This is a genomic window from Vibrio sp. nBUS_14, from assembly GCF_051201655.1.
GTDB lineage: Bacteria > Pseudomonadota > Gammaproteobacteria > Enterobacterales > Vibrionaceae > Vibrio.
Genome location: NZ_CP179206.1, coordinates 2420728 through 2650672 on the forward strand (window position 1 = coordinate 2420728; position 229945 = coordinate 2650672).

The 229945-nt window shown below is 43.4% G+C and carries 222 protein-coding genes, 1 tRNA gene, 5 pseudogenes and 2 riboswitches (1 of these 230 cut by a window edge); of the genes and pseudogenes, 85 read left to right on the forward strand and 143 right to left on the reverse strand.

The features are described 5' to 3' along the window. From purR to ACMAZD_RS11340, 4 genes are all read left to right on the forward strand, one after another. Nucleotides 1-121: the 3' portion of an HTH-type transcriptional repressor PurR gene (gene purR, locus ACMAZD_RS11325; RefSeq protein ID WP_435247298.1), read on the forward strand. The gene continues 884 nt to the left of window position 1, outside the view; the window shows 121 of its 1005 coding nt (coding positions 885-1005); its start codon lies beyond the left edge, outside the window; the stop codon is at nucleotides 119-121. A gap of 174 nt (nucleotides 122-295) precedes the next feature. Beyond that, nucleotides 296-381: riboswitch (cyclic di-GMP riboswitch) on the forward strand. Between the two features lie 127 nt (nucleotides 382-508). Beyond that, entirely contained in the window at nucleotides 509-1099 is a 591-nt protein-coding gene (locus ACMAZD_RS11330) for a TfoX/Sxy family DNA transformation protein (protein WP_435247299.1), read from the forward strand. A gap of 132 nt (nucleotides 1100-1231) precedes the next feature. Then, nucleotides 1232-1912: a TVP38/TMEM64 family protein gene (locus tag ACMAZD_RS11335; protein ID WP_435247300.1), complete on the forward strand. Its 681-nt coding sequence runs from the start codon at nucleotides 1232-1234 to the stop codon at nucleotides 1910-1912. Between the two features lie 63 nt (nucleotides 1913-1975). After that, nucleotides 1976-2293: a DUF2007 domain-containing protein gene (locus ACMAZD_RS11340; RefSeq protein ID WP_435247301.1), complete on the forward strand. Its 318-nt coding sequence runs from the start codon at nucleotides 1976-1978 to the stop codon at nucleotides 2291-2293. A 104-nt stretch (nucleotides 2294-2397) separates the two neighbouring features. On the opposite strand, the gene ACMAZD_RS11345 is transcribed toward ACMAZD_RS11340, so the two are convergent. The 4 genes from ACMAZD_RS11345 to topA form a co-directional block, all read right to left on the reverse strand. Continuing rightward, nucleotides 2398-3195, reverse strand: coding sequence for an alpha/beta fold hydrolase (locus ACMAZD_RS11345; protein WP_435247302.1), 798 nt, complete (start codon nucleotides 3193-3195; stop codon nucleotides 2398-2400). 286 nt (nucleotides 3196-3481) lie between these two features. After that, complete coding sequence (glgA, locus tag ACMAZD_RS11350) at nucleotides 3482-4936, reverse strand: glycogen synthase GlgA (protein ID WP_435247303.1); 1455 nt, start codon at nucleotides 4934-4936, stop codon at nucleotides 3482-3484. Then, entirely contained in the window at nucleotides 4926-6143 is a 1218-nt protein-coding gene (gene glgC, locus ACMAZD_RS11355) for a glucose-1-phosphate adenylyltransferase (protein ID WP_435247304.1), read from the reverse strand. The genes glgA and glgC overlap by 11 nt, the downstream gene beginning before the upstream one ends. Before the next feature lie 522 nt (nucleotides 6144-6665). Beyond that, entirely contained in the window at nucleotides 6666-9296 is a 2631-nt protein-coding gene (gene topA / locus ACMAZD_RS11360; protein ID WP_435247305.1) for a type I DNA topoisomerase, read from the reverse strand. 480 nt (nucleotides 9297-9776) lie between these two features. Here topA and ACMAZD_RS11365 point away from each other — a divergent pair, with 480 nt between their 5' ends. Together ACMAZD_RS11365 and ACMAZD_RS11370 are read left to right on the forward strand one after the other, a co-directional pair. Then, the gene (locus ACMAZD_RS11365) at nucleotides 9777-10538 is read left to right on the forward strand and encodes an IS5 family transposase (RefSeq protein ID WP_102276546.1); all 762 of its coding nucleotides are present in this window, start codon (nucleotides 9777-9779) and stop codon (nucleotides 10536-10538) included. A gap of 83 nt (nucleotides 10539-10621) precedes the next feature. Further along, nucleotides 10622-10867: a YciN family protein gene (locus tag ACMAZD_RS11370; protein WP_017105775.1), complete on the forward strand. Its 246-nt coding sequence runs from the start codon at nucleotides 10622-10624 to the stop codon at nucleotides 10865-10867. Between the two features lie 61 nt (nucleotides 10868-10928). Here the strand turns inward: ACMAZD_RS11370 and aroA are convergent, their stop codons facing one another. After that, nucleotides 10929-12209, reverse strand: a complete 1281-nt coding sequence (aroA, locus tag ACMAZD_RS11375) for a 3-phosphoshikimate 1-carboxyvinyltransferase (RefSeq protein WP_435247306.1) — start codon at nucleotides 12207-12209, stop codon at nucleotides 10929-10931. 162 nt (nucleotides 12210-12371) lie between these two features. Then, nucleotides 12372-12827, reverse strand: coding sequence for a glycine zipper 2TM domain-containing protein (locus ACMAZD_RS11380; RefSeq protein WP_435247307.1), 456 nt, complete (start codon nucleotides 12825-12827; stop codon nucleotides 12372-12374). A 53-nt stretch (nucleotides 12828-12880) separates the two neighbouring features. On the opposite strand from ACMAZD_RS11380, the gene aat reads away from it, so the two are divergent. The 3 genes from aat (at nucleotide 12881) to infA (ending at nucleotide 14589) form a co-directional block, all read left to right on the forward strand. After that, on the forward strand, nucleotides 12881-13594 hold the full coding sequence (gene aat / locus ACMAZD_RS11385; RefSeq protein ID WP_435247308.1) for a leucyl/phenylalanyl-tRNA--protein transferase: 714 nt from the start codon (nucleotides 12881-12883) through the stop codon (nucleotides 13592-13594). Further along, complete coding sequence (locus ACMAZD_RS11390; RefSeq protein WP_435247309.1) at nucleotides 13591-14289, forward strand: arginyltransferase; 699 nt, start codon at nucleotides 13591-13593, stop codon at nucleotides 14287-14289. Before aat ends, ACMAZD_RS11390 begins: the two co-directional genes overlap by 4 nt. Nucleotides 14290-14370: 81 nt before the next feature. Next, entirely contained in the window at nucleotides 14371-14589 is a 219-nt protein-coding gene (gene infA, locus ACMAZD_RS11395) for a translation initiation factor IF-1 (RefSeq protein WP_001040192.1), read from the forward strand. 327 nt (nucleotides 14590-14916) lie between these two features. Here infA and clpA read toward each other — a convergent pair whose 3' ends face one another. After that, complete coding sequence (gene clpA, locus ACMAZD_RS11400) at nucleotides 14917-17190, reverse strand: ATP-dependent Clp protease ATP-binding subunit ClpA (protein WP_372263356.1); 2274 nt, start codon at nucleotides 17188-17190, stop codon at nucleotides 14917-14919. A 39-nt stretch (nucleotides 17191-17229) separates the two neighbouring features. Beyond that, nucleotides 17230-17550 carry an ATP-dependent Clp protease adapter ClpS gene (gene clpS, locus ACMAZD_RS11405; RefSeq protein WP_435247310.1) on the reverse strand — a complete coding sequence of 107 codons (321 nt, stop codon included), beginning with the start codon at nucleotides 17548-17550 and terminating at the stop codon, nucleotides 17230-17232. Between the two features lie 565 nt (nucleotides 17551-18115). Between clpS and cspD the strand changes: the two genes are divergently transcribed. Continuing rightward, on the forward strand, nucleotides 18116-18337 hold the full coding sequence (gene cspD, locus ACMAZD_RS11410) for a cold shock domain-containing protein CspD (RefSeq protein ID WP_017105782.1): 222 nt from the start codon (nucleotides 18116-18118) through the stop codon (nucleotides 18335-18337). A gap of 318 nt (nucleotides 18338-18655) precedes the next feature. Here cspD and ACMAZD_RS11415 read toward each other — a convergent pair whose 3' ends face one another. Further along, nucleotides 18656-20881 (reverse strand): NADP-dependent isocitrate dehydrogenase, encoded by a 2226-nt coding sequence (locus tag ACMAZD_RS11415; protein WP_435247311.1) that lies wholly within the window; start codon nucleotides 20879-20881, stop codon nucleotides 18656-18658. 345 nt (nucleotides 20882-21226) lie between these two features. On the opposite strand from ACMAZD_RS11415, the gene ACMAZD_RS11420 reads away from it, so the two are divergent. Next, nucleotides 21227-21955: a pseudouridine synthase gene (locus ACMAZD_RS11420; RefSeq protein WP_435247312.1), complete on the forward strand. Its 729-nt coding sequence runs from the start codon at nucleotides 21227-21229 to the stop codon at nucleotides 21953-21955. Between the two features lie 62 nt (nucleotides 21956-22017). Here ACMAZD_RS11420 and ACMAZD_RS11425 read toward each other — a convergent pair whose 3' ends face one another. Together ACMAZD_RS11425 and ACMAZD_RS11430 are read right to left on the reverse strand one after the other, a co-directional pair. Beyond that, on the reverse strand, nucleotides 22018-22650 hold the full coding sequence (locus ACMAZD_RS11425) for a DUF2057 family protein (RefSeq protein WP_435247313.1): 633 nt from the start codon (nucleotides 22648-22650) through the stop codon (nucleotides 22018-22020). 70 nt (nucleotides 22651-22720) lie between these two features. Then, a complete protein-coding gene (locus ACMAZD_RS11430; RefSeq protein WP_435247314.1) occupies nucleotides 22721-23686 on the reverse strand; it encodes a porin in 966 nt (321 codons plus the stop codon). A gap of 513 nt (nucleotides 23687-24199) precedes the next feature. On the opposite strand from ACMAZD_RS11430, the gene dinG reads away from it, so the two are divergent. The 5 genes from dinG to ACMAZD_RS11455 all read left to right on the forward strand — a co-directional run bounded on the left by dinG (nucleotide 24200) and on the right by ACMAZD_RS11455 (nucleotide 29106). Beyond that, nucleotides 24200-26290 carry an ATP-dependent DNA helicase DinG gene (gene dinG / locus ACMAZD_RS11435; RefSeq protein ID WP_435247315.1) on the forward strand — a complete coding sequence of 697 codons (2091 nt, stop codon included), beginning with the start codon at nucleotides 24200-24202 and terminating at the stop codon, nucleotides 26288-26290. A gap of 128 nt (nucleotides 26291-26418) precedes the next feature. Continuing rightward, entirely contained in the window at nucleotides 26419-27198 is a 780-nt protein-coding gene (locus ACMAZD_RS11440) for a sulfite exporter TauE/SafE family protein (protein ID WP_435247316.1), read from the forward strand. A gap of 22 nt (nucleotides 27199-27220) precedes the next feature. Continuing rightward, nucleotides 27221-27769: a primosomal replication protein gene (locus tag ACMAZD_RS11445; RefSeq protein WP_435247317.1), complete on the forward strand. Its 549-nt coding sequence runs from the start codon at nucleotides 27221-27223 to the stop codon at nucleotides 27767-27769. After that, entirely contained in the window at nucleotides 27759-27929 is a 171-nt protein-coding gene (rsmS, locus tag ACMAZD_RS11450) for a pleiotropic regulatory protein RsmS (protein ID WP_435247318.1), read from the forward strand. The genes ACMAZD_RS11445 and rsmS overlap by 11 nt, the downstream gene beginning before the upstream one ends. 43 nt (nucleotides 27930-27972) lie before the next feature. Continuing rightward, nucleotides 27973-29106, forward strand: a complete 1134-nt coding sequence (locus ACMAZD_RS11455) for a JmjC domain-containing protein (protein ID WP_435247319.1) — start codon at nucleotides 27973-27975, stop codon at nucleotides 29104-29106. Nucleotides 29107-29246: 140 nt separating this feature from the next. On the opposite strand, the gene ACMAZD_RS11460 is transcribed toward ACMAZD_RS11455, so the two are convergent. Continuing rightward, nucleotides 29247-31364 (reverse strand): methyl-accepting chemotaxis protein, encoded by a 2118-nt coding sequence (locus ACMAZD_RS11460; RefSeq protein WP_435247320.1) that lies wholly within the window; start codon nucleotides 31362-31364, stop codon nucleotides 29247-29249. Nucleotides 31365-31759: 395 nt separating this feature from the next. On the opposite strand from ACMAZD_RS11460, the gene ACMAZD_RS11465 reads away from it, so the two are divergent. The 3 genes from ACMAZD_RS11465 to ACMAZD_RS11475 all read left to right on the forward strand — a co-directional run bounded on the left by ACMAZD_RS11465 (nucleotide 31760) and on the right by ACMAZD_RS11475 (nucleotide 35981). After that, nucleotides 31760-32008 (forward strand): hypothetical protein, encoded by a 249-nt coding sequence (locus ACMAZD_RS11465; RefSeq protein ID WP_435249365.1) that lies wholly within the window; start codon nucleotides 31760-31762, stop codon nucleotides 32006-32008. A gap of 345 nt (nucleotides 32009-32353) precedes the next feature. Next, nucleotides 32354-33559 (forward strand): multidrug efflux MFS transporter EmrD, encoded by a 1206-nt coding sequence (gene emrD, locus ACMAZD_RS11470; protein WP_435247321.1) that lies wholly within the window; start codon nucleotides 32354-32356, stop codon nucleotides 33557-33559. A gap of 331 nt (nucleotides 33560-33890) precedes the next feature. Beyond that, nucleotides 33891-35981, forward strand: a complete 2091-nt coding sequence (locus ACMAZD_RS11475; RefSeq protein ID WP_435249366.1) for a S9 family peptidase — start codon at nucleotides 33891-33893, stop codon at nucleotides 35979-35981. Nucleotides 35982-36916: 935 nt separating this feature from the next. Here ACMAZD_RS11475 and ACMAZD_RS11480 read toward each other — a convergent pair. The 25 genes from ACMAZD_RS11480 to ACMAZD_RS11600 form a co-directional block, all read right to left on the reverse strand. Then, a complete protein-coding gene (locus tag ACMAZD_RS11480; RefSeq protein WP_435247322.1) occupies nucleotides 36917-37114 on the reverse strand; it encodes a hypothetical protein in 198 nt (65 codons plus the stop codon). Between the two features lie 2 nt (nucleotides 37115-37116). After that, nucleotides 37117-37812 (reverse strand): hypothetical protein, encoded by a 696-nt coding sequence (locus tag ACMAZD_RS11485; RefSeq protein ID WP_435247323.1) that lies wholly within the window; start codon nucleotides 37810-37812, stop codon nucleotides 37117-37119. After that, nucleotides 37803-38492, reverse strand: coding sequence for a hypothetical protein (locus ACMAZD_RS11490; RefSeq protein WP_435247324.1), 690 nt, complete (start codon nucleotides 38490-38492; stop codon nucleotides 37803-37805). The genes ACMAZD_RS11485 and ACMAZD_RS11490 overlap by 10 nt, the downstream gene beginning before the upstream one ends. A gap of 13 nt (nucleotides 38493-38505) precedes the next feature. Beyond that, nucleotides 38506-39042 carry an adenine glycosylase gene (locus ACMAZD_RS11495; RefSeq protein WP_435247325.1) on the reverse strand — a complete coding sequence of 179 codons (537 nt, stop codon included), beginning with the start codon at nucleotides 39040-39042 and terminating at the stop codon, nucleotides 38506-38508. Further along, on the reverse strand, nucleotides 39043-39273 hold the full coding sequence (locus tag ACMAZD_RS11500) for a hypothetical protein (RefSeq protein ID WP_435247326.1): 231 nt from the start codon (nucleotides 39271-39273) through the stop codon (nucleotides 39043-39045). A gap of 4 nt (nucleotides 39274-39277) precedes the next feature. After that, complete coding sequence (locus tag ACMAZD_RS11505) at nucleotides 39278-40048, reverse strand: hypothetical protein (RefSeq protein WP_435247327.1); 771 nt, start codon at nucleotides 40046-40048, stop codon at nucleotides 39278-39280. Then, on the reverse strand, nucleotides 40041-40832 hold the full coding sequence (locus ACMAZD_RS11510) for a phage tail-collar fiber domain-containing protein (RefSeq protein ID WP_435247328.1): 792 nt from the start codon (nucleotides 40830-40832) through the stop codon (nucleotides 40041-40043). Before ACMAZD_RS11510 ends, ACMAZD_RS11505 begins: the two co-directional genes overlap by 8 nt. 3 nt (nucleotides 40833-40835) lie before the next feature. After that, nucleotides 40836-41336, reverse strand: coding sequence for a hypothetical protein (locus tag ACMAZD_RS11515; protein ID WP_435249367.1), 501 nt, complete (start codon nucleotides 41334-41336; stop codon nucleotides 40836-40838). Nucleotides 41337-41355: 19 nt separating this feature from the next. Continuing rightward, nucleotides 41356-42543 carry a baseplate J/gp47 family protein gene (locus tag ACMAZD_RS11520; RefSeq protein ID WP_435247329.1) on the reverse strand — a complete coding sequence of 396 codons (1188 nt, stop codon included), beginning with the start codon at nucleotides 42541-42543 and terminating at the stop codon, nucleotides 41356-41358. Continuing rightward, entirely contained in the window at nucleotides 42536-42868 is a 333-nt protein-coding gene (locus ACMAZD_RS11525; protein WP_435247330.1) for a DUF2590 family protein, read from the reverse strand. The genes ACMAZD_RS11520 and ACMAZD_RS11525 overlap by 8 nt, the downstream gene beginning before the upstream one ends. Further along, a complete protein-coding gene (locus ACMAZD_RS11530) occupies nucleotides 42868-45210 on the reverse strand; it encodes a phage tail tape measure protein (RefSeq protein WP_435247331.1) in 2343 nt (780 codons plus the stop codon). The genes ACMAZD_RS11525 and ACMAZD_RS11530 overlap by 1 nt, the downstream gene beginning before the upstream one ends. Nucleotides 45211-45236: 26 nt before the next feature. Then, nucleotides 45237-45380: a DUF6890 family protein gene (locus ACMAZD_RS11535; RefSeq protein WP_435247332.1), complete on the reverse strand. Its 144-nt coding sequence runs from the start codon at nucleotides 45378-45380 to the stop codon at nucleotides 45237-45239. Between the two features lie 41 nt (nucleotides 45381-45421). Further along, nucleotides 45422-45685 carry a putative phage tail assembly chaperone gene (locus ACMAZD_RS11540; protein ID WP_102459309.1) on the reverse strand — a complete coding sequence of 88 codons (264 nt, stop codon included), beginning with the start codon at nucleotides 45683-45685 and terminating at the stop codon, nucleotides 45422-45424. Beyond that, nucleotides 45682-45918 (reverse strand): hypothetical protein, encoded by a 237-nt coding sequence (locus ACMAZD_RS11545; protein WP_102459308.1) that lies wholly within the window; start codon nucleotides 45916-45918, stop codon nucleotides 45682-45684. Before ACMAZD_RS11545 ends, ACMAZD_RS11540 begins: the two co-directional genes overlap by 4 nt. A gap of 2 nt (nucleotides 45919-45920) precedes the next feature. Beyond that, nucleotides 45921-46151: a hypothetical protein gene (locus ACMAZD_RS11550; RefSeq protein WP_435247333.1), complete on the reverse strand. Its 231-nt coding sequence runs from the start codon at nucleotides 46149-46151 to the stop codon at nucleotides 45921-45923. Next, nucleotides 46151-46708 carry a hypothetical protein gene (locus ACMAZD_RS11555; RefSeq protein WP_435247334.1) on the reverse strand — a complete coding sequence of 186 codons (558 nt, stop codon included), beginning with the start codon at nucleotides 46706-46708 and terminating at the stop codon, nucleotides 46151-46153. The genes ACMAZD_RS11550 and ACMAZD_RS11555 overlap by 1 nt, the downstream gene beginning before the upstream one ends. Next, a complete protein-coding gene (locus tag ACMAZD_RS11560) occupies nucleotides 46657-46875 on the reverse strand; it encodes a TraR/DksA C4-type zinc finger protein (protein WP_435247335.1) in 219 nt (72 codons plus the stop codon). Before ACMAZD_RS11560 ends, ACMAZD_RS11555 begins: the two co-directional genes overlap by 52 nt. 27 nt (nucleotides 46876-46902) lie before the next feature. Continuing rightward, nucleotides 46903-47358, reverse strand: a complete 456-nt coding sequence (locus tag ACMAZD_RS11565; RefSeq protein WP_435247336.1) for a phage protein — start codon at nucleotides 47356-47358, stop codon at nucleotides 46903-46905. A gap of 3 nt (nucleotides 47359-47361) precedes the next feature. Continuing rightward, nucleotides 47362-48483 (reverse strand): DUF2586 domain-containing protein, encoded by a 1122-nt coding sequence (locus tag ACMAZD_RS11570; protein ID WP_435247337.1) that lies wholly within the window; start codon nucleotides 48481-48483, stop codon nucleotides 47362-47364. A gap of 22 nt (nucleotides 48484-48505) precedes the next feature. After that, complete coding sequence (locus ACMAZD_RS11575) at nucleotides 48506-49174, reverse strand: hypothetical protein (RefSeq protein ID WP_435247338.1); 669 nt, start codon at nucleotides 49172-49174, stop codon at nucleotides 48506-48508. Next, complete coding sequence (locus tag ACMAZD_RS11580; RefSeq protein WP_102413711.1) at nucleotides 49164-49649, reverse strand: phage tail protein; 486 nt, start codon at nucleotides 49647-49649, stop codon at nucleotides 49164-49166. Before ACMAZD_RS11580 ends, ACMAZD_RS11575 begins: the two co-directional genes overlap by 11 nt. Continuing rightward, nucleotides 49646-50065 (reverse strand): head completion/stabilization protein, encoded by a 420-nt coding sequence (locus ACMAZD_RS11585; protein WP_102271091.1) that lies wholly within the window; start codon nucleotides 50063-50065, stop codon nucleotides 49646-49648. Before ACMAZD_RS11585 ends, ACMAZD_RS11580 begins: the two co-directional genes overlap by 4 nt. 131 nt (nucleotides 50066-50196) lie before the next feature. Beyond that, nucleotides 50197-50913, reverse strand: a complete 717-nt coding sequence (gene gpM / locus ACMAZD_RS11590; protein WP_102286598.1) for a phage terminase small subunit — start codon at nucleotides 50911-50913, stop codon at nucleotides 50197-50199. 9 nt (nucleotides 50914-50922) lie between these two features. Further along, nucleotides 50923-51933, reverse strand: a complete 1011-nt coding sequence (locus tag ACMAZD_RS11595; protein WP_372198680.1) for a phage major capsid protein, P2 family — start codon at nucleotides 51931-51933, stop codon at nucleotides 50923-50925. Further along, nucleotides 51934-52809 carry a GPO family capsid scaffolding protein gene (locus ACMAZD_RS11600; RefSeq protein ID WP_435247339.1) on the reverse strand — a complete coding sequence of 292 codons (876 nt, stop codon included), beginning with the start codon at nucleotides 52807-52809 and terminating at the stop codon, nucleotides 51934-51936. A 174-nt stretch (nucleotides 52810-52983) separates the two neighbouring features. On the opposite strand from ACMAZD_RS11600, the gene ACMAZD_RS11605 reads away from it, so the two are divergent. Then, nucleotides 52984-54765: a terminase large subunit domain-containing protein gene (locus ACMAZD_RS11605; protein ID WP_435247340.1), complete on the forward strand. Its 1782-nt coding sequence runs from the start codon at nucleotides 52984-52986 to the stop codon at nucleotides 54763-54765. A 4-nt stretch (nucleotides 54766-54769) separates the two neighbouring features. Beyond that, on the forward strand, nucleotides 54770-55789 hold the full coding sequence (locus ACMAZD_RS11610) for a phage portal protein (RefSeq protein ID WP_372141935.1): 1020 nt from the start codon (nucleotides 54770-54772) through the stop codon (nucleotides 55787-55789). Nucleotides 55790-56703: 914 nt separating this feature from the next. Here the strand turns inward: ACMAZD_RS11610 and ACMAZD_RS11615 are convergent. From ACMAZD_RS11615 to ACMAZD_RS11640, 6 genes are all read right to left on the reverse strand, one after another. Then, a complete protein-coding gene (locus tag ACMAZD_RS11615) occupies nucleotides 56704-57099 on the reverse strand; it encodes a hypothetical protein (protein ID WP_435247341.1) in 396 nt (131 codons plus the stop codon). Between the two features lie 168 nt (nucleotides 57100-57267). Continuing rightward, nucleotides 57268-57918, reverse strand: coding sequence for a hypothetical protein (locus tag ACMAZD_RS11620; protein ID WP_435247342.1), 651 nt, complete (start codon nucleotides 57916-57918; stop codon nucleotides 57268-57270). Between the two features lie 143 nt (nucleotides 57919-58061). Beyond that, entirely contained in the window at nucleotides 58062-58472 is a 411-nt protein-coding gene (locus tag ACMAZD_RS11625; RefSeq protein ID WP_102267048.1) for a cytidine deaminase, read from the reverse strand. 135 nt (nucleotides 58473-58607) lie between these two features. Next, on the reverse strand, nucleotides 58608-58973 hold the full coding sequence (locus ACMAZD_RS11630) for a VOC family protein (protein WP_102267046.1): 366 nt from the start codon (nucleotides 58971-58973) through the stop codon (nucleotides 58608-58610). A 95-nt stretch (nucleotides 58974-59068) separates the two neighbouring features. Then, nucleotides 59069-59419, reverse strand: coding sequence for a hypothetical protein (locus ACMAZD_RS11635; RefSeq protein ID WP_102270871.1), 351 nt, complete (start codon nucleotides 59417-59419; stop codon nucleotides 59069-59071). 139 nt (nucleotides 59420-59558) lie between these two features. Beyond that, nucleotides 59559-59990, reverse strand: coding sequence for a hypothetical protein (locus ACMAZD_RS11640; RefSeq protein WP_435247343.1), 432 nt, complete (start codon nucleotides 59988-59990; stop codon nucleotides 59559-59561). Between the two features lie 326 nt (nucleotides 59991-60316). On the opposite strand from ACMAZD_RS11640, the gene ACMAZD_RS11645 reads away from it, so the two are divergent. Next, a complete protein-coding gene (locus tag ACMAZD_RS11645; RefSeq protein ID WP_017633068.1) occupies nucleotides 60317-60568 on the forward strand; it encodes an ogr/Delta-like zinc finger family protein in 252 nt (83 codons plus the stop codon). Here ACMAZD_RS11645 and ACMAZD_RS11650 read toward each other — a convergent pair. From ACMAZD_RS11650 to ACMAZD_RS11700, 11 genes are all read right to left on the reverse strand, one after another. Then, nucleotides 60563-60781 (reverse strand): hypothetical protein, encoded by a 219-nt coding sequence (locus ACMAZD_RS11650; RefSeq protein ID WP_063523336.1) that lies wholly within the window; start codon nucleotides 60779-60781, stop codon nucleotides 60563-60565. The genes ACMAZD_RS11645 and ACMAZD_RS11650 overlap by 6 nt on opposite strands. Nucleotides 60782-60964: 183 nt before the next feature. Next, a complete protein-coding gene (locus tag ACMAZD_RS11655; RefSeq protein WP_435247344.1) occupies nucleotides 60965-63667 on the reverse strand; it encodes a replication endonuclease in 2703 nt (900 codons plus the stop codon). A 40-nt stretch (nucleotides 63668-63707) separates the two neighbouring features. Continuing rightward, nucleotides 63708-63929: a hypothetical protein gene (locus ACMAZD_RS11660; RefSeq protein ID WP_102268063.1), complete on the reverse strand. Its 222-nt coding sequence runs from the start codon at nucleotides 63927-63929 to the stop codon at nucleotides 63708-63710. Beyond that, complete coding sequence (locus tag ACMAZD_RS11665) at nucleotides 63926-64156, reverse strand: hypothetical protein (protein ID WP_054542022.1); 231 nt, start codon at nucleotides 64154-64156, stop codon at nucleotides 63926-63928. The genes ACMAZD_RS11660 and ACMAZD_RS11665 overlap by 4 nt, the downstream gene beginning before the upstream one ends. Next, nucleotides 64156-64557 (reverse strand): hypothetical protein, encoded by a 402-nt coding sequence (locus tag ACMAZD_RS11670; protein WP_102413700.1) that lies wholly within the window; start codon nucleotides 64555-64557, stop codon nucleotides 64156-64158. The genes ACMAZD_RS11665 and ACMAZD_RS11670 overlap by 1 nt, the downstream gene beginning before the upstream one ends. Beyond that, a complete protein-coding gene (locus ACMAZD_RS11675) occupies nucleotides 64554-64997 on the reverse strand; it encodes a DUF3850 domain-containing protein (protein WP_372018794.1) in 444 nt (147 codons plus the stop codon). Before ACMAZD_RS11675 ends, ACMAZD_RS11670 begins: the two co-directional genes overlap by 4 nt. 2 nt (nucleotides 64998-64999) lie before the next feature. Then, the gene (locus ACMAZD_RS11680) at nucleotides 65000-65410 is read right to left on the reverse strand and encodes a hypothetical protein (protein ID WP_435247345.1); all 411 of its coding nucleotides are present in this window, start codon (nucleotides 65408-65410) and stop codon (nucleotides 65000-65002) included. After that, entirely contained in the window at nucleotides 65407-66012 is a 606-nt protein-coding gene (locus tag ACMAZD_RS11685) for a 3'-5' exonuclease (protein ID WP_435247346.1), read from the reverse strand. Before ACMAZD_RS11685 ends, ACMAZD_RS11680 begins: the two co-directional genes overlap by 4 nt. A gap of 110 nt (nucleotides 66013-66122) precedes the next feature. Then, on the reverse strand, nucleotides 66123-66416 hold the full coding sequence (locus tag ACMAZD_RS11690) for a hypothetical protein (RefSeq protein ID WP_435247347.1): 294 nt from the start codon (nucleotides 66414-66416) through the stop codon (nucleotides 66123-66125). Between the two features lie 11 nt (nucleotides 66417-66427). Next, nucleotides 66428-66967: a phage regulatory CII family protein gene (locus tag ACMAZD_RS11695; RefSeq protein ID WP_435247348.1), complete on the reverse strand. Its 540-nt coding sequence runs from the start codon at nucleotides 66965-66967 to the stop codon at nucleotides 66428-66430. 110 nt (nucleotides 66968-67077) lie between these two features. Beyond that, nucleotides 67078-67290 carry a hypothetical protein gene (locus ACMAZD_RS11700; protein WP_017083989.1) on the reverse strand — a complete coding sequence of 71 codons (213 nt, stop codon included), beginning with the start codon at nucleotides 67288-67290 and terminating at the stop codon, nucleotides 67078-67080. A 148-nt stretch (nucleotides 67291-67438) separates the two neighbouring features. Between ACMAZD_RS11700 and ACMAZD_RS11705 the strand changes: the two genes are divergently transcribed. The 4 genes from ACMAZD_RS11705 (at nucleotide 67439) to ACMAZD_RS11720 (ending at nucleotide 70500) form a co-directional block, all read left to right on the forward strand. Then, nucleotides 67439-68095, forward strand: a complete 657-nt coding sequence (locus tag ACMAZD_RS11705) for a phage repressor protein CI (protein WP_435247349.1) — start codon at nucleotides 67439-67441, stop codon at nucleotides 68093-68095. 2 nt (nucleotides 68096-68097) lie between these two features. Further along, entirely contained in the window at nucleotides 68098-68271 is a 174-nt protein-coding gene (locus tag ACMAZD_RS11710; protein WP_435247350.1) for a hypothetical protein, read from the forward strand. 389 nt (nucleotides 68272-68660) lie between these two features. Then, complete coding sequence (locus tag ACMAZD_RS11715) at nucleotides 68661-69218, forward strand: hypothetical protein (RefSeq protein WP_435247351.1); 558 nt, start codon at nucleotides 68661-68663, stop codon at nucleotides 69216-69218. 319 nt (nucleotides 69219-69537) lie between these two features. Continuing rightward, entirely contained in the window at nucleotides 69538-70500 is a 963-nt protein-coding gene (locus ACMAZD_RS11720; protein ID WP_435247352.1) for a hypothetical protein, read from the forward strand. A gap of 1084 nt (nucleotides 70501-71584) precedes the next feature. On the opposite strand, the gene ACMAZD_RS11725 is transcribed toward ACMAZD_RS11720, so the two are convergent. From ACMAZD_RS11725 to ACMAZD_RS11750, 6 genes are read right to left on the reverse strand one after another with little or no spacing between them, the layout of a single operon-like run. Beyond that, the gene (locus ACMAZD_RS11725) at nucleotides 71585-72424 is read right to left on the reverse strand and encodes a hypothetical protein (protein ID WP_435247353.1); all 840 of its coding nucleotides are present in this window, start codon (nucleotides 72422-72424) and stop codon (nucleotides 71585-71587) included. Continuing rightward, nucleotides 72414-73619 carry an MFS transporter gene (locus ACMAZD_RS11730; protein WP_435247354.1) on the reverse strand — a complete coding sequence of 402 codons (1206 nt, stop codon included), beginning with the start codon at nucleotides 73617-73619 and terminating at the stop codon, nucleotides 72414-72416. The genes ACMAZD_RS11725 and ACMAZD_RS11730 overlap by 11 nt, the downstream gene beginning before the upstream one ends. Further along, nucleotides 73609-74883, reverse strand: a complete 1275-nt coding sequence (locus ACMAZD_RS11735) for an ATP-grasp domain-containing protein (protein ID WP_435247355.1) — start codon at nucleotides 74881-74883, stop codon at nucleotides 73609-73611. Before ACMAZD_RS11735 ends, ACMAZD_RS11730 begins: the two co-directional genes overlap by 11 nt. Beyond that, entirely contained in the window at nucleotides 74880-75575 is a 696-nt protein-coding gene (locus ACMAZD_RS11740) for an SDR family NAD(P)-dependent oxidoreductase (protein ID WP_435247356.1), read from the reverse strand. The genes ACMAZD_RS11735 and ACMAZD_RS11740 overlap by 4 nt, the downstream gene beginning before the upstream one ends. Further along, nucleotides 75572-76714, reverse strand: a complete 1143-nt coding sequence (locus ACMAZD_RS11745) for an ATP-grasp domain-containing protein (RefSeq protein WP_435247357.1) — start codon at nucleotides 76712-76714, stop codon at nucleotides 75572-75574. The genes ACMAZD_RS11740 and ACMAZD_RS11745 overlap by 4 nt, the downstream gene beginning before the upstream one ends. Next, a complete protein-coding gene (locus ACMAZD_RS11750; protein ID WP_435247358.1) occupies nucleotides 76704-77849 on the reverse strand; it encodes an NAD/NADP octopine/nopaline dehydrogenase family protein in 1146 nt (381 codons plus the stop codon). The genes ACMAZD_RS11745 and ACMAZD_RS11750 overlap by 11 nt, the downstream gene beginning before the upstream one ends. A 932-nt stretch (nucleotides 77850-78781) precedes the next feature. Here ACMAZD_RS11750 and ACMAZD_RS11755 point away from each other — a divergent pair. The 3 genes from ACMAZD_RS11755 (at nucleotide 78782) to ACMAZD_RS11765 (ending at nucleotide 79934) form a co-directional block, all read left to right on the forward strand. Then, the gene (locus tag ACMAZD_RS11755) at nucleotides 78782-79048 is read left to right on the forward strand and encodes a hypothetical protein (protein WP_435247359.1); all 267 of its coding nucleotides are present in this window, start codon (nucleotides 78782-78784) and stop codon (nucleotides 79046-79048) included. A gap of 90 nt (nucleotides 79049-79138) precedes the next feature. Continuing rightward, nucleotides 79139-79510, forward strand: coding sequence for a hypothetical protein (locus tag ACMAZD_RS11760; protein ID WP_435247360.1), 372 nt, complete (start codon nucleotides 79139-79141; stop codon nucleotides 79508-79510). A 106-nt stretch (nucleotides 79511-79616) separates the two neighbouring features. Continuing rightward, the gene (locus ACMAZD_RS11765) at nucleotides 79617-79934 is read left to right on the forward strand and encodes a hypothetical protein (RefSeq protein ID WP_435247361.1); all 318 of its coding nucleotides are present in this window, start codon (nucleotides 79617-79619) and stop codon (nucleotides 79932-79934) included. 384 nt (nucleotides 79935-80318) lie between these two features. Here ACMAZD_RS11765 and ACMAZD_RS11770 read toward each other — a convergent pair whose 3' ends face one another. After that, nucleotides 80319-81818, reverse strand: a complete 1500-nt coding sequence (locus ACMAZD_RS11770) for a hypothetical protein (protein WP_435249368.1) — start codon at nucleotides 81816-81818, stop codon at nucleotides 80319-80321. A 16-nt stretch (nucleotides 81819-81834) separates the two neighbouring features. After that, nucleotides 81835-82434 carry a chromosome partitioning protein ParA gene (locus tag ACMAZD_RS11775; RefSeq protein WP_435247362.1) on the reverse strand — a complete coding sequence of 200 codons (600 nt, stop codon included), beginning with the start codon at nucleotides 82432-82434 and terminating at the stop codon, nucleotides 81835-81837. 647 nt (nucleotides 82435-83081) lie between these two features. On the opposite strand from ACMAZD_RS11775, the gene ACMAZD_RS11780 reads away from it, so the two are divergent. The 4 genes from ACMAZD_RS11780 (at nucleotide 83082) to xthA (ending at nucleotide 85988) form a co-directional block, all read left to right on the forward strand. Continuing rightward, the gene (locus tag ACMAZD_RS11780; protein ID WP_435247363.1) at nucleotides 83082-83402 is read left to right on the forward strand and encodes an SMI1/KNR4 family protein; all 321 of its coding nucleotides are present in this window, start codon (nucleotides 83082-83084) and stop codon (nucleotides 83400-83402) included. Between the two features lie 129 nt (nucleotides 83403-83531). After that, a complete protein-coding gene (locus ACMAZD_RS11785) occupies nucleotides 83532-83789 on the forward strand; it encodes a hypothetical protein (RefSeq protein WP_435247364.1) in 258 nt (85 codons plus the stop codon). A 235-nt stretch (nucleotides 83790-84024) separates the two neighbouring features. Next, entirely contained in the window at nucleotides 84025-85044 is a 1020-nt protein-coding gene (locus ACMAZD_RS11790; protein ID WP_435247365.1) for a phage integrase, read from the forward strand. Nucleotides 85045-85181: 137 nt separating this feature from the next. After that, nucleotides 85182-85988, forward strand: coding sequence for an exodeoxyribonuclease III (gene xthA, locus ACMAZD_RS11795; protein ID WP_435247366.1), 807 nt, complete (start codon nucleotides 85182-85184; stop codon nucleotides 85986-85988). Nucleotides 85989-86280: 292 nt separating this feature from the next. Here the strand turns inward: xthA and tnpC (ACMAZD_RS11800) are convergent, their stop codons facing one another. The 11 genes from tnpC (ACMAZD_RS11800) to ACMAZD_RS11850 all read right to left on the reverse strand — a co-directional run bounded on the left by tnpC (ACMAZD_RS11800) (nucleotide 86281) and on the right by ACMAZD_RS11850 (nucleotide 97430). Beyond that, entirely contained in the window at nucleotides 86281-87807 is a 1527-nt protein-coding gene (gene tnpC / locus ACMAZD_RS11800) for an IS66 family transposase (RefSeq protein WP_435247367.1), read from the reverse strand. 59 nt (nucleotides 87808-87866) lie between these two features. Next, nucleotides 87867-88220 carry an IS66 family insertion sequence element accessory protein TnpB gene (gene tnpB / locus ACMAZD_RS11805; RefSeq protein WP_435247368.1) on the reverse strand — a complete coding sequence of 118 codons (354 nt, stop codon included), beginning with the start codon at nucleotides 88218-88220 and terminating at the stop codon, nucleotides 87867-87869. Further along, complete coding sequence (tnpA, locus tag ACMAZD_RS11810) at nucleotides 88217-88528, reverse strand: IS66 family insertion sequence element accessory protein TnpA (RefSeq protein ID WP_016787131.1); 312 nt, start codon at nucleotides 88526-88528, stop codon at nucleotides 88217-88219. The genes tnpB (ACMAZD_RS11805) and tnpA (ACMAZD_RS11810) overlap by 4 nt, the downstream gene beginning before the upstream one ends. A 51-nt stretch (nucleotides 88529-88579) precedes the next feature. Further along, entirely contained in the window at nucleotides 88580-91342 is a 2763-nt protein-coding gene (locus ACMAZD_RS11815; RefSeq protein WP_435247369.1) for an ImpA family metalloprotease, read from the reverse strand. Between the two features lie 231 nt (nucleotides 91343-91573). Further along, nucleotides 91574-92251 carry an ABC transporter permease gene (locus ACMAZD_RS11820; protein WP_435247370.1) on the reverse strand — a complete coding sequence of 226 codons (678 nt, stop codon included), beginning with the start codon at nucleotides 92249-92251 and terminating at the stop codon, nucleotides 91574-91576. 2 nt (nucleotides 92252-92253) lie between these two features. After that, nucleotides 92254-92994, reverse strand: a complete 741-nt coding sequence (locus ACMAZD_RS11825; RefSeq protein ID WP_435247371.1) for an ABC transporter permease — start codon at nucleotides 92992-92994, stop codon at nucleotides 92254-92256. 79 nt (nucleotides 92995-93073) lie between these two features. Continuing rightward, nucleotides 93074-93844 carry an ABC transporter substrate-binding protein gene (locus tag ACMAZD_RS11830; RefSeq protein ID WP_048659693.1) on the reverse strand — a complete coding sequence of 257 codons (771 nt, stop codon included), beginning with the start codon at nucleotides 93842-93844 and terminating at the stop codon, nucleotides 93074-93076. Nucleotides 93845-93980: 136 nt separating this feature from the next. Beyond that, on the reverse strand, nucleotides 93981-94751 hold the full coding sequence (locus ACMAZD_RS11835) for an ABC transporter ATP-binding protein (RefSeq protein ID WP_004736532.1): 771 nt from the start codon (nucleotides 94749-94751) through the stop codon (nucleotides 93981-93983). 246 nt (nucleotides 94752-94997) lie between these two features. Next, nucleotides 94998-95726: a hypothetical protein gene (locus ACMAZD_RS11840; protein WP_435247372.1), complete on the reverse strand. Its 729-nt coding sequence runs from the start codon at nucleotides 95724-95726 to the stop codon at nucleotides 94998-95000. Between the two features lie 120 nt (nucleotides 95727-95846). Next, on the reverse strand, nucleotides 95847-96608 hold the full coding sequence (locus ACMAZD_RS11845) for an IS5 family transposase (RefSeq protein ID WP_102276546.1): 762 nt from the start codon (nucleotides 96606-96608) through the stop codon (nucleotides 95847-95849). Nucleotides 96609-96686: 78 nt separating this feature from the next. After that, nucleotides 96687-97430, reverse strand: coding sequence for a hypothetical protein (locus tag ACMAZD_RS11850; protein WP_435247373.1), 744 nt, complete (start codon nucleotides 97428-97430; stop codon nucleotides 96687-96689). A gap of 434 nt (nucleotides 97431-97864) precedes the next feature. Between ACMAZD_RS11850 and ACMAZD_RS11855 the strand changes: the two genes are divergently transcribed. The 3 genes from ACMAZD_RS11855 (at nucleotide 97865) to ACMAZD_RS11865 (ending at nucleotide 103193) form a co-directional block, all read left to right on the forward strand. Beyond that, nucleotides 97865-99406, forward strand: coding sequence for a DUF3360 family protein (locus ACMAZD_RS11855; protein ID WP_435247374.1), 1542 nt, complete (start codon nucleotides 97865-97867; stop codon nucleotides 99404-99406). 307 nt (nucleotides 99407-99713) lie between these two features. Continuing rightward, nucleotides 99714-101990, forward strand: a complete 2277-nt coding sequence (pflB, locus tag ACMAZD_RS11860; protein WP_086713721.1) for a formate C-acetyltransferase — start codon at nucleotides 99714-99716, stop codon at nucleotides 101988-101990. A gap of 201 nt (nucleotides 101991-102191) precedes the next feature. Further along, on the forward strand, nucleotides 102192-103193 hold the full coding sequence (locus ACMAZD_RS11865) for a lipid A deacylase LpxR family protein (RefSeq protein WP_435247375.1): 1002 nt from the start codon (nucleotides 102192-102194) through the stop codon (nucleotides 103191-103193). Nucleotides 103194-103229: 36 nt separating this feature from the next. Here ACMAZD_RS11865 and ACMAZD_RS11870 read toward each other — a convergent pair. Further along, nucleotides 103230-105109, reverse strand: a pseudogene (locus ACMAZD_RS11870) (methyl-accepting chemotaxis protein). Between the two features lie 278 nt (nucleotides 105110-105387). Between ACMAZD_RS11870 and pflA the strand changes: the two are divergent. Together pflA and ACMAZD_RS11880 are read left to right on the forward strand one after the other, a co-directional pair. Continuing rightward, the gene (pflA, locus tag ACMAZD_RS11875; protein ID WP_435247376.1) at nucleotides 105388-106128 is read left to right on the forward strand and encodes a pyruvate formate lyase 1-activating protein; all 741 of its coding nucleotides are present in this window, start codon (nucleotides 105388-105390) and stop codon (nucleotides 106126-106128) included. Between the two features lie 237 nt (nucleotides 106129-106365). Next, nucleotides 106366-106866: a YfbU family protein gene (locus ACMAZD_RS11880; RefSeq protein ID WP_435247377.1), complete on the forward strand. Its 501-nt coding sequence runs from the start codon at nucleotides 106366-106368 to the stop codon at nucleotides 106864-106866. Nucleotides 106867-106985: 119 nt separating this feature from the next. Here the strand turns inward: ACMAZD_RS11880 and ACMAZD_RS11885 are convergent, their stop codons facing one another. Then, nucleotides 106986-107741, reverse strand: a complete 756-nt coding sequence (locus ACMAZD_RS11885; RefSeq protein WP_017107262.1) for a MipA/OmpV family protein — start codon at nucleotides 107739-107741, stop codon at nucleotides 106986-106988. 347 nt (nucleotides 107742-108088) lie between these two features. Here ACMAZD_RS11885 and ACMAZD_RS11890 point away from each other — a divergent pair, with 347 nt between their 5' ends. The 3 genes from ACMAZD_RS11890 (at nucleotide 108089) to ACMAZD_RS11900 (ending at nucleotide 112950) form a co-directional block, all read left to right on the forward strand. Then, complete coding sequence (locus ACMAZD_RS11890; protein WP_029223565.1) at nucleotides 108089-110023, forward strand: PrkA family serine protein kinase; 1935 nt, start codon at nucleotides 108089-108091, stop codon at nucleotides 110021-110023. A gap of 82 nt (nucleotides 110024-110105) precedes the next feature. Further along, the gene (locus ACMAZD_RS11895; protein ID WP_102350301.1) at nucleotides 110106-111377 is read left to right on the forward strand and encodes a YeaH/YhbH family protein; all 1272 of its coding nucleotides are present in this window, start codon (nucleotides 110106-110108) and stop codon (nucleotides 111375-111377) included. Between the two features lie 10 nt (nucleotides 111378-111387). Next, nucleotides 111388-112950, forward strand: a complete 1563-nt coding sequence (locus ACMAZD_RS11900; RefSeq protein WP_435247378.1) for a SpoVR family protein — start codon at nucleotides 111388-111390, stop codon at nucleotides 112948-112950. Nucleotides 112951-113131: 181 nt separating this feature from the next. Here the strand turns inward: ACMAZD_RS11900 and sohB are convergent, their stop codons facing one another. Further along, the gene (gene sohB / locus ACMAZD_RS11905) at nucleotides 113132-114199 is read right to left on the reverse strand and encodes a protease SohB (protein ID WP_435247379.1); all 1068 of its coding nucleotides are present in this window, start codon (nucleotides 114197-114199) and stop codon (nucleotides 113132-113134) included. Nucleotides 114200-114336: 137 nt separating this feature from the next. Here sohB and ACMAZD_RS11910 point away from each other — a divergent pair, with 137 nt between their 5' ends. Continuing rightward, complete coding sequence (locus ACMAZD_RS11910) at nucleotides 114337-115077, forward strand: YciK family oxidoreductase (protein ID WP_435247380.1); 741 nt, start codon at nucleotides 114337-114339, stop codon at nucleotides 115075-115077. A gap of 124 nt (nucleotides 115078-115201) precedes the next feature. Here ACMAZD_RS11910 and ACMAZD_RS11915 read toward each other — a convergent pair whose 3' ends face one another. Further along, complete coding sequence (locus tag ACMAZD_RS11915) at nucleotides 115202-116143, reverse strand: chemotaxis protein CheV (RefSeq protein WP_435247381.1); 942 nt, start codon at nucleotides 116141-116143, stop codon at nucleotides 115202-115204. A 168-nt stretch (nucleotides 116144-116311) separates the two neighbouring features. Next, nucleotides 116312-117529, reverse strand: coding sequence for a sugar metabolism global transcriptional regulator Mlc (gene mlc, locus ACMAZD_RS11920; protein WP_435247382.1), 1218 nt, complete (start codon nucleotides 117527-117529; stop codon nucleotides 116312-116314). Nucleotides 117530-117849: 320 nt separating this feature from the next. On the opposite strand from mlc, the gene pyk reads away from it, so the two are divergent. Next, nucleotides 117850-119298, forward strand: coding sequence for a pyruvate kinase (gene pyk / locus ACMAZD_RS11925; protein WP_435247383.1), 1449 nt, complete (start codon nucleotides 117850-117852; stop codon nucleotides 119296-119298). Between the two features lie 142 nt (nucleotides 119299-119440). Here the strand turns inward: pyk and ACMAZD_RS11930 are convergent, their stop codons facing one another. Further along, nucleotides 119441-120655, reverse strand: coding sequence for a patatin-like phospholipase family protein (locus ACMAZD_RS11930; protein WP_435247384.1), 1215 nt, complete (start codon nucleotides 120653-120655; stop codon nucleotides 119441-119443). Between the two features lie 41 nt (nucleotides 120656-120696). Then, nucleotides 120697-120786 carry a YnhF family membrane protein gene (locus ACMAZD_RS11935; protein WP_114633799.1) on the reverse strand — a complete coding sequence of 30 codons (90 nt, stop codon included), beginning with the start codon at nucleotides 120784-120786 and terminating at the stop codon, nucleotides 120697-120699. A gap of 145 nt (nucleotides 120787-120931) precedes the next feature. On the opposite strand from ACMAZD_RS11935, the gene ACMAZD_RS11940 reads away from it, so the two are divergent. From ACMAZD_RS11940 to ACMAZD_RS11950, 3 genes are all read left to right on the forward strand, one after another. Further along, complete coding sequence (locus ACMAZD_RS11940) at nucleotides 120932-121525, forward strand: porin family protein (RefSeq protein WP_435247385.1); 594 nt, start codon at nucleotides 120932-120934, stop codon at nucleotides 121523-121525. A 498-nt stretch (nucleotides 121526-122023) separates the two neighbouring features. Then, nucleotides 122024-123484, forward strand: coding sequence for a sodium-dependent transporter (locus ACMAZD_RS11945; protein WP_435247386.1), 1461 nt, complete (start codon nucleotides 122024-122026; stop codon nucleotides 123482-123484). Between the two features lie 2 nt (nucleotides 123485-123486). Beyond that, the gene (locus ACMAZD_RS11950; protein ID WP_435247387.1) at nucleotides 123487-123585 is read left to right on the forward strand and encodes a methionine/alanine import family NSS transporter small subunit; all 99 of its coding nucleotides are present in this window, start codon (nucleotides 123487-123489) and stop codon (nucleotides 123583-123585) included. Nucleotides 123586-123643: 58 nt separating this feature from the next. Here ACMAZD_RS11950 and ACMAZD_RS11955 read toward each other — a convergent pair whose 3' ends face one another. The 15 genes from ACMAZD_RS11955 to yceD all read right to left on the reverse strand — a co-directional run bounded on the left by ACMAZD_RS11955 (nucleotide 123644) and on the right by yceD (nucleotide 136756). Beyond that, nucleotides 123644-124048 carry a hypothetical protein gene (locus ACMAZD_RS11955; protein WP_435247388.1) on the reverse strand — a complete coding sequence of 135 codons (405 nt, stop codon included), beginning with the start codon at nucleotides 124046-124048 and terminating at the stop codon, nucleotides 123644-123646. 224 nt (nucleotides 124049-124272) lie between these two features. Continuing rightward, nucleotides 124273-125703: a PTS glucose transporter subunit IIBC gene (ptsG, locus tag ACMAZD_RS11960; RefSeq protein WP_435247389.1), complete on the reverse strand. Its 1431-nt coding sequence runs from the start codon at nucleotides 125701-125703 to the stop codon at nucleotides 124273-124275. A gap of 444 nt (nucleotides 125704-126147) precedes the next feature. Further along, nucleotides 126148-126915, reverse strand: a complete 768-nt coding sequence (locus ACMAZD_RS11965; RefSeq protein ID WP_435247390.1) for a TatD family hydrolase — start codon at nucleotides 126913-126915, stop codon at nucleotides 126148-126150. After that, the gene (locus ACMAZD_RS11970) at nucleotides 126906-127871 is read right to left on the reverse strand and encodes a DNA polymerase III subunit delta' (protein WP_435247391.1); all 966 of its coding nucleotides are present in this window, start codon (nucleotides 127869-127871) and stop codon (nucleotides 126906-126908) included. The genes ACMAZD_RS11965 and ACMAZD_RS11970 overlap by 10 nt, the downstream gene beginning before the upstream one ends. Nucleotides 127872-127877: 6 nt before the next feature. Continuing rightward, nucleotides 127878-128510: a dTMP kinase gene (gene tmk, locus ACMAZD_RS11975; protein ID WP_435247392.1), complete on the reverse strand. Its 633-nt coding sequence runs from the start codon at nucleotides 128508-128510 to the stop codon at nucleotides 127878-127880. A gap of 10 nt (nucleotides 128511-128520) precedes the next feature. Further along, nucleotides 128521-129537, reverse strand: coding sequence for an endolytic transglycosylase MltG (mltG, locus tag ACMAZD_RS11980; RefSeq protein WP_435247393.1), 1017 nt, complete (start codon nucleotides 129535-129537; stop codon nucleotides 128521-128523). Further along, nucleotides 129534-130412: an aminodeoxychorismate lyase gene (pabC, locus tag ACMAZD_RS11985; RefSeq protein WP_435247394.1), complete on the reverse strand. Its 879-nt coding sequence runs from the start codon at nucleotides 130410-130412 to the stop codon at nucleotides 129534-129536. Before pabC ends, mltG begins: the two co-directional genes overlap by 4 nt. A 104-nt stretch (nucleotides 130413-130516) precedes the next feature. Continuing rightward, entirely contained in the window at nucleotides 130517-131761 is a 1245-nt protein-coding gene (fabF, locus tag ACMAZD_RS11990) for a beta-ketoacyl-ACP synthase II (RefSeq protein ID WP_017107282.1), read from the reverse strand. A gap of 93 nt (nucleotides 131762-131854) precedes the next feature. Next, a complete protein-coding gene (acpP, locus tag ACMAZD_RS11995) occupies nucleotides 131855-132088 on the reverse strand; it encodes an acyl carrier protein (RefSeq protein ID WP_012603569.1) in 234 nt (77 codons plus the stop codon). 166 nt (nucleotides 132089-132254) lie between these two features. Further along, nucleotides 132255-132989, reverse strand: coding sequence for a 3-oxoacyl-ACP reductase FabG (gene fabG / locus ACMAZD_RS12000; RefSeq protein ID WP_029223568.1), 735 nt, complete (start codon nucleotides 132987-132989; stop codon nucleotides 132255-132257). Nucleotides 132990-133014: 25 nt separating this feature from the next. After that, complete coding sequence (fabD, locus tag ACMAZD_RS12005) at nucleotides 133015-133938, reverse strand: ACP S-malonyltransferase (protein WP_435247395.1); 924 nt, start codon at nucleotides 133936-133938, stop codon at nucleotides 133015-133017. Between the two features lie 80 nt (nucleotides 133939-134018). Continuing rightward, nucleotides 134019-134969 (reverse strand): beta-ketoacyl-ACP synthase III, encoded by a 951-nt coding sequence (locus ACMAZD_RS12010; protein ID WP_372336116.1) that lies wholly within the window; start codon nucleotides 134967-134969, stop codon nucleotides 134019-134021. Nucleotides 134970-134974: 5 nt separating this feature from the next. After that, on the reverse strand, nucleotides 134975-136000 hold the full coding sequence (plsX, locus tag ACMAZD_RS12015; protein WP_435247396.1) for a phosphate acyltransferase PlsX: 1026 nt from the start codon (nucleotides 135998-136000) through the stop codon (nucleotides 134975-134977). A 9-nt stretch (nucleotides 136001-136009) separates the two neighbouring features. After that, complete coding sequence (rpmF, locus tag ACMAZD_RS12020) at nucleotides 136010-136180, reverse strand: 50S ribosomal protein L32 (RefSeq protein ID WP_004737376.1); 171 nt, start codon at nucleotides 136178-136180, stop codon at nucleotides 136010-136012. A 48-nt stretch (nucleotides 136181-136228) separates the two neighbouring features. Continuing rightward, complete coding sequence (yceD, locus tag ACMAZD_RS12025; RefSeq protein ID WP_435247397.1) at nucleotides 136229-136756, reverse strand: 23S rRNA accumulation protein YceD; 528 nt, start codon at nucleotides 136754-136756, stop codon at nucleotides 136229-136231. Between the two features lie 149 nt (nucleotides 136757-136905). Between yceD and ACMAZD_RS12030 the strand changes: the two genes are divergently transcribed. Then, on the forward strand, nucleotides 136906-137487 hold the full coding sequence (locus ACMAZD_RS12030) for a Maf family protein (RefSeq protein ID WP_435247398.1): 582 nt from the start codon (nucleotides 136906-136908) through the stop codon (nucleotides 137485-137487). A 406-nt stretch (nucleotides 137488-137893) separates the two neighbouring features. Here ACMAZD_RS12030 and rluC read toward each other — a convergent pair whose 3' ends face one another. Then, nucleotides 137894-138838 (reverse strand): 23S rRNA pseudouridine(955/2504/2580) synthase RluC, encoded by a 945-nt coding sequence (rluC, locus tag ACMAZD_RS12035; RefSeq protein ID WP_435247399.1) that lies wholly within the window; start codon nucleotides 138836-138838, stop codon nucleotides 137894-137896. Nucleotides 138839-139456: 618 nt separating this feature from the next. Here rluC and rne point away from each other — a divergent pair. Both rne and ACMAZD_RS12045 read left to right on the forward strand, forming a co-directional pair. Beyond that, entirely contained in the window at nucleotides 139457-142633 is a 3177-nt protein-coding gene (gene rne, locus ACMAZD_RS12040) for a ribonuclease E (protein ID WP_435247400.1), read from the forward strand. 261 nt (nucleotides 142634-142894) lie between these two features. After that, on the forward strand, nucleotides 142895-144442 hold the full coding sequence (locus ACMAZD_RS12045) for a SulP family inorganic anion transporter (RefSeq protein WP_435247401.1): 1548 nt from the start codon (nucleotides 142895-142897) through the stop codon (nucleotides 144440-144442). Nucleotides 144443-144551: 109 nt separating this feature from the next. Here the strand turns inward: ACMAZD_RS12045 and ACMAZD_RS12050 are convergent, their stop codons facing one another. Continuing rightward, on the reverse strand, nucleotides 144552-145001 hold the full coding sequence (locus ACMAZD_RS12050) for a low molecular weight protein-tyrosine-phosphatase (RefSeq protein ID WP_435247402.1): 450 nt from the start codon (nucleotides 144999-145001) through the stop codon (nucleotides 144552-144554). 84 nt (nucleotides 145002-145085) lie between these two features. On the opposite strand from ACMAZD_RS12050, the gene cobO reads away from it, so the two are divergent. Then, nucleotides 145086-145691 (forward strand): cob(I)yrinic acid a,c-diamide adenosyltransferase, encoded by a 606-nt coding sequence (gene cobO / locus ACMAZD_RS12055; RefSeq protein WP_435247403.1) that lies wholly within the window; start codon nucleotides 145086-145088, stop codon nucleotides 145689-145691. A gap of 223 nt (nucleotides 145692-145914) precedes the next feature. Here the strand turns inward: cobO and ACMAZD_RS12060 are convergent, their stop codons facing one another. The 3 genes from ACMAZD_RS12060 to apbC all read right to left on the reverse strand — a co-directional run bounded on the left by ACMAZD_RS12060 (nucleotide 145915) and on the right by apbC (nucleotide 150124). After that, nucleotides 145915-148041: an AsmA family protein gene (locus ACMAZD_RS12060; protein ID WP_435247404.1), complete on the reverse strand. Its 2127-nt coding sequence runs from the start codon at nucleotides 148039-148041 to the stop codon at nucleotides 145915-145917. Between the two features lie 107 nt (nucleotides 148042-148148). After that, entirely contained in the window at nucleotides 148149-148790 is a 642-nt protein-coding gene (udk, locus tag ACMAZD_RS12065) for a uridine kinase (RefSeq protein ID WP_102437004.1), read from the reverse strand. Nucleotides 148791-149047: 257 nt separating this feature from the next. After that, nucleotides 149048-150124 (reverse strand): iron-sulfur cluster carrier protein ApbC, encoded by a 1077-nt coding sequence (gene apbC / locus ACMAZD_RS12070; RefSeq protein WP_435247405.1) that lies wholly within the window; start codon nucleotides 150122-150124, stop codon nucleotides 149048-149050. Nucleotides 150125-150281: 157 nt separating this feature from the next. Here apbC and metG point away from each other — a divergent pair, with 157 nt between their 5' ends. Beyond that, nucleotides 150282-152354, forward strand: a complete 2073-nt coding sequence (metG, locus tag ACMAZD_RS12075; RefSeq protein ID WP_435247406.1) for a methionine--tRNA ligase — start codon at nucleotides 150282-150284, stop codon at nucleotides 152352-152354. Nucleotides 152355-152542: 188 nt separating this feature from the next. Beyond that, nucleotides 152543-153022, forward strand: coding sequence for a DUF1456 family protein (locus tag ACMAZD_RS12080; protein ID WP_435247407.1), 480 nt, complete (start codon nucleotides 152543-152545; stop codon nucleotides 153020-153022). 139 nt (nucleotides 153023-153161) lie between these two features. Here the strand turns inward: ACMAZD_RS12080 and fadR are convergent, their stop codons facing one another. After that, on the reverse strand, nucleotides 153162-154001 hold the full coding sequence (gene fadR / locus ACMAZD_RS12085; RefSeq protein WP_435247408.1) for a fatty acid metabolism transcriptional regulator FadR: 840 nt from the start codon (nucleotides 153999-154001) through the stop codon (nucleotides 153162-153164). Nucleotides 154002-154641: 640 nt separating this feature from the next. Here fadR and nhaB point away from each other — a divergent pair. Together nhaB and dsbB are read left to right on the forward strand one after the other, a co-directional pair. Then, nucleotides 154642-156234 (forward strand): Na(+)/H(+) antiporter NhaB, encoded by a 1593-nt coding sequence (nhaB, locus tag ACMAZD_RS12090; protein ID WP_435247409.1) that lies wholly within the window; start codon nucleotides 154642-154644, stop codon nucleotides 156232-156234. 131 nt (nucleotides 156235-156365) lie between these two features. Then, the gene (gene dsbB / locus ACMAZD_RS12095; RefSeq protein ID WP_435247410.1) at nucleotides 156366-156890 is read left to right on the forward strand and encodes a disulfide bond formation protein DsbB; all 525 of its coding nucleotides are present in this window, start codon (nucleotides 156366-156368) and stop codon (nucleotides 156888-156890) included. A 126-nt stretch (nucleotides 156891-157016) separates the two neighbouring features. On the opposite strand, the gene ACMAZD_RS12100 is transcribed toward dsbB, so the two are convergent. Continuing rightward, nucleotides 157017-157637 carry an SEC-C metal-binding domain-containing protein gene (locus tag ACMAZD_RS12100; protein ID WP_435247411.1) on the reverse strand — a complete coding sequence of 207 codons (621 nt, stop codon included), beginning with the start codon at nucleotides 157635-157637 and terminating at the stop codon, nucleotides 157017-157019. A gap of 181 nt (nucleotides 157638-157818) precedes the next feature. On the opposite strand from ACMAZD_RS12100, the gene dusC reads away from it, so the two are divergent. Further along, nucleotides 157819-158775, forward strand: coding sequence for a tRNA dihydrouridine(16) synthase DusC (dusC, locus tag ACMAZD_RS12105; RefSeq protein ID WP_435247412.1), 957 nt, complete (start codon nucleotides 157819-157821; stop codon nucleotides 158773-158775). A gap of 118 nt (nucleotides 158776-158893) precedes the next feature. On the opposite strand, the gene ACMAZD_RS12110 is transcribed toward dusC, so the two are convergent. After that, nucleotides 158894-159862, reverse strand: a complete 969-nt coding sequence (locus tag ACMAZD_RS12110) for an ABC transporter substrate binding protein (protein ID WP_435247413.1) — start codon at nucleotides 159860-159862, stop codon at nucleotides 158894-158896. 297 nt (nucleotides 159863-160159) lie between these two features. Next, entirely contained in the window at nucleotides 160160-160612 is a 453-nt protein-coding gene (gene yfbV / locus ACMAZD_RS12115; protein ID WP_435247414.1) for a terminus macrodomain insulation protein YfbV, read from the reverse strand. Between the two features lie 342 nt (nucleotides 160613-160954). Between yfbV and ACMAZD_RS12120 the strand changes: the two genes are divergently transcribed. Both ACMAZD_RS12120 and pta read left to right on the forward strand, forming a co-directional pair. Beyond that, entirely contained in the window at nucleotides 160955-162151 is a 1197-nt protein-coding gene (locus ACMAZD_RS12120) for an acetate kinase (RefSeq protein WP_017088570.1), read from the forward strand. Nucleotides 162152-162297: 146 nt separating this feature from the next. Continuing rightward, nucleotides 162298-164463 carry a phosphate acetyltransferase gene (gene pta / locus ACMAZD_RS12125; protein ID WP_102266328.1) on the forward strand — a complete coding sequence of 722 codons (2166 nt, stop codon included), beginning with the start codon at nucleotides 162298-162300 and terminating at the stop codon, nucleotides 164461-164463. A 91-nt stretch (nucleotides 164464-164554) separates the two neighbouring features. On the opposite strand, the gene ACMAZD_RS12130 is transcribed toward pta, so the two are convergent. From ACMAZD_RS12130 to moaA, 11 genes are all read right to left on the reverse strand, one after another. Continuing rightward, entirely contained in the window at nucleotides 164555-165493 is a 939-nt protein-coding gene (locus tag ACMAZD_RS12130; protein WP_435247415.1) for a glutathione S-transferase family protein, read from the reverse strand. A 354-nt stretch (nucleotides 165494-165847) separates the two neighbouring features. After that, the gene (gene oppF / locus ACMAZD_RS12135; protein ID WP_435247416.1) at nucleotides 165848-166834 is read right to left on the reverse strand and encodes a murein tripeptide/oligopeptide ABC transporter ATP binding protein OppF; all 987 of its coding nucleotides are present in this window, start codon (nucleotides 166832-166834) and stop codon (nucleotides 165848-165850) included. After that, complete coding sequence (locus tag ACMAZD_RS12140) at nucleotides 166831-167802, reverse strand: ABC transporter ATP-binding protein (protein WP_017078105.1); 972 nt, start codon at nucleotides 167800-167802, stop codon at nucleotides 166831-166833. The genes oppF and ACMAZD_RS12140 overlap by 4 nt, the downstream gene beginning before the upstream one ends. A 51-nt stretch (nucleotides 167803-167853) precedes the next feature. Next, complete coding sequence (oppC, locus tag ACMAZD_RS12145; protein ID WP_435247417.1) at nucleotides 167854-168756, reverse strand: oligopeptide ABC transporter permease OppC; 903 nt, start codon at nucleotides 168754-168756, stop codon at nucleotides 167854-167856. A gap of 13 nt (nucleotides 168757-168769) precedes the next feature. Then, nucleotides 168770-169690 (reverse strand): oligopeptide ABC transporter permease OppB, encoded by a 921-nt coding sequence (gene oppB / locus ACMAZD_RS12150; protein ID WP_108020640.1) that lies wholly within the window; start codon nucleotides 169688-169690, stop codon nucleotides 168770-168772. Nucleotides 169691-169806: 116 nt separating this feature from the next. Next, nucleotides 169807-171438: an ABC transporter substrate-binding protein gene (locus ACMAZD_RS12155; RefSeq protein ID WP_435247418.1), complete on the reverse strand. Its 1632-nt coding sequence runs from the start codon at nucleotides 171436-171438 to the stop codon at nucleotides 169807-169809. A gap of 630 nt (nucleotides 171439-172068) precedes the next feature. Further along, nucleotides 172069-172542 carry a molybdopterin synthase catalytic subunit MoaE gene (gene moaE / locus ACMAZD_RS12160; protein ID WP_435247419.1) on the reverse strand — a complete coding sequence of 158 codons (474 nt, stop codon included), beginning with the start codon at nucleotides 172540-172542 and terminating at the stop codon, nucleotides 172069-172071. Between the two features lie 2 nt (nucleotides 172543-172544). Continuing rightward, nucleotides 172545-172790 carry a molybdopterin synthase sulfur carrier subunit gene (gene moaD / locus ACMAZD_RS12165; protein WP_435247420.1) on the reverse strand — a complete coding sequence of 82 codons (246 nt, stop codon included), beginning with the start codon at nucleotides 172788-172790 and terminating at the stop codon, nucleotides 172545-172547. Beyond that, the gene (gene moaC / locus ACMAZD_RS12170) at nucleotides 172787-173266 is read right to left on the reverse strand and encodes a cyclic pyranopterin monophosphate synthase MoaC (protein ID WP_435247421.1); all 480 of its coding nucleotides are present in this window, start codon (nucleotides 173264-173266) and stop codon (nucleotides 172787-172789) included. The genes moaD and moaC overlap by 4 nt, the downstream gene beginning before the upstream one ends. 12 nt (nucleotides 173267-173278) lie before the next feature. Then, entirely contained in the window at nucleotides 173279-173791 is a 513-nt protein-coding gene (gene moaB / locus ACMAZD_RS12175) for a molybdenum cofactor biosynthesis protein B (protein WP_435247422.1), read from the reverse strand. Nucleotides 173792-173883: 92 nt separating this feature from the next. Continuing rightward, nucleotides 173884-174873 (reverse strand): GTP 3',8-cyclase MoaA, encoded by a 990-nt coding sequence (gene moaA / locus ACMAZD_RS12180; protein WP_435247423.1) that lies wholly within the window; start codon nucleotides 174871-174873, stop codon nucleotides 173884-173886. After that, a riboswitch (molybdenum cofactor riboswitch) is annotated at nucleotides 174862-175014 on the reverse strand. It overlaps the preceding gene by 12 nt. 194 nt (nucleotides 175015-175208) lie before the next feature. Here moaA and ACMAZD_RS12185 point away from each other — a divergent pair. Beyond that, a complete protein-coding gene (locus tag ACMAZD_RS12185; RefSeq protein WP_435247424.1) occupies nucleotides 175209-176096 on the forward strand; it encodes a YvcK family protein in 888 nt (295 codons plus the stop codon). 96 nt (nucleotides 176097-176192) lie between these two features. Here ACMAZD_RS12185 and luxU read toward each other — a convergent pair whose 3' ends face one another. The 3 genes from luxU to uvrB all read right to left on the reverse strand — a co-directional run bounded on the left by luxU (nucleotide 176193) and on the right by uvrB (nucleotide 180295). Then, nucleotides 176193-176537 carry a quorum-sensing phosphorelay protein LuxU gene (gene luxU, locus ACMAZD_RS12190; protein WP_435247425.1) on the reverse strand — a complete coding sequence of 115 codons (345 nt, stop codon included), beginning with the start codon at nucleotides 176535-176537 and terminating at the stop codon, nucleotides 176193-176195. A 23-nt stretch (nucleotides 176538-176560) separates the two neighbouring features. Beyond that, nucleotides 176561-177949: a quorum-sensing sigma-54 dependent transcriptional regulator LuxO gene (gene luxO / locus ACMAZD_RS12195; RefSeq protein WP_435247426.1), complete on the reverse strand. Its 1389-nt coding sequence runs from the start codon at nucleotides 177947-177949 to the stop codon at nucleotides 176561-176563. Nucleotides 177950-178264: 315 nt separating this feature from the next. Then, nucleotides 178265-180295: an excinuclease ABC subunit UvrB gene (uvrB, locus tag ACMAZD_RS12200; RefSeq protein ID WP_435247427.1), complete on the reverse strand. Its 2031-nt coding sequence runs from the start codon at nucleotides 180293-180295 to the stop codon at nucleotides 178265-178267. A 509-nt stretch (nucleotides 180296-180804) separates the two neighbouring features. Here uvrB and ACMAZD_RS12205 point away from each other — a divergent pair. After that, a tRNA-Asn gene (locus ACMAZD_RS12205) sits at nucleotides 180805-180880 on the forward strand. A gap of 213 nt (nucleotides 180881-181093) precedes the next feature. On the opposite strand, the gene ACMAZD_RS12210 is transcribed toward ACMAZD_RS12205, so the two are convergent. The 3 genes from ACMAZD_RS12210 to ACMAZD_RS12220 all read right to left on the reverse strand — a co-directional run bounded on the left by ACMAZD_RS12210 (nucleotide 181094) and on the right by ACMAZD_RS12220 (nucleotide 183783). Further along, nucleotides 181094-181534, reverse strand: a complete 441-nt coding sequence (locus tag ACMAZD_RS12210) for a hypothetical protein (RefSeq protein ID WP_435247428.1) — start codon at nucleotides 181532-181534, stop codon at nucleotides 181094-181096. 19 nt (nucleotides 181535-181553) lie between these two features. Continuing rightward, a complete protein-coding gene (locus ACMAZD_RS12215; protein ID WP_435247429.1) occupies nucleotides 181554-182885 on the reverse strand; it encodes an excinuclease ABC subunit B in 1332 nt (443 codons plus the stop codon). A gap of 667 nt (nucleotides 182886-183552) precedes the next feature. Beyond that, nucleotides 183553-183783 carry a hypothetical protein gene (locus ACMAZD_RS12220; RefSeq protein WP_435247430.1) on the reverse strand — a complete coding sequence of 77 codons (231 nt, stop codon included), beginning with the start codon at nucleotides 183781-183783 and terminating at the stop codon, nucleotides 183553-183555. A 295-nt stretch (nucleotides 183784-184078) separates the two neighbouring features. Here ACMAZD_RS12220 and ACMAZD_RS12225 point away from each other — a divergent pair, with 295 nt between their 5' ends. Further along, nucleotides 184079-185182, forward strand: a complete 1104-nt coding sequence (locus ACMAZD_RS12225) for an ISAs1 family transposase (RefSeq protein WP_435247431.1) — start codon at nucleotides 184079-184081, stop codon at nucleotides 185180-185182. Here the strand turns inward: ACMAZD_RS12225 and ACMAZD_RS12230 are convergent. The 4 genes from ACMAZD_RS12230 to ACMAZD_RS12245 all read right to left on the reverse strand — a co-directional run bounded on the left by ACMAZD_RS12230 (nucleotide 185174) and on the right by ACMAZD_RS12245 (nucleotide 187708). Beyond that, nucleotides 185174-185740, reverse strand: coding sequence for a hypothetical protein (locus tag ACMAZD_RS12230; RefSeq protein WP_435247432.1), 567 nt, complete (start codon nucleotides 185738-185740; stop codon nucleotides 185174-185176). The two genes, ACMAZD_RS12225 and ACMAZD_RS12230, sit on opposite strands and share 9 nt — an antisense overlap. Further along, the gene (locus ACMAZD_RS12235; RefSeq protein ID WP_435247433.1) at nucleotides 185710-186282 is read right to left on the reverse strand and encodes an endonuclease/exonuclease/phosphatase family protein; all 573 of its coding nucleotides are present in this window, start codon (nucleotides 186280-186282) and stop codon (nucleotides 185710-185712) included. Before ACMAZD_RS12235 ends, ACMAZD_RS12230 begins: the two co-directional genes overlap by 31 nt. Nucleotides 186283-186384: 102 nt before the next feature. Further along, nucleotides 186385-186765, reverse strand: a complete 381-nt coding sequence (locus ACMAZD_RS12240; protein WP_435247434.1) for a hypothetical protein — start codon at nucleotides 186763-186765, stop codon at nucleotides 186385-186387. 130 nt (nucleotides 186766-186895) lie between these two features. Further along, a complete protein-coding gene (locus tag ACMAZD_RS12245; protein WP_435247435.1) occupies nucleotides 186896-187708 on the reverse strand; it encodes a winged helix-turn-helix domain-containing protein in 813 nt (270 codons plus the stop codon). Between the two features lie 831 nt (nucleotides 187709-188539). On the opposite strand from ACMAZD_RS12245, the gene rsxA reads away from it, so the two are divergent. The 14 genes from rsxA (at nucleotide 188540) to ACMAZD_RS12315 (ending at nucleotide 204209) form a co-directional block, all read left to right on the forward strand. After that, nucleotides 188540-189118, forward strand: coding sequence for an electron transport complex subunit RsxA (gene rsxA / locus ACMAZD_RS12250; protein ID WP_102266305.1), 579 nt, complete (start codon nucleotides 188540-188542; stop codon nucleotides 189116-189118). A 2-nt stretch (nucleotides 189119-189120) separates the two neighbouring features. After that, nucleotides 189121-189714 (forward strand): electron transport complex subunit RsxB, encoded by a 594-nt coding sequence (rsxB, locus tag ACMAZD_RS12255; protein ID WP_435247436.1) that lies wholly within the window; start codon nucleotides 189121-189123, stop codon nucleotides 189712-189714. 7 nt (nucleotides 189715-189721) lie between these two features. Next, nucleotides 189722-192514, forward strand: a complete 2793-nt coding sequence (gene rsxC / locus ACMAZD_RS12260; RefSeq protein ID WP_435247437.1) for an electron transport complex subunit RsxC — start codon at nucleotides 189722-189724, stop codon at nucleotides 192512-192514. Continuing rightward, entirely contained in the window at nucleotides 192514-193560 is a 1047-nt protein-coding gene (gene rsxD / locus ACMAZD_RS12265) for an electron transport complex subunit RsxD (RefSeq protein WP_435247438.1), read from the forward strand. Before rsxC ends, rsxD begins: the two co-directional genes overlap by 1 nt. A 12-nt stretch (nucleotides 193561-193572) precedes the next feature. Then, entirely contained in the window at nucleotides 193573-194202 is a 630-nt protein-coding gene (rsxG, locus tag ACMAZD_RS12270) for an electron transport complex subunit RsxG (RefSeq protein WP_435247439.1), read from the forward strand. Beyond that, complete coding sequence (locus ACMAZD_RS12275; RefSeq protein WP_435247440.1) at nucleotides 194202-194894, forward strand: electron transport complex subunit E; 693 nt, start codon at nucleotides 194202-194204, stop codon at nucleotides 194892-194894. Before rsxG ends, ACMAZD_RS12275 begins: the two co-directional genes overlap by 1 nt. A 206-nt stretch (nucleotides 194895-195100) precedes the next feature. Continuing rightward, entirely contained in the window at nucleotides 195101-195736 is a 636-nt protein-coding gene (nth, locus tag ACMAZD_RS12280) for an endonuclease III (protein WP_061038813.1), read from the forward strand. Nucleotides 195737-195848: 112 nt separating this feature from the next. Further along, nucleotides 195849-197177: a tyrosine-type recombinase/integrase gene (locus tag ACMAZD_RS12285; RefSeq protein WP_061040161.1), complete on the forward strand. Its 1329-nt coding sequence runs from the start codon at nucleotides 195849-195851 to the stop codon at nucleotides 197175-197177. Beyond that, complete coding sequence (locus ACMAZD_RS12290; protein ID WP_435247441.1) at nucleotides 197174-198820, forward strand: hypothetical protein; 1647 nt, start codon at nucleotides 197174-197176, stop codon at nucleotides 198818-198820. The genes ACMAZD_RS12285 and ACMAZD_RS12290 overlap by 4 nt, the downstream gene beginning before the upstream one ends. Further along, entirely contained in the window at nucleotides 198817-199701 is an 885-nt protein-coding gene (locus ACMAZD_RS12295; RefSeq protein ID WP_435247442.1) for a hypothetical protein, read from the forward strand. Before ACMAZD_RS12290 ends, ACMAZD_RS12295 begins: the two co-directional genes overlap by 4 nt. After that, nucleotides 199620-201134: a hypothetical protein gene (locus ACMAZD_RS12300; protein WP_435247443.1), complete on the forward strand. Its 1515-nt coding sequence runs from the start codon at nucleotides 199620-199622 to the stop codon at nucleotides 201132-201134. Before ACMAZD_RS12295 ends, ACMAZD_RS12300 begins: the two co-directional genes overlap by 82 nt. A gap of 10 nt (nucleotides 201135-201144) precedes the next feature. Beyond that, complete coding sequence (locus ACMAZD_RS12305; protein WP_226980810.1) at nucleotides 201145-201567, forward strand: hypothetical protein; 423 nt, start codon at nucleotides 201145-201147, stop codon at nucleotides 201565-201567. A gap of 42 nt (nucleotides 201568-201609) precedes the next feature. Then, nucleotides 201610-202047: a VPA1267 family protein gene (locus ACMAZD_RS12310; protein WP_435247444.1), complete on the forward strand. Its 438-nt coding sequence runs from the start codon at nucleotides 201610-201612 to the stop codon at nucleotides 202045-202047. Continuing rightward, nucleotides 202044-204209: an AAA family ATPase gene (locus ACMAZD_RS12315; RefSeq protein WP_435247445.1), complete on the forward strand. Its 2166-nt coding sequence runs from the start codon at nucleotides 202044-202046 to the stop codon at nucleotides 204207-204209. The genes ACMAZD_RS12310 and ACMAZD_RS12315 overlap by 4 nt, the downstream gene beginning before the upstream one ends. 459 nt (nucleotides 204210-204668) lie before the next feature. On the opposite strand, the gene ACMAZD_RS12320 is transcribed toward ACMAZD_RS12315, so the two are convergent. Both ACMAZD_RS12320 and ACMAZD_RS12325 read right to left on the reverse strand, forming a co-directional pair. Then, entirely contained in the window at nucleotides 204669-205238 is a 570-nt protein-coding gene (locus tag ACMAZD_RS12320; protein WP_435247446.1) for a PIN domain-containing protein, read from the reverse strand. Continuing rightward, nucleotides 205238-205690, reverse strand: a complete 453-nt coding sequence (locus tag ACMAZD_RS12325) for a helix-turn-helix domain-containing protein (RefSeq protein ID WP_435247447.1) — start codon at nucleotides 205688-205690, stop codon at nucleotides 205238-205240. Before ACMAZD_RS12325 ends, ACMAZD_RS12320 begins: the two co-directional genes overlap by 1 nt. A 569-nt stretch (nucleotides 205691-206259) precedes the next feature. Between ACMAZD_RS12325 and ACMAZD_RS12330 the strand changes: the two genes are divergently transcribed. After that, nucleotides 206260-206745, forward strand: a complete 486-nt coding sequence (locus tag ACMAZD_RS12330; protein WP_435247448.1) for a type II secretion system protein — start codon at nucleotides 206260-206262, stop codon at nucleotides 206743-206745. A gap of 113 nt (nucleotides 206746-206858) precedes the next feature. Here the strand turns inward: ACMAZD_RS12330 and ACMAZD_RS12335 are convergent, their stop codons facing one another. The 4 genes from ACMAZD_RS12335 to tnpA (ACMAZD_RS12350) form a co-directional block, all read right to left on the reverse strand. Continuing rightward, nucleotides 206859-207131: a helix-turn-helix domain-containing protein gene (locus tag ACMAZD_RS12335; RefSeq protein WP_435247449.1), complete on the reverse strand. Its 273-nt coding sequence runs from the start codon at nucleotides 207129-207131 to the stop codon at nucleotides 206859-206861. Nucleotides 207132-207599: 468 nt separating this feature from the next. After that, nucleotides 207600-209126: an IS66 family transposase gene (gene tnpC / locus ACMAZD_RS12340; RefSeq protein ID WP_435247450.1), complete on the reverse strand. Its 1527-nt coding sequence runs from the start codon at nucleotides 209124-209126 to the stop codon at nucleotides 207600-207602. Nucleotides 209127-209185: 59 nt separating this feature from the next. Continuing rightward, a complete protein-coding gene (gene tnpB / locus ACMAZD_RS12345) occupies nucleotides 209186-209539 on the reverse strand; it encodes an IS66 family insertion sequence element accessory protein TnpB (protein ID WP_016785808.1) in 354 nt (117 codons plus the stop codon). Then, nucleotides 209536-209847, reverse strand: a complete 312-nt coding sequence (gene tnpA / locus ACMAZD_RS12350) for an IS66 family insertion sequence element accessory protein TnpA (protein WP_016767112.1) — start codon at nucleotides 209845-209847, stop codon at nucleotides 209536-209538. Before tnpA (ACMAZD_RS12350) ends, tnpB (ACMAZD_RS12345) begins: the two co-directional genes overlap by 4 nt. 179 nt (nucleotides 209848-210026) lie before the next feature. Between tnpA (ACMAZD_RS12350) and ACMAZD_RS12355 the strand changes: the two genes are divergently transcribed. After that, the gene (locus tag ACMAZD_RS12355; RefSeq protein ID WP_435247451.1) at nucleotides 210027-210887 is read left to right on the forward strand and encodes an RNA-directed DNA polymerase; all 861 of its coding nucleotides are present in this window, start codon (nucleotides 210027-210029) and stop codon (nucleotides 210885-210887) included. Between the two features lie 97 nt (nucleotides 210888-210984). On the opposite strand, the gene ACMAZD_RS12360 is transcribed toward ACMAZD_RS12355, so the two are convergent. Together ACMAZD_RS12360 and ACMAZD_RS12365 are read right to left on the reverse strand one after the other, a co-directional pair. Next, nucleotides 210985-212013: an IS630 family transposase gene (locus ACMAZD_RS12360; RefSeq protein ID WP_435247117.1), complete on the reverse strand. Its 1029-nt coding sequence runs from the start codon at nucleotides 212011-212013 to the stop codon at nucleotides 210985-210987. A 58-nt stretch (nucleotides 212014-212071) separates the two neighbouring features. Beyond that, nucleotides 212072-212362 (reverse strand): annotated as a pseudogene (locus ACMAZD_RS12365) (DUF4277 domain-containing protein); the annotation flags it as partial. Nucleotides 212363-212641: 279 nt separating this feature from the next. Between ACMAZD_RS12365 and ACMAZD_RS12370 the strand changes: the two are divergent. Next, a complete protein-coding gene (locus ACMAZD_RS12370; protein WP_435247452.1) occupies nucleotides 212642-214855 on the forward strand; it encodes a hypothetical protein in 2214 nt (737 codons plus the stop codon). Nucleotides 214856-214927: 72 nt separating this feature from the next. Here the strand turns inward: ACMAZD_RS12370 and ACMAZD_RS12375 are convergent. From ACMAZD_RS12375 to ACMAZD_RS12405, 7 genes and pseudogenes are all read right to left on the reverse strand, one after another. Next, nucleotides 214928-215353: pseudogene (locus ACMAZD_RS12375) on the reverse strand (IS1 family transposase); the annotation flags it as partial. A 252-nt stretch (nucleotides 215354-215605) separates the two neighbouring features. Next, nucleotides 215606-215875, reverse strand: coding sequence for a hypothetical protein (locus ACMAZD_RS12380; protein WP_435249369.1), 270 nt, complete (start codon nucleotides 215873-215875; stop codon nucleotides 215606-215608). Nucleotides 215876-215938: 63 nt separating this feature from the next. Further along, on the reverse strand, nucleotides 215939-216676 hold the full coding sequence (locus tag ACMAZD_RS12385; RefSeq protein ID WP_435247453.1) for an IS6 family transposase: 738 nt from the start codon (nucleotides 216674-216676) through the stop codon (nucleotides 215939-215941). Nucleotides 216677-216833: 157 nt separating this feature from the next. Continuing rightward, nucleotides 216834-217049 (reverse strand): hypothetical protein, encoded by a 216-nt coding sequence (locus ACMAZD_RS12390; RefSeq protein ID WP_435247454.1) that lies wholly within the window; start codon nucleotides 217047-217049, stop codon nucleotides 216834-216836. A gap of 34 nt (nucleotides 217050-217083) precedes the next feature. After that, nucleotides 217084-218220, reverse strand: a pseudogene (locus ACMAZD_RS12395) (ISAs1 family transposase). 67 nt (nucleotides 218221-218287) lie between these two features. Beyond that, nucleotides 218288-218968, reverse strand: a pseudogene (locus ACMAZD_RS12400) (Rpn family recombination-promoting nuclease/putative transposase); the annotation flags it as partial. Between the two features lie 275 nt (nucleotides 218969-219243). Beyond that, nucleotides 219244-220227 (reverse strand): integron integrase, encoded by a 984-nt coding sequence (locus ACMAZD_RS12405; RefSeq protein WP_435247455.1) that lies wholly within the window; start codon nucleotides 220225-220227, stop codon nucleotides 219244-219246. A 550-nt stretch (nucleotides 220228-220777) separates the two neighbouring features. Between ACMAZD_RS12405 and ACMAZD_RS12410 the strand changes: the two genes are divergently transcribed. The 4 genes from ACMAZD_RS12410 to ACMAZD_RS12425 all read left to right on the forward strand — a co-directional run bounded on the left by ACMAZD_RS12410 (nucleotide 220778) and on the right by ACMAZD_RS12425 (nucleotide 223603). Next, entirely contained in the window at nucleotides 220778-221065 is a 288-nt protein-coding gene (locus tag ACMAZD_RS12410; protein WP_435247456.1) for a hypothetical protein, read from the forward strand. A 109-nt stretch (nucleotides 221066-221174) separates the two neighbouring features. Beyond that, entirely contained in the window at nucleotides 221175-221843 is a 669-nt protein-coding gene (locus ACMAZD_RS12415; RefSeq protein WP_435247457.1) for a hypothetical protein, read from the forward strand. 701 nt (nucleotides 221844-222544) lie between these two features. Beyond that, complete coding sequence (gene gloA / locus ACMAZD_RS12420; protein WP_004734046.1) at nucleotides 222545-222961, forward strand: lactoylglutathione lyase; 417 nt, start codon at nucleotides 222545-222547, stop codon at nucleotides 222959-222961. Nucleotides 222962-223168: 207 nt separating this feature from the next. Continuing rightward, nucleotides 223169-223603, forward strand: a complete 435-nt coding sequence (locus ACMAZD_RS12425; protein WP_435247458.1) for a DUF2753 domain-containing protein — start codon at nucleotides 223169-223171, stop codon at nucleotides 223601-223603. A gap of 94 nt (nucleotides 223604-223697) precedes the next feature. Here ACMAZD_RS12425 and motY read toward each other — a convergent pair whose 3' ends face one another. Next, complete coding sequence (gene motY / locus ACMAZD_RS12430; RefSeq protein WP_435247459.1) at nucleotides 223698-224579, reverse strand: flagellar protein MotY; 882 nt, start codon at nucleotides 224577-224579, stop codon at nucleotides 223698-223700. Between the two features lie 188 nt (nucleotides 224580-224767). Here motY and rnt point away from each other — a divergent pair, with 188 nt between their 5' ends. Next, entirely contained in the window at nucleotides 224768-225412 is a 645-nt protein-coding gene (gene rnt / locus ACMAZD_RS12435; RefSeq protein WP_435249370.1) for a ribonuclease T, read from the forward strand. 65 nt (nucleotides 225413-225477) lie between these two features. After that, the gene (locus ACMAZD_RS12440; protein ID WP_435247460.1) at nucleotides 225478-226803 is read left to right on the forward strand and encodes a Na+/H+ antiporter family protein; all 1326 of its coding nucleotides are present in this window, start codon (nucleotides 225478-225480) and stop codon (nucleotides 226801-226803) included. 220 nt (nucleotides 226804-227023) lie between these two features. Here the strand turns inward: ACMAZD_RS12440 and ACMAZD_RS12445 are convergent, their stop codons facing one another. Both ACMAZD_RS12445 and ACMAZD_RS12450 read right to left on the reverse strand, forming a co-directional pair. After that, nucleotides 227024-227653, reverse strand: coding sequence for a DsbA family protein (locus ACMAZD_RS12445; protein ID WP_435247461.1), 630 nt, complete (start codon nucleotides 227651-227653; stop codon nucleotides 227024-227026). A gap of 96 nt (nucleotides 227654-227749) precedes the next feature. Continuing rightward, nucleotides 227750-228088: a Grx4 family monothiol glutaredoxin gene (locus ACMAZD_RS12450; protein WP_017076187.1), complete on the reverse strand. Its 339-nt coding sequence runs from the start codon at nucleotides 228086-228088 to the stop codon at nucleotides 227750-227752. Between the two features lie 269 nt (nucleotides 228089-228357). Here ACMAZD_RS12450 and sodB point away from each other — a divergent pair, with 269 nt between their 5' ends. Together sodB and ACMAZD_RS12460 are read left to right on the forward strand one after the other, a co-directional pair. Beyond that, nucleotides 228358-228942 carry a superoxide dismutase [Fe] gene (gene sodB / locus ACMAZD_RS12455; protein ID WP_004734050.1) on the forward strand — a complete coding sequence of 195 codons (585 nt, stop codon included), beginning with the start codon at nucleotides 228358-228360 and terminating at the stop codon, nucleotides 228940-228942. A 235-nt stretch (nucleotides 228943-229177) separates the two neighbouring features. Next, complete coding sequence (locus ACMAZD_RS12460; protein ID WP_435247462.1) at nucleotides 229178-229681, forward strand: VC2046/SO_2500 family protein; 504 nt, start codon at nucleotides 229178-229180, stop codon at nucleotides 229679-229681. The last annotated feature ends 264 nt before the right edge of the window (nucleotides 229682-229945 follow it).

Below are 229945 nucleotides of genomic sequence, written 5' to 3' on the forward strand. Positions count from 1 at the left end.
TGTTGGTAAAAATGCATTCGAAATTTTGTTGGAACGCATTAAAGATAAAGATCATGAAAAACGTGTCTTTGAAATGCACCCTGAAATTGTTGAGCGAAGCACAGTTAAAACGTTAAATTAATTGATAAATCGAGTTTAATTTCATTAAGCGCACCTTTGGGTGCGCTTTTTTTATAAGCAGACAAAATAAACCTAGTTGCACATCATCAAGATCATTAATTGGAGCAACATCACATTTTTAAATATCAGGTGTGAGCCTAATTCAACAAAAACTTTATTCTATTCAATCAGTCAGTCACGCACAGGGCAAACCACTTGAAAGAGTGAGACGCAAAGCTTCCGGCCTAAACCACTCGTTGGTATGGTAGCGGGGTTACCGATGGCAAAATGCAGTAGTTACTAACAATCTGGTAATTTACGGCTTATTGACAATTTAATTGCAACATTTTGCTAATCTTTCGGACCTGCTTATTTGGTGGCGTAGTTCAAATACACCGAGATAAATAACATGGATAAACCGATACTAAAGGACTCAATGAAATTATTTGAGCCCCTAGGAAAAATAAAATCACGCTCAATGTTTGGTGGATTCGGGCTTTTTGCTGATGACACTATGTTTGCTCTGGTTGTAAATGACCAGCTGCACATAAGAGCGGACAAAGACACAACAAGGCAATTCGAGCAACAAGGGTTTCAACCATACGTCTACAAAAAACGTGGTTTCCCTGTCGTCACTAAGTATTTCGCATTACCGGAAGGTTTATGGCAAGACCAAGAGAAAATCTTGCAGCTTGCTACGACGTCTCTGGGTTTTGCTAAAGAAGAGAAAGCTGAGCAGTCTTCTGCTAAGCCAACTCGACTAAAGGACCTCCCTAACCTTCGATTGGCTACCGAGCGTATGTTGAAAAAGGCGGGAATCGATTCCGTAGAATGCTTATATGAATCTGGCTCTGTAAACGCATTTAACGCCATCAAGGAATCGCATGCATCCTCTGTCAACATTGAGCTGCTTTGGGCGCTAGAAGGTGCGATCAATGGTACTCATTGGTCTGTTATACCGCAGCAACGTCGTGAAGAGCTTATCAGTCGCATCAATTAATATTGTCAGTTCAAACTATCTACATAACTAAGCCGCATTCTTGCGGCTTTTTTATATCTGTTGAAAGTTAATCTATGCTTTGCCTGTCTATCTATACTAATGGTATGCATTAAAAAATTAGAGGAAGTATCAATGAGTAAGAAAATGATATTGGGTATCGTGTTGGTCGTAATCATCGTCCTATTAGGCGTCAATTTCGGCCAATACCTAACACTTGAAAATGCGAAGACTCAACAAGCAGTTTTGAACGACTACATCGCGAGCAACTTTATTGTTGCTACTGCGATTTATTTTGCCGCCTATGTCATGATCACGGCTTTCTCAATCCCTGGCGCTGCAGTTGTTACTCTCTTAGGCGCTGCGCTGTTTGGTTTCTGGAACAGTTTACTGCTGGTGTCTTTCGCGAGTGCTATTGGTGCAACCCTCGCCTTCTTGAGTAGCCGTTACCTTTTACGTGACTGGATTCAAACCAAGTTTGGCGACAAGTTAGCAACGATTAACAAGGGTGTTGAAAAAGACGGGGCATTTTACTTATTCTCTCTACGTCTGATTCCTGTTTTCCCGTTTTTTCTTATCAACCTGTTAATGGGGTTAACCCCAATGTCGATGACTCGTTACTACATCACGAGTCAAATAGGCATGTTGCCAGGAACTGCGGTTTTCTTGAATGCTGGTACTCAACTCGCAGAAATTGATTCACTTTCGGGTATCGTATCTCCTTCAGTATTGTTGTCATTTTCCTTATTGGGTGTATTCCCAATTATTGCTAAATGGTTGATGAGTAAGTTTCGCTCAGCACCTGTCGCTGACTAACGTGTATAGCGGAATAACGTATATAACTGACTAAAACCCAAAACCGAATAAGGTTCTATTTCAATGAAAATCTTCAGTGCATCGAATCCTACAGAAGCCCATATCATCTGTGGATTGTTAGAAAGTGAGAATATTGCTTGTGAAGTCCGTGGTGAGGGTTTGTTCAGTTTGAAAGGGGAAATTCCATTCACTGAGGAAACTGACCCTTACGTATGGTTATATGAGCCAGAATTGGCCAATAAAGCCCGCACGATCGTTAATGACTACCAAAAACAGCAAGATTCGATCATCTATGAAGAGTGGCGTTGTGGAGAGTGCCATGAGATCAACGAAGCGCAATTTGGTTCTTGTTGGCAATGCGGCGCTGTATCACCAGAGTAAGAACATAACGAACGATACTCCTTCACAATAAAAACGGGAAGCTAATATTAGCTTCCCGTTTTTATTTAATTCGATTTATTTGTTCTGATAACGAACCCAGAAAGTCACTGGATTTGTTTTTGAATAAACGCGATTGAACGTTGGTTGAACTCTTCAGGGTTTTCAACATTACACACATGTCCGCAATTTGCTATTTCCACTAACTCACTCGACTCATGTGCTTCAACCATCTCTTTTACGGGCTTGATGAACATGTAGTCATGTTCTCCCATCAAGTAAAGAGTCGGGATTGGTAGCTCTCTATCTTTGAAATATTTCATCAGAGGGTTTACGTCAGCAGTCAGGATAAACCAGCGTTTAAATTCTTTTTGACACAGTTTTTTAGCTTCACGGATAAATAGATGGCGAGATTCTTTTTGGCTCTTTTGTGGCATGACAACATAAGCAAAAAGACTGTATAGCCACATGTATGGAATAATGTGCTTGCTTAAGTTGCCCAGTTTTATTAGTACTTGAGAGCGGGTATTGAGCTTAGTCACCGCTCCACCAAGTACCATTGAACGCACGCGACCTGCGGCTAATTCCGCTACATTGCGAACAATAATCGTCCCGAGAGACATACCAACGAAATGCGCGGAGCGGATTTTAAGATGATCCAGTACTTTGAGGATATCGAGTGTGACCGATTTGAATGTATAGCGGTTCGCTATCAGCTCTTTTAAAATATTGTCTGACTTACCATGCCCTCTCAGATCAATGAGAAGCAGGTTGAAATATTGTTTATACGCTTTGATCTGCTTGAACCAGATTGAGGAGCTGCCTCCCGCGCCATGCACAAACACAACCCATTCATCGCTCGTAGGGTGAGTAAATGTTTTATGAAATAATAAACTCTCAGACATACCTATCGCTTTAATTATAATAATGGAGCTATGCCTCATGACGAGGCAATGGCTAAGGATATCACGTTATTAAGAACTTTAAGTGATAATAGTGTCAAACCTAACATTAGTCATGTGAATACCTAGCCCGCCTTTTTTACCTGACTAAAATGCGTTTGCAAGTTTTGTCTTCGTAAACGTGATTTGCTCTGAACAGAAAACAAAAAGGCACTCTAATCTCAGAGCGCCTTCTTTCATTACAAACTATTACTAGCCGCCAGCTTAATTTTATAACTATTTCAGCGAGTTAAAGTGAAGAATGATACATTGCAAGATACTCTTTTGCCGCATCTTCCCAACTAAAATCTTGCTGCATAGCATAAAGCTGAACACGCTTAATTTCAGATGGGTTTTGTGCGTAGAGCAATAATGAACGATGTAACACAGCCAGTAACGCTTGTGGTGTCGGTTGATCAAAAGCAAACCCAGTCGCGACCTCAGGATCCTGATCGTAATCATTCACGCTATCTTTTAAACCACCTACAGAACGAACAATCGGTAACGTACCGTAAGCCATGCTATAGATTTGGTTTAAGCCACAAGGCTCAAACTCAGAAGGCATCAAGAAGAAATCTGAACCGGCCTCGACCAAATGCGCTAATTCGTTGTTATAAGCTTCAACAAACGTGAACTTGTCTGAGTGAAGTGCCGACAACTCTTTTAGCTGACTCGCCAATACAGGATCGCCTGTACCCACAATCACAATTTGCAAGTCGTTCTTCAAGAATTGCTCGATGATTGGCAATAAGTAATGAACGCCTTTTTGATTGGTCAGTCGGCAAACCATGCCGTATACAGCACAATCGATAACGGGTAGACCGACATCTTGTTGCAGTTTTTGCTTACAAGCCGATTTTCCGCGAACCATGCTGTGCTTGGTCGCTTTGTATTTGCGAGGCAAGAAAGCATCTGTTTCCGGGTTCCAGGCACCGTAATCACAGCCATTCAAAATACCGAACAGGTCGTCAGATCTGTGTTGGAATTCAGCCGCCATACCATGGCTGCCTAATTCCGTCTTCAGCTCTTGTGCATAAGTTGGACTGACCGCGTTCACTTTATCTGCATATAGCACACCCGCTTTTAGCATGGTCACGTGAGTATCACTTACCGCAGCTTCTGGGACATTATGACTGTGCATTTCAGGCAGAGATTGCAACTCTTTGTAAGAAAATACGCCTTTAAAAACAGCATTGTGAATCGAGATTACGCTGCGTGTATTTTTAAAAAAGTCGTGATGTTGATAACGAGACTTAAGCAAGAAAGGGACAAAGCCCGTATGCCAATCATTGGCATGGACGATATCCGGCTGAAAGCCAAGTTTAGGAAGCATATCCAGGCACGCAGCACTAAAGAACGAGAAACGCTCTCCATTATCGGCATAAGCATGATTATTTTCAGCGTACATTTCAGAGCGATCGAAATACTTAGCACATTCAATACCAAAAACTTGAACACCTTCGACGCTCAATTTCTTAACTTGATAAGCTGTGTGAGGCCAATGATCCAGCTCGGTAGCCAAGATGACTTCTGCTGAATCAATGTTTGGGATGTTTCGATAAGCGGGAATGGTCACTCGAACGTCTTGTTCGAGTGTTTGTAGGGCTTTAGGCAGTGCCTTGGCTACATCAGCCAAGCCACCACTTTTAATTAAGCCTTCAACTTCAGACGCTACAAAAAGTACCGAGAGAGTCTTAGTAACCAACTCGTGCTCCTTTAGAAATCACGACTATACCATCGTCAGATACATGGTAATGCTTTTTATCTTCTGTCAGGTTTACACCAATCTGGGTGCCTGGTGCAATATCTGCATCTTTATCAATGATAACTCGACGTAGTATACAGCCTTCGCCAACCTTCACATCACCAAGTAAGATACTCTCGCTGATATCACACGCTGATGCGATATTACTGCGGAAACCCAATACACTCTTTTCAATGCGCGAACCACGAACATAACTACCGCTGCACACAAGGCTATCAATGATCTGAATTCGACCATTTGCCGAGTCAGTAAAAGTAGCTGGTGGTAGTGGCGGGTAATAAGTGTGTAGAGGCCATTTTCGGTTGTATAACGAGAATGGCGCATCTTTCTTAAGAAGGTCCATATGAGCTTGCCAGTACGCGTCAATCGTACCTACATCGCGCCAGTAAACTTCTTCTTTTTCACCGGTAATGCGGTTAGTGCTGAAGTCATAAACAAACACGTCACCACGTGGGAACATGTTTGGAATAATATCTTTACCGAAATCGTGAGTAGAATCCGGCTTATCTGCATCTTCTGTTAGTTCGGCAAAAAGCTCTTTTGCTTCGAACACGTAGTTGCCCATTGAAACGAGCGCAGATTCAGGATCGCCTGGAATCGGCTTCGGATTTGCGGGTTTTTCTTCAAAGCCAATCATACGGCCTTCAGCATCGACCTCGATAACACCGAATTCTGATGCTTCCGCAAGCGGCATGCGCAATGCAGAAACGGTTAGCGCTGCTTGCTTCTCTTTATGGAAATCAAGCATCTGTTTGATATCCATTTTATAGATATGGTCAGAACCAAAAATACAGACTTGATCAGGTTCTTCTAACTCCATAAAGCCCATGTTTTGGTAGATAGCATCTGCTGTGCCTTCGTACCAGCGCTTCCCTTTACGCATTTGCGCAGGAATAGGGTCAATGAAGCGATCTGTTATCCCGCTGATATTCCAACCTTTTTTCATATGATGGAACAGTGATTGTGACTTGAATTGTGTTAATACATAGATCTTCATCAGATCAGCATTAACGAAGTTGTTCAAAGCGAAATCAATTAAGCGGTAGCTACCACCGAAAGGAACCGAGGGTTTGCTGCGAGATTCAGTTAAAGGTCTTAAGCGAGAGCCTTCACCACCAGCAAGAATCATTCCCAATACACCAGCCATTTTATTCTCCATATATTTATAGCTTGTCGATGTCAGCACTCGTAGAGGTCTCTTCCTCTGAGGGATGAGCACTAACACTTTTTCGGTACTTAACGAATATCTATTCACATACAGTGACAGTATCCTAAGCCAAACGTTGTTACATGTGCACTATTCCTTGCACTTGGTTTTATATACGTTATCGACTTTCCTGCCGATTTCAATTATTAATACGCCATTCTGTGTTACATAAGTTGATTGCTTTCCTAAGACTTAAAGCAGCTCACATTACAACGCCTGAGCGAAACATTACATTAACACCCGACACACATCAGGTATACAAATAAACACTGATCTGTGACTTACAATATTTTAATTAAGTTACACTCTCGTTACAGTTGAATAAGAAGGTGTCATTAATTTATTTTACGGTGTGAATTTAATTACCACAAATGAGATAGAAACTCAATAATTTGCATAATTAGTCATATTTAGATCAAAAAAAGCAGCCTCGTGGCTGCTTTTTTAGTCAATAACGTTCAATTACTTTTCTTTAGGCTTTTTACGTTTATCCGTTACTTCCCATTTGCCATCGATATATAACGCCGTCCAACCAGAAGGTTTTCCGTCCACTTCAGTTCGAACATAGTTTTCTTTTGTCTTACGACTAAAGCGAACTACTGCAGGCTTACCATCTGGATCAGCAGCAGGCGCTGATGCTAGGTATTGGAACTTAGGTGAAATACGATCTTTAAAACGAACAAGCTCTTCAACTAATGGTGCACGTGTTTCACGTGATTTAGGGAAATTACTCGCCGCCATAAACAAGCCAGAAGCACCATCACGAAGAACAAAGTACGCATCTGAGTTTTCACATGGAAGCTCAGGGAAGTGCACAGGATCTTCTTTAGGCGGCGCAACTTCGCCGTTTTTCAGTATCTTACGAGTATTTTTACAATCTTCACTCGTACAATCCATGTATTTACCAAAACGGCCGTTCTTAAGAACCATGTCAGAACCACATTTGTCACACTCGACAAGTGGACCATCATAGCCCTTCACTTTGAATTCGCCGTGTTCAACCACATAACCTTCACAGTTAGGGTTGTTACCACAAACATGCATCTTACGCTTATCATCAATCAGATAAGCATCCATTGCCGTTTCACAGATAGGGCAACGCTTTTTAGCTCGAAGTGCTGCGGTTTCAACATCTTCTTCGAGAACGTTGATAATACCTTCTTCATCACCAAGGTTGATCGTTGTCTTACAACGTTCTTTTGGTGGAAGTGCATAACCAGAGCAGCCTAGGAATACGCCTGTTGAAGCAGTACGAATACCCATTTTACGGCTACAAGTTGGACACTCAATATCGGTTTCAACGATATGGTTTGGCTTCATACCACCCGCATCTTCATCGAGATCCGCTTGCTCTAGGTCGCCAGTAAAGTCTGTGAAGAAGTTATCTAAAACGCCTTTCCAGCTCGCTTCACCTTCTGCGATTTGGTCTAACTTTTGCTCCATACGAGCTGTAAAGTCATAGTTCATTAGGTCATTGAAACTGCCGTCTAGACGGTCAGTAACAATTTCACCCATCTTTTCAGCATAGAAACGACGCTGTTCAACTTTCACATAGCCACGATCTTGGATTGTCGAGATGATTGATGCGTACGTTGAAGGACGACCAATACCACGCTTCTCAAGCTCTTTTACTAGCGCCGCTTCAGTGAAACGTGCTGGTGGCTTAGTGAAGTGCTGTTTAGGGTCTAGAGTAATCAGGTCAAGCTTATCGCCAATTTGAACAGCTGGAAGAATAGTATCTTCATTCTTGCCCATTGGACGTTGAACGCGAGTCCAACCATCAAATTTAAGGATACGGCCTTTCGCTTTCAGCGTGTACTCATCCGCTTTAACGCTTACTGTTGTTGAATCGTATTGCGCTGGCTTCATTTGACACGCGACGAATTGATTCCAAATCAGCGAGTAAAGTTTGTGAGCATCAGCATCAACACCATTTAAGTCTTCAGACTTCACATCAACACTTGAAGGACGAATCGCTTCGTGGGCTTCTTGTGCGCCCTCTTTGCTACCGTAAACAAGTGCTTTAGCTGGCAAATATTGCGCACCAAACTCAGAACCAATGTATTCACGTGCGGCCTCTACAGCCTCTGAACTCAAGTTAGTCGAGTCAGTACGCATATAAGTGATGTAGCCCGCTTCATAGAGACGCTGAGCCAGCATCATGGTTTTCTTTACGCCGTAGCCAAGACGCGTACTCGCAGCTTGTTGCAACGTTGACGTAATGTAAGGGGCAGACGGCTTACTCTTCGTTGGGCGGTCTTCACGTTTACATACTTCGTATTGAGCTTTATCTAAAACACTAACGGCAGCCAGAGTTTGCGCTTCGTTTACCGGTCTGAAAGCAACACCATCTTTTTGTGCTACTTGCAGTCTGAAATCTGTTTTATCCGTTGTTTTAGTATCAGCGTGCACATCCCAGAACTCTTCCGGGATAAAAGCGTTGATCTCGCGCTCACGCTCAACCAGTAGTTTTACAGCTACAGATTGAACACGGCCAGCGGATAGGCCTCGTGCTACTTTTTTCCAAAGCAGAGGTGACACCATAAAGCCCACAACACGGTCCATGAAACGTCGTGCTTGCTGTGCATTTACGCCATCGATGTTTAGCTCACCTGGAGTTTCGAAAGCTTGCTGAATAGCATTCTTAGTAATTTCGTTAAAAACCACTCGTTTGTATCGCGTTTCATCGCCACCGATGATCTCACGAAGGTGCCATGCGATAGCTTCTCCTTCGCGATCCAAATCGGTTGCGAGATAAACATGGTCTGCGTTCTCAGCCAGTTTTTGCAATTCAGCAACGACTTTTTCTTTACCAGGTAGAATTTGGTAGTTCGCTTCCCACTCATTGTATGGGTTGATACCCATCTTTTTAATTAGCGCTTTGCGATCTTTTTCTTTCTTGATACGAGCTTTATCTTCTGGGCTCATACCCTTGGTTGAAACTGCAGTAGCCTTTTTACCGGTGCTTTGACCTGCCGTTGGTAAATCACGTACGTGACCTACACTCGACTTAACGACAAAGTCTTTGCCAAGATATTTATTGATGGTTTTAGCCTTGGCCGGCGACTCCACTATAACTAGCGATTTACCCATATTGACTCTAACGTCCTTAATCACGATGCTTCAGCACCAACAATTTAACTTGTGGGCTTTTACGCATGATAGTCTAAATTCATTGCTTCTTTTTTTACTATTGTGCGAGATTACTAGAAGATCAACCGCTTTTTTCAAAATTGGATCTGATCGGTCGACAAATCGACGACTCAGCGGATAAAAGGGTCACAATGTAAAAAAGCGATCGAGTACTCACAAAGAATACTTGCAAGAGCCTATTCATCAGGCATTACATATAAGCGCGGCCATACTAAGCTTGTACGCGAAACTAACGCGAGCCCCATTCAATTATTTTTGTCATAAATCACAAAATAAATGATGAAGATTCAAAAAGACTCTCTTATTCGGTTGTGAAATCATTGAATTTCTAGGGCGTGTTGATCTTTCGTGAGTGTTTTTTGAACAGCATGGTAAAGAGTTATAATTTGCTTCGCCAAAAGTAAAACCATAACCAATACCATGCCAAGAACAATGCTAACTGATATTCGCTGGGAACTGCTACTCCAAGTTATGAAAAGTACAGGTCGTATTTACGATAAAACTGAACATCGAATGACATTTGAAGGAATACTTTATCGAATGAGAACAGGTATTCCTTGGCGAGATCTACCCTCTGAGTTCGGAGAGTGGAGTACCGTTTACAGACGATTTAATCTTTGGTCAAAGAAAGGGATTTTAGATAATCTTTTCAAAAGCTTATCTAGCATGGCTGACTTTGAATGGGTATTTCTTGATGGCTCTATAGTTAGAGCGCATCAGCATAGTACAGGTGCAGCTACTGAAAGTTCAGAGCAAATAGGAAAAAGTCGCGGGGGCAACTCAACCAAAATTCACTTAGCTGTAGATAGTGGTGGCCTGCCGATTTGCTTTGATTTATCAGAGGGACAACGCCACGATATAGTGCATGCCGAAAGCTTAGTTGAGCAACTCGATGAAGTTAATACCATCGTTTGTGATAAAGGATATGACAGCGAACCTTTCCGTACTTTTGTTAAGGAACGTGGCGGAGAAACAGTAATTGCTAAACGCAATTACGGACAAGATATAGACAAAGACAGTATGGATTGGTGTCTATACAAGTATCGTCACTTGGTCGAAAATGCCTTTGGGAGAATTAAGCATTATCGAGCTATTTCAAGTAGATATGACAAGCTAGAAAGGAATTATGCCAGCATGTTATCACTGGCATTCATGTTAATGTGGCTACCGATGTATTGTTGAACACGGAATGTACAGCAAAGATCAACACGCCCTAGTGCTACACAATAAACTCAACGATATATTCAGTTATCAGAGATAAACTCATGACAAAGAAAGTAATAGCAGAATTTGATTTACTGCTTATCGCAAACCAAATTATCCAATCACATGATGACTACATTGAAGGCATGCGCACAAACAGCGTAGTAGAAAAAGACGACGTACTCGTCTTTAAGGGTGAATACTTCTTAGACAGCAACGGATTGCCAACAGAGAATACAACCGCAGTATTTAACATGTTTAAATACTTAGCGCACCATCTTTCAAAAGAATTTACGCTTCAGCAATAATGAAAAAGCTTGCCATTTAGGCAAGCTTTTTGCTTCCTGAATCTTTATACACTCATTATTTTTATTGGCTAAGCATTTTCAGTTTGTCGAAATAGTCAGGGAAAGTTTTTGAAGTACACCCCGGATCATTAATGGTCACAGGTGTATCACTCAACGCCACTAACGAGAAACACATCGCCATACGGTGGTCATCATAGGTATCGATCGCTGCATGTGTAAGTTCAGCAATAGGGTTAACGATGATGTAATCTTCACCCTCTTCGACCTCCGCGCCAACTTTACGAAGCTCTGTCGCCATCGCAGCTAAGCGATCAGTCTCTTTCACACGCCAATTGTAGACGTTACGAATAGCCGTTGTGCCTTTCGCAAACAGTGCTGTTGTCGCGATAGTCATCGCAGCATCAGGGATATGGTTATAGTCCATATCAATGCCTTTCAGCTTGCCACAACGAGAGATTACGTAGTCATCACCCCATTCAATTTCAGCACCCATTTTTTCAAGCGCATCAGCGAATTGAATATCACCTTGAATACTGTTTTTACCAATACCCGTCACTTTAATCTCACCACCTTTAATCGCCGCAGCGGCAAGGAAGTAAGATGCCGATGATGCATCACCTTCAACTAAGAAATCACCCGGCGCAGAGTACGATTGACCCGTAGGAATCACGAACTCTTGGTAATCGTTATTGATCACATCCAGACCAAATTGTTTCATAATGTGTAGCGTGATATCGATATAAGGCTTCGACACTAGTTCGCCATCAATTTTAATGGTCACTTCGCCTTCAGCTAAAGGTGCAGCCATCAAAAATGCAGTCAAAAATTGACTAGAAATAGAGCCATCAATAGAAACAGTGCCACTCTTAAGGCCAGTGCCCTTAATTTTTAACGGTGGGAAGTTTTCGTTTTCTAGATACTCGACATCTGCACCTGCTGCTCGCAATGCAGTGACTAAATGACCGATTGGACGCTCTTTCATTCGAGGTTCGCCAGTCAGTACATATTCACCATGGCCTAAGCATAATGCAGCGGCTAATGGACGCATCGCTGTACCAGCGTTACCTAAGAAAAGTTCTAGAGCTTGGTCGCTTGAGAATGCACCACCAACGCCCGTTACTTCGCAGACAGTTTTATCTGCAGACAATTGATAGTCAACGCCCAACAGAGTCAAAGCATTCAGCATATGCCGGATATCATCACTGTCTAACAAATTGGTTAGGCGTGTTTTTCCAGTCGAAAGAGCCGCTAAAAGAAGTGCACGATTAGAGACACTTTTTGAGCCAGGTAAGTTAACTTCCCCGCTCACTTTTTGAATTGGTTGTAACGTAAGGCTTTCCATTGAATCTTTTAGTCCTTGTACCACCCGAAGCCACTGGCGCGTATTTATTTTCGGGTGATGAATAATTCTTCGTACTTGCAGACTAACGAACTTTTCCGATGAACTCCAGAGCTAATCCCTTCGTTAAAGGCTATTAATTCGCCAACTAAACGTATTTACATACTAGTATGCTAGATCCACTCGCACGCCATCAGAAAAATAAAGGATTCGCACGTCATCGCCACGGCTAAACAACATAGAGTTGTCGACATCTTGAATGATATTGACCAGCTTATTGTCTTTGGTTTTGACCAATAACTCGACCAACTGGTATTCAATCCTATATTGGGTGTTGCCTCGATTACGCACAATGCCAGCCCCAGCAACAGCACCAACGGCCGTAGCCACCTCTTTACCCGTGCCGCCACCAAATTGATTACCGATCAGGCCACCAATCGCTGCGCCTAACAAGGTTTCCCAACCATTTGCTTTCGATTCAAGGATTTCCTGCTGTGTGATATATCTAACCGTATCAATTTCACCATAAACGACCTCGTTAACAGGACGAGCTTCGTTCCGGTTGTAAGCTGCATTTGCCAACATCGGCAAAACAAGTAAAATCCAAAGCAACTTTTTCATGGTAAAACTCCTGAAGACCTCTTGGCCATTGATTAATCTGTGACGCGGTACTTATGACTATATACCTAACCGAGCTTGATACTACTAGTATAGAGTTTCCTTCGCCCTTTGAAGCCCTTGACGAACCGAATGGCTTACTCGCCTTTGGTGGTGATTTATCACCGATGCGAATTTTAAACGCTTATAGCCAAGGTATATTTCCATGGTATGGGCCTGGGGAGCCTATACTTTGGTGGAGCCCTGCACCGCGAGCAGTATTTAATCCTAAGACATTCGAACCGTCAAAAAGTCTTAAAAAATTTCAAAGAAAGCACAATTATCGAATCAGCATCAACCAAGCGACCGATAAAGTGATTGGTTACTGTTCATCGCTCAGGCCTCAAGAAGAAACGTGGCTAAACGAAGACATGCAAACCGCCTACCGCGAATTGTCAGCATTAGGTTTTTGCCACTCGGTAGAGGTTTGGCAAGATAATGAGCTAATTGGCGGCCTATACGGTTTGCATAGAGGTCAGGTATTTTGTGGTGAATCAATGTTTAGTTTGAAGACCAATGCCTCCAAAATTGCGCTATGGTATTTCTGCAGACACTTTAATCAATTTGGAGGAAAGCTCATCGATTGCCAAGTAATGAATCCTCACTTGGACTCTATAGGCGCTATCGAAATAGAAAGAGATGAGTTTCTTAGTACTCTGAAAGTACTCAAAGAAAATCAGCTTGACGATGGATGTTTTAAAGCACAATGGCTAGAGGAAATGCCTACATGAGTTCAGATTTACAACAAATCAGAATTGGATTGACCGATAACCATGCTTGCAGCTATCTGCCACACCTCCAAGAACGTGTAGCAGTGACGCTCGATGAATTTATGCACACGGCAGATAACTACGAAGTACTGCTTGCGAATGGGTTTCGTCGCAGTGGCAGCACGATCTACAAACCGCATTGTGACAATTGCTCAGCTTGTCAGGCTATTCGCCTTTCCATCCCAGAAATAAAGTTTTCAAAAAGCCAGCGACGAATCCTGAACAAAGCCAAGTCATTCCACTGGGAATTCAAAGACACGATGGATGACAACTGGTTTGATTTATACAGCCGATACATTACAGCTCGTCATCAATCTGGAACCATGTACCCTCCAAAAAAGGAAGAGTTCCTACAGTTCTCCAAAAACGAGTGGCTTACTACGCAATACATGCACATCTACAATGAGAACCAGTTGGTCGGCATCGCTGTTACCGATGTTATGTGTCGCTGTACCAGTGCGTTTTATACCTTCTTCGACCCTGACATCGATATCTCTATGGGAACCTTAGGCGTTTTGTTCCAGATTCAACACGCCCAAAAAGAACAAAAACAATGGCTATATTTGGGTTATCAAATCGATGAATGTCCTGCTATGAACTATAAAGTACGATTTCAACGTCATCAAAGGCTAGTAAATCAACGGTGGCAAGGGTAGAATACGCGACAACTTTACATATTTTGATTTTAACGGCACAATCAAGCCGTTGAAAACCGCCAAGTTTCGAAAGAGGATTAGATGGCTAAAGAAGACGTAATCGAGATGCAAGGCACTGTCCTTGATACTCTACCAAACACGATGTTCCGTGTTGAGCTTGAAAATGGTCACGTAGTGACAGCACACATCTCTGGTAAAATGCGTAAGAACTACATCCGTATTCTTACTGGTGATAAAGTAACTGTTGAGATGACTCCATACGACCTTTCTAAAGGCCGCATCGTCTTCCGTGCTCGTTAATTTTTAATTATCGAATACGATAAAAAACGGAGCTATATGCTCCGTTTTTTATCGCCTATACAAAAGCAAACAGATTCGCTAATCGGTTTATAAATCATTCTCTTTCCTAAAGTAGCGCTCTTAACCCGCGTCGCCTCATCCTTCAATGTTTAGCTCTCAACTCTATATAACGCTCTAGTGCATCTACACGCATTCCTAGCGGTCTTTTCAGGCACGCAGATACAAAAAAACGCACAACCGAAGTCATGCGTTTTTATCAAAGTATTGCGTTAAGTGCGTCTACTCTTCGTTATTGACTAATAGTAGTTAGCTACTAGTCTCTAGCTCTTAGTGCATCACTTCTTCTTTGGCACCTACGTAAACAAAGTCCAGTTCATCTTTCTTCAGAGACACTTTCACAGTACCGCCGTCGACCAAACTACCGAACAACAATTCATTCGCAAGCGGCTTCTTAAGCTTCTCTTGAATAACTCGGCCCATAGGACGTGCGCCCATAGTCTTGTCATAGCCTAGATGTGCCAACCAGTGACGAGCATCTTCAGACACTTCTAAAGAGACACCACGTGCGTCCAGTTGAACCTGAAGCTCTACAATAAACTTATCGACAACTTGGCTGATTACACTTGGGTCTAAACTGTTGAACCAAATGATATTATCAAGACGGTTACGAAACTCCGGAGTGAAGACTTTCTTAATCTCACCCATTGCGTCTGGCGCATGATCTTGTTGGATCAGACCGATCGATTTCTTCTCGGTTTCCGCAACACCTGCGTTGGTTGTCATTACTAAGATCACATTACGGAAATCTGCTTTGCGACCATTGTTGTCCGTCAAAGTACCGTTATCCATGACTTGTAATAACAAGTTAAAGATATCTGGGTGAGCCTTCTCAATCTCATCAAGTAACACCACAGAGTGCGGATTCTTGATGACTGCATCAGTAAGTAGACCACCTTGATCGTACCCTACATAACCAGGAGGAGCACCGATCAAACGGCTCACTGAGTGACGCTCACCGTATTCAGACATATCAAAACGCAGCAGCTCAATACCCATTAGTTTAGAAAGCTGAACCGTCACCTCAGTTTTACCCACACCAGTAGGACCAGCGAATAGGAATGAACCGACAGGTTTATTGTCTGCTCCTAATCCTGCACGAGTTAGCTTTATCGCTTCGCTCAATACATCGATAGCTGGGTCTTGTCCGAATACCAACATCTTCATGCGGTCATCCAGCTTCTGCAGCGTATCTTTGTCTGAAGATGATACTGACTTTTCAGGAATACGAGCCATTTTCGCAACCATCGACTCGATATCAGCCACGCTCACTGTCTTCTTACGACGACTTGCTGGAGCCAAACGACTACGGGCACCCGCTTCATCAATAACGTCAATCGCCTTATCTGGAAGGTGACGTTCATTAATATACTTAGCAGACAGCTCCACAGCGGCACGTAATGCTTTATTTGTATAACGTACTTCGTGGTGAGCTTCGTATTTTGGTTTCAAGCCAATCAGAATCTTGGTCGTGTCATCAAGTGATGGTTCAACAATATCGATTTTCTGGAAGCGACGAGATAACGCACGTTCCTTCTCAAAAATACTGCTGTACTCTTGATAAGTGGTTGAACCGATACAACGTAATTTACCACTGCTTAGTAGCGGTTTGATTAAGTTTGCAGCATCAACTTGTCCACCCGATGCGGCACCCGCACCAATGATGGTGTGAATTTCATCGATGAACAAGATAGCATCTTCTTCTTTTTCCAGTTGCTTAAGAATAGCTTTAAAGCGCTTCTCAAAGTCACCACGATATTTGGTACCTGCAAGCAGTGAACCAATATCTAAAGAGTAAATCACGCTGCTCTGAATGATTTCAGGCACTTGACCTTCAACGATACGCCATGCAAGACCTTCTGCAATGGCCGTTTTACCTACACCCGCTTCACCGACTAACAGAGGATTATTTTTACGACGACGACACAATACTTGAACTGTTCGCTCAAGCTCTTTGTCACGGCCGATCAGTGGGTCGATATTACCTTGCTTAGCCACTTCATTAAGATTGGTTGCAAAATTTTCTAGACGGTCTTCAGAATTTGCTTCTTCAGCATTTTCTGCACCACCAAATGAGTCAGAAGATGAAGCGCTGTCGCCTTCATTACTTGCTTTAGTAATACCGTGTGAGATGAAGTTAACGATGTCTAAGCGACTGATGTCGTTTTTCTTAAGTAGGTATGCCGCGTGAGATTCTTGCTCACTAAAAATAGCCACAAGCACGTTTGCACCTGTTACTTCACTGCGACCTGAAGATTGGACATGAAAAACCGCGCGCTGAAGTACTCGTTGGAAGCTCAGTGTTGGCTGGGTTTCTCGAGTTTCATCGCTTTCTGGAATAAGCGGGGTTGTTTGGTCAATAAAAATATCGAGCTCATTACGAAGAGCATCGAGATCAGCCTGACAAGCTTGGAGCGCTTCCTTGGCCGCATCATTTTCTAATAATGCTAGTAGGAGGTGCTCGACAGTCATAAATTCATGTCGCTTGTCTCGCGCACGAGCAAATGCGCCATTTAAACTCGACTCTAATTCTTTATTTAGCATAAGTACCTCCTAAGGGAACAACAGTGTTGTTCGAGCAATTTATACTTGCTCCATTGTACATAGTAGCGGATGCTCATTTTCCTTTGAGTACATCCTTACCTGCGCTACCTTTGTTTCCGCTATTTCAGCACTGTATGTGCCGCAAATAGCTTTACCTTCATAATGAACCTTGAGCATCACTTCCGTTGCTTGTTCGATATCTAGTAAGAAAAACCGCTCGAGGATCTCAATTACAAAATCCATTGGCGTGTAATCATCGTTGTTCAACACAACGTTATACATGGCCGGTGGCTTTACTTTTGTTGCTTCTTTCTCCAGTAAATCTGAGCCTGGAGCTGCCCATTCGAAGTTTCTGCTCATATCAGCTTTGCTAGGGTTATTTTTCGGAATTCGTGAGTGCTTGCTTAACTCAAATCTACCACATTCACGCTTTACGGTGTACTAAGAAACTGCACCAAGAAACAGTACCAAAAAATATTCCTCTATACTGAGCCTAATCCACCATTTCCATCGCTGCAAATAAAAGATGTCTATTAACAGGATTAACATATGTGATTGATTAAAAAGACACCATTACTATGGACGTCGACTATAAGATCACCACTAAGTTACTATTTAGTTAATAGTTTGTAGTTAATCTCGAGTGTGGTTTGTTATTAAAATTGATCACTTTTATACCAATTTACTATTGACTGCGCTCAATCATTAGCTACATTGGTGCTATAGGTTTTTCTTAAGCAACCTTAACAAAAACAAAAAATGCAATAACAAGGAATTATTACGCAAGGTAGCGTTAATTTCCGTAAGCAATGTACGAGATTCAAGTTATCAGCTGAAATCCGTTAGCTGGTAAGAATGATATCAATCGCACTTACGACAATTGATATAACAACGTTAGTAACAAAATGCATGAGGGATGTATAGCATGGCTACAGGTACAGTAAAATGGTTTAACAACGCCAAAGGGTTTGGCTTTATTTGTCCAGAAGGTGAAGACGGCGATATTTTTGCGCACTATTCCACAATACAGATGGATGGTTATCGAACCTTAAAAGCGGGTCAGCAAGTCGACTATGAAGTAGAAAGTGGACCTAAAGGATCCCATGCTAGTTCCGTTGTTCCTGTCGAAGGCAGCGCCGCTAAATAGGCGATTGCCACATCATGTTGAACTCTATCAGCGTTAATGAACGACTGACAGGTAAGCAGAATATTGAAACCGCTCATTTGATACAGGATTAAATGAGCGGTTTTTCGATCTGGGAGCTATAAAGTTGATCACAGTACAATTCGTCCGTGGATGTTCGACCTCAAGCTAGGTCTAGACCTAGGAAAGCATTATAAAAAAAGACGCTTTAACGTTATCGTTAAAGCGTCTTTCGTTTTGACTTAATCTATGACTTAACTGTCAGATCAAGCGACTCGTCAGCAACCCATATCCATGACTTGCTAACGGTGAGTCTAATCACTATGCGTCAATAAATGCGTTCAATGTATCACTCGGGCGCATTAGCTTTGAAACTAGTGCGTCATCTAGTAAATAGTAACCGCCTAAATCGCCAACAACACCTTGAGCGTTGTTCAGCTCAGCAACAATCGCTTCTTCGCTTTCAGCCAGTTGACTTGCAACACCTGCAAACTCAGCAGCTAGGTCAGCATCAACTGTTTGCTCAGCAAGCGCTTTAGCCCAGTATGCTGCTAGGTAGTAGTGGCTACCACGGTTATCAAGCTCACGTACTCGACGTGAAGGAGATTTGTTTTTGTCTAGGAATTCACCTGTCGCTTTATCAAGTGCATCAGCGAGAACTTGTGCCTTAGCATTACCAGTTACTACGCTTAGGTGTTCTAGAGATGCCGCTAATGCCAAGAATTCACCTAAAGAATCCCAACGCAGATGGTTTTCTTTTTCTACTTGTTGTACGTGCTTAGGCGCAGAACCGCCTGCGCCTGTTTCAAACAGACCGCCGCCATTCATTAGTGGAACAATCGACAGCATTTTAGCTGACGTACCAAGCTCTAGAATTGGGAACAAATCTGTTAGGTAATCACGTAATACGTTACCTGTAACAGAAATGGTATCTAGACCTTCTTTAATACGAACTAGCGAGTACTGAGTTGCTTCTAATGGCGCCAGAATCTTCATTTCAAGGCCATCTGTATCGTACTCAGGAAGATAAGCTTCTACTTTCTTAATCAATTGAGCGTCATGTGCACGAGCCGCATCTAACCAGAATACCGCAGGAACACCCGCAGCACGTGCGCGAGTTACAGCAAGCTTAACCCAGTCTTGAATTGGTGCATCTTTAACCTGACACATACGGAAGATATCGCCTTCCTCTACGTCTTGCTCGAGAAGAACAGAACCAAAAGCGTCAACCACTTGAACCTGACCAGCAGCTTCTAGGATGAAAGTCTTATCGTGAGAACCGTATTCTTCCGCTTTTTGAGCCATCAGGCCAACGTTTGGTACGCTACCCATAGTTGTAGGGTCGAAAGCACCATTCTCTTTACAAAAATCAATAACAGCTTGGTAGATGCTTGCGTAGCTGCGATCTGGGATCATAGCTTTGGTATCTTTTTGCTTACCTTCTGGATCCCACATTTGACCTGAAGAACGCAGCATTGCAGGCATAGATGCATCAACAATGATATCGCTTGGTACGTGTAGGTTAGTAATACCGCGGTCTGAATCTACCATCGCTAGTGGTGGTTGAGTTTCGTATACCGCTTGTAGGTCAGCTTCAATCGCTTGCTTCTGCTCTTGAGGAAGCGCAGCAATTTTTGCGTATACATCGCCGATGCCGTTATTCACATCAACACCTAACTCGTCGAACAGTTGACCGTGCTTAGCAAATACGTCTTTGTAATAAACCTTAACCGCGTGACCAAAAATCACAGGATCAGATACTTTCATCATCGTTGCTTTCATGTGAAGTGAAAGCAGAACGCCTTGCTCTTTAGCTGATACGATCTCTTTTTCAAAGAATGCAACCAGAGCAGCTTTGTTCATTACTGACGCATCGATGATCTCTTTATCTTGTAGAGCAAAAGCTGTCTTCAGTGTTTTCTTCGCGCCATCTTTGCCTACGAATTCGATGCTCACTTCTGTAGCACCTTCAATCGTTACTGACTTTTCGCTACCGAAGAAGTCTTTGTCTTCCATGCTTGAAACGTGCGACTTAGAGTCTGCAGACCAAGCACCCATTGAGTGTGGGTTTTTCTTCGCGTAGTTCTTCACTGAAAGTGGTGCACGACGATCTGAGTTACCCTCACGTAGTACAGGGTTTACTGCACTACCTTTAATCTTATCGTAAGTCGTTTTAACGGCTTTCTCTTCGTCAGTGTTTGCTTCTTCAGGGTAGTTAGGAAGTGCGTAACCTTTTGACTGAAGTTCTTTGATCGTTGCTTGAAGTTGAGGTATCGATGCCGAGATGTTTGGAAGCTTGATAATGTTTGCTTCTGGTGTCTTAGCCAATTCACCTAGTTCTGCTAATGCATCACCAATACGTTGCTCTTCGTTCAAATAGTCAGGGAAGTTGGCAATAATGCGCCCTGCAAGTGAAATGTCGCGAGTATCAACGTCAATACCAGAAGAAGCTGTAAAAGATTGAATGATTGGCAGCAGAGAATAGGTTGCTAATGCCGGAGCTTCGTCTGTAATTGTGTAGATGATAGTTGGTTTTTCAGTAGGCATGAAATTTCCCTATAGTTCTGACAACCTCACTTTAATAGTGAGAATGTTATAAATTGACCAGTAAGCCACTCAGAGAGTGAAAACTGCTTACTCGTTAGTCGTTAGTCGTACTCTATCTTATTTTTCATGCCATCTTGATGACAGCATGAACCAAATCCGTGAGTGCTTTGTTTTAATAAAAGAGCCAGTTATAATAAAACACGTTGGTATAATTAAACAAATCAGGCTTAAGAGTCCATCAACTTGTTCTATTTTGTGTCTTTTAGGCGCGCAAATGATAGCTCAATTCCGTTTCAGTGAAAACTTTTCGGCACACTTCGTTTACATTTTTGCAAGGTAGTTAACATGTCTACTCGCTCTCGAGGCGCATCTAGCTCAGACAAACCAGCTCGTTCTGGTACAACATTAAAACAAAACGGTAATAGACCAAGCCGCGGCAGTGATAAAAATAACACTGGCAATTCGCACAAGAAACCGCACTCAAGTAAACACCGATACAAGGCCAAACTTACTAGCGCAAAACCCAAAGTATCAGTTGAAGATCGCAAAGTAATTTTATTCAACAAGCCTTTCGATACTCTCAGCCAATTCACTGATGGCGAAGGCAGGAAAACGCTCGCTGACTTTATTCCGGTTAAAGATGTTTATGCAGCCGGACGACTAGACCGTGACAGCGAAGGTTTAATGGTATTGACCAACGATGGCATCTTTCAAGCAAAGTTGATTCAACCAAATTCAAAATCACCAAAGACTTACTGGGTGCAGGTTGAAGGCGCACCTTCTGAGGAAGATTTAGATAAATTGAGAAAAGGCGTCGAACTAAAAGACGGCATGACGCTGCCTGCAAAGGTGGAGGTCATGGCTGAGCCGAAGGTGTGGGACAGAAACCCACCGGTAAGATTCAGAGCTGCAATACCAACGACCTGGTTAGCGATTACTATCATCGAAGGACGAAACCGTCAGGTCAGACGAATGACAGCCAATATCGGCTTCCCTACCCTACGTCTTATTCGCTATTCAATGGGTAATATGAGTGTGGGGCAGCTGCAGCCTGGAGAATGGAAAGAGATTTAACTCATTGCAATACAAAAAAGCGAGACACTCATTAGTCTCGCTTTTTTGTAAATGAAGATTGATTACTCTTGGTCAATCATCCATTTACGGAATTCTTTGCGTTCTTGCTTAGATGCTTTAGCGTACCATAACTTAAGTTGAGAGACGAAGTCTCCCGTAATTTGTGCTTTACCACTTCCATCGACAGTGATGACAGCTTCAGAAAAGTTTGTAGAACCAGGCTTAGAAAAAACAATTCCATGCTCGCTGTTGTAAGTTGCAACTGCTTTTTCAATATCTGCATAAGGTAAAAAGCCTCCGTTCCCTGGAAGCACCGTAGAGTCCACAGGTATTGATGAAACTCCAGAACTAATTATCCATTGGACCTCATTTTTCCTAAAAGCACTCTGCGCCACCTTATATGATATGAATCGTGGGTGTTTTAAGTCCAACACTTCAGCTTTATCTCTTATACTCACATTAAATAGCAGAGGTTTTGACTCTAAAAGCTCTTTCTTGGATCCATTTTTTAGTACCTGCTTATATTGGATAACAACTTGATTCAAACCAACAGGTAAGTTTTTAATTGGACTTTCGTCAGATTGAACCCCATTAACTGTAAGTACACTCACCGACTTAGGTAAGGCTAAAGATGCAGAATACGCTGAAGAAGCTGATAACAAAAGTGCCACCGCTGTGATATTTATTAATTTCATTTATACCTCCTAAACTAAAAAAGTCACCCGAAGGTGACTTTTATCTTACAAGTAACTAGAGCAAATTCTATTAGAATTTAACGCCCATACCTACTACGTAAGCTGTATCTTTATTGTCTTCGTCAGTGAAACCAACTTCAGCGTAAGACCATACTTGACTTGTGAAATTGTAAGTAGTGTTCACGTAACCTTGACCAACTTCTTTGGAACCAGCAGTGTCATTATCCATAATGCTGTAACCTGCAGCGAATGATACTTGCTCACTTAAAGTATAAGTAGCTGCAACACCAATAACGTCAGTATCAACATCAGCAGTGCCAGCAACGCCATTATCAGTTGTAGATGCAGCGTATGTAGCGGCTAGCTCAAGAGCATCAAGAGTATAGCGACCTTCAAGAATGTAATGGTCTTCATCTACCTGACTTTTTTTAGTTTTACCTAGATAAACAGTGAAGTCGAAATCAGCAACACGAGCGCCTAAACGAATATCTGTTTCGCTGTCACCATCTACACGACCTTTAGCACCGTTTTCGTAAGCAGAGAAAGATGCAGCACCATAGAACATTTCGCCAGCATCGTATACATATTTAACAACCTGTGGTCCGTAAAAGTCGGAGTTATCAACTGCACCAGCAAGACCGAACTCGTAATCGCCGCCAATACCGGAGTCATCACGGACTGTGTATTGCTCACCGAATGTTAGAGTGTTTGGACCGTACATTAGACCAACATACACCTCGTTAACTTCGATACCTTGGTTTTCATCCTGACCATCTTCATCAATAGAAGCATCACCATCGATGTTTAGGGCACCGCCAACTGCTAATTCATCTGTTACATTGTACTTAAGGCCGAAACCAAAATCAGCATCATCTACAGCAATTTGAGCATCTTGATTTTTGTCAGAGGTCTTAATGTAATGTACGTCAATGTCACCTTTAATAGTAACTGTAACATCGTTATCATCATACATAACTGCTGCGTTTGCTGTACCTGCTGCTGTCATAACTGCTAGCGCTAATAGAGTCTTTTTCATAATAAATCCACTGCCTTTTCTAAGAATGGGAGATCCTTGCCCGGTTCCCTGTTATTTATTGTGACTGGTCATTACCACTCTTTGGTAGTTAATCACCGCCACTAAATTTCGTGGTCTAGATTGCAAAAGATTATCCTGCGTGTCAAATAAACTAAAAACAGACCTAAAAAAACAAAAACATATAAAAATCATTTACTTACATTTATTCTCATTATTTTACGAGTAACTTATCCTTGAGTTTACTAGGAAATATAGTAACCCTAAAAAAGAAATATACAGAGCTTAACACCAAAATAGTCCTAAATATTAACCAAATTTCAGAATTTAACACCTAATGGTGGGTCTTTTTTAATATTTATATTTCGCAAGATAAATAAAATCGTTAAGTTCCTGATGGTTCAGTTTTTTTTTGTGAACAAGATCTACCTTTGATTCAAAAGCAAGCTATTTCGCCGCAAATGTACCGACTAGTGATATGTGCTACTATCCTCGCTCCGTTACGTAGGTCACAGTATGCTAACTACTAAAATTCAAAATTCTATACGCACCAGTTATCAAAACCTCCAAGATCAGTTGGATAACTTTGTACCTCGACGTGCTCAAAATTACCTTGTTGCAGAAATAGCGAAGACACTTTGCTGTCAATATCACAAAAGTAATCGCATGATTGTGGCTGAAGCAGGAACCGGGATCGGGAAGTCACTGGCTTATTTAATGGCAACAATTCCTGTCGCCGTGCTCAACAATCGAAAAATCGTCATTTCTACAGCGACGGTTGCCCTTCAAGAACAGCTCGTCAATAAAGATCTCCCTCTATATAGAAGGCTTACTGATAGAGAGTTCTCTTTTATACTCGCCAAAGGTAGACAGCGTTATTGTTGTGCCGAGAAGTTAGCCGTCGCTTGTGGGCTTGATGGTGGACTAGTTGATGGTGGGCAAATGGTGATGTTCGAGTCGAAGCCAAAGAAGAGAGACATCGAACAGCTTCAAACCATGCATCGTAGCTTGGCTCAAGGTCAATGGGACGGTGATCGCGACTCCTGGCCAAAACCTATCGACAACATGATTTGGCAGATGATCGTCAGTGATAAGCACAGCTGTAACAACAGTATCCCTACGCACAGAGACTGCCCTTTCCAAAAAGCTCGCTCAGAGCTAGATAAAGCCGACGTGATTATCGCCAATCACAGTTTGGTTATGGCTGATGCTGACCTCGGCGGCGGTGTGATACTTCCAGAACCAGAAAATAGCATCTATATATTTGACGAGGCTCACCACTTACCACACGTCGCAAGAGACCATTCCTCTGCAGCAGCGAGCTTAAAAGGTGCCGCTTCATGGTTAGAGCGTTTGAATCAATCAATCACCAAACTTTCGGGCTTAGCGGATGAAAAGCGAGTGGGACGATTCAGAAATGAATTACAGGATTCTGTACAACAGTTGATTCCTACTCTAACTCAAATGAGCAAACAATTTGACGCTAGCCACTTTGAAGACGGTCTGTATCGTTTCGAACACGGCGACTTACCGGAATGGCTGGAAAGCGAATCGAAAGATCTGAAACAGTTGACTCAAAAGACAAGCCAAGCCGTAGCGAAAATCGCCGACCTCATAGCAGAGCGTGTAAAAGATGGAGAGCTTTCGGCAAAGTTAGCAGAGCCAGCTCTGGCTGAAATCGGCTTCTATATACAAAGAACAGAAAATCTTGCTCAAGTTTGGCGTTTAATGGCTGAACCTAAACGAGAAAAAGGTGCGCCTTTGGCGCGTTGGCTTGAATTGAGCAAAGAAAGCGAAGGTGACTTTGTTGTTAATGTCTCTCCGTTAGAAGTTGGTTGGCAGCTAGACCAACAGATTTGGAGCCGCTGTGTCGGTGCGGTGTTAGTTTCAGCGACAATGAGAGCACTTAACTCCTTCAGCTTTTTCTGCCATCAAGCAGGTATCAGCCAGAAAGAAGAGGATGGAGTACAGTTTTTAGCATTGGCATCACCATTCGATTACCAAAACCAAGCAGAGCTGATCGTTCCAACGATGAAGTACGAGCCACAGGCGCCTCAGTTTACTGAATATCTTATTGACATTTTGCCTAAGGTAATAGAAGACAACAAAGCCAATCTCGTTCTATTCTCTTCTTACTGGCAAATGAACAAAGTTGCCGAAGCTTTGGCAACAGATTTCGTTAAAAAGTCATGGGCTTTACAGGTTCAAGGTGATACTTCACGCACTGAAATCCTAAAAAAACATAAAAAGCTAATAGACCAAGGTAAAACAAGCGTTCTATTTGGAACCGGAAGCTTTTCTGAAGGTCTTGATTTACCAGGAGAGCTTCTTGAAAATCTGGTCATCACCAAGATTCCATTTGGCGTACCAACCTCACCGGTTGAACAAGCACACTCTGAATATATCGAATCAAGAGGCGGTAACCCCTTCATGCAGATTACCGTTCCAGAAGCGAGTAAAAAGCTTATTCAATCTGTCGGACGGTTACTGCGTAAAGAAAGAGATTCTGGTAAAATCACGATCCTTGATCGGCGCATAGTGACAAAGCGTTACGGGAAATCCTTAATCGACTCGTTACCGCCTTTTAAAAGAACAATAAAACACTAATTTAGCCATCTTATCGGTGGCTTCGGGTATACCATCGCTTGACCTTTGCATTCACAATTGTGCATGACTAACCCAAAGGTTACTCATGCTACTGCTCTAACAGCACATAACGAGAATAATAGCTATTTATGGAAATGATTGAACCAACCATGTTGGTTGTACTTGCTTTGGTTGCATTTGCAGCCGGCTTTATTGATGCTGTGGCTGGCGGAGGCGGAATGCTGACCGTCCCTGCTTTGTTATCATTGGGTCTACCGCCACACATTGCACTTGGTACAAATAAACTTGCTGCGACCTTTGCTTCATCAACGGCCGCTGTCGCTTATTATCGTAAAAAGCTATTTAAACCTGAATGTTGGATAAACGCGTTCATTGCGACATTAATTGGTGCAACCATAGGTACTTTAGCGGTCGATGCTATTAGCACGGAGTGGTTAGAGAAAGTGCTGCCATTGGTCATTCTTGCTGCTGCGGTCTATACCATTTTCCACAAGACTCCGGATGTCAGACACAATGTGTCTCCTAAGCCTTGTCCCGTTCTTAAGAAAAAACAAAAGTACCAAGGGTTCATACTAGGGTTTTATGATGGTGTTGCAGGCCCAGGTACTGGCGCTTTTTGGACAGTTAGCTCTATGGCTCTCTATCGTTTAAATATCTTGCTTGCTTCTGGCCTATCAAAAGCAATGAACTTCACCAGTAACTTCACCTCTCTAGTTACTTTTGCAATTCTAGGACATATCGATTGGGTACTTGGTTTAACCATGGGTGTATGCTTAATGGCAGGTGCATTCGTAGGGGCACACTCAGCCATTCGTTTTGGCGCTACTTTTATAAGACCGGTGTTTGTTACGGTCGTTAGCGTTCTTGCGATTAAACTGGCTTACGAAGCGTGGTTTGTAAGCTTATAACCACCAGCGTTCGGGAAGAGACATGAATCATTTTTCAAAGCTTAAAAGTGTCCTTGATACCTTGATCGGCCATTGCTCTCAAGTTGATAAGTCGAGGGGCGCTTATCATCAAGCGTTATTCGACAGAACCTTATTTAAATGTAGTGCGTCTATTTTACTTCCCTACGCAATGGAAGCGCAGGCCACCTACCGCACCATATTACGAGAGCAGGCTAATAATCAGCTCACAGCATCTCGCGCGACTTACCTAACCGAAAAGCTGACCAATCAGATAGCAGCTGTCCAAAGAGAGTTAGCCAACCATGATTTAAGGTTAGATCGAAAAAGTAAGTCGGGGAAAAGTCTCAATGACTTGTATAACGAACTCGCTCAGCACCAAGATTGGCAAAAGCGATTGGTCGATTTAGTACGAGTACGAAAGTTAGCGTTTGATTCAGCGCCTCGCCACAGTAAGAAAAAAGCGGAAGAGGCTTGGCAGTTAGCAAAAGAGCGATTAGCACGCTGCGAAGACTCCATGCAAAACATTGAAAGATTGATCAACTTAGAGAACCCTAAGCGAAATGAGCACTGATAACACATCATCACCACTGGATAATGCCCCAGAAGACGTCAAGTTAGCTGTCGACCTGATCTTCCTGCTCGAAAGCAACGAAATCGACCCAAAAGTAGCGTTAGAGGCAATTAAAATTGTCCAACAAGATTTACAAGCCAAACTAGCATCTAACATCTAGCATCTAGCATCTAGCATCTAGCATAAATATAGACAGGATTCGCATGTACCAACTTAGCTTTTCTATGCCCGAGTTTCTTGAAAACTACTGGCATAAAAAACCAACCATCTTAAAAGGTGGATTCCAAAACTTCATCGACCCTATTTCGCCTGAAGAACTTGCTGGTTTATCGATGGAAGAAGAAGTGGATTCTCGCTTTATATCTAACCTTGATAATAAATGGGAAGCAGAACACGGCCCCTTTTCTGAAGATAAGTTCGGTGAACTCACCGAAACTCATTGGCAATTAGTTGTACAAGCAGCAAACCATTGGCACCAAGGCGCTAACCAGTTGACTGAAGCTTTTCAACAATTGCCAAACTGGTTATTCGACGATCTGATGATATGCTACTCAGCACCTGAAGGTGGTGTAGGTCCGCATATCGATCAATACGATGTGTTCATCATCCAAGGTCAAGGTAAGCGACAATGGAAGGTTGGAGCAAAAGATGTAGGTCAGTACCAAGAAACCATTCAAGCTTCTGCTCTTCGTCAGATTGAAGGCTTTGAGCCAATCATTGATGAAACCTTAGAGCCAGGCGATATCCTCTATATCCCACCGGGTTTCCCGCATGAAGGGAACACGTTAGAGCCGTCAATGAGCTACTCTATTGGTTACCGTTCACCAAAAGAACAAGAGCTAATCAGTAACTTTGCGGATTTTGTACTGGCGCATGATATGGGTGATGCTCACCTGCATGACCCTGAATTCAAATCTCAAGATAACTACGGCAAGATTCGTACATCTGATATGAATAACCTAACGGAAATGTTGATGTCAGCGCTTGAAGAGCCTGAAACCATCAAAGACTTCATGGGCTGCCTGCTAAGCCAATCACGCCACCAGCTAGATATCGTTGCGCCTGAGCCTCTATGGACAGCAGAAGAGATCGCTCAACACCTAGAGTCAGAAGGCGAGATCTGTCGAGTATCGGGCTTAAAAGCACTCTACCACGAGAATGAAAGCAACACGGCTTACATCAATGGTGAAGTGGTCAAGGTTGAAGAAGCGGATTCATCACTACTAAACGTACTTTGTGACGACGAGGTGATTAATTCAGCAACCATATTGTCTCTTTCCGATGTAACTGTCGTGACTGAATTAGTGAACAAAGGCTACTGGTTTATCGAAGACTAACTTCGTTAGCCAGTTTCGGTGGATATTATCGAGATCTAAAGCCTTAGAACCTAAGAAAAACAAAAGGGACAAATGAAATCTTCATTTGTCCCTTTATCTATTCAACAGTCAACTAAGCTTAAAAGCGATACCGTGAACAACTAAACCTTAAACTGATTCACCAGCTTTCTCTGCTGCTGAGACAATTGGTCAATTTCACTTCCCACTTGCTCAGACGCCGCCGCTTGCTCCAGAATCTTCGCGCTTAAATCACGTATGTTAACCACACTTTGATTCACTTCACCGGAAACGGATTGCTGCTCTTCAGCGGCTCGAACGATCTGACTATTCATATCACTGATCGCCTCAATAGAAGTAAAGATCGAACCTAGATCTTCAACCGCTTTCTGAACGTGCAATGCTGTATCGTTCGCCAGTATGTTGCCTTCTTGTATCGCTTCAACAACATCTTGTGTTCCAGCATGAACCTTATCGATCACAGCTCTAATCTCACCAACCGAGGACTGCGTACGACTTGCTAAGTTTCTCACCTCGTCTGCAACAACCGCAAAACCACGACCTTGCTCACCAGCACGAGCTGCCTCAATCGCGGCATTCAGTGCTAGTAGGTTGGTTTGTTCTGAGATCCCTTCAATGACGCTTAAGATCTCAGTGATATTGCCGTTGTTCTTCGCTAGCTCTTCTACAATAGGTACGGCACTCGACATGCGTTCCACCAGCTTTCTCATTTCACCAGCGGAAAGTTCGATAACTTGTTGCCCTTGCTGGGCTGAACGATTTGCCTCACAAGCTGCGTCTACCGCAACTTCTGCGTTTTGTACCACTAAGCCCGCAGTTTGAGTCATCTCTTCAGCCGCTGTTGCTACCAGATCCACTTCTTTAAATTGAGACTCGCTGCTTTCACGAGTACTTGATGCAGATGCCTTCGCTTGGCTGGTCGTGTTTGCCACTTGTTCTGTGGTTTGAATGACCTCTTTGATCGTATGTTGCAGCTTATCTAGGAACAGATTAAAGCCTTTCGACAACTGACCGATTTCATCTTGAGACTTCACTTCTAAGCGCTGGGTCAAATCACCTTCACCAGAAGCGATGTCATTCAACCTTTCCACTACCTGACGAATCGGCTTCACAATAGACAACGAAGCAAATGCGATAATAGCTAAACCGAAGATAATAAATACCGTACCGGCAATCACTTCTGTTTTGATACCCTCACTTAGCTTAGTGCTAATGATCGAATCCAATTTATTTGCATCAGCGACGACACTGTCTCTAGGAATCTCAAACAATACGCCCCAAGTTTGGTTAGCAGCAACAACAGGTGCAAACGCAAGTAACCACTCACCGTTCTCACTCCACTGCGTTGTTACCTCACCGCCGAAGATAAAGTCGGTCATTAGGTCACTATTGGTGTTATCACTTTGGAAGTTCGAACCGACTGCAATGCTGGAGTCGTCAGAAGCGATAACGGAACCATCAAGGCTAACCACATATGCTTTACCTGCACCGTTAAACAAACTCTGATCAGATTGAGTAATCACACTGGTTAAGCCATCAAGTCTTAAATCGATACCAAGAAAACCAATCGCAACATCGTCGACTAAAATTGGAACTGAAATAGAGGACGTCAATAATGCTGTACCGCCGCTATTCACCACTCGTGGGGTGCTGATACAGGTTTGCCCTGAAGATAGCGGACAGTAAAAACGTTCGCTATTGCTGTTGTCATTCAATGTTGATTCCGAAAGCACGTTCGAGAGAACATTCTCACCATTATCTGCTACCTTCCAGTAAGGAGCGAAACGCCCTTTCTCGTTAGAACCTACATAATCGGCATCGACATAGTTCGCATCTTCACTATCAAGTAAGTCCGGCTTGAATACTAGGTAAGCACCTTGAATTGAATCGAAGTTTAAAACTGAGCGACGTACCATTTCATCTAATGCAGTACGAAGTTCTTCACTTGGCGTAAAGTTCTCATCCGCATTGTTCTTCAAAAACAGAGCACTGGCTGCAAGCATTTCCGCTCGGTAGATGGCTTCATCTACATAACGTTGAGTTTCTTGAGCATTGAGCTGAGAAACAGATGCAAGCAACTGCTGAGTTTTATTGATTACTGATTCTGAACTGTGAGTTTTGATAGCTTGTTGCTTACTCGTCGCGTTGTAGACCGAGAAACCAATAAGAGACAGTGACGTAATGATTAAACAACAACCCGCTAATAGAGTTATTTTCCACTGTACCGATAGAGAACGCATTTAATATCCTTATTTAAGCCAAAAGACTTCCATAACCATAACTATCACATCGACAACGAATGGCTGTACACAATGTAGATAAGTTAGACGAATAGCTTAGCGGATGATTACATCACAAATTGCTAACATATAAAACGAAAGTTCACACAAATGTTAACAGGTCATACTTTTTGTCTATCACTTCTGTGACTGAGAGTGCTATTAACTTCTGATACTTAGCTTCATCGATGTCGTTTTAAAAAGATGACGTATGACTTGTGTCCTTTCTCAAGGCGATAAGAACACTTTGCCGCTCCCCTACCGTAATTGAAAAATGCCTTTTCATCTCGCTGCGCTACAAAAGCAAGCTTGTTATGATGCTATTGAATCTTTTTTGATCACGACGGAGATAGATGATGAACGCGAGCTGGGCTAATTTCTTTCCATATTTTGCAGGAGCTTTTAAACTGATTGTGTTAGCTATCGGTGGCTACTTAGCAATCAAGTGGCACTTTGATGAAGACAAAAGATTAAAAGAAGAAGGGGGCGAAGTGTTTAACACACCAAGTGTGTTGAAAAAGTTAATGACCGTTCTTCTCATAACAATTCTTGTGACCAGTTCAGTGACTCTTATCGTGTACGCTACAAACTGGCTACTCTATTGATATTGGGTATTGATACAAAGATATCTGTCGTTTCATAAACCTGCTATACAATTTAGATTATTGAGCGCACCACCACCTCAGGTAATCAAAACCTTGTTTAATCACTCATAATATTTCAATAGCTTCCTCCTGCAACACTTACTCGTTTCACATAGAGTTAAGGATTAGTTTTTCTAATCCAAACCATAGATTTTTATCTTGATCAACTTCACACTTTTTGATTGCTAATTCGGCAATCAAACTCTAATATCTCGCGCCTAGATTCCCTAACCGCTTTATTCAGTTGGATCCCCCTAATGGAGCGCTAATGCTTTTTACGTTTTTAATTTTTGGAGAGATACGCAAATGTCCGCCTCGTTTCCATTAGCGAAACTTACCTTTTTAATCGCTATTCTGACAGCCGTAGGTCAAATGACTCAAACGATGTACGTGCCTTCTATCGGTCATATGGCAGGTGAGTTCTTGGTTTCTGCGTCTTCACTTCAAGCAGTGATGGCGTGTTACCTGATCCCTTATGGTTTGTCGCAATTTGTTTACGGTCCGCTTTCAGATCGCCTCGGTCGTAAACCAATCATCGTCGCAGGCTTAGTTATCTATATCCTAGGTACCTTGTTAGCCTTATTTGCTCATGAATACGAATGGTTCTTGGTGGGTAGCTTTATTCAAGGACTGGGAATTGGTTGTGGCGGCGCGATGTCTCGCACATTGACCCGTGACTGTTTTGAGGGCGCTGAGTTACACCGTGCGAACAGCTTAATCAGCATGTGTGTGATTTTCTCCCCATTAATGGCACCTGTATTGGGTGGTTACCTAACAGAAGCTTTCGGCTGGCGTTCTAGCTACTTGTTTCTCGCGCTGTTTGGTATCGCTGTTGTGATCACCATGATGACCAGCATGATGGAAACATTGCCAAGAGAGCGACGCAAAAATGAATCAGTAGTCAACAGCTACAAATTCGTTCTGTCTGACAAACGCTTCCAAGGTTTCTTATTGGTACTGGTGGCAACATTTGCGGGCGTAGCAGTGTTCGAGGCAGCCGCTGGCGTATTGCTTGGTGGTGTACTTGGCTTACCAGCAACCACAGTAAGTTTACTGTTTGTATTGCCGATTCCTGGTTACCTTGTGGGTGCTGGCCTATCGAGTTACATCGCGCAACGCCGTTCTGAACGCCGTGCACTGAATGTTGGTTTGGTTTCGATCTTAGTTGGCTCAGCTGTCGTGCTTATTCCGGGTCTGTTTGGTCAAACAACCGCATTAACTTTGATTGGCGGTGCAACCATTTACTTCTTGGGCGCTGGTATCTTATTCCCAGCAGCAACAACGGGAGCACTTTCGCCATTACCATATCACGCAGGTACGGGAGGCGCGATCTTAGGTGGTATGCAGAACCTAGGTGCCGGTATTGCAACACTGTTGGCATCGTTCTTCCCAGCTCAAGACCAGCTGCCACTGGGTTGCTTGATGATTACCATGTCACTTATCGCTATGCTTGGTTTACGTTGGGTTAATCGTAAGCCTGACCACTCAAACGAAATGCCATTAGCTATCTAAAGTAAAACGCAACTCTTGCCTAATAAATAGAGGGACATGCTGAAAAGCCTGTCCCTTTTTTATTACCCGTTTACCCTCACCTCATGTCTACCACTAATTTCATCAAACATTACTTTGATTTTTTGAAAACAATAACAGACACTTACGATGAAAGTGCACATCCAGAATCCAATTATAAATAATATCACTGGAAGGAAACTAACCACTAAAGGATGCTGGCAATAAAACGAGTAAGGTGCACACTAAGGATATAAAGATGCGTTTCGCTTTAACCACATTAGCCGTATCGGTGGCGCTTGCCGCCGGATGCAGCAATCAAGGAATAACAACCATGAACCACTACTCTCCATCGCAACTCGTCGCTCAACAAACCCAAGCTCCCGTTGCTAAGAAAGTTCCTCATTCAATGACGAATCATGGTGACACACGAATTGATGATTACTATTGGATGCGTGATGATGAACGCCAAGATCCAGAGATCTTGCAGCACCTCGAGCAAGAGAACCAGTATGCCGAGACTGTGCTGAAACACACAGAAGCATCTCAAGAACAGTTATTTGAAGAGATCAAAGGCCGAATCGCGAAAGACGACAATTCGGTACCGGTTCTCAAAGGCAGCTACTACTACTCAAATAAAGTCACAGGTGACAACGAATACCCTGTCCACTTACGCGAAAAACACTTTTTAGGAATAGACAAACAAGTCATCTTAGACGTTAACGAACTCGCCAAAGAACATGAATTCTTCAGCATTGGTAGCCTATCAGTCAGCCCGAACGAAAATATGTTGGCCTATGGCGAAGATACACTGAGCCGCCGTATTTACACCATTAAGATTAAAGACCTCACGACAGGTGAATACCTAAACGATGAAATTGAAGGTGCTTCGAGCGCTATCGCGTGGCAAAACGACAACCAAGCCTTCTACTACATAAAGAAAGATCCACAAACTCTACTTGGCTATCAAGTTTACCGCCATGTATTGGGCACACCTCAAACAAGCGATGATCTGATCTACGAAGAAGACGACAGCGCTTACTACACCAGCATCAGTAAAAGTAAAGATGGCGAGCAGGTATACATTTGGCACTCGAGCACAGAAACCAGTGGTGTTTCAATTATTGATGCCAACAACCCAAATGCAAAAGCAGAAGCCTTCTACCCAAGAGAAACGGGGATTGAGTACAGCATCGCCAAGCTAGAGGATTGGTATTACATTTACACCAACTACCAAGCGGTCAACTTCCGTTTGATGAAAGCCGCGGCCGAAGACATGCATGACCGTTCAAAGTGGGTCGATGTCATTCCAGCTGACGATAACACTCAGCTTGTCGATTTCGAGTTATTTAATGATCATCTGGTTTACGAACAGCGCTCAAATGGCTTGTCTACAGTGAAGGTTCGTCAACTCTCTACAGGCAAAGAGTTTCCACTTGAGTTCAACGACACCGCTTTTGCTGCCTACCTAACAAGTAACTATGAGCTAGATAACTCAAAAGTTCGAGTCTATTACAGCAGCTTAACCACTCCAGGCACTTATTATGATTTCGACCTAAGTACAGGCGAATCCGAAATCATGAAGCAAACGCCCGTATTAGGTGACTTCGACGCGGATAATTACCAATCTGAGCGAATCATGATTACGGCTCGCGATGGCAAGCAAGTACCTGTCTCTTTGGTTTATCGTAAAGATCTATTCAAGAAAGACGGCACTAACCCTATCTACCAATATGCCTACGGATCATACGGGCACACTATCGAACCAACTTTTAGCTCAGCTCGTCTTAGCCTACTTGATCGAGGCTTCGTTTATGCTATCGCACATATTCGTGGTTCAGAGATGTTGGGACGCCCTTGGTATGAAGATGGCAAAAAGCTAACCAAACAAAACACGTTCAATGATTTCATCGATGTAACCAAAAGCCTAGTTGAAGAAGGTTATGGCGCTAAAGATAAAGTGTTTGCGGTAGGCGGTTCAGCCGGCGGTCTATTAATGGGAGCGATCATCAACCAAGCGCCTGAGTTGTATCGAGGTATTGGAGCTCATGTTCCCTTTGTTGACGTAGTAACAACCATGCTTGATGAGTCGACTCCTCTTACAACCAACGAGTACGACGAATGGGGTAACCCTAACAATAAAACCTACTATGACTACATGCTGAGTTATTCACCATACGACAACATTAAGGTACAAAACTACCCGAACATGTTAGTGACAACAGGCCTACATGATTCACAAGTGCAATACTTTGAACCAATGAAGTGGGTGGCGAAATTGCGTGAAATGAAAACAGACAACAATGTACTGGTGTTCAAAACCGATATGGAAGCCGGCCACGGTGGCGCTTCTGGTCGATTTAAGCGATTAAAAGAAGATGCTCTTGAATACGCCTTCTTTTTAGACTTATTAAAAACTCAGTAGACTCAGCGTAACTGTAGGTATTCACATAATTTAACGTCGCCATTTAGTCTCGACAAAATGGCGACAGAAATTATTAAGCATGGTTAAATACGGTTAACCATGACATTCACTAAATCAATAAACCCTTTATAAACAAGCAATCACAAGGGTTTACGAGAGGTATAAAAATAAATGAAAGTAATTAGCTTTTATATCTCCGACCAACAAAAATACATATAAAACAACAAGTTAAAAACAAACCTCGATTAAAATGGCGATGAAGTGGCGATGATTTCATTGCCCATCTAACCACTCTATATCTGATATTTGATGTGCTCTAACACCAATTGGGATAGTTAAGATGAAGCCTGATAAAAGGATTTGTTATTAGCTGTGACACTCAGTACATTCGCCGCCACCGCTACTACCACTATTTCCTCCACCACCACCTCCACCGGAAGTCGTAAAAGGTCTTGGTATAAAGTTTGAATTAGTATTAGGAGCAGAAGTGGTACTCTGATTCTAAACAATACTCAACACCACCTACTAACTTATAAATTGTATCTTTGGTTAACGGGAAACAATTCTGAGCATTAGAAGAAAATGAAAAAATAGCAATAAAAACAATAACCTTGACATTCCATACACCTTTAATTGAGAATGCAAATAAGAATCGATACCGCATAGGCTTATAAAACAATGTCAATCTATAAAATATGCAAATGCATCCTTATTGCTCTAATCGTCTTCATCTTAAGCTTTTTGATAACTCTATTACTAAAAAGCCATGCGTATTTTGGTTTTATTGAATACAGTGCGGGAATTAATGCGGGTTTCGTAAGCTTTTTTTCTATAAGTTCAGTGCTTCTTGTAAACTACGTTGAAAAAAGAAAGGTTGGGGTTAACTAAAAAGCCGAGTAACAATTACTCGGCTTTTGATTTCTCATGACATTCAATCATTTAACTTTATAGGAACCTGCTGAACTGCCCTTACTTACAGTAACAATAGAATTTTGACTAATCTCATCCACAACTGCATTTGCGATAGCTTCAGCCATCATGCCAGCCATAGCAAATTCGCCATCAAGTACAAAGCCTTTGGCTTTCAGTTCCGTTTCTATCTTTTGCTTTAATGATGCTTTGCTTATTGCCATTATTACTTACCTGCGTAAACGGTTTTGGATACATCAACATGCGGTTTTCCCATGAAGGGACAAATGCTCGCGCCGGTGCACACCCCTTTGCCGCCATTGAACTTGATGGTGTCTGCGTCTTCGATGATGTTCTTAGCTTTGATGGTTCTATTGCCTTTGACGGTTTCGGTGTGGTTGCCATCAATTTCAGCGATTCGATTTTCTAGCACTTTGATTTGTTGAGTAAGGCATTCAAGCTTGTCGGCTTGGTCGGTCTTACGTTCAAAGTTGCCTTCCTGGTCGACCAATTGATACACGCCTTTGCGCTGTTGATAGCGGCTTTCACCTTCTTTGATGCCAGGCAGTTTAAAACCCAGTGGCAGTACGCAACGAATAAAGGGCTTGTCGGGTTGGCCAAACATAAACCCGAGTTCAACAATACTGCCGATAGCCGGTGGCTCTAAACGACCAGCATGGTCGCCTAGACCAGGAACGGGAAGCGGTACCGCCTGCAGTGGAGGTTTATCTTCGTACTCCATGCCCTTTTCATCGAGTAGCTGCACATCTACCGCGTAATGTGGGTAAAAGCGATCGGATAAATCGCCCTCTTCAGGCAGCTCTGGTAGTGCTACGACCTTTCCCCAACGGGGTAAGTGCCATCGCCCTGTGAATTCAGGAAACAACCTAAAGATGATGCGCTTGATGGTATTCACATCCATGTTAGCTTTGCCTCCGTCCCTTCAAACTCGACACCCACTAATCGTAGCCCATTAACCAAAACACCTGGCTTGAGCTTTGGGATAGCCGGTATCTTTACCGATTTATTGGCGGTGTGGTTAGTCATGAGTGCATTGGGCAATGTAATGGGCTTGTCGGCCCAGAATGAATCGGGCCAACTGCCTACGTAAATCTGCCCGTTGCCTTGCTGCTGCCAGAACAAATCATCAATGCTAAATGCCTGAGCGAGCTCATCGATGACTCGATAGCCATTACCATCGCTATAGAAACAAGGAATGGCCGTTTTGCTGTACGCCTTCTCGGGTACCACAAATTGAAGTCCCGTTTTATTGGTGACCTCGCTCAGCAGCTGCATCAGTGTGGGATGGCGCAATATGACATTGAGCGGCTTATAAAGAATGGCCGAAAGCTCACGACAAAACACTTTCGTCCACCCTTTTTCTGTCGGTTGTACGCGCTCGATGTAACCCAAGAAGACTCGCGTGATGTTGTCACCCCACCCCAAATCGATAGCGATGAGTGTATTGGTCTCTGGATCACCTTCAATCAAAAGATCTGCGCGACCAGGTGTGTTTTCACTGAAGACGATACGATGGCTTTTTACTTTGGTTTTCTCTTTGCCCAGGTAGGCGCGGCAAAGAAACTTGTTGTTGATGGCCATGATTAACCCTCGTTTAAGCCAGTGCGTTATCTACGCTTTTTAGCACTTTCATCACGCCTGTCAGTTCCACTTGTGTATCGGGTGGCACATCTTCGGTTTGTCCAGTTTCAACCGGCGTCTTTACCCCCTGCACTTTTTGCTGCGCTGCAGGTTTATCCGGTTGACGCTGCTCTACCCGCTCTGGCACAGACAGATGTTCGACCAGCTCGAACGACACGCTCCACTGGCGGTGAGATTCTTGTTCATCGGCACGCACGACGCCTTGAAATTTCACTTGGCGAATTTTCAACGCCTCAGCTGTTTTGTTGCTGATACGGTAGATTTGGCGCGCGTCGCTTTCTTGCGCTTCGGCCATACTGAACAAATTAGTCAGCAACTGATTTTTGGTAAAAGGGATCACCCCTTTCACCGTCAGTATTTTACCCTTGCTGCCCGTTTCCGCTTGGTCGGTCGCTGAGGTTTGGCCGGACATATCTTGTCCGGCCAATTGCTGGCGAACGCTAATTCGTAGGTTCTTTAGTGGGAGCTGAGCGCCGTTGAGAATGAGCATTTAGCTCTCACCATTAGTATTCAACTCAACAGACAGAACGAATGATGATTGAACCTTCGAGCGAGCGAGCTCCCTATTACTCACGACGTTTTCAGGTATCGCTTTCCCTGTTTCCTGTAAACGCAGCACGTACCAATCCGTCTCTTGAAGATATTTTCGGTAGTCATTATCAATATCAAACGGAGAGCGTTCACCACCTAACTGATCGGTTTCTTGTATAAATCCTGTCACTTCATTACCTCTTATTCTCAAATATTGGTTTGTTGATAAAGCCCCATTTCCCTTTAGGCAGCTTACCTACGACAACAGCGGGAAGCGCGACAAGGCAACTCCCTCCGGGCTCAATGTAGATATGTGGTCCATGCGCATAAGTTGCTCCCCCGTGACTCATATCATAGCTTCGAGTTATCTCATGCCACTTTCCGTCATTAGGTACTTGATCTGAATCTTTGGAATACATAAATCTGACATCCCCATGCTCAACTTTAATCCAAGCTCCGTAGGTAACAGGTGTACCTCTCGGGATAGGGCCTTGATAGATTGAATAAAATTTATTGATGCTATTTGGCTCGGCATCTGGAGATGTCGATAATCTGATCACACCGAAATTTGGGGAATTATACTTTGGGATATGCCCTTTGATATCTCGCCACATAGCTTGGATTATGGGATTTTTCTCTTCTGGCTCAACGCCCGATTCTGTATTAGCCACCATTCGACATTTATGAATGGAACTGGCTCTATTTATCCAACCATCAGGGGTTCCCTCTGAGCCTTCAACTAAGCTGTCGCCAATCTTCAATTCTTGGTTTTTAGTCAGACGATAGAATGGAAAGTCGGAATAAATATCCGCTATCAATTGCTCATATTCTTTCTCTGCTTTATCCACTCGTTTGTCGATACTAGGCTTGATTTGAGCAACATCATCAGCCAACTTTTTACTGGCTTGTGTTTGTTCAATGGAAGCATCAATCACTTTTTTTAATTGCTGCGTATATTCAGACATCTCGTTCCTCCAAACTTCTTACTTTATCAATGAGTTCCAAATTACTTCGCATCTGCGATATTCGTTCACCACTTCCTGACAAACTCGCAGAAACCAGCAACGCAATCAGTGGGTCATTTTGCTCCAAACCTCCAACCCTACGTACCAAATCCACACAGTCAGTCATCAAGTGTTTGTTCCCTTGTTCGTTCACTGCAACTCTCTCGCTCAACAAGGATAGTTGCTGAGAAGACACCATTTCTTTATGAGCCATTTCAACAATGTGAACCTGGCTCGAGACCATCCCTGAAACTAAAGCAAGCTCTAACTCTTCCATCTCATCAAGTTTGGCTTCGTAGTTAAATTGCCACGTCTCTGGGGTCACCGTAATTTGGGTGATGGCTTGCGCGCCCGAGAATTTCAGTAAGAAATTGCGGGTTAAGTTGTTGCCTTCTTCACTGATGCGTTCGTTGCTCTTGCGCTTAGATTGCACCACCATGTGATTGGCCGACACCAATACGCCTTCTTCGCTGACTAGGCCTAGCCAGTTGAATTCAAAATTGCCGACCGTGTTATCTAAAATCAGCGAATACACCACTTCATTGCCATTGACGCAGGCACTGCGCGTTGGTGCGCGCCGATAAACAATCTGCCGACTTGACGGCAGGGATTGATCTCTTCGTGGCAGCGTCTGCGGATCAAGATTGGGCACATTGGCCAAGACAAACTCGCGGATCACCAAAGGTTGTTGTGCTTGTTGTTTTTGAGCAATCAACTGCTCGCCCGCTAGGGTAATGACGGCCATAACTTATCCTATTGATGCACAGTACGTTTCATGGGTATGACTGAACTCAGTGACGCTGATGTGAGGATGAGCGCTGGTCGTCACATCAAAGCTGTATCGACGGCAGGTTCTGCCATACTGTCGAACCAAGGCGTCCATCAAACCCGGCACTTCATTTAAGTCGCTGTCTCGCACTTTCACGCTGACCACGTCCCAAGGGTAATAGCTCAGTCGCTCATCGATGTTGATGTGGGGATACCCCAGCTGTTCAAACATGGTTTCCCAGCCCACCTCAGAGCCACCTCCGGTCGCAAAGGCGTAAGCAAAATTCACTCGAATGCGGTAGATATGCTCGGGCTCTTTGGGCAAGCGCTCGATGTCACGCTGCCAAGCCATCAAGTCGACAAACTCAATCGGCGCCACCATCGGATCTAACTGCCTCAGCGGCCACTCCAATACCGCTTGCACGCGATCCCAATAACCCAGCAGCGCTTGCCCTAGCTTGTATATCTCACCCTTACCCATCCAGTGTTTCAGTGTGAAGTTAGGCCGTTTCAATGCGCATCTCCAAATCGCCCATTCTTGGCACTTCCATGCCATTAGTGAGGTCTGAGTTATCAAATTCAATCGATTCCAATACCGGAAACTCACCGTGCAGCTCTTGTGCTAACTTCGAAAAGCTAAAGCGTAAAGAAGGCTTGGTTTTGGTGACCTGATAATCGGTGTTTTGCCTAAAGGCTGAACCAATAAACAGCGTCATGTTCGTTTCAAGTTGCGCACTTTCTTCAGCAGACAACACGCGCGCCACCCACACTCGACACCTCACCGTGATGGTATTACCTGGCATGGCATACACCTTGAGATCATCCCCATGGCCATGATTACCTTCGTGGTTAATGTGCGTATTTAAATCGGCCAACATTTGTGGCGATGGCTCGCCAGAATCCAACAAAATATAAGCGTTCGCAGAGCCTGGGCCTCGCGGCGCGTTATGTTCGAAGTAAATGTTTTCACTGTTGATGCCAGCGCGTAACATCAGCAATGACCGATACGCCGCATCAATGTGCCATTTCGCCACGCCACTGAACTGATTGCGAATGCGCACCCTCAGCTGGTCGTCGGTTTCTTCATCAGCCCCTGCCGCGACCAACCAATCCGCAGAGTTCACCGCGCGACTAATCCCCGGAATGGCCGTGGTTAACACATGAAAATACCCTTCCCCTAAGTTAAAGGCCGCGCCTTCGTGCTCAGCTTGAACCTGACCGATGATTGAGGCGTCATTGTCTGGTAACGTCGTGTCCTGACTCAGTAGCACTCGATAAACCGCGCCATTAATCGGGTCGGTTTGTATAACGGTACCCTTAGGGATCACAATCGCGGGGCCTTGCTGCGCCGCTCGGTAGATCACCACTTGCCCCACCGCTTTCGTGGCGGGCTTGCGCTTAACATTGAATTGCCACGCCCACAAGTCGAGCCACTTGTCTTTCGCCGTGGCCACAAACATATTAGGCAGTACATACCCCACCAAAAAGCGGTTCACCAACCATACCGTTGGGCCAATCACCATGGTTTCAATTAAGCGCCAAAATGGCGAGTACTGAGAGTCATTAGCTATGGTACTGCCTTGCTTCACGGCTTCTTCTTTGAGCGTTGTTTTCCACTGTGAGGCCTCAAGGGGTAGCCCTGCCTTTTCCGCCAATTCCGTGAAGTTCGGTTTAGGAATATCAGTCAACGTGTACCTGTGTCCTTACGCTGCCAAATCGCACCGTCTCTGCAAAAATATAAAGTTGCCCATCACTGACTTCTTCGATGCGCACCGTCCCTGGTACCAAGCGAACGTCTTCTTCCACTAACAATTCCAGTTGTGTGCGCGCGTCGGCTTTTTTCGCGGGGCTGCGTTCAGCAATTAAGTGGATTGCAACGTTGCTTTCAATGATGGCGTGTTTAATGTCCTGGGCTATCACAGCTCGGTCTTGGATCAATACAGGGTTACGACCGGCATCAAGCACCACATCGCCGTTTTCAATGAGCATATCTTGATAGAGGTACTCCGCCATTAGCCTGCCGCCATTTCTAATTCACTGGCCATGTCCTGTGGACTGCTCATGTAGGTTGGATAAATCGCCACGCCACCGTAATTGGTTGAACTGGTTTGGTAGCTGGCAATGTTCTTGGCCGCGCCACCTGGTTGAACTTGTGCGTAAGGTGTTGCGCTTTTCACAGCCTTAGAACTCACAGGCGCGGTGTCATCATCACTTCCGAAACCTGGTAGCCAATCGACGAGCCCTTTTAGGCTTTCCCAAATGCTCGCTAATTTATCGGTGAACCAATTAAACACACTGCCAAAGATATTTCTCATCGAGTCGGCCATTTGGCCAATGAAGGCAAAGCCACTGGTATCGCTAAAGCCGCTCATTACCCATTGCCAACCTGCAGACAGGAATTGAAACAGCGTTTGAAATGGCAGAGTGATTAGGGTGATGGCACCTTCTAATACTTGGAACCAGGTTGTGTCATTCAATGAAGCAATCAATGTTTGCCAGCCCAACATTAAATCAGCAAAGCCTTGTTTTAAGCGCCCTACCATTTGCTCAATGAAGGCAAAACCGCTGATATCGCTAAAGCCGCTCATCACCCATTGCCAACCGGCGGCAATGGCTTTAAACACAAAGGTAAAACCATTAATGAGTAAACCCATCGAGCCAACCACACCCGCCATCACCCAGCCCACGCCTTTTGCAACGACGCTGACCACATCAAGTACCCCAGACAATACTCCGCCAATCACTGAAAAGACCCCTTTCACGGTTTCCCATAACACCTGAAACCCTGTCAGTAGCGCAGAGCCCACCATCTTGCCGAGCCAAATAACGACATTCAGCAAAGGCTTAAACGCATCAAACAAGGTCGATACCGCCTGCATGATGGCACTCGCGGTATACTCTATGGCCTGAAACACAGCGTTATCCCCCAACGAGGCTTTCAGATCATCCCAGTAATAAATCAGAGCCCCCACGGCCGCGACGGCCGCTATCACCGCGCCCACAATCAAGATGATAGGGTTGGCAGCAATGGCAATATTCGCGGCCAGCATGGCGACGCGCAAAGCGCCCATGCCTTGGGTGAGCAAGGCGTTCACCCCTGCAAACATCTTCATGGTGAGCATATAGGTCGCCATGACCTGTTTGCTGATACCCATCATGAGCGTAAACGCGCCGCCTACCGCCACTGCGCCTAAAATGGCGACAGCCGCAAAGCCAATGTATTTAGAGAGGTTGGGGAACATCTGCGTCCATTGAATAATTTCAGTGGCACCGTCTGCCATGCTACCCACGACAGGTAAGATGGCTGGCAGAAGCACCGAGCCAAAAGCCGCACTGATAGCAAATACGCCTTGCTCTAACCGCTCCCATTGGTCGGTCATGGCGCCCGCCATTTGCTCAGCAACATCGAGCCCTTTGACTTGACCGAGCTCGTTTATTGACGTGGCGAGCCCATCGGTGTTTTGCATCAGCAACTGGATCATAGCCGACGCTTCTTGCGTGCCAAACGCCTTACTCAACTCTGCCGATTCGGCCACGGAAATGGTGTCACCGTAACGCCCTTTAATTTGGTTCAAGATATCGACCATCGGCAACATCTGACCTTGCGCATTAGTGAACTGCATATTCAAAGCGGCTTGGGCTTTGGCGGCTCCCGCTAAGAACGCGCGATATTTGGTTCCCGCTTCGCTACCACTCATGGTCGACTGCAAGGTACCTAAAACCGCCATTTGTTCAGTCATACCGACACCCACAGCGGTTGCCGCCGCACCGACCGAGGTGAACGCCGACGACATGCCATCCCCCGTGGTTTTGAACATCTGCACCGCTTTGGCCGTTTGACCACCCAACATATTGACCCAATCCGCCTTCCCCATCTGGTTGGCTGAATTCTGGAAAATGCCGTACATGGTGCCGACATAGTTGGTAATGGTTGACGTATCGGCTTTGGTTGCAGCGGCCAGCACCCCTGACGCGCGAGTAAACTCAGAAAGCTCATTGCCACCTAAACCCGAAATAGCCGATTGGATATCATAAGAAGCGGCCACAAAATCCGAGGCCGACTTGCCATAATCCACCGCAAATGAAAGCGCGGTATCACTGAGCTGCTGCAATTGTTCATCCGCCACACCCAGTGATTTTACTTCGCCTAATGCTCTGTCCATTTCAATGGCGGGCATCAAAGCCTTTTGCAAAGCAAAACCAGCCCCGACCATGCCAGCGGCACCAGACACCATAGTTTGAGTACCTTGCTTATAGGTATTGGTGACATCCGACATTTGTCGTTGAATATTGCCCAGAGGTTTTGAGATCTGGTCAATCAATCCAACTTGAAATTTAAGGGCTTCCGGTAACATCGATTTTTCCTGTTAACAAAGAGGCTTTACCCACCAAAGGCTTTAGCTACACCGCTCGTGGTGACGGCTTGCATGTTGTCCCAATGGTTCTTCTCTAACCAAATCGCATAAGCTAGGTTCTGATCAGTATCTGGCTCATTGGGGAGCCACTTTCGCCGCCATGCGTACATTTTTTGCCTGTCGCTGTTGTCTACTGCCGCGACAAGCGCATCTATTTTTTTACGGAAATAGACAGCTTCGGTGCGTACTCTTTCAGAACGGCGCCATAAATCTGTGTTGCTGCACCAGGGTTCTGCTGAGTAATTTCACGCAGTGCGTCCTTTGAACCTTCACTAACGCTACTCATCAAAAAATTATGTGCTGCACTGCTCGCATCACCTTGTAAGATGGTATTTTGCGCTTCGTCGTATTCTGCCGGTGTTGGGTTGAATTCAAGGTCGGTTGTGCCAACGGTTAAAACAATGGATTTTGTCATGCTGCTTCTCGCTTTAGTGATTCATAAATTCGGGTAAGTCCAGTTTCAAGTTGACGCTCAAGTCGCTCAAAACCATCCTTCACTTCTTCTTTGGTGGCGTAACTTTCTGCTACATGGGTTTTATAATCAGCAAGCTCTTTCGAAAGAGAAAACAGCTTGCCAATCAATGCTCCGGTTAACAGCACCAACAAGGTAGCCAAGGCAACCAGAGCCGATAGCCAAGTTGGATCCATCGCTATTCCTTTTGTGGGATTTCCTTCAAGCGTTTGCCCTGAAGAGAGGCAATCACATCGTCCACGGTCTCTTGAATCACGTCGTTGGTACTCAAGTCACGAAGCGCTTCAAGCCCCCACACCACAAGACGACTCGCAAAGCGTTCAAGAATGATTTTCCAACCGATTTGAAAGAGCAGGCCTTTCAAAACTTCGAGTAAGGTTTTGCCGATAATTCCAGTTAAAAAGCTCATTAATCTTCTCCAACCATGGATTTGTATGCGTTGAGGTAATCCGCTTCAGTAGCCTTACCTGCGTGAGTGTTCCAATACTTTTTGGCGTATCGCGCAAGCCCTTCCAGATCATCGGCCTCTGGCAGTGCTTCTGGGAAGCGGATCAGATTAAGCCGCGCGGTCGCGACCGCAAACTGAGGCGAAATCACCATATAATCGGCATCACTTTTATCGAGAGAACCCGCAGTGATTGGCGCAAACATCGATAATGCATCCAATAGGTGCGGCCGCGTTTTACCAAGCCATTCGATCAACCAAGCAAAGGTGGCAGGCTCCATCTGAGTAAACCCAAGTGCTGGGCCTCGCACCTGCTTGGCGTAGGTCAACGCACCGGATTCATGGGCCACAATCATCAAAATCAGATTGATGGCGGCTTGCGTATTCAGCTTGCCGTGCCCGCCAGTGACCATGTCTAAATGGTCGAGCACCGGCTTAATCACATGCTCTAAGAAGAGCGCTCCTAGTTTCATCGTTTCATTGTCTCCAATTCGCTTTGGCATTGAGTGCAATATTGGCACCCTGATATGTGTTGGCGGCGAGCTTCTGGAATGGGGTCGCCACACTCGCCGCATTTCTGTGCGCTCTCCCGTGGGTTAACTTGCTTAGCCCTTGCCAGTTGGTTGGCAAGCGCCACTTCCGTGAATTGGCTTTCATAGCCACTGGCTTGGTCGATAACATCCGTCATTTCAATCCCTACTGATTTAAGTAGCCGTTACTGAACCAAATCTTCGGTTTCATCAGGGCGCAGGTATGGCACGCCGTTGATTTTCACAAAGTCTGGGCTCGTCACTTCAAACGGCAGCTTATGTACGAGTGCACTGCCCCCGTTGGTGTCGGCGTCGATTAAATCCGAGATTTTGATGCGACAACCAAAGGCTTCAATTTTGAGCTCATCTTTATCAATCTTGCCGTAGAACAGAGCGTCAAAATCTGGCATACCACGCCAAGAGCCGGCTTGTTTTGCAGCTTTGCTGACCTGGTTAAACTGTTGCGTAGTGAGCTCCATTTCCCCACTGGCTTCGACGTCACCATCGACATAACCATCCGGCACCCCTGAGGTTTTATTGACCGCAGAATTGTCCGTAATAGACAGGCTGACCTTTTGCGCTTTAAGCTTGTAGTCACCCATCGAAAAGTGCATGTTCTTACCCGAAATACGCATGCTCATGGATTAGGCCTCCGTGTCGGCTGGGTTAGAGAGATCGAGACCAATATTGACCACGATGTGTTTTGGGCAGTTGTGAGGACGAACCATTAAGCCAATGTTGACTTTGGTTTTGCTCATCCACTGAATTGACACGTCTTCATCGCGTGGTGACATGATTTCACCAGGGAACGGAATGCCGCCAATCTCCGTGGTCTTCGACATATCGCGCATGTCTTTGCTGAAGTAAGTACGGTTAAGTTCGATACTCGGTGGCGTAGAATTGAGAATTCGGTCTGCAATGCGACGAATGGCTTTAATACGCACGCGGCGGTTCAACTTGTGAACGGGGCGAACGTATTCAAGGTATTGATAATCGCCACCTTTGGCTTCAAGCGTCGTGGCGTCGGTCCAGAACACGCCTTCCATATCGGCGTACCACTGCGGTAAGGAAAAACGCGCATTGGCTAACGCTGAAATGGTGCTCATTTCCAATGGTTTGCCCGCACTGTCGATTGGCATCTCACCAAGGCCCAAAACACTGCCCGTGGCCACTCGCATCGGGCTATCAGCCACGGTCACCGCGCGATCACATAAACGACCACCCAACACTCCGATATTATTGCCATTGAGCATAGGAACGGGCGTGACCATATTGGCCGATACGCCATTGATCAACGTCAATAGACTGGTTTCGTATTTAGCCCAGGTTTGTTTGCTCTTATCGATGCCAGGGCACGCCGCTAAGAAGAACACCCAACGACCAAGCTTGCTGGTAAGCTCAGTCGCTTTACTTTGCATCGCTTGAAAATCGGCTTTGCTGCTTACCACATCGACAATGCACACGCCTTCGAACGAATCGCTACGGTTCGCAATATCGACCGCATCTTGCCAAGTCGCACCTGCTGCCAAACCAAAGATGGCGCCCGTCCAGTTTTGTTTGCCATTGAGCTGCGCCGCTTTAACGTTTACGCCTAGCGCATCATCGGCCACGACATCATCAAGATTGGTCATGTTGTTAATGCGGGTGACCTTACCTTGCAGTTCGGTTTTATCGGTGCGACCGATATACAGCAGGTGGCGTTCAATTTCTGGGATCCCGCCTTGCCCTAAATTGAGGTTGTTGACCTCGACCTTTCCGGTTGCCATTGGCTGTTCCTTACTCAAAGAGTTATTTTTTCTTGCGAGCTTTCTCGATATTTTTAACGAAGCGCTCTTTTACTTTTTGGGGTTTCGTCCCCAGCATTTGTCGCTGTGGCGTGTGTACCTTCCATGATTGTTTGCCTTTGGGTTTGCCCGTTCTCATCATTCGAATGATCAGACCCGCTTGCCCTAAAGTAAGCCGCTTCTCTAAATTTCGAACGCTCGGTTTATTCCAACCCTTACCGTCTTTACGGCGTACTCGATAACCCAATCGACGTAATGCTATGGCCTGCTCTTTCGTACAAGGCCCATCATAATCAGGCTCACCACGTCGTCGTTTTTGCTCTTTGATGTATTCACGAGCCGACACAGTTTGAGTTAATCCCGCTTGGTGCACCGTTGCTTTTTTCGCCTTTTTTTGACGACGCCATGTCAAATCAAGCATGGTGGCATCATGAAGAACGTAAGGCTCCATACCATTTTCAAAGGAAGTAAGCACCGCGCCTTCGCCTCTTTTCCGCTTTTCAAACTTTTGGTTGTCGACGTCTTTTTGCCTGCGAATGCGGCTGCGCGTCATCCTTTTTTCCCAACGCCCCAAATCTTTGAGCAACCAAAATCTTTTGCGCTTGGTGAGGACTAATGCTTCCAGTGCTTGCTTGGCATTGATGGCATCTTTGCCCACTAACTCAATTTTCATGGGTTAACTCGTATTCTTCGGCGGTATCAATTGGAACTGCCTGTACTCGGTACTTCGTCCCACGCCACGTAATCAAACCTTGCTCATCGGGGATCATTTCGATGGGCTCCATCATTTCAATTTCGATGAGCACATCAGCCGCTTCATGGCTAATCACATCGACACTAATTTCTGGATCAGCCAACTCATTGATATCGCGCTCGGTATCACAATCCGAGAGCCAACAAGCCACTAAAGCAAACAAGTTACGAGGGTCAAGCTTGCGATGTGGAAACTCTTCGATGGAAATAACCGCTTCATAGCGCCAATACGCGGCAATGTGTCCACCGTTACCACGGTCTTCACCATCAACCACGATGGCGGCTCTTTCTTGCCAAGCTTCGATTTTGTTATCGAGCACATTGCTGTTTAAGTGACTAACGATGTAATCCGTTAAGTGCTCAAGCTTAGTTTTTTTGTAAGCTGTGTCGCTCATATCACACCAATCCCATTGGCACTGCGGCCTAATAACTGCGACACATCTTTATTGCTCTGCGCGAGGAAACGTGCCGACTGTTGTGGTTCATCAATGGCTGCGTTATCCCCTTCTTTACGTCGGTCTTGGGTCGCGAATTCTGGCAACAGCTCTGAGTGCGCTCGGCTATACACCGCTCGTTTGTAGAGTGTGGTTTTGGCATGGTTCAGAGTTGGCGTACTGCCATCCACTAACAAGTCCGTCAGTTTTTCTTGAATGTTGAGTGCCGCTATCGTGATGGCTGCTGCAATAGACTCATTATCAAACGTATGCGGAATGCGGCGCAGTTGACGAAACTCATCGTTCGATAAATCGGGCCAGCCTTCACCGTGTATCGTGGTGTTTGCTGCACTGTTTACTTTCCCGCCAAAGCTCATCACGTCCCCTCGTTTTTCAACGTAAATAATGAAGTGCGCCTCTGGCCACTGAGTCGACGGAATAAGCAGGGTGATGAATCACTTGCTCTTCCTCGTCAGTCGAGGCGCGGTGGCATAGTAGTCTTTGTCCGTTAGAGGTTGTCGCCACTCTCTAACGCTCGGATGCGTTGGTCGATGTTATCGATCATCGTCCCCACACCAATCGCACTGTATTGCTCGTGCGCCTCTTCAAGCCGTGCGCGCGCTTTCTGGAGTGTGTCGATATCCCCCACCGAGGCCGCGTGAGGCTTGCCTTGCTCATTACGAAGTAAATATAAGCCCGCGAACTTCAACCATTTGGCCGTCGGTTTTTCATTGATGCGCCAAACCTGGGTCACTTTCTCTAATACCTGAGAGAAGTACGGCTCAATGGATTGACCTTTATCGGCCATTCGCTCGGACCAGGCCAACACTTCATCAGCGCAGAAAGTGGCGAAATCTCGCTTGAAGCGCTCCGGCGTATCGAGTCCACGCTCGATAGCGATGTCACACCACTCAATGGCCGTGTCTAAGTCTTCAATATCGAAGAGCCAAATCACCATCTGAGTAAACAGCGGGTTATCGAATTGCTCACCTTCCGCCAAATAGGTTTCAATCGCACTGCGGTATTTAGGCACCAACACATCGCGCTTATGATTGGCTTTTTCATCTTTGCGATTGAAGGTTTTTAATACCTTCAAATCGCTGTCGAGTTCGGCCAGCAGCAGGTGCAAACTGTTTGGAGTCGTCACACACAACTTGTCAGGCGTTGATGGCTTGTTCTGTTTCGCCAAGGCTTCTTGGCGTAGCTTCGCTAATGGACTGGCCATGTCTTCCCCTTAACCTGCAGCAGACTCAACAACCGTGACTTCTTCAATCGCGGCAAACTTGTGATAGTTGCCCACCGCATAACCTTCCATGCGTAGGTATGAGGTTTCGAAGCGCTTACGGTCTTCTTCATTACGAGACTTACGCCACTGCGTCCCTTTTTGAGTCAGGATTTGCAGGTTGGTTAAGTTCGTTACCCAAATCATGTCCGGCGGGAAAAATGGCGGGGTATAGACCGTTTTGCCTGCCACCGTCTTCGCCAAACTTTGCGCCGCTTTATGCTCCGTCGGTACTTCCGCCGATTCCAACAAGCGATGCTGCTCTGCAGCGACTAAGTTGCGACCAATCAGCACAACCAAATCCGGATCGTCTTGATGCACTTCGTGAATCGTGGTGTTGATTAAATCGTTCACGAGCGAGTCGAGGTTTTTATACGCGCCCGCTGTTTTACCTGTGGAGTCGAGCTTGGCATCAGGAAGGACTTGAGCCGGCGCCTTTTCTTTGGCAAGTTGCAGCCAACCTTTATTGACGTCTTCGCCCATTGGGTTCACTTTAGGATCGGTGCTTTCACTCGCAATCGACGTCCCGTGGAAACCAATACGCAATTTATCTAGAGCAAAATTACGTGTAATGGCGTTATTCATCAGCTTCATCCACTGACCTTTACCGCCCGAATTCGCCCAGATGGTCATGGTGATCCAGTTAATATGTGCGCCTGAATCGGTTTCGGTTAGCTCATAGGTGTTGCCGCTTTGGTCAAGAGCGCCCATGAAACGCCCATCTTTGACACGACCGGTCAGTAGACCGGCGTCACCGACATCAATCACTTGGCCTTTAATTTGGTCAACCGAGATATTGGAGATACGGTTTAAGAACGCGTCCGATTCAACAATGGCTTGGCGAAGCTTGGTTTCCATCACCGGCGTGATATTGAATTGCTTTGACGCATCCGCCACGCCGCCCGCTACTGCAACAGCTTGGCAATATTCATTTAAAAATTGAGTCGATACGGCATTAAGCATTTACACGACCTCCACAGTTGATTCGCCGCCATTGCCTTCTTCACCTGGCTTTTGACCTGGGACTTCTTGCTTAAGCTCTGCGAACTGGGTTTCAAGTTTTTGGACTTGCTCAGTCATTGGGGCAAGCTGCTTCTCCAATTCACTAGAGAATTGCTCTAAAGAGAACGTTTTTGCTTCACCTTCAGGTTTCGCTTGCGGATCGTTCGGTGTTTGCGCTTGCTGATTGAACTCTTGTTTGAGTTCATCTTTTAGCTCACCTTTCATGATGCCGAACTGCTCTTTCAGGGCAGCTTTGAGTTGTTCTTCGGTCACTTCTTCTTCCTCTGGTTCAGGATCCGGTTGTGGCTCTGGCTGTTCATCACCAGAATTGAAAAAGGCATTACACAGGGCAAAGAAACGTTCGGTTTTGGAATAACATTCATCAAGATTAATGACTTCCAATTGGCTGCAACTGAGCTCTGTGGTGTGGCCTTCTTGTCGTGAAAACTGAAGTAAGGAAACACCAGATGACGCCGGGGAATCGGTCACGGCTAATCCCATGAGGTAGCACTTTCCTTGCCCTTTATAATCTGGATTGGGTTCGATGGAGGTAAACAGCTTCTGCCCAAGCTTATTGGCTTCAAGTAAGTATTGGTTAGGTTCAAGCTTGGCAAACAAGCGCATTTTGCCGTCCACTTCTTCGGCTTTGACTTCAAGTACTTTGCCCCAGTTACTGCCGTAACCTGCAAAGCGTTTATGCTCTGGCCAAATCAATGCGGTGTATTCACTCGGGGCATAATTGTCGGCAATCTGCGTGAGCCATTCTCGGGTGATCTTACGACCATCAACCGTTGGCCCTTCTGTTGCTACAATTTTCCAATCACTGATTTTTGCCATTTGAGTGTTTACCTAATTTTCATTGGTCAGTTCGTGTTTTGAGGTTTCACAATACGCCTTTGAATCGACCCTTTCAGCCACTTCAATTCCGACCAATTCGGATAGGAGCGATATCGGAATCCATCCGAACTTTGCTATGCAATTTAGGAGGTTAACAGAGCTTATGATGGGCTCATGGCATATACTTCCGAAACACGACATGCAGCCCGAGCCCTGTATTTAAAGGCTTGGACACCCAAAGAAATCGCTTCCGAATTAGGTTTGAACAGCACCCGAATTCTTTATCACTGGGCTGACAAATACGGATGGCGTGACATGCTGCGCGAGCAAACGATAGATGAATCGATAGCGCGCAGAATTGAAACCCTGCTTGAGTTGGAAAACCCCACCAAAGGCCAGCTCGATATGCTTGATAGGCTCATCAAGCACCACGTTCAACTCAAAAAACACCACGCTCAAACTCAGCCAGTGGCTGAGAAACACGCCACGAATGAAACACAACCTGCACCGAATACTCACAGTAAAAAGGCGCGTTCAACTAAGAGCGACGACAAGCAGAAAAAGAAGAAGAGCAAAAAGAAGAACAATATTGCTGAACTCACCAAAGAGAACTTCGCGACCTGGCATGAATCACTCTTTGAATATCAGCACACGATGCGTAACAACCTGCACCAACGCACGCGTAATATTCTTAAATCTCGACAGATTGGTGCGACCTACTATTTCAGTGGTGAAGCGTTAGAAGATGCGATTTTGACCGGCGACAACCAAATATTCTTGTCTGCGTCTCGCGCCCAGGCGGAAGTGTTCAGAAGCTACATCATTGCGATTGGTGAAGAATTCTTAGGCGTTGAGTTAACCGGTAACCCAATCATTCTCTCTAACGGCGCTGAGCTGCGCTTTCTCTCGACCAACTCCAAAACCGCACAAAGTTATCATGGCCATGTTTATGTGGATGAGTATTTCTGGATCCCGAAATTCGATGAGCTGAACAAACTCGCGTCAGCCATGGCGACGCATAAGAACTGGCGCAAAACCTACTTCTCCACCCCTTCAGCAAAAACGCACCAGGCTTACACCTTTTGGACCGGTGACCAATGGCGTAGAGGCCGTGATAGTCGCACCAACATCGAATTCCCTACCTTTGACGACTATCGAGACGGTGGGCGACTCTGCCCGGATAAGCAATGGCGTTATGTTGTCACCATAGAAGATGCCGCTGCAGGAGGCTGTGAGCTTTTTGATATTGATGAGCTACGCGACGAATACAGCAAAGACGATTTCGATAACCTGTTTATGTGTATTTTCGTTGATGGCGCCAGCTCCGTCTTCAAGTTCTCAGCCCTCGAAAAAGCCATGGTGGACATTAGCCAGTGGCAAGACTTCAAGCCCAATGACAAAGACCCCTTCGATCGCCGTGAAGTTTGGTTAGGTTACGACCCAAGCCGAACCCGAGACAACGCCTGTTTAGTCGTCGTCGCCCCGCCTATTGTCGCCATTGAAAAATTCAGAGTTCTTGAAAAGCACTATTGGCGAGGGCTGAACTTTCAGTACCAGGCACAGCAAGTATCTAAAGTGTTTGACCGTTATAACGTGAGCTATTTGGGCATCGATACCACAGGCATTGGCGCGGGCGTGTATGACTTGCTCAGTAAAAAACACCCACGAGAAACCGTGGCCATTCAATACAGCAACGAAAGTAAGAACCGATTGGTGATGAAGATGATAGATGTGGTCGAAGCCAACCGCATTCAGTTTGATGCTGAACACAAAGACATTGCCATGGCATTCATGGCCATCAAGCGAGCAACCACCAACAGCGGCAACAGCATGACTTTCAAAGCCGAACGCAGCGAATTAACTGGCCACGCCGATGCATTTTGGGCTATTTCACACGCTTGCATTAATGAGCCGCTCGATCACTCAGAAAAACGTAAATCAACTTGGCAGATGTAACTCTATGACTGAACAGAAAACAGAAACGATCACGAAAGAAAGCACCAATGATGAAAGCTTGATGTTTAGCTTTGGTGAGCCTGAGATCATGAATCGTGATTTTACCAACTACGATTACAGCGAGCTGTATTACAACGACGATGGCGACTATTGGGAGCCGCCACTCGATAGAGCGGGTTTAAACAAACTGACCCGAGCCAACGCCTATCATGGTTCTATCTTAATGGCTCGCCGTAATATGATCGCGGGCCGTTACACCCAAGGCGGTATGCAGAAACAACAAATGCAATCAGCGGTGCATGATTTCTTAGAGTTCGGTGATACCGCGCTGCTTAAGCTTCGTAACTATTTGGGGAAAGTCATAGGCCTTTGGCCAATTCCCACCATGTATTTACGAAAGCGCAAAAATGGGGACTTTGCTTTTCTAGAGCGTGATAACAAACAAAAGCGCTACAAGAAAGAAGACATCATTTTCATCAAGCAATATGATCCCGTCCAGCAAGTCTATGGTGGGCCCGATTACTTGGGGTGTGTTCAATCCGCACTACTTAGCCAGGACTCCACCACCTTTCGCCGTCGTTATTATAAGAACGGTTTGCACATGGGCTTTATCTTCTACGCCACCGACCCAAACCTGAGCAAAGAAGATGAAGACGACCTAAAAGAAAAGATGGCTTCTAGCCGTGGCGTGGGCAACTTCCGTTCGATGTTCATCAATATTCCGAATGGCAATGAGAAAGGAATTCAACTTATCCCCGTCGGTGATATTGCGACAAAAGATGAATATGAAAAGATTAAGAACGTGACTGCGCAAGAGGTGATCACTGGCCACCGCTTCCCCGTTGAGCTCGCGGCCATTATTCCTAATGGTGGTACACGTGGCGACCCAATCAAATTTGATTATGTTTACTGTAAGAATGAGGTGATTCCGGCTTGCGAGATGTTCATGGATGCCGTGAATGGGGATCCCGAAGTGCCGAAAAACCTACATTTAACCTTTAACCTCGACAATGCCGCCGCTTAATGGCCGTGACATTTTTTGCAATTTTGTTTTTCACTGCCATTTACGCTCAGCCCTTTACCCATAAGGGCTGAGGCACTACCAAAATGATCGTCAGAAAAACACAAACGATCATTAAAAAACTGACCTAAAATACAGAAACACAAACATTTCAATCACTTAACAAACACCAACAGATCAATACTGATCGTCAGAATTTCAATTTATTGCAATTTTTTGCACTCTTCGCAATTTTATTAGGCACCCTGTAAGCCATTCTCAGCCCTTCAACTATCCCCTATCCCCCGTTATTCCTAAAGGGCTCGCGGCTTATTAGTTTTCTATTACGGTAGCAAAATTTCACTGAAATAGAATTGCGAAAAAATGGGTTCAAAAACGTCGCAGGTGGGAAAGAGTAGTGCGTTTTCCGTGGGTTGGGCGTGCTTTCGGTGGGCTATGAGACAAGCATAAGAAAGCCACCGGATGCGGTGGCTATGGGAAGTGCTGCAGTTCAAGCTTGATGCTAAGTGCAATTTACTTAAAGTGAACACCACAACTTTGGCACTTTTTAATAGATGAATGACCATTTTCTCTGATACTGGCTTTTCCACACGATGAACAAAATTTCACAGAGCCATTACTGTAAATAGTTGCTAGCACTACAAGCGGCAGCCAAACCAACAAATACATCCTATCTTCAACAAACGCGTAAAAGAAAGTGAACATTAGAAATGCAGTCACAACATTAAATGACTTCCAGAGGTGATTTTTCTTTTTGCTTTTTTTAGTAAAAAGAAAAAGGAATAAAAATAATATACTTACTAACAATGTTAGTACATATAACTTAAAGAACATTTCTTCCTGATTCATATTTCTTCCTTACACATTGCACAGTAAAATGCCACGTGTTTCGAATCGCTATTAAACAGTTTGTATGGCTATTGACTCTCTGAGGTTCTCACGTACGTCCCATTGAAGGTGACATTTAGCCCGCCACAACCGTTGTCTTTGCTAACTACGAGAGTATCTTGATCTAATAAAATTTGGAGAGTACAGCCGTTAACGTCATAGTCTATTTGATTACCTTTTAACGTTACAACTCCGTCGATTTCTCCAAAATTTACAAGACCAGAAGAAGAGTCACCTACCCAAACTGATGTCCCTGATAGTTCGTATGTGTTCGAACCCACCTTAGTTAAATCAATAAAGGCAGTGTCAGTATCCAATTGATCATTGTTATACCGCTCATAATGCCCCTGAAAACCAGGAACGACTGCTGCATATGCAAGCGATGAAATAAGCAACATACTTAGAGCTACGTAAACTGTTTTCAAGCTCAAATTCTCCTCAATAGACTAACGCGTTAAGTAGTGAGCAACGCTATCCCCTACTTAAACCATTGTGCCGTAAATACTAAAGCTGGCATAATCACCTCCACTTACAATTGAAGGTGTCCATTAGATCGGGTCAACTACAGAATCCGTCTTAAATGCTTTGTTAGTTTAATAGTTGTGCTCCTGTGTGCGGTGATAAAAGTCGGGAGCTAAGTTTACAAGTTTAAAAAGATCGCTAGACATAATCAGCTTGAGCAGAGCTTGCATTGCGACTCCATATTCACTCACCTTTTGATCATCATCCCCCAATTCATAATGCTCACAATATGCTGCTTCGTCGTACCCAGGCATACCATAAAGTGCTATTGAATATTTGTTGCTCCAATCTCCTATGTTCATCCTTACTCGTTCACGGGTTTCTTCTGACCTGTAAGTGTCCTCTAGCCTATTTCTCTGGCGATCAGCATTAATTAACTTCAACAATTCAACTTTATGTGCGTCGGTTAACTCAGATTCATTATCCTTAACTTTTTTTTGAATACGCCTACCAACAATTCCATCCAAATCAGGCCAAGTATCTAACTTACCCTCTTCGTATGCTTCAAGCTCTTCCCAACTGTTTAGGTGTTTATTCTCTACATCCCACCACTCAATGTATTCATTTAGAGTTTTGTTAAGACCAACTTCTGTATGGATGTAAACAACGCCCTCAGAAATAACTAATGCGTAAATTCTTTCACTTTCATACTTATCAATTAATACTTTTAGCTTGGGTTCAAGTTCCTGAAAAACTAAATCTGCATTTAAACGATTTCTCATAAAGTTATCCTATTAAACTAAACGCCGCGTTAAGTAGTGAGCAACGCCAGCCAGCCACCCAACCTAAACCATTGCACCTTAAACACTTAACCCAACTTTGAATGCAAAATGCCAAGTGTTGGGAATCAGTCTTAAATGCCTTGTTATAGCGCTTTGCCGTTTACAAGTGACCAATGATGAGGCATTAATTCTCGTATAGTCTTGAAAACCAATGCATTATCTGAAGTCGTAATTGCTGCTTTAACATCCCCACCCCAGTGGACAAGGCGCTCTTGGCAAACCCCGCATGGTGACAAGATTAGAAACTCATCGTTCTCATTTTCACGACACAGACATAATGAGTGAGTCACTCGCTCATTGAGTTTGTGAGCCTCTAAATACGCTCCCACTTCCATGCATAGGGAAAGAGCATCGTTTTGGGTATCAGGAGCAACGCTTGTTAATATTTTTCCTGACTCTGTTCTAATAGCTGCGGCACCACCCCAACCCGAAGGATATCGCATATTTACTAGTTCTACTGCCGCTTGATAAAGCTCTTTTTCGATACTTTCCATCACCATCCATCTTCAATTTTATCGGGCGCTATAACGCCGCATTAATCGGACTAAATTTGTGGGTTATACTGTGGAGCGAAGCGGAACCTAACCCACTGTTTTAGTTCCATTTAAATGCCTTGTTAGGTAAATACACTATAGCTTACGAAAAGCTCGACTGGAAATACTTACCGAGTTCCCATCAGGATCTTTAGTGTTTGAAAACTGGTAACCATTAGCTTCATGGACTGCACCAAATTTAACACCTGAGACTGATGCATTTGCAATGAATTCAGTAATATTTTCAACATTGAAAGTCAGTTTTACGGCAGCCTGCCCAAGTTTAATGCTCTTTGCTGCTTGATGAATCAAGATGGAAGACCCACCATTCTTAGGAAATAGTTCAATCAAACCTTCGACAACCTCACCCGTTGTTTCAAAATTAAAGTGTGTACTATAAAACTCCGCAGTTTTTTTCATATTGCGAGCATAAATCATAATAGTACTAAGTGTTACATCCATGTGTATCTCCGATATATGAATATTAATTGCGTATCAAAAGTTGCCTAACGCATGGTAAAAATGCCACGCGTGCCGAATCAATCTTGAACAATTTGTTAGTTTTCCGCTTCCACGAAGTTCAAGAGATCTTTGTAATTATTTACAACAATATCGACGGAATTATCGTCGTGATAAACTCGATAGAGCTTTCCGTTTTCGCCATCATTAACATTGATAAAGTATGGATCTCCAGACCCACATAAGCAGCTACCAACGGCTATATATCCAGACTTAACAACGTTGATACCCGGATAACAATGACTAGTTTCATCTTCAATTTCAGAGCGTGTAAATATCTTAAAGTCTGCCCCTAACTCTGACAAATCAAAGTCATCTGGGATCTCAAATGTTTTATTACCCAAATCGTTCTTGGATACAAAATCCAACCAATAATCAGGAATATTCATCACTGTAAACTCCAAAAGAAAACTAACGCCCAATTAAGTAGCTGACAACGCTACCAATACACTTAAACCTACCACCTTAATCACTGAAGCTAAACCAAGTTGAAAATGCCAAGTGTTGACAGTCTGCTTGAATTGCTTGTTATGTTTCTGTTTGCGTACTCCACTGGTCTTTAATTTTGTGCAGTTTCCACAAATAAATAACTTGGATTATTGGTTCCAATCTCAGGTTTATGTATTCAGAGGAAAAGCTGGATATAGTAACAAAAAGGCAAACCACTATTCCTATATAACCATTAACAATACATGCAGATAACCCCCAATTCTTCCCTCGAACCAGTCCATAAGCACTTATAGAGAAAAACAAGTAAAGACCAGTTACCAAAGAAAAGAGAGCATTTGATTGGGAGCCATCATAGATTAAGCCAAAGATCTCCAATGAAAATTCAGCTTCAATTCCAATTACTTTAGTTATTATCGCTAGAGAGGACACAACCCCAAGTACGATGAATATCCAACCAATGACTTTTATCCACATAGGTAATAACTTTAAGCGACTTTCTACTACATTCATGTATACCTCTAAATTTTCCTTGCAAACATAACAGCTTTATTAGACAGAAAAATTCGGCATTTAAATACAGAATTTATCTATCTAGTAATCTTATGTAAGACAGGGTATACATTTAACCTTTGTATGTTCAACAAGTTATCTTCAGATGATGATTCATCACTTCACAAAATACAGAATTTTTCTGCATAGTCCGACAGTTGTGGCTCATCTAGGTAAGCACGCCCTCGAGAAAAACAAAAAGACATCCTCAAACCCTGAGAACTGTATAAATCCTCACCATAATTTAGTAACATGGGCTTATCATTTCGATAGGTTCATGGTGTCATATGAGAGTAATTTGCCAGGAGTGTGGCGAGAAAGCCCGCATACAAAAATCCAACCGAATTTCAGCGAGTTATAGTGATTTGTACTGCAGTTGTAGTGACCCCGAATGCGGCCACACCTTTGTAATGAATCTAAGCTTTAGCCGCACTCTTAGTCCGTCTGCTAAGACGACTTCTCAGATAGCTTTTAACCTAGTCAAAGCCCTACCGCCCGAGCAGCGGCAAGAGCTTCAAAATCAGCTTTCAATGCTATAGCGAAAACTTCGGTGTCTCTGCCTCTGCGGCCATCCTAATTATCGATTGGATGGCCTTTATTTTATCTGCGTCTAACTCGCCTTTATTGTCGGCGATCAAAAGCCCCATTAAGTACACACCAACTTGCGCACTATCAGCACGGGCTTCACTCATGGAAATACCGTCAATAATGACGTCAAGCGAGCGCTGAAACAGCATTTTCTTATAAGGCATATCTACTCTCCTAGCAATGACACTCAGAATATTACTGTATATGCATACAGTGGTAAACAGGTGTTTTTAGTGATTGATTCACGTATTTGATAATTTTGTTTGGTTAGAGCCTTCATAAAGCCACCTTTTTAGTGGCTTCCTCATCAATTTTCCTGTCCCAATACAACATGACGAATCTAGCGTTCACACTAAAGGCCAGTCATCAGACTCAATGATTTCTAGGTACTCACTCCACGATTTATTTGGACGTTTACTTACAGTGATGTCAGATAGATTTGGCTGTTGGTATTCGTGGTCTTCATCTTCACCGGTTAGAAGTTCAGGCTGTTTAGCCTCGAAATCATCTAACCAGCTTAAATCTGGCTTGGGTTGGTACTCTTCAACGAGCTGGGCAGGGCGAACCGTGCCGCATGGTAGGTGCTCCGCAGGGCGGATTCTTATACTCGTTTCATCATCTATTCGAATTGAACTGCCTTCTTGCAGCGCGATTAATGCTGAATCATCAATATTTGGCGGTAAACCACCACCTACTGAGTAAGGTTCTAATAATCGCTTAAGCTGATCGCTGACCTGTACTTTCTGCGGTTGCGTACAGTTATTGACAGAACTCCGAGAGGAATCAGAGATTCCAGAAAGAGCAAGATCAAGAGCCCCCGCTTCAGATTCATCACTCATTTCAGTCTTCGTTACTATCTGCCAAGTCTTAAGACGAGTCTTAACCAACTCACCTGCAGCAATAAAACCTTCTATTTTTCGAACGTCTTCACCATGCGGAGAGGCAAACGGCAGCACCTCATAAGAGTTCGTGATCAGCAAATCCTCACGCTTAACGAACGGGCCACCCTGCCCCATGATGTAGCCTTGCCAGTTGCCATGGTCGGCCGCTTTCATTGTTCCTGCGACATTCACTTGGTCTGTATTAGCTCTCGCCTCGTAGTTCTCAGCAATCACAGCTACTAACTCTGCATTCGTCATGACATGAACTGGTTTAAACGGACCAACTAAACGGTACATAGACATAAGGTAAATAGAAGCCAGTTCTTCACGTTCTTGCTTGAAAACGTATTCCATAAAGGCCTTCTTGTTTTGGCTAGCTAGGCGGCGCAGTTCTCGGTAAGTGGTAACCGGTGCGCCACCAAAGAATTGAAATTGACGAATACCCCAGCGGCTCTTCCAAGCATTGACGTTTTTGGCCATCGCTTGCACAGATTGCCCGGTCTCTTTCGAAACCTCTTCACCCATGGCATAGCCGTCAATATTTTTAGAAATGTACTTAGCGATGTAGCCCGTTGCTGTGCCTTTTTCTGGGTCGATATACCCAAAGTCACAACGAGGCTGATAATTGAATGGGCCTTGAATAGACTGCTTCTTGGCTGCACGTTTTTCGTTGCGATCGAAGAACGGGTAAAGCTCTTCTTTGTCTTCATCAACCGCATAGCGAATAAACACTTCACGCACCTTGGCCACATGCTCTGGCTTAACCCAAATCAGCAAATGCCAGTGCGGAGTACCATCATGATGTGGCTCAGCAACGCGAATACCAAACCAACGAATCTCATCACGGCCTAATTTGGCACGAATGCGCTGCCAAACCTTATTCAAATAGGTTTGTGCTTCACGTGGGCTCGCCCCGTTCCAATGTGGAATGAAGCCGCCTTTCTTATAGCTATTATGATATTTCGATGGTGCTGTCAGCGTTAAGAACAAACCTTGTAGGCCAAGTTCATTGCCGATATCTTCACAACCACGACAACGAACCATTAATTCATGACGACGAATGGCAGGGTTCGACATGCTTTTCAATACCATGTCTTCCATTTCAACTTCTTCGCCAGTGGTCTCTTCTCTAAGTAGCTGACCCTGAATGAAATCCCAGTTCTTCTTTTGCTGAACTTTATGTTCTTGAATGCAATCCCATGAAGCATAAGGTGATGCTTTCGCCGACACTTGACCCATCGCGATAGCTAAGTGCTCGCGCATAATTTTACGAATGCGCTTTAAACGTCTAAACCACCACTTTTCACAACTCAACTTAGAGATAAACGACATGATGTTTTCAGGCGTAATCTTCTTGTCTTCGCTTGGCGTTTTTATCCCAAAGCTACGCACCAAAGAAACGCACTGCTTATAAACCATTAATGCAGCGATGTTCTCACCGTTCTCGGTTTCACATTCAATTGATTGAGTTATTATCGTTTGGTATCGAATCAAGATAGACACAATTCTAAATGCCATCTCTCGAAGTTCATCTTCAACTAGCTCGGCAATGATTTTGGAGCGAACCGGCTTGCGGTTTTTCTCGGATTGTTCGAAGTCGAAACAGGCTTGCTGATTCGCTTGCTTAAAGTTGTTTTGCTGAGGACTGCTTTCGACATCGACAGCATCACTCAGCAAAGCAACCTTAGAAGTAGTAGGAAGTTGTTTGTATTGCTCTAGCACCAACAGAACACGCCTGTGCGCGGGTACCATTTTTTCACGAATGAAAGTGTTTGCGGCAAAACGGCCTTGCTTCTTAAAAATCGAAACATAGCGATTGGCGAAATACTTAGTCAGGTAATGAGGGAGGTCAGAAAAATGCTCAGAAAGCCAGTCTTTGTCTGCAGGGTTTACTTCATATAATTTACGCTCAACAACGGAAAGATTTTCAGGCTCACGCTCGATCATGGAGCGTGAAGACAAAACGATGTCATTAGGGATTGGAGTAACGGTCTGATCACCGCCAACCCATTCAAGAAAGGCTTCATGTGATCGCTCTTGTTGCTGTTCATTAAATTCAATGCTGCTGATATCAACATCTTGATACCACGAAATAAGGCGCTCACCAGAAGTTTGAACCTTCTGAAGTGAGCGCCTGCTTTTCTTGGATGCGTAAGTTGATAAACTCATGCTGGGCGTAGGCCAGCTTCTTTTAATACGGCCTGTATTTTCATGCAGCCACCTCGACAAAAATCACTTCTGGTTTCTTCTTCTTTTCTTCTAACGTAGCCAGAATCTCTTTTACTTTGTCGTCATAAACACTCAAATACAGGTTTGCCCCAGCAAGGCTCCAAGCCGTTTGAACTCGCTGTTTCTTCCCAAAACCACAAAAGAAGCGATCACCAATTTTTATCGCTACTGCTTGTTTTTGCGCTTGCTTGTAAAAACTCATAACGCTGCAAGCTCCTGTGTATCCATGATCATGTGGCCGCCAGTGTGGTTACCTTTGATAATCACCCCGTTCAAAACGTGCTGGCAGTTGAACAGCTCGCAAGCCGTATGAATCGCGGGATCAGCCGATTCAAACTCACCTAGCAACACGTTCTTCACTTCATTGGTTTCATCATGGCGAACAACACCGCCACCGCTATTTAGGGCAACTGCTACATAACTCAGCATCAGCAAGCCTCCACAGTTGAGTAGCCGTGAATAGGCTCACATTCACGCCACCACATTTGCATAGTTGCGTTTTGGCTAGTGCTTTTGGTACAGGCAGAAACGAAGAAGAGTGCACGGATTGCGCCTAAAGCTTGAAGCTCGGCAGATAAGTCATTGGCTGTGTTGTAAACCACAACCCAGAAAACCCACCATGCCGTGATGAAGTCTTCAAGGCATAGCCCTTGTTCAGTGCCGTTCACGTTCACCAACATGGCACGAGTAGAATCCAGTTGAAGCATTTCGCCTTGGCTTGAATCAACGCTATTAAATACACGAACGAACTGCTCAATTTTGCGAGAGGTAAAGCCTTCACCACGAAGGCCGTGCTCTAAGTCTTTGCGGAAGACGGTAATGATGCTCATGCTGCCTCCTCCCCTAACTTTTTAAGTAGAGTCGATGCCTCTGTAGCAAAATAACGCGAATCTTGAATCTGTCTTTCTAGATCAGCGGTTGTGAGTCCAGCCTCTCGAACCACATCAATGCCCGCTTCCATGCAGTCGGCAGCTTCAATCAAACGGTCTCGTAAGTGGCCCATCAAAATCACACTGTTTAAGTGAGATGAATTTGAAAGAGAAAGAACGCATACCTCTTTACTTAAACCAAACTTACCGCCCTGTAGTACGTGCGTAATTTCATGAACCAGGGACGCCCCCGTTTTATGACCTTCACTGTCTACTTCATGCTGTATCAACACATCGTTGGCTTGATAGTTACGATCATTGACTCGAATTTCAGCCGTTTTACGACCTAAACGAACTTCGTTAAAAAACTCTGATTGGGTTTTTACTTCATGTAATTTCATGCTCACGCCCCCACTGCGGATAAACAAAACTGCTCAAATTGATATAACGCTTCATCATCAAAGTGGCCTAAATCGCGGAGGCCTAACATTTCAAGGAACAGGTGGCGGTTACTCATATCTAGGTTCGCCCAATGGTGAAGTTGCGAAACTTGTTCAATTGAACCGTTGCGGTACCAGCTTGGGAATGAATGGCCAAAGAACACACGAGCGCGATCGCTTTCCATTGCTTCTTTGATATCGGCCAACACTTCTTCTTGTCGGCGGTGCGTTGCTATCGGATCTTGCTTCTTTGCGATAGCATCGAGCTGAATCAGAATTTCTTGTTGCTGCTCTTGGTTAGCACTTTCAAAGCGCTCAACAATTTGTTCAAACGATAGGTTGAACATATGGTTGTGGGCATTTTGGTAACTCATGATCTCACCTCTTCAACTAAGCCAGCTTGAGCACAAGACTGTTGAACCTGAGTAAAACGCTCCCAAATCACCGAGACGTATTGAGCCTGGAACTTCGCATCATCTAAGGCTGAATGATGAACACCTTCACGAACTAACGTTTCTTTAGGATTGATACCTAAAATGTCACGGCCCATTCTCACAATGGTTCGCACATCAAGGTCATTCCAATGAATGAAATTAGGACGAATGCGAGTCGCTTTGAAAGAGTTCATTAGGATCACATTGTCAAAGCCTGCGCCGTTACCCCATAAACAGATGTCTTTGGATTCACCTAAATCAGCTAACCATTGGTTAAACTCAAGCAAGGCATCTTTAAGTGAAGACTTTGGCGTTTCTTTTAGGAAAATTGCACGAGCTTCATCACCTTGTGATAACCACCAAGTTACAGTCGGTGCATCAATATCACTGTAATAGGCAGCGCTATTAAGGTTAATCACCTCTTCAAACTCAGCACCTAACTGACCATTGCTAGGGTTAAAAACGACGGCACCAATAGAAACAATCGCAGCATTGCTACCATTCCCCATTGTTTCAAGATCGAGCATTACGTGTATTTTCATCTTCATTTCCTCAAATTTTGGATATAAAAAACCCTCCCTCTTTAAATCAAAGAGGGATAAAGGGTGTAGGCAAAATGCCTAGTGGCTAGGTTGGCTTGGATGTAACTGGATTATGACCAGCGCGAAAGAACATCCTTTGCGTTGGCATCAATGCGGTTAATTTCACGTGAAAGGCGCATTTGTTCAGCGCGGCAATCACTCTTGGAATACTGAGCTTGTAACTCTTCACGCTTTGAGCGAAGCGGCTTTAACTGGCGTTCGCCAAGTTCTTGTCTGGTACGCTGTAAGAAAGTTAGGCCACGTTGTTTTTGCTCGCGATTTAAAGACCAGCAAGGCAAATCAGGGCATGGGTTTTCTAGTGGTGGTACATCTACGATTGAAGGTTCTACTGTTGCAACTGACATACAAAATTCCTCTAACTTAAGCCGGGGATTGGTGCACCGTTAGCGATAAAGTCGACACCCATACTTAAAAATGGGGTTACGCCCGTAGTGCGGTTTTCTAACTGAGACATAAGCAAAACCAAATTACCGATAGCGGCTTGAGCTTTTGCAATGGCCTTACGTCTATCGCTTCTGTATAAGCGGTCTGCATTGCACATCTTCAATGCATCGCTAGACAGCTCACCAGACAGGACCGAATTTTCGAGAATGCGTTCAACGAACGTTTTTGATTCTTCTTCACTGGGCACTTTTGCCACGACGACACCTAAATCGGCCAGTACGGTGTTAATGATGGTGTAGTCGCCCGTTTCCTTGCTGATGATTGCCAAATCGACAGGCGTTAACTTGTATTGTTGCTCTGGGTTTAGCTTGCTGCGTAACACCGTTGCATTCAAACCGATGCGGTTAGCAAGCTTTTCAATGTTGTGATTGAGTACAAAGTCACGACACGCAGCGTCAAAAGCATTCTGTTTACACTCACGTAATTCGCACATAGCTACTTTATTATTCATATACGACACTCTCTATAGGAAAGGCGGAACGAGAATGACGACCCAAGCGAACAAATGAAGCCAACTTGGGCAGAAATTCTTAGTCGGAATAAGGGCAGAAAAAGCCATGGTTAGCCCAACTTTTCTAAGGCTTCACGAGATGCTATTTCCATCATGGCAATAACGTTAACCATAGGGATTTCATTTTTTGCCGCTTTAGGGCGAATGATTAGCTTGTTGTTTTCCATGTCTTTACGGAGTGTCGAAAGGGATACGCCTGAATAGCGAGAATACTCTTCAATACGCATATATGGGACAGGGGGCGATAGTGCAAATGACAACATGATGATATCCTTACAAGTTAATTTATTGAGAATCAGGCTTACTTGGTTAGCTGCCGTGGTTAAGCTTGAGTACAAGAAGATAATAGATCGCCAAACAGATTCTTGCAATAACTTTTAGCGCTCTATGTTGACTTATAGCAGGTTAAAAATGCCAAAACGAAAAATAACTGCCTTCAACTACCTTAGTGGCATTGAGTTTACTGAGAATTTAAAACATTTGACAAAGTGCAGAACTTTCTTGGAGCTAGCTGACGTTCTTGAAGTGCCAAAAGCAACATTTAGCACTTGGAATACACACAACCGAACTTCACATGAATTGATGGTTCGCTTGCATTTAGCTTTAGGCATTCCAATCGAAGAGCTTGCGCTCCCTGAAGAAGAACGAGCAAAGCTACCAAGCCACCAACCAAGAACAATTCCAGAGCAGCCTTCAGTTCAAATAACGGCAGCAAACACAGACCCGCAACACCAAACCGTGATTGTGAAAAGTTTTTGCTTAAGCGGCGGCAAGTTATTAGATACAGGCGAAATCCCATACCCATTAAGAAGAATGAATAGTTTTGGTCTACAGAGCGCAGATCTCATCGAACTAGAAACGAATGAAGCAATTATGCTGGTTGATAAGAACGATAACGATGCCGTAAGCGGTAGTTACCTAATAAGCATCGATGGCCGTCATTCAATAAACGAAGTTCAGAGACTGCCAGGCAAGCTATTGGTCGAGTTCAACGGAACAACCATCGAAACACAAGACGGTGATATTGAAGTGGTTGGAAAAGTAGTCACAGAGACAAGGAAGAGATAATTGTGAATCAGTTTACGGAATTAGTTGGTATGAAGTCTTACTTTCAAAAACACCTTAACGACCCCGTAAACTGGGTCGCGTTCATCAAAGAACATAACATGAGTGTAGAAGAACAAAAGTATTGGCGAGTTCACTTCAATTTAGATCACTCTTTCGAAGGGGAACTTGAAGCGTAGAGGGAATGTAATCACAAATGGTGAACGACGAATTGTGAACACGTTTTCCCCCAATATCGTTTAGACCTAATAATCATTCATACCTTGTTAACGTGATTTACTTGATTCAACGTGGCTCTTCTAATCGCAGCTCCGTTTTTTGGCGAAAGCTAACGTCATCATTTTCACAGCAGAGCTCTTGATATATTCGCTAATCCGTTCGTGAGATGTAGATAAAACAACCTATCTTGTCGTGATTTCGTGACGAATGATTATACTCTGTTCAAAACATTTTCTTATGCTAAGCCCAAGTCATAGGCGGGTGCGCTTCCCCAAACTCGGGGATAAAATTCCTCCATGTTGGCATTTAATAAATTATTAGTTAGGCCTTAAAAGGAAAAATTTGAAGTATGGCATTAGTCGATGATATCCAGTCAGCGAAAGATTTATGGAAAAATGGAACGCTTTTAACAAGAGCATGCATAGTCATTTCTACTTTTCTTGCAACAGGAGCGATTGCTTCGTTATCTGATGTGGTTTTTGCATGGAAAGGCTTTATCCTTGATGGGATAAATTTCTATCGTAGTATTATCGCTCAACCTTTAATACAAATTGCTGAAATATTCAGTCTTGATATTAGCTCGACTGAAGTTAACTTTCTTATCCTGACTGGTATATTTATGGCTGCCATTTATCGAAAGGTCTGGGTTACATCCAAAATAGGAATGAGAGTTACTTCTGGCACAGTTATGCTAACTGGTTTGTGTATCTTGGTGTATTTAGTGGGTCGAAGTGACGGTCTTCAAGTAAACATATCTGTGTTGTATATTTACTTGGGTGTTTGTTTGGTTTATCCAGTACTTAGAGGCTTTTCACAGCAAGAGAAAACCGCCTACTACCTCCCAATTGCTACAGCCATTATGTTAAATTTATTCGCTGCTGCGATAAACTCAGGGCTTACTCGATAGTAAAGGCCTAACACATATGAACTATTTCCTGGACAAGAGATTTAATTTGGCTGCGTTAGCAGCCATGTGCTCTAGTACTGCGCAAGCTTTTCTGACTTAACTGAAAAGCGTCCAAGAATGGTTTAGCATATTGCTCAATATCGCTGGAATCAATTGAGAACTTACGGCAAGTTCTGAAGTTCACATCCTAGGCGCTAGGCAATACGGGCATTAGATTGAGCGTGAGTATGATTAATAAAGTAAAATCACAGAATAAAACCGTCTAATTAGCGTTAGATTTTCATTTAAATCCGAGTATTTTTTCATATTTGAAGTAGTTATGAATATAATAAATTTTTTAGTTTTATGCTTTTTGTTTTTTGGCCTTGCTGGGTTCGCTACTAAGTCAACTCGCTGGAGCTGGGTTGATGCTGTTTACTACCCACTGGGTGCTATTGGTGTTTGTTTAGTCTTTATTCAAAGTGCTAATTATCGTGAAATTATAGAGCTCTATGATCTAGAGGTAAAACAGAGATCAGAGCTTGCTAAATTAGAAAGGCAGAGACCTGAATTTAGTGAGTTTGACAATGAAGATACGTTGATTGAAACACAAGGCAATCATCTTGCACATATTTCTAAATATGCGGATGCTTGTGGCGATGTTATCAAAAGTACCGAGTGTGAATCAGCTAAAAAAATCTCGAGTATAACTAAGGATTATGAAACTAAGTTTGTTCAGCTTTCTGGCACTGAACGTGTTCAAGCTGTATGTTCTGCGGCTATTCCGATGATCGAAAAATTAGGGGAAGCAGACGTACTTGGTGTTACGCTACATGAGTCATTACTAAATTACTTTTCAGCTGGTGTAGAAAAAGGGTTTTATCAGTATGACTACAAAGGAAGTACCGATTACATAGACGGCTTTTCCAACTTTGCTAGAAATAATTTTAGTAGTCTTGTGAACCATAAAGTTTTCTCGGGAGAGGAAGTTGCACTTTTATCAAGTGAGTTCGAAGAAACTCTATATTTTACTAAATCATTACTTAGCTCTCTAAATGTTTGCCTAAGAGCCCCAGAAACGATTCGAAATGGTGAGTACTCTGATTGGTCTACTAAGAAACATAAAAATGTTTTGGAGTTAACAGGGTTGCAGGAAAGAGCAGAAAGCTTGTCTAAAGATAAAGAAGTGAAGAATAACAATGTAACCAAGTTTCAGTTCCTATACTGGCCTTTTATCATAGTGTTTGCTTTGAGTATAAAGTTTGGCAAAGCTGTTAATAGCCTCGTGCCTAAGAAAATCTAACGAATAAGAGTTAAGATTTGCGTAGCCAACGTTTAATCCCAAAGTGTTAAACAAGCCTGAGCTTCTATATATGTAAATTGTACGATGTCCTCTAGAAGGATGGCGGCCTTGATGCTTTTATAAGGCGAGTTCGGTCTGCGTAAGGCAGAGGGGCGACATCATTCGGTTCGTCCTGTATGTCAGCTTTGCTATTTGCCATACCTGTAGTTATTCAACACTTGCTAATATAAGGTTTCGCGAAACTCATTCTGTCCAAAAACCACTCAGGTTGAATTTTTACCCATGGCATTTTCTAGCTCGAAAATGCCCCAAAGTGTGCCAGCGTCAGTTGAACCAGTTCTCTGACGCTTTGCCACATGATTTAGTTTTGCTAATACCTTAACAGACCAAAAAATGGACGGCACCCAAATTAGCCACAAATGGCTAAATTCAGAAAATTAGCCGTATATGGCTAAATGCGGTTGCTAGCTCAGATTTGCCCATTTTCTTGCTAGCGAGATTCTCAGCTGGGTAAATTCTGTCAGAGTTTGCCCAACTTTTCCTAATATCTGGTCAGAACCAGAGTATGTACGGATCAGGTCCTGAGGCATCAGTTAAGTTTTTATCAATGAATTACAAAGGGTGAGCTACGTTCTTTTAAAGCATTAAGATACTTAATTTCACTATAGGGGCGGTTGTCTTTCCAGCAACGATGAGCTATGCCGTATCCACCTGAAGACAAGCTTCCTAGTAGAGACTTGGTGAGCTTTCCCTGCATCTCTTTGTTTTTGATCATACTGATTGCCCAGATAAGATTCCTTTATTGAATACTTTGCCTATTCAATAAAGGAGCGGCGCAGGAACGTAGAACTGTGCCAGTGTCAATGTACCCATATTTCTTGACCGCAGTGTTGTGTTACTGGGACAATTCCTGCGTACTGCTGAACTTATTTTGCTGAGTTAAACCGGCTCCGTTTCTCTCTAAAAGCTACAAGCAAGCGAGGATCTGAACATTCACTCGCCCTTGTAGGCTTCTAGACTGCCAAATTACGATAGAGAAAGACCAGGATAGCCCAGACTTGACGGATTATAAAACTTCCTCGATCTATTTATAGACCTCGCAGAGTCGATAGTGTGGCTTAGCCACGTCTGCGCTAATGAACGCAATGCTGCGGATGTGGTTCGATCGCTCTCTTTCCAATACCCCATGTAACGCGTAAGCATTTTGGGGATAGAAGATGAAAGTGTTGGTCTCGTACTCCAGCCTGTCCACTTCAATCATTTCATTCATCTCAAAGTCGTACAAATCACCAAAGGTTTCATGTCTTTTCGTATCTTCTTCCGAGATTTTGATCGACGCATCCTTGAACTTGTAGATTCCCAATCCTCCCCCTTTGGCGGTATCCCCCTCTTCCTTGATATACAGCAGCCCAGCGTAAAGCTTGAAGGGCCGGTCAAGGTGTGGCCCTCGGTAAAAGCGCACATTATTGCTCGGGTTACACGGGTAACAAATGAAGCCGCCGTCCAAGACCACCTTCTTCTCCGCCGTCGTGTCATACCCATCAAGGCCGAAATCGCTGTCGAGGTGCACGTCGACATAATCACGGTAGTTGGGGGAGAACTCAACCGCGAGTGACCCAAACAGTTGAATGTAGCGTCGGTAGAACTCGGGCGACGAGTTGGTTGCGAGAAAATCTAACCAGATCTGACTGGTCTCGGGATCGTCGTTGAAATGCTTCGGCGTGTGCCCATAGCGCCACCGCCCATTCAGCGGACCATGGATTTTCTCGAGATGCGCCCAGCTCGGCTTCGTCGCCACAAGCTCCGAGATAATAGGCTCGGGAAATAGATTTTTCTTTATTACATGCGGAAAGGGATCGGTTTTAATGTCGTCCTTCGATATGTAGTTGAGAACGCACAACTCTTCTCTAAAATTACCTTTCAAAATTGACTTTCCTTGTGTTAGGTGAAATGGATTTTTGGATGAAATACAGGGATAAACCAACGGAGATGACCGTGAGGGCTGTCCACCAGGTGACATAGTCAAACTTAGTCACCACAAATGAGCCAACCAAATTGGCGATCAAAGCCGGCAGAAACATGATGCAGTTCGCCGTGCCGAAGGCTAAGGCAGAGCCGCCACTGAGTTTGGTTAGCATGTATTCAAATCTAAAGCTATACAGGATTTCTGACAGAGAGACCGAGATCGTTGACATCAACACTAAGCCATAAATCAACACCATGTTAGTGCTGATGCTCGACAGCGACAAAAGGACAAAGTAGCCACTGAAAAAGAGGTAGATCAGAGGAAGAATACGATGTTCAGGGATCTTGCTCGCCGCCCCTTGCAATACAATCACAACGATGGCATTGACCGAAAAACAAAGGGCAAGAAATTGCGAGTTGATCGCCCCTTCCACATAGTCTGTGAACGTAAATAGTAACGTTGAATATAAGACCATAAACAGAAAAGCGAATGGAAATATCGACTTAATTGAACGATATGTGCCGATCAGACGCTCCATCGAGGGGACGCTATTGGCCGTGTTCACGGACTCGAACTGGCGCCTGATCGCGATCATCATGAGCACTAACGCAATCAAGATCGCCGCCAGAATCGACGCGCCCACTGCAGAGAAATCCAACAAGAAGTACACACCCAGCACCGGTGCAATCGCGACCGCCGCGTTAAAGCCAATTAACCGCAGCGTGATCAGTGTTTCTAGCCCAATGCGCTCGTTAACACTGGCGTACAGCGCTTTCCTTGCCACCGGGTGAAACATGCCACTTGTGATACCAATGATCTGCGAGCAAAGCACTACCGTGTAGAGATTGATGTCGTAGAACAGCACAAACAGCGCAACGGCTCTCATTAACAGTGCGATCAAGATTAGGTGGAACGCGCTGATCCTATCTCCTAGCCAACCACCATAGAGCGAAAAGACGCGATTGGACACTTCCTTTAACGAGACAACCAAGCCAGCCACATACAGTGACTGGTCAAGGGTGTTCGTTAAAATGATGACCCAAAAAGGGGTCAACATATGCGTGACGATGGTGAACAGGAAGACAGATAATAGTACAGATTTCTGCAACCGATTGGTCTGGAAGAAAAAGGCCTTCGCATTATCAAATAACATAGTCTTTATGGAAATCCTTCAGTGGAACACGCACGCTATCGATCTCGATGTCGCAATGGTGGTAGAAGACTCTTAGGTCATGGTTGAGCGCATCTGCGCTGCTTGAGAACATCGTGATGGCCCCCCAAGTTTCCACCATCAAAGCCGGGTTGGTTTTCAGATGACGGCCAAACGGTCGCGGAGACTCCTTGATGACATTGACATCCGCACCAGAATAGTCAATCGCGGTGCCGATCCCAGATTGAGAAGGCACTAAGTTCATCCAAATCCCACACCCCACGAGAGATGGGATCTGAAACCGGCCTCCGAGTATCGCAGCCACCCCATTGTCATACAGCTTTGAGTCGTAACATTGGTTCATGATCAGAGAGATGTCCGATCCCGCAATGCGTGGGTTGATCTCGACCAGATACACGTCCTCGCCATTGACGATAACCTCGGTGTGACCAAATCCAATGTTGAACCCAATCGCGGAAAGCAGTTCTTTCACCTTATCGACGGCTTTCTGTGTGCCTGCATTGTCGACCGGGAAACACGCACTGATTTCTGGGAAGTTCGGCAACTCTCCCATCACTCGGTCGGACACCCCTAATACATGGTGGTGACCATCTTGCGTAAAGGTTTCAATGCTGTAGAGATCACCCGTGATGTACTGCTCAAGCAATATACTTTGGCTCTTGTTCACCCCACGGAAATAGGTGGAGTTGGCTTGATATTGACGAATGTAGTCCGTCAGCTCTTGCGCGTCCTGTAACAATTTGACTGAATTGCTGCCGGCACAATTGATGGGCTTCGCCACGACCGGATACTCAAGGTTGTCCGGGTAACGATCGCTCTCGAGATTGTATAACCAGTATTTTGGCTTGGTAAAGCCGACGGCATCCGACGCTTTTCGCGCGAGATACTTGTTGCGACACGTAATGGCGGCTCTGCTGGCAAGCCCCGGTAAGCCAAGTGCATCGTTGATCAGCGCGGCGGTAACAATTTCGAGATCCATTAAGGCAATCACTTGAGAGATAGGCTGGTTGGCATCGATGTCTAAGAAGGTGGTTAAGATTTCTTCGAATGGCTTGTCATGGACATCGTACTCCACAATGTGGTCAACCAGGCTCAGCGCTGAGGTTTGGCCGTCCGCTAAGCCTTCATAGTAGGAAACATTAAACGTGACCAAGGTGATGTCACAGCCGAGGCTTTTCGTCGACCGTAAAAATTCTAAGCCAGCTTTGTTGTTCGTGAGCTCTAAAAAAACGACGTGTTTGTTCACCAGTTCATCCTTCTTGGTGTGTGATCTTGCAGTGAAAAGTAGTCGCCTTCAGCCGGCAATTGCTCAAACATCTGGAGCAATCGCTCGGCCGAAAGCCGTGGGTCTAGGGAAGCGTCACTGACCCCTAACCCCGTGGTGAGTTTCCCTGGATGTATGCTAAGTACCCGGACGCCCGCCAATAAAGGATCCGTGGCCATGCAGGCGGTCAGCATGTTTTGTGCCCCTTTGGTAATGCGGTAAGTGTAAGAACACTTGACGGCCGTCTCATCCCGCGCGTTGTCGTAAAAAGACCCGCGTCGTGAACTGATATTGACAACCAAACGTAAGTCTTGCCCGCTAGGCTCAGACGCGATTTGAACCAGCTCAAACGGCGCCAGTACGTTGACATGAAAGGCCGTGGTCAGTGCCGCGGGACGCTCCTTGGCAATGGTGTTGCCTTTGGAGCCCACGCCGGCGTTGTTGATAATGACCTGAGGGTTAAAGTCGTGGATCGCCGCGATCAAGGCCGGGTTGTCTCGATTGGACACCGACAGATCGCAGCTTAACTGTCTCTCCAGAAGACCGGACGCCTGCATCGCTGAGAGTTTGTCGTGATCGCGGGCGAGGCCGAGGATGGAATGGCCCCGTTGCGTCGCGACGTCTGCGATGGCTTGGCCGTAGCCGCCCGTGCACCCAGTTAATAAGATCCTCATGCCAAGATCTCTTGTTCTAGGATGGATGAGTTGGCTGTGAATTGAGCGGCGTCCGCATTGGCCAGCAAGACCGAGACTTGCATGTCTACCGAAGACGTCGATTTGGTCTGATCCTGGTCGGAAATATTGTAGTCAACCACACCGTCAATCGCCTGAAGTCGCGACTCATCGACGGTGTAGCCATAAGGGATGAGATAAAAGCGCGTGTGCTTGGTTTTCTTCGGCTGCGCGGTAAGCGTGCACGCCCCAGCTTGGGCCAACATCCCTTCTTTACTGATGTCAACGCCGTACGCTTCTTGGTTTGCTCGCACAATATACCCGCCTCCCGCACGACTCGCGATTTCGCAAAACACCAGCGTCTCATCGGAATAGAACATTTCTAAATGAAAAGCGGAGTTGTAGGGCGTGGGTAACAACGAAAAAATTTCCAATAACGCTGCATCAATTCGACGGTCGAGTACCGCATCCTCCACGGTGTCGCTGCTGAGTATCTCTTTGTTCTCGAAACACAGACAGTTACTTGAATATGTTGAGACAGAGCGAAACACAACCTGGCCATCTTTGATGACCCCATCAACATGCAGCATGGGCAGATCGATGTATTCCTCGACAATGTAGTTGTCTGGGATTTTCCCTGCTTCAACAATGGAATCGTACTTGGTCACCCCAATGGAAGAAGATCCATCGACCGGTTTGACAATTACCGGCTGGTTGGCTGAAAAATAATCGGTAACCTTGACCCCAGACCCCGGCTGCCAATAGGCCAGTACCCGGAACGTCTTCGCCGTTTTTAGATAGTCTTTCATGATGTCTTTTTGGCGAAAGGCGATCGCACTGGCCTCTGACTGCCCCTGTATGTGCAGCACCTTTCGAATTTTTGCACACACTTCCACCAGCGGCTCACTCGAGCTGATCAGGCTATGGATTTGAGCGTCTTGTTGTAACCCGCGCACGGCATCCAGCAAATGATGAAGCTCAAACGATTCGACCGCGACGACCTTTGCATCGGCAGCGTAACTCTTTGCCACGTCTGTCGTCGTAATTAAAACAAGATTGTCGATTGCGGAGAGCTTATTAAATATATTTCGCTCTTTTCCATCGGCTTTACTGATAACAATATTGATAATTCTATCGCTCATTTAATATTCCCATAATGTCAAACTTGGTATATTTCATATCATACAAACCATTTTTGTACCTCTTGAGAGGTAATAAATCAATGCCAATACGTTGGCATTTCTCTTCAATGCTAGAAATGTATGAATCTAATTCATCGGACGTGATGCCTTCACGATCCATGAGGTATTTAAAGACATAGAGAGCGGGAATATCTTCGTGGATATACCGAGAAGACTTGAGCGCTTCTATATTTTTTGGCGACATTGATTTGTATACCCCAGTACAGTTTTGAAGCGTTAAATATAAGCTTTCTTCGACATCGATATTGTACTGCCTATTTAGTATGTCTTTAAAACTGGTGGTTTTTGCTCCATACGAACTGGCCAGAGAGACGCGCAAATTGTCGAGATTTTCAAGCTTGTCTCCCAACGCCCGATCCACCCCCTCAATATAGTGATTGTAAGACTGGCCAGACAGCGTTTTGTCTAAGTTATCCCCATCCAAACACACCCCAGAATGGATAATGAATCCCAATGGATCGAACAGCAGGTTTTTCGTCTCCGTCCTGTTTAAACAAGGGAACCAGGGCAGGTCAGGGACCGCAAAGTAACCGCCTAACGCTTCCAAGGTCCGCGCATCGCCATTCACCACAGAGACATTGACCTCTTTTTTCCGCTTGGTGGTGATCCGCCGCGCTTGAAAGTCCACTCGGGTGCCGTACAATGAATCTTCCACCAGAATATGTGCGACCTCCCGACTGCCTGCATAAATGCATTGCAGCGTATTGATTAATCCTGCCTGGCCTGCGCGAATATGCACGACGAGACACTGCGCTTTACATTCTTTGTTCACTCTTAATAAAATAGCATTCCGCAGTTCATATATATCAGGAACACAAATAAATACCGCATCATACTGGGTGAGTGAGTCTAATGTATTGAATTCGGTTGTCTTGATATTTTTACAGCAGAGACTATTAGAAAGTGCATTAAGATTATCGATGACGTCAATTTTAGAATGAAAGAATTCAATCAAAGACGAGGTTTTATAATCCGATAATGTTGCGACTGTGACGTCATTTCTACTTATATCAAGATCAACGGCGAGAGACACCCCGACGTGACCGCCTCCGATTATGAGAACGTTTTTTTTCATATTTAATTACCTGCCAACTCATTATTATATTTCTCTTTTTTCTAGATACATCGAATACAACCAAATAAAAAAATGTGTGTCAACGAGGTATGTTTTATTATTACATTTATTAGTAGCCCTAATTGTTCTGAATGTTTTTTATTATGTAATTATATATATCAATTTTAGAATCGTAGCCAGACAAATATGTCTTAATTTGCATGAAGTTCGGCGTAATCCCCTAATAAAAAAGATCACATTTATTGTTGTATGCAATGCAAATGATTGGTTATAAATGCTAAATCACCGCTACTGGCTCGTTGTGCTGTATGTGTATAAGTTAGCATCTATTATTGCGATTAATGAATGGTCGAGTTTTTGTTCTTTTATGAGTCGATGAAACTATCGAGAGTAGCCAAATTACGACATGCACTACGGACATACAGAAGGTGTTAATGGCATCGCAACTAGAATAAATAATTACGTAGAGTCGCTTGTGGTTGTGCTATTTGCGAAATGAAGAGCAGTATTAAAGTAAGGAGTTGGCTCCCTCTTCAAGACCTTTCCATGAATGTCGCACTTATTATCTGAAATCGGGAAGTAACAGAGTGAGTATGGAGTACAAAGAAAGATTTACCATACTTGTGGTTATCTATGGTTTACTAATTTAGCAAGACCCATAACACGTTTATGTCCAAAAGCTTCTCGGGCTGATTTTTACCCGTGTGTAGCCAGCTCACTTTTAATGTTTCACATCTTACTTGCTGGTATTTTAAAAAATCTTACCCATCTAGAGGGTATAAAATCCAGTCTTTAACCGTCTAAATTACTTTTTTTATAGTGATTCCGTAGCTTTTCTTTATGCAACATTGTTTACATTATTGCTGCAATGTACAGTAGTAATGAAAGTGAAAATTTTGATTAATCTAAACAATAGGAAAGGCTTTAAACTTATGTCGTGTAGTGACCTTAGTAGTGTTCGTTTTGGTTCCGACAGCAGAAATGCGATTGAAGAAATAAGAGAATTGCAAGATATGGCCAAAGCACTTTCTGTTTTTCTTGGTGCCTCAGCAATGCTTGATATCTTCGGCGGTAACGGTGTAATTGGAGCGTCATACAAAATATACACAACTGATTTTCAATTACTAGACCAAGCTATGAATCATCTAATCCACTGCTGGTACGTAGGGTGGAAGACATTTCAGCAAGAATGTATATGAAACCATCGTTAACATATCAAGAAAAAATGTTTTGGAGGTGTATGTACAATGCGATGCGCTAAGCTAACAGCTTGTTTAATGTTGATTACTATGTCTTCTGGTACGTTTGCTAACGAACGACTAGATAGATACTACGCGGAAGTCGAAGAATGCATAGGTTTTGAAAAAGCCAAGCCTGATTTAACCACAAAGTTGGTATCTCTCAAAGATATGGAATATCTTCCTTTAATTCGTAGCTTGAGAATAGAATCTTGTTCAAAGTTAGAAGAGCTGAACTACATTGGAAACATAAATGAATCTGACTTAAAAACAACGCTCTCTGTTCATAACGAAATGGATTCGGCGAAGCTCACAGAGGAAGAATTGATTTATATAAAAGAACTCGATAAACGCCTTCAAAACTACAATCTCGAGACTGATTTATTGCTCATATACGAAAAGTTGAAAGTAGATCAAAAGTAGTGAAGTAACTAGAAGCATAATACAAGAGGTGGTTTTAACCACCTTTTCTTCGTATGGTATTAGAGAAGGAAATATAAACGCTAGATAAGAGGTAGATGGTAGACCTATGAACAAGCTACCAATTCTGGCATTTGTCGGAAGATCCACAAAAAGAAATAAGCCTATTGCGTACAAAAAGAATATTACGCTAACCAATATATTATCTATTTCCATTTCTATTTGTTCCCAGAAAAAGAAAACTATTAAAAATGGTACAAAAATGAGTTCCATTTATATCTCCCCTTCATATAAAAAATTATTGTATCACTATTTAATTACTAATTTAGCAAAATCGCTGGCAAGTTTTTGTCCAAAATCTTCACAGTCTGAATTTTTACCCGTGGCACTTTCTAACTCAAAAGTGCCCCATTATCAGTCAGAGTAAATACTCATTCACATACTGTTAATGTATGTTTACCCTATCAAAAGTAATGTGTGGCAAAACGCAAGATGTGACCCTATTGCCTTCCTTTTACTTTAATAACCTTAAAAAATAGTTATCTGAATCATGACTACATACTATTAGGGCGTGTTGATCTTTCGAGCTGATTCTTGCAGCAAACACAGCCCGTAGGGTTCGGCTAAAAGCGTTTTATTCTTTGTTGAGGAAGATTTGCTTATAATGACTAGGCTACTTACCCCTCGCCGCGATTAAAACGCTTTTATCTCGAAAAAAATTAACCGCAAAAGGTCAACATGCCCTAGTCATTTAGCGATTAGTTGATGAGATTTTTCAATAATGCATTGATTATATTGACAAAGCTAGCAATCAATGACCTTGGCAGAGATTATTGGGATGAAAACTTTGAAAACGTACTGCATAACGTGCCGACACATCATAACGTCCTGATAAATGCTGAGTGGCTAAATATTGACGTTGTTCTTCACTATAAAAGTGCTGTGTTGCCTCTAGTTCAATGGCATCTCCATCCCCAGCACAAATGAAATAGTCGTCGTCCATATCTTGAAACGCTATTGGGTTTTCATCTACCAATCCATATCTATCAGTCATCTTTCTCGACCTCCAAATATCCTTAAATGTACCTCGCTCAAAGCTTTTTAAATTTCGCCATTGTACGAACATATAAGTGTCTTGCGAGGGAATCGATGGTATGTCATTCATTGCCTCGTTCGGGCTTTTACAAGTATCAAAAAAAACCACATCATTGCCCGCAACTCTAAATGGCAATCTATCTTCATCTTGTATATAAGAATCCACATTCCTCTTGAACCAAGAATCATTCTCTGGGCTGAGATAAAAAGCAGGACGATTTAGGTAAGAACCCAAATCGTCAGTTTTACTTGCGTCAACAATTTCATAAACAGGATTATCATGAAGTGCGTCATAGCTAACACTATAATCGAACTCAATTTTAAACAAAAAATCTTCCATCTCAGGTTTAGTAAGAGAGGTGAAAGCTGTATTGACCGACGCTTTGATTTTCTCAATGGATTTGGGGTGAGTGAGGTAAATAGGAATGAGTCCGTGTCCTGAAAAGTCTAATTTACTCGGTGCTATCATGGTGTTGGGAGGCGGAACGCTGCCTATCCCTGTAAAGTTAAGTCCATTAATCACAAGGTCTGAGGCCGATAAAATATAATCACTGTCCGCGCTAAGGGTTGGGGAAGCGGGAGCGATGTGAACGACGCGAATGTTATCGGCACTGTAACCGTATTGAGATGTCACATGCTTGTATGATTCGTTTACCCATAAGTTCCCTTGTGAATGCGCGATGTAAATGAGCTTTTTTCCTTTCCACGTAAGAGAGTCATTTAAAAGATGATGCTGCATTCTAGTTTGGCTGGTTTCGGGGGCATCAATAAGTGAGGCTAGTTCTTTTAAATATGTCGTGATGGTTGCATTGATGGTTTGGTTTGTGAAGTCGAGAACAAACCCAGCAAACCAAGCAAAAGTGGCGCTGAATTTTTGGATGATAGAGCTGTTTTGCCGACCGCTCACAATGTCCCAAAAGGCCTCCCACCGGTCGAATTGTTTCTGCTCTAACTCGTAAGTTCTTTGGTCAAAGGTTTCAGCAAAATCAGCCAGTACGTTAAGCCCACTTCCTTCAATATAAGAATCGTTGTAGAAAAGCTGGTATTCGACAGACTCACCGTTGTATTGGTTGATATCTATAGTGGATTCTAATTCATCTCGACCGTCGTTGGCTTCGTCTATCGTTGTTGCGACCCCGTTAAAGAAACCTATGGTATAGCCTTCGATTTTACAGGAATTTGCATTGGCGTTAACGGAAAGTAAGGCACTAGCCATAAGTATTATTGCTTGTTTATTCACAATATTTGGCCTCTGCATTCAGGGATGCACTTATCGCGCCGTCTTGTAAATGGCTATAAGCAAGGTAGGCCATGGTGCGTGCTTTGGTGTTGTAGGTGAGAGCTCTAATGGTTTTTCCTGTATTTGTTCTATCTCTGACTGGAATGCCAACAAACTTCTTACAGGCGATAACTTTGTTATATCTATTACCCATCGCCATTGCCTTGTCGATATTGGCTTTAGTCTTTTTCGAGAAGTCGTGGTACAGGTTTTCTTGTGAGTAGCGAGCGTTTTGTTTTAAGGCTTTTCGGACTGGCTCGGTCACTTCTAACGCATCGATAAACGCCTCAATGTCATCGCGGATACCATCATTGTTTGCATCAGTACCAGTGAGAGAGTCGCTGCGGTCAAGCATGGATTCAAAACGCTCATATAGAAGCCTAAGTTGATCATCAATGGTCGGCTGTGCCTTTAATTCTGCACTTAGTTCCGGTGTTTTCTCTATGTGAGAGATGACACTCGGTTGTTCCACTACAGCAGCGTTTGGCTCATTCGATTCTTTACATCCTACAATTAACATCACCGATAAAGTGCAAACTAACCCATTTTTCATTTTTGTTTCCCTCAGTATTTCAAATAGATACCAAAGAATACGGATAAATTAACTCACTGAATAATAAAGAATTTTAATGACAGCATAAGGAGTGGTGATAGGCAGAATGAATCGTAAGCGAGCATGAACCAAGAACAAGAATTGCAAGTACTTATCGAGCAGTTTTAATCAGGTTTATTGCCATAATGGCCTGTTCCATCAACAGTGGATACAAAGTTAAATGACTTTCCATACTTTTAGTTATTCATGTTTCGCTAATGTTCTATTTTCTTAAACGCATTTTTGTCCAAAACCTTCACAGGTTGAATTTTTACCTGTGGCACTTTCTAGCTCGAAAATGCCCCAATAAGTGTGTTTAGAACGTATGAATTTAGCATGAGAACTATTGTGGCAATAGCTTGCTGGCAAATTGTCTAACACTTATTTGTGCATCAGGCTGGAACATATTTTGCTGACCAATTTATGCTATACAGAAAAAATCTGTATTTAGTGATGTAGGTACAGAACTGTAGAACTTAAACTATTGTTATTCATAGCAAAACAGATGTATGGTTTACGTCATTAAGATACTAGACAGAATAATTCTATATTTAAGTACAGAATTATTCTGTCTAATATAGCTTTTAGGGCTCTAAGGAGTAATGTCTATGTTTGGAAAGATTTTCATCGACTCTTCAGATCGTGAGTATGGAGTGATTCGTAAAGCGACAGTGACTGCACCCAAAGAGTTATCTGATGTAAGTGTAATTGCAGAAGATGAATGCGGTAATTACTTCATTCAAAATGCCCAAGGGGTCTTTTTCTGGGATCATGAGACATCGGATAGAACTTTTCTTAGTGCCTCACTACAAGAGTTTGAGGAGAGTTGTATTGAACCTAGATGTATTGAGCTATCCGAAGGTCAGGTAGTTTCTAGCTGGATTGATCCAAATTTTGCAAAACTACATGGTGTAAAAACTAAGCCCTAACAAACGCTTCAAGACGGATTCGCAACGCGTGGCATTTTTATCATGCGTTGACTTTAGTGATTTAGGTGGTGTGCGGAAACATCGCATTGCGTTGCTCACCACTTAAGCGGGCGTTGGTGAGTATAGAATATGAACGAGTCGGTAGTAAAAGAAGCGTTATTAAAAGCACTCAGGGAACTAGAAAATTCTGGTGAGATAGTCGTGGTGCATCCTAGTGTAAATGCTGTTGCTGGCAAATTGAACCTAGCAGTACAAGAAGTATCGCCAAATATACTAACAGCGCAGGAGCTAGGGGGTATCATTAATGCACTAAATGCGAATAATCTTGGGTTTGGCTCACATAACAAGCATTTAAGGTTTCAAGATACTTTTTCTTATCTCAACTGATGGCATTAGGTAAGACGAGCTAAGAAGGTTTTGTCCAAAAACTTGCTAGAGAACGATCATAGTTGGTTTACCTACTGACAAGAGCACTGTCAGTATGGCCCGCGCAAAACAGCTGTCGTGTAGAGTTCACCAGAGCCCTTCAATCAACCTTATTTGCATATACGTATTTAAAACATTGCCTACAAAAACCACCCGATTTAGACTGTATTTATAACCAGTACTTTTGGGCTTTTTTATGTCTATCAGAAACCTTAAAGACGGCAGCAAGAAACCTTGGCTTTGTGAGTGCTACCCGCAAGGCCATAAGGGTAAACGTGTTCGTAAACGCTTCACCACCAAAGGCGAAGCGAACAACTATGAATTCTACTTAATGAAAGAGATTGTCGACAAACCGTGGTTAGGTGAAAAAACCGATCACCGCCGCCTGTCTGACTTAGTAGAATTATGGTTTAAGCTTCATGGCCAAAACCTAAAGTCTGGCGAACACGCAAAAAACCGCATGCTGCACATTTGCAATGAATTGAACAACCCTATCGCTTCACATTTATCTTCGCGAGATTTCGCCCACTACCGATCAACCCGAACCAATAAAGGTCGGGGCCGTAAAGGCAGCCTTTCCATCAGCTCAAACAATGGTGATATTGCCTGGTTAAAATCCATATTCAATAAGTTAATCAAGCTCAAGGAGTGGAAATTACCTAACCCTGTTGATGGTGTAGAGCCCATAAAAAAGGCAGAATCTGAAGTTACTTTTTTAAGTGAAGAACAAATCATGCACTTGTTTGAGGTTATTAAAGAAAGCAAAGTCAGTGAAGAGCTCACCGCCATTTTCAAGACTTGTTTAGCGACTGGGGCACGTATCAATGAGGTAGTCGAAATGAGAGGCAGCCAGTTGCTTAAGCACAAGCTGACTTTCACTAATACTAAAGGTAAAAGAAACCGAACCGTTCCAATATCGAATAAGCTTTACAAAGAGCTTCACAAGCCAACAAATGATAAGCTTTTTGATTGCGGTTATGGTGTGGCGCATAAGTGGTTAACAAAAGCCCTACCCGATTTACCAAAGGGTCAAGCAACTCACGTTTTGCGCCATACTTTCGCCAGCCATTTTATGATGAACGGTGGTAATATTTTAGTATTGCAGAACATTCTAGGGCATCAAAAAATTGAGCAAACGATGATTTATGCTCACTTTTCCCCGAACCATTTAAGTGATGCAATCACCTTTAACCCCGTCACTCAATACAGCCTATAACACCCTCAAAAAGTGGCGATGAAATGGCGATGGAATTTATTAAGCATGGTTAAATACGGTTAACCATGACATTCACTAAATCAATAAACCCTTGATAAACAAGCAATCATAAGGGTTTGCAAGAGGTATAAAAATCAATGAAAGTAATTAGCTTCAACATCAATGGCCTTAGAGCCCGCCTTCACCAGCTACAAGCGATTATCGATAAACACCAACCTGACGTGATTGGTCTTCAAGAGATAAAAGTACACGATGAAGCCTTCCCACTCGCTGATGTTGAAGCGATGGGTTACAAGGTTTACTTCCATGGCCAAAAAGCGCACTACGGTGTGGCTATGTTGTGCAAGCAGGAGCCTATCTCTGTGCAGAAGGGTTTTCCTACTGACAATGAAGACCATCAAAAGCGTATGATCATGGCTACGTTTGAAGATGAAAACGGTGAAAAGGTAACGGTACTAAACGGTTACTTCCCTCAAGGGGATAACATCAAGCACGAGACTAAATACCCATACAAGCGTCAGTTCTACAAAGACTTGATGACTTACCTAAATGACTACCACAACAAACATGAACAAGTCATTGTTATGGGCGACATTAACATCAGCCCTATCGACGCAGACATTGGCATCGGTGAACCTAATGCGAAACGTTGGTTGAAAACAGGCAAGTGTTCTTTCCAACCAGAAGAGCGCGAATGGTTGAAAACATTGATGGACTGGGGTTTTGTTGACAGCTTCCGCTTACTACATCCAGAAGTAAACGACCAATACTCGTGGTTTGATTACCGCTCAAAAGGTTTCGTGGACAACCGCGGCCTACGCATTGACGTGGTACTGGCGTCTCAGAAGCTTGCTGATAAATGTACTGAAGCAGGCATCGACTACGAACTGCGTGGCATCGAAAAGCCATCTGATCACGCGCCAATTTGGTCGACGTTTAAATAATATTGCTTGTTTAACTCGTTTTTCTTGTTTAATTAATAAAAAATAAAGGAGAGTTGGGATTGCCCACCTCTCCTTTTTTATATCCATCTCTATCGCTTAATCAAATTTGTTGCGACTAATTAATCAAAGTGGCCAAACAGCACTTACATCAACATCCAACGGATACTTCGCAAAATCATCCAGACAGTAACCCGTGTTCTCAGACGCAAAGTACTTAAGAGGCATAGCAGTTAAGCTCAAGCTTCCGACTTGCTGTTTTGTAAACGCCCCATGAACCCACGGGGCGATGTTGTTAATGTTTGAAGTTCCAAGGTAGGAGCGCATCGATATCAGGCTCAACTTTCGCTAGCTCTTTCATGCACTTGACCATGTAGCCGTAGAGGATAAGGCCGTTGGCTTTCGCCGTCTCGACGATGCTGTAAAGCATCGCGCTCGCATCAGCACCATTTGGTGTGTTCGAGAAGAGCCAATTTTTTCTGCCAATGACCAGCGGTTTAATGGCGCGTTCAGCACGATTATTATCGATAGATAAATGACCGTCATCGATATAGCGGATAAGTTTCGGCCATTGGCCGAGCGTGTATTTTATCGCCTTACCCAGCGAGCTAGACGCTAGCACTTGTTGAGTCGTCATCCACTCGTACAGCTCATCCAGTATCGGCTTGGCATGCAGTTGACGTTCTGCTTTTCGTGTTTCGACAGTCGCACCTCTTAAGCGCGATTCTATCCCATAGAGCTTCTGGATTTTGGCTAGCGCTTTATCTGCTTTGCCTGACTTACCTTTACCTTGAAGCTTCTTAGCATCCATGAACTTACGCCGTGCATGTGCCAAGCAACCAACATTGGTTACGTGATGAAGACCATCATAGGCACCATAGCCATCGGTTTGCAGATAACCACTGTAATCCCCCAAGAAGGCAACAGGGCATGCCCTCGCGCGACTGTTTTGATAGTCGTACAAGGCGATATTCTTTACATTCGGCAGTGCAGCGTCGGGCGAGTCTGCGCCCGAGCAGTAGAGCCACATATAACACTGTTTATCTTCTTTGAGGACATTGAGCGGCGTTTCATCTGCCTGAACCACCACTTGTTGGAGTAGATGCTCTTTCAAGGCCGCATACAGCGGTGTGAACTTCTCACTGACTTGGATAACCCACCTTGCCATCGTGGTTCGTGATAGCTCGATACCCGACTGGGTAAACAGCGACTCTTGGCGGTACAGTGGCATTGCGTATTGATATTTGCCAAGGATGATGTTGGCTAGCAAGCTTTCTGTCGCGAAGCTTTTAGGGATGATGCTCTGGGGCGCTGGCTTTTGAACGATGTGGCTTTTGTCTTCAGTTTGCTCGCACTGACGACAAGCATACTTAGGACGAACATATTCCAGCACTTTGAGCACGGCTGGTGAGAACTCAAGTTTCTCACTGCGGTCTTCACCGATTTTATGCAGACTATGTTGGCAGCATGCACACTGTTTTTCATGGTCGTCTAAATCGAGTTCGATAACCTCACGAGGCAAAGTCTTTGGAAGTGGCTTGCGTTTACCACGCTTCTTCGTTGTGGTCGTTGTTACCTCAACCACCTCTCCCTTAGCGGCTTCACATTCCACTTCGTTGAAGAGGTCACCTTGAGATTCATCGTAAGGCTTTAACGCCTCCGAGCGTTTTGCGAACTGGCGGTCGAAAGCAAGTTTGAGTTGCTCAAGCAGAGATTGACGCTCTTGTTTCCATTGGTTTTCTGACGCCATCAGCGCTTTCACCATCGCTTGTAGCTTGGCAACATCTTGGCTTTCTGGGTTGATATCTGGCGTCTTTTTCATGGCATTGATTATACTAAAACCATACCATTTACGCTTGGTAGATAAGGCTTTATTATCGATTAAGTCATTGTAAAATCGTCTATTTGAACGGGTTTATGGCCGATAATCGTGAAGCCAGAAAGCAGTCTATCAAGCTCGAATTGAGTCAGGGTAAACACTTCATTTTTCTCTTTTGTAGGCCATTTATACTTGGCTTTTTCAAGACGTTTATACCAAAGCGCAAAGCCAGTTTTATCCCAGTACAGCACTTTGATTTTGTCGCGCTGTTTATTGGTGAACAGGAACAGTGCGCCGCTTCCCAAGGGTAAATCGGTGTCACTTTCGATAATCGCCGCGAGGCCATTGATGGACTTTCTAAAATCGACACTCTCACGATACAGATCAATCTCTGGTGCGCTGAGCATATGTTTCATGACAAGGCTCCAATGAGTTCTGCCAGGTAGGCAGCGGGCGTGCCTTGAGGAATGCTCAACTCCACATCATTGATGAGAAGTGTCATGTTAGCGGTGGCTATTTGAGCTTGATATTTCGTTGTCTTTTCGACGATCTCTGCCCGTACAAAGCCTTGAGAGACATCTGCTTTTTTGAGTTGCTGGCGCTTAGCGTAAAACGTCGAGGGGTTGAGTTCATTAAGCTTACAAAATGCAAGCGTTGACAATGAACTCGATTCAGACTGCTCGATGAGCGTTTGCCATTCTTGATTAGTGTGTCGTTTTCCCATTTCAAATCTCCTCATGGTTGGAGACTTGATCTTATTCTTCGCGCTAGGCGATTAGAATGCGGGTTTTATGGAGCGCTTACGCTGTTTTGCCTTATTCTCAAAGCTAAAGCCCCACATATCCAAGTACGCTCGCATATCTCGCTGAGTAACATAACTAATCGCGATCAATTGCCAATCATCACTAGAGATAGCTTTTGCTTCTTCAAGTGTGTAATCAGAGAAACCTATCGAGCCTTTACCCGCATTCCATAGTTCTTCAGATTTTGCCGATCGATTAAACTCTCGCTCTATCGTGTGCAAACGCCCCAGTAAGTGCCAACCCGTTGTCAAAATCCCCTGCTCTTGCGCCAACATCATCATCTGGATATAGATTCTTGCACCCCAACTCCAATTCGCTTGGTTCTGAGCTGCCATGTAGGCATTCGGATCGGCTTCTAAACGACTCTGTTTAAGCACTTCGAATTGACCTTTGAAGTCTAAGCCTTGGCAAGCGGATATTTTCCCTGTCTCTTGGTAATAGCGTGACTTACTGTAATAAGAGTAATAGTTCGTCGTTGAATGGCCTTCCCAACCAGAAAAACGGAAGCGGCTTTTCTCAAGCCCATGCCCTAATTCATGCAAATCACCATGCCCTAGAGGATCAAAAGACCAATAAGCATCGTAAGGGTTTCCTGAGCAACCGTAGCCACAGTTCGCTTGGTCGGCGTTCATATGCTTCACAATATCAATGGTTTCAACCTGCCAACCCTGATTTTTTGCATATTGCTGAACTTCATCAATCACATCGATTCCTGGACCTTCAAAACCAGCAAGTGCATGAGGTAAGTTATGAACGTAACGCTCTGTCGCTAACGCCATGTCTTGTGGCTTATCCCAACGAGCTGGACTCACCGACTCCTGCATCTTTTCTAGCTTTGAATGAACCTCAAACCCCGGAGTAATGAGTTCAGCCCAATCAAAGTTTCCTTCTTCAAGCTGTGCAACAAAACTGTCGTTGTCTTCTTCACTGCGCAAAATAGGATGCTGCGCTATATTTTCAAAACGCAATTCAACATCAATATCATTGGTATCAAAATGAACCTGCAGCGTTCCACCGTAAGCTGACGTGAGATAAATCGTCTCTCCCGGTTTCACGGGGTAAGTGACCGAGGTTAAAAACTTCGGCCTCGCGTAGCCATCATTACCCGAAAACTCATGTGTCGCACCGTTACGCAATGTATTGAAAGCAATAGACGTAGCCACTTCGTTACTGTCTAAGCGAGTAACATTAATCGTCTTACCCGGTAAGGCATACACTCCAGCAGATCGGAAGTGCCTCTTAGACTCCAAGGTGATTGTTTTGGTTACGAGAGGAACGTTATCAAAACTCTTAGTGCTAAAATTACCTAGACTTGGTTGTGCGGCATTATGTAGACGTCTGTTGTATACAGCGTAGTCACTATAATAAGAACGAAGAAAATCAATTCTCTCAGTTACACCTTTACCCATTGGGTACTGAACATCTTGACGGTAATGATCAGCGAGTAGTAATAACAGCTTTTCATATTCGTATTCATCCGATGCAAACAGGTCAACCTTCTTACTATCAAGCTCTGTTAGGTATGAACGAATACTATTCGCCGCAATATAGAATTCTTCATCCATATTGGAATCATCAGGGCAAGATTTGTCATCACACGTATTCAGGTCAACGGTAAAACTGTCATCTTTCAATCGTTGTAAAAGCGCTTGTTGTTGAACAATATTATCCGGAATCTGATTAATAAGCTGTGTAGAGTCCCAATTAGATAGGCCGAGCTTACGCCAATAGTTATCACCAACATAGATCATGTGCATTTCAGAAAACAAGGCATTACCTAAGTCCGTCATGCCACCATCAAGATGCAGGTACAAAACAGGAATGTTCTTGCTGAACGCGAGGCGTACACCCTTAAGAACATCGTCTATGCTATCGCCAGCATTAAGCTTTTGAGACAAGATCAACAAGTCAGGGGGATTAGTTTCAAGACATTGGCTTAACTGACTGCCATCACAAGCATTGTCAGCGTTGATAACCATAGAAGCGTTAACATTGTCGATTAACCAGTTTCGTGTCGCTTGGTCATCAGGAAAATAATGAGATTGATCTAGCTGAGCTAAGACAACATTTTTAGGTGATTGTGTACCGGAAGCCCACTCAACTAAATTATTCAGCCAAGTGTCCATCTCTTCATTGACCGAGTCAGGAAAACGCTGCTTAGTTCGAAACGGGTTACTTGCTAATGCGGCATAGCGACTATTATCAGATGTATAGCCAGCAATACCTATTACTAATTCTTGATCATCATACCCATCTATCATCGCTTTATTGGTCTTTAAGATGACATCGTTAAAGCCATAGGTTGGTAAGATAATCGCAGCATCATGTGTCGGATCCCAGTGAAGGTTACTTAGAGGCTCACCTTCCGAGTTTTGAGATAAAGATTGCTTGATATGATTGTAATCTGAGTTGTATTGAGCCACTAACACTTGGCTAGCATCAATAAACTCATGAGAGTCCGTTACATAAGAAGCGTCACCTGTGGACAATGCCTTTTGCACCGCAGTTTGTGGTGTTTGAGTAATGCCAGGATCACCGCTTTCGTTACCTTCTCCACCAGAACCACCAGAACCACCAGAACCACCAGAACCACCAGAACCACCAGAACCACCAGAACCACCAGAACCACCAGAACCAGTTTGGGCAGTTTCACCTCCGCTACCACCTCCGCATCCTAAAAGTGATAAGGCAATCGCACAAAGAACCAAATTGGATAGTAAGTTACTCTTTTTCATCATCATTCCATACAACAACAAAATTTCGCTGAGTCTATCTATCGCTAAATCTAAAGCAATTAATCTCATGAATATGTGAATGCAATTTGAAGCAAGTTAACTATTTTTAAAAATCCTCAGTTAGTGCGCTCTTTCTTCCGCCGAAAAATTAAAGAAGAGCAGTTTTGACGATATAAAAAACAGCGCTATGAAAGCGCCGTTTGTTTAACTGAAATGATTGCTGTGTGTTTATTAACTAAGCGGTCTTAGGTAAGCTAGGAAACGTTTCTCTGCGAACTTAAAAATCGCGATGATGATGAACGTTAGCGCCATGTAAAACAGACCAGCGGTTAGGAAAGACTCGAATGGAGCGTAGTAACGTGAGTTAACCAAACGTGCTGCACCCGTCAGATCCATAATCGTTACGATGCCCGCTACAGCAGAACCGTGAAGCATGAAGATAACTTCATTACTGTAAGCCGGTAGTGCTCGACGTAAAGCACTTGGCAGAATGATTCGACGGTAAGTCTTCGGTGTGCTCATACCGTAAGCTTTTGCTGCTTCAACTTCACCTTTCGGTAAACCGTTAATTGCACCACGGATGATTTCAGCGGTATAAGCCGAAGTGTTCAGAATAAACGCGACTAATGCACAGAACCATGCGTTTTCCCATAGGGTATCTTTTACAGGGAAGAACTGATCCATTCCGTAGTAAATCAGGTACAACTGCACCAATAATGGCGTACCACGGAAGAAATAGATAAATGACCACGCTGGTGCGTTAATCAACATATTAGGGCTATTGCGAGAGATAGCTAATGGTATGGCTACACATAAGCCAATGACCAAAGCTACGCAAACCATCCAAGCCGTTGTCCATAAACCACTAAGGTAAATAGGCAGGCTTTCAATAATCAATGAAAAGTCCATAACTACCTCGCGTGGATGCTGAATTTACGTTCAACCAACTTAAGCAAGCCCGTCGAAACACTGGTGAAGAATAGGAAGATAAGTGCCACTGTCATATAGAAGGTAAATGGCATTTTAGTTGAACCCGCCGCCAATGCGCTGACGCGTACCATATCTTCTAAACCGATAATGGATACCAGAGCGGTCGTTTTAAGCAATACCAACCAGTTGTTGCCGAAACCCGGTAAAGCATGACGGATCATTTGCGGAAGCAGGATACGACGGAACGCTAATACAGGGCCCATACCATAGGCCTTTGCCGCTTCCATTTCACCGCTATCAACGGCCATAATGGCACCGCGGAATGTTTCAGCCATATAAGCACCGAAGATAAAGCCAATCGTTAATACACCGGCAATAAATGGACTAACATCAATATAATCAGGTAAGTAAGCGGTCCATTCATGGTTAGGATCACTCGATGTGAACCATTCATTGAGCCACTCATTGATGGAATACAAACTGTTGTTTAAAAGGATTTGTCCACCAAAGAAAATCAGCATCATCAATACGAGATCTGGAATGCCTCGAATGATTGTTGTGTAAAGGGTTGCAATAGCACGAGCCCAGCGATATGGCGCTAGTTTTGCTAAGGCACCTAGCATACCAAGAACCATAGCTAAAATTAGCGACAGCAAGGCAACTTCAATTGTAAGCACCGCCCCTTTCAGGATCGACGCTTCATATCCTTGTAAATCAAACATAATGAATTCCAACAGAACTGCGAAAAAGTTGGTAAGACAGGGAGAGGAGAGCCTCTCCCTTAAGAAGTGACGCTAGAGATTACTGGCCGTATACGTCGTAATTGAAGTATTTAGCAGCGATGTCTTGATAGATGCCTTTTTCACGAAGCGAAAGGATTGCAGCATCTAGTTGCTTGGTCAGATCTTTGTCTTGCTTACGTAGAGCAATACCAAAACCTTCACCGAACCACTTAGGATCTGTTAGTGATGGGCCAACAAACTCGTAAGCTTCACCACCAGCTTTGTTTAGTACGCCTTCTTCTAGAGCAGATGCATCGCCCAGTACAGCAGCAACACGACCGTTAGCTAGGTCAAGGTAAGCTTCATCGAATGAACCGTAACGAACGATCTCTACTGTGTCGCCATAGTTATCTGTTAGGTACTTGTCGTGAGTTGTTGCACGTTGAACGGCAATTTTTTGACCACTTAGATCATCAAAGTTAAGGCCTGCACCTTTTTTGGCGATGAACTTGTTCGGGATAAGTGCGTATTTACCAGTGAAATCGATCTTTTTCTTACGCTCTTCCGTGATAGACATTGCCGCGATGATCGCATCATATTTACGAGCAAGTAGAGAAGGAATAATGCCATCCCAGTCTTGTGCAACAATCTTACACTTCACCTGCATTTCAGTACAAAGTGCGTTCGCCATATCGACATCGAAGCCTTTCAGTGAACCGTCAGCTTCTGTCCAGCTAAATGGAGGATAAGCACCTTCAATACCGAAACGTACTGTTTTCCATTCTTTTGCTTGAGCTACGCCCGTTGCAGCAGTTGCAGCAAGTGCCGCGACTAATAACCACTTTTTCATATCCCTACTCCTGTGATTTAGGTTTTTATGTTTTGCTAGTTTTAATATTGTGTTTGTTGTTACTTATTAACTTACTTGTTGTGTTTTATTGTTCACACCGTCGCTATTTACCTAGGCAACGGTATTTCAATTCTGATTAGTAAATCGATGAGATAAATTGTTGTAATCGCTCAGATTCAGGTTCCGTAAACAGTTTAGCTGGATCGCCCTGCTCTTCCACTAGACCTTGGTGTAGGAACATCACGTGGTTTGATACGTCACGAGCAAAAGCCATTTCATGAGTCACCACGAGCATGGTTCTTCCCTCTTCGGCTAGATCACGCATTACGCCAAGTACTTCGCCTACTAGCTCTGGGTCTAATGCCGATGTTGGTTCATCAAACAGCATAACTTCAGGATCAACCGCTAGCGCTCGCGCAATAGCAGCACGCTGTTGTTGTCCACCTGATAAATGACCTGGGTAGTAATCTTTACGCTCATACAGGCCTACTTTTTTAAGTAGTAGCTCTGCATTTTCAATCGCTTGTGCTTTAGGTACACCTAAGACGTGAACAGGCGCTTCGATAACGTTTTCGAGAACGGTCAGGTGAGACCACAGATTGAAACCCTGAAAAACCATCGCCAAACGAGAACGGATTCGCTGTACTTGTTTTTCATTGGCAGGAACAGAAACACCTTGGCGGTTGTTTTTCATTTGAATCAATTCGCCATTAACCCAAATTTCGCCTGCAGTAGGTGTCTCTAATAGATTGATACATCTAAGAAAAGTACTTTTACCCGACCCTGAAGAGCCGATAATCGATACTACATCGCCTTTATGCGCAGAAAGTGAAATTCCCTTTAAAACTTCATTTTGACCAAACGTTTTGTGTAGATCCTTTATGTCCAGCGCTGGTACATCTTTCATGCGCTTTCTCTCCCAAGTTTGTGAAAATGCAAGGTACTCCGACCTTTTCATGCGAACCAAACTAGCACCCCACGGAGCAACATGCAACAAATCATTAACCTGTCAATTAGGAATAAATAGCGATTCACTCTGACTTATTATGCACTAGGTAGCGTTTTCCTCTCAATGATATGAATATCGCTTATAAAAAAGCCCCAATAAAGGGGCGTTTTATGTTTTATTTTTGTTAACTGAAGCAAACTAACGTTACCAGCCTAGTTTATTTGAAACCACTTTTGCTTCATTACCCGATAATGCAACTTGTTGTTCTACAATTTCGTCTTGCCAATATATCGCCCCATTCAAATCATATTGATGAGAATCTACATCATGGTTTTTATCCGACATTACTTCGTAATCGATCGAGTTTGAAAGCAGTTCCTCAAATACATTGTCCAAATAGCTATCTTCTACTTTAACTAAACTCACGTTTATCTTCGCTGTAGATATGTCACCAAGCGATTCAGTCGGACTTCCCATCATAGGTTGAGAACTATTAGGCAATGCGTAGATAGATTGGAATATGGGTCTAGCATTAGAATCCGATACTGTTCTTATATGGGTTCTTTGAAGTTGCCAATCACTATCTGTGTAAGAAGATGTCGTCAGTACGCCACTAGATGTAATACTCGTTGCGCTAAAGTCAGATATGTTTGACGGTTGAGATATAGACACTGTATTCCCATCTATAATCGCTCTCTCTTTGTATTCCCAAGCTCCACTTGAAGCATCGGTATTAGCGAAAAAGTTTACATTCCACCCAGACAACTGACTGTCGTCTGGAGCGTAACCAGAAGATGTTAAATTGTCAGTTTGATCATAAATTGGCTGCCAAGAGTATACTGCCTTATCTAAGACTGTAGTGACATTACCATCGCTCGAATGTATGAGCCTGCTATCTACACTTATATCAAATGAATCCACATTAGTAGACATAATTGAAACGTCTGGATCTGAGCTTCCAGACTCATAGACACTATTAGAATCAATAACTACATAGCTATTTAGGGTATCAAAGTTGCTAGGGCGTGTTGATCTTTGCTGTACATTCCGTGTTCAACAATACATCGGTAGCCACATTAACATGAATGCCAGTGATAACATGCTGGCATAATTCCTTTCTAGCTTGTCATATCTACTTGAAATAGCTCGATAATGCTTAATTCTCCCAAAGGCATTTTCGACCAAGTGACGATACTTGTATAGACACCAATCCATACTGTCTTTGTCTATATCTTGTCCGTAATTGCGTTTAGCAATTACTGTTTCTCCGCCACGTTCCTTAACAAAAGTACGGAAAGGTTCGCTGTCATATCCTTTATCACAAACGATGGTATTAACTTCATCGAGTTGCTCAACTAAGCTTTCGGCATGCACTATATCGTGGCGTTGTCCCTCTGATAAATCAAAGCAAATCGGCAGGCCACCACTATCTACAGCTAAGTGAATTTTGGTTGAGTTGCCCCCGCGACTTTTTCCTATTTGCTCTGAACTTTCAGTAGCTGCACCTGTACTATGCTGATGCGCTCTAACTATAGAGCCATCAAGAAATACCCATTCAAAGTCAGCCATGCTAGATAAGCTTTTGAAAAGATTATCTAAAATCCCTTTCTTTGACCAAAGATTAAATCGTCTGTAAACGGTACTCCACTCTCCGAACTCAGAGGGTAGATCTCGCCAAGGAATACCTGTTCTCATTCGATAAAGTATTCCTTCAAATGTCATTCGATGTTCAGTTTTATCGTAAATACGACCTGTACTTTTCATAACTTGGAGTAGCAGTTCCCAGCGAATATCAGTTAGCATTGTTCTTGGCATGGTATTGGTTATGGTTTTACTTTTGGCGAAGCAAATTATAACTCTTTACCATGCTGTTCAAAAAACACTCACGAAAGATCAACACGCCCTAGTAGATCTTTCTCTGCTGTACGACGTGACTATTTTTCTTTCTACAGCAGGGTTGTGAGCTGCTATCGGTATATCTAGAGGCGATGTACCATCAGCTCCAGTGATCAACTGAGATGAAGCACTTGCGTGGAAATATTCCACAGAGCCTGAAGAAACAACAGAAATGCGGGCTGTATCAGAGTTTGGTTCTATGTTGTACCTAGACCCAGTCATACAAGAGTTTCCGTCTTGACTTTGACGAACACTAAGAGTCATATCTTGTAAAAACGGCTTCTGGAAAGCTATCTGATACGATTCTCTATCTCCAGAGTTTGCTCCAACAGTTTCTTCAAGTGACACATAACCATTTTCTGGTACGTTGCCGGAATCAATTGTGACCCTCCCCGATGCGGGAATATCACTACCTTGTATAGTATGCTCACTAATTACTGAACCATCGTCCTCATGGAACAAAACCTTGTATCCTCGAGTTGCTATTCTCGCGATCACCGAGTAATTATTTGCACTGTTGTTTACATCTGTGTATTCATAAAACGTTACGCAACTAGATTTTGGTGATGACTCTCTAACCAATTCGACAATTTGCCAAGTATACTTAGGTGTAGAAGGTGTACTACCACCTCCGCCACCTCCGCCACCTCCGCCACCTCCGCCACCTCCGCCACCTCCGCCACAACCAACAAGTAACCCTGAAACCATTGCCGCTAGTGGCAATATTAATGTCTTTGTCATCTATTTTCGTCCTGTTTGTGGCAACAGCTCGCCAAAATTAAATATCTATCAATGATTAAGCAAAAAGTAAGCCAATCATTAAAAATGGAATACACAAAGGATAAGAACTGTAACAGGACGATGAAAACGTCAGTTTGTGAAAATAAATTACACGATTCATCAATGGGAAGTTAATGAATCGCTGCGTTTTGTAGCTTTCTTTCACATACACTCATAAAGTGATCAAGATCAATCACCCTAAAGTGTAAGCTTGTTAGACTCCTCAGCAAAGAATAAGGCATTAAAAATGCCAAACATTTCTTTTAACTTAGCTGCATAAAGCACATCAAGACCGTGCAACATAATGTTAATAAGTTATAACTAAGAAATTACGCAATTACGCGAACTTATAGAATTCAATTTTAGAATGACTAACATAAAAATATGAGGAATCTATGTCAGACGTTGTGAATAATGCGAACTCTGAAGTAGAAGAGAAAAGCTATAGAGAACTACACCGCCCAGCTTCTGAATTTGAGAGCCGCTCAGATTATCTAGATCATGAGCTTCAAATCATGAAGCCTCGCCGCTTCGGTTTAAACCTTCCTGGTCGTGATTTCCGCTTCGAACTTGAAGACCTTGTTCCTGCAATTGCTGGTACCATTGGTATTATCGCGATGTACTCAGCAGTAATGATGTCTTGGGCTGATGGCCTTACTCAAGCTTGGGATCACGTAAACCTTGGCAAAGAGTTTGCGATTGAAGTCGCTCGTGTAGAAATGCTTATCCCTGCACTGCTGTTCTGTATCCTTGCTTCTGGTTTCTTTAACCCTAAAGCAAACCTTGCCGGTAACCACGGCCCAATGATTCCTCTTATTGGTACCATCGCTTTAGCTGGTGCTCACCCTCTTGCATTGGCAATTCTTATTGGTGTCTTCGGTCTAATCCTAAGTTTCCTAAAAGGCGGTTCCAAGCTGGTTAACCTTACTTCGGAAGGTACCGCTGGTGGCTTGCTCATTTTCTTAGGCCTAACGGGCACCATGAGCCAAATTAACTCGATTCAAGCATGGGCGGTTGGTCTTCAATCTTCTACTGTAGAAGCGGGCAGCATGGGCTACGTTGGTTTAATCGTTCTTGCTATTACTATTGCTATCTACGCTTTCTTAGCAAAAGTGAACAAGCGTTGGTTAGCTATTCCAGTTTGTGCATTCACTGGCCTTGCTATTGCTTTATCGCTAGGTGCTGGTTTCGATATCGTATTCGAAACTGAAATGGGTATTCCAAACCTAAATCCAGTTTACTGGTGGGGTTCTACTTCTGAAGGTTGGATGCTTGGCTTGCCAAACGTTGAACACTTCATTGCATCTCTACCATTTGCAATTCTTGCAGTAGCTATGTGGTCTCCTGACTTCCTAGGTCACCGTATCTTCCAAGAACTTAACTACCCTAAGAAATCTGAAAAAGTATTGATGGACGTAGATGACACAATGACTATGTGTTCAGTTCGCCAAATGGTGGGTACTGCTGTTGGTGGTGGTAACATCACATCTTCTTGGGGTACTTACATGATCCCAGCTGCAATCGCGAAACGTCCAATTCCTGGCGGCGCAATCTTGCTTGGTTCTCTATGTATTATTGTTGCGATTCTTGGTTTCCCAATGGACGTTGCAGTATGGCCACCAGTGATGCGTGTAGCGCTACTTGTAGGTGTATCTCTGCCTCTGCTGGAAGCGGGTATGCAAATGGTTAAGGATTCAAAAGATTCTCAAGCAGCTGGTATCTGTATCTTCGGCTCAGCGGTTGTTAACCCAGTACTAGCATGGGCACTGACAATGCTTCTTGATAACAACGGTCTAATTGGTGATAAAGAACGTGCGAAACGTCTATCATTTGTAGACAAGATTGTTATCCCAGTTGGCGTTTTAGTTATCTGTCTAATAGCAATGCTTGCCGTTGGTATGCTAGAAAGTCAATATGGCCTAAAAGCTTGGCTATAGTGGTTCTTACTACACAAAAGTAGTATTGGGATTAAAAAAAAGTTTGGGTGGCAACCCCTGTCACTCAAATTTTTTCAACTTTTTTTGGCATTTATTGATTTAGTTTAAGGTTTGCAGGAATTTTTTAGCGTAGTCTTGAATACATAGAGTAAAGACAACATATAAAATGTAGTGACAATATATATAACCATATGAATCTAATATGCTCATATATATTGTTATTAATAAGAGTGTACTACCCTTTCGAGGGGCGCTGGCTCAACAGTGTTAATGTACGTATTTTTTCTACTAAAAAGGTAGGTATGTCATGGCAGAGCAATTTGCTAAAGCTTGGGAAGATTTTGCTGCAGGTGAGTGGCAAAGCGAAGTAAACGTTCGTGATTTCATTCAAAAGAACTACACGCCGTATGAAGGCGACGAGTCTTTCCTAGTTTCTGAGGGTACTGAAGCAACTAACAAGCTTTGGTCTTCGGTAATGGAAGGTATCAAACAGGAAAACGCAACTAAAGCACCTGTAGATTTCGATACTTCTGTTATCTCTACCATTACTGCTCACGATGCAGGTTACATTGAGAAAGATCTTGAGACTATCGTTGGTCTACAAACTGAGAAGCCACTAAAACGTGCAATCATCCCTAACGGTGGTGTACGTATGGTTGAAGGTTCTTGTAAAGCATACGGTGAAACTCTTGACCCAATGGTTTCAAAAATCTACTCAGAATACCGTAAAACACACAATGCTGGTGTTTTCGATATCTACACTCCTGATATCTTAAAATGTCGTAAATCTGGTGTTCTGACTGGTCTTCCTGATGCTTACGGCCGTGGTCGTATCATTGGTGACTACCGTCGTGTTGCACTTTACGGTATTGATTTCCTCATGAAGGATAAAGCTGCTCAATTCGCTTCTCTACAAGAGCGTTTCGAGAATGGCGAAGATCTTGCTGCAACAATGCAATTGCGTGAAGAGATCTCTGAGCAACATCGTGCTCTAGGTCAAATCAAGCAAATGGCAGAGAAATACGGTTTCGATATCTCTGAGCCAGCTCAAACTGCTCAAGAAGCTATCCAGTGGACTTACTTCGGCTACCTAGCTGCTGTTAAATCTCAAAACGGTGCTGCTATGTCTCTAGGTCGTACTTCGACTTTCCTAGACATCTACATCGAACGTGATATCGCTGCTGGCAAAATCACAGAAGACCAAGCACAAGAAATGATCGACCACTTCGTAATGAAGCTGCGTATGGTTCGTTTCCTACGTACTCCTGAGTACGATGAGCTATTCTCTGGCGACCCAATCTGGGCAACAGAGTCTATGGGTGGTATGGGTATCGACGGTCGTACGCTAGTAACGCGTTCAAACTTCCGTTTCCTAAACTCTCTATACACTATGGGTCCTTCTCCAGAGCCAAACATCACTGTTCTTTGGTCTGAGCAACTACCTGACGGCTTCAAACGTTTCTGTGCGAAGGTATCTATCGATACTTCTTCTATCCAGTACGAAAATGATGACCTAATGCGTCCTGACCTTGGTTCTGATGATTACGCTATCGCTTGTTGTGTATCTCCAATGATCGTTGGTAAGCAAATGCAGTTCTTCGGAGCTCGTGCTAACCTTGCGAAAACAATGCTTTACGCAATCAACGGCGGTGTGGACGAAAAACTTAAGATGCAAGTTGGTCCTAAAGAAGCGCCAATGACTGACGCAGTTCTTGATTACGATAAAGTAATGGATCGTCTAGATCACTTCATGGACTGGTTAGCTAAGCAATACGTGACTGCACTAAACAGCATTCACTACATGCACGACAAGTACAGCTACGAAGCGTCTCTAATGGCTCTTCATGACCGTGACGTTCGTCGTACTATGGCTTGTGGTATTGCTGGTCTATCTGTTGCAGCTGACTCACTGTCTGCAATCAAATTCGCGACTGTTAAACCAATCCGCGACGAAGATGGCATCGCAACTGACTTCGAAATCGAAGGCGATTACCCTAAATACGGTAACAACGACTCTCGTGTAGATGACATTGCTTGTGAACTAGTTTCTACGTTCATGAACAAGATCCGTAAGCTTAAGACTTACCGTGATTCAATCCCTACACAGTCAGTTCTTACTATTACGTCTAACGTGGTTTACGGTAAGAAAACAGGTAACACTCCAGACGGTCGTCGTGCTGGCGCTCCTTTCGCTCCTGGTGCTAACCCAATGCACGGTCGTGATGAGAAAGGCGCTGTAGCTTCACTAACGTCTGTAGGTAAACTACCGTTTGCTGACGCACAAGATGGTATCTCTTACACGTTCTCTATCGTGCCAAACGCACTAGGTAAAGAACAAGACAGCCAACGTGCTAACCTTGCAGGTCTAATGGATGGTTACTTCCACCACGAAGCTGGCATTGAAGGTGGTCAACACCTTAATGTTAACGTTCTTAACCGCGAAACTCTTGAAGACGCAGTTAAGCACCCTGAGAAATACCCTCAGCTGACAATCCGTGTATCTGGTTACGCTGTTCGCTTTAACTCTCTAACTGCAGAGCAACAAGCTGACGTAATCGCACGTACATTTACTGAATCTCTATAAGCTCACGCTAAATAGGCAAGTGAAATGATATCAGCCCCGCCAATGTGCGGGGCTTTTTATATCACCTATAAATTTATTATTTCGTCTTCACTATACTAAATGTCAGATTGAGCAAAAAAACCGTCATCTATTCACTTTTTTTTCACACCTAAACTCTAATTGCGGTACTATCTTGGCTCATAATTTAAGAGTAACTGCTCCATGAAATACCTCCGTTGTTTACCCCTAATCCTTCTCTCTTTTTCATCTTTGGCGTCCGAGCGTTCTACGGTCACATTCGCACTAGAAAACGATGGAATTTTTGGTGTCGACCAAGACTATACTAATGGGTTATTTCTGGGTTACACATCGTCAAGCATTACCCCATACGATTGGGTAAAACCATTAAGTCTTTCTTACTGGGGCCCAAGCTCTTTAGATAAATGGGAAATCACCCTTGGCCACAAAATGTATACCCCTTCTGACATTGAAGTGGAAAAACCGCTTGCGAATGACCGACCATACGCAGGCTACTTACATACAGAATTCAATTACATCAGCTTGAACCCGCAACAAGCGCAGCGTTTTAACATCACGTTTGGTACGACGGGTGAACGTGCGCTTTCCGAAGATGCTCAAAAACTGGTTCACTCGATTACTAAATCAGATGAGCCTCTGGGTTGGGAATATCAAGTTGATGATGAGTGGGCAGGCAGCGTTGGTTACCTTAGTCATTTAAACCTAATGCGTAATCAGGCATTGGCGAATACCGACTTCGAGATATCTAACGTTTCAGAAATTAACGTGGGTAACTTTAGAAGTGATATTTCAACGGGCTTTATGTTCCGTTGGGGTACTGACCTAGGTGGTAACTTTGGTGCAGCTAACATCACGAGCGAGAATCCATTTAAGTCAGGTATGATAGGTGCATCGAACAGCGGTTGGTTTACTTATGCAGGCCTCGAAGGTCGTTACCGTTTCAACGACTTGACTATTGAAGGTGATCGCTCTGGTATTGATGAATACGCGAATAAAAACAATGAAGATCCAGCTATCTATGACGTGACTCTAGAGAATCTTCAGGCGACAGCTGTAATAGGTTTGGCTTGGTACAACCAATACGTTGGTGCATCCTTCGCGCTAACCGCAAAAACTCCGGATTACAAAGAGGCGACCAGCGACATTTATAGTACAGGAGGCATATCCCTGTTTGCTTTTTTCTAAATAGAAAGCTCAAACGAATTCCTACTGTTTTTATCACTACACATCAAAAAGCTGACAGTCACTATTTAACTTTGTCGAACTCTGGTCAACTGCTTGACTCGTATCTCTAATAATGCTGGTGCTCTCTTCTAATTCTTTCATTGAGGTAGAAATTTGCACCATACTGTCTGCCATTGATTGACTGGTTGTTGCCAATTCCTTTATCGATGCGAATATTATCTCTGTTTGATGGCTTACTTCATCCGATTTCTCAGTAATACGCTCCAAAGCGTGCATCGCTTCCATACCTTTTTTCTGCCCAGCTTGTATGGAATCACTTGAATGAACAATGTACTGTATTACTTTCGAACTCTCTTTCTTCATGGTTTCAATAGTACCTGAGATTTCACCAACCGCATTTACTGTCCTTACAGCTAGACTCCTTACTTCATCGGCCACGACCGCAAAACCTCTCCCTTGATCTCCTGCACGGGCTGCTTCAATCGCTGCATTCAACGCTAATAAATTTGTTTGTTCTGCTATACCGTTAATTATATCCATGACTGAATCAACCTTGGTTGAAGCCTGTTCCAACTGTTGAATATGACCGGCTGCAGAATTTAGAATAGTCGAAACCTCTTCAAGCGTTCCTATTGCTTGTGTAATAATAGCTCCTCCCTCTTCAGCAGCTTGGTTTGATGATCGGCTAATATCGGCGACAAACTCTAGTGAATTTGAAACTTCTTTCGTTGTAACACTTACTTCTTCTGTAGCTGATGCGAGTAACTGTGTTTGTTCTAATACTTCAGACTGGTTGACAATGAGTGAATCTAAATTCGTATCAAGTTTGCCTGCATCATCCGATAAAGCTTCACTGCTTACTTGCACACCTTCCACCAAATGGCCTAAATTGATACAGCTTTGATTGATTAAAGTCGCCAGTTGATTAAATTCATCATTTGGGTTGCTAGTAATTTCCATACGTTTAGATAAATCACCATCAGCGATACTATTTAAAATATTTGTAATAGCGGCTATCGCTTTAGAGGCTGACGCGCTCAAAATAACAAAACTAGCAATAGTGATAAGCGCAAGTACACCACATGCAGTAAGTACTGACCACTTAGTTTTATCGGCAGCTACTTGCGCCGTCAAATAATATTGCTTGCTAATAGCTTTTAAGCGACTATCAATGTCTTTCACAACCATAATCGCTGAGGCTTCACTTTGCGCTAGTTTTTGCTCAAGTCTACCTAGCTCTTGAGAAAGTTCGCTTACTCGTTTAAAGGTTTTTTTAAACTGTCCGACTTCTGTCTGATACAAATCAAGCATTGCGTACGAGTTAGACATATTCTCGAACCCAGTCATTGCATAATTAAACGACTTAAGGCTTTTCTCTGAGGGTGAGAGTAGATAATTTTGCTGAGCTTTTATCATGGCTTGAAAGTCAGAATTTAAAGTTACCATTCCGGTATCTAAAATCTTGGATTCGATAGTTGCTGCTAGCACTTTCAACCTGCCAAGAATGCCATCATCGGCATTGAAACCAAGCTCAGACCTCGCTACCAACCAAGGCTGAACCGACAGCTCAAATCCCTTAACTACAGCTGAGAGATGATCTGCCTGACTCTTCAAGCCAACTTCAGCTAGAAGAGCATTATTTTCCTCGACATTATTCGAAATAATTGAGATATCATAGTTCACCTGATTGATTTGACTGCGTTCTAAATCATCCAACATCCCAGCAAGAGTAATAGTCTAACTTCAGTTCCAACAACTTTAGACGCCCCTGCAGCAACATTATTACTTAAGTCATATTGTTGCGTTAGTGAAGAAAGTTGATTGCCTGTATAAGCACCAAGTAAGGCAAAACCTAAAGTGAATATCACTAATAGCAAAGTTATCTTATTTTTTTGAGAGGTGGCAGGTAGAATCATGATGACGTCCTCGATATTTATCACAACACCCATATTAATGATATTAGTGTCAATTAATGCATCGCTCTTCACAATTGCTAATTATGGCATTTCGTCACAGTGTCTCCATTTCACACAATAGATCATTCGTATAGAAAAATAAGCCACAAAATGAAATGGGAGTGCAACATAAACCTTACATCTCCTCCTCCGATAAGAACTTATCTTGTACCTCCTCTATTTTACCCCTACTTTTTATAATAAAATAACAGCACCTCCACACAATACGAGAATTCCTCATGCCTACAACTGGTCGCATTCATTCATACGAATCTTGTGGTACTGTCGATGGACCTGGTATCCGCTTCATCGTGTTTCTTCAAGGCTGCTTAATGCGTTGTATGTACTGCCATAATCGCGATACATGGGATCTTCATGACGGAAAGGAAGTCACGGTCGAAGAAATCATCAACGAAGCTAAATCATACCGTCATTTCATGAAAGCCTCTGGTGGTGGTATCACCTGTTCTGGTGGCGAAGCGATGCTACAACCTGAGTTTGTTCGTGACTTTTTCCGCGCTGCTCAAGCTGAAGGCATTCACACTTGTCTTGATACTAATGGCTACATTCGTAAGCACACAGAAGTGATTGATGAAGTACTAGAAGCCTCTGATCTCGTGATGCTTGATCTAAAGCACATGCGAGATGAGATTCACCACGATTTCATTGGTGTATCGAACCGACGTACCCTAGATTTTGCACGCTACCTACACAAAATAGGTAAGAAGACTTGGATTCGTTATGTGGTTGTTCCTGGCTACACGGATACGCCTGAAGATGCTCATCTTCTTGGTGAATTCATCAAAGACATGGATAACATCGAGAAAGTAGAACTGCTTCCATACCACAAGCTTGGTGCTCATAAATGGGAAGCTCTGGGTTACGACTACCCTCTTGAAGGTACAAACCCGCCAAGCAAAGAGAAAATGGACGAGATTGTTGCTGTTCTAAACCAGTACCATTCAAACGTAAAGTACTAGTACTGGCTAAAGTACCAATACTGACGACGTTAACCCCCCTTTTCAAACGCCTCAATTTCTATGGGGCGTTTTCTTTTATGACCCAAATATCCTTTCACTTTTCTTTACAACTTTTGTTTATCCATTCAAAAAATCATATTAAACCCGTGTTGAGATCATGTTTCCACTCGTAAGAATGCTGTTACTCTTACTGCAACAAAAGAATATAACATTTAGTTTTTTAGTGAGGCTCCTCCCATGAAAATGACCAGTGCTCAGCGTCTAATTCTATCAAATCAATACTACCTAATGTCTCAAATGGATCCTGAGAACTCCGCTAAATACCAACGTCTACAAACGGTTGTAGAACGTGGTTACGAACTTCAAACTCGTGAACTTAACAAAGAATTTGGCTGTTTGACTGAAGCCGAATGTCGCGAAGTTATCGACATCATGGAGATGTACCATGCCATGCAAGAGTCGAACAAAATGCTTGCAGAACAAGAACGTGTTGAAGTAGACCAACGTCGCCTACAGTTCCTAGGTTTTGATATCGCTTCTGAAGCTCAGAGCGTACATTACGTGCGTTTCCTTGTTGATTCTGAAGGTCTTTACCCTCAATTCGACAAAGCAGATCACCACTTCAATAGCCAAATGCCAATGCTAGAGAAGTACCGTCGCATGCTAACAACATGGCGTAACTGCCCTCGTCAGTATCACCTATGTGCGACAGAGCTATCTCAAATCTTTAATGCTTAATGCTTAATGCTTAATACATTTATTGATCAGCTCTAACTTTTAAAAAGTTTCAAAAAAGGGTTACTCATCATGAGTAACCCTTTTTTAATGTCCGCATTTAGAGAGAGAAACCAAAGTAACTAGAAAACGTAAGCCACACCAACGTTCGCGGCCATGTTGATGCCACTTTCAAGTATTGGACTGTTCTCGATATCGCCCTCTAGGTTAGTGTAACGAACGCCCCCCGTAAGTCGAATACTCGGCGTTACATGTAGATAACCACCTAGACTAATAAAGTACTGGCCATCCCAACCAGCCTCAAATTCGTTTAGATTCGTTCTTGCAGCTTCTGCTGAACTCACGCCGTATAAGTGATTATTTAAACGTTCACCATTATAAGCGTAACCAATTGAAGGCGTAATCGCCCAACCATTACGGCGAATAGGTAGACGCCATGCTGCCTCAGCATAAAGCCCATTGTGTTGAAAGCCAATGTCTGAACCAGCTGTCGCTTCAAACATTCCAACGAGAGTAATCAACTGATAGCTTATTCCACCTAAAACTGAAGCTTTGCGCTCATCTAAGTTCTGGATATCAACGTTGCCAGAATCACTGGGCTTCAAGGTTCTCGGATCATAAACAGCTCGTAAGACAACATTTTGTGGTGAGCCTGCTGGTAATAAACGATAACCAGCACTAAACCCACGCATAAAAAAGTACTCACCTTCATAACCTATCATTGGAATAACCGCACGATTTGACGGCGTATCTTTATAGACGGCAGGAGAGTAAGAGGCTGCAACCCCTAAGGACCACTGTGATATTTGCGCATGAGCAGCTGTCGTCCCCAATGTTGTAGTAACGATAGTGAGGACTTTTAGCCAATGACTTTTCACATTTTTTCCTAATAATGAGCAAGATTAACAAGATGGTACATTGTACAACACTGCTATTAACAAAAATAATAACAATGACCGATCGGTTTAACGAGTAATAATTCACCACAAGAATCTAAATTCCCCCCAAATCACCAAAAATAACTAGCAAACCTCTAATACAAGAAATATCAATCCGATTTATCTCCAGTTATTCATTGCTATCTCAAAATTTTTTTCATGAAAAATTGTAAATAAATACATAATTGTTAAGCAAAATTGTGGAAGCGGGTCTAACCTTAAAATGTAGGGAGAGCCTATTTTCAATCGCTCGTCAGTTTTGACTGGTTAACAAGGGGAATGTGACTATGAGTATTTTTGACCACTATCAATCACGTTATGAAGCAGCCAAGGAAGAAGAGCTCACATTGCAAGAGTTCTTAGGGCTGTGTAAAGACGATAAAAGTGCTTACGCTAACGCTGCTGAGCGCTTATTACTGGCCATCGGCGAACCGGAGGTTATAGACACCGCTCAAGACCCCCATCTAAGTCGTATTTTCTCGAACCGTGTCATATCGCGCTACAGCGAATTTAAAGATTTCTATGGCATGGAAGATGCGATTGAACAGATTGTTTCTTACCTAAAACACGCAGCACAAGGCTTAGAAGAACGTAAGCAGATCCTTTACCTACTTGGCCCTGTGGGCGGTGGTAAATCTTCTCTTGCAGAAAAGCTAAAAGCACTGATGCAAAAGCTACCAATCTATGTGTTGTCTGCTGATGGTGAGCGAAGCCCTGTGAATGATCACCCCTTCTGTCTATTCGACGTAAACGAAGATGGCGATCTTTTGAAACAAGAGTATGGCATAGAGAAGCGTTACATACGCTCTATCATGTCACCTTGGGCTGCTAAACGTCTCCATGATTTCGGTGGTGACATTTCTAAATTCAAAGTCATCAAGCTGCGTCCTTCGATTCTCGACCAAGTTGCGATCGCGAAGACAGAGCCGGGTGATGAAAACAACCAAGATATCTCTTCACTTGTAGGTAAAGTCGATATTCGTAAACTTGAGCACTTCTCTCAAGATGATCCGGATGCCTACAGCTACTCAGGTGCGCTATGTAAAGCCAACCAAGGTGTGATGGAGTTTGTGGAAATGTTCAAGGCGCCAATCAAAGTCTTGCACCCACTACTCACCGCCACGCAAGAAGGTAACTTCAACGGTACCGAAGGGCTTTCCGCGTTGCCGTTTGACGGCATGATTTTGGCTCACTCAAATGAGTCAGAGTGGCAAACTTTCCGTAACAACAAGAACAACGAAGCCTTCCTTGACCGTGTCTACATAGTAAAAGTCCCTTACTGTCTACGCGTCTCTGAAGAAGTGAAGATATACCAGAAATTGCTTGAGCACAGTGAACTCTCCAATGCACCATGTTCACCAAGTACGCTCGCTCTGCTATCGCAATTCAGCATTCTTTCGAGACTGAAAGAACCTGAAAACTCTTCTCTGTTCTCAAAAATGCGTGTTTACGATGGTGAAACCCTTAAAGACACCGATCCAAAAGCGAAAAGTTATCAAGAATACCGAGATTATGCTGGCGTTGACGAAGGCATGTCTGGGCTATCAACACGTTTCGCCTTTAAGATTCTGTCTCGCGTGTTCAACTTCGACCAAGCCGAAGTGGCGGCAAACCCGGTTCACTTGTTCTACGTTATTGAACAACAAATCGAACGTGAACAGTTCCCTCAAGAAACCGCTGAAAAGTACCTTGAGTTCTTGAAAGGATACTTAGTACCACGTTACGTAGAATTCATTGGTAAAGAAATTCAGACCGCTTACCTAGAGTCTTACTCTGAATACGGACAGAATATCTTCGACCGTTACGTCACCTACGCTGACTTCTGGATTCAAGACCAAGAGTACCGCGATCCAGAAACAGGACAGCTATTTGACCGTGCTTCTCTGAATGGTGAACTAGAGAAAATCGAGAAAACAGCTGGGATCAGTAACCCTAAAGACTTCCGAAATGAGATTGTGAACTTTGTGCTTCGTGCCAAGGCGAACAATAACGGTCAAAACCCAGTTTGGACGAGCTACGAGAAACTGCGCACTGTGATTGAGAAGAAAATGTTCTCCAACACAGAAGAGCTACTTCCTGTTATTTCTTTCAATGCTAAGACCTCAACGGATGATCAGAAAAAACATGACGACTTCGTTGCTCGTATGATGGAAAAAGGCTATACCGAGAAACAAGTTAGATTGCTATCCGAGTGGTACCTAAGAGTTCGTAAATCCTCATAACCAAACTGTATTGAGCTGTTCAAGTGAGCAGCTCGTACATAATAAAATGTAGGATCGTGACATCAGCTGAGAGGGAGTTCTTATGGCACAATTTATCGATCGGAGGCTCAATGGCAAGAATAAGAGTGCTGTAAATAGACAGCGCTTCTTAAGACGCCATAAAGAGCAAATCAAAGAATCTGTGGCCGATGCAGTTAACCGACGCTCAATCACCAATACTGAAACAGGTGAAGACGTTACTATTCCTCATAAAGACATCAAAGAGCCTAGCTTTCACCAAGGCCAAGGCGGCATAAGAGAACGCGTTCATCCAGGTAATGACCAGTTCATCACAGGCGACAAAATCGAACGCCCTAAAGGTGGTGCTCAAGGTGGCGGTTCAGGTCAAGGTGATGCAAGCCCTGATGGTGAAGGCCAAGACGAATTTACCTTCCAAATATCAAAGGATGAGTACCTAGACATTCTCTTTGAGGATCTGGCACTCCCAAACCTAGAAAAAAATCAGGTCAATAAAATCACCGAATGGAAGATACACCGCTCTGGTTATCAAAGTGCCGGGATTCCATCCAACATCGCCATTGTCCGCTCTCTACAACAATCCCTCGCTCGCAGAACGGCGATGACGGCGGGTAGAAAGCGTGAATTGAATGTACTGATGGAGCAGCTCGACCAAGTTAAAATGACTGAGCCTGCACAACCTTTTGAAGAAACACGTCTAAAAGAAGAGATCACCGAACTGCGTAAACGTATTGAGAGCGTGCCATTCATTGATACCTTCGATTTACGCTACAAAAACTATGAGAAGCGCCCTATCCCATCTAGCCAAGCAGTAATGTTCTGCTTAATGGATGTGTCGGGTTCAATGGACCAAGCAACCAAAGACATCGCTAAGCGCTTTTATGTGTTGCTCTACCTGTTCTTGAATCGCACTTATGAAAACGTCGATGTGGTGTTTATTCGTCACCATACTCAGGCTAAAGAAGTCGATGAACATGAGTTCTTCTATTCGCAAGAGACTGGTGGCACCATCGTTTCTAGCGCCCTGAAATTAATGAAAGAGATTGTCGCAGACCGTTATCCTGCTAATGAGTGGAATATCTACGCTGCACAAGCTTCTGATGGAGATAACTGGGCTGATGACTCCCCTCGCTGTAAAGAACTGCTGGTCAATACGCTATTACCGACTTGCCAATATTATTCTTACATCGAAATCACGCGCCGTTCACACCAAACGCTTTGGCACGAGTACGAGAAGCTAGAAGCGAGCTTCGATAACTTCGCCATGAAGAACATTAAAACGGTGGATGATATTTTTCCTGTGTTTAGAGAACTGTTCCAGAAAGAGACAGCGTAAGGGGCTTGCCATGACAGCGAAATCAAACGTTGCAGAAAAAGACAAAGCGACACAAAAGAGAAACGACAAGATGCTACCTGATGGCCCAGATTGGACGTTCAACCTCTTAGAACAATATCACGTAGAAATTAAGCGTGTGGCGCAGCATTACCGTTTAGACACTTACCCGAACCAGATTGAAGTGATTACCTCTGAACAGATGATGGATGCTTACTCCAGTATTGGTATGCCCATCAATTACAGCCACTGGTCTTTTGGTAAGAAATTTATCCAGACAGAACAAAACTACAAACACGGCCAAATGGGCTTAGCGTACGAAATCGTGATCAACTCAGATCCGTGTATTGCTTACTTAATGGAAGAGAACACGGTTACCATGCAAGCGTTAGTAATGGCACACGCCTGTTACGGCCATAACTCGTTCTTTAAGGGTAATTACCTGTTCCAAACTTGGACTGATGCAAGCTCGATTATTGACTACCTATTGTTCGCGAAAAAATACATTACCGATTGCGAAGAAAAATACGGTGTAGCTGAAGTCGAGAAACTTCTCGATTCTTGTCATGCTCTCATGAACTACGGCGTAGACAGATACAAACGTCCAGAGAAGATTTCCATTGCGGAAGAAACCGCAAGACAAGAAGAACGTGAAGCGTATCTGCAATCTCAAGTGAATGAGCTTTGGAGAACCGTTCCTCAAAACAAAAGCAAGGAAGAAGAGACTAAGATACGTTTCCCTAGTGAGCCTCAAGAGAACATTTTGTACTTTATTGAGAAGAACGCCCCACTGCTTGAACCTTGGCAGCGTGAGTGTGTTCGTATTGTTCGCAAGGTAAGCCAATACTTCTATCCTCAGAAACAAACTCAAGTAATGAATGAGGGTTGGGCAACCTTCTGGCATTACACCATTCTTAACCACCTTTACGACGAAGGCTTGGTGAGTGATAAGTTCATCTTAGAGTTCCTACACAGTCACACCAGTGTGGTTGCTCAACCCGCCTACAACAGCCCTTATTTCAGTGGGATAAATCCTTATGCACTTGGTTTTGCGATGTTTAGAGACATCCGACGCATCTGTGAAGAGCCCACCGATGAAGATAAAGAGTGGTTCCCTGAGTTAGCCGGAAGTGATTGGTTAGAGGCGGTGCACTTTGCGATGCACAACTTCAAAGATGAAAGCTTCATCAGTCAATACCTTTCTCCAAAGATCATTCGTGACTTTAAGCTGTTCTCAGTGCTCGACGACGACCGTAAAAATACCATTGAAGTCAGTGCGATTCACGATGACCCAGGTTATCACCTGATTAGAGAAAAGCTCGCAGCGCAGTACAACCTAAGCAATCTTGAGCCGAATATTCAGGTGTTTAACGTCGATGTTCGTGGTGATCGTTCAATGACACTGCAATATGTGCCTCATGACCGTATCCCGCTAGATAAAGGCTACGATGAAGTATTAAAACACCTTTATCGTTTATGGGGCTTTGATGTGATTTTAGAAGAGCTAAAAGACACAGGTCATAGAGAGATATTGTCCACCTGTCCGAAACGAAATGATTATGGAGCCAAGATTTAGTGCTAATCACAGTAAGTGATTGGTATAAGACTCCGCTCCCCCTACAACATAGTGGTTAAACCCGCTCGGAAGTGGAGCAATAAAAAGCGCATAAGTCATCAGACTTATGCGCTTTCTTTTTATGGCTCAAACACCTTCAATAGGCACTAGAACTAGATACTAGAGATAAAACTAAATAAGCTTAAGCAATCGGCTTTTGGCCGCGTTCAACCAGTTTCATCAGCACGCTGTCCGCAGATTTACCTGCCACGCCAGCTAGCTTGTCTGACAGCTTTTTCTTCTGTACGTAGTGAATCGCTAGAACCGTCTTATCCTTGCATGCCGCTACGACTAAATCATCAGAAGTGCTAATCTCATCCACCAACCCAAGTTCATGCGCTTGTGTACCAAACCAGTGCTCACCTGTTGCTACTTTTTCAAGATCTAGCACTGGTCGATGGTCACGAATGAAGTCTTTAAACAAACCATGAGTTTCCTCTAGCTCTTCTTTAAACTTCTCGCGTGCTTTATCACTGTTCTCACCAAACATAGTAAGCGTGCGTTTGTACTCACCTGCCGTTAGCTGTTCGAATTCAATATCGTACTTTTTAAGCAGTTTGTTGAAGTTTGGCAGTTGAGCGATAACACCAATAGAACCAACAATAGCAAAAGGTGCAGATACGATTTTGTCTGCGATACATGCCATCATGTAACCGCCACTTGCTGCGACTTTGTCTACCGAGATAGTCAGAGGCAGACCAGCTACTTTGATACGATCAAGTTGAGAAGACGCCAAACCATAGCCGTGAACCATGCCACCGCCAGATTCCAGTTTAAGCAAGACTTCGTCACCTTCGCGAGCAACAGCCAGAACCGCCGTTACCTCTTCACGTAAAGAAGCCACTTCTTTAGCATCAATGCTGCCATTAAAATCGAGAACGAATAAGTGTGGTTCACGCTTGCTATCAAGCTCACCCTCTTTCGCTGCTTTCTTCACTTCTTTGCCACGTGATTTTACTTTTTCTTTTTCCGCTTTCTTTTCTGCTTTATCACGTGCTTTGATGAAAGCATCATCATGCAAATGGTGCTCTAGCTGTTCAATCGTTTGTTTGTGGTGCTCAGATAGGTTCGTGATTTCCAGCTCACCTTTAATTGCGCTTGATTTTCCACCCACAGATTTAGCTATCACTAAAATTGCAATGATGGCGATTACAACGGTCGCAATCTTGGCTAAAAACAGGCCGTAGTCCAACAAAAATTCCAATGTCATATCCCCTATTGTATGAATTAGTGTATTGTAACCATCTTGTCACGATTACCAAGAATTTCTCATCATTCCTGCGGTTATCTGTGTGATTAAACATCAATGGAATGACGAACATAATAAAAGAAAGAAGGATAAGCACAGTGGATTACCCAATCTCTACAGATGCCCTCAAAGATAAAGTAATTTTGGTTACAGGTGCCGGTGCTGGCATTGGTCGCCAAGCCGCACTAAGCTTCGCTCAACATGGTGCAACTGTCATTCTGTTAGGCCGCAATGTCAAAAACCTTGAATTGATTTACGACGAAATCGAAAGTGCTGGTTACCCGCAGCCTGCGATTATCCCACTGGATTTAAAAGGCGCGAAAAAACAGAACTACATCGACATGGCTGAAACCATCGAATCACAGTTCGGTCGTTTAGATGGTCTACTGCATAACGCAGGTGTGCTTGGCACGTTAAGTCCATTCGATCAAATCGATGAAGAAACGTTTGATAGCGTCATGCAAATCAACGTTAAAGCTGAATTTCTAATGACTCAAGCGTTACTGCCCGTCATTAAGAAAGCGGAAGCGGGTCGTATTGTCTTTACCTCTTCAACGGTTGGTCACTCTGGCCGCGCGTTCTGGGGTACTTACGCGATTTCAAAGTTTGCTACAGAAGGCATGATGCAAATCTTAGCCGATGAGCTTGAAGGTACCGATATCCGTGTTAATGCGATTAACCCAGGCGGTACTCAAACACGCATGCGTGCAAAAGCGTACCCAGGTGAAGATGCGAACAAACTAAAAACGCCACTCGACATCATCCCGCTGTATCTACACTTAATGAACCCAAGTGTGACAGATATTAATGGCCAATGTATCGACGCTCAACCTAAGTAGTTGATATTATAAACAATAAAAAGAAGTCGCTTTAATAGCGGCTTTTTTTAAGAAAAATTGCGCCTTCAATATTAGCTAACGTTTTCTATAAGGTCACTCAAAACAAACCGTACAGCTGAATTAATTATAAAATCTGGCGCATTCGCTCTTGAGTGACTTCAACCAAGAGATCCGGTTGGAATTTAGAAATAAAGCGGTTGCACCCTACTTTCTCAACCATGGCTTCATTGAAACTTCCGCTTAATGAAGTATTTAGCGTGATAAACAAGTCATGCATTCGTGGGTCAGTACGTACTTCATGGGTCAGTTTATAGCCGTCCATTTCAGGCATTTCGGCATCGGTGATCATCAGTAGTATTTCTTGATTAATGTCTTTGCCTTCGTCACACCAACCCTTCAGTAGGTTAAGCGCTTGTAGGCCATCGCAGCATTCAATAATGTTCAAACCCAATTGCGATAAGGTACCTTTGATCTGATTACGTGCGGTTGAAGAGTCATCAACGATAAGTACGTTACGTCCAACCATTTCATTGGCAAGCTGCTCATCTAAGACACCGTCAGAAATCGAAACATCATAATCGATGATTTCAGCGAGTACCTTTTCAACATCAATGATCTCAACGATCTTGTGTTGCTCTTCTTCTTGAATGTGCGTGATAGCCGTAAGGTAGTTAGCACGCCCAGTCGTCTTTGGCGGCGGCTGAATTTCAGTCCACGTCGTATTCACGATGTTACGAACTTGTCCAACCAAGAAGCCTTGTACGGTTCGATTGTATTCTGTGATGATCAAATTATTTTCTTGAGTCTCATCACGAGACGGCGGGAAGCCAATCGCGCTACGTAAATCGATAACAGGCACTGATTCACCACGTAAAGAAGCCACACCCGTAATGTGATGGTGGGAGCCCGGTAAGCGAGTTAACAATGGCACTTTTAGGACTTCTTTCACTTTAAATACGTTAATCGCAAATAGTTGACGACTATTTAAGCTGAATAACAAGAGTTCCAGACGGTTCTCACCGACTAGTTTGGTTCTCTGATCAACCGAATTTAAAACGCCAGACATACAACACCTTAGTGACAAATAATAACTGAGGCTACAATAGCCTACTTCAATAGGTTAAAGCAAAGCGCCATTGCACAGAATGCTTAAACTAAGTACAACAAATGACGTTATACATAGTTTAAGGAGATAATAAGAGTTCGGCAAGGCTATAAGAAGAGTAAAAGAGGCTTAACCTTCAATGACTTTCATCAATAATTGACCATCGTACAAGGCTTGTTTAACAAGCGCAGCACCTGGCATGGTTGCTTGCTTATAGAATCGAGATTCCACCAGCTCTAAATCTTGATGGTAAACCGATAAACTCTGCTCTTCGATACACTTTTGAATCGCGGGGTACAACACGCTTTTAGCTTGATTGATAACACCACCCACCAAGATTTTCTCAGGGTTGAATAGGTTAATCACAATCGCAATCGCAGAGCCTAGGTAACGGCCTAATTGTTCAATTACTTCTACCGCTAGAGGATCTCCCGCCGCCGCGGCAGCGCAGATTTGTTCAATCGTGACATCCTCAAACACAGTAAGTGTTGATTCTTCACCATTGGCTAATCGCTCTTTGACTTGCTCACGGATAGCCTGCGAGCTCGCCACCGTTTCTAAACAGCCTCGGTTACCACAATGACAAAGCTTGCCCTCTCTCTCAATCTGAATATGACCCAATTCACCGATGTTACCGTGACGACCTTGTAGAACTCGGCCATCTAGGATTATCCCGGCACCGACACCATGGTGAATCGAGATAAGAACTGAATTATCGTTATCTTGTGAGTGACCAAACAGCTTCTCGGCTAATGCCCAAGCTCGAGTATCATTGGCAATAAAGACCGGTAGACCCGTTTCTTTGTAGATCTCAGGGCCCAACGCTAAATTTTTAACGTTGTAGTGCGGCATCTGCAGCACAATACCTTGCTCAGAATTCACGAGACCCGGCAAAGTAACGGCAATGCTGGTGACCCTGTCGAGTTGTTCCGCGTAGGTTTGGAAAAACTCATCAATCTCATGCAGAAGACGAGCAAGCACATCCTCTTGGTCACGCTCGTGAATATCAATTTTAGTATCGATAAGCACATCGCCACCTAGTTCATGAAGCGCGATCGTGAGATACCCACGACCAAGACGCATCGACAGAAACTGCCAACCTTCATTATTGGTTTGCAAACCCACAGCAGGACGTCCACGAGTCGTGGCTTCTTGAACCGTCGTCTCATGGATAAGGTGGGCTTCAATAAGTTCGCGGGTAATTTTAGTAATACTCGCCGGAGCCAACTCACTTTGCTTGGACAGTTCGATACGAGAAATAGGACCTTTAAGGTCAATTAGTTTATATACACGACCAGCATTGACCTGTTTGATATGATCAATATGGCCCGGTTGAGCCATGTACATTTTACGCTCCAGAAATCATAAACGGGTTAATTTTTTTACTTTGCGAAGTAATTGTGAAGTGACTTGGTATATCGCCGTGACCAGCATCACGTATATACATGAATCTTTGTGTTTCTAGTCAAATAGTTTAAGAAAAATTAACACCCGCATCGGTAATTTGAGACTTAATTTTCATAAAAAAACATCGTGTTTGAGTCTTAAATTCAATAAATAACAGCAAATACAGAAATACCTTCCTAGCTCCCAATAAATTATCAATTAATGCATATACTTAATTCTGTCTTGTACAAGATTTTCTAGGTCTCACCTTCGGAGCATTCATGACATCAGAATTAAGAAAAACAAAAATCGTCACCACTTTAGGGCCATCAACAGATAAAGGTAACGTCCTTGAAGAGATCATCAAAGCCGGCGCCAATATCGTCCGTATGAACTTCTCTCACGGCAGCAGCGATGACCATATTCAACGCGCTGAAAAAGTCCGCGCAATAGCGAAAAAGTTTGGTACCCAAATCGCAATCCTCGGCGACTTACAAGGTCCCAAGATTCGTGTATCTACTTTTAAATACGGTAAAATCCAACTCGCAGTGGGCGACAAGTTCACGCTCGACAGTAGCCTAGGTTTAGGTGAGGGCAATCAAGAAGCCGTGGGCCTCGATTACAAAGAATTACCAAACGATGTGTCAGCTGGCGATGTTCTATTACTTGATGATGGTCGAGTTCAACTGAAAATCACCGAAGTCGAAGGCTGTCGCGTTCATACTGAAGTCACCATTGGTGGCCCACTGTCGAATAACAAAGGCATCAACAAAAAAGGCGGTGGACTGTCTGCAGAAGCACTCACTGACAAAGACAAGCGAGACATCATCACCGCAGCTCAAATCCAAGTCGACTATTTGGCCGTATCTTTCCCACGCAACGGTGCAGACATGCACTATGCTCGTCAATTAGCACAAGAAGCAGGATTAGAAGCTCACCTTGTCGCTAAAGTCGAGCGAGCGGAGACCGTTGCCACCGTTGAGAACATGGATGATATCATAATGGCCTCAGATGTCGTCATGGTGGCCCGTGGTGACCTCGGAGTGGAAATTGGCGACCCTGAATTAGTCGGAGTACAAAAACAGCTTATACGCCGTGCTAGAGCGCTTAACAGAACCGTCATCACCGCAACTCAGATGATGGAATCAATGATCTCAGCACCAATGCCAACCCGTGCCGAAGTGATGGACGTTGCCAATGCGGTACTTGATGGAACAGATGCGGTAATGCTTTCAGGTGAAACCGCTGCCGGTGATTACCCGGTTGAAACCGTAAAATCGATGGCAGAAGTCTGTATTGGCGCAGAGAAAATGGCGGGCATTAATAACCAATCTAATTACCGTATTGATCGCACCTTCGTTACCGCAGAAGAAACCGTTTCTATGGCGACCATCTATTCCGCGAACCATATGGAAGGCATTAAAGGCGTTGTCACTCTCACCGAATCAGGGCGCACTGCTCTTATGATGTCTCGATTAAGTGCTGACATGCCTATCTACGCTCTATCTCGTAATGAAGGGACACTGAACCGCTGTACCTTATATCGAGGAGTTACCCCTATCTACTTCGAGACAAAAGCCGAAGACAGCTTTGACATTGCACTATCTACGCTTACTCGCCTTAAGGAGAAAGGACACCTTAAGTTTGGCGACCTAGTGATCGTCACTCAAGGCGACATTATGGATGTGGCAGGGTCAACCAACTGTATGAGAATCTTGCCGGTCACTTAACATGGTTGTATTTGATTAGGTCAGTTCGTTGATGAGCGACCCTACCAAGATCAAAAAAGGGTTATTGAACTAAGTTCAATAACCCTTTTTCACTTCAGAACATGCTTAGCGGTTTGACGTACTAACTTATGAACCTCGAGTATTACTTCTCAGCAATGCTACTCACCAACTGTGGCATATGTGAGCTACGAGCGTTTTCCGTTGAAGTATAAGTTTCTACAAATCGGTAACCCGCCTCTAACCCTAAGTCGTAATCGTGCAGCAAATCTTCTTTATCGCTCATCAAAGAGCTCGACTTAAGCGGTTTGCTGGGTGCAATTTGAACAACAAACGCATCGTCCGGTGGAGAGTTCAAAAAGTTCTGAGTTAATGAATAGGTCTGATAATGAACCATCAACATGTCAGCTAAGCCAGAATCAAACTTATCGCCAATCAAATGACTTAAACGATAAATATCATCAGCACCAAATAGCCATCGTCCACCATTGAGCAGATCAAGATGCCCTCTATCGATCTTTTGCTCCTTTGAACGGAGAATTTGCTGCTGAAAGAATGACGTCCAATCGGTTTTCCATTGTTCAACTTTTTGTTGCCAATGATCTTGCACACTATCAAACGACTCACGAAACCATTCCAACTCCTCAGCAGATATAGGCTTAGGTGCTTTCATTAAGGCATGTTTACCTTGAATCTCCTTGGATAGCTCGGCTACCTCTTCCAATACAGGCTCAGTACGTATCACGACTATCGATCGAGCTTGCCTACGCCATGCTTCTTGCACAGGAATAGACGCAGACACGCCACCGTCAACATAAGCACGGTCACCAATGAAGATTTCATCATTGTACAGACGAGGGATGGCACAGGTCGCAATCATCACTTTGTACCAGTCTTCTCCCATCAGAGGAAAATAATGGTCTCGTAAATTTTTAGAATCCGTTACTGCCGCAGAGAAATGGCGATCACCTAAGGTTTGTCGTCCCAAATCAAGATCAAGCTTGTATGGGTAAGCCATGATCTGTTCTAAGGCCCACTCTAAACCTAAGTTCTGTCGCTTTCGTATATAAGAGAAAAGATTGAAGAATTCTGGAACCGTCGTCAAATCAAGAACGAAAGAACGACCTAGCCCTTTATCACGGCACAGATAGGCACACAAATTAAGCGCACCCGCTGAGGTGCCAAAGAATTCGTCGAAAGGGTCAAAATTAGAAAGAAGAAATGCGTCCAGTACACCAGCCGTAAAAATACATCTCTGTCCGCCACCTTGAGCGACCAAAGCTGTTTTTCCAGCAATAAACTTAGCGTAGTAATCCAAGTCTATTGCTGTATCAATATTGGTTATAATCCCACTATTCATGATTACCTGAGTATAAAAACTCAGCCTCGCAATAGATGGTATTAGCTACCAATCGCAATAAAACCAAATGAAAGAATGATGGTATAGATGATCGCTGTTATTTGTAGAGCATTTTTCAGATTATGGTCCATAGACACCTCTGGCTTATTATTAACTTTTTGAGTCTCTATATAAGTTCTATCAGGTGTGTGAAGTATCTTCAAGAATCGTCGAAATTAGTCGCACAATATTGATGTAACCATCACAATTAGTAAGTGTATGGATAAGGATATACTCATGAATAACAAAGCAAATATGATTGCGCTTGTTGCGCTAACTTCCGCTGCAAACTTGTATGCAGCACCGGAAATTATTATCACTCCGATGATTGGTTATACCGGTGGTGGAAGCGTCGAAGATCAGGATGGTAATACTTATGACATGGAAGGTTCAGAAAACTACACCTTCGCCATTGAAACTCCACTTGAGAAAGGTCGTATCGGCTTTTTCTATTCCAACCAGAGCTCTGAGTTAGAAACGCTCAATCTAAGCTCCTCAATTCAATACCTGCACTTTCAAAGCAGTATCTACTACCCTGCTTCCTCTGCGCTGTCAGGATATCTAGGGTTAGGTCTTGGTGCTTCTTACGTTGATGTAGGTTGGGCGAAAGATAAATATGGGTTATCAACTTCTATCTTTGGTGGCTTAGAGTACAAAGTCAGTGACCGCTTAGCGTTAAATACACAACTACGTTGGCTAGGTACTGTGGTCGACAACGACACCTCTGGTGTTTGTAACGTACCGAGCAATGGGCAAGACTGCATCATCCGCTTTGATACTGACTGGATGAACCAATTCCAAGCCAATGTTGGATTGAGTTTTACTTTCTAATGTATCGAGGATCACCTCATACCAATAGAAACCTGAATAATTGAAGATTTAAACTGCAGAATGTATGAATTTCAGTCATACACTCCATTTGAAAATAAAGTCATATGACCCAACAAAGTAAAAAAATAAAGACACATAAACCAGCAAATAACCAATAAACCAATTCATACCTCTGAAATAACCACTATTTAACATCTTAAAAACCATAACTCTACAGTTATTAAACATATCTAATCTATTGCTTTAACCATTCTAACTAGGTAGGCTCACAATCACGCATCAGCTGAATATTTCAGGTTATGCAAACACACATCAAACAATTAAGAATTATCCGCTGAGTTCTCCGATCGTTATCAATATAATAGTCTAATTTTTTGCTTAATAACGGAAGATAAAGTAAACAGTCAAACCGTTTGCCTGTTTTAGCTATCATTTCCTTCCCAAGCACAGCGTGACGAGAAGCTTCATACCTCAGTGAAGTTGTATAAGGAGTTAAATATGAAGCGAGAACAGTGGGGATCCCGAGCAGGATTTATCCTCGCCGCAGTAGGTTCTGCTATTGGTTTAGGGAACATTTGGCGTTTTCCATATATGGCTTATGAAAATGGCGGCGGCGCTTTCTTCATTCCATACCTATTTGCCATGCTTACGGCTGGTATCCCATTTATGATCCTAGAGTTCAGTATGGGTCAAAAATATCGTGGTTCTGCACCCGCCACCTTATCGCGCATCAACTCAAAATTTGAATGGCTTGGGTGGTTCCAGGTAGGTGTAGCAGCTGTTATTGCGGTCTACTATGTTGCAGTTATCGGTTGGGCAATTTCATACTTCGGTATGTCATTCAATCAAAGCTGGGGAACAGACACTAACGCATTCTTCTTCAATGAATACCTAGCTCTAGGTGATAACTCACCGACGAACCTAGGTAGCATCCAATGGGGCATCGCGGGTGCAATGTTACTTGCTTGGGCAATCACTTATGCCGCTATCGTTGGTGGGGTTAAAGCAGGTATCGAACGTGCGTCTAAAGTAATGATGCCAGTATTGTTCATAATGGTGATTTTACTTATTGGACGTATGGTTTTCCTACCGGGAGCTCTCGATGGTGTGAACTACATGTTTGAACCTGACTTCAGCAAAATCTGGGACGTAAAAGTATGGGCCGCTGCCTACGGGCAAATCTTCTTCACGCTAAGTATCGGTTTTGCAATCATGCTGGCTTACTCTAGCTATTTGCCTGAAAAATCAGATATCACGAACAACGCGTTTATGACGGTTCTTATTAACTGTGGTTTCTCAATTCTTGCGGGTATCATGATTTTCTCAGTTCTTGGCTACATGGCTCAAGAGCAAGGTAAACCATTAACGGAATTAGTATCAGCAGGCGTTGGCCTTGCGTTTGTTACACTGCCTGCTGCGATTAATTTACTTCCAGCACCGTATATTCTGGGTCCACTATTTTTCTTTGCACTTGTTGTGGCTGGTTTAAGCTCTCACATCTCAATTATGGAAGCGGTAACATCTTCAATTATGGACAAACTGAACTGGAACCGTAAAAAAGCAGCAAGTCTTGTTATTGGCGTTGGTGTTGTGGTATCTATGGCATTTGCAACTAACGGCGGTTTACTACTACTAGACCTGGTCGATCACTTTGCTAACAACGTCGGCATCATGGTAGGCGGATTCATTGAAATCCTTCTAATGGCATGGCTACTAAACAAAGTTAGCGATGTACGTGCGTATGTAAATGATATTTCAGATTTTTCTATTGGCATATGGTTCAACGTATGCCTACGCTTCGTTACTCCGGTTATGCTTGCAATCATTCTTGCAACGAAGCTAAGTGCACTATTTACAGACGGTTACGGTGGCTACGACCTGACTCTTGGTTGGGCAATGATCGCAGGATTACTAGCGATTGGCATTATCATAAATATGACAAGTAAGAAGGAAGCATAATCATGACAACCAGCGCAATTATTATGATGGTTCTTGGCCTTGGTATCACTTGGGGTGGTGCAGCTATTTGCATAAAGCGTGCAATGGACAAACAGAATTAACCTCATTTAAATCAATCCAAAATGCCAGCTACTAAGCTGGCATTTTTTGTCTCATCGCCTAGAACTTGTAAGTGACACCCAACGCGCCACTCAATTGCAACTCAACACCTTTATACATATCGAGTTCAGGATGAACTTGTGCGTAAGCATTCCAACCTTCATAGAAATTCACTTTCACGCCTAACGGCACACGCAGACCAAAATCATCATTCCATTCAGCCCAAGCACCTGCACCAACATACCAACTTAAAGGCGCTTCAGTTTCAAACTGACCGCGCTTAAAAATATAATCAAATGCTGCACCATCATTACCGACTGTGGCGCGATACTTCTGATCAAACTCAACAACAACACTTAGATCTTGGTCGACGGCCAAGCCAACTTCTAGGTTTGGAGCTTCAGAGGCATGAGCTAATGAGGCTCCGCTGCAGTACATAAGGCCAATTAGATAACGATGTTTCATAGTATTCTCAGACTGTTTTAAAAAACGGTAGATTACTTAAATCACAACGGATGTTGTCATCATAAAGTTAAGATAGGAAGTACCCAAAGCGGACAATTGAGCATCATAACATCAAGTTGTTCGATAACTGATTGAGTGGAAAGGAATAAAAATAGCAAGGAATTCCGTTGAGCAGAAAAAAAAGGAGGCCTTTAGGCCTCCTTTCAATTTATTGAATCAGTAAATTAACCGTTGTTACGGATCCACTCATCCATGTCTGTCTTAAGGTTGTCAGACTTAGTACCGAAGATAGCTTGTACGCCACCAGCAACTACAACAACACCTGCAGCGCCTAGTTTCTTTAGTTTGTCTTGGTCAACAGTTTCTGTATCAGCAACTGCTACACGTAGACGAGTAATACAAGCGTCAAGACCAGTGATGTTCGCTTTGCCACCGAATGCAGCAACTAATTCACCAGCAAGCTCTGTACCAGTAGCAACGATTTCGTTTTCTGACTCGTCTTCGCGACCTGGAGTTTTAAGGTCAAGAGCTTTAATCACAGCGCGGAATACAATGTAGTAAACAACCGCGTAAACAAGACCAAGACCGACAAGAAGAAGCATATTCTCTGCGCGTGGAGATTGAACAACAAAGTCAATGAAACCGTTCGAGAATGTGTGACCATGAACAATACCTAATGCGTTAGTTAGCATGTATGCAACACCGGCAAGTACAGCGTGGATAGCATAAAGAACTGGAGCAACAAATAGGAATGAAAATTCGATTGGTTCAGTGATACCCGTTAGGAATGAAGTCAACGCAGCAGAAGCCATGATGCCCATTACTTTAGCGCGGTTTTCAGGCTTAGCTGAGTGCGCAATTGCTATTGCAGCAGCAGGAAGACCGAACATTTTGAATAAGTAACCACCCGCTAACTGACCGAAGCCATTGCCCGCTGCGCGAGATGCATCATCAGCAGTAAGGAAACAAGTCATAATACCATTTACTTGTTCACCAGCGTTGTTCACACAAGAACCCGCTTCGTAGAAGAATGGTACGTTCCAGATGTGGTGAAGACCAAAAGGAATCAGAGAACGCTCAACAACACCGTAAATACCAAATGCCATTACTGGATTTTGGTTTGCAGCCCAATCAGAGAACGCCGCAATTGCACCACCGATTGGAGGCCAAACTACAGAAAGAACTAAACCTAATGCGATGGATACAAAACCAGTAACGATTGGCACTGCACGCTTACCAGCAAAGAAGCCTAAATATTCTGGAAGTTGAATACGATAGAACTTGTTGAAAGCCCAACCAGCAACACCACCAGAAAGGATACCTCCAAGAACACCAGTCTCGATACCATCAACGCCCATTACTGTTGCCATAACTTTAAGTGTAGCAACCATTATGCCGTAGCCAACAACAGCTGCTAGACCAGCAACACCATCATTGTTTGTAAAACCAAGTGCTGTACCTACAGCAAATAGCAGAGCCATTTGACCGAATACTGAACCGCCAGCTTGTTCTATTAAGTGAGAAACCACTTCAGGAAGGAAACTAAAGTTTGCCGCACCGACACCAAGCAAAATACCCGCAACCGGAAGAACTGATACTGGTAGCATCAGAGCCTTACCGACTTTTTGCAAGTTGGCAAAAAGATTCTTAAACATGTTTATGCTCCTGATAAAGATAAAATAATCATATGGGTCCTAACGGCACACCCCCGTAGCCTATAATGTTAGCACCCAGTGAAAATGTAACCATGTATTGCATTATATTTTCTGACGCTAAATATATATTGATGGCGAACTAACTTTCTAGTCACTTACGAAATTTAGTTTCAAAACACGTCTTGGATCACATGTCAAATCAAGAAATGCAATGCTTTACAATGCACTAAGTTACTGAAAATAAAAAATATTTTTCAATAGCTCTATTATTTTACTAGGTAAATAAAATAGGAGAGAATGTTATTTTTAGTAACAAAATTACAAATGATGTAAATAGTGCTCTCAAGTTCAACATAATTAGTAAACATTAAAAAAAACGTACTTTTGGTGATCAAAAACACAAAAAGGGAGCTTTCGCTCCCTTTTATTTGTTTAGTTAATTTTTTATCGAAAAAAAAGTTTTCGGTAATTTTTGGTTGTTTGTTCAGCAACCTCTTTCATTGACAGCCCTTTCAGCTGCGCGATATAAGCCGCCACTTCGACAACATATGCAGGCTGATTCTGTTTACCTCGATATGGAATCGGAGCCAAGTATGGCGAATCCGTCTCGATCAGTAACCTATCTAGCGGTAGGTTTTTCACAACATCTTTAAGTTCTGTGGCTTGTTTAAAGGTCACAATACCTGAGATCGATATATAAAAACCTAATTCCATTGCCGCTTCGGCGAACGCTTGATCTTCAGTAAAGCAATGAATCACACCACCGCACTTCTCTGCTCCACCATCGCGTAAAATAGCTAACGTATCTTCACGCGCGTTACGCGTGTGGATGATCAAAGGTTTATTAAGCTCAACAGCCAACTCAACGTGCTGCTTGAACCTGAGCTGTTGTAGTTCAGCCGTCTCTGGCTGGTAGTGATAATCTAAGCCTGTCTCACCTATCGCCGCAACCTTTGGATTGCTCGCATACTCACGCATTCTGTCTAAACAAAAGTCGCTCTCTACATCAAGAGGATGTACGCCACACGATACCTTAACGTTATCAAACGGCGAGATCATCTCGAGCATATTTTCAAATGAATCCAGCGTAACGCCAACAGAAAGCAGTTGGTCAACGTTTGCTGCTTTCGCTTTATTAACCACATCTTCTACGCTTGTGTGTAAATCTTGGTAATCCAGTTTGTCTAAATGACAATGGGAATCTACGAACATGTTTCCTCGCAAGTGGCAATCAGCCAATTCATTATGAGTAGCTCCGTATTGAGCCCAGGGTGTTGCTTCAACTGCTCAATTAGTATCAGCAGTTTATTCGATACTGTATAGGCACTTTGGTAAGACATCACCTCAGAGAGTACTTTGGCACTCGGAGTGATCGCCTTACTCGCTAAACCAAAATGCAGCTTTTGCACGTCAGACAGTAAATGCCATAGCCAACCTAGTTGAACCAGAGGCTCCTTACTCAGCTCTGTAGAGAACTTCAGCATGTCTGGTTGGACACCTTTGATAACATCCACGAAGCCATCTAACGCTTTGCTAGAAGCCTCAACACCACCTTGCTCAAACATGGCTTTCGCTTTCAAAGGCGCGTTGTCATTGAGCGCTAGAATATACTGCGGAACCGCTTTACCTACTTCCCCATCTAGCCATGCCGAGCCCGCATCCAATTGTGGACACACAACATTAAATTGCTGACAACGGCTAAGAATAGTCGGCATTAAGCGATTACTGTTACGCGTCGAAAGAATGAAAATACAGTTACTCGCAGGTTCTTCCAGCGTTTTCAACAGCGCATTAGACGCCGATTCGTTCATCGCTTCAGCCGGATTCAGCAAGATGACACGCAGGCCACCTAACTGAGACGATTGTTGAGCCCAGCGGTTACTCGCACGTACTTGGTCAACGGTAATCGATTTACCTTCTTTCTCAGGTTCAATCACATGGAAGTCAGGATGACTCCCCGACTTCATCAATTCACAACTGTGGCAAAATCCACACGACTCGCTTTCGTAATTAGTACACATCAATGCATCGGTAAGTTGGCTAATTAGCGCATTAACGCCGAGCCCTTCCGGTGCATTAACAATCACAGAGTTAGGAAAATGTTCTGCATCGAGACTTTTTTTCCACTCACTCCATACCGGTGTGAGCCAAGAATACACTTCAGCCATGACTACCTACTGTTTATCGAGCCAAGCACCTAGCGCGACTTTAATATCAGCAGCCACTTGCTCAATCTCTTGCTGTGCATTAACCACAAGAACGGTTTCGTCTTGTGCTGCAATCTCAAGGTAACGTTCACGCGTACGATCGAAGAATGAGATATCCATCCTTTCGATTCTATCGAGCTCACCGCGGCCTCTAGCGCGTTCAAGCCCTACTCTAGGGTCAAGATCCAAGTATAGGGTCAGATCTGGCTTAAAACCGCCTAGCGTGGTTTCTTTGAGTGATTCCATCGTAGTGCGTGCGATCTGACGACCACCACCTTGATAGGCTTGAGATGACATATCATGACGATCGCCCAATACCCATTTACCACTGTCAAGTGCAGGCTTGATGACGTTTTCTACTAATTGAACACGCGCTGCGTACATCAGCAACAATTCGGTCATGTCTTGAAGCCTCTCGCCTTCGTGTTCTTCTTTGACCAATGAGCGCATCTTCTCGGCAAGCACGGTACCACCGGGTTCGCGAGTATTAACGATGTCCGCGACACCAGCTGTTTTCAATGTCTCAACGATGGCATTGATTGCTGTACTTTTACCAGAACCTTCAAGGCCTTCAACCACGATAAATTTCGACTGATTCATAATTCTTTCTTTATTTATTTTTTCTTAATTGCTTTAAGTAAGCTCGTACTGCACGGTTATGCTCAGTCAAACTCTTTGAAAATACGTGACCGCCCATTCCACTCGCAACAAAATACAGGTAGTTGCTCTTCTCTGGATTCAGAGCCGCGTTGATAGACGCTTTACCCGTCATTGAAATCGGCGTCGGTGGTAAACCACTCATTGTATAGGTGTTGTACGGAGTTGGTGTGCGTAGATCTTTCTTACGAATATTGCCTTCGTAGCTATCGCCCATACCATAGATAACCGTTGGGTCAGTTTGCAGACGCATACGCTTGTTCAAGCGGTTAACGAACACAGAAGACACACGCTCACGCTCAGAAGCAACTGCCGTCTCTTTCTCGATGATAGACGCAAGAATTAGCGCTTCATATGGCGATTTAAGAGGCAGTTTATCGGCTCTATTTTCCCACTCATCATTCACCACGTTCATTAGATCTCGGTGGGCGCGTTTCAGCAGCTCTAAATCCGTTGTGCCATAGGTGTAGTGATACGTTTCCGCTAAGAAAAGACCTTCAAGCTTTTCATTTTCAATACCCAATTTTTCAGCGATCTCTGTTTCAGTCACACCGTCCAACGTCTGTTGAATGAATTCGTTATCTTTTAGCTGAACAAGCCACTCATCAAAACGACTGCCTTCTACGAAAGTAATCGTGAATTGGTGCTCTTTCCCTTCGACCAGCACTTGTAGCGCTTGCTCAAGGGTCAAACCCGGCTCAAGCAGGAATGTGCCTGCTTTTACGTCAACCAACTCAGGGTGTAGCTTGCGAATCAGTTTCTCGTAAGGAGACGCTTCAAACAGGCCGTCACTAATTAGCTGAGCGAGAACGCGGTTAAAGCTGCTGCCTGAAGCAACAGTAACAACCTGTGGTTTTTCTAATTGAATAACTTGTTTCAGGTTATCTTGCGCTTGGTTGTAAACGTAGAACCCAGCTGCAACAGCTGCAATTACGCACAAGATAATAAAAATAAATAACTTTTTGATCACGGGTTTAGTTGTCCTTGAAGGCTACGAGTAACGGTTCCAATATTGAATTGGGTATCACTAATACGGGTAACGGGGGCAACCCCTAAAATGGAGTTGGTCATGAAAATTTCATCAGCTTGCATGAGTTGAGATAAGCAGTAGTCACTAATAATAACGGAAAGTTCAGCTTGATTCAGCGCGGTTAACACTTGCTTACGCATAACCCCAGCAACGCCACTTTGTGTCAGTTGAGGAGTGTGAATCGTCTTCCCTTTTCGCCAAAACAAATTGGCCATGGTGGTTTCAATCACATTGCCCGAGATATCAAGAACCACACCATCAGCTTCATCAGCCTGATCCATTTCATCTTTCATCAAGATTTGCTCGAGGCGATTATTGTGCTTATGACCGGCCAACAGTGAGCTCAAACCTAATGCTTGTTGGCAGATGCCGAGTTCGATACCAGTATCTTGCCACGCTGAATAATGACTTGGATAATCAAATGTACTAATAGTTATCGTTGGTTTGGCGATATTCTTGGTACTGTAGCCACGACCGCCTGCCCCACGGCTAACGTGCAGCTTGATCCCTGATTTTTCATTATGAAGATCGTTTCTACCTTGAAGGTTCGTTGAACCATCAAGGCTCTTTGCCCCATGAAGATCATTATCTTGGGTATGTTGAAGCGCACTATCGAGCCACGCGTTAACCACATTCCAATCTAATGCAGAAATACGTAACGCTTTTAGACATTCATCGACACGATGCTGATGGTCGTGAAAATGCTGAATCTCACCATTTGAGACAAGCATAGTCGTAAAACAGCCGTCTCCGTATTGAAAGGAGCGATCCAAGATATCGATAGTTTGTTGGCTTTCTCCATCAACCCAGAACATGTTTTTCTCCATAAAAAGAAACGGCTCAATGCTAAAGCATCAAGCCGTTTAAAAACAAGTCTAATTGTGACTATCTACGAGTGTTTATGTCTTTAATAAGATGATTAAATCTTTTTAAAGATCAAACATCCGTTTGTACCACCAAAACCGAATGAGTTACATGCAGCATATTCCATGCCGCTAACTTTACGTGCGGTGTGAGGTACTAAGTCAATATCTAAGCCTTCTTCAGGATCATCTAGGTTGATTGTCGGTGGGACAATCTGGTCAACCAAAGACATCGCTGTGATGATCGCTTCAGCAGAACCAGCAGCACCTAGAAGGTGGCCAGTCATTGATTTCGTAGAAGAAACCAATACTTGCTTACAGCCTGCTTCGCCAAGAGCACGTTTAATCCCCTTCACTTCAGCTACATCACCCGCAGGAGTCGATGTACCGTGTGCGTTAACATAACCGATTTGTTCACCAGTCACGCCAGCATCACGCATAGCCGCTTCCATCGCTAGCGCGCCACCAGAGCCATCTTCACTTGGAGATGTCATATGGTAAGCGTCACCAGACATACCGAAGCCAACTAGCTCACAATAAATCTTAGCGCCACGAGCTTTCGCATGTTCGTACTCTTCAAGAACCATCATGCCTGCACCGTCACCAAGAACGAAGCCGTCACGACCTTTATCCCATGGACGAGAAGCTTTTTGAGGCTCATCGTTACGAGTAGACAGTGCTTTAGCCGCACCAAAACCGCCCATACCTAGTGGTGTCGATGCTTTTTCTGCACCACCCGCTAGCATTGCGTCAGCATCGCCGTATGCAATCATACGAGCCGCGTGACCAATGTTATGTAGGCCAGTCGTACATGCCGTAGAGATAGCGATGTTTGGACCGCGCAGACCACGCATGATAGACATGTGACCTGCAATCATATTCACGATAGTCGACGGAACGAAAAACGGACTGATTTTACGAGGGCCTTTTTCTGTTAGAGCTTGGTGACCTGCTTCGATCAAACCAAGACCACCAATACCAGAACCGATGGCAACGCCAACACGAGGGGCGTTTTCTTCAGTAATAGTTAGGGCTGAATCATCTAAAGCTTGAATACCTGCTGCGACGCCGTACTGGATGAACAAGTCCATCTTACGAGCATCTTTTTTAGTCATATACTCTTCGCAGTTAAAGTCTTTAACTAGACCTGCAAAACGAGTTGAGAAATTGGTTGCATCAAAATGATCGATATTAACGATACCACTTTGACCAGCTAGCAGGGCTTTCCAAGAAGATTCTACAGTGTTGCCTACCGGCGACAACATACCCATGCCAGTGACAACTACACGACGCTTGGACACGATATTACACTCCGGAGATTGAGGTGATTTAAGATGAGGATAGATGAGTTAGATAAAACACAGGCGGTCAAGGTGACCGCCTGGGAGAGATTATTACTGAGCGCTAGTTACGTAATCGATAGCAGCTTGAACAGTAGTAATTTTCTCAGCTTCGTCATCTGGGATTTCAGTGTCGAATTCTTCTTCTAGAGCCATTACTAGCTCAACTGTGTCTAGAGAATCTGCACCTAGGTCATCAACGAAAGAAGCTTCGTTTTTAACTTCAGCTTCGTCTACACCTAGCTGTTCAACAATGATTTTCTTTACGCGTTCTTCGAGGTTGCTCATTTTTTCTTTTCCTTTACAGAGTTCGCTTTATGCGATGTTTTCCGTAGTTTATTCAATCTATTGAAAGTTGCAAGGTCAACTTTTCTGGTCAAACCACAATTTTCACGATTTTAACCGAAATTACGTATGATCTTGACTTAAATCATGCACAAATGTTGCACATAATTTACACCATGTACATACCGCCATTGACGTGAAGTGTTTCGCCTGTGATATAAGCTGCCGCAGGTGACGCCAAAAATACCACAGCTTCAGCGATTTCGCGAGGGTCACCTAGTCGACCTGCTGGTACATTCGCCAAAGTTGCTGCACGTTGGTCATCATTTAGCGCTTTAGTCATATCAGTTTCGATGAAACCTGGAGCAACAGTGTTCACTGTAACGCCACGAGATGCAACTTCACGAGCCATTGATTTAGTAAAACCAATCACGCCAGCTTTTGCAGCTGCGTAGTTAGCTTGACCAGCGTTACCCATAGTACCGACTACAGAACCAACGTTTACAATACGACCTTGACGCTTCTTCATCATACCACGCAATACAGCTTTAGACATGCGGAAGATAGGCGTTAAGTTAGTATCGATGATGTCATTCCATTCGTCGTCTTTCATACGCATAAGTAGGTTATCACGAGTGATACCTGCGTTGTTAACTAGAATGTCGATCGCACCAAATTCATCGTTGATGGTCTTCAGTGTAGCAGTAATTGAGTCAACATCAGTTACGTTAAGAGCAAGACCTTTACCGTTCTCGCCAAGATACTCACTGATTGCAGCAGCGCCGCCTTCAGACGTAGCAGTACCGATAACTTTAGCACCACGCTCAACTAAAAGTTCAGCGATTGCACGACCGATGCCACGACTTGCGCCTGTAACTAGTGCAACTTTGCCTTCTAAATTCATCATAACTTCTCTATTAATTGGTTATTTACTTAGCAGCGTCTAGTGATGCAGTATCATTAACTGCAGCAGCTGTCATAGTTTTAACAATACGTTTCGTTAGACCAGTAAGAACCTTACCTGGACCTAATTCTAGTAGCTTTTCAACGCCTTGCTCGTTCATCGCTTGTACACCTTCAGTCCAACGAACTGGGCTGTATAGCTGACGAACAAGTGCGCTTTTGATTTTTGCAGGATCTGTTTCAGCAATAACATCGACGTTATTGATAACAGGCAGTGCTGGTGCGTTGAACTTTAGAGCTTCTAGAGCGACCGCTAGCTTGTCTGCTGCAGGCTTCATAAGAGCACAGTGAGACGGTACAGATACTGGTAACGGAAGAGCACGTTTAGCGCCTGCTTCTTTACATAGTGCACCAGCACGCTCTACTGCCGCTTTGTTACCCGCGATAACAACTTGGCCAGGTGAATTGAAGTTAACTGGAGAAACAACTTCTCCTTGTGCCGCTTCTTCACACGCTTTAGCAATCGCTTCATCATCTAGACCGATGATTGCGTACATTGCACCCACGCCCGCAGGAACCGCTTCTTGCATCAGTTGACCACGTAGCTCAACTAGCTTGATCGCTTCTTTCAAGTCGATAACACCCGCACACACTAGTGCAGAGTATTCGCCTAGGCTGTGGCCTGCTAAGTTTGCAGGTTGCTCCAGACCAAGCTCTTGCCATACACGCCAGATTGCAACAGACGCTGTTAGTAGAGCTGGTTGAGTACGGAAAGTTTCATTTAGATTTTCTACTGGACCATCTTGAACCAATGCCCATAGATCGTAACCAAGTGCTTCTGAAGCTTCAGCAAATGTATTTTTAACAACATCATACTGTTCGCCTAGGTCAGCAAGCATACCGATAGCTTGAGAGCCTTGGCCTGGGAATACGATAGCAAACTTGCTCATTGTAATTTTCCTTTAAGCAAAGCAAAAAATTGAACAAGGCACATAAGTTATGTGCCTTGTTTATTGATTATCGCTTGAGGTTAGAATTTAACTAACGCAGAACCCCAAGTGAAGCCGCCGCCAAAGGCTTCGAGAAGAAGCGTTTGACCACGTTTAATTCGCCCATCACGAACAGCCTCATCGAATGCTGTCGGTACGGTAGCTGCCGACGTATTGCCGTGCTTATCAAGGGTAATCACCACTTGATCAAGTGACATTGTCAGCTTTTTAGCGGTTGCTGAAATAATACGGTAGTTGGCTTGGTGTGGAACTAACCAATCAAGCTCTGACTTATCCATGTTATTCGCCGCTAATGTGTCTTTAACGAGCTTAGAAAGCTGGGTTACCGCCACTTTGAATACTTCGTTGCCCGCCATGTGCAGCCATTTGTCTGCATCACCGCCACGCTCTGGAACTTCTAGGCTTAGAAGCTCACCATATTTACCATCAGAGTAAATGTGAGTAGACAAAATACCTGGCTCTTCGCTTGCACCTACAACCACCGCGCCTGCAGCATCACCAAATAAGATGATAGTAGAGCGGTCAGTCGGATCACAGGTTTTTGACAGTGCATCCGCACCGATTACCAAAACGTTTTTACACATGCCCGTTTTGATATGTTGATCAGCAACAGACAGTGCATAGACAAAGCCAGAACACGCCGCAGCTAAATCAAACGCAGGACAGCCTTTGATACCAAGCTTACCTTGTACCTGACATGCAGAAGATGGGAATGTATGGCTACTGCTGGTTGTTGCAACAATGATTAAGTCGATATCTTCTTTGTCGATACCCGCCATTTCAATGGCATTCTCAGCAGCGTAAAACGCCATATCCGCAACGGTTTCGTTTTCCGCTGAAATACGACGCTCTTTAATACCTGTTCTAGCAACGATCCACTCATCGCTAGTCTCTACCATTTTCTCTAAGTCTGCGTTAGTACGCACCTGAGATGGCAAGTAGCTGCCAGTACCTAAAATTTTGCTATACATGAAGACTAATAATGCCTCTCGAGTAAAACCGCTTCCAAACGATCGCTAATGCGGCTGGGGACTTGTCGTTTGACCTCGTGTACTGCTTCACCAATCGCGTTGACGACTGCAGACACATCAGCACTTCCATGACTTTTAATGACAATGCCGCGTAATCCTAACAAACTTGCGCCGTTATACTGGTCGGGGTTCAAGGTTTTTAATTCAGTAAATAGCTCAGAAAACAACATTCTGGCGATCCAACCCTTTATTGTTGAAGCCATCATGCGCGTTTTTAGTTTATCAATAAAGAGCTGAGCCGTACCTTCGCACGTTTTTAAGCAGACATTGCCCACAAAACCATCACATACGACGACATCAGCAGCATCTTGAAGTAATTGATTACCTTCAATATAACCTATGAAGTTCACAGACTGAGTATTAGACAACATTTCGGCGCATCGTTTCACAAGGTCATTGCCTTTGATTTCTTCTGCACCGATATTCAAGATAGCCACACGTGGAGCGCGACCTAAATGTTGTTCTGCTAATGCACTGCCCATTACAGCAAACTGAAACAGTGAATCTGCGTCACTAGAAACGTTCGCTCCTAAATCAAGCATCCATGTACGGTTGCCAGAAGCAGTAGGCAAAGCTGAAACCAATGCAGGCCTATCAATACCAGGAAGAAGTTTGAGTCTGAAACGAGATAACGCCATCAGTGCGCCAGTGTTACCACCACTAACACAAGCATCAGCGTGTGATTCGGCAACAAGATCAATAGCGGCACGCATAGAGCTACCCTGACTATTACGTAAGGCTAGTGAAGGTTTTTCAGAATTGGAAATAACTCGATCACAATGCTGGATACTCAAACGAGAATCAGGCATTTGACCTAATGAAGATAATTGAGATGTGATCGCGTTTCGATCACCTATGAGAATGACTTTTAGCTCTGGGAAATACGACAGTGCCTGCACGGCGGCAGGCACTGTTACACGAGGACCGAAGTCCCCGCCCATTGCATCAAGCGCAACGGTTAGATTTTGCAAAGGTCAACCTTACTTGTTGATAACCTTTTTGCCGCGGTAGAAACCTTCGGCAGTCACGTTGTGACGTAGGTGAGTTTCACCTGAAGTTGCGTCTACAGAAAGTGCAGCTGTAGTTAGCGCATCGTGTGAACGACGCATGCCACGCATTGAACGTGATTTCTTGCTCTTTTGTACGGCCATTGACCCTACTCCTATGTAAATTCTTAAAAATAGTTACTTGTTAATAAGTTACTTCTTTAAGTTTTTTAAAACATCAAATGGATTCGGCTTTTTATCTTCCTCAATTTCTTCAGGAAGTTCACCAAACACCAAGTTATTTGAGTTAACGCTACATTTCGCATCGTCGTGCATTGCTATTTGTGGCAATCCAAGGATGAACTCGTCTTCAACTAATTGAATCAGGTCTAACTCACCGTACTCGTTCAGATCTACCAAATCGTACTCTTCCGGTGCTTCCTCTTCACTTTTCTCGCTGTAAACAGGAGTATAAGTAAATTGGACATCGCACTCATGTGCGAAAACCTCATTACAACGTTGACACTCTAAATCGACTTCGACGTTAGCTTTACCAGAGATAACGACTAATCGTTGTTCATCAAGCCCAAATGACATTGAGACTTGCGCGTCACGTTTTACGCCTTCAGTTATTTCGGTTAAACGCTTCAAAAGACTGACTTGGATGATACCATCCATACCAAGTCGTTTTTGAGCCGTTCGTGCCGGATCTACTGTACGCGGTATTTTTTCCTTTTGCATAGGGCGCGAATCTTATCTTCCAAATCATGTTTAGTCAAAGGAAATGGCAAAAAAAATGTACTTTCCTGCCTTTCCTATTCAGAGCATTATGACTAGCAGGACAAGTTACGTTATCCTGAGATAAATGCTTCAGTGAATTGTAAATTAAAATGAGAAATTACCAACTAGTTTTAGCCTCTACCTCACCATTTAGGCAAGAGATCCTCAAAAAACTACAGTTAAGCTTCATTACAGCCAAGCCATACTGCGATGAAACCCCTCTTTCAAGCGAGACACCTCAACAATTGGTAAAGCGTCTTGCCGAGACAAAAGCCAAGTCTTGTGCGGTTGAAAAACCAAGCTTAGTGATCGGCTCTGATCAAGTATGCGTCATTGACGGGGAAACCATTGGTAAACCGCATACTCGTGAAAAAGCGATTGAGCAGTTATCTCGCCAGAGCGGTAAGAGCATCACTTTCTATACAGGGATAACCGTATGGAACAGCGAAACCAATCAAGCCGACACTCGCTTAGATACCTTTGTCGTACATTTCCGCGATTTAACAGAACAACAGATCGTTTCCTATGTTGAGAAAGAACAGCCTTATTACTGCGCCGGCAGTTTTATGTGTGAAGGGTTAGGTATTGCGTTATTTAAGCAAATGGAAGGTAAAGATCCGAATACACTGATTGGTCTGCCACTGATCGACTTGGTCGATATGCTAGGTGCTCAAGGGATGAGTGTGCTTTAACTAGCGCTTATCACACTTACAGAGATTCCCTACTCCTTCCTTCGTCAGTCTAGGGAATGACGGTAATCACTACCAAATTTAGTAAGTTAGAAATTCCGAATTCGTCAAGATAGGCTTTTTTACTTAAGTCATTCAGCCTCAAGAGATAGAGTGATTTTTATACCAACAGACTGACTGCTCACTTGAGTACACGTGAACTTGTTATAACTAGACGACTTCACATCGTGACTTTATTACTCAAACCTTAGAAGCCGTCATCCTCAAGAGCGAGGAATGGGCAAGTTGGGGATCTTCTACAGTAGGTACAAATAAGAAAGGTTGACGATATTCGCCAACCTTTCTTTGTCATTTTCAGATAGGTAATACTCAATCCTGAAAGGGTTTTCCTTTCGTATCTCATATCTTCTTAGATCTTACGTAATCCGGTTAGTGCTTTTTCAAGTCTCGCTTCCATTGGCGCCGAAATATCCATCTTCTCTTCGCTACCCGGATGGGTAAACTTGATATTGGCTGCATGTAAGAACAAACGATTCAGTCCTACCTTACCCGTATAAGCATCGAAACGACGATCACCGTAACGGTCATCCCAAGCAATTGGGTGGCCAGTGTATTGAGCGTGTACACGAATTTGGTGCGTACGGCCCGTAATTGGACTTGCTTGAACCAAAGTTGCGTCTTGGAACTTTTCTAAAACCTTAAAACGCGTCTCTGAAGCTTTGCCGTTTGGGTTAACACGAACAATGCTATTTACTTCGTTCTTCAGCAGTGGAGCATTCACAACCTTACAGCTGTTCTTCCACTCACCCATCACTAAAGCAAAATAGTACTTCTGTACGGTTTTCTCGCGGAACTGTGCTTGAAGGTGTCTTAGCGCAGAACGTTTCTTCGCGATAAGTAGAATACCTGACGTATCTCTATCAATACGATGCACAAGTTCAAGAAAACGCGCATCAGGACGAAGTGCTCTTAACGCTTCAATCGCGCCGAACTTAAGTCCACTACCACCATGAACCGCAGTACCTGATGGCTTATTCAAAATCAGCATGTGGTCATCTTCATAGATGATGCACTGTTCCAATTCCGAAACCTTATTAAGTTTCGTGCTTGGTACACTGTCTTCTGTTTTCTCTTCAATAGTGACTGGCGGAATACGAACTAAATCACCTGCTTTTAGTTTGTATTCAGCCTTGATGCGTTTTTTATTAACGCGGACCTCGCCTTTACGCACGATTCGATAAATCATGCTTTTCGGGATGTTTTTTAATTGGTTGCGTAAGAAGTTATCAATACGCTGACCAGCCATATCTTCGTCAATGTCGACGAACTGGACTTGGGTTCTAATTTCGCTCATGCGACTATTGTATCACTGTCACTTTTGATAATTGAGGTTTTCTTAGCACTATTCCGTACTAATTTACCCTTAATCCTCACGGGATCCTCCCTAAATAGCGACTGAAGTCCTATATTTCTTTGATTCTTCGAACAAAAAAGCATCAAGATTCCTGCAAATTAAAATATCAATTGATAAATTATTTATAGACAGTGAGTTAGAGCTATCAAAACCCAAACAAAAACTGTTTTTTTTTACCGCATTCCGACAAAGCAGATTGCTGTGTTTACCGACCGCTGCTATAGTTCACAGCTGCTATTATTGGTTTGACTATTATTTAAACAGCTAACCATTCATAGGCAAGTAAATGAGTAGATAACTCAGATTAGACAGTGCTGCAATCGGCGTAAGACACGGTCAACTGAGTTCCTTATCGCTCTACTCACGTACGCTCATGTTGAGTATTCACCGCCACATCGCGGATCATAGGCTAACTCCCTATGATGACTGACGTGCCCCAGAGCATCCCTCTCCAGCCGGGAGGCTGCACCGATAAAGCCATGGGATCTGGCACCATGAGAAACGAATAAAGCGATAAGAACAATGATGAAAATAAGAAAAGACAATGAGAATTTCTAAATGAAAAGAATGTTAATTAACGCAACTCAAAAAGAAGAGTTGCGTGTCGCTTTGGTTGATGGCCAGCGACTATTCGATCTAGATATCGAAAGTCCAGGTCACGAGTCAAAGAAAGCGAATATCTACAAAGGACGTATTACCCGTATTGAACCAAGCCTAGAAGCGGCATTTGTTGATTACGGCGCAGAACGTCACGGTTTCCTCCCTCTTAAAGAAATTGCCCGCGAATACTTCCCTGAAGGTTATACATACCAAGGCCGTCCTAGCATTAAAGAAGTGCTAAGAGAAGGACAAGAAGTAATCGTACAAGTTGAGAAAGAAGAACGTGGTAGCAAAGGCGCTGCACTGACAACCTTCATCTCTTTGGCTGGTAGTTACTTAGTTCTGATGCCTAATAACCCTCGTGCTGGCGGTATTTCTCGTCGTATCGAAGGTGATGAACGCACTCAACTGAAAGCAGCATTAAGCACTCTTGAACTACCTCAAGGCATGGGCTTAATCGTGCGAACAGCTGGTGTTGGCAAAAGTGCAGAAGAGCTAGAGTGGGACTTGAACGTTCTATTGAATCACTGGGGCGCCATCAAGCAGGCTTCTGATTCAAATGCAGCTCCTTTCCTTATTCACCAAGAAAGTAACGTCATCGTTCGCGCGATTCGTGACTATCTACGTCGTGATATTGGCGAGATTCTAATCGACAGCAATACTATTTTTGAACGTGCACAAGCGCACATTCAATTAATACGTCCAGATTTCATGAATCGCGTTAAGAAATACGATGGTGAAGTACCACTATTCAGCCATTACCAGATTGAAAGCCAGATCGAATCTGCTTTCCAACGTGAAGTTCGTCTTCCATCTGGTGGTTCTATCGTGATCGACCCAACAGAAGCTCTGACTTCTATCGATATCAACTCTGCTCGTGCAACAAAGGGCGGCGATATCGAAGAAACAGCACTTAACACTAACCTAGAAGCAGCCGATGAAATTGCACGTCAGTTACGTCTACGTGATCTAGGTGGCCTTGTTGTCATCGACTTTATCGATATGACTCCGGTTCGCCACCAACGCGAAGTAGAAAGCCGTCTACGTGATGCTGTTCGTTTAGATCGCGCACGTGTTCAGATTGGCCGTATTTCTCGTTTTGGTCTTCTAGAGATGTCTCGTCAACGTTTGAGCCCATCACTAGCAGAAGCAAGCCACCACATTTGTCCTCGTTGTACAGGTACTGGTGTTGTTCGTGATAATGAATCTCTCGCACTATCTGTTCTACGTCTGATCGAAGAAGAAGCTCTAAAAGACAACACTGCGCAAGTTCTTGCTGTCGTCCCTGTACCTATCGCTTCTTATCTATTGAACGAGAAGCGTCGCTCAGTAAACCACATAGAGAAGAACCAAGAAGTTAAGATCACTGTTGTTCCTAACTCTGACATGGAAACGCCGCATTTTGAGGTTATCCGTGTACGTGAAGGTGAAGAGTTCGATCTACTGTCTTACCTACTGCCTAGTAAGCTAGAAGCTCTAAAAGAAGCAGAAAGCAAAGAATCAGCAGAGCAGACTATTCGTCCTAAGAAGATCGAAGAGCCAGCTCTGAAAGGTTTCGCGGCTCCAGCTCAATCAGCACCGACTCCTGCTCCAGCCCCTAAAGCTGTTGAAGAGAAGAAAGTTGAACCAACTGCAGCAACGCAAGAACCAGGTCTAATAGGTCGTTTCTTCAAAGCTATCGGTAGCTTCTTATTTGGATCTTCAACTCAAGAAGAGAAAAAAGAAGAAGAGAAAAAAGAAGAAGAGAAGCCTAAGAACAATCGCAACAACGGCAACCGTCAACGCCGTGATCGTAACGACAATCGCCGTCGTAACCAACGTGGTGAGCGCGGTGAACGTAATGAGCGCAGCGAGCGTGGTGACAATCGTAACGAAAACCGCGACAACAAACGCCGTCGCAAGCCTGTACGTGATGAGAAACCTGAAGAGCAAAAAGAAGCAGCTCCACAGCAAACTCGTCAACCACGTAAGCCTAAGCAAGATCGTCGCAATAAGCCACGTGAAGAGCAGAAACTACGTGAAGAGCAAGCTCCATCTAAATTAGCAGAAGAAGGTCTACAGCTAGCAGCAGAAGCGCAAGCTGATAAACCTGAAGCGCCGAAGGCGAAGCCTGAAGCAAAAGCTGTGAAGATTAAAGAGCGTCGCCAGCGTCGTAAACTGAATAAGCAAGTTCGAGTTAAAGATCAACTAGCTCAAGCAGAAGCTGACAACAATGCCGATAACGTATCAAAAGAGCAAAAGGCACAAGCAGCAAATCACGAACAAACTGTAGCTCAAGAACAGAAGGTTACAGAGCAAGTTGAAGCAACTCAAGTAGACGCAGAGCAAACTGAACAGGAAGAGCCGAAACAACGTCGTAACCGCCGTTCACCACGTCACCTACGTGCAAGTGGTCAGCGTCGTCGTCGCGGTCGTGATCGTCGCCCTAACCCATTCCGCCTACGTAAAGGTGGTGTAGCTTCTCCAGAGATGGCTATGGGTAAAGTGATGCCTCGCTTCATTCCAAAACCTCACCACAATCAGACAAAACCTGAAGTGACTGAAGTTGAAGTAGCCGTTGAAACTCAAGTTGCTGTACAAGAACAAAACGTAGCTCAAGAGGCGGCACCGCAAAGTAACACTGCTATGGCAGGCGGCTTTGCATGCCCTGAACTTGCGATGGGTAAAGTCATTATCCGCCGTGAAGAAACTGAAACTGTCGTTGAAGCTCAGGTAACTGAAGCTCCTGCTGTAGTTGAAGAAGCTCTATTAGTTACGACACCAGTAGTTGAAGCTCCTGTTGAGACAGTTAAAGCTGAAGACGTTGTAGCAGAAACAATTGTTGAAACTGAAGCACCTGTTGAAACTGAAGCTGTTATTGAACCAGCAAAAGCTGTTGAAGCACCTAAAGCTGAAAGTGCAAAAGTAGAAGAAGCTCCTGTGGTAAAAGCACAGGCTCCTAAAATAGCACCGAAGGCAGTAGAAGCTAATAAACAAGCGGGTTCTCCAATGACTAAAGCTCCTGGTCCTCAAGAGATCAAAGAGATTCAAGTTGTTGCAGCCCCATTCCGTACTGAGCGTTTTGTATCGAAAGGTGCAGGTAGCCAAGCAGCGTCAAATAAAGCCGGCGCCGGCATGACTAAGCCTCAATACTAATGAGCTTCGCGGAGTAATCTGCAAAAAACGATCTAAGGGCGACTTATTCATAAGTCGCCCTTTTTTTATATCCACAGTTCCGATGGGTTATCATAGATATATTACTCAAAATGGGGTTCAACCTTGAACTTAATCACATTTTTGGGTAGCATTCGCGCACTTATATTTTCGACACTTAGCTATTGCCGCTCTTTTTCATCACTGTTTGGCTACGCAATACACTCTTGTCGGTAAACCCATTTTAAGCATAGCTGAGCAAACATGTTCGAATTCCCACAATTTTCAAAGCACTCTGTAAAAAATGATGTGCTTTCAGGTCTAACAGTAGCCCTAGCTCTGGTACCTGAAGCCGTAGCATTCGCCTTTGTTGCAGGCGTTGACCCAATGGTTGGTCTTTACGCAGCGTTCATCGTAGGTTTAATCACTTCTGTCTTCGGCGGTCGTCCAGGTATGATTTCTGGTGCAACTGGCGCAATGGCTGTAGTAATGGTGAGCCTAGTAGCAACTCACGGCGTTCAATACCTCTTTGCGGCAGTTATGCTGGCTGGCCTTCTGCAAATTGCAGCGGGGGTATTCAAGTTAGGTAAATTTATCCGTATTGTTCCACACCCAGTAATGATTGGTTTCGTGAACGGTTTGGCAATTGTGATCTTCCTAGCACAGCTTGGACAGTTTAAAGCACCAGACGTAACAGGTGCATTAACTTGGCTACCAAGCGGTCAAATGACACTAATGTTAGGCTTAGTTGCACTAACAATGGGTATCATCCACTTCCTGCCTAAACTAACAACTGCAGTACCATCCTCACTGGTTGCTATTGTTACGGTAACTGCTTTGGTTGTAGGCCTTGATCTTGAAACTCGCACTGTTGTTGATTTCCTACGTACTATGTCTGGTGACGAAGCAGCAACACTTGCAGGCTCTCTACCAACGTTCTCTATTCCGGCTGTTCCGGTTTCTTTCGAGACGCTACAAATCATCCTGCCATACGCTATTATCCTTGCGGCTATCGGCTTGATTGAGTCTCTACTGACACTAACGGTACTAGACGAAATGACAAACACTCGTGGTCAATCTAACCGTGAATGTGTGGGGCAAGGTATGGCTAACGTAACGTGTTCAGTATTTGGCGCGATGGGTGGTTGTGCAATGATCGGTCAATCGATGATCAACGTAAACTCAGGTGGTCGTGGTCGTCTTTCAGGTATCGTTGCTGCAGTTGCACTACTGATGTTCATCCTGTTTGGCTCTGCACTTATCGAAATAATTCCTCTAGCAGCGCTAGTTGGTGTTATGTTTATGGTTGTTATCGGTACGTTTGAATGGGCAACGTTCAAACTGGCTCGTCGCGTTCCTAAGCAAGACTTCTTCGTTATCGTTCTTGTAACTGTCGTTACAGTGCTAACAGACCTAGCAGTAGCGGTTGGTGTGGGTGTTGTTGCTTCTGCACTAATGTTTGCGTGGCAACATGCTAAACACATCTACGCAGACACATCAGTAAACGCTGAAGGCTCAAAAGAATACAAAGTTAACGGTCCAATCTTCTTTGGTTCAACCGCTAACTTCCTTGAGTTGTTTGACTCACACAACGATCCACAAGATGTTATCGTTGACTTTGCAAACTCTCGAGTGACTGACCACTCAGCAATTGAAGCAATCGACACGATTGCCGATCGTTATGCAGCACTAGGTAAGACTCTTCACCTTCGTCACCTAAGCCAAGACTGTGTTGCTATGCTGCACAAAGCGGGTAGCCTAGTTGAAGCGAATGTTGCAGAAGACCCTATCTACAAAGTAATGTCTAAGTAATCTTAGACATTACTTATCGTTAGTTTTAGAAAGGCCGACTTTGAATGTCGGCCTTTTTTATATCTGCCGTTTTATATCTATTGCGGAAACACGGAACATAGCTTCGACGTTAAATAGATCGCAATATCGCTTCGCTAGACTCTTCAATTAAATCCAGCACCAACTCAAAACCATTCCCTTCGCCATAATACGGGTCGGGTATCTCTTGATATTGTGACTCTCCAAAGCTCAAGAATAGCGCAATCTTGTATTGCAGATGAGCTGGACACAGGCTCATTAAATCATCCCAATTTGCCTTATCTGCCGCGAGTATTAGATCATACTCTTCAAAGTCATTCATCACTAATTTGCGTGACGTAATGCCTTTGAAGCTGTAACCACGTTTCTCACCTGCTGACTTTGAACGAGAATCTGGTGGGTTGCCTTGATGAAAGCCAATCGTCCCTGCAGAATCTACAATAACATCCACTTCTAGTTGATTAGCCTTCTTCCTTAATACCGCTTCACCTGTTGGCGAGCGACAAATATTACCCATACAAACAACGAGTATCTTCTTCATTCGTAATCACCTGTTCTGCCGATGGTTTTTGCTATGGTTAAGTTAGGCTATGATAGGTGCAATCACAACTTAAAAGGATTTGTTATGTCGACTGAAGACAACAAAGAACAACGCCATAAAGCAAGGCAACAGAAAGTAAAAGAACAAGTCGATACACGTATCGCAGCTGCGCAAGAAGTGAAAGGCCTGTTATTGATTATCACTGGTAACGGTAAAGGCAAGTCAACATCAGGATTTGGCACCATCACTCGTGCCGTCGGTCATGGTAAGAAATGTGCGGTCGCTCAGTTTGTAAAAGGAACTTGGGATAACGGCGAAAAGAATGTTCTCCAAAAGCTGGATGTTGAATTCCAAGTCATGGGAACTGGTTTTACATGGGAAACTCAAGACAAGAAAAAAGATATTGAAGCCGCACAACGTATCTGGAAAGAATGTCAGCGTATGCTAGCTGATGAGTCCATTGATGTGATTCTGTTTGATGAGCTGACTTATATGGTGAGTTACGGCTACATCGAGTTAGATGAAGTGGTAAAGGCTCTCAACAACCGTCCGAAAATGCAATCGGTGATCATTACTGGTCGTGGTGCGCATCGAACTCTGACAGAGATGGCGGACACGGTATCTGAAGTTCGTAACGTGAAGCACGCTTTCGAATCCGGAGTTAAAGCGCTTCAAGGCATTGACTGGTAATCACCTTTGACAAAAGGTTCCCGACTCAGTCATTCTTCTCTCTAGAGGATGACAACTCTTTAGTGTTACTCCCTTAAATAAAGGACGAGCACCGAGCGTCATTCCCTAGAGCGAGGTACGAGCATCATAGGGAGTCTCTCTTGCTTATTATCAGCGCACAAACAAAAGCGCCATACCTGCAACAGGAATGGCGATTCTTTTATATACGAGTTAGAAATAAAGGTTAGTTAAAGAAGCCTTTCAACAAACTATCAACCGCTTCTTTGGTTTTCTCGTCTTTGATCTTATCCGTTAGCTTGTTCACGCCACGGTCGATCTCTTTTTGTGCTTTTTGTTTCAACACATCATCAAAAACAAGCGCAAATTTCGGATCAGCCCACTTGCCAGTCACCTTAATAGGAATCGTCACATCTTTCAGGTCATCGATGCTCTTACCACCCTGACCTTCTAATGAACCAACAATTGACGTTCTTACTAAGAAATCGACCGTTTCATTGATGAAATTTGCTTTGCCTTGACCAGTCACACGTAATAGTGGCGACTGTGCCGATAAGTCATTAGTTGAAACCCAACCTTTATCTACTTTCAGTGTTGCTTTCATTGCACTGAAATCAGTTTTTTGAGCATCATTTTTACTTTCGACTTTTTCGCCTTTGATAATCGCGTAGTTTTCTCGAATCAGTTGAGCAACGTTGATGCCATTCACTGCGCCATCTTCAAAATTAATCGCGATGGTTCCAACTAGGTTCTTCTTGATTCCAGTTGGTGTCAGGCTCTTACCTTTCACGTTAACATCAATATTACCGGTACCTTCCAGCATGTCGTTGTTCGCAACATCAACCAATAGTGGTTGAACCTTCACGCCTTTGATTTTCTTTTTAGCCGTGTAAGTCGCTGGTGTTTTACGAGCGTCTAACTTAGCGGTAGCAGAAATAGAACCTTGGTAAAGATTCGATGTGAATGATGTTAGCTCTGCGATACCACGGTTAACAGAGAACGCTGTTATAACGTTCTGCATTTTTGCATTGCTCGCCTTGAACTTATCAATCGTGATGTCACCTTTCACGTCGAGCGTTTTCAGTGCCGAAAGATCCGGTTCTACTTCTCTCATAGGAGCCGAGCTGCCAGTATTTGAAGTGGAGCCACCAGCGGAACCAGAACGAACCGTATTTGCTGTCTCAGTTGTGTTGTCTAAACCTAAGAATTCATCTAAATCGATGTTCGGGCTATGAAGAGAAAAACGAACTTTTGGTATTTCAGATAACGTTACGTCGGCTTTACCATCTAACGCAATAGAATTAGCTTGCAGCTTCTCCAACACAAAGCTCAAGTGGCTCTTAGTTAGATCAAAGCTTAGGTCAGACAACATATCCACTTTCATTGGTGACTGAGGAAGCGTGTCGCCTTTGAATGTTGAGTCTAACGTTAACTTGTTCAATGTTACTTTTGAAATCGCGCTATCAACCGTTAGCTCACCACCACCTTTAAGATCAAGGTCAAGGCCAGCGGCTTTACCAATCACAGCGTAAGTCAGTTGGTTAACCTTATCGAACTCAAACGTATTCAAGCCAATCTTCGCCGACTCGATCGACGTTGCTGGATCATTGAATTTAGCGTTGAGGTCAATATTGCGTAGTGCGTAACTTGCGAAGCCTTCCGCTAATTTGAATTCAGCGCTGCCGTTAGCAGAGAACTTCTGTTGGTTGTTTTCACCAGAAGCAGCAAACGTCGCAGTTGTCCATGTATCCACTGCAAACTCTGATAAGTTCAAAGACACATCGTATAATTTAGTGAATGAACCCGCTTGTTTGTCATCCATTTCAAACAGTGCGTTTGAGATAGTGACACCCGCAAGGTTAATCGTCCAACCAGATGCTTCAGTTGCGCTTTGTTCTTGAGGCGCTGGTGCTGATTCAGAATTTGCATCTACGGCAGGTTCAGACTCTTGAGGAGCTGGCGCTTGTGTCAACGCATCGATGTTCTTGCGACCATCTTTAAGCGTTTCCAAATAGAACTCTGCACCATCTAGAGTGATATTACCGATCTCTAGTTGGTTGCTGAATAGCGGAGTAACCGAAACGTCAACGCCAACAGTATCAACCTTAAACAGGTTTGGTTGGGTGAACCCTTCAGGGTTACGTAATTCAGTTTGACCAAGTTCAAAACCAATAGATGGGAAGAATTGCCAACTGATATCGCCCTCTATCACAAGTTCTAGGCCTGTGTGTTTCTGAGCTTGTTCGACAATTAATGGCTTGAATTGGTTGGGGTTCACTAACAGCACTAGTGCCAGAATTGCTATGACAACAACAAACACTGGTACAGCTATGAAAATGAGTAGTTTCTTCATCCGCATATTCCTTGCTTAGATTCCAAAAGAAAGTGGCACTATAAAAGTGCCACTGATTCGGTAAAAAATAAAGCTAAGTTAATCACTTAGACAAAAATTTTACTTAATTAAGATTTCAACAACTTCGCAATGTGCGCTTTTAGCACGTCAATCGCGATGCGGTTTTTACCACCACGTGGAACGATGATGTCTGCATGTTGTTTTGAAGGCTCAATAAACTGCATAAACATTGGACGTACTGTTTGCTGATATTGCTTAAGTACCGTGTCCATTGTACGACCACGTTCTTCTACATCACGCTTAACACGACGTAACAGACAGATATCTAACGGCGTGTCCATAAACACACTTGCGTGCATCAATTTACGTAGACGTGGATCTGTTAGTAGCAGAATACCTTCTAAAATGATCACTTTCTTAGGTGTAAGTGTAGTCGTTTCAGAAGTACGTGTGTGCTCTGTGTAGCTGTATTCAGGAACTTCTACCGCATTGCCACTCATTAGCTGCTGTAGGTGTTCACATAATAGATCATGATCCAGTGCATTTGGGTGATCGTAGTTAGTTTTAACACGCTCTTCCATACTCAAGTGGCTTTGGTCGCTGTAGTAGCAATCTTCCGTGATAACACCAATTTGATGGTCGCCTACTTTCTCGCGCAACTCATTATAAATTGTACTAGCAATCAGACTTTTTCCTGATGCTGAAGCGCCAGCGATACCTACGATGACACATTGATTATTATCAGACATTAATTTTGCACCCGATATGGTTTGGTGGTGGGAAGAGATAACCGTCTGATTATAGGGGCTAAACAACATAGATTCTAGTCGCCATTCTTGCTAATTGCAGTCAAATTGATGTTCTCTATACATAAAATGAATACAATCGTTTGCTTTCGAATAACTAGCGTACAACTATTTGCACAAACCCAACGGCTATCTAGACAGATACAAAAGCTATTTATCTCACCCAAACATTATTTATACGACTTTAAGACTTACCTGCTCTAATCAACCATCAAAAAGTTAATCGCTTCCGGTCTCGCTTTTCCCGTCCAGAACATCTTCGCAGCAACATTTTCAGCCAACTCAAGGTAGTGACGAGTGTGCTCGCTTTCCGGACGACGTACAACGGTTGGGCAGCCCGCATCGATGTCTTCTCGCACATCAATATGCAGTGGAATTTGCGCCAAAATATCAAGGAAGAATTCTTCCGACATGACTTCTGCACCACCAGCACCGAAGATATGCTCTTTCTCGCCACAGTGACTACAGATATGGTAGCTCATGTTTTCCACTAAGCCTGCAACCGGCACGCTCACTTTATCGAACATCGCCACGCCTTTGCGTGCATCAGCCAATGCCAGATCTTGAGGTGTTGTCACGACTACCGCGCCCGTTACAGGAATCTGCTGCGAAAGCGTTAGCTGAATATCACCCGTACCCGGTGGCATGTCGATAACAAGGTAATCCAGTTCTGGCCATACTGTTTCATTCACGAGCTGACCTAATGCCTTAGCCGCCATTGGACCGCGCCAGATAGCAGCATCGTCTTTTGATACAAGGTAACCGATAGAATGAGTAAAAATGCCATGAGCTTCGATTGGCATCATCCATTTGTTATTCTGTACTTCTGGCTTTGCGTCTAGTTGACCAAGCATCATAGGAACTGATGGGCCATAGATGTCTGCATCTAATAATCCAACTTTAGAGCCTGATTTAGACAAAGCTAGAGCAAGGTTCACAGAGGTTGTTGATTTGCCCACCCCACCCTTTGCAGAGGTCACGGCGATGATGTTCTTCACGCCTTTCAATGGAGTAGCAACCGTGGTTTCTAACGCTGACGGCTTCACATTCACTTCAAATTGGAAAGCACTCACTAGTTGCTGTTCAATTTGAGAGTTGATCCACTGTTCCAGTTCAACCACGAGCTGATTGGCAGCAAAAGGTAAAGTAATGACGAATGATCCGCGAGGATCAACCGATACAATATTTTGGTATAGCGCCCACTCTGATATGAGGATTGGTGACTCGAACTCATTCAACCATGAACAGAAATCTTGCTTAGAAGTAAAGTTACGCATTGGGGCTCCTTTTTTATTTATGCTATCACCCACGAGATGAAGACTGAACCCCTAAAAAACTAGGGGAATCCTTTGTCTGATACCTTGGCGTATCACACGTTATAAAGTAGTATTACCTCTCAAAATTTATACCTATCAAAAAAGCGAATTATTAAGTATGGCAACTGATCCAAGACAACTTTTGGTAACTTGTGCGCTTCCGTACGCTAACGGCTCTATTCACCTTGGTCATATGCTTGAGCATATCCAAGCTGATATCTGGGTTCGATACCAGCGTCTACGTGGCAACACTGTAAACTTCATCTGTGCTGACGATGCTCACGGCACGCCAATTATGCTTAAAGCTCAACAGATGGGTATCACACCAGAAGAGATGATCGCTGCTGTTAGTGAAGAGCACCAAAAAGACTTCGCTGGCTTTGATATCAGCTTTGATAACTACCACAGCACACATAGCGAAGAGAACCGTGAACTGGCTTCTCACATCTATCTAGAACTTAAAAAGAACGGTTTCATCTCTAGCCGTACTATTTCTCAGCTTTTCGATCCTGAGAAAGAGATGTTTCTTCCAGACCGTTTTGTAAAAGGTACTTGCCCTAAGTGTAAGTCAGAAGACCAATACGGTGATAACTGTGATAACTGTGGTGAGACATACAGCCCAACTGAACTGATTAATCCTAAATCAGCAGTTTCTGGCGCAACTCCAGTAATGAAAGACTCTGAGCACTTCTTCTTCGATCTACCTCAGTTCGAAAGCATGCTTAAAGAGTGGACTCGTTCTGGCTCTCTACAGAATGAAACTGCGAACAAAATGCAGGAATGGTTCGAGTCTGGCCTACAACAGTGGGATATCTCACGTGATGCACCTTACTTCGGCTTCGAAATACCAGGCGAAAAAGACAAGTTCTTCTACGTATGGCTTGATGCGCCTGTTGGCTACATGGCTTCTTTTAAGAACCTATGTGACAAACGCGACGATCTAGACTTCGACGAATACTGGAAGAAAGATAGCACAACTGAGCTTTACCACTTCATCGGTAAAGATATTGTGTACTTCCACTCTCTATTCTGGCCTGCAATGCTAGAAGGTTCTGGTTTCCGCAAGCCAAACAACGTATTCGTACACGGCTACGTAACCGTAAACGGCGCGAAGATGTCTAAGTCAAAAGGCACATTCATCAAAGCAAGTACGTACCTAAACCACCTAGACCCTGAATGTCTACGTTACTACTATGCTGCTAAGCTAAACAGCCGTATCGACAATCTAGACCTTAACCTTGAAGATTTTACTCAACGTGTAAACGCTGACGTAGTAAACAAGATTGTTAACTTGGCTTCTCGTAACGCAGGCTTCATCACCAAGCGTTTCGAAGGCAAGCTTTCTGCTGAATTTGCAGAACCAGAGCTTTACAAAGAATTCGTAGCAGCTGCTGAGCGTATCGGCCAACTATACGAAACTCGTGAGTTCAGCCGCGCTATTCGTGAAGTAACGGCACTCGCTGACAAAGCTAACCAGTACATCGACGAAAAAGCACCTTGGGTTCTTGCAAAAGAAGAAGGTAAAGAGAAAGAGCTTCAAGAGGTTTCTTCTGTAGGTATTAACCTATTCCGCGTACTAATGGCTTACCTGAAACCCGTAATGCCAGAGCTAGCCGCTCGCACTGAAGCTTTCCTAAACGAAGAGCTAACGTGGGAAGCGATTGCTACTCCGCTAACTGATCACGAAATCACTAAGTTCAAGGCGCTATTTAGCCGTATTGATCCGAAGAAAGTGGAAGCAATGATCGAGTCTTCTAAAGAAGACGCAGCCGCTGAAGCAGCCGCTGAAGCAGCAGCAAAAGAAAAAGCAGAAGCGGAAAAAGAGCAAGCAAGCCAAACTGAGCTAGACAAAGAGCCAATCGCAGATGAGATTGAGTTCGATGCCTTTGCAGCAGTCGATATGCGTATTGCTCGTATCATCTCTTGTGAAGAAGTACCAAAAGCGAACAAACTGCTGAAATTCCAATTGGACATCGGTGGTGAGACTCGCCAAGTATTCTCTGGTATCAAGTCAGCATACAAACCTGAAGAGCTAGAAGGCAAGCTAACTGTCATGGTAGCAAACCTTAAACCTCGTAAGATGAAGTTTGGTATGTCTGAAGGCATGATCCTAGCTGCAGGCCCTGGTGGAAGCGACTTGTGGATCCTTGAACCACACGAAGGTGCTCAACCAGGTATGCGTGTAATGTAATGCCGATTTAACCGCTTAAAAATCCCTATAACAGCCATGTTATGGGGATTTTTTATATCTATGGAAAACAAGCGTTCTCTGTTAGAGTCGCGCTCAACTATGCTATGTAGAGTAAAGTGTGCTTTATCAAATCCAATATGTTTGATTGGAGCCATATTCACTCCCAGATACCTTTTTAGGACTACCCTGTGACTAACAATGAAATCTTGCGTCGTATTCAACACGCACTAAACCTTAAAAATGCACAAATCATCAAAGCTATTGAACAAGCTGACGTTACCGTTGCTCACGATAAAGTGATTAACTGGCTGAAAGACGATAACGACAAGTCATGCGCGACGATGAAAGACAAAGAGTTAGCGGTATTTCTAAATGGTTTCATCAATCTGAAGCGTGGCAAGAAAGAAGGTGAGCAGACAAAACCTGAAGTTGCGCTAACGAACAACATGATTTTCATGAAGCTGCGTATCGCGCTAAACATGAAAGCTGAAGATGTGCTTAATGCACTAGAAGTTGTTGGTGTGAGCTTAAGTAAATACGAGATCGGCGCTTACTTCCGCAAGCCAGAAAATAAGAACTACAAAGTGTGCGAAGACCAATTACTTTGTGATTACTTAAATGGCGTTCAGTTTACTAACCGCCCAGACTCAGAAGAGTTTGCGGGGTAAGTTACTACTTATAGGTAAGTTACCAACTAGCGATATATAAAAAGCGGCGAGATAATCAAATTATCTCGCCGCTTTTTTGTTTTCTTTACGTCGTTGACTTAATAAGTAAACCAACCTAACCGTACTTTAATGAAAAAACTTAGCTGTCGTCTTCAGTAAAGTTGGTTGGCAACGTTGTTTTCATCTCGTTCCAAATCTGTGCGCTTGCAATACCGTAGTTACGAATCACAAGTGGTAAATTCTCACGCTCACCGCTTTCACAAATCACAAATAAGTTTTTGTAGAACTCCATGGCTAAACGACGAGCTTCCGGATTAGAGAAGTAGTAGCTGCCAACACGGTCATACAGTTTACGAACGCCGTTAAAAATCAGGCCATAAATTTGGTTACCTGAATGGAATGCTAAACGTTGGAAAAGCATGTAATCATAGAAATTAAACGTCTTAGCGACTAAGATCGCTTGGCGCTTCGCTTCATCTTTTTCTACGTCTTCTTTCACTGATTGTTTGATCTTGTCAGCATACGGAGAAGACTCAAGGAATTCATCCCATGTCGGTGCCGCAAGTAACGCTTCACAAGATTCAATCACGTTAGTAATCGTACGCTCAGAAGCTTCTTTATTTGCTTTGAATGCATAACGCATAAAGATTGGACTGATATTGGTACGTGCAGCAAGCAAATCTTCGACCATTTTACTTGCGTTATCAACGTCCAGCGTCATTAACGTATCTAGAATATGAAGACCTGAGGTTTCCATAAACTGGTTAACTTTAGTTGGCTTGCCGTGTTGGATCGTCAACCAACCATCACGAGCAAGACGCTGTAGTACTTCACGAAGCGTAGTACGTGTAACACCAATCAGTTCAGAAAGCTCACGCTCTGCGGGCAAGATAGAACCTGGAGCGAAACGGCCATTCCAAATACTTTCAATGATATACTTTTCTGCAAATCCTGCCGGGCTCTTCGCCTTAATGACCATCTACACTTCAATCCAATTTAATTATTATGTTCTAATTTACTCATCATACCACTAGTCTTACCTAGCTGAAATACCCCTAAAAACTTTACTCACCCAAATACAACAGTAGAGCTAAAGCTCTAAAGCTCAGTACACGTTTGCACCTAGAGTTTGAAAAGCAAGTGACTATAAATCATCATTCCAACAACTTATTAACACAACATAAAACGTTAAAAATCATAAACATTACTCATATTTACAAGGTAATTAAAATGCAACATTAAGTTGTAATAATCACACATAAACAGTCTTTATTATGTTGATTTCAATCATTTCGCTGAAATATTGATTCTAGTCGGTTTTTATCACATTTTAAGTGGTATGCTTGCGCTACTTTGATCGCGTTTCTCAACAAAAAAGAGGTATTTTTAGTGCTACAGGGCTTTTCCTGTTGACTAAATGTTATCTAAGAGTAAAGTTGCGCTCAAAAATAAGCAGTGCTTGAGTTTCTAAGGGAGTGACTTGGCAAGACCACAGAACATTACATGGAATGTAGTTTTTCTAAGTCACTGTTAGTTATGGTTTTTAATCAATTTTATAGCTCGATTCTCAAAATGTTGTATTGCTTGTCTATTCATAATCAACATAAAAGAGTATTAACATGCCGATGTCTCTCGGAAACGCTTTTATCAAGAACTTTCTTGGTAAAGCTCCTGATTGGTATAAACTTGCCATCATTTCCTTTTTAATCATCAACCCGTTTATTTTTTTCCTAGTTGACCCATTTTTTGCGGGCTGGCTGTTGGTGGTTGAGTTTATTTTCACTCTAGCTATGGCTCTAAAATGCTACCCTCTTCAACCGGGTGGTTTATTAGCCATTCAAGCCGTCGCCATTGGCATGACTAAACCTGAAATGGTTTATCACGAGCTCCAAGCAAACCTTCCTGTATTACTCTTACTAGTATTCATGGTTGCTGGTATTTACTTCATGAAAGAACTGCTTTTGTTCATTTTCACGAAGATCTTACTTGGTATCCAATCCAAAGCCTTACTCTCTGTCGCTTTCTTTGTCGCAGCTGCCTTCTTATCAGCATTCCTAGACGCACTAACAGTAATCGCCGTTGTTATCAGCGTTGCAGTTGGCTTCTATTCTATCTACCACAAGGTGGCATCAGGTAAAGGCACTACGTCTGCACACGATCATACTCACGATGAAGAAATCTCTGAGCTCACTCGTGATGATTTAGAAAACTACCGTGCTTTCCTACGTTCATTACTTATGCACGCAGGAGTGGGTACAGCCCTCGGTGGTGTAATGACCATGGTAGGCGAACCACAAAACTTGGTAATTGCTAAGCAAGCAGGTTGGGAGTTCGGTGAATTTATCATCCGTATGCTGCCAGTAACATTACCTGTATTCATCTGTGGCATTATCACTTGTGCACTTGTAGAGAAATTCAAAGTATTTGGCTACGGCGCAGAGCTGCCAAATAACGTTCGCCAAATCTTAGTTGAATTTGACAACAAAGAACGCGCAAACCGTACAAAACAAGACGTAGCAAAACTATGGGTTCAAAGTGCAATAGCAGTTTGGCTTATCGTAGGCCTTGCTCTTCACGTGGCTGAAGTAGGTTTGATTGGCCTTTCAGTTATCATCTTGGCAACAGCATTTACTGGTGTAATTGAAGAGCACTCAATGGGTAAAGCCTTTGAAGAAGCGCTACCATTTACTGCGCTTCTTGCTGTCTTTTTCGCTGTCGTTGCGGTAATCATTGACCAGGGACTGTTTAAGCCAGTGATCGATGCAGTACTTCACGTTGAAGATAAAGGTGCACAGCTCGCACTATTCTATTTGGCTAACGGTATCTTATCGATGGTTTCAGATAACGTGTTCGTCGGTACGGTTTACATCAACGAAGTGAAAACAGCACTGGTTGAAGGCATCATCACTCGTGACCAATTTGACCTACTTGCTGTCGCTATCAACACAGGTACTAACCTACCTTCTGTTGCTACGCCAAACGGTCAAGCTGCATTCCTATTCTTATTAACATCAGCACTTGCCCCGTTAATTAGACTGTCTTACGGCCGCATGGTTATCATGGCTTTGCCATACACTATCGTACTGGCTCTTGTTGGCCTTGCTGGTATCGTATTCTTTGTTGAACCAATGACAGCCTGGTTCTACGATGCAGGTTGGATCGTTCAACGCACTGGTGAAGTCGTTGCTCCAGTGATCTCTGGTAGTCACTAATCCGATTTTGTGCTGCGAAACACAATAAGTGTATTTAGCTAATCAAAAATATTAGTTGATTAGGAAACTTATCCAAGATAAAAAGCTCTGAGTATTCAGAGCTTTTTTATTTTATAGACGGGATTAAATTCGTGAACTTTTTTGCAATGCTCAAAGACTTCTCTAAGGGACGTTTATCTTGGCTTTTACTGCTGGCTTTCATACTATTTTTTGAAGCATGTGCCCTTTTCTTCCAGCACGTAATGATGCTTGGCCCTTGCGTGATGTGTATATATGAACGCGTCGCCATGCTTGCTATCGGTGTCGCAGCAATGATTGGCGCTATTGCCCCAAATAACCCGATATCACGTTGGCTAGGCCTTGCTGGTTGGGGATTTGGCGCATACAAGGGTTTGATGCTTGCTCTAGAGCACGTTGACTACCAGTTCAACCCGTCTCCTTTCGCAACCTGTGATTTATTCGTCACCTTCCCTAGCTGGGCGCCTCTAAACCAATGGGCTCCGTGGATGTTTGAAGCTTACGGCGATTGCAGCAAGGTTGTGTGGCAGTTCTTAGAGCTTTCTATGCCTCAATGGCTGGTTATCATCTTCGCGGGTAACTTGGTTGCTTTCGGCTTTGTTGTTGTTTCTCAATTCGTTAAATCAAAGAATGACTAACAATTAGCTCGTCATGTTCAGAAACGAAAAAGTCGACCAATAGGTCGACTTTTTTATTGCTTAAACTTTTTATCAGTTGAAGAAAGTCTGTTGCTCATTCAAGCTTAATCTATCAACAAGTCTCGATTAACTGTTTTTACCGCAGCATTGCTTGAATTTCTTGCCACTTTCACACGGACATAGATCGTTTCGACCAATGTCTTTAAATGGGTTCACGCTTTGTGACTTATTTCCCAACATAGCTTCATCTGCCGCCAGTGCCACTTCAGAAATCATCAAGTCAATCTGACCAACCAACTCTGCAAGCGATGGCGGATTTTGAAGACCAGCAGCGACCATTTGCTGTTGGGTTTGTTCTTCATCGATTGCTAGCATCAATGTCGTTAGCAGCGCTTGTAACATGCGCAGCGTACCATCTGCTACTGTCACACTTTGCCACTGCTCTTCAATTGTAGGCCAAACCATCATAAAGCCTTCCGCGAAATCAGCGAATTGCTCGTTAAAGTCACCTTCAGAAAACACATCTGCTAGTAAGTATTCACTACGCTGAATCAGGTTGTGCTGACGGTTAATTTGTTCTGTAACGATTGTTACCAGCTCTTTACCCGCTTCAGGCGCGACGATAGCTAGCCACTCTTCTGGATCTAATGGTTTAGTCGCTAAGTTAGAAGCAAGAATTGCACCTTCAATAAACTGCGGTGTAATGTCTGTGACTTGTTCTGGTAGGCTTAATAATTGATATGTCATGAAAGCTCGAGTGTTTTAAATCATTTTGTCCATTATAGCGTTATCAAGCTCAGCATGTCGCCACTAACTGATCAAGTAAACATAACAACAGGTGCTCCACTCTCATAGTGACAATCCTGTGAGCAAGCCGTACAATCACGCCTCTAATTTTCGGTCCACTCAGTTTCGGTAAAACAACAGCATGCGAGTAATACTTGGCCCTATGGAGGGCGTTCTTGATCATCTAATGCGCGAAATTCTTACAGAGATTAATGACTATGATCTCTGTGTCACAGAATTCGTACGTATCGTTGATCAACTTCTTCCCCCGCATGTTTTCCACCGTATTTGCCCTGAATTACACCAAGGCTCTCAAACCATGGCAGGTGTACCTATTCACCTCCAACTTCTTGGACAACACCCAAATTGGATGGCTGAGAATGCGTTCCAAGCGGCCAGCTTAGGCGCTAAAGGTATCGATATTAACTTTGGGTGCCCTGCGAAAGCGGTAAACAAAAGTAATGGTGGAGCGTCACTGCTAAAAGAACCAGATCTCATCTATCAAGTGGTGAAAGCTTGTCGTGAAGCGGTACCTGCACACATTCCCGTGTCCGCAAAAATTCGATTAGGTTGGGAACATCCCGAAGAGTGCTTTGAAATTGTCGACGCTATCGAGCAAGCAAAAGCTGACGAACTCACCGTCCATGCGCGAACTAAAGTTGGCGGCTATAAAGCCAGTGAAATCAAATGGAATTATATTAATCAGATCCGCCAGAAGACATCGCTACCTTTGATCGCGAATGGTGAGATTTGGAATTATCAAGACGGGCAAGATTGCATTAAAACGACTGGGGTTGATTCACTCATGGTTTGCCGTGGTGCTTTCAACGTTCCAAACCTTGGTAATGTCGTTAAGCACAACCACCAAAAAATGCCGTGGGATAGAGTAATCGCACTTTTACTGCGCTATTCAGAGTTTCAAATTAAAGGGGATAAAGGCATGTACTACCCCAACAGAGTGAAACAGTGGTTTGTCTATTTAAGTAAAGGCTACCCTGAAGCGAACGAACTGTTTAAAGAAATTCGTACTTTCAAGAAAGCGCCGCCTATAGTAGAGCGCCTACAACGTTATCAAGAAGAGAATTTCCACTCAGCTTAACCATGTCATAGCAAGGGAGAGTCATCAGCCACTCACTTCCTTATAAAGCACAAGGCTTCAATAACGTGGTTAAAATTCGATTCTGTCTTTACCGGTCGTCTTAACCACGTAAAGCTTCTCATTGCTGATGTAGCTTCGCTCGTTCCACCACAGATTCAGGTATCGTCACACCTAATTTTTGAGCAGCGTCTAAGTTCACCACCAATTGCGAGCTCTGTGCAGTCTTCACATCTAACTGACCGGGTTTTTGACCGGCCAAAATCGCAGCCACATAATCTGCGGTTTGAACGCCTACGTCATAATAATCTAGTCCTAAACCTGCAATAGCGCCCTTTCCAACGTAAGAAGTTGCTCCTGCGACTACTGGGGTACCTGATTGATTTGCTGCTTGGATTAGATCTTCAATACCGCTTGCTACCGTGTTGTCGGTCAGCGCGTAGATAACATCTGATTTCTTAGCGACAGATTCAGCTTTTAATTCGACATCATCAATAGTCAGTGCCGTTTCGGTATAAAGTTTGAATCCATTCGCTCGCGCTGCTTTCTTCAATAGCTTAATCAATGCAACCGCATTGGCTTCTGCAGGATTGTAGACAACACCAATTGAACTTGCCTCGGGGAGCAGTTCTTTAATCAAAGATACGTGTTGCGACACAGGGGAGAGATCAGAAAGACCGGTCACGTTTTTTCCGGGGTTGTTGAGTTGTTTAACTAGCCTTGCACCGATCGGGTCAGTCACAGCGGTAAATACAATTGGAATAGATCGAGTCGCGGAGACCAATGCTTGCGAGGTCGGTGTGGCTATACCAACTAATACTTGAGGGTTTTCGCTAGCCAACTCTCTTGCTATTTTTGCCGCTTGCGCCGGACTACCATCGGCCATTTCATAGGAGAACTCTAGATTTTTTCCTGGCTCATAACCTTTCGCTCTTAACCCTTCAAGAAGCCCCAGACGTGTCGCGTTCAGATCAGGATGGTCGACAACTTGTGAGACCGAGACTTTAGCGATATTTGCCATCACGTGGCCTGTCCATAGTAGCAGGAAGCAGCTTAAAGTCGCCGTTAATACTCTTCTTGCAGAACCCATCAATACTCCCTTCATCAAGCTCTCGTTGTTATTGCTCGATCTAAAGAGAACAACATTAAATTCATTATTGATAGTATTACCAGTAACCATTGATAAGTTGAAGTGATATTGAACAAAAACACAACAATTCTCGAATTATGTGAGAAAAGGTAAGTTTGATTGAGTTATTAGGTAAGAAACGAAGTGAATAACGAGAGATAAGTGAAACGAATAATAAAGATTAAACTGAACGAATCTGAGAGCAAGCCAACATCGATGTGTAGCTGTCCTCAGACGATAGGAGAAGGGCAGATATTCTTAGAACCAACGTTCCATTGAAGATTTATCTAACTGTTGGAACGCGCGATTCAAAATGATCGCCAATTCTTTATAACGAGGGCGTGGTTTCATTGGTTCCAATGCAAAACCCGTTTCGCTGATTTTCTCATGCAACTCTCGATACCACGAAACCAATGCTGGCGGTAATTGAGTGTTCGAACGGTTACCTAACCACCACATGCCTTGAAGTGGCAAGCTGATCGCAAATAACGCCATAACCACAGCTTGCGGCATTGCATGATAATTATTGAAGACCATTTGTGTAAGAATACTAATAGCGGCTATCGCTGGCATCACTTTCACACCAAAACGAGTGGCTTTAATGATACGCTGTTCAGGGAAGATAGCGTTTAACTCTTTTCGAACAGGCCAGAGATCCATGTATTTTTGGCCATCTTTTAAACTGCTCGCTAAACCAACTCTATTACTCATATGAGTCTCCCATTAAAAAAAAGTTGAAATCATCAACTAAAAACACAAAAATTTGACGAAAAATAATATTCTTTCAAATTTTTTTGTTATATTTGCACAATATCGCTATTATTTGCAGACCTCAATCTCATTGTTGCCCTTATTTACAATTTAAGCAACTTTGTGACGACTTCTGCAAGGAATGCAAAAGCCTCTTTTTCTGAAAAAGTGCGCTTTCACTTTAATACGGAAATTAACGTTTTTTGACCAAGGTTAGTACGCAAGCCTTTGTGCTTCGACTATTCTTGAGATTAATTTTCATCCTAACTGATTTCGATCAGAAAAATAAACAGGTAGTCATTAATGTCTAAGCTAGTTTTAGTTTTAAACTGTGGTAGTTCTTCTCTTAAATTTGCTGTTGTTGATGCAGAAACAGGTGCTGAGCACCTAACTGGTCTTGCTGAGTGTCTTGGTCTTCCAGAAGCCCGTATGAAGTGGAAACTTGATGGCAAGCACGAAGCACAACTAGGCGCGGGCGCAGCTCACGTAGAAGCACTATCTTTCATGGTAGAAACTATTCTTGCTTCTAAGCCTGAGCTTAAAGCTAACCTTGGCGCTATCGGTCACCGTATCGTTCACGGTGGCGAACAGTTCACTAAATCAGCGCTTATCACTGATGAAGTACTTAAGGGTATTCAAGACGCTGCAACTTTTGCACCTCTTCACAACCCAGCTCACCTTATCGGTATCGAAGCAGCTCAACAGAACTTCCCTGGCCTACAAAACGTTGCTGTATTTGACACTGCGTTCCACCAAACAATGCCTTCTGAGTCTTACCTATACGCTCTACCGTACAACCTGTACAAAGAGCACGGCATCCGTCGTTACGGCATGCACGGTACTTCTCACCTGTTCATTACTCGTGAAGTAGCTGGTCTACTAAACAAGCCAGTTGAAGAAGTTAACATCATCAACTGTCACCTAGGTAACGGCGCATCTGTATGTGCTATCAAGAACGGTCAATCTGTAGATACTTCTATGGGTCTGACTCCTCTTGAAGGTCTAGTAATGGGTACTCGTTGTGGTGACCTAGATCCTGCGATCATCTTCCACCTACACGACGCTCTTGGTTACTCTGTTGAAGAAATCAACAACATGCTAACTAAAGAGTCTGGCCTAGCGGGCCTAACTGAAGTGACTTCTGACTGTCGTTTCGTTGAAGACAACTACGGAGAGAAAGAAGAAGCAACTCGTGCAATGGACGTGTTCTGTCACCGTCTAGCTAAGTACGTTGCTGGTTACACTGCAACTCTAGAAGGTCGTCTAGACGCAATCACTTTCACTGGTGGCATCGGCGAGAACTCTGGCCCAATCCGTGAAATGGTTCTTAACCGCCTAGGCATCTTCGGCATCGAAGTTGACAGTGAAGCTAACCTTAAAGCTCGTTTCGGCGGCGAAGGTACTATCACTACAGCTAACAGCCGTATCCCTGCAATGGTTATCTCTACTAATGAAGAGCTAGTAATTGCTGAAGACACTGCGAAACTAGCAGGTCTTTAATTGATTTTTCTGACTAGCTTCATTCGAAGCTAGTCAGTTTTTCATACTACGAAAATGGGGCTCAACTTCTATTCCTACCCCAATTTAAATATCGGTGGGAATAGCAGTTGAGCTTTTTTATTTCCAATAGTCAAAGGTGTTCGTCAATGTCCCGTACTATTATGCTTATCCCTACAAGCGCTGGTGTTGGTCTTACTAGTGTTAGCATGGGTGTTCTTCGCGCTATGGAGCGTAAGGGCGTAAGTGTTTCTTTCTACAAGCCAATCGCTCAACCTCGCAGCGGTGGTAACCAACCTGATTTAACGTCTACTATCATCAGCGCAAACAGCGACATTAAGATTGGTGAGCCAATCGCAATGACTAAAGCTGAAGCTTTGATCGGTAGCGAAAAAATGGACGAGCTTCTAGAGTCTGTTGTTGAGCAATACAACAAGATCAACAAAGACGCAGAAGTAACGCTTATCGAAGGTCTAGTACCTACTCGTAAGCACCCATTTGCTAACCAAGTGAACGCGGAAATCGCTAAAACACTAGGCGCAGAGATCGTATTCGTTGCGACTCCGGGTACATACAACCCTATTCAGCTTAAAGAGCACATCGAAGTAGCATGTTCTAACTTCGGCGGCACTAAGAACAAGAACATCTCAGGCGTTATTATTAACAAACTGAATGCACCAGTTGATGAAGCTGGCCGTACTCGCCCTGACCTTTCTGAAATCTTCGATGATGCAGATAGCGCTCAACAAGCGAACCTTGAAGTAATGCAAATCTTCAACTCTAGCCCTATCCGTGTTCTTGGCTGTGTGCCATGGAGCATCGACCTAATCGCAACTCGTGCGGTTGATATGGCTAAGCACCTTAACGCTGAAATCGTTAACGAAGGTGAAATCTCGACTCGTCGTATTAAGAGCATCACTTTCTGTGCACGTTCTCTACCGCACATGATTGAGCACTTCAAGCCAGGTTCACTGCTAGTCACTTCTGCAGACCGTCCTGACGTTATCGTTGCTGCGGCTCTTGCTGCGAAAAACGGTGTTGAAATTGGCGCAATCCTACTGACTGGCGGTTACGACATTCCAGAAAGCATTGCTAACCTTTGTGCACCAGCATTCGCTTCAGGTCTACCGATCTTCAAGGCTCAAGGTAACACTTGGCAGACGTCTCTTAACCTACAGAGCTTCAACCTAGAAGTACCTGCAGACGATAAAGAGCGTATCGAATTCGTTAATGATCACGTTGCTAGCCACATCGATGGCCCTTGGATTGATTCTCTATCTGAAGGTACTCAAGGCATTCGTCGTCTAAGCCCACCAGCATTCCGTTACCAGTTAACTGAATTTGCTCGTAAAGCGGCTAAGCGTATCGTTCTTCCTGAAGGTGATGAGCCACGTACTGTTAAAGCCGCTTCTATCTGTGCTGAACGCGGTATCGCAACTTGTGTGCTTCTTGGTAACCCAGACGAAATCCGTCGCGTTGCTGCACAACAAGGTGTTGAACTAGGCGCTGGCGTGGAGATCATCGATTCTGCATCTGTTCGCGAAAACTACGTAGCTCGTCTAGTAGAACTTCGTGGCGCTAAAGGTATGACTGAAGTGGTTGCTCGTGAGAAGCTAAACGATTCAGTATTCCTAGGCACTATGATGCTTGAAGCGGGTGAAGTTGACGGCCTAGTTTCTGGTGCTGTTCACACAACGGCGAACACAATCGTTCCTCCGTTCCAGATCATCAAGACGGCTCCTGATGCTTCTATCGTATCTTCTATCTTCTTCATGCTTCTGCCTGATCAAGTGCTTGTATACGGAGACTGTGCGATCAACCCAGATCCAACAGCGGAACAGCTTGCTGAAATCGCTATCCAATCTGCAGATTCTGCTGCGGCATTTGGTATCGACCCACGCGTTGCTATGATCTCTTACTCTACTGGTGAATCTGGTAAAGGTGCAGACGTAGATAAAGTACGTGAAGCAACCAAGCTTGCTCAAGCGAAACGTCCTGATCTAGTGATCGACGGTCCTCTTCAGTACGACGCAGCAATCATGGAAAACGTAGCCGCTTCTAAAGCGCCTAACTCTCCAGTTGCGGGTAAAGCAACAGTATTCGTATTCCCAGACCTAAACACTGGTAACACGACTTACAAAGCTGTACAGCGTTCAGCAGACCTAGTGTCTATCGGTCCAATGCTTCAAGGCATGCGCAAGCCAGTAAATGACCTGTCTCGTGGCGCTCTAGTAGACGATATCGTTTACACAGTAGCTCTAACGGCTATCCAAGCAGACCAAGCTGCTCAAGCTGAAGAAAAAGTAATTAACTAATTTTCTTTTGTAGAAAGCAAAAACCCTAGATTCTTATCTAGGGTTTTTTTATATCTAACGCTTAAAGTTATTTGATGATCTTAAGGTTAATCTAACCTCGCCCATGGGATGATTCTAAGTCTAGCGCAGGTCCTTTCGGCACAACTTGAGTTGGGTTGATACCTGTGTGGCTGTAATAGTAATGACGCTTGATGTGATAAAAGTCGGTCGTCTCTTTGATGCCTTCTATCTGGTAAAGCTCTTTTAAATAGCCCTGAATATGGACGTAGTCTGAAATTCGCTGCTTGTTACACTTAAAGTGGCCAACATATACTGCATCGAATCGAACCAGAGTGGTAAACAATCTCCAGTCTGCTTCTGTGATGTCATTACCCGCGAGATAACGATGTTCACTAAGATGTACATCTACTTTATCTAACGCCCCAAATAACGCGTCATACGCTTCTTCATAAGCTTCTTGTGTGGTTGCAAAGCCAGTACGATAAACGCCGTTATTGATGCTTGGATAGATATAGTCATTCCACTCATCAATCTTCTTGGACAATTCCCACGGATAGTAATCATCGGTATTGCCTGTTAACTCATTAAATTCTGAGTTGAACATGCGGATAATTTCAGAGGACTCGTTACTCACGATGGTGTGGGTTTTCTTATCCCACAGTACTGGAACCGTTACTCGGCCTGAATAGTCAGGTTTGGCTTGAGTGTAGATTTGGTGCATACGAGTGTGGCCAAACAGAGGTTCTGGCAAGCCCATTTGCCAGCCTTCGCTCATCATGTCTGGGCAAACCACTGTTACGTCAATATGATCGGTTAGGTCTTTCAGCTCTCGAAAGATAAGAGTGCGGTGTGCCCAAGGACAAGCTAACGATACGTATAGGTGATAACGACCACTTTCTGGCTCAAATTGCGCACCGGCTTTGTTCTCGATCCAACGGCGAAAGCCCGCATCTTCACGAACGAACTTACCACCGCTTTCTTTGGTGTCGTACCACACATCGTGCCAAACACCTTCAACTAACTTACCCATATCTAAACCCCTTTCATCCAAACTTTTATATACCAATCACAGTAAGTAAATGTTCAGAAATAGCGCAGAGAAAAGGCTTGAGAACAAGGAAGAATTTTTCTGTTAGTCGTTATTCTACAATCAAAAATTCTAACGCCGTTATCGAGCGTTTTAACAAGCTAGAATGAGCAGTTATTTACTACGATTGATATTAGTATAAGAAAAGCCCAGTTTTTCAAAACTAGAAGAAGTTGGCTTAGTTGTTCGAATTATTTGATGAAGGCTGTTCGGCGTGAAAGTTTAGACACAAAAAAAGCGCAACTCATAAAAAGTTGCGCTTAAGCCTGTCACAGGCTGAACCGTTTTAAATGGCTTCTAGACTCGTACGTGCAAGCAAGATACTGCGTGTACGTCATCGCCTTGAATGGTTGGCTTAGTTTGTGCGCAAGCCGCGGTTGCTTCAGGGCAACGAGTACGGAACACACAACCCGATGGTGGATTAATTGGTGATGGGAGATCACCCTCCAGCATCTGAATCGTTTTGCTGCGCTCTAAGCGTGGGTCTGGAATCGGAACTGCAGACATCAGTGCTTTGGTATATGGGTGTTTAGGATCTGAGAACAAGGCATCTGATTCGCCTAGCTCAACAGCATTACCTAAGTACATCACCAATACACGGTCAGAGATGTGTTTTACCACCGACAAATCGTGCGCAATGAATACCAGAGATAAACCTAGCTCTTTCTGTAGTTCTTTCAGAAGGTTAACTACTTGAGCTTGAATAGATACATCCAGTGCAGAAACAGGTTCATCACAGATGATCATCTTAGGCTTCAAGATAAGTGCACGTGCAATACCGATACGCTGACACTGACCACCTGAGAACTCATGCGGGTAACGGTTGATTACGTTTGGTAGTAGGCCAACCTTTGCCATCATCTCTTTAACTCGGTCCTTCACTTCTTGTTTAGAAAGTTCAGGGAAGAAAGTCTCTAGAGGCTCAGCAATGATGTCACCTACTGACATACGTGGGTTTAGCGATGCGAGTGGATCTTGGAAGATCATCTGAATCTCTTTACGAGTCTCACGACGTTTCACTTCTTGCATCTTAGTTAGGTCCTGACCTAACCACATCACTTGACCTTCAGTCGCTTCAACCAAACCGATAATTGCGCGTGCAAAAGTCGACTTACCACAACCAGACTCACCTACTACACCGAGCGTTTCGCCTTCGTAAAGGTGAACATCAACGCCATCAACCGCTTTAAGGTTTGATGGTTTTGCCCAAGGCCAAGCAGACTTAGCCGCAATGCTAAAGTGAACTTTCAGGTCTTTAATATCTAATAGTAATTCTTTACTCATTTTGTCCAAGTCTCCCAATCAGAAAAACAAGCACGCTGACGGTCTTTAGCAAATGGCTGCAAAATCGGTGCTTCTTGCTTACAACGGTCCATTACACGGTGACAACGGTCTTGGTAAGGACAACCTGTTGGTAGGCGAAGTAAGTTAGGTGGGTTACCTGGAATCGTCGGTAGAATTTCACCTTCGGTATCCAAACGAGGAATCGCTTTAAGCAGACCTTCCGCATATGGGTGGCTTGGCTCGTAGAAGATTTCATCAACCGTGCCGTATTCCATTGTACGACCCGCGTACATCACAAGTACTTTGTCACATGAGCCAGCAACCACACCTAAATCATGAGTGATCATGATGATTGCCGTATTGAACTCATCTTTAAGTTCGTTCAGCAATTCCATGATTTGCGCTTGAATGGTGACATCCAACGCCGTTGTTGGTTCATCAGCAATCAGTAGCTTTGGACGACATAACAAAGCCATTGCGATCATCACACGCTGACGCATACCGCCAGAAAATTCGTGTGGATACATGGTAATACGTTTCCGAGCTTCAGGGATTTTCACCGCTTCAAGCATACGTACTGATTCTTCAAACGCTTCTGCTTTACCCATACCTTTGTGCAGCATAAGTACTTCCATCAGCTGATCACATACTTTCATGTAAGGATTCAGTGACGTCATTGGATCTTGGAAGATCATCGCGATCTGCTCAGCTCGAACCTTGTTGAGCGCTTTTTCAGGCAGGTTAAGGATTTCATTGCCTTCAAACTTTGCACTGCCTGAGATGATGCCGTTCTTAGCCAGCAGCCCCATCAGTGCAAATACCGTTTGTGATTTACCTGAACCCGACTCACCAACAATACCCAGCGTTTCGCCTTGGTTAAGTGAGAAATTCAAGTCGTTTACTGCGGTTACGATACCATCTTGCGTGGTAAATTCGACGCGCAGATCTTTGACATCTAATAAGCTCATCATTGCTTCCTTCAATCTTTTATAGCTTTTGTATTTTTATTTGCTATTTCTTTATCTGTCTTTTGGATCAAGCGCGTCGCGCAGACCATCACCTACGTAGTTAAAGCAGAACAGCGTAACGACCATGAATGCCGCAGGGAAAGTCAGTTGCCAGATTGCAACTTCCATTGTTTGCGAACCTTCTTGAAGCAATGCGCCCCAACTTGTCATAGGCTCTTGAACACCAAGACCAAGGAAAGATAAGAATGATTCTGTAAGGATCATGCTCGGGATAAGTAGCGTTGAGTAAACCGCAACAATACCCAATACGTTCGGTACGATATGACGTGTAATGATTTTCCATTTGCTAACACCACATACGTGCGCAGCTTCAATGAATTCTTTACTACGTAAACTCAACGTTTGACCACGTACAATACGCGCCATATCAAGCCAAGCAATCGCACCAATCGCAACGAAGATTAGAATGATATTACGACCAAAGAAGGTCACCAGTACGATCACTAGGAACATGAATGGTACTGCGTACAAGATCTCTAGAATACGCATCATCACTCGGTCAGTACGGCCGCCAATGAAGCCTGAAGCTGCACCGTAAAGCGTACCAATCAGGACCGCTACAAATGCGCCCATCACACCAACCATCAATGAGATACGACCACCAATAAGAGTACGAACGTACAAATCACGGCCTAAGCTATCAGTACCAAACCAGTGATCCGCATTCGGACCTACGTGCATGGCGTACCAGTCAGTATCATCGTAAGCATGTTGCGCCAACATAGGTAAGAAGATTACCGAAAGCACCATGATAATTAGAATGAACAGACTGATCATTGCCGCTTTGTTGCGCATAAAACGAATACGCGCATCCTGCCACAAACTGCGACCTTCAATCTCTAAATTCTCAGAGAATTTTTCGACCGCTTCTAAATTTTCTTTTTTATTCAACATAACCAGTCCCTGTCTAGTAGCGAATTTTCGGGTCTATGACCGCTAACAAAATATCAACAATCGCGTTGAATAAAATGAATAGGAAACCAATCAAGATGGTGACTCCCATAACGAGCGAGTAGTCGCGGTTGAACGCAGCGTTAACAAACAACTTGCCGATACCGGGTAGGCCGAAAATGGTTTCAACAACAACGGAGCCTGTAATGATACCGACGAAAGCAGGCCCCATATAGGAAACAACCGGGAGTAATGCTGGTTTAAGCGCGTGTTTAATGACGATGTAACGGTAGCTTAACCCCTTCGCGCGAGCGGTACGGATAAAGTTACTGTTCAATGTTTCAATCATCGAACCACGCGTAATACGTGCAAAGGTTGCAACGTAGAGGAACGACATCGCAAGGACAGGCAACACAAGATATTTCGCCGAACCATCTAACCAGCCACCAGCCGGGAAAAGGTTGAAATGTAATGAAAATACGTAGATCAAAGCAGGGGCAAGTACAAACGAAGGCATAACAACCCCGAGCATGGCTGTCGACATGATGGTGTAATCAATCCAAGTATTGTGTTTTAACGCAGCGATGGTACCAACGGTGACCCCCATGATGACCGTAAAGATAAAGGCGATGAAACCGACTTTGGCCGATACTGGTAGCGCAGCAGAAATCAGTTCATTAACCGAGTAATCCAAATACTTAAACGAAGGGCCAAAATCACCTTGCAGGATATTCGTCAGGTACGTGGTGTACTGCTCAAAAACTGGTTTATCTAGGCCATATTTAGCTTCAATATTTGCCATAACTTCTGGCGGTAGAGCACGTTCGCTTGAAAACGGGTTACCTGGGGCGAAACGCATGAGACAAAAAGAGATAGTGATCAGCACCAACATGGTTGGAATTGCTTCAAATATTCTTTTCATAATGAATTTAAGCATAAACTCACTCTTTTAGACTGTGACAATGAAAATGAAGGAAGCGCTACATGCGCAATCTGCGCATGTAGTGCCAATATCGTTATAGTTATGTTAACGTTTGAGGATAGAAATGGTGATTATTGCGCCTTGATATACAGGTCTTTTGAATAAATCATTTCTTGTGCGTTATTCGCAGGGAAGCCACCGACATGCGGGTTCAGTAGACGAGTCTTCACATATTGATAGATAGGGACAATCGGCATTTCTTGGGCCATAAGCTTTTCAGCCTCTAAGTACAAAGCTTTACGCTCTTGCTCTGATGTAGAGTGAATGGCATTGTCGATTATAGTGTCGTATTGCTTACTGCCCCAATGTTGACCGCCGCTGGTGTTTTCACTTGTCATGAGCGTGAGGAACGTCGATGCTTCATTGTAGTCACCACACCAGCCAGCTCGAGCCACTTCAAAGTTACCCGTATCTTTAGAAGACAGGTAAGTCTTCCACTCTTGGTTCTCAAGCGTAACTTTTAAACCCAGCGTTTTTTTCCACATAGAACCAAGCGCTACAGCTACTTTCTTATGGTTTTCATCCGTGTTGTAGAGAAGAGTAAACTCTAAAGGATTATCTTTAGTGTAACCCGCTTCTGCTAGTAAACGCGCCGCTTCCGTATTACGTTCTTTTTGCGAAATTTTACCGTACTGTGGCAATTCAGGGTTGAAACCGGCTGTAATTTCAGGCGTTAAAAAGTACGCAGGTTTCTGACCTTGCCCCATAATGGCATTCGAGACGATATCGCGGTCAACCGCATAAGAAATAGCCTTACGCACACGAACATCATCAAAAGGCTTTACCTTGGTGTTAAAGTTGTAGTAATAGCTGCAAAGGTTACCCACAACGGAAAGATCCTCAGGGTGTTCTTTCTGCATGCGTTTGAAATGCTCAATTGGTAAATCATATGAAATATCAATTTCACCCGAGAGAAAACGGTTCATCTCTGCATTAGAGTTTTCGATAGGAAGGATCGTCACTTTATTAATAACAGTTTTGTCATTATCCCAATATTGTTCATTACGCTTAAAAACCATACGCTCGTTAACGACCCACTTATCAAGAACGTAAGCGCCATTACCAACAAAATGTCCTGGCTTAGTCCATTGGTCACCGTACTTCTCTACCGTTGCCTGATGAACTGGCTTGGTCGAGGTGTGCCCCATCATCATCACAAAATAAGGAACAGGAGTTTCAAGTTCAACAACTAACGTATGTGCGTCTACTGCTTTCACACCTAGTGTACTTTTATCTTTTTTACCCTCAATAATTTCTTTGGCATTCGCCATCTTAGTAAATTCCATATACCAAGAATAAGGAGAAGCCGTTGCAGGATCAACAAAGCGCTGCCAGCTGTAAACGAAATCTTGAGCGGTCACAGGGTCGCCGTTAGACCATTTTGCGTCTTTGCGTAAATGAAAAGTAAAGGTTTGGTTGTCTGTCGTTTCCCAGCTTTCTGCTACACCAGGAATAGTATTCCCATCACTGTCTTGGTTGACAAGGCCTTCTAGAAGATCGCGAATCACGTGAGACTCAGGTACACCTGATGACTTATGAGGGTCAATAGTCGCAACTTCAGTACCATTACCACGAACGATTTCTTGTTTTTCAGCTAGCTTGGTACCAGCAGGGACTTCAGCAGCGATAGAAAGAGTAGAAGTGGCAGCCACTGCCAAACCAGCACCTAGAAAAAGGGCCTGAGTGATTTTATTTTTGTACATTTAATAAACTCCAAGTTTTATGTATTGCATCCATGACATCTTTGCTTGGTTCACTGAACGGCAGTGATTTAGATTGGCTTAGCTTAAAATTTAAGCATAAAAAGCTAAAACGTTACAAAGACAGAAGCACACACTATCAATCATTGGAGTTATTTTCCACAAACAAGTCGTAAAACATGGATAACTCTCCAACAAGATCAATATTTCAGCATAAATATCTAATAAAGTACCAAATGCATAGCGAGATGTGTGTGTGCACTTCGACATTAACCATATTTAATCTTATAAACTGACTTTATAAGTACTGCATTCGTCATCATATGTTTAAAATCGCAGAAAATTTAACACTTCACAAACAACAAGAACAAATAATGATTACATTCAACCGCAGTTGGATACAGTTTTTGTGATAATCATCACTTGAAGATAATCAACAGTATCCCCTTCTAAAATACCACCCTTGCCGCATATCGAACCGTTAAAACAAAAAATTTGAATTTAAACTTATAAATAGCGACTAAAAACGCGAAAAACTTTATTTATATATCTATTTTTAGAGTACAAAAAAAGCCAACCTCACGGTTGACCTTCATTTCACAAACATCTTGACAAAATCTGCCACTTGATTGTTTATTTCACCCAGCGTTCTGCCGCTTTTGCATCCGAATCGCGAGAATCAACCCAACGAGTCGCTTCTGTCGTTCTTTCCTTTTTCCAAAACGGCGCTTTGGTTTTCAGGAAGTCCATAACAAACTCACACGCTTCAAAGGCGGCACCACGGTGTGCACTTGATACACCAACGTAAACAATCTGGTCACCAATATCTAGGTCACCCACGCGGTGGATAACTCGCATCTTCTGGATAGGCCAGCGCGCTTCGGCTTGATCACAGATCTCGCTCAGCGACTTCTCTGTCATTCCAGGGTAATGCTCCAGAGACAAACCAATCACGTTGTCGCCCAAGTTCATGTCGCGAACTTTACCAACAAACGTCACTACCGCTCCAGCTGCTGTACCTTGAGCAAAGTAATCGTATTCGTCGCCCACAGAAAAATCATCTGCAGTAACGAATACTCTTGGGTCAAGAACTTGAAAATCATTCATGGCTAACCTCCAGTAACAGGTGGAAAGAAAGCCACTTCGTCGCCGTCTTTCACTTCAGTCGTTAGAGGTACGATAGATTGGTTAAGCGCGGCCAGAAGCTTGCCCTCTTCCAAAGCGATGTCCCATTTACCTTCTTGCTGCACAAGATGGCTGCGAATGGCTTCAATCGTCTTCAACTGCGCATCAACTTCAACGCTATCGACACCGACAAGTTCACGAGTTTGAGCAAAGAACAGTACAGTAATCATGATTCCACCTTGAAGTGACCTGATTTACCACCGGTCTTCTCTAATAGGCGTACATTCTCGATAACGATGTCTTTCTGAACAGCTTTACACATATCGTAAATGGTTAGCGCAGCAACAGAAGCCGCCGTTAGCGCTTCCATTTCTACGCCTGTCTTACCAGCGAGCTTACAAACAGATTCGATGCGAACCTTATTCTCAGACTCGATAGCCTCAAGCTGAACTTCGACCTTAGTCAGCAACAAAGGGTGACACAGTGGAATCAGTTCCCACGTCTTCTTCGCCGCTTGAATACCAGCAATACGTGCCGTTGCGAAAACATCACCTTTATGGTGGCTGCCAGAAACAATCAGCTCTAGCGTTTCTGCTGACATTTGAACGAAAGCTTCAGCCCTCGCCTCACGTACAGTCTCTGCTTTGGCCGATACATCGACCATGTTCGCTTCACCAGACGCGTTAATGTGGGTAAATTGGCTCATGCTCAAACCACCTTATACAGAAAGATGTGGCATGAAGTTACAAGGACGGTGGCTCGCATTCATTTGTTGCTTGATGATCTTAGTCCAACCTGTGCGGCAAGCACCTGTAGAGCCTGGCATCGCAAAGATAACCGTGTGGTTAGCAAAACCCGCGATCGCACGAGATTGAATCGTCGATGTACCGATCTCTTCGTAAGACACTTGGCGGAATAGCTCACCAAAGCCTTCAACTTCTTTGTCGAATAGTGGCTTAAGCGCTTCCGGTGTGCTGTCACGAGATGTAAAACCCGTACCGCCCGTGATCATGATCGCTTGAACGCTTTCATCCGCGATCCACTTAGATACGATCGCACGGATCTTGTACATGTCATCGATAACGATTTGCTTATCAACCACGTTGTGGCCTGCTTCTTTAGCATGCTCAGTTAGGTAACCACCTGACGTGTCATTTTCTTCTGTACGAGTATCTGAAACGGTTAGTACTGCGATGTTTGCTGCTTGGAATTTGCTTTCTGCGTGACCCATTTGTTCACCTATATAAATTTTTCAATGATTAGACTGATTCGCCCAGCTTAAGCAAGCTGAGCGATAAAATGCTTTAGAGTATGTATAGCGGGTTAACCGCCGATTGACGCCAAGTTTGGAGTCATGCCGCTGTTGCCATCATGCAAGAAGTGGCTAACGGACTTGGTTTGAAGCTGAGCCTGAATTCGATCAATGAGCTCTTGATCTTGTTGATCTTCTTGAATCAGATCTCGCAGTTCAACACCGTGGTCGCCAAACAGACATAGGTGAAGTTTACCAGTCGCAGAAACACGCAATCGGTTACAACTCTCACAGAAGTCTTTCTCGTAGGGCATGATCAAACCAATTTCACCCTTGTAGTCAGGGTGGACAAACACTTGTGCTGGGCCATCGTTAACGGCTTTGACTTTTAACAGCCAACCGTTAGCAATAAGCTGATTGCGAATCGCAACGCCAGACACATGGTGTTTATCAAACAACTCGTCCATCTCGCCAGTTTTCATCAGCTCGATAAAACGTAATTGAATAGGTTTGTCTTTGATCCAATTGAGGAAGGCTGGTAATTCCTGACTGTTGAGGTCTTTCATCAATACAACGTTGACTTTGACTTGTTCATAGCCAACCTCAAACGCTCTATCAATGCCTCGCATAACCTCAGTAAACTTATTCTCACCAGTGATCTGATGGAACATGCGGGAATCTAAGCTATCCACGCTGACGTTTATATGGGTTAAACCAGCATCACGCCATTGCCCTACTTGTTTCTCCATGCGGTAGCCATTGGTTGTCGTGGCTACTTTTTCGATGCCTGGAGTAGAAGCAACGGTACGTATGATTTCAGGAAAGTCTTTACGCAGGCTCGGCTCTCCGCCTGTAATGCGGATCTTTGAGGTACCACAATCTGCAAACGCTTTTACAACGCGTTTGATCTCGGGAACACTTAAAAAAGACGAGTTTTTTTGCCCTGACGGTTTATAACCATCTGGCAAGCAGTAAGTACATTTAAAGTTACAGACGTCTGTAACCGACAAGCGCAAATAATAAAATTTGCGATGGAATCTATCTTCGAATTGTTGCGCCACGGAACACCTTTCCAAACACGGGAGGCATAATCATTTCCAATTAAGCCCTTGTGACAACATGTCACTGGCTCTTGATGCGTATCGGTACAGCAAATACCACTGTGCGACTTAGCATGCGAGAGCTCGGAGTTATGGCAACTGCACGTTATATTCACACGCGCAGTAGCTGAGTAATAAAATACTTAATATTTGTACGTGAATCTAGCTCTGATGACAAAAAGCGGGTCACATCGGCAAAAAAAACGCATCAAACCCTCAAAATAACTCTTGTTGAGTATCTGACGAGAAGCATTTAACCTAAATTATAGTTGGTAATAATCTAGCAAGAACAAAAAATGAATATTTACTCTTCAAAGAAAGTCGTAGCAATCGGTGGAGGCCATGGCTTAGGTCGTATGCTTGCTGCATTAAAAGACTTTGGTAGCAATGCGACTGGCATTGTTGCAACAACAGATAACGGTGGTTCAACCGGACGAATTCGAGACTGCCAAGGTGGCATCGCTTGGGGAGATACTCGTAACTGTATCAACCAATTGATCACCGAGCCTTCCATCAGTTCAATGATGTTTGAGTACCGTTTTCGCGGTCAAGGTGAGCTGGACGGCCATAACCTCGGCAATCTAATGCTTACGGCTTTGGACAACTTATCCGTTCGTCCGTTGGAAGCCATCAACCTGATCAGAAACATGTTGAAGGTCGATGTGAATATCGTCCCGATGACCGAGCATCCTTCCGATCTCACAGCGCTATCAATGGATGGTCGTTGGGTTACGGGTGAAACCAACGTTGACGACATGACAGAAAAGCTGCGCATGATGGACTTGTCTCCAGAAGTGCCTGCAACCAAAGAAGCCGTAGCAGCTGTCGAACAAGCTGACTGTATCGTTCTTGGCCCTGGCAGCTTCCTGACCAGTATTATGCCCCCTCTTCTCCTTCCAGAGATTGGGAAAGCCATCGCTGAGAACACCAAGGCTAAAGTTATCTTCATTGAAAACCTTTCGCCAGAACATGGCCCTGCAGGAAAAATGACGCTTCAAGAACAGCTTGAATGGTGTGAACGTACCTGCAAATCGAGAAAAATTGATGTCGTGCTAGGCAATGCACCGCACCCTGAACTTGAAGGGCTTTGGAACTGTGTGACCACCGATCTAGCCTCTCCTAACCGAGATTGGCGACATGACCGTTTAAAACTTCAACAAGCGATTCGGGCTCAACTAGCTTAGTGCTTGCAGCCTAGGCTAAACCACAGAAACCAGTAAAAACAAAAAAGGAGCATCATGCTCCTTTTTTAATATCTATTTATGCCACCATCAGCCGTTTTAGAGATCAGTCATCAACTGCTGATATTCCGTGTACGTTGATAACAGAAGTTCTTGCATATCATGAAAATCAACGTCTGTCACTGGTAGCGCTTGTTTCACTTTTGCATCCACACTAATCGCAAAACTACACAAAGAATCTGCGCCAAAGCTCGCGGCGCTGCTCTTTAAGGCATGGCTAATGTCGGCCAGATACTTCGATGTATCCGTGTTTTTATTGAGATCTAGGTGCTCATAATATCCTTTTAATTCACCTAAAAATATTTCCAGTAACACTGGAACATTCTCTTGCCCAATTTCACCGGCAAGCTCATCAACTTTTTGCTGATTTAATACTTTCATCATCGTTCTTTCTTATTGTTTGGTGATTACTGCTTCGCATTCCACGTTTGCAATTTACGGTAAATCGTCGATGGACTAACATCCAAGAAACCTGCCGCGCGTGGGATGTTGCCATCACACGCTTTTATGGCCTGTTCGATTGCCATTTTCTCAGTGATCCACAATGGGAAAATATCTTTTACTGTGATGTCCTCATTCTGCTTCTCTTTCAGTCGCAGACTGTTTTCAATCGGTTGATTCAATGGCGGCGGAAGCATGTTCAGAGTAATCTCTTTACCATTATTCAATACCACCACATTTCGTAATACGTTTTGTAGCTGACGAACGTTACCAGGCCACTCGTATTGGTTAAAGCGATCCAGCACTTCCTGAGCAAAACGCACAAAGGCCTTACCTTCCTCAACAGACATATAACCCAGCAGCGAGTACGCAATTTCAATAACATCTTCTCCACGCTCACGCAGTGGCGGCAAGTGCAAAGGAATCACGTATAAACGATAGTATAAATCTTCTCGAAAGCGACCTTCTTGCACTTCTTTCCAAGGGTCACGGTTGGTTGCACAAACAAAGCGCACATCAACGCTCTTCATTTTTGAAGAACCCACTTTTTGAAAAGTACCCGTTTGAATGAAACGCAGAAGCTTGGTTTGCAACTCAAGATCCATTTCGCACAACTCATCTAGGAACAGGGTTCCACCATCTGCGAGTTCAGCAGCACCTTGACGATCCGTTGCCGCGCCGGTAAAGGCCCCCTTAACGTGACCAAACAGCTCACTTTCAATCAAATCTTTAGGAATAGCGGCGCAGTTAATCGCGATGAAAGGCTTATCACCACGCTTACTCGCAGCGTGAATCGCTTCTGCACACACCTCTTTACCAGTACCACTTTCACCCGTGATGAAGATACTCGCCTTACTTGATGCTGCAGAATCAATCGTTCGGTAAACCTGCTGCATGGTTTGGCTGCTACCAATGAAGCCTTGATAGTTTTGATTACCGGGATGTTCAGCGCTGTTTTTGAGTTTTGTCGCTTTGCGGATCGCGTTGTTCACCGTAATACGAAGTCGGTCGGCTTCACACGGTTTGATAAGGAAATCTTGAGAACCATGACGCATCGCTTCAACGGCCGTATCAATCGAGCCGTGAGCCGTCATAAAGATCACAGGAACTTCTGGGTATTTTTGTTTTACAGCAAATAGCACGTCCATACCCGTCATATCAGGTAAACGTAGATCTAATAAAATAAGGTCAGGGATTCGATGATTCAAACTCTCAATTGCATCTCGGCCTGTGCCGACAATGTTGATATCAATTTCGAGCGGTGTAAGATACGAGCGATATAGAGCCGCTACCGAAGCGGTATCCTCTACCATCAACAAATACTTCGATTTGTTATCTAGCGTTTTTGATTGCATATCCCAGCCATTATAATTTGCATTTCTTATTATAATCGCATTCCGCTTTGCATTATGCAAATTAACCACAGTATTTGTGGAACATTTCTTTCTCTGTTTTAAACAATCAATGTGTTATCTATGTGGCACGAACGATGCAGTTATCCAATTGACCTTCGGGTCACCTAGCCAACTGACGTTGATCGTGGACTTTGTGTTCACAAACGTAAGCCAGTAGAGCATTTCCTACTGGCTGTTTTTTTGTCTGAAATACTCGCACTCTTGTCTTTTCAGATATGAACTTTTTAGTAAGGAGTGCGATTAACTAAAGTAAGGCTAGCTATTGGTAATAAACTGCTTTCTCAATTGTTCAATTTCATCACGCTTCTGTGCCGCCAATTCAAACTCCAAGTTCTGAGCATGTTGATACATCGCCGCTTCAAGCTTACTGATCTCTTTATCAAGCTGTTGCGGTGTAAGTACTGCATAACTTTCAGAAGGCTCAGCAACCTTAGATAGTGGAACTTGCTTAGATTGTCGTTGTTGTTTGGATTTGGTCAGGTCCCCCAGCTCCATAATATCTTTGATATTACGTTTAAGCGCTTGCGGCGTGATACCTTGCTCTTCGTTGTAAGCTTGTTGTTTTTCTCTACGACGATCAGTTTCATCAATCGCTTTTCTCATTGATTTGGTGATCGAATCACCATACAGGATAGCTCGACCTTCCAAGTTACGTGCTGCACGACCAATGGTCTGAATCAGAGAACGCTCAGAACGTAAGAAGCCTTCTTTGTCTGCATCAAGAATCGCCACCAACGATACTTCAGGCATATCCAAACCTTCTCGAAGTAAGTTAATGCCCACTAACACGTCAAACTCGCCCAGTCGAAGATCTCGAATTATCTCTACACGCTCAACCGTATCGATATCTGAGTGCAAGTAACGAACCTTAACACCATGCTCACTAAGATATTCGGTTAAGTCTTCTGCCATTCGTTTAGTTAGCGTCGTGACAAGCACGCGCTCTTCTTTCACTGAACGTATTCTGATTTCAGACAGTAAGTCATCAACCTGAGTCGCAACCGGACGTACTTCAATAATAGGATCAAGCAAGCCAGTCGGACGAACCACTTGATCAGCGATTTCGCCGTCTGATTTTTCAATCTCATAGTTACCAGGCGTTGCTGAAACGAATATCGTCTGCGGAGCGATAGATTCAAACTCTTCAAACTTCATCGGACGGTTATCTAACGCAGAAGGCAGTCTAAAGCCAAACTCAACCAAGGTTTCCTTACGTGAGCGGTCACCTTTATACATCGCCCCTATCTGGGGAACCGTTACGTGTGACTCATCGATAATCAACAGGCCATCATTTGGCAGGTAATCAAATAAGGTTGGAGGTGCCTCACCTTCATTACGTCCACTCAAATAACGAGAGTAGTTTTCAATACCTGAGCAAAAACCCAGCTCCGTCATCATCTCGATATCAAACTGAGTTCTTTGAGAGATACGCTGTTCTTCGAGAAGCTTGTTGTTGTCTTTTAAATATTGCGCCCTATCGCTCAACTCATCCTTGATCTTTTCAATCGCCTCAAGGATTTTCTCTCTTGGGGTTACATAGTGCGTTTTTGGATAAACGGTAAAACGCGGTAAGTCTCTCTGTTTAATAGCACCGGTCAACGGATCAAAAATACTGATACAGTCTACTTCGTCATCGAACATTTCGATTCGAACTGCGTCTTGGTCAGATTCTGCAGGGAAGATATCAATCACTTCACCACGGACACGAAACTGACCACGCTCAAATGCTACATCGTTTCTCGAATATTGAAGCTCAGCCAAGCGACGCAAAATATCACGCTGATCCATCACCTCACCACGACTCAAGTGCAGCATCATTTTCAAATAAGACTTAGGGTCACCAAGACCGTAGATAGCCGATACAGACGCTACGATGATAGCGTCTTTTCTTTCCAGTAAGGCTTTAGTTGCCGACAGCCTCATTTGTTCGATGTGGGCATTCACAGACGCATCTTTCTCGATGAATGTGTCTGTGGTCGGAACGTAAGCTTCTGGTTGGTAGTAATCGTAATAAGAAACGAAGTACTCGACAGCATTATTTGGAAAGAAAGATTTCATCTCACCATAAAGCTGAGCAGCCAACGTCTTGTTCGGTGCTAACAGAATAGCAGGTCTTTGCGATTGGGAAATGACATTGGCAAGAGTAAAGGTTTTACCTGAGCCCGTTACCCCTAGTAGAGTTTGATGTGCCAAACCAGAATCTAATCCGTCTAGTAATCTGGTTATCGCTGTCGGCTGGTCACCGGACGGGCTGTAGTCCGATACCAAATCAAAGAGTTTGCTCATAGGTTGCCATTTCCATACTGTGTTTTTAATCAGGTCATTGTCACTCTAGGAGCCATCTCGTTGCAACTATTATCTAGGGAAATGCGTCTTAAGATTGAATATCAGTGATAGCTTTTGTTTTTAGAACTTGGTATTATTCGTCCCCCTTAAAAGTTTCCTCAGCTAAATTACTCGAATTTTAATCCACTACTTTTCCCCAAAAGATCTAAAAATGCCGCCTGTTTTACTGTTTATTTTATAATCTGAAAAAGTTATACAAACGTGACATTTTGATACTACCTCTTTAAATACATCACGTTAGCTGTAAATTTTACATTTTCAGATTTACCCCAATTATTGTTGTTAAAGTTTCGCACACACACTTATCCACAATTTTGGTGGATAACTAAAGCAAAGCTAAATCCGATAAGGCGTTCAAGAAAGTAAAGTTATTTATCTTGTTTTTTTATGCTATTTTTGGTTGACAGAAAACAAGTCTCTTATTAAAATTTGCCTCGCTAATAAGCAATTCCCCTTTAGTTCAGTTGGTAGAACGGCGGACTGTTAATCCGTATGTCGCAAGTTCAAGTCTTGCAAGGGGAGCCAAATTCAGAAAAAAGCCCAATCGAAAGATTGGGCTTTTTTCGTATGTAAATGTAACTGTGACTAACTTGTTCCGAGTTAATGTCTCAGCCGAAGCATCGGCTTGCACTAAGCTCTGCGTTCTAGGGCGATCAAAAAAGCCACGAACGAATCCGTGGCTCGCTTAACTTTTGAGACTACAAACTACCCGAGAAGTAATGGGTCATTTGTATTGTATTACAGGTAACGAGCGATCGTATCCATTAGCACAGCTGCTACCTTATCATCGCCGGCTTTTTCGCCTTTGCTGTAGGTATTGATCTGACGCTTCGATGAATCATGGATATTAGTGATGGCTACCACTTCTCTCTCGATACCAAATCCAACCAACTTAATCATCAACTCTTTATTTTTGAATGAGTCGCCAACGATCACGATAGAGTTAAAGTCTTTCAGTAACTCTTTGGTCAATCCCTCAACTTCAACATCATTACTATCAATAAAAAAGATGTCTGCAGACTTCGTAGAGCTTCGTTCTCCGGCAGACTTCTGTTGGATTTGCTGCATCTCATTGAATACACCATTATCTTGCGTTCCAATGGTAGATAGGCTTGCAGCATTAGAAGCCAAAGACAATAGCAGTGTACTAGCAAAAATAGTACTTTTAACAAAATTCATTCTCTTTACCCTCTAATAACTAAAGAATTGTTTCTTTCATAATGCGGAAAGTTTGACCTTTATCATCAATAGTACAATCGGTATCGATCGTAATACCGTAGTTAGAATCTCTTTGATAAAGAAACGATTCATCCTCTGAAATTGACCAACTGCTACCATACATATTGAGATAGGCACGTGAAACCGTCACCGCATTACCGAATACCAGTTTTTGATCACGACAAGTATTCCAATCTGCAGTGTAGTTTTCCTGCCACGTCTCATAGCTCTTTAAGTCGTAAACTCGATACAGGTCTTCGCCCCATATCTCAGCAGCGTTCTTTACATGCCAAAACTCACTTGATGGATTATCTGCATACCAGCCAGCTTCTCCCACCGCTTTTGTATTGATCGTTTGAACCACGCTGTGACCAATATCATTACCCTCATCAACCGAGGTGTAATTCAACATACTGTGTGTTTGGCTCGACTCTTTAGTTTGGCTAAAACCAAAACCAACACCCAAGCCAGCAGAAGGACCATCTGATTTGCTGACTTCAAAAGATCCAGTAATATCGAAGCTAAAAGACGTACTCTCAGCTAAAGAAATCTCTTTGTTCACATTACTTGAACTTGGAAAGCTTTGCTGGTTCACAAACAGCTCACCATGATTGTGTTGAGGAAGACAATGATCGTTGTGTTTGTCATCTTCACACCTTTCACTTAAATACTTCCAAGTCAACCTTGTTTGCTCTTTAACATCGTTTGGGGCTTCATTAACCGCTCTGCGGTGCATCTGGTTGTAAGCATCCTCACCCGACATGAAATTAAATTGAGAATTTCCCTGGAAGATCTGACCTAAGTATCCTCCCGAGTAATGAAAATGCGGAGCAACCTTTTCATCTTCCCACTCGAGAAAATAGCCACCATCGGCAAGGGTTTGGCGCGTGACATTCATGCTGCCGTCAACTGCCATGATATAATTAGTTTTATTTGACTGAGAAAACATCAAAAGATCAATAGTACGTGCGACATCAACCTGTTCATGGATTTTGTACTTCTCCTTACCAGGGCCATAAGCACCATTCTGAGAGGTGATAATAAACTGCTCTTCAATTTGACCATCTTCTATTCTGGCATGCTGACAGAGGTTCGCAATTTTTCCAGGTAAACCCTGCTGCTCTAGATGATTATTAATGTATTCTACGTTGGCATTAAAGATATCACAGGCTGTTGCCGGATCATCGTACGCAACATACTCATCAGCCCCTTTGAAGTAGGCATCAGCAATTCCTGGGATAGGAGATGCATGCGCATAACCAGATAACATGGAGACTGTTATCAAGCTCAAACTGAAACTTTTTAATTTCATCAATCGTTCCTTTTAACTGCATTTACACCAATATCGATGCCTTTTAAAATTAGCGAGTCAAAAGAATATAATCACAATTAAATTGTGATAAAAAAATCTATTTTATTGTTGAATATTCCTGATTGATAATTTATTTTTATTGAATACTTTATATATCACAGGAAAATTTAAAATCGGTCATTTCAGATTCTTTGTCCTTAAACCTTCGATAGCAATGGGAAATAAGCCGACCTTGTTCTGTCCGAAATGAAAGACCGGAGTGTCCTATATTAATTCTCTTTCGCCATATTAGTAGGTCTTCTAGCGAATCGACCTTCTCTATTTGAATTTGTATTTTTTCAAAGTATCCATCAAAGTTCATAATTCAACATCTTACTAAAGCTAAAAATCTTTCCAACTAATTTTTATAAATAATGAATTTAAAAATACAGTTAACCGTTAACTCACTAACCGAAAATTGAGTAACTTATTTTTATAATATAAAAAGCCACACTAAAGTGGCTTTTATTTTAACGATAGTGACCTCAGGGCAGCAGTGATGGCTAACCTACCTCACCTCTTACTATCACCAAGCACACTCTAATGGTGACTGACTACAATAAACCAAATGAGTCGAATAGTAATGACAATCAAGTAATTTCAAGAAAAATCAATATTTAGAATATGTTCATTTATAAGTAAGACTCGATTCCCAATCGGAAAATTCAAAAGTATCCATCTCAATAATGAACAGTCCATTTTCGCCAACAGGTAGCTCGTTAGTCCCTTTGATATACTGATCACTAGGCTCAAGGTATTTGTCCGCAGATTCCCACAAATGATGCGCATGATCATAAATATAGACGACATCACCATTCTGAATGCAGTTTTCGGATTCTGTTAGACGGCTAATCTTCATGAAGTCAGAAGCATCGTGATCTTCGGTGTAATACGAGCTACCACTATAGGTCCAGTAATAATCTTTATAGTCATCCGCTCTCGAGATCTGGACATAATCATGGTCATGGATACAAGTACTATTATATGGGTACCAGTTGTCTAACTTAAACTTAGCGCTGGGTTGCTTCCCATCACTAGCATAGGTAAGGGCGGGATCGAACTTTAGTTATTGAAAATAAATAACTTTATTTTCAATTGGAACTTTTCCTGATAGTCACGATCAGATCATGAAATAAAAAATATGAGAAACTCGCATGATTATCATTGAACAGCTAAAAAAAGTGAAAGATACCCGTTCGCACATCAACCAAGTCTACCCTGTTATAGAAGTCGCTTTTGTTGTCATAACAGCCATGCTTTGTGGTCAAAACAAGTGGACGGATATCAAGGATTTTGGTGAAGGAAATATCGACTGGTTACGTGAGTATTTCCCCTACGAAAATGGCCTTCCTACTCGTCATAATATTGCAGCAATTATGAGGACTATTGTTCCTGAAACACTCTTAGAAGCTATGGTGGGCTGGGTTAATTTGCATAGAGAGAGGCATGCTCAACCTATCATCAGTGTTGACGGGAAGGTACTAAAAGGTGCTAAAGCAAACAAACAAGATAACCCCCTTTATATGGTCTCGGCATTCGATGTTGATGAAGGTTTGACCCTCACACATCAACCCTGTAAAGGCAAAGGGACGGAGCTAACAGCGATAAGAAACCTGTTAGATACTTTAGATATAAAAGGATGTCTATTAACGGCTGATGCCCTGCATTGTCAGGTTGAAACTCTGAATAAAGTGGTTGATAAAGGTGGCGATTTCTTAGTGCAAGTCAAACTGAATCAGCCCAGTTTGCTTGCAGAAGTGGATGCACAATTCCAAGACTATTGGTCTTTGCCTGAAGATAAACAAGAGTCATACATCACCGAAGATAAAGGGCATGGCAGAAAAGAGGTTCGTGAGGTTTACGTTCTCCCAGCAGCCTTCAGTGAAGCACTCAGAGAAAAGTGGTCTGTCGTTAAAAGTGTTGTTGCAGTGGTGAGAGATAGAAGTGTCAAAGGGAAAGGAAGTTATGAAACATCGTATTATATTTGCACAGATCACTTGTCGTTAGAGTTAGCCTCACAAGCGACCAGAAAACACTGGCACATCGAGAACCAGCAGCACTGGGCGTTGGACGTTATTTTCAAAGAAGATGAACAATGTATTTATGCTGGAGATTCAGCACTAAATATGGCTTGTTGCAGACGTTTTGTTCAGAACTTGTTTAGAAAATCCGAAGGGAACTTGTCAGTACCCAGGAAGATGAATAAAGCGGTATGGGACAAAGATTACAGAGCTTCGGGTTTGTTTACATCAAATTAACAAAGTACATTCGTGCCCTTTAGCATAGGTAAGCCAGCCATTAGGCACATTTTGATCCGCGTAAACATAAACGCCACTCGAACGATGCTTTAGTCTTATTAAGTTATATGGTTTGTTGATTGGTCGCACGCTATATGTTGGTGTTCTTTTATCTGCATACTCAAACGCAGCGACAGGAAAGTGGTCTGAATACTCATAAAAGTAATAAGGTTCCTGTGTGCCAGGAAGAACAACTCTCTTCGATGCAATATCCAATACTTGGTTGTGCCAATTCTTGGGTTGCTTGTGACTGCGCTCGACTAGAACATAGTCAAGTAATTGCCCTTTTAGATCTGGATAGTTTGCGTGCGCTAAACTATTTACAGCAGGATCCCATGAGTAAGGCGCACCAGCATAATTGGTCGGCTCTGCTACATTTAAAGTCTCTAGCATTGGAGAAAACTCTTGTGAGCCCTTTGCTACATTTAAATCACCAGCAATAAAAAACATTTCGTCAGCTGAGCGGTTTGCCCCAAAAATATAGCTCTCTATTTGTGCGAACTGGTCTTGACTAACCACTGATGGAGAAATGTTGCAGGTATCATCGTCAGCTTGAACGTGAGTGCCGATAATATTGTATCTCTCTCCCCCTTTATTAATGACGGTATGTATAAAACCTTTTTGAGATGCCCAGTCTGCACCAAAACCTCTCTGAAGATCACTTGTGACTTATACTCAATCGGATATTTACTGAATACAATCACGCCGCCATCATCAAGAGATGTCGATCGCCAACCTTCAGTGTGATCCCAACCATTTTTTGTACGGCCCAAGACAGGCGTTAGATATCCAAACTTCTGAGCTAGTGCATCGATAAGTATTTGGCTCGCTTGGTTGTCGAAAACTTCGTTAAATACAACCACGTCAGTATCTTCAAAAACTGAAGAGTTTGCCAATAACTGTGCTCGTTTGTTTGGGTTAGTACCACCAACAAAAATGCCGAGACGATGATCCAGCATATAAACGTTATAATTCATTATCTTGGGGGGGGAGCTGTTCTCCTCAGCTCGCAAAGTAAATGTGAACAGTATCAGAAAAACTGATATCAGATATTTAGCCATGGTTAGTGCATCTCCTATTAAACTGAGATGCATCCTCCCATAATGATACAATTGATAATAATTAAATAGGTCTAAAAAAAATATCAAACCATAGTTAAAATATTAATAGTCATCATAAAAACCTTCAGTTGATAAAGGCTCAATTTTTACAGCAACCATTTTCTTTACAGGACTATTTGAAATGATAAGCATATATTGATTCGGCAACTCTTCAACCACTTGAACCGATTTAAAAAACGATAGCTTTTTTCGCGCTTCAATATATTTATCATAAACGAGCATGTTGTCATCATGTTCAAAATCAATGTCTCCATGATCAACGCGTTCTTCACGTAAGCTTACATTAAATAGCCCATGATTCTTGCGAATGAATTTTCCTTTTGTGTGAATATCTAAGGTGTAATTGAGTCCAGCTTCTTTTATAACCGTAACCGCCTCAAAATTTTCACCACTGATCACGACGTCCATGTGCTCTGTGGCCATATAGTCACCATCTATTGTCATGTAAAGGGTCGTAGAGTTGACCAAAACATTATTTTTCGAACGTAGACTATATGCAATGGAAGCCAGCATTAAACAAAGACAAAACAGAAAAAAGTAAACGCTTTTATTTTTAGTGAACATAGCGACTAAGCTCCGCTTTAACCATACCTACGAGATCATCCGTTGATTGTGGAGATTCAAACAAAACCACTAAATTGACAGGCGGTGCCAGTGGCTTGAGTATTACAATAGATAAGCTTTCTTGAGAATGAGCAAGGATCAATCGGCTTAACCTACCTTGTTTAACTTCTTTAGAAACCAAAAGCTTAACGCCTTTTGCAACCAATTTGGCCTCTTCTTCATTATCACAATAGACAGTTAAAGCTTCGCTAGAAAACATTTTAGCCAATGGAAGCCAGCTCGTTAACTTAGGGGCTTTTGCAGTGAACACCAATGGAAACAATGTCGCAATCGCTATGAATACGAAGCCTAGAACAATAAAGATTCGATTACGTCCGAATGTGAATCGTGTTTTTTTTTCGGAACTCTCTTCAAAGATCTCACTCTTACCGCTTGGTTCCCCAGCGAATAAGTTGTCTTGGTTATCTGATTTATCATCATCGTCTTCTAGCCACGACACCGCCTCACTTTCGAGTTTATAACCAACCTTAGCGACCGTTTTTAGATACTTTTGTTGCTTCCCATTATCCTCAAGTAAAGTACGTATCGCGCTGATCGATTGGGTCAGTGAGCCTTCAGAGACATGTTTTCCTGGCCAAGCTCTTTTCAACAAATCTTCTTTAGTATTAATTTTTCCAGCGTTTTCACACAACATTAGAATCACAAGATGATCGTGATAGCCGATGCGCTTTTCTTCATTTTTGAGTAAATCAGTCACCAACGGGTGGTCTAAGTGAATTAACCAATTATTTACTTTGTACATAAATTAGCCTTGAAAAATGAATAACCATAATATTTATACAAATATAATTTTCATGGATAAACATTGGGTTTATTTAAAATAATTTTTATATGTCACTTGATTTATTCAACCATTCACCACTAACCGAACGTTAACAGGATTAATTAAATGGTTATTTAAAATGGAAAAATAAGTAAACTTTCCGTAAATGCAACTATATATAAAAAAAGCATCGCTATGAAACAAAAAAAACTAAAATGCATATATTTAAAATTTGATAACTATTTCATAAAAAAAGAGTGTGGGTTTTATTTAATTATTAAAGAATATTACAATTTAACTCAAAATTTGATTTACAATTACAGAAAATGTAAGTTATTTTTTGTTCTAATAATAAAAAACCTCTAGCTACACGTTCGCTCAAAACCTCATATACAACAAACCAATCTCCGCAGATTAATTTGTTGCTTATGTCAGACTTATTTTGGGTAAACGATTTTGCTCTTCTCCTCCCTCAACCCTCAATCATGAAACAGTTTTCTATAAGTGATACATACAATTGCTCAACAAGAGGGCGCCTCCTAGGTCTGTTACTAGAAATTTTTGACAGTACCCTCGTTAAAATTGTCAATTCTATGCTCAAGAAAACCACGTATCAAAGCCCAAACACGTCCATAATATGTGTGTCGTTCTTTTGCTTTAGAACAACTGATTTGTTGCAATGAGATCTGCTATCCTCTTATTAAACGTATAAATCTCCATCAGACATACAAAACCACACCGTTCACTGGTTGTTATTAGGTGAGCAAAGCAGGATAATATCGTGATCGGAATCTCAAGAATTAATCCATTATGACCGAATACCTTTTGTTGTTGGTTGGCACCGTGCTGGTCAATAACTTTGTGCTAGTGAAGTTTTTAGGGCTATGTCCTTTCATGGGGGTCTCCAAGAAACTGGAGACTGCTATTGGCATGGGGCTCGCGACGACTTTCGTTCTGACGTTAGCGTCGGTATCTGCATACCTAGTAGAAACCTACATCCTTACCCCTCTGGGAATTGAATACCTGCGTACCATGAGCTTCATCTTGGTTATCGCTGTGGTCGTTCAATTTACGGAAATGGTCGTTCACAAAACCAGCCCGACTCTATATCGCCTGTTGGGTATCTTCCTGCCTCTTATCACCACCAACTGTGCAGTGTTAGGTGTGGCACTTTTGAACATCAATGAAAACCACAACTTCATTCAGTCGATCATCTATGGTTTCGGCGCGGCTGTTGGTTTCTCTATTGTTTTAATCCTATTTGCTGCGATGCGTGAGCGTATTGCGGTTGCTGATGTTCCAATGCCATTCAAAGGCGCATCGATTGCGATGATCACAGCAGGCCTAATGTCTCTTGCATTTATGGGCTTTACTGGGTTGGTGAAATAAGCATGAGTACCATTTTAATTGCGATCATTGCGCTAGCCGTTTTAGCCGCTGTTTTTGGCGCTATTTTGGGCTTTGCTTCTATCCGCTTTAAAGTAGAAGCCGATCCTATCGTTGATCAAATCGATACCATTTTACCGCAAACTCAATGTGGCCAGTGTGGCTACCCTGGTTGTCGTCCATACGCAGAGGCGATCGCTAACGGCGACAAGATCAACAAATGTCCTCCCGGTGGCCAGGCAACCATTGAGAAGCTAGCAGACTTGATGGGCGTAGAAGTTGAAGACTCCGCTCATGACTTAGATAACAAAGTAAAAACCGTTGCCTTCATTCATGAAGATATGTGTATCGGCTGTACTAAATGTATTCAAGCCTGCCCTGTCGACGCCATAGTTGGTGGTACTAAGGCACTACACACAGTAATTAAAGACGAATGTACTGGTTGTGATCTTTGTGTCGCGCCGTGCCCTACTGACTGTATTGAAATGATTCCAGTGGCAACAACGACTGAAAATTGGAAATGGCAGATGAACATCATTCCTGTTACGGATATCACTAACCAAGCAACTGATGCAAACGCGTCAGAGCCTAAGGCATAGGGTTAGTATGATCTCTTTAATTGAACAAATTCGCACGGGCTCTATTTGGAGCTTCCCGGGCGGCGTGCACCCTGCTGAAAACAAGAAACAGTCGAATACTACTGATATCGTTCATGCAAGGCTTCCTGAAGAAATCGTTCTTCCGGTAAAACAGCACATCGGTAAGCCTGGTAACTTGTTGGTTTCTGTCGGTGACACTGTACTAAAAGGTCAACAACTGACGGCCTTAGAGACTGGTTTTACTTTGCCGGTACATGCACCAACATCGGGTATGATTACCGCTATCGAACCACGAACCACTGCTCACCCTTCAGGGTTGAGCGACGTGTGCGTGGTTATTAAACCCGATGGCCTCGACGCGTGGGTTAAAAAACACCCGGTTGAAGATTTTTCTACAAAGACATCCGATGAACTGCTTGATGTAATTCGCCAAGCTGGTATCTCAGGCATGGGTGGCGCTGGCTTCCCTACCGCCAAAAAACTTCAATCAGGCTTAGGCCGCACTGATATTTTGATCATCAACGCTGCGGAGTGTGAACCTTACATCACCTCTGATGACAAGTTACTTCAAGAACATGCCGAAGAAATATTAAAAGGTATCGAAGTGGTTGAACACATCCTTCAACCAAAGCTGACGGTTATCGGCATTGAAGACAACAAGCCAGACGCGATAAAAGCACTTGAGATTGCGGCGAAAGACAAAGACATCGTCATTCGCGTTATCCCAACCAAATACCCTTCCGGTGGTGAGAAGCAACTGATCAAGATCCTTACCAATAAAGAGGTTCCAGCTGGCGGCATTCCTGCAGATATTGGTGTTTTGGTTCAGAACGTCGGCTCTCTCTACTCAATTAAGAGAGCAGTAGTCGACGGTGAACCTGTGGTTAACCGTGTGGTGACTTTAACCGGTAAGACCTTTAAGCAACCTCGTAACGTTTGGGCACTACTAGGCACCCCTGTACATGAGTTACTTGAAGAGTTTGGCTACAAAGCCGATAAAAAACTGCCGCGTTTGATTTTGGGCGGCCCTATGATGGGCTTCACCTTGCCACATGCTAATGTGCCAATTACCAAAACGTCGAACTGTATTTTAGCGCCAACGCGTCGTGAAATTTCACCAAGCACTTACGAAATGGAATGTATTCGATGCAGTGCTTGTGCCGAAGCTTGTCCTGCCTCTCTACTACCTCAACAGCTGCAATGGCACGCGAAAGCCAATGAGCTAGACAAGTGTGAAGAGCTAAATATTAAAGACTGTATTGAATGCGGTGCTTGTGCGTTTGTCTGCCCAAGTGAAATTCCTCTTGTTCAGTACTATCGCCAAGCGAAAGCCGCAATCAAAACAAGAAAAGACGAAGCGACGGCCGCAGAACGCGCCAAGATTCGTTTCGAAGAGAAAAACGCTCGTATGGAGCGTGACAAAGCAGAACGTGAAAACCGCTTCAAGAAAGCCGCGGACAATCGTCGTAAAGACATGAAATCAGCCGACGGTGACGATGCAATTGCTGCTGCTATTGCACGTGTTAAAGCACAAAAAGCGACGGCAGACCAAGATACAGCCGCTCAGCCAACCGTGAAACCTGCGGTTGCTGCTGCCATTGCTCGTGCTAAAGCGAAACAAGCTGCTGCTCAGAAAGAGAGTAATTCTGAACCCGATAACTCTGAAATGTCGAAGCTACGTGAAGAACGTAAACGACAAGCAAGAGAGCGCAAGGCACAACAAGCAGCTACTGATAATCCAACAGAAAGCTCTAGTGATGGCAAGAAAGACGCAGTCGCTGCCGCAATAGCTCGCGCGAAAGCCAAGAAGGCTCAGCAAGCGGAGTCCGCTTCTGACGCTCCAACTGAAAGAACTGGCGATCCTAAGAAAGATGCCGTTGCTGCTGCTATTGCTCGTGCTAAATCGAAGAAAGCACAACAAGCGGAATCAGCTTCTAAAGCTCCAGCTGAAAGCTCTGGCGACGCCAAGAAAGACGCCGTTGCTACTGCAATAGCTCGTGCTAAAGCGAAGAAAGCACAACAAGCGGAATCAGCTTCTGACGCTCCGGCTGAAAACTCTAGCGATACCAAGAAAGATGCAGTTGCTGCTGCAATAGCTCGCGCTAAAGCGAAGAAAGCTCAGCAAGCGGAATCAGCTATTCAAACAGAAAGTGAAGCTCCGACTGAAAGCTCTGGCGATGCCAATAAAGACGCAGTTGCTGCGGCCATTGCACGCGCTAAAGCGAAGAAAGCACAACAAGCGGAATCAGCTTCTGACGCTCCGGCTGAAAACTCTGGCGATACCAAGAAAGATGCAGTTGCTGCTGCAATAGCTCGCGCTAAAGCGAAGAAAGCTCAGCAAGCGGAATCAGCTATTCAAACAGAAAGTGAAGCTCCGACTGAAAGCTCTGGCGATGCCAAGAAAGACGCAGTTGCTGCGGCCATTGCACGCGCTAAAGCGAAGAAAGCTCAGCAAGCGAAACTGGCTGAGACAGTGGAAACCCCTGAGCCAGTAATTGAAGTTGAAGCTGAAACTCAACAAGAGTCAGTCGATCCTAAAAAAGCGGCTGTTGCTGCCGCTATTGCACGCGCTAAGGCGAAAAAAGCACAGCAAGCTAAGCAGGTCGAAGCTGAAGAAGTCGCTCCTGAAGCCGTGGCTGAACCATTAATTGAAAAAGAGACTGTGATTGAATCTGAGGCTCAATCAGAACCCGTCGATCCTAAGAAAGCAGCCGTTGCTGCTGCAATTGCTATTGCTATTGCTAAAGCAAGAAAAGCGCAGCAAGAGCAAGATAAAAAGAACAATGAGGAGAAAGAGTAGTGGCCTTCTTTATCGCCAGCTCACCGCACGCACACAATCGTAGAAGCACACCAGATCTCATGAAATGGGTCGCTATTTGTGCATTGCCAGGTCTACTAGCTCAAACCTACTTCTTTGGATGGGGTACGCTCATCCAGTTAGTATTTGCTATTGCACTTGCTGTTACCTTTGAAGCAGCCGTAATGCTGTTAAGAAAACGCCCGCCAGTGATGGCGTTGCGTGATTACAGTGCGGTTGTGACCGCTTGGCTGCTCAGTGTTGCTATTCCTCCGCACTCACCGTGGTGGATTCTAGTGATTGGTATGTTCTTCGCTATTATTATCGCGAAACACCTATATGGTGGCCTTGGGCAAAACCCATTTAACCCAGCGATGGTGGCTTACGTTGTTTTGCTGATCTCATTCCCAGTTCAGATGACCAGTTGGAATGCACCAGCCAGCCTAACGGCAGAAGCAACAAGCTTTGTTGACTCATTTTTGATGATCTTTACTGGTTTCAATAACGAAGGCTTGTCTCTTCAACAAGCACGCCTGGGTATTGATGGCACCACAATGGCAACGCCGCTTGATGCATTCAAAACGGCATTAACGGCAGGTAACACCGCTTCTGAAGCTCTATCTCAACCACAATTCAGCTGGTTAGCTGGCGTGGGTTGGGAATGGGTTAACCTTGCCTACCTCGTCGGCGGCTTAGTGCTCATCAAGCAACGCGTGATTCAGTGGCATATTCCGGTCGCTTTTATTGCTAGCCTTGCGCTGTTTAGCTTAGTGTTCTTAGTGCTGACGCCTGGTGAAACCGCTTCTCCAACCATTCATTTATTGTCTGGCGCAACCATGCTTGGTGCATTCTTCATTGCAACCGATCCGGTTTCAGCCTCGACGACAGTGAAAGGTCGCTTGGTATTTGGTGCCCTGATTGGCGGGTTAGTCTTTATTATCCGCAGTTGGGGTGGCTTCCCTGATGGTGTAGCGTTTGCTGTATTGTTAGCCAACATGTGCGTTCCACTGATTGACTACTACACCAAACCTCGTACATACGGCCACTAAGGAGCAGATGCCATGCTAAATGCAATTAAGAAAAACGGCCTTGTACTCGCGATTTTTGCGTGTGCTTCGACAGGTTTGGTCGCGGTAACTCACTACCTGACCAAAGACCAGATTAAGCAGCAAGAACAGGCTCAGTTACTGTCTGTTCTAAACCAAGTTATCCCGCACGATCAGCACGATAATGAACTGTTTGCAGCCTGCACTCTGGTTCAAGCAGAAGAGCTAGGCACTGAACAAGCAATGCCAGCTTACATTGCTAAACTCAATGGTGAGCCAAGTGCGATTGCGATCGAAGCCATTGCACCAGATGGCTACAACGGCGCGATTAAGGTCATTATTGGGATGAAGATTGACGGTACGATTTTAGGTACTCGCGTTCTTTCCCACCAAGAAACACCGGGATTGGGTGATAAGATTGATCTTCGAGTGAGTGATTGGATTCTCTCATTTGCTGGTAAGCAAGTGACGGATTCTAATCTTGACCGTTGGAAGGTTCGTAAAGATGGTGGTGACTTTGACCAGTTCACCGGCGCAACTATTACGCCAAGAGCTGTCGTGAAGTCAGTGAAGCAAGCGGTGCAGTACGTTAATCAAAACAACCAAGCATTGCTTGCTCAACCTCTAAATTGTGGTGGTGAATAATGAGTGACCATAAAACACTAATTAAAAATGGCATGTGGGCCAACAACCCTGCCCTAGTGCAGCTCCTTGGCTTATGTCCACTGTTGGCTGTCTCTTCGACTGTGACTAACGCTCTTGGATTAGGTATCGCTACCTTGCTTGTATTAGTAGGTTCAAACGTGTCTGTTTCTCTGGTTCGAAACCATGTGCCAAAAGAAGTGCGTATTCCAGTATTCGTGATGATTATTGCTTCACTGGTAACCTGTGTTCAACTTCTGATGAACGCTTACGCGTATGGCCTTTACCTCTCTTTGGGTATCTTCATCCCACTGATCGTAACCAACTGTATCATCATTGGCCGAGCTGAAGCCTTCGCGTCTAAAAACGAAGTGCTTCCTGCAGCTCAAGATGGTTTCTGGATGGGCCTTGGCATGACATCGGTACTGGTTGTATTGGGTGCGATGCGCGAGGTTATTGGTAACGGAACCCTATTTGATGGCGCAAACCTGCTTCTAGGTGATTGGGCTTCAGTGTTACGAATCCAGATATTCGAATTTGATAACAGCTTCTTGTTAGCTCTGCTTCCACCAGGTGCCTTCATTGGTGTTGGTTTCTTGATTGCTTTGAAAAACATCATCGACAACCAAGCTAAAGCTAGGCAGCCCAAACAAGAAAAACCAGCCATTGAACGCGCTCGCGTTACCAATGCTTGATAAGTTACAGTTGCTTATACCCTGCTGAGTAGCTCAGCCTCTCAGCAGGTAAATAGATTAACCAAGTACACATAATAATGACGCTCATAAGAGCGCGTAACCGATGATAAAGCCTGAATCATTGCGGAACTTGTTATTTTAAAACAAATAAGTTTGAAAGAACTTCGCCTGAACTCAAGCCCTAACTATTTGAAAGTAATGTCGCTATGAACAATGTAAAACGAGTAGAAATACTTGAGCGTTTAAGAGAAAACAATCCAAAGCCAGAAACCGAGCTTAACTGGAACAGCCCTTTCGAGTTGCTGATCGCCGTGCTCTTATCTGCACAGGCAACCGATGTCAGCGTCAACAAAGCCACTGATAAGCTTTACCCAGTTGCTAATACGCCACAAGCTATTTTCGACCTAGGTGTCGATGGCCTAAAAGAGTACATCAAGACCATAGGTCTGTTTAATTCAAAAGCAGAAAACACCATCAAAACGTGTCGTATGCTACTTGACCTACACAATGGTGAAGTACCGGAAGATCGCGCTGCATTAGAAGCCCTTCCTGGCGTTGGCCGTAAAACTGCCAACGTAGTATTGAACACCGCTTTCGGTTGGCCGACTATTGCCGTTGATACTCACATCTACCGTGTATCAAACCGCACCAAGTTAGCGATGGGAAAAACGGTCGACGATGTTGAAGCTAAGCTGCTCAAAGTCATTCCAAAAGAATTCAAACTGGATGTCCACCACTGGCTCATTCTTCATGGACGTTACACTTGTGTCGCGCGTAAACCACGCTGTGGCAGCTGTATTATTGAAGACCTGTGTGAGTACTCCCCACCAAAAAAAACGTAAAGAACTAACGTACGATAAAGATAGGGATTCCAGTTGGAATCCTTTTTTTGCTTTACAAATATTAAAAAAGCACATATGGTAAATTTATGTGTAACAGATAACGAGCTTTGTAATGGTTGGTTTGAGTGAAAGTATTCAAGTTAGGATATACAAAGATATAGATAACGCTTCTTTTCCCGTAGTTGTTCGGGGGAGTGGTCTACCTTGCTGCTTGCACCTTAACGCTTATCTCAATGGCAATCATAAGTCCCCATTTTCAAAGGTGAATTCAAAAAAGGGGAAATCAAAACAGTCACCATCATTCTACACTCGAAAGAAATATGCTTATGAGTTGAAGTTTTTGTACTGCTTCTTCATGCAAAAGAACATTGACCTTGTCGAGCGTGTAGCAAGTGGCTCTTTTCTATCTATCGAGGAAATAGACGGTTATATTCGTGCTTGTAAATTCTATGTGGACACTGAGGATGAGAGCGAAAGCGGCACTGTAGTTAGCCTTACCGATAAAAGAATTAGGGATGCAATCCATGCGACATCCAACAGTCAACCAGAAGTATCAGCGCATACTTTTCATCAACGCCTCAACCGTCTTAAAGCCTACATTGAATTTTTATATGTGTGCCATCACTACGATAAAGCTGAGACTGAGCAGCAAATCTCCACGGATGACCAATTTAATAAATTCAAACTCTACATCAGTACAGCAATTTCTAGCTCCCGAAAAGACAATACCATCACAAAAGATCCCCTTGAATCGGTCATTCCATCCGATAAATTTTTTAATTTATTAGAGGTTATTCAAGAGCGTTCTTCAAACAACCCCTTCAAGTCGAGCAAGCTTCGAAATCAAATTATCACCCAGATATTGATTGATACAGGTGTTCGTGTTGGGGCTGTCTTGAAATTGAAAGTGAGTGATTTAGTGGACGATTGGGACAATCCTAGATTCCTGCTCACCCGAACCCCCGATGACCCTACGGACACAAGGCGTCTTCCCGCTGCAAACAAAACAAAAGCATTATCTGTTTCAATCTCTCACGATTTAATGAAGCTGATTAAGCTCTACATCGAAACAGTGCGCAAAAGTACACCAAACTCTCATGAACATGATTTCGTTTTCATCTCAGAAAAAGGAAGAACTATTGGACAGCCAATATCTTACAACGCAATTCACAAAGTCATTAAGACGATTGGAGATTGTGTTGGGATAGCACTACATCCACATCTACTTCGTCATAAGTGGAATGAAATCTTTGAAATCAAAGCCAAAGCCAAAGGGTTCTCACCGGATAAAATCGAAGACCTTCGCAAATATGCGATGGGTTGGGTAGAAGATTCAAAAATGGCATCAGTCTACAACGAGTTCCAGTTAGCCATGACGGTAGCTGAAATTTCATCCAAGAACCTGAGCCAATCCGTACCCAACCTGAGAGGTAGCAAATGAACAGCGCTGAACTTAAAAGCTTAAAAAAAAGCTATGAAGGTAAACGAACTTTTCAATCAAAAGAAACGGGTTACGAGTTTGATCTCTTTTCTGATAAATGGTTGCTTGGCTACAAGAAGCTGCTTAACCTTGGCTGGATGAATGCGTTAGATAGCGAAGCCTTTCTCGACCTACGACTGGCTATCGCGCACGCTGCCAAACATTGTGCTTATTCAAGCATAAATAGGCATGTCAGCACCTTAAAAACCATTTGCGATTACTTAGAGCCAACGACTTTTGAGGCGTGGTGGTTAACGCTCACGAGCTATAAAAAGACAGTAAGAGATACCCTATTCACATTTAGCAAACGAAGTCATGAGTACAGCAGCAGTCTTCTTACTCCGCTCTATGACCTCGTTAAGAATGAGAGTTTAGGCAGACAAGGTGGCTCAAAAAATATCCTTGATGAAACAACGGGGGCTTACAGTGAAATCGAGCGTGATAACCTTCTTGAAGCACTAAGAATTGAAACCCTCCATGCACTCAGCAGTGAGATTGCAACATCACACCCTTTCACTCGCCTTAGAAACGTTCTGGCTTGCCAATTGATGGTGGCCATTGTCAGAAGACCTACGCAACTGGTTAAAATTAAATGGTGTGACCTTTTGCGTGTGGGTCAAACATTTAAGTCGCACAAAGAAAGCAACCGTGATTGGCAGCCTTTAACACAGCATCATTTTTCTGATGTAGAGCAATTGCACCTACGAACCTTCAAAGGTAAAAATGGCGCGTTTAGAGTCGATGCCGAGTCACGTTCTCATCGCTTGGAGCCAAATCTGTCTGAATTGTTGCTTCAGTATTACCAAGTGTACGAAACCTTCCTTTGCGCTTCATTGAGCAAGAGCGGCGTTGTCCTCTCTGAGAGTGAAACAAAAGAGCTGATGCAACGACTCCCCTTGTTTCCAGACCAAAGTTTATTCTCCGCGAAATTTGATACAAAAGAGAGTCTCTTTCAATCCGTGAGCGATACATCCGAAGCATTTCACACCTCTTCAGGTTCTCTTAGAAGCAGCATTATTTACCTCTTCAATAAAAAGCTCGATATTAAAAGTGATCGCCTCGTTCATCAGCCTCTTGAATTTAAAAACAATCGCTGGCGTCATACCCAGTTAACCCTCGCCGCTTGGATGGGGTTAAGCCCTGCGCAAGTTGCTGCAATTACAGGTGTCACGGTAGCGGCAATAGAAGATTACCTTGATTTAAAAGCGCCTGAACGAGTCAAAATTGACGAAGCCTTTGCGGGTAACAGTGTTATCCAACGTTTTGATAGCGTATCTTCGAAAGAATTACAGCAACACGCTGACTTTAAGGTGAAAAGCCCGTTTGATGAAGAGATGGGACACAAACTTAACCCGACTAACTGCTCAAGCTGTCAATCAAAGGGAGCCGCCCCAATGGGGTGCTATCCCTGTGATAACTTTCGACCTTTGGAAACCGCAAACCATCAGCAATATTTAGATAAGGCAGAGCGTAAACTGGCGATTAATAGTCAATCAGGCCACCCCGCTACGGTTAAACGACTGCAAACCATTATTCTCTATATCAGAGTAACAATTATGCTGTGCGAAGAACGAAAAACCATAAAAGTGGGAGGGTGCAAATGAGTCAGATTAACCGCTATATTGATAATCAACGCGCTTATGTTGCTAAAAAGAAAGCGCAGCCTCTGATTGGATTTACCAACGCGCAAGGTGAGCAGGCATCATGGGAGGATATTGCTGTCACGTTTACCGACAGTGACAACAGAGCCCAGAATATTTTCTTTTGTAATCTAAATAGAAAGAGGCCAAAAGTGGGAACGCGCTTCACGGACAAGGATCGATTAGCACCTGAGACGCATGACTTATTATTCACCTATACACTTGATATATTGAAAGAAAACATATCTATAAACTCTAAAAGAAATAAAATCACAGCCGCAAGACTCTTCCTTTGCCACCTAAATGAGAATATCGCGACCGCCACCCTTGAAAGGATTCAATCTGCCATCAACCTGATGACATACAACGCTTACTTAAAACCTTTTATCAACTGGCTGCATCAACATAAAATGCTCGCGAAAAGCTGTCAGCCCTACATCAATACTACCAACGAAACATTTCGTTCTAAAAGTGGCGATGATGCAATGCAAGCGGAACGAAACAAGCTTCCGTCGGAAAACGCATTACTGGCGCTCGGGGCTATCTTCTATGATGTTATTCCAGCCTATCAGGATGGTGACAAGGAAAATGTTGAGGCTTGGCAACCTCTTTTATTACCAACGCAAGAGCAGCGAGACAGCTTTAGTTGCACCATGGCAGCACTTGGCATGGCTTCACCCAATCGAATTGGCGCAGAGCAAGTGCTTTTAACAGTGCAACGCATAAAGCCTCATACACAAGTTGTCGATGGCAAGAAAAAACGGTGCATTACCTCAACTGGCGAGGCTCGAAGGGGTACAAGGATAATGCCAACCACATTAATGCAGAAATGGTCGATAGCTTAGACAGAGCCTTGCACTACACTATTCTCGCTACAGAGCCTGCAAGAGCGCTGGCTCGGTTCTATCGAAAGCCGAACCGCCCTCTCAAAGAAGTGCTCGGTGAATTCAAGCCCAGTGATGAGAATATTGCCCTGCTTAAGCCTTCCATGAGCAAGTCAACCAACCTATTACACCTTGGTTTGCTGCTGGGCTTTTTTGACGGTAGTGACAAATGTGCTCGCGTCACGGCTGATACGAAGGGGGCAATAGATAGAATATATAAACCGCATCATCCAAAGTTCATCAAGCCCATTGCACAGCTCGAAGCCTTCGACACACTGGTGTTTAAAAGTCATTGCCCTTACTCTCAAGCCCTTACAGGATGTAATTTTACAATGCAGCGTCAATACGATAAGTACACAGCAGGCAAGCAAGAACTCACCGTGGCAGAATTTCAGAATCACACCATCGAGATGAATCAATCTCACCTAAAAGGTTACAATAAAAACCAAACTAGGTATGTCAATTTTGAGAACACACTATTTGCCTACACACAAAAGCAGCTTGGCGGCCAAGCGGCACACCCTTTCTTTTTAGTGCCTATCAGTTCGCTAAGTGGCCTCTTTGCTAGTGACCTAATAAAAGTCAACAAAAATCGGCTTACGCTCTTTGAGCGACACGGCTTCTCATCCAACTTTTTGCTCAAGCCGCACCAACTGCGTCATTGGCAAAATGATCTTCTGGCTAAAAAAGGACTGCCTCACCACCTTATTTCTATGTTGTCAGGCCGAAAAAGCGCCGAGCAAACACTGACCTATATCCATACCACTGACGCTCAGAACGCTTCTGTCATTGGGGACATCTCTTACTCTAATGAACTAGAAAGCGAGATCGAAAATAAGCTAAAGCTTCGTATTGCGACCATGGATCAATTTAATAAGGCAATCGACAATGAAACACCGACTTTTGTCCATGAAACAGGCTTTTGCGATCAAAACCTTGCCCTCTCACCCTGCATTTATATGTCGGAGTTTGAAACGCAATGTGCGTTATGTTCATCTTCTTGCCATGTAACCCATGATAGGGAGGCAATCGACTTACTCCAGAAGGATTTGAAAGTGCAAACGCACAACTTAGAAAGGGTTCAGGCGTCTATCAACTTTGAAACAAGTGAAGGGATGCAGAAATGGTACAAAACCCATTATCGCAATACTTGCATGCTAAAAAAACTCATTGAAGTGCTGTCCGATAAGGCGATAGAAGAAGGTCGTATGGTGCGCTTGCTAGCTCGATCAAACAGCATAAGAATCAATAACTTAGAGACCCAAACGGTGGAAGAGCAAAAGTTAGCGTTGCCTGATGCCGAGCAAGCCCTGCAAGCTGCTATTGAGGCAAAAAACGACAAAAACCAAGATGAAGCAACGGATAATTTCTTAGGCTTTCTGGACTCACTCTAGGGTAAACAATATGGCACTTAAATCACTAGAAACCGACCAACAAATTTCCATACAGGCCCTTATTCGAAGCTGGGAAGGCAAGTTAACATGGGATTTATTAGTCACAAAAGTAGAATCCAGCTTAGGTATTGCAACCACGAGGCAAACGCTCGACAAGTACGCCAATATCAAGCACGAGTACAAACAGAAAAAGCAAGTCTTAAGGGGCAAGCCTGTTTCGCCTGAAAACAAGGAATTGCTTGCTTACTTGCAAAAAGACGTGGATTTAGCAGAAAAGGTGATACAGCTGGAAGCGCAACTTACGGTCGCACAGTCAGAGATTGGTAAGCTTCAGGCTTTCATTCAAAAGTTATCCAGCATAGGCAAAACTAACCCAAGTGTCATGGATGTGTTTCAAAAGACCTTACAAGACGTTGAGCGCAGCAATAAGTAGAAATAGAGCTAAACCTCGAATTACGATATAGCGAGAGATAACATGGCAAGTGGTCAGCAGAAAGCACAGCAAAACTTGGAAGCATTTAAAGTGTGGAAAGCCACACAGACGGACGATGACTTTAAGCAAATCATGTTCCGAGGTCAGCTTAATCGAAACGAGGTGGCAAAGGGCATCGGCTGTGGAAAATCGGCGTTAAACCAAAACCCTGCCCTCAAAGAAGCGCTCAAAGCCTTAGAAGATAAACTGCGCGGCAAAGGTGTCCTGCCACAGTTGAGCGACGCTGCCAACAAAAATGAGGGCAAACCTCAAGCCTACGACAACACAGCAAATCGAAAGCTGCTCGATTCAAAACGGGTGTCGTCATTAGAAGCTGAGAACATTGAATTGAAAGCCAAGGTCAAGGAGCTTGAAAAGCGACTTGAGCGCTTTGGTGAGCTATCTGAAACTTTATCCGAAATGGGGTTGATGCCACGATGAATAGCGCTTTGCATGAAGACCAAATGCGTGTCACCAGTATCCCTTATCGCTCGAACAAGATGGTGATATTCAGCGGTGTACCGCTGGCGAAAGACTCTTACAAAACTAATAGTGGGAAGTATTACGTCACTATCAAAGCCGACCCCGATAGTATCCCTGTGCTTCCAACGCTGGGTCAGCACTGGTCAGTCAAAGGCGCTCGCCAGATAGAAAATATGGAGATGGGTGATTATGTCATGCAGCAGCACACGTATGAATCACCCAAGCATGTTGAATGCATGCTGCCCGAAACTGGCGAACAACTCATTCGTTTTATCGCAAGAGAAACTGACTTTAAAGGCATTGGTGAAAGCAAAGCTAGGGCGCTCTGGCAGCTCTTAGGTAAAGACTTCCATGCCACACTGCAAAATGACATCCCAGACTCTAGAAAGCGTCTAACATCGATTCTGAGTGACGATTCAGTGGAAGCGCTCTTTAAGGGGTACGCCAAATATAAAAATCTGGCACATTGCAACTGGATGAGTGAGCAAAACATCCCCGCCAGTGTGCAGCAACGGCTGCTCAAGCATCACGGTGAAGCCTCTATAGAGGTAATTAAGGATAATCCTTATGCTTTGATGGGCTTTGGTCTTTCGTTCAGTGCCATTGAAGATATTATCAAGGCAACGGATTTTAAGAGCGATGTTGCGAAGGATGACCCAAGAAGGCTCAGCGCGGCTCTGGAAATGGCGATTCGCAAGGAGATTGAAAAAGGTCACACCTATACCACTCATGCCAATGTGCGCCCTTACCTCAACAAACTATTGAAAGACAAAATACTGGTCACTCAGTCGTTCCAATCCGGCCATGATAAAGCTCAGTATATTTTAAATCCCGACACAGGAGCCTACCACCCAACGGCGCAACTTCTGATGGAAAGTGTCGTTGCCAAACGGCTTAATGTACTGACTAAACGAAATGACTTATTTGATGAAAACGCCAATGCTGCCTATTGCTCTGCGGCTGCGGAACTGCCCTATGACTTAACCTCCAAGCAAATCGAGGCCGCAATAACATGCCTGGACAACTCTGTAAGCTGCATTACTGGCGGTGCTGGGACTGGCAAGACAACGGTACTTAGAACGGCTCTCAGGGCTTACCGTCAACTCGGCTTTGAGATACACGCGGTTGCGCTCAGTGGTCGCGCTGCAATGAGGCTACATGAGTCAATCGGCTTTATCACTTCAACTATTGCTAAGTTACTTCGTAAGGAACCGATTGAGCCAAGTGTTGAGCAGCCGAATCATCTACTGGTGATTGATGAAGCGAGCATGATTGACTTGCCGACGATGTATCGCCTTGTGAATCACATTCATCCCTCTGTACGATTGATATTCACTGGCGACCCGGACCAACTACCACCGATCGGCTGTGGTAAGGTACTGGCAGATATCGTTAAAGCAAAAACGGTGGCTAATACGATGCTGGATATCGTCAAGAGACAGGAAGGTTCAACGGGTATCCCTGAATACTCAATGCTCATCAATCAAGGTGTGATACCTGATCAATTAAGCACGGGGACAATACACTTTCACGAAACCAGCACAACAGACATTGCCAAAGTCTGTTGTGAGCTTTACCAAGAGTCCCCTGAAAGCAGTCGTGTCATGGCTCCAACCAAGGCGCTCGTATCAGAAATTAATAAACTCACCCAACAAGCGGTCAATCCAAACAGCGATAGCCTTGAATTCGAAATCAATGGCGACAAGTTCTTTCTACCACTTAGCTTGAATGATGCGGTTTTATTCACGCAGAATCATTACGAGAAAGGCATTCAGAACGGCTCTCTTGGCACTCTAACCAGCGTCAAGCCTTCTGGTGACAGTTACGGTGAAGTAACACTGGATACGGGTGAAAAGGTCGAGGTAACACAAACCGTTCTAGACTGCATGGAGTTGGGTTATGCAATCACCTTGCACAAAGCTCAAGGATCACAGTTCCCGCGCATCATTATCGCCCTGCAAAAAGGAAGAACAGTTGATAGAGCTTGGCTCTATACTGCAATTACGAGGGCTGAAAGTGAAATTCATATTGTCGGTAGTAGCAAGGAAATGAAGCAGATTACCGAAGCACTTAGCCACTCTCATAAGAGGAACAGTTACCTGGAAAAGCTGTTGCAGTAGTATTTTGTTGCAGTAGGTATTTAAAACTCGTTTATGCCCCATTGTGTTTTACGTTAGTTTTTCTACATAGCATTCAGTTTGGTATTTGACTTACTTTTCCTTATAACAAAAACTCTAGCTATGTGGTCAAATTTACTCATCCACTACACCTTAGTGGAGGCTTGAGCCGTATGCAGTGAAAGTTGCACGTACGGTTCTTAGGAGAGCGGCACTTGGTAACAGGTGTCGCTTATCCGACCAAGACGAGTTATGGACACTTCGAGCCCCACTTCATTAACTCTGAAATTGACCAACTTTTTCTTATATACCAAAAGTGTTAAAAAGATAAGAGAACATCGAATGATGCCCCCTTAAACATCGAGTAGAGCAATGCTAAATGGTAAATACATTTTATTCGTGAATGAGATCGTACAAAAAGGCCGCAATCAGCGGCCTAGTTTAAAATCTACTAATTCAAAGCTAAAGCATCAACTTGAAGCTCTTTAAGTGTGAGATGAAGCTCGGGAGTCTCTGCTTTTGTAAGCAAGCTAAAAACTCGTCTTGGCTCATTGGTGGTCTTTTTAATGAAGCTCTTTGTTGCTGAGCAGCCTTAACGCATGCGCTACTGTCCAATTCGAACATATCGCACAGGAACTCGTCTGGATGTATTGCTGATAGACCTAAAGGCTCGAGTTCGCAAGAAGGAAAGTCTTTTAGGTTGAACGTAATGATAGACTCAGCCTGACCTTTAATAGCGGCAGCTACAACATGTCTATCATCAACATCGGGTAAAGTAAGGCCATCAATTAAAGACTCATACCCTTCAATCAAACAGTCTGGAACATTTGCGTTCATTAACTGTCGAGTTCTTTGCAGTTGTTCTGCATTTAGCTCTGGCCTATTTTTCAGTAGATTTCGAGTCCATTCATCATGTATCTGTTCTGTCCATCGCGCTCTAAACAGGCCAGTATTGGCCAAGTACATTAGGTAGCTTCGGAGTGGAGCTGGGTACATTACACATGCGTCTAGAATTACCGTATATGACGCCATCAATATCCCATATCCATTTCTTGGTCTAATGCAGATAGTTCAGCAAGAGCAGCTAGTCTGTTCTCTTCTAGGCAGTTCTTGTACTCCATAAGATCAGCATAAGCTACCTTTCTACGGTTGCCAGTACGACTAAACGGAATATCACCTGAATCAAGAAGCTTAATGAAAGTAGGACGAGACATGTTTAGCATATCTGCACCTTCTTGCGTTGTGAGTTCCGCATGAATAGGTGTGATGCTAACAGAGTTGCCTTGACCTAATTGAGTAAGCATCTCGATCATCATATTTAATGCGCTTGCTGGAATAGTTACTTCGTGAGTCTTACCAGACTTATCGACAACGTTAATCCTTTGAGCTTCACCATTAATTTCTATAACGGCTGACAACTCTTGGCTACCAAGCTTAGCCAGTGCCATTTCTTCAGCGCTTGGCAATTTTGTAGCAGTATTCATCGTGTTTCTCTCTAGTTTTTAGTTTCTGATTTCATGGTATACAAATCTTCTTACCATGACATTATCCGAAATATTCGAAAAAAAGTCAACATTCGAAATATTCGAAATCAAGAGAGTGTCACATTATCGTTGGACTTAGTGCTCGTAGGCGGCCTAGTTTAAGGTCTATCAACGCATGCTTAACTATCTTTAATCATAGTACTTCAATATGTAGTGGATGAGCGATTTTGGTCCGTCACATATAGGCTGGCAGCATGGTTGCGATACTAGAAGTAATGCAAAAAGTCGAGATGGTTTATCGATCGTAACTCGGAAATGTCCAAAAACTTTTCAGGTTGATTTTTTACTCGTGGCACTTTCTAGTTCGAAAATGTCCTTTCCTTGCTAAGGGTAATCCTGATCATTCTTATCCCAAGAGATTTGTAAGCGGAGAAGAACCATGACGCTTAACAATTTTGGATTAAGTATTAAGGCAATACATATACTCTTGTTCTCGTTCCTCTAACTTTTTGGTATGTTACAGGTTGTACATTGGTAGACATCGCTTTTAGCGTTATGAAAGGTCAATAATGAAACGTATGGGTGGCTTTACGCTGTTTGAATTGGTTATTGTAACTGTCCTCATGGGGGTTTTAGCGATAAGCCTAGCACCTCGATTCATGAATGTGCAAGACGATGCCAGAAGTGCAACATATTCAAACCTTAAAGGGGCATTTCAATCAGCCGTCTCGCTATTTCATGCTAAGTGGTTAGTTGACGGCGAACCAAATCCAGACATTTCTAAAAATCGTGAGGGTGACTGGGGATACACTATCTATAATCTCCACTATAATAAATTTGGTTATCCTAGAATCATTAAATCATTACAAGGCTGTAAAGTAATTTTAGAAAATTTATTGCCAGATTCTGGGTTGACTGCTGAAGACTACGATGATCCAGCTCCTGTAGGAGCTGGATTAGGAAATAAATGCATATATGTATTTAAGAGGGCTCCGTTCGATTTGAGTTACTCAGAAGAAAATGGCGAAGTAACCCTCACTAAACGTATTTTTTGAATAATTTCATTCGATCATTGAGAAACAGTAAGTGTGGGCCACAGTCTATAGAGAGAAAATTAGGAGTTGTCGCAAGCTCTGCACCATCCGCAGAGTACCAATAGGCGTGATACTTACTGTGCCTCATGACTATCAAATTCTCGGCTTATAATCTGGTTTAATTTTTTACTGAAGTTACCTCTATTGACACCCAAAATTCTTGCCGCCTTTGATTGGTTACCGCGTGTGTGCGTTATTAACTCGAACAATAATACATTAAGTACCGTTGGTGTTACCCAAGACATATCAGGTGTCGCTGATTTACTATCAAACCACGTCGGCGCTAATTCTTCTCGGATAAGCTTTTGGATTTGGTTCTTATTGATAGGAGATAGATGGTCATTCATATTTGTTAGATTAGGCACTGGCAAGATTAGCATTGATTGGTGAGTAAACCGAGTTTAACGTAAATCCTCTTGTTCTGCACTTTACCCTAGCTTCCTATCAGTGCGATCCTTGCTTCAGGCTCACTGCTGAAAACATAATTTACCATACCTGTGATTATTCGTAGTTTGCTAATTTAGCAAAAGCGCTGACAAATAGATGCCCAATTGTTGGGTAGACTTTTTACTCATTCACATCCTGTTAATGGGGATTTGCTCTACTAGAAGTTATCCATTCTTCGAATGCTATTCGTCGTTAATCCCCGTGTTGTATCACGGGGGTAAATTCGACGCGCTACCAACACACTAGAAACATTTCCGCACTATACATCGAATCCGAAGTGAATAATGACAACAGTGCAAGTAACTGTTCTCTCTTCAATTTTTATTCCTTTTAACGTAAACGCCCCATGAACCCACGAGGCGATGTTGTTAATGTTTGAAGTTCCAAGGTAGGAGCGCATCGATATCAGGCTCAGCTTTCGCAAGCTCTTTCATGCACTTGACCATGTAGCCGTAGAGGATAAGGCCGTTGGCTTTCGCCGTCTCGACGATGCTGTAAAGCATCGCGCTCGCATCAGCACCATTTGGTGTGTTCGAGAAGAGCCAATTTTTTCTGCCAATGACCAGCGGTTTAATGGCGCGTTCAGCACGATTATTATCGATAGATAAATGACCGTCATCGATATAGCGGATAAGTTTCGGCCATTGGCCGAGCGTGTATTTTATCGCCTTGCCCAGCGAGCTAGACGCTAGCACTTGTTGAGTCGTCATCCACTCGTACAGCTCATCCAGTATCGGCTTGGCATGCAGTTGACGTTCTGCTTTTCGTGTTTCGACAGTCGCACCTCTTAAGCGCGATTCTATCCCATAGAGCTTCTGGATTTTGGCTAGCGCTTTATCTGCTTTGCCTGACTTACCTTTACCTTGAAGCTTCTTAGCATCCATGAACTTACGCCGTGCATGTGCCAAGCAACCAACATTGGTTACGTGATGAAGACCATCATAGGCACCATAGCCATCGGTTTGCAGATAACCACTGTAATCCCCCAAGAAGGCAACAGGGCATGCCCTCGCGCGACTGTTTTGATAGTCGTACAAGGCGATATTCTTTACATTCGGCAGTGCAGCGTCGGGCGAGTCTGCGCCCGAGCAGTAGAGCCACATATAACACTGTTTATCTTCTTTGAGGACATTGAGCGGCGTTTCATCTGCCTGAACCACCACTTGTTGGAGTAGATGCTCTTTCAAGGCCGCATACAGCGGTGTGAACTTCTCACTGACTTGGATAACCCACCTTGCCATCGTGGTTCGTGATAGCTCGATACCCGACTGGGTAAACAGCGACTCTTGGCGGTACAGTGGCATTGCGTATTGATATTTGCCAAGGATGATGTTGGCTAGCAAGCTTTCTGTCGCGAAGCTTTTAGGGATGATGCTCTGGGGCGCTGGCTTTTGAACGATGTGGCTTTTGTCTTCAGTTTGCTCGCACTGACAACAAGCATACTTAGGACGAACATATTCCAGCACTTTGAGCACGGCTGGTGAGAACTCAAGTTTCTCACTGCGGTCTTCACCGATTTTATGCAGACTATGTTGGCAGCATGCACACTGTTTTTCATGGTCGTCTAAATCGAGTTCGATAACCTCACGAGGCAAAGTCTTTGGAAGTGGCTTGCGTTTACCACGCTTCTTCGTTGTGGTCGTTGTTACCTCAACCACCTCTCCCTTAGCGGCTTCACATTCCACTTCGTTGAAGAGGTCACCTTGAGATTCATCGTAAGGCTTTAACGCCTCCGAGCGTTTTGCGAACTGGCGGTCGAAAGCAAGTTTGAGTTGCTCAAGCAGAGATTGACGCTCTTGTTTCCATTGGTTTTCTGACGCCATCAGCGCTTTCACCATCGCTTGTAGCTTGGCAATATCTTGGCTTTCTGGGTTGATATCTGGCGTCTTTTTCATGGCATTGATTATACTAAAATCATGCTGTTAACGCTTGGCAGATAAGGCTTTATTATCGATTAAGTCATTGTAAAATCGTTTATTTGAACGGGTTTATGGCCGATAATCGTGAAGCCAGAAAGCAGTCTATCAAGCTCGAATTGAGTCAGGGTAAACACTTCATTTTTCTCTTTTGTAGGCCATTTATACTTGGCTTTTTCAAGACGTTTATACCAAAGCGCAAAGCCAGTTTTATCCCAGTACAGCACTTTGATTTTGTCGCGCTGTTTATTGGTGAACAGGAACAGTGCGCCACTTCCCAAGGGTAAATCGGTGTCACTTTCGATAATCGCCGCGAGGCCATTGATGGACTTTCTAAAATCGACACTCTCACGATACAGATAAATCTCTGGTGCGCTGAGCATATGTTTCATGACAAGGCTCCAATGAGTTCTGCCAGGTAGGTAGCGGGCGTGCCTTGAGGAATGCTCAACTCCACATCATTGATGAGAAGTGTCATGTTAGCGGTGGCTATTTGAGCTTGATATTTCGTTGTCTTTTCGACGATCTCTGCCCGTACAAAGCCTTGAGAGACATCTGCTTTTTTGAGTTGCTGGCGCTTAGCGTAAAACGTCGAGGGGTTGAGTTCATTTAGCTTACAAAATGCAAGCGTTGACAATGAACTCGATTCAGATTGCTCGATGAGCGTTTGCCATTCTTGATTAGTGTGTCGTTTTCCCATTTCAAATCTCCTTATGGTTGGAGACTTGATCTTATTCTTCGCGCTAGGCGATTAGAATGCGGGGTTTATGACGCGCTTACCTTTTAACTTCATTGAGTCGTAAAATGTAAACCAAGTTGCTTAATATTTCTTGTTTTCAACCCCGTCATTCTTAATCACCCTTTGGTAAGAGAAACAAATTGATAGACTCAAGATACGTAAAAGATGCTTTGCTGAGGTTTAACTATCTTCCTTTTCAGAAAGACAAGAACGAAGAACTACCAGATATTTTTAGCTCTGAGCTATTTTCGGCTAACATATGCGATGAACTAGTAAAGATTAGCCCTCGAAAAGGTGGCTATGACCATTGTAGCTACTACGCAACTAGATTTAACAATGTTCACAGACAGCTAAGTATTCCGCACCCATTACCTTATGCCCATCTAGTTAATCATTTAGCTACCAACTGGACTAAGTTCAGTCATATTGAAGAGAATAAAAATAGTGTAATTCGCCCACAGAAACATAAAGATGGGCGACTTATTGTAATGACCTACGAGCGGTCAATAGATAAGACCCAACGCTATCAAGAAGGTGTCAGAGGAAAAAAATTTATTGTACACAGCGACATATCTAATTTTTATCCTAGTATCTACACACACTCGATGCCTTGGGCACTGCTTGGGTTAAAAGATGCAAAGGCAAATACAACTGAAGGTCCAGAAAATAAGTTAGATCAACTTCAGCGCATGATGAAACGAAGTGAGACTGTAGGCGTTGCGATTGGCCCTGGTACATCCAACATCGTAAGTGAAATTATCCTTGATAAGTTTGACCAAGTCCTATTACAAGAAGGGTTTCACTTCTATCGCTTTATTGATGATTACACTGCATTTTGTAACACTTACGAAGAGTCGGAAAGGTTCATTCGCCTATTGTCAGAACAGCTCTCTATCTACGGGCTCGTTTTAAATATAAAAAAACAGAGATCGAAAAGCTACCCCAACCTTCATCTGCCGATTGGGTATCTGACCTCGGTTCTCGCTTCAGTCAGCGATTGAAGGTTACTGAATACTATTGTAATCAAGCTTTAGATTATGCTGTAGATTTACAATCAAAAAACAAAAGCGGGAGTATTTTAAAATATACTATACCCTTTCAACTTGAAGATGCAGGTATCAGTACCTGAAAATTATCTGTAATTCTGGATACAAGTGAGCCTGCAACTTCTGGTAACGTCACATCGAAAAACTTTTTGATAGCAGAGGTGAATGCTGTTTTGGAGGGAAAATAGACATTGTTCCTCACATGCTCATTCATTACTTTCCAAAGCCGCTCTATTGGATTTAAGTTTGGGCTGTATGAGGGTAAGTAATGAAGCTCTATATTGAGTACTTTTGCCGCATTCCTAACCATTTCTGACCGATGGTAGGCTGCACCATCAAGCACAATATGCACGGTTTGCTCTAGTGGATAATGCTCTTTCTTGAGTTTCCAAAAGAAGCGAACAATACTCTCGCTATCTATCGTTTCATAAGTATCTGTGATCGTTGCGCTGATGTTTTTCAATGACAGAGCACCGATTAGATTCACTCGAGTGCGGCTACCTGTCGTTTCAATTAGCTTATCCTGTCCCTTACGGATCCAGCCACAGCTAAGTTTTGTTGATTGAGTTGGATGAACGGCGTCCATGAAAAGTACAGGCGCATCCTTGGGCTTAAGTACCTCGTTGTAATACTCGATAAATGCTTGCTGCTCTTCAGGCTTTAGTTTATGTGGTACACCTTTGGGCTTTTTGTATGCAAAACCGTGGTGATGTAACCACTTATTAATCCCAGAAACGGTGTAGCTCACACCGAATTCAGCTTCGACGTAAGTAACGATTTGACGCGTATGAAAATAGGTTTTCTCAGTCAAATGCTCGATGAGCTGCATCGTCTGAGTATCAGAAAGTAGACTCTGGCTCCCGCCATTCTCAGGTTTAAGTTTTTCAGATAGAGCATAATCACTAAGATGACGAGCAACTGTAGATTCATGGATACGAAGGGCTTGAGAGATCATAGGCGGGCTCCAACCTTCGGAAGCTAGCAAGACAGCTTTTATACGGTCGCATACTCGACGATCACGCTCAGTATTGTGCATCTGTTCGAGTTGTTGTTTTTGCTCAGGAGTTAGTACCATTTTCATGGTGAGTAGCATGATCCTGATTTCATTGAAAATCAAGCATTTTCAATGATCACGGGTATAATGTGCGCCCAAGAACATCATCAGTTAAGTGTTGCGCTTCTATGTTTTTAGCAAGCAGCCTTGATATTGGCTTTGTCTCGAAAAAGTCAGAAAACATATGCAATGTTCGACTATGGAAGCCCAAACCGTTCAAAATCATGGCTAGAACGGCATCACCATGTGAGACATTATGCTCTGAATACTTAGGAATTATGCGGTCGATAAGCCCGGGTAAATCAATCTCATGACAGAATGCAGCGATTAATCCAAGATGATCTAAGCGTTTTATGACAGGTTGAGGAGCAGACATCGCAAGTTACCGGCAAATAAAAGTAATAGATCAAAACGGGGGATCTGCGTCAAGTCTCAACTGCAATCATTATTGATAAATGATCGTGGGATCACACTAATTAAAATCTAGAATTGGCTGCGGAATGACGGTTCTACAGAACCTAATATTTGCGATTGAATTCAAATTTTATGATCAATCCATGTTACTTAAAATTAAATTTGTGTGGTACGGTTCTAGTTGATGCATATTAATTATTTTTTATATGTATAAACCAATTATCAATCATAAGGCTAAGTTATGAATAAGTATAAGTTGTCAATATTAACGGCAATGGTAATGGTAACATTAAACTGCAAGGCTTCAACTCAGGATATTATTGATTATAATAAAATAATTTATCCTACTGATAAATTTGATTTAATTAAAATGGTTATTAACAATCAAAAAGAAGTAATAATTTTATCAGGAATATCATCTTATGATGATGATGTTTTATCTTTAATATCTAAATATACTTTAATTTCAGTTGATAGTTTAAAAAAATATCCAGAAGCTAGTTTTTATGCAGATAATAATAACCTTATATTCGTTCCTGGATTAAATTCGAGTGAGAAAGTAAAAGCTATTGTTAATAGCCAATCAAATGTAAAAGAAGATAGATATGAAGGAATAAAATCAAGATCTCTAAGTACATCTTCAATAGCTGAAAAAGAAAATGCTGGGAATCATGGTGTTTTTACATTAACAACATCAATGGGTGAAATTTGTAAATCTACTAGCCTTAGTGCTACTCAAAAAAAATATAAAATCAGCTCTTATACATTTGGTGCACAATTATTGGAGGATATTTTCACAATCGAAGAACCTTCAGATAGTCTTTCATATTTAGATGAAAATGAACGTAATAATGCAGGTTGTGATACTGCATTTGCTTCCATTCGTATTTATTTAAATCAACCAACAGGTCAAACTGGTTCTCTAACGCGGAATGTCGAAATCGGCTATACAGGGTTAATGAAAAGTATTAATGATGGTGGTTATATTTATGACAATGGCAGTAATGGTCATGATGCATATTTAAGAGGATTTGTTGATGAGATTCGATTTGTTACTGGGTTTAAAGTAGGAAATAATTGGCGTCTAAATACCGAAATGAGTAGCCCTTTACCTGATGTTTATAAAAATTGCACAACAAATACCGATTTTGGTGTGAGTGAAACTTCCGGTTGGAATCTTGGTGGGGGTGCTAGTGGTGAAGTAAGCGCTAATGAAAATAAAATGGGGATTTCTGTTACTGGTGGTTATAATTCAGAGCGAACTATAAGCAGTAATTCAGGAATCAGTTGCGATAGTAACCTATTCAAAGTGGCCAATGGAGAACAGTATCCTGATAGCGTTTATCATGATGATATTTATGATGCAGATATAAATAAAACCTTTTATTCAAGTTTACAGCTAGCACGTATTGGAGATACCGAAGAACCGAATTATCAATCATCCATAGCCTATAATACAGGTATTCGTGATATAAATAGTATGATTGGCAATCTAATTTCAGTACAACAGTCATTAGATGAAAAAAATCGAGTTCAAAACCCGCTCAGAGATTTTTCACCAGATACAGCTATGTGGCCATTTACTTCGCATCACGCACATAAACCTTTTTATAACGATCCCGCTAAGCTCGTTCCTTCAGAAGTTAGAAATGGCTTTGAGCATAAAGCTATTATGACCTATATCCAACCTTATACATCTGACTCAAATCGTCACGAGTCTATCTCACCAAGGATAGAAACTTGGTATAATCCAGGTTATCGAGCTAATTATATAGGGTATTGGGGCTATAATTTTGGCTTAGAGTTTATTTTGGGTCAAAACTTAACCCAAAAAGTAACATTACAACTACCAAAGGTTGATATTGACTGGTTAGATCAGCGCTTAATGTCGGTTAAAACTTTAGGAGTTGAAAGTGCTACTGGAGCTGATAGATTTATAACCTATGGGGGTAATGACTTTGAAGTTAAGTATGTAGCGCCAAATAGTACCAATTTTTCCCAGCCATTTCCCATTACCAATGAAGAGCATGTATTCTACATGACAAATTTGATTACAGGGGATCCAAATGACAAATTTCAAGCATTTGAAATCAACACTTATACTACTGATAATAATGGCATCTTGGTTAAAAAGTGCTTAGGTGTGGATCATAATAATAATCCAGTGATAATGGATTGTGGTCTGGGAGGATATCAAAGTAAAACTGTATGGCGTTACCTGACAACTTCTTATATAAATATATCTGAACCTGCTTATGACCGAAGTGACTTTACAATTTGCCTAAGAGACAAAGTCGATTCAGAAGGTAATCAATGTTTAACTAAAATTGATAATAATCTAGAAATTAAAGATTATGCAGATTTGACTATTGGTCAAACCCGTTTTCAATGGAATTTAGTGGATTTAGCGGCATCTAAGATCAACTACCTTGAGTACTATAATCAAGATAATTGATTACTTAAGAATATTTTAAAATATAAAAGCCCTGCAATAGGGCTTTTTTAGGTCATGACTCCAACCTGTTGATTAATGGTAGTACTCTCGTTCAATAAAGGTGCCGATAACCTTATCGTGCATCTCTTCTGACTTCGAAAATCTAATCGTCTTTCGAACTAAACGTTTGAGACGAGATCTTAGTGTGAAGTTGGTTCTTTCTAGCCTTTGTGTGTATCGTTTAACAATGATGTGCTTCTCTATCGGTGGATTGGCACTGTACACACCATAATCGTCTGTGCAGTAAAATGGGATAGTGAATTTTGATAATAAGCGTTGCAGCTCCTTAAAGGCATCGGTATCCCTTTTCTCAAAAGCATGAGTAATCACACGTTTATATCGAGGTTCCCATGCGTACCAAAGCCAACGTTGCTTTTTCTTCTTACCAACAAACGACCATTGCTCGTCCACTCCGCATATCAGCTCAATATTGGCAAGTTCAAAAGGTATCGTTGTGACTCACAGAAGTTGATTCTGAAGACAACATCTTTTCTAACTGGTTTTCATTGAAAACATACACTAAGGAACTTGAATCTAACCGCTTCAAAACATAACCTACTAATATGCAATGATGTGATTATATGTCGGTTTTTTTTGGAATAATAGCCCTTTATCTGATTTATACGATAATTCCAATGAAATTCAATTCAAATTTTCCGACTTTTCAAGCCCTAAAAAACCCGTAATCAGCACAGTAAAGCTCCACCTTTTTCAGTCTAGCCAAGACAGCGCCATCTCAAATCCCTCTGGCGTTATATTGATATACCAATCTAAATCCACTTTCTTACGCATGATTAGCCCGCGCTCCTCTAGTGTTTTGCATGAGACTCGAAAATTGTTCGGGTGGATATATTTTTGAAGTAAATGATTCACGGCATGGTTGATGACCGTTGATTTACCTTCTTTCACACCTTTTGTGAACGCTTTGGCCAAACAACTCAACACAGCTTTCTGAATTTGGCTCATTCTGACTTCCGCCATCATCGGGCTTGTTGCAAAAATGGAAGATGCGTGTGTCTGAGGCGCCCATCTGAGCACTTCAATTCATGCGTATATTCCAAAGATATTGAAGAGTTCATTGAGGAAGAAGGATCTCTCCTGCACCCTCAGTTTTGGCTCATCGCGACGTAACCAAAAATCAAACTGGCCTTTATTCAACATCCGGATCCCTTCAAAACCTTGAATCGTTGACCAGGCCCGCTTTCGTACCTTGAATCCACCTGTGGCTTCGATAAGCTTTTTAATCGGGGCGTGGTCAGATTCAATGCCATTGTTGAGATATTTCACTTGCCGATGTTCTACATCTTGCCGTAAACGGCCTTCACGCTTGAGGCGAGCAATGGCGTTACCATAAGACGAATGTTTATCAGTATTCAATGTTTGGAGATGAAAGGACGTTTTATAGCGGCGTAAGCAGCGTTTTAGGAATTGATAAGCCGCCTCTTTATTGCGTTTACGAGAGAAAAAGAAATCCAGGGTTTCCCCACGTTTATTGATGGCTCGGTAGAGATAATGCCATTTGCCTTTCACCTTGACGTAAGTTTCATCAAGCTGCCAGGAGGTGTCGATACGAGTGAATTGATAACGGCGTAACTTCTTAAGTAGGATAGGCCCATAGTGAATGAACCAACGATAAATCGTGGAGCGATTAACGAAGACACCTCGATCGGACAACCTATCACTGAGGTTTGCATAGCTCATTGCGGTAGTCCCATACCAGCGGACACACCATAAGATAAGTTCGGGGGTGAAATGTCGCCATTTGAATTCAGACTTGACCATAACGTATTGCTCAGAGATGAATCATAGTTAAAGTCTGGCTGCTCATGAGGTTTTTGCAACAAGCCCATTAAATGAATGAGGGCAGAGCGAAGCGAAAGTTAGCCTCACCGTCGAGCTGGCAAGGCTGCTTTGTTTATTCGGCAGTCTAGTGAGACAGTTATGCTATTTCGTCTTTACTCAGTCCTGTGACTTCTGCAACGGATTGCTGATCCATTCCATTGAGCATCATTTTTCGAGCCATCTCTTTTAGAGTTTCTTGACGCCCTTCTTGGCGTCCACGCTGAATGCCCCTTTGTTCGCCCTGTTGGCGTAATTGCTCTGCAATCGTCATAAGTGTGTCCTCGTGTTTCGGTACTGATGAGGCCAGTGACATGATTAACGCCTCTATATCGTCTGTTTCACTAAGGCTAGCGCATTTTAATCGCAGACTCTAAAAGCACTGAGCGGTATTCATCGTTCAGGGCTGCATTCTTTTTCTTCCGAGCCATGCTTATCTTCTTCGTCGTATCGAACTTAAATAAGTTAAGAGCTATCTTTCTTAGTGCATTGAAAGCTAAGGCTCCATTTCCTTTCCGAATACGGCACTCATCTTCTCTGAAAGTCATATCTAGCATCCAATGCATACTCTCTACTTGCCAGTGTCCTCGCACGGCTTTGAGTGCTTGCTCTGCATCTAAATCTAATGAACTGATATACCAACGAGTCTCTTTGCTCACCTTTCCTGTCATTGAATGTTCCACCTCAGAAGTAATTTTAATAATGCTTCTTAGACCATCCCATTGATAGGGTTTACTCAGCCACCCTATATCGACGAGAAGCTGTTCACAATGTCGTGTTTCTATCCGACCATGTCCTTCATCTATATCGGTGTGCTGAGCATAATTTTTCTCTGTAAATTTCTCTCTGCATGCCTTATGCCACCAAGCCTCTAGCTCTGCTTGCATACTTGAGTGGTTGCCTTTTGAAGCCAAGACATAATCGGCCTTACTTTGAACGATCTGCTTAGCTATCTTGCGCTGACAGCCCATAGCATCGAGCGTGATAATACAGTTCTCAATATCAAGTAAGGCCAACAATTTAGGAATGGCGGTAATTTCATTACTCTTATCATCAACCGCTGCTTGGCCTAGAACAAGCTGATTAGAGCAACTCTATGCACTCACTGAATGAAGAGGGTTTGTCCGCTCTCGGGTATCAAAAGAGTGACGAGCCGTTTTACCATCCACTGCGATGATATCGGTACCTGTTGTTTGAACTAAAGTTTTCATCCAAGATTGAAATGCTTGCTCAATCTCATCCGCTTTCAATTTGGTTATGACTCGTGCAATCGTATCGTGACGAGGTATCCCATGAACAAATGGGCGGTACTTACGCAGCCAACCTAAGCAGTTATGACCAAAATCTTCGATATCTTCCCACCCCTCAGCTCCTGACATGACAGCACTAATAGCGAGTAAGAGAATATCTAAGAGTTGGTGCTTTTTGCACCTTTCAATACGAGGGTCGGCGATGTTTTCGAAGTGTTCTAGAAACGAGTCAGACATAGCAAATGTTATATATGGATGATAATTACCAGATCTGATCCGCTAAATCAGAAAAAGTTCAAATTTATAATGATCTTGCCGTATCTGTTTCACCTACTCGAAGTAGATAACTCATCAATGACTGTACTTGCTTCTCTGTAGTGTCATCGGTCAATAGCAGTGTGACCAGAGGCTGAATGAAATCCATGATATCTCGATGCCGATCGTGCTTTTGTACGAGCTCAAGCAAGGCAATACGACGATGCTGCATTATCTCATCGTCAGGTATAACGGTAACATCGACCAAAGGAAAATCCTGAGTATAAAGTGCTTTAGCCTGGTCAGGGTTAGTAAAACCTTTCAACCAATTCATTTCATAGGGATAAGGTGAGACTTTGCCATGGTAAAGCTGCAGTGGTATTACCAAAGGTAAATGTTCGTGGCCAGCATCGATATGCTGCTGCATAGCGGCGATAGCATATCTCATCAAGCGAAAGGCCATATTTTTATCTGGTCGGCTTTGGTGTTCGATTAACGCGAATACGTACCCTTTCCCCTGAGAGGTTTTGAGAGAATAGAGCACATCCGAATAGTAAGGACGTAAGTTTTCTTCGATAAAACTGCCAGACTCGAGCTTGAGTGTCGTTAAATCACAGATTTCGCGCAGCTCAACGGGTAGATGAATATCCAGTAAATCTTTAGCGGTTTCTGGGTGAGTCATAAACTGCTTAAAGAGCGCATCGTGTGGGGTTGGGGTTGTCTTTTTCATGTCATAATCTTAACACTGAATGAGGCTAAACCTTATCACAGTAAGGCTACAGTGACCGCATTCTAGCTTAACACCGTGACATTCCGCTTGCTCACCCTTCGACTGTCTACGCCAGCTACGGGATTGCGCCGAGCGGTTGGAATCAATCATTCAATATGTTTTAGATCATTTGTTCTAAGCGATTTATGCCCCAAAGCAATTTAGATTGTTTACTCCACTCAAGTATCTGTTCCAAATAAGCCCTAATTTTTCTTATGTTTGGTTCATGGCAAGGATCATTGGTTTTCCTTATAGTTTTCAATAAAGATTTTATTTAGTGGGCTTACAGTACCCGCAAAATGTTCGCCAATAACATGGGTATAGATTTGTGTCGTCGCTACATCTGAATGTCCTAATAGCTCTTGGACTGTACGAATATCTTGCCCCGAGCGCAGCAGTTCGGTAGCGAAGCTATGACGGAAGGTATGGCATGTTATTCGTTTATTAAAGATTTTAGCCTGTTGCACCGCTCGTTTGAGAGCCTTTCTTGGTGCAGAATCGTGTAAATGATGCCGACAAAGCTGATTAGTCAGTGGGTGCCGACAGATGCTTAAAGAAGGAAAGATAAACATCCAAGCAATTTGTTTAAAAGCGTTCGGGTACTTTTTACCAAGGGCGTGTGGAAGCGAGGGACCGATGCCTTGTTTGATATCTTCTTCTTGTATTTTTGACGCTTTCTGAATTTGCAATTGAAGAGAACCAATTAACGTTGGGCTAAGTAAAGTTACGCGATCTTTTTTTCCTTTCCCATCTCGCACGGTTAAAGATAGGTTTTGTAAATCAAGATCTTGAACTCTAATTCTCAAACACTCATTAACTCTAAGTCCAGAACCATACAACAGAGAAAAAATGATGTGATTAACACCAGAAAGGTGTGACAGTATCAGTTGGACTTCATTTGGCGTAAGTACGCTCGGAACCTTGCGCTGCTTTTTAGCATAAGAAAAACCTAGATCACCAAGCGGTCTTTGTAAAAACTGGTTGTAAAGGAAAGCAATCGCATTAAGCGCGACTTTTTGAGTGTTGATAGCGACGTGTTGTTCATTAGCAAGATAAGACAGATAGGCTGTTACCTCAGTCGTTCCCATATCTTGAGGATGCTTAAGCTTATTAAAGCGAATGAAGTATTTTATCCAGTATATATAGGCCTTTTCTGTTTTGAGACTATAGCCTCGCATTCGCATGTGTCTACGGATTTCTTCAATGAATTTGCTTGCCATTTCCACCTCCCAAAACTGTTTTTTTATACAGTTTATTGGTGTTAGAAGGAGTTTGAGTATGAAAAACGGCTTGTTTTATCAGGAGTAGTGGCTCATTTTGTCGGCAGAGCAATTAGTAAGTCGTTGTTAATAGGTAAGTTGAAGCAAGAACTCCCCAAGATAACATGCCACGTAAAAAGTGATAACAGGCCGGCTCGTTTTTATGTGAAGGTAAAATAATAAAATTTATGTATATTATTTATTTTTTAATGGTTTCTGTTAGATTGATTGTAAGTTAGGTTGGAGGGAAAACGAGCCGGCCTGTTATTAAGAATGTTAGCTCTTTTTCTAGTTCAGTTGTTTATAAGGATATAAGTTGGAAGTTTGGATAAGACGATACATTGGTATCATATCAATTAGTGGCTCAGCTCTTGGGATCTCCGCAATCGCCGGATACTTTTCTCTAGACCTAGAGCTAAGTCAATGGCTAGTGCTTTTTGCAGTATGCATTTTCTTTATTTGGTCAGCTTATATAGGTCTCAGAATCATTGAGGGGACCAGAGAGACATCTATGCTTCTACAAGCATTGACAGTCCAGTTTTTACAGGTGCCAATCATCTCATTCCCAGCCTTCACTTATCAGTTAGCTAGTGGTTTCCATCTAGACTTTATTTACAGTACTTACGAAGGGCTCAAACTTTCAATCAAGCTTGGTTCAGTATCAAAGTTTGGGTTCTTAGAAGGTGGTGAGTTAGTGGTAGTTGGTATCAATATTGTGGCTCTGGTGACTATGACTCTAATTACAAAATGCCTGTTTCCTTCTCCGAAAACAAAGGCTGTTGAGCTAACAAGAACCTAAAGCTGGACGCTCAAACCTCCCGCAGTTTTTTCAACCGACCTATGTGATTCAGGTAGTTAATTTATATATAATTAAGCGCCGCTTAGGTTGGCGTTAGGCGAATAAAGGAATGCAAGATATCGACTTAATACAAGCAGATTCTAGGGATTTATCGGATCCTATGGCTGATAAGTTGGAGCAACAAGGTCCGAAGGCTACGTTTAAATGGCTGACTGAATTACTTGATAAGCAACGGCCAGCTCTTAAATCATCTAATTCAAAACTTGTTGCTTACACGGGCTGCCCTGAAGCTATCGATTGGCTTGATTCTAATGTTTCTTCACCAGTAACAACTGACTGGGGTGAAGGTGCTGCTTTATTGGGTGCGCCCTGGGGAAAAATTAAGGAATGGCTGAGCTCTGACAAGAACCATAAAATTATGGCGCTTGATACGTTATACGCTTACAGGCTACCAGCACCAAATATGGCTCCGTTCGCCCAAATAGCTGCTCCTGTACTCTTAGATGCACCATCACTTCAAGAACTAGAGTCAACTCTAAATGCTGTTATGGAGGATGGTGGCAACCCAAGGATGCGCCAGACAATAGATAAAATTATGGGTCATGTAACTGAGATTCTAAGTCAAAGAGAGAGAGGTGTGTCTGTACAAGATCTACCAAGATTATTCCTAGATCCAGAATCATTTCAAAAGTCATCTGAAATTCTAAAACGCCATGATAAGGTTATTTCAGGTATTCGGAAGTCCATTAATAAAATTATTAAAGGTGTACGGCCATAATTCGTCGCCTAACAAGCGCATGTTGTCGGACTGGTTTTCCGCTGCGCTCCAAACCAGCCGAAAATGCGGGCGTTATCCCTATTTTTCATAATACTTACCAGCCAAAATAGAGCAGAGTGCGTAACTCGCTTTTGTCCAAAAGCGAGTTACGGAGGCTCTTATACGAGTGTTATACCGATGGTCAAGGAAAATCATATATGCCTAGCGAGTAGTGAGCTGTGCGAGCGTCAGGAGTGGCTTTATTATTTTACTTTACCATCATTCCCCTAAATACCCTTTTAGCAGGGTGATGGTTTCACGCAGTGAGGCCATCGCCTTACAAAGCCTTCTGGAAAGAAATTTTATAGAGCAGTCGTTTTTAATTTGCTACTATTTTTGTAAAGAATAATGGAGGTAATTTTGAACAGAATTCATCCATTAAAGCACTAGGTTTACAAATCTTTCTATTTTCGTAAAGGAAAGTCTAGATAGAAAGGCCTTGTGAGCCCTTGTATACTTGGAAACTCACTCACTCACTAAGTAAGATTATTTTTTAGTGAATATAATGACTGTTCAAAGAGAAGACGGACGTCTAGGCTCATAAGCTGTTAGCCCTAAGCGAAAGAAGCTAACAGGCCTATTGGCTAAAAATTGCCGCGTTTTTATAGCGGTATAAAATAGAATTACAAAAACGTATACATAGTTAAAGCTAGGAGCAAATCATGTCAAACGGTCGTATTTTACACACCATGCTACGCGTTGGTGATCTAGACAAGTCTATCGAGTTCTACACTAATGTAATGGGCATGCAGCTATTACGTAAGAACGAAAACAAAGAGTACGAATACACACTGGCTTTCGTTGGCTTTGGTGACGAATCTCAAGGTGCAGTGATTGAGCTGACTTACAACTGGGGGACGACTGAATATGACCTTGGTTCAGCTTTTGGTCACGTTGCTATCGGTGTTGATGACATCTACACAACGTGTGATGCGATTAAAGCAGCAGGCGGTAATGTGACACGTGAAGCTGGCCCAGTAAAAGGCGGCTCTACACACATCGCATTCGTTAAAGATCCTGATGGCTACATGATTGAGCTTATTCAGAACAAACAAGCAAGTGCTGGTCTAGAAGGTTAATTCCTAACAAACCGCTATGAAACTTGGCTTTAAAAATAGAGCCAAGACTAATACAAAAAGAAGCGAGCACTATGCTCGCTTCTTTTTTATGTTTCCACGCATGAATAATACCCTTCACCAATTATTATTAACAATCTCACCAATGAAACTTTACATGATAATGATTATCATTTAAATTAACCACCTATTTATTAGTGAGGTAATACAATGATTAGCGAATGGGAAAAACACACGTTACTTGCCGATACTGCATTGCAGCTCGACGATCCTGTACGAAGTATTCTTCACTATCAGCAAGCGTTAAACTTAAGCGATGAAATTACTGAACGCACCGATATTCAGGCTGATGAGCGTTTACTGATTTCGGTTATCTCTTGCCACAATCTCGCACAGTTTTGGCGATGGGCTGGTGATACAGACTACGAACTTAAGTACCTTCAGCTTGCTTCAGAAAAAGTACTGACACTGATTCCGCAGTGCCCGAATACACAGTGCTCCAGCTTTATAGACTCTATTGGTTGCTGCAAGAAAGCGCTTATCGATTTCATGAAACGCCATCCAAACCCTAAAATTGCCTCTATGGTGGAAAAAATCGATACTGCGACCAACTGTGAAATGATTGCTCGCTTTCGCCTGAACTAAACCAGTTACGCTTAGATAGCAGACCCAAATTTGAAACACAAAAAACCCGTCATTTCGACGGGCTTTTTGATTGGAACTTTCGACTTAATTCAGGCTAAACCTGCGTTCTACCCAATGAGATAACCACACGTCGGTTTTGATCTTTACCGATTGGCGAATTGTTGTCAGCAATTGGACGACGCTTACCATAACCTTGCACTTGAATGCGGTCTTCCGGTAAACCAAGTGACTTGAAGTATTCTCTTAGCGACTCTGCTCTTCGCTCTGAAAGATTCTGGCTAATGCCTTTGCTGTCAGCAGAATCGGTATATGTAGCCACCAGCACCAGATCAATGTCTTGGTTATAGCGAACATAATCAGCAATCTGGCTCAACCTTTTACGTGACGACTTATTCAGCTGATCGCTGTTACGATCGTAGTGCAAGATAGTGAAAGAGATGTCTTCGAAGCTGTAGGGCAGCAAGTTTGCAACACAGTCACTGAACACGTTGTATTTTTCTTGGAATAACACCGACGACAGCGACACTTCGATACGCTGATCTCGGCTCTGCCACTCTTGGTAACTGAATGTCGGGTAGCGCCCTTTCTCTAACTCACTCAAGATCCCCCAAGCCGTTTGACCGCCAACGTAACCATCAAATTGTTGGAAGAACTTAATGGTAGTCATGCGATCGGCACTTTCGCCCGGACGCCAAGGTGGTGGCATCGAGATCAAGCTGACATTACGTGTCTCACCCATTGGGCGGCGCATTTTAAGCTCAAAGTCCAAAATGATTTTTTTACTCGCGCGAGATGAGAACTCAGCATCACCAAAATTGGGGATTGGATGCACTAAGCGACATTCTAGTGGCGTATTAGCCACCATCTCCCACGTCGACTGTTGAGGAGATGCTCCATAGCGCTTTTCTTGTGCCATTACCGATAACGACATAAGAAGCGAAAATAGCATTGAACCTGTTATGAGTTGTTTCTTCATAAAGTGGAGTATCTCTTAAGCAATTCGTTTAACAATGCAGCCAATTGCCGCATATTTCTCTCGCGTTTAAATATGCAATTATTAGGCCGAAATGGGTCGGCTAATTTATGATTTATTGTCCTTCCCTAGTTTTTATCACTGCTATTATCTGCAATAATACAGCCTTAATCACACTTATTTGGGCTAACATGACTGTAGAAAACGAAGCTCTGATCCTAAAAAAACGCTTTCGCGGCTATTTTCCAGTGGTCATCGACGTGGAAACCGCAGGGTTTAACGCAGAAGCCGATGCATTATTAGAAATCTGTGCCATTACATTAAAAATGGATGAGAACGGAGATCTGCAACCTGCATCAACGCTTCATTTTCACATTGAGCCTTTTGAAGGCGCAAATATAGAGCAGGCAGCATTAGACTTTAACGGAATTAAAGACCCATTTAGCCCATTACGTGGTGCTGTGTCGGAACAAGAAGCCCTTAAAGAAATCTACAAGCTAGTGAGAAAAGAACAAAAAGCTTCAGATTGCAGTCGCGCAATCATGGTCGCTCACAATGCTACGTTCGATTTAAACTTCGTTAATGCAGCAAGTGAGCGTTGTAAGCTTAAACGCGTTCCTTTCCATCCATTTGCAACTTTTGATACAGCTGCCCTGAGTGGCCTTGCCTACGGCCAAACCGTTTTGGCTAAAGCTTGCCGCACTGCTGGGATGGAATTTGACAACAAAGAAGCACACTCTGCTTTGTATGATACGCAAAAAACGACAGAGTTATTTTGCGGCATAGTAAACAAATGGAAAGCCCTTGGTGGTTGGCCTCTTGTTGACGAAGAATAAAAAATAGAGTCGGTAAACGTTCGTTCGTATTGCCTTCATAAAAAACACAACATCCCGAGAAAAATATGAATCCTGTTGTAATTTCAGTTTGCATTATGCTTGTTTTAGCTTTGATGCGCGTAAACGTTGTCGTTGCTCTTACGTTCAGCGCAATTATCGGTGGCGTAGCCTCTGGTATGAGTGTGAACGACGCAGTAGCGGCTTTCGAAAGTGGATTAGGTGGTGGTGCAACTATCGCACTTAGCTACGCAATGCTTGGTACCTTTGCTGTTGCTATCTCTCGTTCTGGTATCACAGATCTCCTTGCTCAAAGCGTAATTAAACGTATTCACGGCAAAGAGAACAGTGCAGCATCTAACGGTCTAAAATACGGCATCCTTGCGTCTTTGATCTTAGTGACCATGTCTTCGCAAAACGTGATTCCTGTACATATCGCCTTCATCCCAATTTTAATCCCACCTCTATTAGGCGTATTCGCAAAAATGAACCTAGACCGTCGTCTGGTTGCTTGTGTACTTACTTTTGGTCTGATTACACCGTATATGGTTTTACCTATCGGTTTCGGGGGCATCTTCCTAAACAACATTCTGCTTAAAAACCTTCACGACAACGGTCTTGAAAACGTAGTAGCAAGCCAAGTACCAATGGCGATGTTGTTACCGGCTGCAGGCATGATCTTTGGCCTTCTTACGGCAGTATTCTTTACTTACCGTAAGCCGCGCCAATACAAAGAAACGTCTCATACTGTTGTTTCAACCGAAGTGAAAGAGATCAACAAGAAGCACATCCTAGTGGCTGCTGCTGGTATTGTTGCTGCGCTAACGGTTCAACTATCGACAGGTTCTATGATCATCGGTGCTTTGGCTGGTTTCATGGTATTCACCTTCGGTGGTGTAATCGCTTGGAAAGAGACACACGATGTCTTCACTAAGGGCGTTCACATGATGGCAATGATCGGTTTTATCATGATTGCAGCGGCAGGTTTTGCAGCGGTAATGAAGCAAACCGGTGGCGTTGAGTCTCTGGTTGAAGCGCTTTCAACAAGCATCGGTGACAACAAGCCTCTAGCAGCACTGCTTATGCTCATCGTTGGTCTATTGGTAACAATGGGTATCGGCTCTTCGTTCTCTACGATCCCTATCCTTGCGACTATCTACGTTCCTCTAGCTGCAGCATTTGGTTTCTCACCAATGGCAACCATCGCTCTAGTAGGTACAGCTGCAGCGCTTGGTGATGCGGGTTCTCCGGCTTCTGACTCAACATTAGGCCCAACATCGGGTCTTAATGCTGATGGCCAACACGAGCACGTATGGGAAACCGTAGTACCAACGTTCCTGCACTACAACATCCCACTGATCATATTCGGTTGGATTGCTGCGATGGTTCTATAATTCGATTCTTTAGTTAAGAATCGATACGCAGCATAATTGTAAGCTAAAAGCTAAGAAAGATATTAAAAAGACCGCCTCGTGCGGTCTTTTTTGTTCCTAGAATTCACTCTCCTTTCTTACCCTCTCACTCCCAATGAATCAGTTACATCAAACAAAAAAGCTTACTCTTATGAGTAAGCCTTAGGCATCATTTGCGTTAATACAGACAGCTCTCGCTGAATTATGCTGCGGGAGCGTTATTAACAAGCACTTCACGAATAGACTTAAGCGTCGCTTCCGTTGAATGGTAATCCAATTCTACTGCCGTAAAAATACCATTTACTTCAAGCATTAACGTCGGGTAAGAGTGCACACCGATCGCTTCTTTAAAGCCTAATTGGTCATCTAATTCGCTTTCCAATAACTTGCTAGAAAGGTCATTTTCAAACTGTTGTACATTCATGCCTAACTCTTGAGCGAGCTGCAGATGCGTTTCTTGGCTATGTGGCAACATCGCACGAAGATAGTACGCGTGTTGAATTGCCTCAAGCATCGCTTCGTAGTGGTCTTGAAAACCAGCAGCGATCACAGCGCGACATGCCGGGTAAGTACTGCGAACAGGTTGACACTCTGTCCAAAATTCATGGTTGAACTCAGTACCAAGCTTTGCTTCGATCTGCTTCCAGATAGCTTGCAGCTTGCCTTTCATCTCTTCTGACATTGGCTCATCAGAATCTGGGGCCAAACCGCCAACGACATAATTAAATTCAATACTCGCGGGGAGCTGCTGTTTTAAGAGTCCTAATGTTGGCTTATAACCCCAGCACCAACTGCACATTGGGTCATGCACATAATGAAGTTTTACGTCCATTGTTCATTCCTTATCGGGTCTTTCGAACCCGTAAAACAAAAAAGGAGCCTCATTAAGGCCCCTTCCATTTAATATTTAAGCGCAAAGGCTTAAAGCTTACTCAGCGTCGTCGCCAGCTACTTTAGCAGCTGCTTCTTTAACGATTGGCTGAAGCTCACCTTTTTGGAACATCTCAAGAATGATGTCACAACCACCGATTAGCTCACCGTCAACCCATAGTTGTGGGAACGTTGGCCATTGTGCGTAAGCTGGAAGCTCTGCACGGATGTCAGGATTTTGTAGAATATCTACGTAAGCAAATTTTTCGCCACACGCCATTAGTGCTTGAGATGCTTGAGAAGAAAAACCACAGCTTGGCAGCTTAGGAGAACCTTTCATGTAAAGTAGAATGGTGTTTTCTTCAATTTGCTGTTTGATTTTATCGATAGTTTCCATTGCTTCCTCGTTAATGGATTACGGCTTTTATTGCCTTTATTCTACCCCAAACCAAAAGAATAAAAACCATATAAAAAAAGCGGCTTAAGAGCTAAGCTAACAATTCACATAAAAGTGATGAAATAAGCTTTTAATAAAGTAAAAACTTGCTAAACTATATCGCAAGTCAGAAAATTGACCGTGGTTGGCCTCATAGCGAATCATGAATAATAATATCACTGGAAGCAATCGAAAGAGTTAACTCTTTCATATCAATGGAGAATTGAGCAATGGCATTTGAACTACCGGCTCTTCCTTACGCGAAAGACGCGCTAGAACCACACATCTCAGCAGAAACGCTAGATTTCCACCACGGTAAGCACCACAACACTTACGTTGTTAAGCTAAACGGTCTTATCCCAGGTACTGAGTTTGAAGGCAAAACACTAGAAGAGATCGTTAAGACTTCTACTGGTGGTGTTTTCAATAACGCTGCTCAAATCTGGAACCACACGTTCTACTGGCACTGTCTTGCTCCTAAAGCAGGCGGCGAACCAACTGGCGCTGTTGCAGAAGCTATCAACGCTGCATTCGGTTCTTTCGAAGAATTCAAAGCGAAATTCACTGATTCAGCAATCAACAACTTCGGTTCTTCTTGGACTTGGTTAGTTAAGAAAGCTGACGGTTCTCTAGACATCGTTAACACTTCTAACGCTGCTACTCCTCTAACAGAAGAAGGTGTTACTCCACTTCTAACTGTTGACCTATGGGAACACGCTTACTACATCGATTTCCGCAATGTTCGCCCTGACTACATGGCTGCATTCTGGAACCTAGTAAACTGGTCTTTCGTAGAAGAAAACCTAGCTAAGTAATTATTACTTATGCTGCGCTATTTATAGCGAGTTATCTACTGAAAGCTCATGCCTCGGCGTGAGCTTTTTTATATCTATCGCCTCCCAGATAAAAATTAGCATCAATCAGCAGGCCGTAGTTTCTGCCTATCCCTTCCTTTCATATTAGCCCTGCATAAATTCGTTATTTGCCTGTAATTAAACACTAAAGTTTGCCGACCCCATGCCGTTAAAGGTGTATCGAATGAGAGGCAACATGCAAATACATACTTTAGACAAAGCAGGAATCATCAACGAACTGAAGTTCGGCATCGGGATCAGCCAAGCGGTTGAGCAAGGTCGCCGTGCAGATTTCGCGTTGCTGCTGTCCATGTTTTCTAATGATGTACGCGATTGCACACCTATCGACACCATTGAAGTTAGCGAGACAAATGAAGAGCGTTTGCGTAAGCAATTCGGTGTAGCAGAACCACAACCTTTGCGCTCAGACCAATCGTCTTATGAAATTTCGGCCCAACAGTCGGCTCAGTTTCATCAGGCAAGCCTTGCCAGCGCAAAGCTAAGCCATTACTTGAAACCTGAAGCGCTTGCTTTTATGCCTGAAGATACGCATGACTTTCCCGAAGAGGTTTATCAAAACCTTTCTGGTCATGACCGACGTAAATTGGCGAATAAACACTTACCTGATTTACCTCATGCCACACTCTACAACGAATTATCGACTGCTCAGCGCCAATATCAGATTCAAGCTCAGGTGTAGTTACCAGCTTCCCCTTTCTGACTTTCTCTTAAGGCCCCATCTTGTGTGCAGCTAAGGATTTATTGATACGTGTGATATGAACCACTAGCCTTAGGCATCTATAATTTTCAGTTTGTCGATTACCTCTTGAAGTTACTACAAAATGTGACGTGCCACCAAGATTATAAAAACTTATTAATTGGCATACCTTAGTTTGAACCAATTCACACCCATTGTATGAAATTTGACCCATCTTTATTCGACATGGACGATTTGTTTAGGTAC

What these genes read in the sequence shown, in the direction of transcription:
- yceD (WP_435247397.1), bottom strand. Translation starts at nt 136,756, where the DNA reads ATGCAAAAGGAAAAAATACCGCGTACAGTAGATCCGGCACGAACGGCT.
- ACMAZD_RS12410 (WP_435247456.1), top strand. Translation starts at nt 220,778, where the DNA reads ATGCTTCTACAAGCATTGACAGTCCAGTTTTTACAGGTGCCAATCATC.
- oppF (WP_435247416.1), bottom strand. Translation starts at nt 166,834, where the DNA reads ATGAGTAAAGAATTACTATTAGATATTAAAGACCTGAAAGTTCACTTT.
- ACMAZD_RS11955 (WP_435247388.1), bottom strand. Translation starts at nt 124,048, where the DNA reads ATGAAACATCGTTATCTAATTGGCCTTATGTACTGCAGCGGAGCCTCA.
- ACMAZD_RS12235 (WP_435247433.1), bottom strand. Translation starts at nt 186,282, where the DNA reads ATGGCTAAATATCTGATATCAGTTTTTCTGATACTGTTCACATTTACT.
- ACMAZD_RS11445 (WP_435247317.1), top strand. Translation starts at nt 27,221, where the DNA reads ATGAATCATTTTTCAAAGCTTAAAAGTGTCCTTGATACCTTGATCGGC.
- ACMAZD_RS11380 (WP_435247307.1), bottom strand. Translation starts at nt 12,827, where the DNA reads ATGAAAAAGTTGCTTTGGATTTTACTTGTTTTGCCGATGTTGGCAAAT.
- ACMAZD_RS12320 (WP_435247446.1), bottom strand. Translation starts at nt 205,238, where the DNA reads ATGGCGTCATATACGGTAATTCTAGACGCATGTGTAATGTACCCAGCT.
- ACMAZD_RS12120 (WP_017088570.1), top strand. Translation starts at nt 160,955, where the DNA reads ATGTCTAAGCTAGTTTTAGTTTTAAACTGTGGTAGTTCTTCTCTTAAA.
- moaC (WP_435247421.1), bottom strand. Translation starts at nt 173,266, where the DNA reads ATGAGCCAATTTACCCACATTAACGCGTCTGGTGAAGCGAACATGGTC.
- ACMAZD_RS12415 (WP_435247457.1), top strand. Translation starts at nt 221,175, where the DNA reads ATGCAAGATATCGACTTAATACAAGCAGATTCTAGGGATTTATCGGAT.
- pta (WP_102266328.1), top strand. Translation starts at nt 162,298, where the DNA reads ATGTCCCGTACTATTATGCTTATCCCTACAAGCGCTGGTGTTGGTCTT.
- uvrB (WP_435247427.1), bottom strand. Translation starts at nt 180,295, where the DNA reads ATGAGCAAACTCTTTGATTTGGTATCGGACTACAGCCCGTCCGGTGAC.
- ACMAZD_RS11575 (WP_435247338.1), bottom strand. Translation starts at nt 49,174, where the DNA reads ATGAAAATTGAGTTAGTGGGCAAAGATGCCATCAATGCCAAGCAAGCA.
- ACMAZD_RS12385 (WP_435247453.1), bottom strand. Translation starts at nt 216,676, where the DNA reads ATGGTCAAGTCTGAATTCAAATGGCGACATTTCACCCCCGAACTTATC.
- ACMAZD_RS11345 (WP_435247302.1), bottom strand. Translation starts at nt 3,195, where the DNA reads ATGTCTGAGAGTTTATTATTTCATAAAACATTTACTCACCCTACGAGC.
- glgC (WP_435247304.1), bottom strand. Translation starts at nt 6,143, where the DNA reads ATGGCTGGTGTATTGGGAATGATTCTTGCTGGTGGTGAAGGCTCTCGC.
- ACMAZD_RS11755 (WP_435247359.1), top strand. Translation starts at nt 78,782, where the DNA reads ATGTCGTGTAGTGACCTTAGTAGTGTTCGTTTTGGTTCCGACAGCAGA.
- clpS (WP_435247310.1), bottom strand. Translation starts at nt 17,550, where the DNA reads ATGAGCAGAAACTTCGAATGGGCAGCTCCAGGCTCAGATTTACTGGAG.
- yfbV (WP_435247414.1), bottom strand. Translation starts at nt 160,612, where the DNA reads ATGAGTAATAGAGTTGGTTTAGCGAGCAGTTTAAAAGATGGCCAAAAA.
- pflB (WP_086713721.1), top strand. Translation starts at nt 99,714, where the DNA reads ATGGCAGAGCAATTTGCTAAAGCTTGGGAAGATTTTGCTGCAGGTGAG.
- ACMAZD_RS12305 (WP_226980810.1), top strand. Translation starts at nt 201,145, where the DNA reads ATGGCACTTAAATCACTAGAAACCGACCAACAAATTTCCATACAGGCC.
- ACMAZD_RS12295 (WP_435247442.1), top strand. Translation starts at nt 198,817, where the DNA reads ATGAGTCAGATTAACCGCTATATTGATAATCAACGCGCTTATGTTGCT.
- ACMAZD_RS12335 (WP_435247449.1), bottom strand. Translation starts at nt 207,131, where the DNA reads ATGAATGACCATCTATCTCCTATCAATAAGAACCAAATCCAAAAGCTT.
- ACMAZD_RS11340 (WP_435247301.1), top strand. Translation starts at nt 1,976, where the DNA reads ATGAAAATCTTCAGTGCATCGAATCCTACAGAAGCCCATATCATCTGT.
- ACMAZD_RS11505 (WP_435247327.1), bottom strand. Translation starts at nt 40,048, where the DNA reads ATGTCTGAATATACGCAGCAATTAAAAAAAGTGATTGATGCTTCCATT.
- ACMAZD_RS11745 (WP_435247357.1), bottom strand. Translation starts at nt 76,714, where the DNA reads ATGAGCGATAGAATTATCAATATTGTTATCAGTAAAGCCGATGGAAAA.
- motY (WP_435247459.1), bottom strand. Translation starts at nt 224,579, where the DNA reads ATGAAGAAACAACTCATAACAGGTTCAATGCTATTTTCGCTTCTTATG.
- ACMAZD_RS12225 (WP_435247431.1), top strand. Translation starts at nt 184,079, where the DNA reads ATGATTATCATTGAACAGCTAAAAAAAGTGAAAGATACCCGTTCGCAC.
- ACMAZD_RS11570 (WP_435247337.1), bottom strand. Translation starts at nt 48,483, where the DNA reads ATGGCAACCGGAAAGGTCGAGGTCAACAACCTCAATTTAGGGCAAGGC.
- ACMAZD_RS12050 (WP_435247402.1), bottom strand. Translation starts at nt 145,001, where the DNA reads ATGAAGAAGATACTCGTTGTTTGTATGGGTAATATTTGTCGCTCGCCA.
- tnpA (WP_016787131.1), bottom strand. Translation starts at nt 88,528, where the DNA reads ATGGGAAAACGACACACTAATCAAGAATGGCAAACGCTCATCGAGCAG.
- ACMAZD_RS11560 (WP_435247335.1), bottom strand. Translation starts at nt 46,875, where the DNA reads ATGACGGATGTTATCGACCAAGCCAGTGGCTATGAAAGCCAATTCACG.
- luxO (WP_435247426.1), bottom strand. Translation starts at nt 177,949, where the DNA reads ATGCAATCAAAAACGCTAGATAACAAATCGAAGTATTTGTTGATGGTA.
- ACMAZD_RS11685 (WP_435247346.1), bottom strand. Translation starts at nt 66,012, where the DNA reads ATGAAAATACACGTAATGCTCGATCTTGAAACAATGGGGAATGGTAGC.
- rnt (WP_435249370.1), top strand. Translation starts at nt 224,768, where the DNA reads ATGACTGTAGAAAACGAAGCTCTGATCCTAAAAAAACGCTTTCGCGGC.
- ACMAZD_RS11880 (WP_435247377.1), top strand. Translation starts at nt 106,366, where the DNA reads ATGAAAATGACCAGTGCTCAGCGTCTAATTCTATCAAATCAATACTAC.
- ACMAZD_RS11365 (WP_102276546.1), top strand. Translation starts at nt 9,777, where the DNA reads ATGCCAAGAACAATGCTAACTGATATTCGCTGGGAACTGCTACTCCAA.
- ACMAZD_RS11495 (WP_435247325.1), bottom strand. Translation starts at nt 39,042, where the DNA reads ATGCTCATTCTCAACGGCGCTCAGCTCCCACTAAAGAACCTACGAATT.
- ACMAZD_RS11665 (WP_054542022.1), bottom strand. Translation starts at nt 64,156, where the DNA reads ATGCTGAGTTATGTAGCAGTTGCCCTAAATAGCGGTGGCGGTGTTGTT.
- acpP (WP_012603569.1), bottom strand. Translation starts at nt 132,088, where the DNA reads ATGAGCAACCTCGAAGAACGCGTAAAGAAAATCATTGTTGAACAGCTA.
- ACMAZD_RS11610 (WP_372141935.1), top strand. Translation starts at nt 54,770, where the DNA reads ATGACTGAACAGAAAACAGAAACGATCACGAAAGAAAGCACCAATGAT.
- ACMAZD_RS11740 (WP_435247356.1), bottom strand. Translation starts at nt 75,575, where the DNA reads ATGAGGATCTTATTAACTGGGTGCACGGGCGGCTACGGCCAAGCCATC.
- ACMAZD_RS11480 (WP_435247322.1), bottom strand. Translation starts at nt 37,114, where the DNA reads ATGGCAATAAGCAAAGCATCATTAAAGCAAAAGATAGAAACGGAACTG.
- ACMAZD_RS11845 (WP_102276546.1), bottom strand. Translation starts at nt 96,608, where the DNA reads ATGCCAAGAACAATGCTAACTGATATTCGCTGGGAACTGCTACTCCAA.
- ACMAZD_RS12130 (WP_435247415.1), bottom strand. Translation starts at nt 165,493, where the DNA reads ATGGGTAAGTTAGTTGAAGGTGTTTGGCACGATGTGTGGTACGACACC.
- rsxA (WP_102266305.1), top strand. Translation starts at nt 188,540, where the DNA reads ATGACCGAATACCTTTTGTTGTTGGTTGGCACCGTGCTGGTCAATAAC.
- moaE (WP_435247419.1), bottom strand. Translation starts at nt 172,542, where the DNA reads ATGAATGATTTTCAAGTTCTTGACCCAAGAGTATTCGTTACTGCAGAT.
- tnpB (WP_016785808.1), bottom strand. Translation starts at nt 209,539, where the DNA reads ATGAAACATATGCTCAGCGCACCAGAGATTTATCTGTATCGTGAGAGT.
- fabG (WP_029223568.1), bottom strand. Translation starts at nt 132,989, where the DNA reads ATGAATTTAGAAGGCAAAGTTGCACTAGTTACAGGCGCAAGTCGTGGC.
- ACMAZD_RS11775 (WP_435247362.1), bottom strand. Translation starts at nt 82,434, where the DNA reads ATGAAAAATGGGTTAGTTTGCACTTTATCGGTGATGTTAATTGTAGGA.
- ACMAZD_RS12185 (WP_435247424.1), top strand. Translation starts at nt 175,209, where the DNA reads ATGAATATTTACTCTTCAAAGAAAGTCGTAGCAATCGGTGGAGGCCAT.
- tnpC (WP_435247450.1), bottom strand. Translation starts at nt 209,126, where the DNA reads ATGAAAAAGACGCCAGATATCAACCCAGAAAGCCAAGATATTGCCAAG.
- ACMAZD_RS11430 (WP_435247314.1), bottom strand. Translation starts at nt 23,686, where the DNA reads ATGAAAAAGACTCTATTAGCGCTAGCAGTTATGACAGCAGCAGGTACA.
- ACMAZD_RS12380 (WP_435249369.1), bottom strand. Translation starts at nt 215,875, where the DNA reads ATGGCGGAAGTCAGAATGAGCCAAATTCAGAAAGCTGTGTTGAGTTGT.
- ACMAZD_RS12440 (WP_435247460.1), top strand. Translation starts at nt 225,478, where the DNA reads ATGAATCCTGTTGTAATTTCAGTTTGCATTATGCTTGTTTTAGCTTTG.
- ACMAZD_RS11720 (WP_435247352.1), top strand. Translation starts at nt 69,538, where the DNA reads ATGAATATAATAAATTTTTTAGTTTTATGCTTTTTGTTTTTTGGCCTT.
- oppC (WP_435247417.1), bottom strand. Translation starts at nt 168,756, where the DNA reads ATGTTGAATAAAAAAGAAAATTTAGAAGCGGTCGAAAAATTCTCTGAG.
- ACMAZD_RS12390 (WP_435247454.1), bottom strand. Translation starts at nt 217,049, where the DNA reads ATGTCACTGGCCTCATCAGTACCGAAACACGAGGACACACTTATGACG.
- ACMAZD_RS11780 (WP_435247363.1), top strand. Translation starts at nt 83,082, where the DNA reads ATGTTTGGAAAGATTTTCATCGACTCTTCAGATCGTGAGTATGGAGTG.
- ACMAZD_RS11770 (WP_435249368.1), bottom strand. Translation starts at nt 81,818, where the DNA reads ATGGCTAGTGCCTTACTTTCCGTTAACGCCAATGCAAATTCCTGTAAA.
- ptsG (WP_435247389.1), bottom strand. Translation starts at nt 125,703, where the DNA reads ATGTTTAAGAATCTTTTTGCCAACTTGCAAAAAGTCGGTAAGGCTCTG.
- ACMAZD_RS12275 (WP_435247440.1), top strand. Translation starts at nt 194,202, where the DNA reads ATGAGTGACCATAAAACACTAATTAAAAATGGCATGTGGGCCAACAAC.
- ACMAZD_RS12285 (WP_061040161.1), top strand. Translation starts at nt 195,849, where the DNA reads ATGGTTGGTTTGAGTGAAAGTATTCAAGTTAGGATATACAAAGATATA.
- tmk (WP_435247392.1), bottom strand. Translation starts at nt 128,510, where the DNA reads ATGAATCAGTCGAAATTTATCGTGGTTGAAGGCCTTGAAGGTTCTGGT.
- ACMAZD_RS12360 (WP_435247117.1), bottom strand. Translation starts at nt 212,013, where the DNA reads ATGAAAATGGTACTAACTCCTGAGCAAAAACAACAACTCGAACAGATG.
- ACMAZD_RS11565 (WP_435247336.1), bottom strand. Translation starts at nt 47,358, where the DNA reads ATGAGCATGCGTATTTCGGGTAAGAACATGCACTTTTCGATGGGTGAC.
- ACMAZD_RS11550 (WP_435247333.1), bottom strand. Translation starts at nt 46,151, where the DNA reads ATGAGCTTTTTAACTGGAATTATCGGCAAAACCTTACTCGAAGTTTTG.
- tnpA (WP_016767112.1), bottom strand. Translation starts at nt 209,847, where the DNA reads ATGGGAAAACGACACACTAATCAAGAATGGCAAACGCTCATCGAGCAA.
- ACMAZD_RS11675 (WP_372018794.1), bottom strand. Translation starts at nt 64,997, where the DNA reads ATGAAATTACATGAAGTAAAAACCCAATCAGAGTTTTTTAACGAAGTT.
- ACMAZD_RS12060 (WP_435247404.1), bottom strand. Translation starts at nt 148,041, where the DNA reads ATGAAGAAACTACTCATTTTCATAGCTGTACCAGTGTTTGTTGTTGTC.
- ACMAZD_RS12370 (WP_435247452.1), top strand. Translation starts at nt 212,642, where the DNA reads ATGAATAAGTATAAGTTGTCAATATTAACGGCAATGGTAATGGTAACA.
- ACMAZD_RS12240 (WP_435247434.1), bottom strand. Translation starts at nt 186,765, where the DNA reads ATGGCCACAGAGCACATGGACGTCGTGATCAGTGGTGAAAATTTTGAG.
- ACMAZD_RS11690 (WP_435247347.1), bottom strand. Translation starts at nt 66,416, where the DNA reads ATGTCAGTTGCAACAGTAGAACCTTCAATCGTAGATGTACCACCACTA.
- ACMAZD_RS11370 (WP_017105775.1), top strand. Translation starts at nt 10,622, where the DNA reads ATGACAAAGAAAGTAATAGCAGAATTTGATTTACTGCTTATCGCAAAC.
- ACMAZD_RS11650 (WP_063523336.1), bottom strand. Translation starts at nt 60,781, where the DNA reads ATGCCTTATAAGAAAATGCTGTTTCAGCGCTCGCTTGACGTCATTATT.
- ACMAZD_RS11705 (WP_435247349.1), top strand. Translation starts at nt 67,439, where the DNA reads ATGCCAAAACGAAAAATAACTGCCTTCAACTACCTTAGTGGCATTGAG.
- aat (WP_435247308.1), top strand. Translation starts at nt 12,881, where the DNA reads ATGACTATATACCTAACCGAGCTTGATACTACTAGTATAGAGTTTCCT.
- ACMAZD_RS12100 (WP_435247411.1), bottom strand. Translation starts at nt 157,637, where the DNA reads ATGACATATCAATTATTAAGCCTACCAGAACAAGTCACAGACATTACA.
- ACMAZD_RS11510 (WP_435247328.1), bottom strand. Translation starts at nt 40,832, where the DNA reads ATGGCCGTCATTACCCTAGCGGGCGAGCAGTTGATTGCTCAAAAACAA.
- rluC (WP_435247399.1), bottom strand. Translation starts at nt 138,838, where the DNA reads ATGAGCGAAATTAGAACCCAAGTCCAGTTCGTCGACATTGACGAAGAT.
- apbC (WP_435247405.1), bottom strand. Translation starts at nt 150,124, where the DNA reads ATGCGTAACTTTACTTCTAAGCAAGATTTCTGTTCATGGTTGAATGAG.
- ACMAZD_RS11965 (WP_435247390.1), bottom strand. Translation starts at nt 126,915, where the DNA reads ATGTTCGTAGATTCCCATTGTCATTTAGACAAACTGGATTACCAAGAT.
- nth (WP_061038813.1), top strand. Translation starts at nt 195,101, where the DNA reads ATGAACAATGTAAAACGAGTAGAAATACTTGAGCGTTTAAGAGAAAAC.
- pflA (WP_435247376.1), top strand. Translation starts at nt 105,388, where the DNA reads ATGCCTACAACTGGTCGCATTCATTCATACGAATCTTGTGGTACTGTC.
- ACMAZD_RS11825 (WP_435247371.1), bottom strand. Translation starts at nt 92,994, where the DNA reads ATGTTTGATTTACAAGGATATGAAGCGTCGATCCTGAAAGGGGCGGTG.
- ACMAZD_RS11895 (WP_102350301.1), top strand. Translation starts at nt 110,106, where the DNA reads ATGGCACAATTTATCGATCGGAGGCTCAATGGCAAGAATAAGAGTGCT.
- ACMAZD_RS11940 (WP_435247385.1), top strand. Translation starts at nt 120,932, where the DNA reads ATGAATAACAAAGCAAATATGATTGCGCTTGTTGCGCTAACTTCCGCT.
- aroA (WP_435247306.1), bottom strand. Translation starts at nt 12,209, where the DNA reads ATGGAAAGCCTTACGTTACAACCAATTCAAAAAGTGAGCGGGGAAGTT.
- moaB (WP_435247422.1), bottom strand. Translation starts at nt 173,791, where the DNA reads ATGGGTCACGCAGAAAGCAAATTCCAAGCAGCAAACATCGCAGTACTA.
- ACMAZD_RS12155 (WP_435247418.1), bottom strand. Translation starts at nt 171,438, where the DNA reads ATGTACAAAAATAAAATCACTCAGGCCCTTTTTCTAGGTGCTGGTTTG.
- udk (WP_102437004.1), bottom strand. Translation starts at nt 148,790, where the DNA reads ATGTCTGATAATAATCAATGTGTCATCGTAGGTATCGCTGGCGCTTCA.
- ACMAZD_RS12310 (WP_435247444.1), top strand. Translation starts at nt 201,610, where the DNA reads ATGGCAAGTGGTCAGCAGAAAGCACAGCAAAACTTGGAAGCATTTAAA.
- rsxB (WP_435247436.1), top strand. Translation starts at nt 189,121, where the DNA reads ATGAGTACCATTTTAATTGCGATCATTGCGCTAGCCGTTTTAGCCGCT.
- ACMAZD_RS11490 (WP_435247324.1), bottom strand. Translation starts at nt 38,492, where the DNA reads ATGGCCATCAACAACAAGTTTCTTTGCCGCGCCTACCTGGGCAAAGAG.
- ACMAZD_RS12220 (WP_435247430.1), bottom strand. Translation starts at nt 183,783, where the DNA reads ATGAAGATTAGCCGTCTAACAGAATCCGAAAACTGCATTCAGAATGGT.
- rsxG (WP_435247439.1), top strand. Translation starts at nt 193,573, where the DNA reads ATGCTAAATGCAATTAAGAAAAACGGCCTTGTACTCGCGATTTTTGCG.
- cobO (WP_435247403.1), top strand. Translation starts at nt 145,086, where the DNA reads ATGTCGACTGAAGACAACAAAGAACAACGCCATAAAGCAAGGCAACAG.
- ACMAZD_RS12460 (WP_435247462.1), top strand. Translation starts at nt 229,178, where the DNA reads ATGCAAATACATACTTTAGACAAAGCAGGAATCATCAACGAACTGAAG.
- ACMAZD_RS11335 (WP_435247300.1), top strand. Translation starts at nt 1,232, where the DNA reads ATGAGTAAGAAAATGATATTGGGTATCGTGTTGGTCGTAATCATCGTC.
- ACMAZD_RS11820 (WP_435247370.1), bottom strand. Translation starts at nt 92,251, where the DNA reads ATGGACTTTTCATTGATTATTGAAAGCCTGCCTATTTACCTTAGTGGT.
- ACMAZD_RS11855 (WP_435247374.1), top strand. Translation starts at nt 97,865, where the DNA reads ATGTCAGACGTTGTGAATAATGCGAACTCTGAAGTAGAAGAGAAAAGC.
- cspD (WP_017105782.1), top strand. Translation starts at nt 18,116, where the DNA reads ATGGCTACAGGTACAGTAAAATGGTTTAACAACGCCAAAGGGTTTGGC.
- ACMAZD_RS11790 (WP_435247365.1), top strand. Translation starts at nt 84,025, where the DNA reads ATGTCTATCAGAAACCTTAAAGACGGCAGCAAGAAACCTTGGCTTTGT.
- ACMAZD_RS11785 (WP_435247364.1), top strand. Translation starts at nt 83,532, where the DNA reads ATGAACGAGTCGGTAGTAAAAGAAGCGTTATTAAAAGCACTCAGGGAA.
- oppB (WP_108020640.1), bottom strand. Translation starts at nt 169,690, where the DNA reads ATGCTTAAATTCATTATGAAAAGAATATTTGAAGCAATTCCAACCATG.
- ACMAZD_RS12330 (WP_435247448.1), top strand. Translation starts at nt 206,260, where the DNA reads ATGAAACGTATGGGTGGCTTTACGCTGTTTGAATTGGTTATTGTAACT.
- ACMAZD_RS11700 (WP_017083989.1), bottom strand. Translation starts at nt 67,290, where the DNA reads ATGTTGTCATTTGCACTATCGCCCCCTGTCCCATATATGCGTATTGAA.
- ACMAZD_RS12210 (WP_435247428.1), bottom strand. Translation starts at nt 181,534, where the DNA reads ATGAATTTTGTTAAAAGTACTATTTTTGCTAGTACACTGCTATTGTCT.
- clpA (WP_372263356.1), bottom strand. Translation starts at nt 17,190, where the DNA reads ATGCTAAATAAAGAATTAGAGTCGAGTTTAAATGGCGCATTTGCTCGT.
- ACMAZD_RS11840 (WP_435247372.1), bottom strand. Translation starts at nt 95,726, where the DNA reads ATGTCTACTAATGTGGATTCATTTGATATAAGTGTAGATAGCAGGCTC.
- ACMAZD_RS11465 (WP_435249365.1), top strand. Translation starts at nt 31,760, where the DNA reads ATGAACGCGAGCTGGGCTAATTTCTTTCCATATTTTGCAGGAGCTTTT.
- ACMAZD_RS12110 (WP_435247413.1), bottom strand. Translation starts at nt 159,862, where the DNA reads ATGGGTTCTGCAAGAAGAGTATTAACGGCGACTTTAAGCTGCTTCCTG.
- infA (WP_001040192.1), top strand. Translation starts at nt 14,371, where the DNA reads ATGGCTAAAGAAGACGTAATCGAGATGCAAGGCACTGTCCTTGATACT.
- ACMAZD_RS11750 (WP_435247358.1), bottom strand. Translation starts at nt 77,849, where the DNA reads ATGAAAAAAAACGTTCTCATAATCGGAGGCGGTCACGTCGGGGTGTCT.
- ACMAZD_RS11890 (WP_029223565.1), top strand. Translation starts at nt 108,089, where the DNA reads ATGAGTATTTTTGACCACTATCAATCACGTTATGAAGCAGCCAAGGAA.
- ACMAZD_RS12425 (WP_435247458.1), top strand. Translation starts at nt 223,169, where the DNA reads ATGATTAGCGAATGGGAAAAACACACGTTACTTGCCGATACTGCATTG.
- ACMAZD_RS12215 (WP_435247429.1), bottom strand. Translation starts at nt 182,885, where the DNA reads ATGAAATTAAAAAGTTTCAGTTTGAGCTTGATAACAGTCTCCATGTTA.
- ACMAZD_RS12045 (WP_435247401.1), top strand. Translation starts at nt 142,895, where the DNA reads ATGTTCGAATTCCCACAATTTTCAAAGCACTCTGTAAAAAATGATGTG.
- ACMAZD_RS11670 (WP_102413700.1), bottom strand. Translation starts at nt 64,557, where the DNA reads ATGAGCATCATTACCGTCTTCCGCAAAGACTTAGAGCACGGCCTTCGT.
- ACMAZD_RS11850 (WP_435247373.1), bottom strand. Translation starts at nt 97,430, where the DNA reads ATGACAAAGACATTAATATTGCCACTAGCGGCAATGGTTTCAGGGTTA.
- sohB (WP_435247379.1), bottom strand. Translation starts at nt 114,199, where the DNA reads ATGACATTGGAATTTTTGTTGGACTACGGCCTGTTTTTAGCCAAGATT.
- xthA (WP_435247366.1), top strand. Translation starts at nt 85,182, where the DNA reads ATGAAAGTAATTAGCTTCAACATCAATGGCCTTAGAGCCCGCCTTCAC.
- ACMAZD_RS11680 (WP_435247345.1), bottom strand. Translation starts at nt 65,410, where the DNA reads ATGAGTTACCAAAATGCCCACAACCATATGTTCAACCTATCGTTTGAA.
- rne (WP_435247400.1), top strand. Translation starts at nt 139,457, where the DNA reads ATGAAAAGAATGTTAATTAACGCAACTCAAAAAGAAGAGTTGCGTGTC.
- fabD (WP_435247395.1), bottom strand. Translation starts at nt 133,938, where the DNA reads ATGAGCAAGTTTGCTATCGTATTCCCAGGCCAAGGCTCTCAAGCTATC.
- ACMAZD_RS12245 (WP_435247435.1), bottom strand. Translation starts at nt 187,708, where the DNA reads ATGTACAAAGTAAATAATTGGTTAATTCACTTAGACCACCCGTTGGTG.
- rpmF (WP_004737376.1), bottom strand. Translation starts at nt 136,180, where the DNA reads ATGGCCGTACAAAAGAGCAAGAAATCACGTTCAATGCGTGGCATGCGT.
- ACMAZD_RS11455 (WP_435247319.1), top strand. Translation starts at nt 27,973, where the DNA reads ATGTACCAACTTAGCTTTTCTATGCCCGAGTTTCTTGAAAACTACTGG.
- ACMAZD_RS11620 (WP_435247342.1), bottom strand. Translation starts at nt 57,918, where the DNA reads ATGAGAAATCGTTTAAATGCAGATTTAGTTTTTCAGGAACTTGAACCC.
- mlc (WP_435247382.1), bottom strand. Translation starts at nt 117,529, where the DNA reads ATGTACATGGCTCAACCGGGCCATATTGATCATATCAAACAGGTCAAT.
- metG (WP_435247406.1), top strand. Translation starts at nt 150,282, where the DNA reads ATGGCAACTGATCCAAGACAACTTTTGGTAACTTGTGCGCTTCCGTAC.
- ACMAZD_RS11390 (WP_435247309.1), top strand. Translation starts at nt 13,591, where the DNA reads ATGAGTTCAGATTTACAACAAATCAGAATTGGATTGACCGATAACCAT.
- ACMAZD_RS11545 (WP_102459308.1), bottom strand. Translation starts at nt 45,918, where the DNA reads ATGGATCCAACTTGGCTATCGGCTCTGGTTGCCTTGGCTACCTTGTTG.
- topA (WP_435247305.1), bottom strand. Translation starts at nt 9,296, where the DNA reads ATGGGTAAATCGCTAGTTATAGTGGAGTCGCCGGCCAAGGCTAAAACC.
- tnpB (WP_435247368.1), bottom strand. Translation starts at nt 88,220, where the DNA reads ATGAAACATATGCTCAGCGCACCAGAGATTGATCTGTATCGTGAGAGT.
- ACMAZD_RS12010 (WP_372336116.1), bottom strand. Translation starts at nt 134,969, where the DNA reads ATGTATAGCAAAATTTTAGGTACTGGCAGCTACTTGCCATCTCAGGTG.
- ACMAZD_RS11950 (WP_435247387.1), top strand. Translation starts at nt 123,487, where the DNA reads ATGACAACCAGCGCAATTATTATGATGGTTCTTGGCCTTGGTATCACT.
- dinG (WP_435247315.1), top strand. Translation starts at nt 24,200, where the DNA reads ATGCTAACTACTAAAATTCAAAATTCTATACGCACCAGTTATCAAAAC.
- ACMAZD_RS11530 (WP_435247331.1), bottom strand. Translation starts at nt 45,210, where the DNA reads ATGTTACCGGAAGCCCTTAAATTTCAAGTTGGATTGATTGACCAGATC.
- ACMAZD_RS11645 (WP_017633068.1), top strand. Translation starts at nt 60,317, where the DNA reads ATGAGAGTAATTTGCCAGGAGTGTGGCGAGAAAGCCCGCATACAAAAA.
- ACMAZD_RS11630 (WP_102267046.1), bottom strand. Translation starts at nt 58,973, where the DNA reads ATGGATGTAACACTTAGTACTATTATGATTTATGCTCGCAATATGAAA.
- ACMAZD_RS12450 (WP_017076187.1), bottom strand. Translation starts at nt 228,088, where the DNA reads ATGGAAACTATCGATAAAATCAAACAGCAAATTGAAGAAAACACCATT.
- rsxC (WP_435247437.1), top strand. Translation starts at nt 189,722, where the DNA reads ATGATCTCTTTAATTGAACAAATTCGCACGGGCTCTATTTGGAGCTTC.
- tnpC (WP_435247367.1), bottom strand. Translation starts at nt 87,807, where the DNA reads ATGAAAAAGACGCCAGATATCAACCCAGAAAGCCAAGATGTTGCCAAG.
- ACMAZD_RS11765 (WP_435247361.1), top strand. Translation starts at nt 79,617, where the DNA reads ATGAACAAGCTACCAATTCTGGCATTTGTCGGAAGATCCACAAAAAGA.
- ACMAZD_RS11485 (WP_435247323.1), bottom strand. Translation starts at nt 37,812, where the DNA reads ATGGATGTGAATACCATCAAGCGCATCATCTTTAGGTTGTTTCCTGAA.
- ACMAZD_RS11695 (WP_435247348.1), bottom strand. Translation starts at nt 66,967, where the DNA reads ATGAATAATAAAGTAGCTATGTGCGAATTACGTGAGTGTAAACAGAAT.
- ACMAZD_RS12405 (WP_435247455.1), bottom strand. Translation starts at nt 220,227, where the DNA reads ATGGCAAGCAAATTCATTGAAGAAATCCGTAGACACATGCGAATGCGA.
- fadR (WP_435247408.1), bottom strand. Translation starts at nt 154,001, where the DNA reads ATGGTCATTAAGGCGAAGAGCCCGGCAGGATTTGCAGAAAAGTATATC.
- ACMAZD_RS11635 (WP_102270871.1), bottom strand. Translation starts at nt 59,419, where the DNA reads ATGAATATTCCTGATTATTGGTTGGATTTTGTATCCAAGAACGATTTG.
- ACMAZD_RS11625 (WP_102267048.1), bottom strand. Translation starts at nt 58,472, where the DNA reads ATGGAAAGTATCGAAAAAGAGCTTTATCAAGCGGCAGTAGAACTAGTA.
- rsmS (WP_435247318.1), top strand. Translation starts at nt 27,759, where the DNA reads ATGAGCACTGATAACACATCATCACCACTGGATAATGCCCCAGAAGAC.
- ACMAZD_RS11865 (WP_435247375.1), top strand. Translation starts at nt 102,192, where the DNA reads ATGAAATACCTCCGTTGTTTACCCCTAATCCTTCTCTCTTTTTCATCT.
- ACMAZD_RS11605 (WP_435247340.1), top strand. Translation starts at nt 52,984, where the DNA reads ATGGCATATACTTCCGAAACACGACATGCAGCCCGAGCCCTGTATTTA.
- sodB (WP_004734050.1), top strand. Translation starts at nt 228,358, where the DNA reads ATGGCATTTGAACTACCGGCTCTTCCTTACGCGAAAGACGCGCTAGAA.
- pabC (WP_435247394.1), bottom strand. Translation starts at nt 130,412, where the DNA reads ATGTTCTGGGTTGATGGAGAAAGCCAACAAACTATCGATATCTTGGAT.
- gpM (WP_102286598.1), bottom strand. Translation starts at nt 50,913, where the DNA reads ATGGCCAGTCCATTAGCGAAGCTACGCCAAGAAGCCTTGGCGAAACAG.
- ACMAZD_RS11935 (WP_114633799.1), bottom strand. Translation starts at nt 120,786, where the DNA reads ATGGACCATAATCTGAAAAATGCTCTACAAATAACAGCGATCATCTAT.
- ACMAZD_RS11970 (WP_435247391.1), bottom strand. Translation starts at nt 127,871, where the DNA reads ATGGCTGAAGTGTATTCTTGGCTCACACCGGTATGGAGTGAGTGGAAA.
- nhaB (WP_435247409.1), top strand. Translation starts at nt 154,642, where the DNA reads ATGCCGATGTCTCTCGGAAACGCTTTTATCAAGAACTTTCTTGGTAAA.
- ACMAZD_RS11425 (WP_435247313.1), bottom strand. Translation starts at nt 22,650, where the DNA reads ATGAAATTAATAAATATCACAGCGGTGGCACTTTTGTTATCAGCTTCT.
- ACMAZD_RS11475 (WP_435249366.1), top strand. Translation starts at nt 33,891, where the DNA reads ATGAACCACTACTCTCCATCGCAACTCGTCGCTCAACAAACCCAAGCT.
- ACMAZD_RS11760 (WP_435247360.1), top strand. Translation starts at nt 79,139, where the DNA reads ATGTCTTCTGGTACGTTTGCTAACGAACGACTAGATAGATACTACGCG.
- ACMAZD_RS12315 (WP_435247445.1), top strand. Translation starts at nt 202,044, where the DNA reads ATGAATAGCGCTTTGCATGAAGACCAAATGCGTGTCACCAGTATCCCT.
- ACMAZD_RS11330 (WP_435247299.1), top strand. Translation starts at nt 509, where the DNA reads ATGGATAAACCGATACTAAAGGACTCAATGAAATTATTTGAGCCCCTA.
- ACMAZD_RS12325 (WP_435247447.1), bottom strand. Translation starts at nt 205,690, where the DNA reads ATGAATACTGCTACAAAATTGCCAAGCGCTGAAGAAATGGCACTGGCT.
- ACMAZD_RS11930 (WP_435247384.1), bottom strand. Translation starts at nt 120,655, where the DNA reads ATGAATAGTGGGATTATAACCAATATTGATACAGCAATAGACTTGGAT.
- emrD (WP_435247321.1), top strand. Translation starts at nt 32,354, where the DNA reads ATGTCCGCCTCGTTTCCATTAGCGAAACTTACCTTTTTAATCGCTATT.
- ACMAZD_RS11580 (WP_102413711.1), bottom strand. Translation starts at nt 49,649, where the DNA reads ATGAGCGACACAGCTTACAAAAAAACTAAGCTTGAGCACTTAACGGAT.
- ACMAZD_RS11915 (WP_435247381.1), bottom strand. Translation starts at nt 116,143, where the DNA reads ATGTCTGGCGTTTTAAATTCGGTTGATCAGAGAACCAAACTAGTCGGT.
- ACMAZD_RS11460 (WP_435247320.1), bottom strand. Translation starts at nt 31,364, where the DNA reads ATGCGTTCTCTATCGGTACAGTGGAAAATAACTCTATTAGCGGGTTGT.
- ACMAZD_RS12030 (WP_435247398.1), top strand. Translation starts at nt 136,906, where the DNA reads ATGAGAAATTACCAACTAGTTTTAGCCTCTACCTCACCATTTAGGCAA.
- moaD (WP_435247420.1), bottom strand. Translation starts at nt 172,790, where the DNA reads ATGATTACTGTACTGTTCTTTGCTCAAACTCGTGAACTTGTCGGTGTC.
- ACMAZD_RS11540 (WP_102459309.1), bottom strand. Translation starts at nt 45,685, where the DNA reads ATGACAAAATCCATTGTTTTAACCGTTGGCACAACCGACCTTGAATTC.
- ACMAZD_RS11585 (WP_102271091.1), bottom strand. Translation starts at nt 50,065, where the DNA reads ATGAGCTTTGGCGGGAAAGTAAACAGTGCAGCAAACACCACGATACAC.
- ACMAZD_RS12445 (WP_435247461.1), bottom strand. Translation starts at nt 227,653, where the DNA reads ATGGACGTAAAACTTCATTATGTGCATGACCCAATGTGCAGTTGGTGC.
- ACMAZD_RS11595 (WP_372198680.1), bottom strand. Translation starts at nt 51,933, where the DNA reads ATGCTTAATGCCGTATCGACTCAATTTTTAAATGAATATTGCCAAGCT.
- ACMAZD_RS11830 (WP_048659693.1), bottom strand. Translation starts at nt 93,844, where the DNA reads ATGAAAAAGTGGTTATTAGTCGCGGCACTTGCTGCAACTGCTGCAACG.
- ACMAZD_RS12140 (WP_017078105.1), bottom strand. Translation starts at nt 167,802, where the DNA reads ATGAGCTTATTAGATGTCAAAGATCTGCGCGTCGAATTTACCACGCAA.
- dusC (WP_435247412.1), top strand. Translation starts at nt 157,819, where the DNA reads ATGCGAGTAATACTTGGCCCTATGGAGGGCGTTCTTGATCATCTAATG.
- ACMAZD_RS11660 (WP_102268063.1), bottom strand. Translation starts at nt 63,929, where the DNA reads ATGAGTTTTTACAAGCAAGCGCAAAAACAAGCAGTAGCGATAAAAATT.
- ACMAZD_RS11730 (WP_435247354.1), bottom strand. Translation starts at nt 73,619, where the DNA reads ATGTTATTTGATAATGCGAAGGCCTTTTTCTTCCAGACCAATCGGTTG.
- luxU (WP_435247425.1), bottom strand. Translation starts at nt 176,537, where the DNA reads ATGATGAAAGTATTAAATCAGCAAAAAGTTGATGAGCTTGCCGGTGAA.
- ACMAZD_RS11715 (WP_435247351.1), top strand. Translation starts at nt 68,661, where the DNA reads ATGGCATTAGTCGATGATATCCAGTCAGCGAAAGATTTATGGAAAAAT.
- ACMAZD_RS11535 (WP_435247332.1), bottom strand. Translation starts at nt 45,380, where the DNA reads ATGTACGCATGGCGGCGAAAGTGGCTCCCCAATGAGCCAGATACTGAT.
- ACMAZD_RS11420 (WP_435247312.1), top strand. Translation starts at nt 21,227, where the DNA reads ATGTCTACTCGCTCTCGAGGCGCATCTAGCTCAGACAAACCAGCTCGT.
- ACMAZD_RS11525 (WP_435247330.1), bottom strand. Translation starts at nt 42,868, where the DNA reads ATGGCGGAGTACCTCTATCAAGATATGCTCATTGAAAACGGCGATGTG.
- ACMAZD_RS11640 (WP_435247343.1), bottom strand. Translation starts at nt 59,990, where the DNA reads ATGAATGTAGTAGAAAGTCGCTTAAAGTTATTACCTATGTGGATAAAA.
- ACMAZD_RS11515 (WP_435249367.1), bottom strand. Translation starts at nt 41,336, where the DNA reads ATGGGTAAGGGTGAGATATACAAGCTAGGGCAAGCGCTGCTGGGTTAT.
- ACMAZD_RS12290 (WP_435247441.1), top strand. Translation starts at nt 197,174, where the DNA reads ATGAACAGCGCTGAACTTAAAAGCTTAAAAAAAAGCTATGAAGGTAAA.
- ACMAZD_RS11945 (WP_435247386.1), top strand. Translation starts at nt 122,024, where the DNA reads ATGAAGCGAGAACAGTGGGGATCCCGAGCAGGATTTATCCTCGCCGCA.
- gloA (WP_004734046.1), top strand. Translation starts at nt 222,545, where the DNA reads ATGTCAAACGGTCGTATTTTACACACCATGCTACGCGTTGGTGATCTA.
- ACMAZD_RS11815 (WP_435247369.1), bottom strand. Translation starts at nt 91,342, where the DNA reads ATGAAAAAGAGTAACTTACTATCCAATTTGGTTCTTTGTGCGATTGCC.
- ACMAZD_RS11835 (WP_004736532.1), bottom strand. Translation starts at nt 94,751, where the DNA reads ATGAAAGATGTACCAGCGCTGGACATAAAGGATCTACACAAAACGTTT.
- ACMAZD_RS11440 (WP_435247316.1), top strand. Translation starts at nt 26,419, where the DNA reads ATGGAAATGATTGAACCAACCATGTTGGTTGTACTTGCTTTGGTTGCA.
- ACMAZD_RS11655 (WP_435247344.1), bottom strand. Translation starts at nt 63,667, where the DNA reads ATGAGTTTATCAACTTACGCATCCAAGAAAAGCAGGCGCTCACTTCAG.
- ACMAZD_RS11900 (WP_435247378.1), top strand. Translation starts at nt 111,388, where the DNA reads ATGACAGCGAAATCAAACGTTGCAGAAAAAGACAAAGCGACACAAAAG.
- ACMAZD_RS11600 (WP_435247339.1), bottom strand. Translation starts at nt 52,809, where the DNA reads ATGGCAAAAATCAGTGATTGGAAAATTGTAGCAACAGAAGGGCCAACG.
- ACMAZD_RS11415 (WP_435247311.1), bottom strand. Translation starts at nt 20,881, where the DNA reads ATGCCTACTGAAAAACCAACTATCATCTACACAATTACAGACGAAGCT.
- pyk (WP_435247383.1), top strand. Translation starts at nt 117,850, where the DNA reads ATGACATCAGAATTAAGAAAAACAAAAATCGTCACCACTTTAGGGCCA.